184 protein-coding genes, 1 tRNA gene and 15 pseudogenes (2 of these 200 cut by a window edge) are annotated in these 230,686 nt (G+C 70.5%); 126 read left to right on the forward strand and 74 right to left on the reverse strand.

The window, feature by feature from the left end; translation table 11 throughout:
* From OG858_RS36935 to OG858_RS36960, 6 genes and pseudogenes are all read left to right on the forward strand, one after another.
* Positions 1-1,053: the 3' end of a trypsin-like serine protease gene (locus OG858_RS36935; RefSeq protein ID WP_327745310.1), read on the forward strand. 1,707 nt of this gene lie to the left of the window's left edge; the window shows 1,053 of its 2,760 coding nt (coding positions 1,708-2,760); its start codon lies beyond the left edge, outside the window; the stop codon is at positions 1,051-1,053.
* A gap of 501 nt (positions 1,054-1,554) precedes the next feature.
* Positions 1,555-1,722: pseudogene (locus OG858_RS36940) on the forward strand (transporter); the annotation flags it as partial.
* 172 nt (positions 1,723-1,894) lie between these two features.
* A complete protein-coding gene (locus OG858_RS36945) occupies positions 1,895-2,962 on the forward strand; it encodes a tyrosine-type recombinase/integrase (RefSeq protein ID WP_328544032.1) in 1,068 nt (355 codons plus the stop codon).
* Complete coding sequence (locus OG858_RS36950) at positions 2,959-3,297, forward strand: helix-turn-helix domain-containing protein (protein WP_328544031.1); 339 nt, start codon at positions 2,959-2,961, stop codon at positions 3,295-3,297. The genes OG858_RS36945 and OG858_RS36950 overlap by 4 nt, the downstream gene beginning before the upstream one ends.
* Positions 3,298-3,656: 359 nt before the next feature.
* Positions 3,657-4,943 carry a hypothetical protein gene (locus tag OG858_RS36955; protein WP_328544030.1) on the forward strand — a complete coding sequence of 429 codons (1,287 nt, stop codon included), beginning with the start codon at positions 3,657-3,659 and terminating at the stop codon, positions 4,941-4,943.
* 84 nt (positions 4,944-5,027) lie between these two features.
* Positions 5,028-5,456: a GNAT family N-acetyltransferase gene (locus OG858_RS36960; RefSeq protein WP_328544029.1), complete on the forward strand. Its 429-nt coding sequence runs from the start codon at positions 5,028-5,030 to the stop codon at positions 5,454-5,456.
* Positions 5,457-5,968: 512 nt separating this feature from the next.
* Here OG858_RS36960 and OG858_RS36965 read toward each other — a convergent pair.
* The 3 genes from OG858_RS36965 to OG858_RS36975 form a co-directional block, all read right to left on the reverse strand.
* Complete coding sequence (locus OG858_RS36965; protein WP_328544028.1) at positions 5,969-6,976, reverse strand: hypothetical protein; 1,008 nt, start codon at positions 6,974-6,976, stop codon at positions 5,969-5,971.
* Between the two features lie 2 nt (positions 6,977-6,978).
* On the reverse strand, positions 6,979-8,085 hold the full coding sequence (locus OG858_RS36970; protein ID WP_328544027.1) for a hypothetical protein: 1,107 nt from the start codon (positions 8,083-8,085) through the stop codon (positions 6,979-6,981).
* 176 nt (positions 8,086-8,261) lie between these two features.
* Positions 8,262-10,289, reverse strand: a complete 2,028-nt coding sequence (locus OG858_RS36975) for a hypothetical protein (protein WP_328544026.1) — start codon at positions 10,287-10,289, stop codon at positions 8,262-8,264.
* 203 nt (positions 10,290-10,492) lie between these two features.
* On the opposite strand from OG858_RS36975, the pseudogene OG858_RS36980 reads away from it, so the two are divergent.
* Positions 10,493-10,603, forward strand: a pseudogene (locus OG858_RS36980) (IS5/IS1182 family transposase); the annotation flags it as partial.
* 71 nt (positions 10,604-10,674) lie between these two features.
* On the opposite strand, the pseudogene OG858_RS36985 reads toward OG858_RS36980, so the two are convergent.
* From OG858_RS36985 to OG858_RS36995, 3 genes and pseudogenes are all read right to left on the reverse strand, one after another.
* Positions 10,675-10,767 (reverse strand): annotated as a pseudogene (locus OG858_RS36985) (transposase family protein); the annotation flags it as partial.
* Between the two features lie 287 nt (positions 10,768-11,054).
* Positions 11,055-11,291 (reverse strand): hypothetical protein, encoded by a 237-nt coding sequence (locus OG858_RS36990; protein ID WP_328544025.1) that lies wholly within the window; start codon positions 11,289-11,291, stop codon positions 11,055-11,057.
* Positions 11,288-11,824, reverse strand: coding sequence for a hypothetical protein (locus tag OG858_RS36995; RefSeq protein WP_328544024.1), 537 nt, complete (start codon positions 11,822-11,824; stop codon positions 11,288-11,290). Before OG858_RS36995 ends, OG858_RS36990 begins: the two co-directional genes overlap by 4 nt.
* A 394-nt stretch (positions 11,825-12,218) precedes the next feature.
* Here OG858_RS36995 and OG858_RS37000 point away from each other — a divergent pair, with 394 nt between their 5' ends.
* The 17 genes and pseudogenes from OG858_RS37000 (at position 12,219) to OG858_RS37080 (ending at position 33,109) form a co-directional block, all read left to right on the forward strand.
* Positions 12,219-12,965: a DUF5655 domain-containing protein gene (locus tag OG858_RS37000; protein WP_328544023.1), complete on the forward strand. Its 747-nt coding sequence runs from the start codon at positions 12,219-12,221 to the stop codon at positions 12,963-12,965.
* Positions 12,966-13,350: 385 nt separating this feature from the next.
* A pseudogene (locus OG858_RS37005) lies at positions 13,351-14,680 on the forward strand (IS630 family transposase).
* Positions 14,681-15,027: 347 nt separating this feature from the next.
* Positions 15,028-16,345, forward strand: a pseudogene (locus OG858_RS37010) (IS1380 family transposase).
* A gap of 1,076 nt (positions 16,346-17,421) precedes the next feature.
* Positions 17,422-17,718: a helix-turn-helix transcriptional regulator gene (locus tag OG858_RS37015; protein ID WP_327745312.1), complete on the forward strand. Its 297-nt coding sequence runs from the start codon at positions 17,422-17,424 to the stop codon at positions 17,716-17,718.
* 25 nt (positions 17,719-17,743) lie between these two features.
* Positions 17,744-19,045 (forward strand): tyrosine-type recombinase/integrase, encoded by a 1,302-nt coding sequence (locus OG858_RS37020; RefSeq protein WP_328544022.1) that lies wholly within the window; start codon positions 17,744-17,746, stop codon positions 19,043-19,045.
* Positions 19,046-19,094: 49 nt separating this feature from the next.
* A complete protein-coding gene (locus OG858_RS37025) occupies positions 19,095-20,957 on the forward strand; it encodes a gamma-glutamyltransferase family protein (protein WP_328544021.1) in 1,863 nt (620 codons plus the stop codon).
* Positions 20,958-21,075: 118 nt separating this feature from the next.
* Positions 21,076-21,921 (forward strand): inositol monophosphatase family protein, encoded by an 846-nt coding sequence (locus OG858_RS37030; RefSeq protein ID WP_319064171.1) that lies wholly within the window; start codon positions 21,076-21,078, stop codon positions 21,919-21,921.
* A 268-nt stretch (positions 21,922-22,189) separates the two neighbouring features.
* Positions 22,190-23,602: a phytoene desaturase family protein gene (locus tag OG858_RS37035; protein ID WP_319261575.1), complete on the forward strand. Its 1,413-nt coding sequence runs from the start codon at positions 22,190-22,192 to the stop codon at positions 23,600-23,602.
* Positions 23,603-23,711: 109 nt separating this feature from the next.
* Entirely contained in the window at positions 23,712-24,782 is a 1,071-nt protein-coding gene (locus OG858_RS37040) for an SCO3242 family prenyltransferase (protein ID WP_319316108.1), read from the forward strand.
* Between the two features lie 34 nt (positions 24,783-24,816).
* Positions 24,817-25,665 (forward strand): sugar phosphate isomerase/epimerase family protein, encoded by an 849-nt coding sequence (locus OG858_RS37045; RefSeq protein WP_086747964.1) that lies wholly within the window; start codon positions 24,817-24,819, stop codon positions 25,663-25,665.
* Between the two features lie 58 nt (positions 25,666-25,723).
* Positions 25,724-26,536, forward strand: a complete 813-nt coding sequence (locus OG858_RS37050; RefSeq protein WP_319064170.1) for an EboA domain-containing protein — start codon at positions 25,724-25,726, stop codon at positions 26,534-26,536.
* A 98-nt stretch (positions 26,537-26,634) separates the two neighbouring features.
* The gene (locus tag OG858_RS37055; protein ID WP_086747962.1) at positions 26,635-27,489 is read left to right on the forward strand and encodes a TatD family hydrolase; all 855 of its coding nucleotides are present in this window, start codon (positions 26,635-26,637) and stop codon (positions 27,487-27,489) included.
* Between the two features lie 11 nt (positions 27,490-27,500).
* Positions 27,501-28,667, forward strand: a complete 1,167-nt coding sequence (eboE, locus tag OG858_RS37060) for a metabolite traffic protein EboE (protein WP_319261398.1) — start codon at positions 27,501-27,503, stop codon at positions 28,665-28,667.
* Between the two features lie 99 nt (positions 28,668-28,766).
* Positions 28,767-30,197: an alkaline phosphatase family protein gene (locus OG858_RS37065; protein WP_328544020.1), complete on the forward strand. Its 1,431-nt coding sequence runs from the start codon at positions 28,767-28,769 to the stop codon at positions 30,195-30,197.
* Positions 30,198-30,216: 19 nt separating this feature from the next.
* On the forward strand, positions 30,217-31,401 hold the full coding sequence (locus OG858_RS37070) for a cytochrome P450 (protein WP_319064166.1): 1,185 nt from the start codon (positions 30,217-30,219) through the stop codon (positions 31,399-31,401).
* 107 nt (positions 31,402-31,508) lie between these two features.
* Positions 31,509-32,018, forward strand: a complete 510-nt coding sequence (locus OG858_RS37075; RefSeq protein ID WP_086754526.1) for an O-acetyl-ADP-ribose deacetylase — start codon at positions 31,509-31,511, stop codon at positions 32,016-32,018.
* A 233-nt stretch (positions 32,019-32,251) separates the two neighbouring features.
* On the forward strand, positions 32,252-33,109 hold the full coding sequence (locus OG858_RS37080; protein ID WP_328544019.1) for a hypothetical protein: 858 nt from the start codon (positions 32,252-32,254) through the stop codon (positions 33,107-33,109).
* A 6-nt stretch (positions 33,110-33,115) separates the two neighbouring features.
* On the opposite strand, the gene OG858_RS37085 is transcribed toward OG858_RS37080, so the two are convergent.
* A complete protein-coding gene (locus OG858_RS37085; protein WP_037704028.1) occupies positions 33,116-33,484 on the reverse strand; it encodes an ArsR/SmtB family transcription factor in 369 nt (122 codons plus the stop codon).
* 57 nt (positions 33,485-33,541) lie between these two features.
* On the opposite strand from OG858_RS37085, the gene OG858_RS37090 reads away from it, so the two are divergent.
* The 3 genes from OG858_RS37090 (at position 33,542) to OG858_RS37100 (ending at position 37,739) form a co-directional block, all read left to right on the forward strand.
* Positions 33,542-35,521: a heavy metal translocating P-type ATPase gene (locus OG858_RS37090; RefSeq protein ID WP_319261572.1), complete on the forward strand. Its 1,980-nt coding sequence runs from the start codon at positions 33,542-33,544 to the stop codon at positions 35,519-35,521.
* A gap of 183 nt (positions 35,522-35,704) precedes the next feature.
* Positions 35,705-37,201, forward strand: coding sequence for an AlkA N-terminal domain-containing protein (locus tag OG858_RS37095; protein ID WP_319316105.1), 1,497 nt, complete (start codon positions 35,705-35,707; stop codon positions 37,199-37,201).
* Positions 37,202-37,238: 37 nt separating this feature from the next.
* Positions 37,239-37,739 (forward strand): methylated-DNA--[protein]-cysteine S-methyltransferase, encoded by a 501-nt coding sequence (locus OG858_RS37100; protein WP_086746358.1) that lies wholly within the window; start codon positions 37,239-37,241, stop codon positions 37,737-37,739.
* Positions 37,740-37,804: 65 nt separating this feature from the next.
* Here the strand turns inward: OG858_RS37100 and OG858_RS37105 are convergent.
* Positions 37,805-38,407: pseudogene (locus tag OG858_RS37105) on the reverse strand (sensor histidine kinase); the annotation flags it as partial.
* Positions 38,408-38,641: 234 nt separating this feature from the next.
* Here OG858_RS37105 and OG858_RS37110 point away from each other — a divergent pair.
* The gene (locus tag OG858_RS37110) at positions 38,642-39,430 is read left to right on the forward strand and encodes a class I SAM-dependent methyltransferase (protein ID WP_086746357.1); all 789 of its coding nucleotides are present in this window, start codon (positions 38,642-38,644) and stop codon (positions 39,428-39,430) included.
* A gap of 79 nt (positions 39,431-39,509) precedes the next feature.
* Here the strand turns inward: OG858_RS37110 and OG858_RS37115 are convergent.
* A pseudogene (locus OG858_RS37115) lies at positions 39,510-39,799 on the reverse strand (Sir2 family NAD-dependent protein deacetylase); the annotation flags it as partial.
* Positions 39,800-40,135: 336 nt separating this feature from the next.
* Here OG858_RS37115 and OG858_RS37120 point away from each other — a divergent pair.
* The gene (locus tag OG858_RS37120) at positions 40,136-41,092 is read left to right on the forward strand and encodes a phage baseplate protein (protein WP_319064163.1); all 957 of its coding nucleotides are present in this window, start codon (positions 40,136-40,138) and stop codon (positions 41,090-41,092) included.
* Positions 41,093-41,174: 82 nt separating this feature from the next.
* Here OG858_RS37120 and OG858_RS37125 read toward each other — a convergent pair whose 3' ends face one another.
* From OG858_RS37125 to OG858_RS37140, 4 genes are all read right to left on the reverse strand, one after another.
* Positions 41,175-41,909, reverse strand: a complete 735-nt coding sequence (locus tag OG858_RS37125) for an SIR2 family NAD-dependent protein deacylase (protein WP_319064162.1) — start codon at positions 41,907-41,909, stop codon at positions 41,175-41,177.
* 83 nt (positions 41,910-41,992) lie between these two features.
* Complete coding sequence (locus OG858_RS37130; protein ID WP_319064161.1) at positions 41,993-44,425, reverse strand: protein kinase domain-containing protein; 2,433 nt, start codon at positions 44,423-44,425, stop codon at positions 41,993-41,995.
* Positions 44,426-45,153: 728 nt separating this feature from the next.
* Positions 45,154-45,666 carry an NUDIX hydrolase gene (locus tag OG858_RS37135; protein WP_319064160.1) on the reverse strand — a complete coding sequence of 171 codons (513 nt, stop codon included), beginning with the start codon at positions 45,664-45,666 and terminating at the stop codon, positions 45,154-45,156.
* Positions 45,667-45,730: 64 nt separating this feature from the next.
* On the reverse strand, positions 45,731-46,828 hold the full coding sequence (locus OG858_RS37140; protein ID WP_319261379.1) for an ADP-ribosylglycohydrolase family protein: 1,098 nt from the start codon (positions 46,826-46,828) through the stop codon (positions 45,731-45,733).
* Positions 46,829-47,221: 393 nt separating this feature from the next.
* Here OG858_RS37140 and OG858_RS37145 point away from each other — a divergent pair, with 393 nt between their 5' ends.
* Positions 47,222-48,340 carry a glycerate kinase gene (locus OG858_RS37145; RefSeq protein WP_086749066.1) on the forward strand — a complete coding sequence of 373 codons (1,119 nt, stop codon included), beginning with the start codon at positions 47,222-47,224 and terminating at the stop codon, positions 48,338-48,340.
* A gap of 3 nt (positions 48,341-48,343) precedes the next feature.
* Here OG858_RS37145 and OG858_RS37150 read toward each other — a convergent pair whose 3' ends face one another.
* The 10 genes from OG858_RS37150 to OG858_RS37195 form a co-directional block, all read right to left on the reverse strand.
* Entirely contained in the window at positions 48,344-49,567 is a 1,224-nt protein-coding gene (locus OG858_RS37150; RefSeq protein WP_328544018.1) for an alpha/beta fold hydrolase, read from the reverse strand.
* Positions 49,568-49,769: 202 nt separating this feature from the next.
* Positions 49,770-50,552, reverse strand: a complete 783-nt coding sequence (gene pssA, locus OG858_RS37155; RefSeq protein WP_373420820.1) for a CDP-diacylglycerol--serine O-phosphatidyltransferase — start codon at positions 50,550-50,552, stop codon at positions 49,770-49,772.
* Positions 50,553-50,619: 67 nt separating this feature from the next.
* A complete protein-coding gene (locus tag OG858_RS37160) occupies positions 50,620-51,276 on the reverse strand; it encodes a phosphatidylserine decarboxylase (RefSeq protein WP_086749063.1) in 657 nt (218 codons plus the stop codon).
* Positions 51,277-51,467: 191 nt separating this feature from the next.
* Complete coding sequence (locus OG858_RS37165) at positions 51,468-52,673, reverse strand: acyl-CoA dehydrogenase family protein (protein ID WP_046706920.1); 1,206 nt, start codon at positions 52,671-52,673, stop codon at positions 51,468-51,470.
* Between the two features lie 2 nt (positions 52,674-52,675).
* Positions 52,676-53,188, reverse strand: a complete 513-nt coding sequence (locus OG858_RS37170; RefSeq protein WP_319064158.1) for a MaoC family dehydratase — start codon at positions 53,186-53,188, stop codon at positions 52,676-52,678.
* Between the two features lie 5 nt (positions 53,189-53,193).
* On the reverse strand, positions 53,194-54,168 hold the full coding sequence (locus tag OG858_RS37175) for an HpcH/HpaI aldolase/citrate lyase family protein (RefSeq protein ID WP_086749060.1): 975 nt from the start codon (positions 54,166-54,168) through the stop codon (positions 53,194-53,196).
* The gene (locus tag OG858_RS37180; RefSeq protein WP_086749059.1) at positions 54,165-56,225 is read right to left on the reverse strand and encodes a protein meaA; all 2,061 of its coding nucleotides are present in this window, start codon (positions 56,223-56,225) and stop codon (positions 54,165-54,167) included. The genes OG858_RS37175 and OG858_RS37180 overlap by 4 nt, the downstream gene beginning before the upstream one ends.
* A 9-nt stretch (positions 56,226-56,234) precedes the next feature.
* Complete coding sequence (gene ccrA, locus OG858_RS37185) at positions 56,235-57,572, reverse strand: crotonyl-CoA carboxylase/reductase (protein WP_086749058.1); 1,338 nt, start codon at positions 57,570-57,572, stop codon at positions 56,235-56,237.
* A gap of 420 nt (positions 57,573-57,992) precedes the next feature.
* Complete coding sequence (locus tag OG858_RS37190) at positions 57,993-58,802, reverse strand: TetR family transcriptional regulator (protein WP_256960519.1); 810 nt, start codon at positions 58,800-58,802, stop codon at positions 57,993-57,995.
* A 388-nt stretch (positions 58,803-59,190) separates the two neighbouring features.
* Positions 59,191-61,014 (reverse strand): 3-hydroxyacyl-CoA dehydrogenase family protein, encoded by a 1,824-nt coding sequence (locus tag OG858_RS37195; protein ID WP_319064157.1) that lies wholly within the window; start codon positions 61,012-61,014, stop codon positions 59,191-59,193.
* A gap of 372 nt (positions 61,015-61,386) precedes the next feature.
* On the opposite strand from OG858_RS37195, the gene OG858_RS37200 reads away from it, so the two are divergent.
* Complete coding sequence (locus OG858_RS37200; RefSeq protein ID WP_086747497.1) at positions 61,387-61,962, forward strand: adenylosuccinate lyase; 576 nt, start codon at positions 61,387-61,389, stop codon at positions 61,960-61,962.
* 70 nt (positions 61,963-62,032) lie between these two features.
* Here OG858_RS37200 and OG858_RS37205 read toward each other — a convergent pair whose 3' ends face one another.
* The 3 genes from OG858_RS37205 to OG858_RS37215 form a co-directional block, all read right to left on the reverse strand.
* A complete protein-coding gene (locus OG858_RS37205) occupies positions 62,033-62,563 on the reverse strand; it encodes a GNAT family N-acetyltransferase (RefSeq protein ID WP_086747498.1) in 531 nt (176 codons plus the stop codon).
* A gap of 70 nt (positions 62,564-62,633) precedes the next feature.
* Entirely contained in the window at positions 62,634-64,205 is a 1,572-nt protein-coding gene (locus tag OG858_RS37210) for an alpha/beta hydrolase (RefSeq protein WP_319064156.1), read from the reverse strand.
* A gap of 148 nt (positions 64,206-64,353) precedes the next feature.
* On the reverse strand, positions 64,354-65,397 hold the full coding sequence (locus tag OG858_RS37215; protein WP_319064155.1) for an Rv2578c family radical SAM protein: 1,044 nt from the start codon (positions 65,395-65,397) through the stop codon (positions 64,354-64,356).
* 208 nt (positions 65,398-65,605) lie between these two features.
* Between OG858_RS37215 and OG858_RS37220 the strand changes: the two genes are divergently transcribed.
* The 11 genes from OG858_RS37220 to OG858_RS37270 all read left to right on the forward strand — a co-directional run bounded on the left by OG858_RS37220 (position 65,606) and on the right by OG858_RS37270 (position 79,617).
* Positions 65,606-66,049, forward strand: a complete 444-nt coding sequence (locus OG858_RS37220; RefSeq protein ID WP_037703966.1) for an SRPBCC family protein — start codon at positions 65,606-65,608, stop codon at positions 66,047-66,049.
* A 178-nt stretch (positions 66,050-66,227) separates the two neighbouring features.
* Positions 66,228-68,654 carry an MFS transporter gene (locus tag OG858_RS37225; RefSeq protein ID WP_319261364.1) on the forward strand — a complete coding sequence of 809 codons (2,427 nt, stop codon included), beginning with the start codon at positions 66,228-66,230 and terminating at the stop codon, positions 68,652-68,654.
* A gap of 243 nt (positions 68,655-68,897) precedes the next feature.
* Positions 68,898-71,360: an ATP-binding SpoIIE family protein phosphatase gene (locus OG858_RS37230; protein WP_319064153.1), complete on the forward strand. Its 2,463-nt coding sequence runs from the start codon at positions 68,898-68,900 to the stop codon at positions 71,358-71,360.
* A gap of 185 nt (positions 71,361-71,545) precedes the next feature.
* Positions 71,546-72,271, forward strand: a complete 726-nt coding sequence (locus OG858_RS37235; protein WP_319064152.1) for a class I SAM-dependent methyltransferase — start codon at positions 71,546-71,548, stop codon at positions 72,269-72,271.
* Between the two features lie 110 nt (positions 72,272-72,381).
* A complete protein-coding gene (locus OG858_RS37240; protein ID WP_319064151.1) occupies positions 72,382-73,215 on the forward strand; it encodes a M55 family metallopeptidase in 834 nt (277 codons plus the stop codon).
* On the forward strand, positions 73,208-74,602 hold the full coding sequence (locus tag OG858_RS37245; RefSeq protein ID WP_408059452.1) for a M20/M25/M40 family metallo-hydrolase: 1,395 nt from the start codon (positions 73,208-73,210) through the stop codon (positions 74,600-74,602). The genes OG858_RS37240 and OG858_RS37245 overlap by 8 nt, the downstream gene beginning before the upstream one ends.
* 27 nt (positions 74,603-74,629) lie before the next feature.
* Positions 74,630-76,612: a S9 family peptidase gene (locus OG858_RS37250; RefSeq protein ID WP_319261355.1), complete on the forward strand. Its 1,983-nt coding sequence runs from the start codon at positions 74,630-74,632 to the stop codon at positions 76,610-76,612.
* On the forward strand, positions 76,609-77,538 hold the full coding sequence (locus OG858_RS37255) for a S66 peptidase family protein (RefSeq protein ID WP_319261352.1): 930 nt from the start codon (positions 76,609-76,611) through the stop codon (positions 77,536-77,538). Before OG858_RS37250 ends, OG858_RS37255 begins: the two co-directional genes overlap by 4 nt.
* Before the next feature lie 92 nt (positions 77,539-77,630).
* Positions 77,631-77,879, forward strand: a complete 249-nt coding sequence (locus OG858_RS37260; RefSeq protein WP_319064147.1) for a LapA family protein — start codon at positions 77,631-77,633, stop codon at positions 77,877-77,879.
* Between the two features lie 166 nt (positions 77,880-78,045).
* Positions 78,046-78,615: a GNAT family N-acetyltransferase gene (locus OG858_RS37265; protein WP_328544017.1), complete on the forward strand. Its 570-nt coding sequence runs from the start codon at positions 78,046-78,048 to the stop codon at positions 78,613-78,615.
* Between the two features lie 90 nt (positions 78,616-78,705).
* Positions 78,706-79,617, forward strand: a complete 912-nt coding sequence (locus OG858_RS37270) for an arginase family protein (protein WP_319064145.1) — start codon at positions 78,706-78,708, stop codon at positions 79,615-79,617.
* Between the two features lie 43 nt (positions 79,618-79,660).
* On the opposite strand, the gene OG858_RS37275 is transcribed toward OG858_RS37270, so the two are convergent.
* Positions 79,661-80,014, reverse strand: a complete 354-nt coding sequence (locus OG858_RS37275) for a VOC family protein (RefSeq protein WP_319064144.1) — start codon at positions 80,012-80,014, stop codon at positions 79,661-79,663.
* A gap of 206 nt (positions 80,015-80,220) precedes the next feature.
* On the opposite strand from OG858_RS37275, the gene OG858_RS37280 reads away from it, so the two are divergent.
* Positions 80,221-80,730, forward strand: a complete 510-nt coding sequence (locus OG858_RS37280) for a phage holin family protein (RefSeq protein WP_319064143.1) — start codon at positions 80,221-80,223, stop codon at positions 80,728-80,730.
* Between the two features lie 144 nt (positions 80,731-80,874).
* Here the strand turns inward: OG858_RS37280 and OG858_RS37285 are convergent, their stop codons facing one another.
* Positions 80,875-81,840, reverse strand: coding sequence for an LLM class F420-dependent oxidoreductase (locus tag OG858_RS37285; protein WP_319261340.1), 966 nt, complete (start codon positions 81,838-81,840; stop codon positions 80,875-80,877).
* A gap of 233 nt (positions 81,841-82,073) precedes the next feature.
* Between OG858_RS37285 and OG858_RS37290 the strand changes: the two are divergent.
* The 13 genes and pseudogenes from OG858_RS37290 to OG858_RS37350 form a co-directional block, all read left to right on the forward strand.
* Positions 82,074-82,424 (forward strand): annotated as a pseudogene (locus OG858_RS37290) (FAD-dependent oxidoreductase); the annotation flags it as partial.
* Positions 82,425-82,846: 422 nt separating this feature from the next.
* Positions 82,847-84,694 carry a transketolase gene (locus OG858_RS37295; RefSeq protein WP_319316709.1) on the forward strand — a complete coding sequence of 616 codons (1,848 nt, stop codon included), beginning with the start codon at positions 82,847-82,849 and terminating at the stop codon, positions 84,692-84,694.
* Positions 84,695-84,909: 215 nt separating this feature from the next.
* Positions 84,910-85,119, forward strand: a pseudogene (ligD, locus tag OG858_RS37300) (non-homologous end-joining DNA ligase LigD); the annotation flags it as partial.
* A 78-nt stretch (positions 85,120-85,197) separates the two neighbouring features.
* Positions 85,198-85,554 (forward strand): gas vesicle protein GvpO, encoded by a 357-nt coding sequence (locus tag OG858_RS37305; RefSeq protein ID WP_319261334.1) that lies wholly within the window; start codon positions 85,198-85,200, stop codon positions 85,552-85,554.
* 98 nt (positions 85,555-85,652) lie between these two features.
* A complete protein-coding gene (locus OG858_RS37310; RefSeq protein ID WP_037703990.1) occupies positions 85,653-86,078 on the forward strand; it encodes a gas vesicle structural protein GvpA in 426 nt (141 codons plus the stop codon).
* On the forward strand, positions 86,075-86,824 hold the full coding sequence (locus OG858_RS37315) for a GvpL/GvpF family gas vesicle protein (protein ID WP_086750032.1): 750 nt from the start codon (positions 86,075-86,077) through the stop codon (positions 86,822-86,824). Before OG858_RS37310 ends, OG858_RS37315 begins: the two co-directional genes overlap by 4 nt.
* Before the next feature lie 67 nt (positions 86,825-86,891).
* Positions 86,892-87,155: a gas vesicle protein GvpG gene (locus OG858_RS37320; protein WP_046702780.1), complete on the forward strand. Its 264-nt coding sequence runs from the start codon at positions 86,892-86,894 to the stop codon at positions 87,153-87,155.
* Positions 87,152-87,829, forward strand: coding sequence for a DNA primase (locus OG858_RS37325; RefSeq protein ID WP_086750031.1), 678 nt, complete (start codon positions 87,152-87,154; stop codon positions 87,827-87,829). Before OG858_RS37320 ends, OG858_RS37325 begins: the two co-directional genes overlap by 4 nt.
* Complete coding sequence (locus tag OG858_RS37330; protein ID WP_328544016.1) at positions 87,822-89,033, forward strand: SRPBCC family protein; 1,212 nt, start codon at positions 87,822-87,824, stop codon at positions 89,031-89,033. Before OG858_RS37325 ends, OG858_RS37330 begins: the two co-directional genes overlap by 8 nt.
* Positions 89,030-89,398 (forward strand): gas vesicle protein, encoded by a 369-nt coding sequence (locus OG858_RS37335; RefSeq protein ID WP_037703995.1) that lies wholly within the window; start codon positions 89,030-89,032, stop codon positions 89,396-89,398. Before OG858_RS37330 ends, OG858_RS37335 begins: the two co-directional genes overlap by 4 nt.
* The gene (locus tag OG858_RS37340; RefSeq protein ID WP_086750029.1) at positions 89,395-90,189 is read left to right on the forward strand and encodes a GvpL/GvpF family gas vesicle protein; all 795 of its coding nucleotides are present in this window, start codon (positions 89,395-89,397) and stop codon (positions 90,187-90,189) included. The genes OG858_RS37335 and OG858_RS37340 overlap by 4 nt, the downstream gene beginning before the upstream one ends.
* Positions 90,186-90,374, forward strand: coding sequence for a gas vesicle protein (locus OG858_RS37345; protein WP_005482370.1), 189 nt, complete (start codon positions 90,186-90,188; stop codon positions 90,372-90,374). Before OG858_RS37340 ends, OG858_RS37345 begins: the two co-directional genes overlap by 4 nt.
* The gene (locus tag OG858_RS37350) at positions 90,371-90,652 is read left to right on the forward strand and encodes a gas vesicle protein K (protein ID WP_005482371.1); all 282 of its coding nucleotides are present in this window, start codon (positions 90,371-90,373) and stop codon (positions 90,650-90,652) included. The genes OG858_RS37345 and OG858_RS37350 overlap by 4 nt, the downstream gene beginning before the upstream one ends.
* A gap of 35 nt (positions 90,653-90,687) precedes the next feature.
* On the opposite strand, the gene OG858_RS37355 is transcribed toward OG858_RS37350, so the two are convergent.
* The 3 genes from OG858_RS37355 to OG858_RS37365 form a co-directional block, all read right to left on the reverse strand.
* Positions 90,688-90,837 carry a hydrophobic protein gene (locus OG858_RS37355; protein WP_306300399.1) on the reverse strand — a complete coding sequence of 50 codons (150 nt, stop codon included), beginning with the start codon at positions 90,835-90,837 and terminating at the stop codon, positions 90,688-90,690.
* A 62-nt stretch (positions 90,838-90,899) separates the two neighbouring features.
* Entirely contained in the window at positions 90,900-91,721 is an 822-nt protein-coding gene (locus OG858_RS37360) for a class I SAM-dependent methyltransferase (RefSeq protein ID WP_086750027.1), read from the reverse strand.
* A 111-nt stretch (positions 91,722-91,832) separates the two neighbouring features.
* Positions 91,833-93,326, reverse strand: a complete 1,494-nt coding sequence (locus tag OG858_RS37365; protein WP_319064140.1) for a bifunctional phosphatase PAP2/diacylglycerol kinase family protein — start codon at positions 93,324-93,326, stop codon at positions 91,833-91,835.
* A 137-nt stretch (positions 93,327-93,463) separates the two neighbouring features.
* Here OG858_RS37365 and OG858_RS37370 point away from each other — a divergent pair, with 137 nt between their 5' ends.
* From OG858_RS37370 to OG858_RS37380, 3 genes are all read left to right on the forward strand, one after another.
* Entirely contained in the window at positions 93,464-95,083 is a 1,620-nt protein-coding gene (locus tag OG858_RS37370) for an ABC-F family ATP-binding cassette domain-containing protein (RefSeq protein WP_328544015.1), read from the forward strand.
* Positions 95,084-95,290: 207 nt separating this feature from the next.
* Complete coding sequence (locus OG858_RS37375) at positions 95,291-95,524, forward strand: DUF6158 family protein (protein ID WP_086750231.1); 234 nt, start codon at positions 95,291-95,293, stop codon at positions 95,522-95,524.
* On the forward strand, positions 95,521-96,108 hold the full coding sequence (locus tag OG858_RS37380; protein ID WP_086750230.1) for a TIGR03086 family metal-binding protein: 588 nt from the start codon (positions 95,521-95,523) through the stop codon (positions 96,106-96,108). The genes OG858_RS37375 and OG858_RS37380 overlap by 4 nt, the downstream gene beginning before the upstream one ends.
* Positions 96,109-96,308: 200 nt before the next feature.
* On the opposite strand, the gene OG858_RS37385 is transcribed toward OG858_RS37380, so the two are convergent.
* Together OG858_RS37385 and OG858_RS37390 are read right to left on the reverse strand one after the other, a co-directional pair.
* Entirely contained in the window at positions 96,309-96,851 is a 543-nt protein-coding gene (locus tag OG858_RS37385; protein ID WP_086750229.1) for a type 1 glutamine amidotransferase domain-containing protein, read from the reverse strand.
* A 62-nt stretch (positions 96,852-96,913) separates the two neighbouring features.
* Positions 96,914-97,357, reverse strand: a complete 444-nt coding sequence (locus OG858_RS37390) for a DUF2795 domain-containing protein (RefSeq protein ID WP_086750228.1) — start codon at positions 97,355-97,357, stop codon at positions 96,914-96,916.
* 435 nt (positions 97,358-97,792) lie between these two features.
* Here OG858_RS37390 and OG858_RS37395 point away from each other — a divergent pair, with 435 nt between their 5' ends.
* From OG858_RS37395 to OG858_RS37415, 5 genes are all read left to right on the forward strand, one after another.
* Positions 97,793-98,581: an RNA polymerase sigma factor SigF gene (locus OG858_RS37395; RefSeq protein WP_327745324.1), complete on the forward strand. Its 789-nt coding sequence runs from the start codon at positions 97,793-97,795 to the stop codon at positions 98,579-98,581.
* 525 nt (positions 98,582-99,106) lie between these two features.
* Positions 99,107-99,799: an ANTAR domain-containing response regulator gene (locus tag OG858_RS37400; RefSeq protein WP_328544014.1), complete on the forward strand. Its 693-nt coding sequence runs from the start codon at positions 99,107-99,109 to the stop codon at positions 99,797-99,799.
* Between the two features lie 262 nt (positions 99,800-100,061).
* On the forward strand, positions 100,062-100,736 hold the full coding sequence (locus tag OG858_RS37405; protein ID WP_319064134.1) for a hypothetical protein: 675 nt from the start codon (positions 100,062-100,064) through the stop codon (positions 100,734-100,736).
* A gap of 366 nt (positions 100,737-101,102) precedes the next feature.
* A complete protein-coding gene (locus OG858_RS37410; protein ID WP_328544013.1) occupies positions 101,103-102,320 on the forward strand; it encodes an aminotransferase class I/II-fold pyridoxal phosphate-dependent enzyme in 1,218 nt (405 codons plus the stop codon).
* Positions 102,321-102,583: 263 nt separating this feature from the next.
* Positions 102,584-103,699 carry an MBL fold metallo-hydrolase gene (locus OG858_RS37415; protein ID WP_319321460.1) on the forward strand — a complete coding sequence of 372 codons (1,116 nt, stop codon included), beginning with the start codon at positions 102,584-102,586 and terminating at the stop codon, positions 103,697-103,699.
* 114 nt (positions 103,700-103,813) lie between these two features.
* On the opposite strand, the gene OG858_RS37420 is transcribed toward OG858_RS37415, so the two are convergent.
* Complete coding sequence (locus OG858_RS37420; RefSeq protein WP_086752253.1) at positions 103,814-104,428, reverse strand: DedA family protein; 615 nt, start codon at positions 104,426-104,428, stop codon at positions 103,814-103,816.
* 34 nt (positions 104,429-104,462) lie between these two features.
* Positions 104,463-105,236 (reverse strand): MBL fold metallo-hydrolase, encoded by a 774-nt coding sequence (locus OG858_RS37425; protein ID WP_319261313.1) that lies wholly within the window; start codon positions 105,234-105,236, stop codon positions 104,463-104,465.
* A gap of 200 nt (positions 105,237-105,436) precedes the next feature.
* On the opposite strand from OG858_RS37425, the gene OG858_RS37430 reads away from it, so the two are divergent.
* From OG858_RS37430 to dnaK, 6 genes are all read left to right on the forward strand, one after another.
* Positions 105,437-105,889 (forward strand): hypothetical protein, encoded by a 453-nt coding sequence (locus tag OG858_RS37430; RefSeq protein WP_179201366.1) that lies wholly within the window; start codon positions 105,437-105,439, stop codon positions 105,887-105,889.
* A 233-nt stretch (positions 105,890-106,122) separates the two neighbouring features.
* On the forward strand, positions 106,123-108,285 hold the full coding sequence (locus OG858_RS37435; protein ID WP_408059453.1) for a phage holin family protein: 2,163 nt from the start codon (positions 106,123-106,125) through the stop codon (positions 108,283-108,285).
* Positions 108,286-108,398: 113 nt separating this feature from the next.
* On the forward strand, positions 108,399-109,460 hold the full coding sequence (locus tag OG858_RS37440) for an ATP-binding protein (protein ID WP_319064130.1): 1,062 nt from the start codon (positions 108,399-108,401) through the stop codon (positions 109,458-109,460).
* Positions 109,457-111,268, forward strand: coding sequence for a vWA domain-containing protein (locus OG858_RS37445; RefSeq protein ID WP_319064129.1), 1,812 nt, complete (start codon positions 109,457-109,459; stop codon positions 111,266-111,268). The genes OG858_RS37440 and OG858_RS37445 overlap by 4 nt, the downstream gene beginning before the upstream one ends.
* 90 nt (positions 111,269-111,358) lie before the next feature.
* Positions 111,359-111,787: an OsmC family peroxiredoxin gene (locus OG858_RS37450; protein ID WP_086749886.1), complete on the forward strand. Its 429-nt coding sequence runs from the start codon at positions 111,359-111,361 to the stop codon at positions 111,785-111,787.
* A 94-nt stretch (positions 111,788-111,881) separates the two neighbouring features.
* Positions 111,882-113,762, forward strand: coding sequence for a molecular chaperone DnaK (gene dnaK, locus OG858_RS37455; RefSeq protein ID WP_086749878.1), 1,881 nt, complete (start codon positions 111,882-111,884; stop codon positions 113,760-113,762).
* 19 nt (positions 113,763-113,781) lie between these two features.
* On the opposite strand, the gene OG858_RS37460 is transcribed toward dnaK, so the two are convergent.
* Positions 113,782-114,645, reverse strand: coding sequence for a helix-turn-helix domain-containing protein (locus OG858_RS37460; RefSeq protein ID WP_086749879.1), 864 nt, complete (start codon positions 114,643-114,645; stop codon positions 113,782-113,784).
* A gap of 382 nt (positions 114,646-115,027) precedes the next feature.
* Between OG858_RS37460 and OG858_RS37465 the strand changes: the two genes are divergently transcribed.
* On the forward strand, positions 115,028-115,444 hold the full coding sequence (locus tag OG858_RS37465; protein WP_086749887.1) for a hypothetical protein: 417 nt from the start codon (positions 115,028-115,030) through the stop codon (positions 115,442-115,444).
* A gap of 7 nt (positions 115,445-115,451) precedes the next feature.
* On the opposite strand, the gene OG858_RS37470 is transcribed toward OG858_RS37465, so the two are convergent.
* On the reverse strand, positions 115,452-116,297 hold the full coding sequence (locus OG858_RS37470; RefSeq protein WP_319064127.1) for a helix-turn-helix domain-containing protein: 846 nt from the start codon (positions 116,295-116,297) through the stop codon (positions 115,452-115,454).
* Between the two features lie 36 nt (positions 116,298-116,333).
* Between OG858_RS37470 and OG858_RS37475 the strand changes: the two genes are divergently transcribed.
* From OG858_RS37475 to OG858_RS37495, 5 genes and pseudogenes are all read left to right on the forward strand, one after another.
* Positions 116,334-117,401 carry an ADP-ribosylglycohydrolase family protein gene (locus tag OG858_RS37475; RefSeq protein WP_086749881.1) on the forward strand — a complete coding sequence of 356 codons (1,068 nt, stop codon included), beginning with the start codon at positions 116,334-116,336 and terminating at the stop codon, positions 117,399-117,401.
* A 99-nt stretch (positions 117,402-117,500) separates the two neighbouring features.
* Positions 117,501-117,806, forward strand: coding sequence for a 4a-hydroxytetrahydrobiopterin dehydratase (locus OG858_RS37480; protein ID WP_086749882.1), 306 nt, complete (start codon positions 117,501-117,503; stop codon positions 117,804-117,806).
* Between the two features lie 5 nt (positions 117,807-117,811).
* A complete protein-coding gene (locus OG858_RS37485; protein WP_086749883.1) occupies positions 117,812-118,552 on the forward strand; it encodes a class I SAM-dependent methyltransferase in 741 nt (246 codons plus the stop codon).
* A gap of 448 nt (positions 118,553-119,000) precedes the next feature.
* Positions 119,001-119,165: pseudogene (locus OG858_RS37490) on the forward strand (WCX domain-containing protein); the annotation flags it as partial.
* Positions 119,166-119,201: 36 nt separating this feature from the next.
* Positions 119,202-121,067: a rhamnogalacturonan lyase gene (locus OG858_RS37495; RefSeq protein WP_086749885.1), complete on the forward strand. Its 1,866-nt coding sequence runs from the start codon at positions 119,202-119,204 to the stop codon at positions 121,065-121,067.
* Between the two features lie 58 nt (positions 121,068-121,125).
* On the opposite strand, the gene OG858_RS37500 is transcribed toward OG858_RS37495, so the two are convergent.
* The 3 genes from OG858_RS37500 to OG858_RS37510 form a co-directional block, all read right to left on the reverse strand.
* The gene (locus tag OG858_RS37500; protein WP_319064126.1) at positions 121,126-122,043 is read right to left on the reverse strand and encodes an endonuclease/exonuclease/phosphatase family protein; all 918 of its coding nucleotides are present in this window, start codon (positions 122,041-122,043) and stop codon (positions 121,126-121,128) included.
* A gap of 187 nt (positions 122,044-122,230) precedes the next feature.
* Positions 122,231-124,891 (reverse strand): cellulose binding domain-containing protein, encoded by a 2,661-nt coding sequence (locus OG858_RS37505; RefSeq protein WP_319261296.1) that lies wholly within the window; start codon positions 124,889-124,891, stop codon positions 122,231-122,233.
* Positions 124,892-125,025: 134 nt separating this feature from the next.
* Positions 125,026-127,941 (reverse strand): glycoside hydrolase family 48 protein, encoded by a 2,916-nt coding sequence (locus OG858_RS37510; protein ID WP_086749404.1) that lies wholly within the window; start codon positions 127,939-127,941, stop codon positions 125,026-125,028.
* A 379-nt stretch (positions 127,942-128,320) separates the two neighbouring features.
* Between OG858_RS37510 and OG858_RS37515 the strand changes: the two genes are divergently transcribed.
* The 5 genes and pseudogenes from OG858_RS37515 to OG858_RS37535 all read left to right on the forward strand — a co-directional run.
* Complete coding sequence (locus OG858_RS37515; protein ID WP_328544012.1) at positions 128,321-130,024, forward strand: glycoside hydrolase family 6 protein; 1,704 nt, start codon at positions 128,321-128,323, stop codon at positions 130,022-130,024.
* A gap of 224 nt (positions 130,025-130,248) precedes the next feature.
* Positions 130,249-130,842: a dihydrofolate reductase family protein gene (locus OG858_RS37520; protein ID WP_328544011.1), complete on the forward strand. Its 594-nt coding sequence runs from the start codon at positions 130,249-130,251 to the stop codon at positions 130,840-130,842.
* Between the two features lie 95 nt (positions 130,843-130,937).
* Entirely contained in the window at positions 130,938-131,852 is a 915-nt protein-coding gene (locus OG858_RS37525) for a class I SAM-dependent methyltransferase (protein ID WP_086749406.1), read from the forward strand.
* 114 nt (positions 131,853-131,966) lie between these two features.
* Entirely contained in the window at positions 131,967-132,668 is a 702-nt protein-coding gene (locus OG858_RS37530) for an SDR family oxidoreductase (protein ID WP_086749407.1), read from the forward strand.
* Between the two features lie 85 nt (positions 132,669-132,753).
* A pseudogene (locus tag OG858_RS37535) lies at positions 132,754-133,147 on the forward strand (gluconokinase); the annotation flags it as partial.
* A 25-nt stretch (positions 133,148-133,172) separates the two neighbouring features.
* On the opposite strand, the gene OG858_RS37540 reads toward OG858_RS37535, so the two are convergent.
* Complete coding sequence (locus OG858_RS37540) at positions 133,173-134,009, reverse strand: aldo/keto reductase (RefSeq protein WP_086749408.1); 837 nt, start codon at positions 134,007-134,009, stop codon at positions 133,173-133,175.
* A 233-nt stretch (positions 134,010-134,242) separates the two neighbouring features.
* On the opposite strand from OG858_RS37540, the gene OG858_RS37545 reads away from it, so the two are divergent.
* Positions 134,243-135,025: a Tat pathway signal sequence domain protein gene (locus tag OG858_RS37545; RefSeq protein ID WP_319315927.1), complete on the forward strand. Its 783-nt coding sequence runs from the start codon at positions 134,243-134,245 to the stop codon at positions 135,023-135,025.
* An 81-nt stretch (positions 135,026-135,106) separates the two neighbouring features.
* Here the strand turns inward: OG858_RS37545 and OG858_RS37550 are convergent, their stop codons facing one another.
* Both OG858_RS37550 and OG858_RS37555 read right to left on the reverse strand, forming a co-directional pair.
* A complete protein-coding gene (locus OG858_RS37550; RefSeq protein ID WP_086749410.1) occupies positions 135,107-136,933 on the reverse strand; it encodes an AMP-dependent synthetase/ligase in 1,827 nt (608 codons plus the stop codon).
* A 311-nt stretch (positions 136,934-137,244) separates the two neighbouring features.
* The gene (locus OG858_RS37555; protein ID WP_086749411.1) at positions 137,245-138,120 is read right to left on the reverse strand and encodes a LysR substrate-binding domain-containing protein; all 876 of its coding nucleotides are present in this window, start codon (positions 138,118-138,120) and stop codon (positions 137,245-137,247) included.
* Positions 138,121-138,262: 142 nt separating this feature from the next.
* Here OG858_RS37555 and OG858_RS37560 point away from each other — a divergent pair, with 142 nt between their 5' ends.
* Positions 138,263-139,303, forward strand: a complete 1,041-nt coding sequence (locus OG858_RS37560; RefSeq protein ID WP_328544010.1) for a bile acid:sodium symporter family protein — start codon at positions 138,263-138,265, stop codon at positions 139,301-139,303.
* On the opposite strand, the gene OG858_RS37565 is transcribed toward OG858_RS37560, so the two are convergent.
* The 6 genes from OG858_RS37565 to OG858_RS37590 all read right to left on the reverse strand — a co-directional run bounded on the left by OG858_RS37565 (position 139,242) and on the right by OG858_RS37590 (position 147,294).
* Positions 139,242-140,477 carry a hypothetical protein gene (locus OG858_RS37565; protein WP_319064125.1) on the reverse strand — a complete coding sequence of 412 codons (1,236 nt, stop codon included), beginning with the start codon at positions 140,475-140,477 and terminating at the stop codon, positions 139,242-139,244. The genes OG858_RS37560 and OG858_RS37565 overlap by 62 nt on opposite strands.
* Positions 140,478-140,821: 344 nt before the next feature.
* Positions 140,822-141,685: a formate dehydrogenase accessory sulfurtransferase FdhD gene (gene fdhD, locus OG858_RS37570; protein WP_086753469.1), complete on the reverse strand. Its 864-nt coding sequence runs from the start codon at positions 141,683-141,685 to the stop codon at positions 140,822-140,824.
* Positions 141,686-141,693: 8 nt separating this feature from the next.
* Entirely contained in the window at positions 141,694-142,554 is an 861-nt protein-coding gene (locus OG858_RS37575) for a 2Fe-2S iron-sulfur cluster-binding protein (RefSeq protein WP_319261288.1), read from the reverse strand.
* On the reverse strand, positions 142,551-144,383 hold the full coding sequence (locus tag OG858_RS37580) for an NADH-ubiquinone oxidoreductase-F iron-sulfur binding region domain-containing protein (protein WP_328544009.1): 1,833 nt from the start codon (positions 144,381-144,383) through the stop codon (positions 142,551-142,553). The genes OG858_RS37575 and OG858_RS37580 overlap by 4 nt, the downstream gene beginning before the upstream one ends.
* A gap of 5 nt (positions 144,384-144,388) precedes the next feature.
* The gene (locus OG858_RS37585) at positions 144,389-146,326 is read right to left on the reverse strand and encodes a molybdopterin oxidoreductase family protein (protein ID WP_086753463.1); all 1,938 of its coding nucleotides are present in this window, start codon (positions 146,324-146,326) and stop codon (positions 144,389-144,391) included.
* Entirely contained in the window at positions 146,323-147,294 is a 972-nt protein-coding gene (locus OG858_RS37590) for a 2-dehydropantoate 2-reductase (protein ID WP_319064124.1), read from the reverse strand. The genes OG858_RS37585 and OG858_RS37590 overlap by 4 nt, the downstream gene beginning before the upstream one ends.
* Before the next feature lie 311 nt (positions 147,295-147,605).
* Here OG858_RS37590 and OG858_RS37595 point away from each other — a divergent pair, with 311 nt between their 5' ends.
* The 19 genes and pseudogenes from OG858_RS37595 to OG858_RS37680 all read left to right on the forward strand — a co-directional run bounded on the left by OG858_RS37595 (position 147,606) and on the right by OG858_RS37680 (position 169,354).
* A complete protein-coding gene (locus OG858_RS37595) occupies positions 147,606-148,940 on the forward strand; it encodes an OFA family MFS transporter (RefSeq protein ID WP_328544008.1) in 1,335 nt (444 codons plus the stop codon).
* Positions 148,906-149,043, forward strand: coding sequence for an MFS transporter small subunit (locus tag OG858_RS48580; RefSeq protein ID WP_444875614.1), 138 nt, complete (start codon positions 148,906-148,908; stop codon positions 149,041-149,043). Before OG858_RS37595 ends, OG858_RS48580 begins: the two co-directional genes overlap by 35 nt.
* 149 nt (positions 149,044-149,192) lie before the next feature.
* A complete protein-coding gene (locus OG858_RS37600) occupies positions 149,193-150,131 on the forward strand; it encodes a beta-ketoacyl-ACP synthase III (protein ID WP_037704327.1) in 939 nt (312 codons plus the stop codon).
* Positions 150,132-150,324: 193 nt separating this feature from the next.
* A complete protein-coding gene (locus OG858_RS37605; protein WP_037704325.1) occupies positions 150,325-150,999 on the forward strand; it encodes a GntR family transcriptional regulator in 675 nt (224 codons plus the stop codon).
* Between the two features lie 38 nt (positions 151,000-151,037).
* On the forward strand, positions 151,038-151,283 hold the full coding sequence (locus tag OG858_RS37610) for a hypothetical protein (protein ID WP_319315930.1): 246 nt from the start codon (positions 151,038-151,040) through the stop codon (positions 151,281-151,283).
* Between the two features lie 201 nt (positions 151,284-151,484).
* Positions 151,485-152,666 (forward strand): ROK family transcriptional regulator, encoded by a 1,182-nt coding sequence (locus OG858_RS37615; RefSeq protein ID WP_046704201.1) that lies wholly within the window; start codon positions 151,485-151,487, stop codon positions 152,664-152,666.
* Between the two features lie 168 nt (positions 152,667-152,834).
* Positions 152,835-154,418: a sugar ABC transporter ATP-binding protein gene (locus OG858_RS37620; RefSeq protein WP_327725302.1), complete on the forward strand. Its 1,584-nt coding sequence runs from the start codon at positions 152,835-152,837 to the stop codon at positions 154,416-154,418.
* Entirely contained in the window at positions 154,415-155,431 is a 1,017-nt protein-coding gene (locus OG858_RS37625) for an ABC transporter permease (protein WP_086747766.1), read from the forward strand. Before OG858_RS37620 ends, OG858_RS37625 begins: the two co-directional genes overlap by 4 nt.
* Before the next feature lie 36 nt (positions 155,432-155,467).
* On the forward strand, positions 155,468-156,505 hold the full coding sequence (locus OG858_RS37630; protein ID WP_037704318.1) for a substrate-binding domain-containing protein: 1,038 nt from the start codon (positions 155,468-155,470) through the stop codon (positions 156,503-156,505).
* 381 nt (positions 156,506-156,886) lie between these two features.
* On the forward strand, positions 156,887-158,239 hold the full coding sequence (locus tag OG858_RS37635) for a Gfo/Idh/MocA family protein (RefSeq protein ID WP_328544007.1): 1,353 nt from the start codon (positions 156,887-156,889) through the stop codon (positions 158,237-158,239).
* A 12-nt stretch (positions 158,240-158,251) separates the two neighbouring features.
* Complete coding sequence (locus OG858_RS37640) at positions 158,252-159,256, forward strand: sugar phosphate isomerase/epimerase family protein (RefSeq protein ID WP_319261271.1); 1,005 nt, start codon at positions 158,252-158,254, stop codon at positions 159,254-159,256.
* A gap of 450 nt (positions 159,257-159,706) precedes the next feature.
* A complete protein-coding gene (locus tag OG858_RS37645) occupies positions 159,707-162,208 on the forward strand; it encodes a PQQ-dependent sugar dehydrogenase (protein WP_319064123.1) in 2,502 nt (833 codons plus the stop codon).
* Positions 162,209-162,217: 9 nt separating this feature from the next.
* Positions 162,218-163,603, forward strand: coding sequence for a ThuA domain-containing protein (locus OG858_RS37650; protein ID WP_328544006.1), 1,386 nt, complete (start codon positions 162,218-162,220; stop codon positions 163,601-163,603).
* 123 nt (positions 163,604-163,726) lie between these two features.
* Positions 163,727-164,002 (forward strand): annotated as a pseudogene (locus OG858_RS37655) (inositol-3-phosphate synthase); the annotation flags it as partial.
* A 116-nt stretch (positions 164,003-164,118) separates the two neighbouring features.
* The gene (locus OG858_RS37660; protein ID WP_086750012.1) at positions 164,119-164,811 is read left to right on the forward strand and encodes an EboA domain-containing protein; all 693 of its coding nucleotides are present in this window, start codon (positions 164,119-164,121) and stop codon (positions 164,809-164,811) included.
* Positions 164,811-165,659, forward strand: a complete 849-nt coding sequence (locus OG858_RS37665; RefSeq protein ID WP_086750011.1) for a TatD family hydrolase — start codon at positions 164,811-164,813, stop codon at positions 165,657-165,659. Before OG858_RS37660 ends, OG858_RS37665 begins: the two co-directional genes overlap by 1 nt.
* A 3-nt stretch (positions 165,660-165,662) precedes the next feature.
* A complete protein-coding gene (gene eboE / locus OG858_RS37670; RefSeq protein ID WP_086750010.1) occupies positions 165,663-166,832 on the forward strand; it encodes a metabolite traffic protein EboE in 1,170 nt (389 codons plus the stop codon).
* On the forward strand, positions 166,829-168,253 hold the full coding sequence (locus tag OG858_RS37675) for an alkaline phosphatase family protein (protein WP_327748212.1): 1,425 nt from the start codon (positions 166,829-166,831) through the stop codon (positions 168,251-168,253). The genes eboE (OG858_RS37670) and OG858_RS37675 overlap by 4 nt, the downstream gene beginning before the upstream one ends.
* Before the next feature lie 60 nt (positions 168,254-168,313).
* Positions 168,314-169,354, forward strand: coding sequence for a sugar phosphate isomerase/epimerase family protein (locus OG858_RS37680; protein ID WP_086747970.1), 1,041 nt, complete (start codon positions 168,314-168,316; stop codon positions 169,352-169,354).
* An 86-nt stretch (positions 169,355-169,440) separates the two neighbouring features.
* Here the strand turns inward: OG858_RS37680 and OG858_RS37685 are convergent, their stop codons facing one another.
* The 4 genes from OG858_RS37685 to OG858_RS37700 form a co-directional block, all read right to left on the reverse strand.
* Positions 169,441-170,829 carry an OFA family MFS transporter gene (locus tag OG858_RS37685; RefSeq protein WP_086749543.1) on the reverse strand — a complete coding sequence of 463 codons (1,389 nt, stop codon included), beginning with the start codon at positions 170,827-170,829 and terminating at the stop codon, positions 169,441-169,443.
* A gap of 343 nt (positions 170,830-171,172) precedes the next feature.
* Positions 171,173-173,305 (reverse strand): acetate--CoA ligase family protein, encoded by a 2,133-nt coding sequence (locus OG858_RS37690; protein ID WP_327745329.1) that lies wholly within the window; start codon positions 173,303-173,305, stop codon positions 171,173-171,175.
* A 3-nt stretch (positions 173,306-173,308) separates the two neighbouring features.
* Complete coding sequence (gene frc, locus OG858_RS37695) at positions 173,309-174,574, reverse strand: formyl-CoA transferase (protein WP_319064116.1); 1,266 nt, start codon at positions 174,572-174,574, stop codon at positions 173,309-173,311.
* Between the two features lie 10 nt (positions 174,575-174,584).
* Positions 174,585-176,270, reverse strand: coding sequence for a thiamine pyrophosphate-binding protein (locus tag OG858_RS37700; RefSeq protein ID WP_319064115.1), 1,686 nt, complete (start codon positions 176,268-176,270; stop codon positions 174,585-174,587).
* A 188-nt stretch (positions 176,271-176,458) separates the two neighbouring features.
* Between OG858_RS37700 and sucC the strand changes: the two genes are divergently transcribed.
* From sucC to fusA, 5 genes are all read left to right on the forward strand, one after another.
* Positions 176,459-177,589 carry an ADP-forming succinate--CoA ligase subunit beta gene (gene sucC / locus OG858_RS37705; RefSeq protein WP_328544005.1) on the forward strand — a complete coding sequence of 377 codons (1,131 nt, stop codon included), beginning with the start codon at positions 176,459-176,461 and terminating at the stop codon, positions 177,587-177,589.
* 11 nt (positions 177,590-177,600) lie between these two features.
* A complete protein-coding gene (gene sucD / locus OG858_RS37710; RefSeq protein WP_086749958.1) occupies positions 177,601-178,518 on the forward strand; it encodes a succinate--CoA ligase subunit alpha in 918 nt (305 codons plus the stop codon).
* Between the two features lie 140 nt (positions 178,519-178,658).
* A complete protein-coding gene (locus OG858_RS37715) occupies positions 178,659-180,224 on the forward strand; it encodes an aldehyde dehydrogenase family protein (RefSeq protein WP_328544004.1) in 1,566 nt (521 codons plus the stop codon).
* A 186-nt stretch (positions 180,225-180,410) separates the two neighbouring features.
* Positions 180,411-180,495, forward strand: a tRNA-Leu gene (locus OG858_RS37720).
* Between the two features lie 415 nt (positions 180,496-180,910).
* Positions 180,911-182,992: an elongation factor G gene (gene fusA, locus OG858_RS37725; protein ID WP_328544003.1), complete on the forward strand. Its 2,082-nt coding sequence runs from the start codon at positions 180,911-180,913 to the stop codon at positions 182,990-182,992.
* Positions 182,993-183,128: 136 nt separating this feature from the next.
* Here the strand turns inward: fusA and OG858_RS37730 are convergent, their stop codons facing one another.
* Positions 183,129-184,499: a glycoside hydrolase family 43 protein gene (locus OG858_RS37730; protein WP_086749766.1), complete on the reverse strand. Its 1,371-nt coding sequence runs from the start codon at positions 184,497-184,499 to the stop codon at positions 183,129-183,131.
* A gap of 385 nt (positions 184,500-184,884) precedes the next feature.
* Between OG858_RS37730 and OG858_RS37735 the strand changes: the two genes are divergently transcribed.
* The 5 genes and pseudogenes from OG858_RS37735 to OG858_RS37755 all read left to right on the forward strand — a co-directional run.
* Positions 184,885-185,814, forward strand: coding sequence for a hypothetical protein (locus OG858_RS37735; protein WP_328544002.1), 930 nt, complete (start codon positions 184,885-184,887; stop codon positions 185,812-185,814).
* A 115-nt stretch (positions 185,815-185,929) separates the two neighbouring features.
* Positions 185,930-186,376, forward strand: coding sequence for a hypothetical protein (locus OG858_RS37740; protein WP_086749768.1), 447 nt, complete (start codon positions 185,930-185,932; stop codon positions 186,374-186,376).
* Between the two features lie 216 nt (positions 186,377-186,592).
* Entirely contained in the window at positions 186,593-190,525 is a 3,933-nt protein-coding gene (locus OG858_RS37745; protein WP_086749769.1) for an nSTAND1 domain-containing NTPase, read from the forward strand.
* 266 nt (positions 190,526-190,791) lie between these two features.
* Positions 190,792-191,685, forward strand: a complete 894-nt coding sequence (locus OG858_RS37750; RefSeq protein ID WP_319261238.1) for an NlpC/P60 family protein — start codon at positions 190,792-190,794, stop codon at positions 191,683-191,685.
* Positions 191,686-191,906: 221 nt separating this feature from the next.
* A pseudogene (locus OG858_RS37755) lies at positions 191,907-192,080 on the forward strand (DUF397 domain-containing protein); the annotation flags it as partial.
* Between the two features lie 132 nt (positions 192,081-192,212).
* Here OG858_RS37755 and OG858_RS37760 read toward each other — a convergent pair.
* Positions 192,213-193,178 (reverse strand): glycoside hydrolase family 6 protein, encoded by a 966-nt coding sequence (locus OG858_RS37760; RefSeq protein ID WP_327745332.1) that lies wholly within the window; start codon positions 193,176-193,178, stop codon positions 192,213-192,215.
* A gap of 295 nt (positions 193,179-193,473) precedes the next feature.
* Between OG858_RS37760 and OG858_RS37765 the strand changes: the two genes are divergently transcribed.
* On the forward strand, positions 193,474-194,487 hold the full coding sequence (locus tag OG858_RS37765; RefSeq protein WP_179201152.1) for a LacI family DNA-binding transcriptional regulator: 1,014 nt from the start codon (positions 193,474-193,476) through the stop codon (positions 194,485-194,487).
* 81 nt (positions 194,488-194,568) lie between these two features.
* Here OG858_RS37765 and OG858_RS37770 read toward each other — a convergent pair whose 3' ends face one another.
* Together OG858_RS37770 and OG858_RS37775 are read right to left on the reverse strand one after the other, a co-directional pair.
* Positions 194,569-195,579, reverse strand: a complete 1,011-nt coding sequence (locus OG858_RS37770) for a Gfo/Idh/MocA family protein (RefSeq protein ID WP_319064110.1) — start codon at positions 195,577-195,579, stop codon at positions 194,569-194,571.
* Positions 195,580-195,660: 81 nt separating this feature from the next.
* Complete coding sequence (locus OG858_RS37775) at positions 195,661-196,422, reverse strand: SDR family oxidoreductase (RefSeq protein ID WP_086749774.1); 762 nt, start codon at positions 196,420-196,422, stop codon at positions 195,661-195,663.
* Between the two features lie 183 nt (positions 196,423-196,605).
* Here OG858_RS37775 and OG858_RS37780 point away from each other — a divergent pair, with 183 nt between their 5' ends.
* Entirely contained in the window at positions 196,606-197,646 is a 1,041-nt protein-coding gene (locus OG858_RS37780) for a LacI family DNA-binding transcriptional regulator (RefSeq protein ID WP_086749775.1), read from the forward strand.
* Positions 197,647-197,650: 4 nt separating this feature from the next.
* Here OG858_RS37780 and OG858_RS37785 read toward each other — a convergent pair.
* Positions 197,651-198,115, reverse strand: a pseudogene (locus tag OG858_RS37785) (GlxA family transcriptional regulator); the annotation flags it as partial.
* A 38-nt stretch (positions 198,116-198,153) separates the two neighbouring features.
* Here OG858_RS37785 and OG858_RS37790 point away from each other — a divergent pair.
* Positions 198,154-198,381: a zinc-binding dehydrogenase gene (locus OG858_RS37790; RefSeq protein WP_373420835.1), complete on the forward strand. Its 228-nt coding sequence runs from the start codon at positions 198,154-198,156 to the stop codon at positions 198,379-198,381.
* On the opposite strand, the gene OG858_RS37795 is transcribed toward OG858_RS37790, so the two are convergent.
* Positions 198,371-199,183 carry a CDP-alcohol phosphatidyltransferase family protein gene (locus tag OG858_RS37795; protein WP_086749776.1) on the reverse strand — a complete coding sequence of 271 codons (813 nt, stop codon included), beginning with the start codon at positions 199,181-199,183 and terminating at the stop codon, positions 198,371-198,373. The genes OG858_RS37790 and OG858_RS37795 overlap by 11 nt on opposite strands.
* Before the next feature lie 106 nt (positions 199,184-199,289).
* Here OG858_RS37795 and OG858_RS37800 point away from each other — a divergent pair, with 106 nt between their 5' ends.
* The 5 genes and pseudogenes from OG858_RS37800 to OG858_RS37820 all read left to right on the forward strand — a co-directional run.
* Complete coding sequence (locus tag OG858_RS37800; protein ID WP_328544001.1) at positions 199,290-200,270, forward strand: zinc-dependent alcohol dehydrogenase; 981 nt, start codon at positions 199,290-199,292, stop codon at positions 200,268-200,270.
* Between the two features lie 168 nt (positions 200,271-200,438).
* Positions 200,439-200,837: a 6-pyruvoyl trahydropterin synthase family protein gene (locus OG858_RS37805; protein ID WP_005484824.1), complete on the forward strand. Its 399-nt coding sequence runs from the start codon at positions 200,439-200,441 to the stop codon at positions 200,835-200,837.
* Positions 200,834-202,057 carry a glycosyltransferase family 4 protein gene (locus OG858_RS37810; protein WP_086749778.1) on the forward strand — a complete coding sequence of 408 codons (1,224 nt, stop codon included), beginning with the start codon at positions 200,834-200,836 and terminating at the stop codon, positions 202,055-202,057. The genes OG858_RS37805 and OG858_RS37810 overlap by 4 nt, the downstream gene beginning before the upstream one ends.
* The gene (locus OG858_RS37815) at positions 202,054-203,019 is read left to right on the forward strand and encodes a class I SAM-dependent methyltransferase (protein WP_319064108.1); all 966 of its coding nucleotides are present in this window, start codon (positions 202,054-202,056) and stop codon (positions 203,017-203,019) included. Before OG858_RS37810 ends, OG858_RS37815 begins: the two co-directional genes overlap by 4 nt.
* A 713-nt stretch (positions 203,020-203,732) precedes the next feature.
* Positions 203,733-204,479, forward strand: a pseudogene (locus tag OG858_RS37820) (lysylphosphatidylglycerol synthase transmembrane domain-containing protein); the annotation flags it as partial.
* Between the two features lie 113 nt (positions 204,480-204,592).
* Here the strand turns inward: OG858_RS37820 and OG858_RS37825 are convergent.
* On the reverse strand, positions 204,593-205,384 hold the full coding sequence (locus OG858_RS37825) for a creatininase family protein (protein WP_319064107.1): 792 nt from the start codon (positions 205,382-205,384) through the stop codon (positions 204,593-204,595).
* A gap of 78 nt (positions 205,385-205,462) precedes the next feature.
* Here OG858_RS37825 and ribA point away from each other — a divergent pair, with 78 nt between their 5' ends.
* The 4 genes from ribA to OG858_RS37845 all read left to right on the forward strand — a co-directional run bounded on the left by ribA (position 205,463) and on the right by OG858_RS37845 (position 209,681).
* Entirely contained in the window at positions 205,463-206,122 is a 660-nt protein-coding gene (gene ribA / locus OG858_RS37830) for a GTP cyclohydrolase II (RefSeq protein ID WP_037704253.1), read from the forward strand.
* 217 nt (positions 206,123-206,339) lie between these two features.
* Positions 206,340-207,485 carry an NAD(P)/FAD-dependent oxidoreductase gene (locus tag OG858_RS37835; RefSeq protein WP_086753352.1) on the forward strand — a complete coding sequence of 382 codons (1,146 nt, stop codon included), beginning with the start codon at positions 206,340-206,342 and terminating at the stop codon, positions 207,483-207,485.
* Positions 207,482-208,522, forward strand: coding sequence for a saccharopine dehydrogenase (locus tag OG858_RS37840; protein ID WP_319064105.1), 1,041 nt, complete (start codon positions 207,482-207,484; stop codon positions 208,520-208,522). The genes OG858_RS37835 and OG858_RS37840 overlap by 4 nt, the downstream gene beginning before the upstream one ends.
* 7 nt (positions 208,523-208,529) lie before the next feature.
* On the forward strand, positions 208,530-209,681 hold the full coding sequence (locus OG858_RS37845; RefSeq protein ID WP_319064104.1) for a saccharopine dehydrogenase family protein: 1,152 nt from the start codon (positions 208,530-208,532) through the stop codon (positions 209,679-209,681).
* Between the two features lie 106 nt (positions 209,682-209,787).
* Here OG858_RS37845 and OG858_RS37850 read toward each other — a convergent pair whose 3' ends face one another.
* From OG858_RS37850 to OG858_RS37875, 6 genes are all read right to left on the reverse strand, one after another.
* Entirely contained in the window at positions 209,788-211,014 is a 1,227-nt protein-coding gene (locus OG858_RS37850) for a serine hydrolase domain-containing protein (protein WP_319064103.1), read from the reverse strand.
* A 25-nt stretch (positions 211,015-211,039) separates the two neighbouring features.
* Positions 211,040-212,485: an MFS transporter gene (locus OG858_RS37855; protein ID WP_327725308.1), complete on the reverse strand. Its 1,446-nt coding sequence runs from the start codon at positions 212,483-212,485 to the stop codon at positions 211,040-211,042.
* Positions 212,482-213,060, reverse strand: coding sequence for a TetR/AcrR family transcriptional regulator (locus OG858_RS37860; RefSeq protein WP_086754394.1), 579 nt, complete (start codon positions 213,058-213,060; stop codon positions 212,482-212,484). The genes OG858_RS37855 and OG858_RS37860 overlap by 4 nt, the downstream gene beginning before the upstream one ends.
* 59 nt (positions 213,061-213,119) lie before the next feature.
* Entirely contained in the window at positions 213,120-213,638 is a 519-nt protein-coding gene (locus OG858_RS37865) for a hypothetical protein (RefSeq protein WP_256961216.1), read from the reverse strand.
* Positions 213,639-213,884: 246 nt separating this feature from the next.
* Positions 213,885-215,225 (reverse strand): MFS transporter, encoded by a 1,341-nt coding sequence (locus tag OG858_RS37870; RefSeq protein WP_319064102.1) that lies wholly within the window; start codon positions 215,223-215,225, stop codon positions 213,885-213,887.
* Positions 215,226-215,503: 278 nt separating this feature from the next.
* Positions 215,504-216,169, reverse strand: a complete 666-nt coding sequence (locus OG858_RS37875) for a TetR/AcrR family transcriptional regulator (protein ID WP_037704243.1) — start codon at positions 216,167-216,169, stop codon at positions 215,504-215,506.
* A gap of 223 nt (positions 216,170-216,392) precedes the next feature.
* Between OG858_RS37875 and OG858_RS37880 the strand changes: the two genes are divergently transcribed.
* Positions 216,393-217,292: a shikimate dehydrogenase gene (locus OG858_RS37880; RefSeq protein WP_086747608.1), complete on the forward strand. Its 900-nt coding sequence runs from the start codon at positions 216,393-216,395 to the stop codon at positions 217,290-217,292.
* Between the two features lie 76 nt (positions 217,293-217,368).
* Positions 217,369-219,162 (forward strand): bifunctional sugar phosphate isomerase/epimerase/4-hydroxyphenylpyruvate dioxygenase family protein, encoded by a 1,794-nt coding sequence (locus tag OG858_RS37885; protein WP_086747607.1) that lies wholly within the window; start codon positions 217,369-217,371, stop codon positions 219,160-219,162.
* Between the two features lie 6 nt (positions 219,163-219,168).
* Here the strand turns inward: OG858_RS37885 and OG858_RS37890 are convergent, their stop codons facing one another.
* From OG858_RS37890 to tkt, 8 genes are all read right to left on the reverse strand, one after another.
* Positions 219,169-220,644 carry a membrane-associated oxidoreductase gene (locus OG858_RS37890; protein ID WP_319064101.1) on the reverse strand — a complete coding sequence of 492 codons (1,476 nt, stop codon included), beginning with the start codon at positions 220,642-220,644 and terminating at the stop codon, positions 219,169-219,171.
* Positions 220,645-220,726: 82 nt separating this feature from the next.
* A complete protein-coding gene (locus tag OG858_RS37895) occupies positions 220,727-222,211 on the reverse strand; it encodes a hypothetical protein (RefSeq protein ID WP_319064100.1) in 1,485 nt (494 codons plus the stop codon).
* Positions 222,212-222,274: 63 nt separating this feature from the next.
* Entirely contained in the window at positions 222,275-225,247 is a 2,973-nt protein-coding gene (locus OG858_RS37900) for a peroxidase family protein (protein WP_327748202.1), read from the reverse strand.
* 272 nt (positions 225,248-225,519) lie between these two features.
* Positions 225,520-226,398: a phosphogluconate dehydrogenase (NAD(+)-dependent, decarboxylating) gene (gene gnd / locus OG858_RS37905; RefSeq protein ID WP_037704676.1), complete on the reverse strand. Its 879-nt coding sequence runs from the start codon at positions 226,396-226,398 to the stop codon at positions 225,520-225,522.
* Positions 226,399-226,408: 10 nt separating this feature from the next.
* Positions 226,409-227,371, reverse strand: a complete 963-nt coding sequence (gene opcA, locus OG858_RS37910; RefSeq protein WP_086747603.1) for a glucose-6-phosphate dehydrogenase assembly protein OpcA — start codon at positions 227,369-227,371, stop codon at positions 226,409-226,411.
* Positions 227,368-228,897 (reverse strand): glucose-6-phosphate dehydrogenase, encoded by a 1,530-nt coding sequence (gene zwf / locus OG858_RS37915; RefSeq protein ID WP_328544000.1) that lies wholly within the window; start codon positions 228,895-228,897, stop codon positions 227,368-227,370. Before zwf ends, opcA begins: the two co-directional genes overlap by 4 nt.
* The gene (tal, locus tag OG858_RS37920; protein WP_328543999.1) at positions 228,894-230,075 is read right to left on the reverse strand and encodes a transaldolase; all 1,182 of its coding nucleotides are present in this window, start codon (positions 230,073-230,075) and stop codon (positions 228,894-228,896) included. Before tal ends, zwf begins: the two co-directional genes overlap by 4 nt.
* A gap of 19 nt (positions 230,076-230,094) precedes the next feature.
* On the reverse strand, positions 230,095-230,686 hold the end of the coding sequence (tkt, locus tag OG858_RS37925) for a transketolase (RefSeq protein WP_327745345.1). The gene runs 1,460 nt beyond the window's last position; the window shows 592 of its 2,052 coding nt (coding positions 1,461-2,052); its start codon lies off the right edge, out of view; it ends in the stop codon at positions 230,095-230,097.

The raw sequence follows: 230,686 nt of genomic DNA on the forward strand, positions 1-230,686 counted from the left end.
GCAGATGTCGAAGAGAAACTCCTGGCATCATTCGTCCCCTCGGTGCACGGATATCACAGCGTTCACACCAGTGGGACCAGCGGGAAGAGCCCTCAGCAGACCATGAGTTGGCTCACCGTGCTCGCACATCATCTGGAGCACAGCCGGGGCACGGTCCATGGCGTCCCACTGTCCGGTCGGGAGGTCGTCCTGGCCCGCATATGGCCCGTCGCAGGGACATGGCGGGTGCGGATTGCACACCTCATCGTCCACACCGTGCCGCTCTTCTTCCTCAGCTTGGCCTGCGTCATCGCCGCAGTCAGCGGCCCCGGTCACGCGGGGGATTTCTTCACGGCCCTGTGGCACGGCCACTGGCCTGCCATGACGGACGTCACTCGCGTGCGCTTGAATTGGGCCCTGGGCCTGTCAAGCGCGCTGCTCCTGGCCGGCGCCTACTTTGCGCTGCGTTACTGGCCATGGATGCCTCCTACCCACTGGCCCCTGCTCGCCTTCGCCCAGCGCCGTACCCAGGGGCTCCGCAATCGCACTGGCCCACGCCGGATCGTGTCCGGCCTCGAAATCGGAAGTGCCATCGGCCTGGGGCTCGGCATGGCCGTCATGCTCGTGTTCGGGTGGGTGCCCGGCGTTGCTGCGGGGGTAATTGTTGGCACCTTGTTCGGTTGGTTCATGGAGGCCAAAGTCGGGCTCGATCGTACCCTCAGCGGCAACTTCAACCCGGAGTTCTTCTGGGCCCTGGACGTGCTCGGGGCCGCTGTGTTCGCCAGCATCGGAGCTCTAGTGTTTCCGCTGTTGGACTACTCGTGGGCCATTGGGCTGGCCTTCGGCGGTTGCTTCGGTTTTGTCCTCGCCTTCGGTTTCTTTCTCGTGCCCTGGCTGCGCTATATCACAGCAATGACGTTGGCCCGCAAGAAATTGCCATGGCGGCTCGCCGCCTTTCTGGATTGGGCCAGGAAGGCTGGGCTGATGACCATCAGCGGTGTTGGATTCCAGTTTCGCCATCAAGAACTTCAAGAATGGATCATGCGGAAGGAATCTCTCTCAGACTCGGCTTGATACGAGGAGGGGCGGTCCCGACCGAGGTCACGCTGCGGGGCTTTGACCGGAGGCTATTGCGGGCTGGTTATTTCCCTTGCAGGGCAACGCTATTGTATTCCTGAAGTTGAACCGATTCACCTCTAAAAGAACTACAACATGCGCTGAGAGCTCCACGACCGACTCATGGCCGGGAAGGTTCATCTGTCTGAATTGCTTGATGTCCCCCTCAACCTCCCGGGTGGGTGACGTGGTCAAGGAATAGGTCAGGTGCTTAGAAGGCGCCTGGCGCATCTCGTCGGCAGGTGCTTTGACCTGCCACTTTCTTCCTCACTGACACGCTGTCAGGGAATTTGTGGGACGTATGTGGGACGAAGGCCCCTCTGGGACGGATGGGATGCAGGGGTTCCCGGCTGTGCCAGGTGGCCACCGTCTCACATCTCCTCACCTGTTCGGTGCGCCCGCGCGGAAATAGATCTACCCCTCTCCTGCGTTCTCGACCTTTGAGCCGAGGAGGGGAAGGTGTCGGGCCTGAAGCTGTTCCACACGACGAATGGCGGCGTGACGGAGGTCGCGCCGCGACTTGCCGAGGTCGAGGCGAATGTGCAGGGCCTCGTCGAGGCGCATATGGAGACGATGCTGGGGGTACGGTTCCTGGCGAGCGAGTACGTGATCGACTGTGCTGACTCTCCTCCCGAGGGTTCCCGAAGCGCACCGGAGCGTGGTCTCGCCGCAGCGTGTGCCTGACCTGGACGTCTATCAGTCCTACGCGCGAGGTTGTTCATCTTGATGGAATCTCATGATTCCCGAGATGCTATCGTCCAGTCCGATCAGTTGGTCAAATGGTCGAGCTGGAGGTTTCGTGTCCCTGGCGATCGTGCGAGACCTGCGTCCGGAACTGCGCTTGACGACGCCGGAGGAGCTCGCGGCCTTCGAACAGGACTTGTTGTCTGAGTTCGTGCTCGCCCGGGCTTCGGCCGGCATCAGCGACGGGACGGTCGCCGGCGATGTCGGCGTGATCGTCGAAGTGCGCTCATGGTTCGCGCGCCCGCTGTGGGAGATGGAACCTTGCGATCTGGACCGGTTCTTCGGCCGACATCAACAGGGCATGGCTCATGCCACAAAGGTCCACAAGGCGCACTCTCTCAGCGTGTACTTCGAGTTCCTTGAACTACGGCACAAGCCCGCCATCCACAGGGCAACCGGCTATGTCGTCGAGTCGCCGTTGGATGAGATCAACCGGCCCCGTGGATCGACCCTGTCCCGGTTGCGGGTTCCGCCGCCGCTCGGGGAGGTCGACCATCTGTTCTCGGCTTGGCGTGACGAGGTGCCGCAGGCGCGTAAACCGTTGTCGATCGTCCGGAGTTACACCGCGATGAGGCTGGCGAGTCTGATAGGTCCCCGGGTCTCGGAGCTGAGCCTGGCGAACGTCGACGACATCCACTGGGAGCTCGGCCAGTTCGGAAAGATCCTTCTGCGGGGCAAGGGGAGGCGCGGCAAGAAGAAGGAACGGCTCGTCCCGCTGATCAACGGAAGCCGTTCGCTGCTGGAGTGGTGGGTCGACGGCCCCCGCTGGCAGTACGACGATCGGGTGGATGAGCCACAGGCGCCGTTGTTCCCCTCGGAGCGGCGGGCCGCAGACGGCTCGAGCCTGCGGGTGGATACCGACACGCTCCGCCTGCATCTGAAGAAGATGGTCGCCCAGCACCTTCCTTCCCAGGCAGGCAAGCTGACGCCGCACACGCTTCGGCACTTCGCTGCCTCGGAGCTCTACCGTCAGGGCATGGATGTAGTGGCGATCCAAGAGCTGCTTGGCCACAAGTGGATCAACACCACCATGATCTACGTACACGTCAACCAGACCCATGTCGAGGACGCGTGGGTCCGTGCCGGTGAGCGTGGACGGGCGCGATTCGGAGGAGCGTCATGAAGTGGAACCTGCGGATGACCGCGGCCAAACGGGACATCTGGAAGTCCTCCGAACTCCAGCGCATGCTGGCCGACGCCGGCTTGGTGATCAGTGCGGGCAAGATGTCCAACCTGTGGGCCGGACAGCCGGTGACTATCCGCCTGGACGATCTCGACGTGATCTGCGAGGTGCTGCAATGCGAGCCCAGCGATCTGCTTGTCCCTGAGCCCGAGAAGGCCCGCGCGAAACGACCGGAGCAGGATGAGAGCAGGACGGCCATCCGTCCTGCTGTTGGTGAGAACCGTCGTCGCAGCGGCGGCGGCCCGGCCTCCCGCAACTTGATGCCGCCATTGTGACGAAGGAAGCAAAGGCCAAGGGGCCCGGCACGCCTGAGAGTTGCGAGGTCTGCATGGCCTGGGGCCTGCACCCCAACCCGGGCGGCTCGAAGATCCTCTGCTATGCGTGCCGGGCATGGTGGTACAAGTACCCTGCCGACTCGTGCGGCACGTGCGGCGCGACCGTCCCCCTGCGTGACGGAGTCTGCCGGGCCTGCCGTCACCAGGCCGCATTCGTCGCCGGCCGTATCAAGGTCCCGTCAGCCGGCCACGGGGCCCGGTTGGACCTCACGGTCGCAGCCGCAACCGGGCACCAGACGTTTCTCGCTGACCTGATCAAATGGAATCGGCGCCACCACCTCACCGCAAGAACAGCGCAGGTGCCTGAGTCGCCGAGCGAGACGCCGCACAGACACCCCCTGCTGCTGAAGCCGCCCGAGAGCATCCAACTCACGCTCTTCGAGCCGGTCCGGGACTTCCGGCGCTATCGGAACCCGAACGGCTCGAAGGGGCGCTCCTGGACAGGATTCACCCCGGCAGATCCCGGATATGCGGACTTCCTCGTCGATCGGGCCAGGGACGTCGCGGCGGTACGGGGCTGGAACCACTGCACCATCAAGCGCGTGAAGTGCGGCTTGATGATCCTCTCGGCCCTGCACCAGCCTTCCGAAAGGATCAAAGCCACCACGGTGCACGCACTCTCCCGGGACATCGATGTTCCCGCAGTCCATCTCATCGACATACTCAACGATCTCGACATCCTGCTCGACGACGCACCCGACCCCCTCGAACAACTGGTCAGAGCTCACCTCGTAGTGCTGCCCGAGCAGATACGCGTCGAGGTGACCGCCTACTTCGACGTCCTCCGCAACGGAGCCCCCCGCCGCCGCCCCAGGTCGCCTCACACAGTCGACATCCACCTGCGGCTGATCGTCCCGTTCGCTGCCCAGTACTGTGCCCCCCGATACTCGACATTGAGGCAGGTCACCCCCGAGGACATCACTGTCTGGCTGTCCAAACGGAACAACGTCCAGCGTGAAATCGTCGCGCTCCGGGACATGTTCAAGACGCTCAAGTCACAGCGGCTGATCTTCGCCGACCCGGCCCGACGCATCAGGCCCGGCAACACCCTCGTCAACCCGCCCACGCCGGTCGCGGAGGACCAACTCAAACAAGTGGCCAGAGCCGCGGCTGAGAGCCCGGCCCTCCTGGCCGTCGTCGCCCTTGCCGGCATCCACGCCCTCTTCCCGCACGAGATCAGAATGCTCCAAGACGCCGACATCGAGCTCAGCACCGGGCGCTTCCGGCGGGGCGAGGTCAGTCGGCCCCTCGACGACTTCACCGCCGAAGCCATCCGCACGTACCGGCGCTACCGTGACGCCCGCTGGCCCGACTCGGCAAACCCTCATCTCCTCCTCACCCAGCAGACAGCCAAGAGGGAGAGTCCGGTCAGCGACTTCTGGCTCAAGCGCCTGTTCAAGGGGCTGACCGCCACGGCCGACAGCCTCCGCCAGGACCGGGTACTCGAAGAAGCGATCGCCGCCGGACCCGATCCCCTCCGCATCGCCACCATGTTCAACCTCAGCGCCCAGGCCAGCCTGCGCTACACCCGCGCAGCCAGCCCCGCAGGCACCGAAAACGACGACCGGGTAATACTCCAGCAGTAGACCGTTACGTGCCCTGGTCTGGGGGGCTCTGACGCTGGCGGAAACTCAGGTGGCCTCAACGCATCATCCGGATAGAGTCAGGCGGTGCCCGAGCTGAAGCAGTTGCATGCTGGCCATGCTCCGGCGGTTCTGGCCTTCGAGCTGGCGAACCGCGCCTACTTCGCTGCCTCGGTCTCCGACCGCGGTGACGAGTTCTTCGACCAGTTCGCCGACCAGTACAGCGCCTTGTTGGCTGAGCAAGAGGCCGGCATTGGCGCCTTCTACGTGCTCATCACCGAGGACGGCTCCGTTCTGGGCCGGTTCAACCTGTACCGCTTCGGGGACGGTACTGCTGAGCTCGGTTACCGGGTCGCACAGCACGTCGCCGGCCGCGGCGTGGCGACCGCGGCCGTCCGGGAGCTGTGCCGAGTGGCGGTGGTGCGGCACAGGCTGCGCACACTGCGGGCGGCCACCTCCCATAACAATGCCGCGTCCCAGAGGGTGCTGACTTCTCTGTCAAGTTCTGCGTGTTGAGTTCTTTGGTTGTCAATTGGACGTTGGGGGCGGGATTGGGGCGTCCTGACCCGGCGGGGCTTGTGCGTCGCGCGGTAACCGGTTCGCGTTCGCAGCCCAGCCGTTGGTCCGTGCTTACCTGGGGGAACTGGTGTCTTCTAGCAGTAGCAGGGCCTGATCATCGCGTAAGTCATGTGAGGCACGATGTCGATGTGCTGGTACGACGGAAGGCGTTATCACCGTAACGTTGGCGTTCGCGTTCAACGCCGTTGCGCCCTCGCGATGCGACTGTCGAGTGGCCCGGCCGTACGGTGTGGAACCCCATCCGGCCCCCAGCCGGGCCGTCCTGCAGGGGTCCCGACGCAGCCCGAATCGAATGTCGTCAATCTCCGCCGCCGTCCTGACTCTGGAGCGGCAACGCTGAAAAGGCTCACTGTCCGCGCCCGCATGCTGCCTCACCGACCCTTGACCGGGTCATAAGGACCCTGATGCGCGGCTCCGCCTGTTCGAACGACAATCCTAGGTGTGTCGCGCTACATGCTTACCCTCGCACCAGCAGCAATACCCAGCAGGAGATGTGCTGACTCAGGGTGCCATATGTCTGAATGAGCTCCTTCCGGACGAACCCACCTGCCACGCCGATATTTCCAGGAAGCATCAACATTCGTGACTTGACCAATATCTGCATGGACGAAATCTTGCCCCACCGCTGGGAGTTCAATACTCTTGATCAACCCTGACGGCTGGATTGCCCCATAGGCCCCTATGCCTGGGATTCCTTCGACTATTCTGTGCCAGAGTGTTAGGGCTCTATCAAATCGTGAAAAAGTCAGGATGATGGGTCCACCGATTGGAGCCTTCACCAAGAGATCGGAGAAGCGACCTGCGAAGTCATCAGCCCTAGCTGCCATCTGAAAAACCAGCAGCGTATCGACCGCATACTGGTAGCCTTTGTCACCCCAGGGCCACGATAGTGTTGGAGGCTTTGGGTCAGCAGCCACTCTTATGGCTTCTGCAAGGAACCTGCCGCCAAATGAATGACCAACGCAGTGTAGGTACTGTCCGGACTTCGTTCGCAGCGTCGGCGGCAGGTCTCGCGGGACCTGACGAGAGGTATTCAAATAACCCAGGAGCTGAGCCAAAATAAACTCTGCATGACCACCTGTAGTCATGCCGTGAGCTCGGTCACGAATTCGACGGTAGCCCGAGGGAAACGGGTTGCTCAACGACGGCCACACGACCAGGACATAGAAGCCTCGATAGCGCCCAAGAGCAGGGTAATTCTGGGGATGGGATGAATATAGCCGGTCCACCATTTCGAAGAGCTTGCAAGCTGCCGCAGTGGCCCTCTGAGGGGGATTCCTCCAACCGTGGACGAACACAAAAATATCAGTAGTTCCAGATGGGATACTAAGCATTCTATCGAGGAAATGAGGGACGCCTCTGGAAGGTACCGGAAGGGAAGTGCTGGGATCTATTAGGTTCCCATCTTCGTCAAGTTCAATGGTTACATGAGGAAGGCTAGATTCGAAGTCATTCATACCTATCCTCCACAGAAGTGCATGTCCATTCCTCGGTACATTGCGAAAGCCAGACCTAGGGGGTTTCCTCGATCATCGGCACTCTCTCGAGTTATTTCTCGAACAACGTCACCTGCCTGCGCCCCCTTACGGAGCATTTTCTCAAAGAACGCCTTAGCGTACTCGCGTGAAAAAACCGCTGGGACATCCACGTGCGGCCCGAACAAGCAGCTTGCGCCTCTAGCAAGAAGTTCGCGACCAAAAGCCTGGTAGAAAAGAGACGACATTTGCCCCCCTTGGCACGCATTGACGAACACCAAGGGGTTATGGCGCAGCGGGTTCTGATTTAGCCAGGAAGTAAAATCAGTGGTGCGTATCGGATCTTGGTCAGTCAATTTCAATTGGGACTGACCAGGAGCGAATGCATGGGTGATCCCTACCCCGTGGCATCCGAAGTAAATAATTTGATCATTGAATCCCGGCGCCTTCATATCTCTGGCAAGTCGTTGCTTAGTGGTCCGAAGGTGACGATCGCATACATCCTCAAACATGCTAATTACCGGGCCAACACATGGAGTCTCGTAGTACTCCTCATCAAGATTGAGGTCTACATTCACGCCCGCTATAGCCGGCCCATCATGAATCGACAAACAGGTTGAGGGCTTGGGAATCCGGGCAAATGTGTGCTCAATCAGGTGATTGTATCCCCAGAAGCCTTGCCAATTCCATTGCGCTCCTTCCTCGTCCAGGTCAATGTCGTCCGTTTCAGGGAGGTACAGCATCCACCAGGGGGCGAACAAATCGTCTGAGGTGATAGTGACGACCTGTTCTTCCTCACGCAGACAGGACGCCAAGGCTGCGGCGATCTCAATCAGCCCTTGATCACCAGTATGGAAGAGCAATCGGAAGAGTTTGTGCCCCTCTCGGGCTAGCTGCGGCATTACTTTATCGAGACGGGCACGATGTCCAGCGTCATCGGATAGATCCCACCTATCTGAAAATGGAAACCAGCCCCCTTGACCGGAACGCAGCTCTCGCAGCTTTATCACCTTATCCTGCCAAACTTCTACAAGACTGAAAACAGCTTCATGAACCGCAGCCCTATCGAGATGAATTTCTCCATCCAACATGCCATTTCCATGGTCTGGGATAGCTGATCCCCACGCCCATACGCTATAAGTATCGCGATTCGTGGCTTCGAAACGAAGATGCACTGACCTTCGGTGTACCTTGTGATTCGTTCTGGAATTTTGTTGAGCGGTATTGTCGTGAGTCACCGACAGAGGGATTTCAGGGGCCATGGGAATCACTTCCGCACTCGTCGCACGTCAACGCTTCCTTGCAATTCCTGCAATAGGACACCGGTGTTCTTTGAGTGCACGAGAAACCGCAGGTCCAAATTCTCTTTATCCAGCAGCAGCTCAAATGCAAGGGGCTGTCGTGAAGAGCCCTCGAAGGGAAATACGGCCTGAGCTGCTGCGGGTATAACCTCTGCACCCTCCGCCTGCAGCGCCACGACCACATCTTGAGGAGCAGCTGACAAGCGGTCATCGCTTGGCTCAATGCTAAAGAGGATGCGCAAGGCCCCCTTATCTTTATCATTCGTAAGCGAGTGGACCCAAGCCCTCGCCCTCCATAGCGGGATCGGCCCTTGCGTCTCTGACGGCTTGCTTTGATAACAACGAGGCAGGCGCTGAATCAAGACGCTTTGCGGGCGGGGGATGTCATCGAAATGAGTGACGATCCCTCCTATGAGAACATCGAGATCAGATGCCTTCAAACTACCCCGAAGGAGTCGCTCGTTGATGCTACGCAGCAAGGGCGAAATGGGCGCCCGGGATGCTGCCCAGGCCACTTGGCGAGCTATTTTCCGACTGCTCCATATGTTCCCAATATCCACTGCCCGCCTTGCAGCGCAGAGGAGTCCTCCAAGGTCTGGATACCAGGCATAATTTGCCCAACGCGCTACGAGGCGGGTTGTTGTATTCACCGCTGCGGCTTGATTTGTTAGCTCTGCAGCCCTAAGGAGAAGCTCGGAGAGGAGTACTCCTCGCTCGGCATTATTTAGAGACTCCAAAGCCTTCCAGCCCCTCGCCTGCGGCCCACTGAAGGAAGACAAGTCCACCAGCCAATCTCTCTTGCGAAGCTCGTTCCTGATCTTCTCCGCAAGAACCTCTGGAATATGCCGCACGCCGTCCGTGAGAGACCTCTGATGATCTTTCGATCCTTCACGCAGCATTTCTTTGAGGAAGCGATTCACTGCTTGAGCTGGACGCCTGTCCAGGTCTTTCTCCAGCTGGACCCTTATTGCGTCCGGCAATTTTCCCATGTTCCGCAAAGCGTAATAGCTATTGTCTGGATCCCCTACCACCCTGTAAAAGGCTACGCTATCCGCCTCCACGATTAGGTCATGCAGAGCCTCATAGTTGTTGTAGCGAGCAGATCCCACTGCGATCCAAAAGGCTGCCGGGTCTTCCTCGTTAACCTTAAATGGGAATTCCGATGGCTCCTTTTCCTGGAAAGCAAGACATTGTGCCGCAAACCGTCGATCGCTTGGCTTCCCATCCAGCATGGCTTGAAGCATCTCAATAATCGATTCGTCACTATCTCCCACTTCCCCCAATGCGTGAAGGGCAATATCTTGATGAGGATCCGTGCCGTCAAGAGCAATGCCTCGCAAGTGCTCGCGTATACGGCTAGATCCAAAATTTGCTGCTACCTGAATCTGAAATGGCCGATCGAGCTCGTCTACTAGCCTTAGGGCGTTGTCCAAGAACGCCGTAAGGCTGTCGCTTGTTGTCTCACGCAGTGGGAGCAGCGTCAGCGCCTGCAACGCCATCCGGTTCAACACTGCAGTTCCATGAATCGCGAGACTTAGAAGCCCACTCACCTCATTATCTGATGGGTTGGACTCGCCGAGTTGAACCTCGACAGGCAAGGAGAGCGGTGTCCATCCTTCGACTTCAACCGTTTCGTCCCAAGGTCGCTCTGTCAGTGATTCGAGAGCTGCCGGGTCTGCCGATACGGCAACCACCAGTGCAACGTCGCCGTGGGCCACGGTAAATCCTGAAGTAGTTCCGAGAGGAACAGGCTTCCCTGGGGGTAGTTCTTGCAAATCGACATTGGTAGCGCGAAGCTCTCCAGCCATATCTCGAACGAGGAGCACGGCAAAGACGTCCTCATCTCCTCGGTTTACACAGCGGACAGCTACATGTTCTCCCACTGGCAAGGGGTCATCATTACGATCCACCTGCCAGTCTCCATTGCGTAGACGCAGGATCTCCAGCTGAATATCTACGACTGGAGGTGGGGTAAGGGTCGAGGCGAGAGACATACAATCTCCCTGCAAGTCACAGATCGCGATCGCTATTCACGCCGATGCCCGAGAAATCGCCAGCCAGCAAGAAGGGTTTAGGCTCGCGGAGATTTGAGCGATATCACCAGCTCGAGGCAACTGCCCGCAGGATCAAGCCTAATCCGCAGAACCACACGTCGCAGCTCGAGGAGGGGACAGCGGCCCTGGTCAAGTGGGTCACCATGCTCATCGTCACCCGCGAGGGTGACCGCCGCTGCAAGCTCCCGCCGCACCAACGTGCCCTCGTCGGCCTGCTGTATCTGCGGCGGCACGACACCCTGTCGGAGCGAGCCGGCCGTCAGTGACAGCCTCTCGCTCGCCCGGGGCTCCGGCCAATGAGCGTCTACGGGGACAGGCTGGTGGAGGGCGCGCGGCCGGCGAGCAGGTCGACGACGGCCGCCACGTAGGCGTGGGCGGTGCCCACCGAGACACCGAAGCCGACAGCGATATGGGCGAGTATGGGGGAGGCCCTTCGGCGGAGGCTTCCACCCCAGAGGCTGCGATGAGTGCTGATGTTGCCACTAGCTCACATGTCGGTGCCGTCGCTTCAAGAACGTCCCTGAGGAGCTCGCGGCCGGGGCTGTGTGGGTAGCGAGCGCACCGTGGGATCTGGAGCGGCGAGCCGCTGACGCAGTTGCCGATTCTCCATCTGCGCCTGGTGCAGGGCGCCGACCAAGGCTTCGACGTCGGCTCGCAGGGCCGCAAGCTCTTTGGCGTCCGCAGCCCGCAGTTCCTTGAATTTGGTCACTTTGCGGCGCAGCCACTTCTCGCTGTCTCCGGCATGGCGCCGCGGGCGCGGACCTTGTCGTAGAACTCGTTCTTCAGGTCCAGGTGGCGCTGGGTGAGCGCATTGCGCGGAACCTGGGCCTCCTGGGAAAGGGCCACGATGGTCAAGGCGCCGCTGGAGTGCTCAGGGGCGTCGGCCAGGATCCGGCCTATGGCGGCCTGGATGCGGTCGCGTTCGTCGGGAGCAGGGCTCATTTGGGGTCCTCCTGGACTATGACGCGGTTGCGGTAGTGCGAGTCGGCAAAGGCACGAAGGCGGCCGGCGCGGCGGCGGAACCGGTCGGCCAGCGGGATGGCGACGAGTTCGGATCCGGCCTGCTTCTCCAACCGCTCAGCCAAGGTGATGAGTTGATCGGCGTGGTGGTCGGTGCGCGAGATGTTCGCGCAGGACGGCTGGCAGCGGTCCAGGCTAGGGGCCTCCTGCTGGCCCCCCCAGCCGGTGGCATAGAGCCTTGTCACGGTTGTAGACACACAGACGGACAGTTGCGGGTTGTTCAAGATGTCCTTGGCGGCCCGCGCGCTCACCACGGTGCCGATGAACTCCGGTGCGTGGGCGTCTGCGTTGATCGCGCGGCGTGCTGCTGGTCCGGAGATGCCGACTCCCTCGCTCAGGTCGGCGTTCAATGTGGCCAGGGTGTCGACGGTCGCCCGGGCGGTTTCGATGTCGAGGAGATCGTGAATGCCCTCGCGGCTGCGCGAGGCATAGGCGGCGCTGACCACCGTGCGCATGTGGCCGTGACCTGCGTGGTTACTGACCCGGAGGTCGGTTACTCGATCGTCGTGGTGTCGGGTGGCCGGGTTGCGGGGGTGGCAGCGATAGTTTCGTGGCTGGAGGAGATCGAGCGACGAGGCCGCGACTCGGGAGAAGATCGGGGAACTGCGCGCTCGGCTTGAGGAGTTGAGCGGATTCCTCGCCGAGCAGGAGGCGGTGCTGCCCCGTCTGGTGATGAGGATTCCTGAAGTTGGGTCTGGGCGGACCGACTGCCGGAAGGCTGCGGCCACCGCTGATCATCGGCGTGGTTCGCGTCGCCGACTGCAGGGGGTGACGCCACGAACCCACGGTCAGGCACCTTCGAATCCCCCAACAGTACCTACAGTTCAGATTTCGATACCTTCAGAAATCGTGAACTCGCGGGGATTTGACGGTGGCCGGATCGATTCGCTGGGGCTCGATGAGAACGGGGCGCCGGTGGTCGTGGAATTTAAGCGCGGCACCGCGGCCGGCGTGATCAATCAGGGCCTGTATTACATGGCGTGGCTGATGGCGCACAAGGACGCTTTCCGGCACCTGGTCCGCGACCGGCTCGGGGTATCGGCCGCGTCCCAGGTGCTGTGGAGCGCACCCCGGCTGATCTGTGTCGCCGGCGACTTCACCCGCTACGACGGGCACGCCGTACGCGAGCATAGGCGCAGCATCGACCTGGTCCGCTACCGGTTCTTCGGCAAGGACCTGATCGGACTTGAGACCGTGGCTTCCGTTACAGGGCGGACGCCAGCCGCGTGGCGGGTTCGCCGGAGCGCGGCCGGGCTGCCGCCCGCCCGAGAGCAGGTCGGTGAGCTGGCGGCGCTGGCGGAGGCGGTTGATGAGGTGCTGCTCGGCCTCGGGGACGGCGTCAGCCGGGTGCAGCGCAAGCAGTACCGGGCCTATCAGCGCCTGCGGAACTTCGCCTGCGTTTGCCCGCCGCAGAAGACCAAGCTCCTCGTCTATCTCAAGGCCGACCCGAAGGAGGTCGACCTCATGCCTGGCTTCACTCGGGATGTGACGGGGCTGGGTCACCACGGCACGGGCGACCTGGAGGTGCAGTTGCGCTCCGAGCGGGACTTGGAGCGGGCCGTGGACCTCTTCCGCGCCGGCTACGCGGCAGCGTAGCCGTCCGGTGTGTTTGTGACGTGAGGGCGTACGGGGTTGGGCTGCTGTGGATGTTGTGGTGGTCGTGCCTTCCGATGTACGGGCAGGTAATGGCGGTGGATCATCAATGATGCGCGGGATCGCCGGTTTGGCCAACCGGCGATCCTCGGCTATGTTCCGTCCCCTCGGTCGCCGGAATTGCTGTCCGGCGTGAGCGACATGGCTGCTGAGCTTGAACTCGTGATGTCGCAGTGAGCTCGACGGCTGTCTGGCAGAAACCGGACTCGCCCTCCGGGCCAGATAGTCACCGGCCCCGGGAGATTTGGGGCCGGGCTAGTGTGATGCGCCAGAAATCCTGAGGGTTAGTAAGTACCCTGTTGTCATGTCGCATTCGGGGCCTTCTGCTGTGGCGATCACGTTGTCCGAGGCCGAGCGTGCCGAGTTGTTGCGCCGGACAGAGGTGCCGCACCGGCGCTCGGCTGAGAAGGCCCGCATCATCCTGGCGTGTGCTGACGGCATGTCAAACGCGGGTGTCGCACGGCTCGTGGGTGTGCAGGCCAAGACGGTCGGCAAGTGGCGTCGGGCTTTCGCGGCGGAGCGGATGGCCGGGCTTGAGGACGCCAGCTGGATTGGCCGGCCGAAGGCCGACCTGATCCTCGACGATGCTGAGCGCGGGCAGCTGCAGCAGTGGGCGCGGCGGGCCAGGACCGCCCAGTTCCTCGCGTTGCGAGCCAAGATCGTGCTGCGCTGCGCGGAGGGCGGGACGAACCAGCAGGCTGCGGCCGACCTCGGCATCGACAGGTCGACCGTGGACCGCTGGCGGGCCCGGTTCATCGCGAAGCGCCTCGATGGTCTGCATGACGAGCCGCGCTCGGGCCGGCCGCCTTCGATCCTCCTCGACCAGGTCGAGGAGGTCGTCGTGGCCACCCTGGAGTCGGTTCCGGGCGAGGACACGCACTGGTCGCGGGCCTCGATGGCCCAGCGCACCGGCCTGTCGAAGTCGACGATCGGGCGAATCTGGAAACGGTTCGACCTCAAGCCCCACCTGCAGGACTCCTTCAAGCTGTCCACCGATCCGCAGTTCGTCGCCAAGGTCGTCGACGTTGTCGGCCTGTACCACCACCCGCCCGAGAAGGCGGTCGTGCTCTGCGTGGACGAGAAGAGCCAGATCCAGGCTCTGGACCGGTCCCAGCCGGTGCTGCCGATGATGCCGGGCATGCCCGAACGCCGCACCCACGACTATCTGAGGCACGGCATCACCAGCCTTTTCGCCGCCTTCAACATCGCCGACGGCACCGTCATATCGGCACTGCACCGCCGCCACCGGGCGATCGAGTTCAAGAAGTTCCTGATCCGGATCGACAAGGCGGTGCCCGCCGGACTCGACGTGCACCTCGTCTGTGACAACTGTGAGAATCTACGCCACCCACAACACCGCCGAGATCAGGACGTGGCTCGGCAAACACCCCCGCTTCCACGTCCATTTCACGCCCACCGGCTCCTCTTGGATGAACCAGGTGGAGCGGTGGTTCGGCCTGCTGACCGACAAGCTCATCCGCCGCGGCGTCCACAGGTCCGTGAAGGCCCTAGAGGACGACATCACTGCGTGGATCGACACCTGGAACGAGAACCCGCGGCCTTTCACTTGGACCAAGACAGCCGACGAGATCCTCAACTCCCTCGCCGACTACCTCACCAAGGTCGGAACCACCGGCCAGAAAACAGAGCAGAACTAACCCTCAGGATTTCTGGCGCATCACACTAGCGCCCGCCTGGCGGCCACCGAAACGGCCGTACCGGACGAGCATCCTCGAACCTGACCGACACGCAGTCCGACAGCGGACGCCGTCGACGCTCGCGCTTGCCCACCACACTCGACACCTCGACGTACGGCGCCGTCCCTTCCGACCCAGCCGATACCGACATACGACACCCCCAGCCCGCTCGCCCCTCACGACTAGCCTCGCGCTTTCACGAGGCGGGGCGTCCGAGGCTTGATCAAATAAGCGGAGAGTGCTCCTGACCTGCAACGATGGGACTTGTCTAGGGTCCTGTTGGCTGCACGGAAAGAAGCACTCTCCAGGTGAAGAAGCGTATCGGGTCGTACCCGCGTGTCCGCATCGAGGGCGGCGGCCGGGCTGTTGTCTCTCAGGCCGGGGGCGTGCTGCTGGTCGAGACCGTCCGCAAGGCCGGCTTGGACACCGCGATATCAGCGGCGCTGACGCCGTGGCGGAAGGCTCGGGCTGTGCACGACCCGGGCAAGATCCTGCTGGACGTGGCCCTGGCGGTCGCGTTGGGCGGGGACTGCCTCGCGGATGTCGGCATGCTGCGGGCCGAGCCGGCCGTGTTCGGGCCGGTGGCCTCCGACCCGACGGTCTCCCGCCTCATCGACGCCCGCAGCCTCCGGGGAGAAAGCCCTGCGGGCCATCCGTGCGGCGCGGGCTGAAGTCCGCCAACATGTCTGGCGGTTGGCCGACCGGGAAGCGCCTGATGTGGGCGGGACGGTGACCGTGGACCTCGACGGGGTGCTGGTGATCGCGCACTCGGACAAGGAAGACGCCGCACCCACGTGGAAGCGAACCTACGGCCACCACCCGCTGATGGGGTTCGTCGACCACGGACCGGGCGGCACGGGTGAACCGGTCGCGGCCCTGCTCAGAGCAGGCAACGCGGGATCGAACACGGCCACCGACCACATCACCGCCGCCCAACTGGCCCTGGCCCAGCTGCCGAAGAAGTACCGGCGCGGGCGCCGGACCCTGATCCGCACCGACTCCGCGGGCGGCACCCACGACTTCATCGCCTGGCTCGCTCAGCGGGGACGGCGGCTGTCCTACTCGGTCGGCATGGTGATCACCGAGCAGGTCCACCAGCATGTGCTGAAGGTTCCGGCATCGGCCTGGACGGCGGCCGTCGAGGCGGACGGCGAGATCCGCGACGGCGCCTGGGTCGCTGAACTCACCGGCGACGTTCTGGACGGCTGGCCCAAGGGCATGCGGCTGATCGTCAGGAAGGAACGACCGCACCCCGGGGCCCAGTTGCGGCTCACGGACGCGGACGGCATGCGGCTGACCTGTTTCGCCACCAATACCTCGGGCCGGCCGATCGCCGAGCTTGAGCTCCGTCACCGGCTGCGGGCCCGGGCCGAGGACCGCATCCGCGCCGCCCGGGCCACCGGCCTGCGCAACCTGCCCCTGCACCGCACGGCCCAGAACCGGATCTGGCTGGAGATCGTGCAGATCGCTCTCGACCTGCTGGCCTGGATGCCGATGCTCGCCCTGACCGCCAAGGCCAGGCTCTGGGAGCCCCGCCGACTACGGCTCCGCCTGTTCACCGCGGCGGGACAGCTCGTGACCACCGGCCGTCGGCGAATCCTCCGCCTGGCCCGGCACTGGCCCTAGACCAGTCACATCACCGCAGTCCTCGACCGGCTCACCCAACTGCCCGACCCCGGCTGACCAGAAGATTCCCGTCCCTTCGACAGCACCTCAACACCCGGAGCAGTGGAATCCGGCGCCATCCCGAGGCGACGCTCGGGCCCTCCGCCTGCACAGCCTCAGCCCACGGCACGAAAACGGTCCACCGACTCCGTCGGCGGACCGTCACGAAACTTCGAGGCTAGATTCACTGTCAAAGAAGCCGTAACGACTGGGTTCGCTGTCAAACGCCTCGATTGGATGACAAAGCGACTGGGTTCGCTGTCAAAGGACAGATTCGCCCACGGCAGACGGGAAAGAGCTCCAAGACACTGGCACCTGCTCCGGGATCATGTCAACGTACAAGACCCCGGAAACACCAGGTCAGCGAGAGTAGCGGGCTTCGAGTCGGCAAGGCGGCCGGCCATTACGGCAGCCAGCTGGTATCTCACGCTGCACGGCCTCCTCGTAGAGGCCCTGAATAAGGAGCACTACCTGTCGAATGCGACTCTCCGATCCGCCCGTTTCGCTGCTCCCCATTCGGTTGGTGACCTGGGCGCGTGGAGCGCACAGGGGCGATAGGACTGTGGTGCCCATTCCACGGCGGTGACTCTCTGTGTCTGTGTGGCCGGGCTGTTCGGTGAGGGTTTGTTGCAACGCAGCGGACTGCCGGTACTGGGCGGTCCTCACGCACTCGGCCCACCCCGGAGCCGCACGCAGCCATCCCGGGTTCAGCGTTCCCGGCCCCAGTGTCTGGTCGTACTAGCCGTTCTTCTGAGTCGTGCGGGGCGAAACATAGACCATGATCGCCGGTTAGCCAAACCGGCGATCGTGACGACCATTGAGGGTGTTCGCAGCGGCTGCGCTTGGCGGTGGAGCCGTGGCGGACGCAGTACTGACCTGCCGAGCCAGCCGACTTCGACCGCACGGCGTCCGTAGCGGCACTCCGAGTCGCGGATTGTCCGCGATTTTTCCCTGCCTCACGACAGGCAACGGCTGGGCCGAGCACTGGATTCCGCCCAGCCGGGCTCCCCCCTCCCGCACCCCACAGAGGACCACCGATGCCTGCACGACCTTTCCCTGCCCCCACTGCTTTCTCTGCAGCCGTACGCACGGCCTTCCTGACCGTGAAGGACGCCGCCGATTACCTCGGCCTCTCACCCCACACCCTCTACGTCTGGCGCCACCGCCGTCAGGGACCGCCGAGCTTCCGTATGGGCCCCCGCGGTCGCGTCATGTACCGGCGAGAAGCCCTCGACGCCTGGATCTATGAACAGGAGCAGGCCGACTCCCGTTCCAACCGGGCCCTGAACCCGCTGAGCGCAGATCCACAGCAACGCAGCCGGGTCAGCGCCTGACGTTCCGTTCGTCATTGAGCACCGTTTGCAGCCCCTCGAAAAGGAGACTCCCCTGGCCGGCTACATCGAAGACCGCTGGATCAAGAAGAAGAAGGACCCGGTCACCGGGAAACGAGAGCGAACCGCCCGCTACGGCAAGGGCAAGCGATACAAGGTCGCCGGCATACCCGGAGTCCGGGACCGATCCTTTGACACCCTGGAGGACGCCAAAGCGTGGCTCCGGCGATCAAGTACCGACCAGGAGCGCGGCGAGTTCGTCGATCCAAGGGACGGCTCCGTAACGCTCGCTGAATACGTCGAGCGGTACTGGATGCCGGGCGTGCGTGGTGAAGCCAAGACGCGCAAGGGCATCAACGAGCGGATTCGGCTACACGTGATACCGCACCTGGGCGATGTATCGCTGAACGAGGTGTCTGCGGCCGAGCTTCGTGCCTACATAGTCAAGCTCGAAGCCTCGTGCTCGCCGCAGTACGCCCGCAGCATTCTCTCGACGCTGTCGAGCGTCCTAGAGACAGCGGTTGATGACAAGCGTCTTGCTCGGAACCCGATGAGGTCCAAGTCGGTCCGATGGCCGAAGCTGCCCGATGAGCGTCGCGAGGCGTGGCCTGAGGCGTTGGCTCGGAGGGTGCGTGATGAGATCAGCCAGAGACACCGTATAGCGGTAATTCTTGGGCTTGGGTGCGGTCTGCGCCAGGGCGAAGTCTTCGGCCTGAGCATGGAGGACGTCGACCACGCGCGCGGAGTGCTCCACGTCCGACGTCAGGTGCAAATAGTCAATGGCCGGAAGTACTTTACGCTTCCAAAGGGTGGCAAAACCCGCGTTGCGGACATGCCGCGCTCCGTGTCCGACGAGCTGGTGAAGCATGCCAGGGCATACCCCGGCGACAAGGTCGAGCTTCCCTGGGGCGGTCCTGAGTTGGACAGGGAGCGGAAGAAGTTCGGCCTCGTACTGACAACGAAGTACGGGAACGCGATCGCCGCCAACACGTGGAACACCGAGATCTGGAAGCCTGCCTTGGCTAGGGCAGGTGTCATCCCTCCGCGTGTCAAGGGGGCGAAACCTTGGCAGTGGCAAGCGGCACCGAAGGACGGGTTCCATGTGCTGAGGCACACGTACGCGTCCCTCGTGCTGGAGGCAGGAGAGTCGGTCGTCACACTCGCCAAGTGGTTGGGGCATTCATCGCCGACCATCACGCTCGATCACTACGCGCACTTCATGCCGGAGGCGGGGAAGAAGGGGCGCAGGGCGATCGATAGCCTGTTGGGGGAGCGGGCCGAGGAGAGTTCCGGTCCAAACTCCCCAGATTCTCCCCAGGCCCGATCCTGAGTGCGGATTCGACCGTCCGACGCGCGTAAACAGCGAGGTGAGACCCCGTATGTTCACCACTCGACCGACGCTCCAGGGGACCTTCGGCATGGTGTCCTCCACGCACTGGCTGGCCTCCCAGTCGGCGATGGCGGTCCTGGAGGACGGTGGCAACGCGTTCGACGCGGCCGTGGCGGCGGGCTTCGTCCTGCACGTCGTGGAACCCCACCTCAACGGGCCCGCCGGCGAGGTGCCCATCGTCCTCGCGCCCGCGGACGGTGAGGTCCGCGTGTTGTGCGGACAGGGCGTGGCCCCCGCCGGGGCGTCGGTCGAGCACTACCGGGGGCTCGGGCTGGAGCTGGTGCCCGGCACGGGGCCGCTGGCCGCCGCCGTGCCGGGCGCGTTCGACGCGTGGATGCTCCTTCTGCGCGACCACGGCACCAAGGACCTGGCGGACGTCCTGAAGTACGCCGTCGGGTACGCGCAGGACGGTCACGCGCCCGTGGAGAACGTGGGGGCGACGGTCGAGTCCGTGCGGGACCTCTTCGAGAAGGAGTGGCTGTCGTCGGCGGAGGTGTACCTGCCGGGCGGGCGGGCGCCCCGCCCCGGTGAGCTGTTCCGCAATCCGGCCCTGGCCGCGACCTGGCGAAGGCTGCTCGCCGAGGTCGAGGGGGCGGGCGGCCGGGAGGCCCGTATCGAGGCGGCGCGCGAGGTGTGGCGCTCCGGCTTCATCGCCGAGGCCCTCGTCCGGCAGGCCGGGCGGCCCACCCTGGACACCAGCGGCGAACGGCACACCGGGACGCTCACCCCGGCCGACCTCGCCGCCTGGTCCGCGTCCTACGAGGCCCCGGCGACGTACGACTGGAACGGCTGGACCCTGTGCAAGGCCGGCCCTTGGAGCCAGGGCCCGGTCCTCCTCCAGCAACTGGCCCTGCTGCCGCCCGACCTGCCCGCGTACGGGTCCGCCGACTACGTGCACCTCCTCATCGAGGGCTGCAAGCTCGCCATGGCGGACCGGGAGGCCTGGTACGGGGACGCGGCGCCGGTGCCGCTCGACGAGCTGCTGTCCGACGAGTACAACGCCGGGCGGCGGGCGCTCGTCGGCGGGACGGCGTCGTACGAGCTGCTGCCGGGTGAGCCGGGGGGCCGTGCTCCGCGACTGAGCGTGCACGCGCGCGTGGTGGCCACCGATGAGCCGGGCTTCAGTCCCATGGGCGCCGGTGAGCCCACGGTCGCCAAGGGGCTCGGGGGCGCCGGTGAGCCCACCGTCGCCAGGGGTCCTCGGTCACCGGTGCCGGGGGAGCCCGAGGTCGCGGCGGACGGGAGCACCCGGGGCGACACCTGCCACCTCGACATCGTCGACCGCTGGGGCAACATGGTCGCCGCCACGCCCAGCGGCGGCTGGCTGCAGTCCAACCCGGTGGTGCCCGAGCTGGGCTTCCCGCTCGGCACCCGGCTGCAGATGGCCTGGCTGGACGAGGGGCTGCCCAACTCCCTCACCCCCGGGCGTCGGCCGCGCACCACGCTCACCCCGTCGCTGGCGCTGCGCGACGGTGTGCCGGTCATGGCCTTCGGCACGCCGGGCGGCGACCAGCAGGACCAGTGGCAGCTGCACTTCTTCCTGGCCGTGGCCCTGCGCCCGCCGGTCCGCGGCGGCCTCGACCTCCAGGGCGCCATCGACGCCCCGAACTGGCACAACGACAGCTTCCCCGGCTCCTTCTACCCGCGCGGCATGCGGCCCGGCAGCGTCACCGTCGAGTCCCGCATGCCCCCGGAGACCGTCGCCGAACTGCGTCGGCGCGGCCACGACGTCGTCGTCGGTCAGGCATGGTCCGAGGGCAGGCTGTGTGCGGTCGCACGGGACCCGGCGACCGGGGTGCTGTCGGCGGCGGCGAATCCGCGCGGGATGCAGGGATACGCGGTCGGGCGCTGAGCGCAGGCGGGTCCCCGGCTCTCGGCGGACGCCGGCCCGCCCCGGGTGTTCACGGCGATTCCATGCCGAATACACCGAACCGGTGGGGATTGTCAGTGCCGCGTGCTGTCATGGAGGCATGATCGAAGACAACGAAACCATCGACGAGTTTCTCGCCCGGCACGCCTCGGACGTCGAGGAAGCGATCCGCAAGGCCGCCGCCGCGGAGATCATGCCGCGCTTCCGGCAGCTCGCCGCGCACGAGATCGACCAGAAGAACGGCCCGCACGACCTGGTGACCGACGCCGACCGCAAGGCCGAGCTGTACCTGACGGAGGCGCTCTCCGCGCTGCTGCCCGGCTCGGTCGTGGTCGGCGAGGAGGCGGTGCACGCCGACCCCGCGTCGTACGAGGCCATTCAGGGCGACGCGCCGGTCTGGATCGTGGATCCGGTGGACGGCACCCGCCAGTTCGTGCGCGGCGAACCCGGCTTCTGCACCCTCGTCGCCCTCGCCCACGGCGGGGTCCTGCGCGCGTCCTGGACGTACGCGCCCGCCCTCGACCGGCTCGCCGTGGCGATACGCGGCCAGGGTGCCACCCTCGACGGTGAGCCCCTGCACGCCGGCTCGCCGGACCCCGGCCGTGACCTCGACATCGCCACCTCCCACCCGGACTACACCACGGAGGAGCAGAAGCGGGCCCTGCTCGGCCTCTGGACGGACGGTGTGGCCCCGCGTTCCTGTGGTTCGGCCGGGCTGGAGTATCTCGCCATCGCCGAGGGCCGGTTGGACGCGACCGCGTTCTCCTGGGAGGCGGCCTGGGACCACGCGGCGGGCCTTCTCCTCGTCGAGGAGGCGGGCGGCGCCCATCTCACCCTGGCCGGCGAGCCCTTCCGCATAACCGGCGGCAACGCACTCCCCTTCACCACGGCCCGGGACGCGGCCACGGCCCGCCGGGTGGCGGGGCTGCTGTCGGGCGGTGCCTGACCCGGGGACCTGGCTTCGGGGCCGGGGTTCGGGGCCCGCGGAGCGTTGCCCGGCAGGGTCCGGCGGCCGCGGTGCCTCCCGGGCGGTCGTGGCCGGAGCGGTGGAGTGGAACGAGGCGAAGCGGAACCGGCGCGTCCGTCGGCGGGGCCCACCCTTGCCCGGGCCTGTCGGTGGCCGGGCATATCCTGAGCGCAGGCCTGTCCGTGGGCGGGGATTCCGCCGACGGAGTTTGGCCATCGGCTGACGAAGGGGTCCGGACGTGCCGTCGATGCTCGACGCGGTGGTGGTGGGGGCGGGGCCGAACGGCCTGACGGCTGCCGTGGAGCTGGCCCGCCGCGGGTTCTCCGTGGCCGTGTTCGAGGCGAAGTCCACCGTGGGAGGGGGCTCCCGCACCGCGGAGCTGACCCTGCCCGGCTTCCGTCACGACCCCTGCGCGGCCGCGCACCCGCTCGGTGTCAACTCACCCGCGTTCAAGGCGATGCCCCTCCACCGCTACGGCCTGGAGTGGCTGCACGCCGAGCTGCCGATGGCGCACCCCTTCCCCGACGGCTCGGCGGCGGTGCTGTCGCGCTCGGTGGGGGAGACGGCCGCCTCGTTCGGGCCGCGTGACGCGGGCACGTACCGCAGACTGGTCGAGCCGTTCCTGCCCAGGTGGGACACGCTCGCCCGGGACTTCATGTCGCTGCCGCTGTCCGCGCTGCCCCGCGACCCGGTCACCCTCGCCCGCTTCGGCCTGGTGGGCCTGCCGCCGTCGACGTGGCTGATGCGGCGCTTCAAGGACGAGCGGGCCAAGGCACTGTTCGCCGGACTGGTCGCCCATGTCATCGCCCCGCTCGGCGGCCTCGCCACCGGTGCCGTCGGCCTGGTCTTCGCGCTGGCCGCGCACGCCGCCGGCTGGCCGGTCGCGCGGGGCGGCTCGCAGGCCATCTCCGACGCGCTCACCGCGTATCTGAAGGACCTCGGCGGCACCGTCCACACCGACTACGAGGTCAAGCGGCTCGACGATCTGCCGCCCGCGCGCGCGTACGTCTTCGACACCTCGCCCACCGCGCTGGCCCGGATCGCGGGCTTCGGCAGCTACTACGAGCAGTACCGCTACGGCGCGAGCGTCTTCAAGCTCGACTACGCGCTGGACGGCCCCGTGCCGTGGACCGCCGAGGAGGCGCGCCGCGCCGGCACCGTCCAGGTCGGGGCGAGCAAGGCCGAGATCGGCGCGGCGCTCGACGCGGCCTCCCGGCACGGCCGGGCGCCCGACGCGCCGTTCCTGATCACCGTGCAGCCCAGCCTGGTCGATCCGAGCCGGGCACCCGAGGGCAAGCACGTCTTCTGGGCGTACGGCCATGTCCCGAACGGCTGGACGGGCGACCTGACGGACGCCGTCGAGCGGCAACTGGAGCGTTTCGCCCCGGGGTTCCGCGACCGCGTCCTCGCGCGTGCCACCGCCGGCCCGCCCGAACTCGCCGCGCACAACGCGAACTACGTGGGCGGCGACATCGCCTGCGGCGCCGCCTCCGGACTGCAGCTGCTGCTCCGCCCCAGGCTCTCGCTCCACCCGTACAGCACCCCGCACCCGGCCGTCTTCATCTGTTCCTCGGCGACCCCGCCCGGCCCCGGCGTGCACGGTATGTCCGGACACAACGCGGCCAAGGCGGTCTGGCGGAGGCTGCGGCAGGAACCCTGAGCCGACATCGGCGAGATGTCATCGGCGCAGCGAAGCAACATCACGAATCGACAAAGGTCTTCACATGTTCTCCGTGTGAATGTTCAAGTCATGTGGGTAAGTTGCCGCCATGAAAGATCGGAGAGCGGTACCGGGCTCCGGCTCGCGACGTGCCGTGGGCCTCGCCGACCTCGCACAACTCGTGCGCGCACCGGCCGCCTTGAGCGTCCCGGGCGATGTGCTCGCGGGTGCCGCCGCCGCAGGGCGCCCGCTGGGTGGGCGGACGTTCGGGGTGATGGCCTCATCCGTCTGCCTCTACTGGGCCGGCATGGCCCTCAACGACTACGCCGACGCCACGATCGACGCGGTCGAGCGCCCCGAGCGCCCCGTCCCGTCGGGCCGTGTCCCGCGCGGCACCGCCCTCGCCGTCGCGGGTGCCCTGACCGCCGGGGGCCTCGCGCTCGCCGCGGCCGCCGGAGGCCGCCGTGGTCTTCTGGGAGCGCTTCCGCTGGCCGGCGCCGTCTGGGCGTACGACCTGAAACTCAAGTCCACCCCGGCGGGCCCGGCCGCCATGGCCTCCGCGCGTGCCCTGGACGTCCTCGGGGGCGCCCTGGCCGCCGGGCGCGGGACGGACCGCACGACCGGAACCGGTGCCGCCCTGCTGCGTGGTGCCGTCCCCGCCGCGCTGGTCGGCGCCCACACCTACACGCTGACCGCGCTCAGCCGCCACGAGATCTCGGGCGCCCCCGCCCGGCTGCCGGCCGCGACCCTCGCCGCTTCCACGGCCACCGCCCTCGCCGCCGCACTCCCGGCCGTCCGTACGGCCGTCGCCTGGCATGCCGGGCGCCTGCCGGCGGGCGACGCGACCACCACCCGCGCCGCGCCCGGCACGACGGCCGCGGGCGCCAGGACACGAGGTTCGGCCGTGACCGCGGGCGTTTCGCCCTCGACCGCGGCACGGGCCGTCGTGGTCGCCGCCGGGGCCCTCGCCTACCTCGGCAGCTACGGAACGGCACAGGCCCGTGCCGTACGGGAACCGTCGGGCGAGAACGTACGGCGGGCCGTCGGGGCCGGGATCCTCGGGCTGATGCCCCTGCAGGCGGCGCTGACCGCACGGAGCGGAGCCACGGCCGCGGCGGCGGCCCTGGGCGTCGTACACCCCCTCGCGCGACGGCTCGCCCGGCGCATCTCCCCCACCTGAACCAGTACCAGACCTCCGCAGGAGGAAAGCCGGAATGACCCCACCCCCCTTACCCCTCAGATTCGGCTACGGGACCAACGGCTTCACCAACCACCGGCTCGGCGACGTCCTCGCGGTCCTCGCCGACCTCGGCTACGACGGCGTCGCGCTCACCCTCGACCACGGTCACCTCGACCCGTACGCGGACGACCTGCCCCGGCGGGTGGACGCGGTCGCCCGGGACCTGGCCCGGCACGGACTCGACGTGACGGTCGAGACCGGCGCCCCCTACCTCCTCGACCCCTGGGGCAAGCACCGTCCGACGCTCATGGCGGACGGGGCCGAGCGCAGGATCGACCTGCTGCGGCGGGCCGTACGCATCGCCGCCGACCTCGGCTCGCCCACCGTCCATCTGTGCAGCGGCCCCGCCCCGGACCACGGACTGCCGGAGCGCGACGCGTGGAAGCGGCTCGCGGCGGGCGTCGAGACCGTTCTGGACACGGCGGGGGAGTACGGCGTCTCGCTGGCCTTCGAACCGGAGCCGTACATGTTCGTCGACACCGTGGAACGCTGCCTGGAACTCGCCGAGATGGTCGGCGGACACGAACTGTTCGGGATCACCCTCGACGTGGGGCACGCGCACTGCGTGGAGGACCGGACCGTTCTGGAGTGCGTCCGCCTCGCAGGCCCGCGCCTGCTGAACGTGCAGATCGAGGACATGCGGCGGGGCGTCCACCAGCACCTCGAACTCGGCGCCGGCGAGATCGACTTCCCACCCGTGCTCGCCGCCCTCCAGGACCTCGACCACCGCGGACTGGTCTCCGTGGAGATCCAGGGCGGTTCCCTCGACGCCCCCGAAGTGGCCCGTCGCTCGCTGGACTTCCTCCGCGCGGCGACGGCCTGACCCGACCCGACGACCACCGTCCCGTCACGTCCTCCACCCCACAGGAGGTTGTTCCGTCATGCCATCAACCGGAATATCGCTCTCCGAGACGGCCGAACCCGCCGACCCTCGAACCCTCCTCACCCACCACACGCTGGACGCGACGGCCCGCGCCTGGCTCGACGAGGCCGTGGCCCGCGTCACCGACCGGCCCGCCGCGATCCGGACCCTGTTCCCCGCCGCCCGAAGACGCTGCGGCCGCACCCGGCTGGCCGCGCACCTGACCGTCGACGAGGCGGCCCGCGCCGTCCTGCTCGCCGCGCTGCCGCTCGGCGGGCAGGCGCTCGCCGACGAACTGGCGGGCCTCTTCCGCCACGGCGACCCGGCCGAACAGCGGGCCGTCCTGCGGGCCCTGTACCTCTTCGCCGACCCCCAGGGCGGCGACACCGCACGGGAACCCCTCGGCGACCTCGCCCTGCCGCTCGTCCGCGAAGCCCTGCGCGGCAACGACAGCAGTCTCATCGAGGCCGCCCTCGGCCCGTACGGCGCCGCCCGTCTTCCGGACGCCGAGTACCGGCAGGCCGTGCTGAAGTGCGTCTTCCACGAGATCCCACTGGACCGGATCGCCGGTCTCGCCGTCCGAGCCGACGCCGAACTCGCCCGTATGCTCGCCGACTTCGCGCACGAGCGGGTCGCCGCCGGACGGGACGTACCGATCGACATCTGGCCCGTCGTCCGCACCTTCCCCGCCGCCGGCCGACTCACCGACGGGCTCACCGCCGAGACGCGGGCCGCCACGCCCGACCGGCGCGAGGCCGCCGAGCGCGCCTTGCAGGCGCTCCGCCGGGCCGCCGCCTCCACCGCCTCAGCACACGACACCACCTCCGCGTAGTACACCGCCTGCGCGCACTGCACCGTGTGCGCGCAGCTCACGGCCTTTCGCATCCAGCCGGCATCGCTCACAGAACAACCCGAGGAGAAGGCCTGCCCGTGCGTATCTTCGACCCCCACATCCACATGACCTCCCGCACCACCGACGACTACGAGGCGATGTACGCGTCCGGGGTGCGTGCCGTCGTCGAGCCCGCCTTCTGGCTGGGCCAGCCCCGCACCTCGCCCGAGAGCTTCTACGACTACTTCGACGCGCTGCTGGGCTGGGAGCCCTACCGGGCCGCCCAGTTCGGCATCCAGCACTTCTGCACGATCGCGCTCAATCCCAAAGAGGCCAACGACCCACGCTGCCGGCCCGTGCTGGACGAGCTGCCCCGCTACCTCGCCAAGGACCGGGTCGTCGCCGTCGGCGAGATCGGCTACGACTCCATGACGCCGGAGGAGGACGAAGCGCTCGCGCTCCAGCTCCAGTTCGCTATCGAGCACGAACTGCCCGCCCTCGTGCACACCCCGCACCGCGACAAGGCCACCGGCACCCGCCGGACCCTGGACGTCGTACGGGAGTCGGGCATCGCCCCCGAACTCGTCGTCCTCGACCACCTCAACGAACTGACCGTCGGCATGGTCCTCGACAGCGGATGCTGGGCCGGGTTCTCGATCTACCCGAGGACCAAGATGAGCGAGGGCCGCATGGTCACCATCCTCCAGGAGCACGGCACCGAGCGCGTCCTCGTCAACTCCGCGGCGGACTGGGGCAGCTCGGACCCCCTCAAGACCCGGAAGACGGCCGACGCCATGCTCGCCGCCGGGTTCGACGACGATGCGGTGGACCGGGTGCTGTGGCGCAACCCCGTCGCCTTCTACGGGCAGAGCGGCCGACTGGACCTCGACGAGCCCAAGCCGGACGAGGAGTCGAGCTTCCAGGGCAACTCCATCCGGCGCGGCGGGGAGTGAGGGGACGGGCCATGCGATTCCGGCACCCGGACGGCACCGCCGTCCACCTCGGCTACTGCAGCAACGTCCACCAGGCGGAGGACGTCGACGGCGTCCTCGCCCAGCTCACCGACTACGCCGAACCGGTGCGCGAACGCCTCGGCGTCGACCGGCTGGGCATCGGGCTCTGGCTCGCCCGCGACGTGGTGAGCGAACTGGTCGCCGTCCCCGGTGTGTTGCGGCGCCTCAAGGACGAACTCGCGGCGCGGGGACTGGAGACCGTCACCCTCAACGCCTTCCCGTACGCCGGGTTCCACCGCGAGGTGGTCAAGAAGGACGTCTACCTCCCCGACTGGGCGGACGAGGCCCGCCTGACCCACACCCTCGACTGTGCCCGCGTCCTCGCCGCGCTCCTGCCGGACGACGCCGAGCGCGGCAGCGTCTCCACCCTGCCGCTGGCCTGGCGCACGCCCTGGCCGCCGGACCGCGCCGACACCGCCCGCCGCGCCCTGGACCGGCTCACCGCCGGGCTCGCCGGGATCGAGTCGGACACCGGCCGCCGTGTCCGGGTCGGCTTCGAACCGGAGCCCGGCTGCGTCGTGGAGACCACCGCCCAGGCCGTACGGGAACTCCGCGGCCTCGACCCCGAGCGGCTCGGCGTCTGCCTCGACGCCTGCCACCTCGCCGTACAGTTCGAGGAGCCGGGCGCTGCCCTGCGGCGCCTCGCGGACGCCGGGCTGCCCGTCGTCAAGCTCCAGGCGTCCTGCGCGGTCGAGGCCGGCGACCCTGCCGACCCCGCCGCCCGCGCGGCCCTGCGGCGCCTCGCGGAGCCGCGGTTCCTGCACCAGACGCGTACGGCGGCGGAGCAGGAGGCCCCGCAGGTGCGGGGTGTCGACGATCTGCCGGACGCGCTGGACGGGGGCCTGCCCACGGACACCGGTCCCTGGCGCGTCCACTTCCACGCGCCACTGCACGCCGACCCCGAGCCGCCGCTCCGCACCACCGCCGACCAGCTGAGCCGGGTCCTTGCCGGGCTGCTCGGCGGGGCCTCGGCCGACTGCGACCACATCGAGGTCGAGACCTACACCTGGTCCGTCCTCCCCGAACCGCCCACCGACCTGCCCGGCGGTATCGCCGCCGAACTCGCCTGGGCCCGCGACCGGTTGACCGGACTGGGCCTCGAGGAGGACCGGAAGTGAGTGTCCGGACCAGCCGTACAGGGCCACCCACGGCCACCGACGCAACCCCGCCCGGAGGCCACCGATGAGCAATCGAACCAGCCGCAGGGAGAACCTCCGATGAGCACCCGACCCCACCGGCTCGTCGTCCTCGACATCGTCGGCCTCACCCCCAAGCTGCTCAAGCACATGCCCGCCGTGGCCGCCCTCGGCGAGCGTGGCTTCCGGGCCCGGCTCGACCCCGTGCTGCCCGCTGTGACCTGCGCGGTGCAGTCCACGTTCCTCACCGGCGAACCGCCCTCCGGGCACGGCGCGGTGGGCAACGGCTGGTACTTCCGGGACCTCGGAGAGGTGCTGCTGTGGCGCCAGCACAACGCGCTCGTCGGCGGCGAGAAGATCTGGGAGACCGCCCGCAGATCCGACCCCGACTACAAGGTCGCCAACATCTGCTGGTGGTACGCGATGGGCGCGGACGTCGACCTCACCGTCACCCCGCGCCCGGTCTACTACTCCGACGGCCGCAAGGAACCCGACTGCTACACCTGGCCGCCTACCCTGCACGACGAACTCACCGACCGGCTGGGCCCGTTCCCCCTGTTCACCTACTGGGGCCCCAACGCGGGCATGCCCTCCACCCAGTGGATCCTGGGCGCCGCCCGCCAGGTCTTCGACGAGCACGACCCGGACCTCACCCTCGTCTACATCCCCCAACTCGACTACGAGCCCCAGCGGTCCGGCCCCGACTCACCCGCCACGGTCCGGGCGGCCCGACAACTCGACGACTCCCTGCGCCCGTTGATCGACCACTTCCTGAACGCGGGCGCCATGGTGGTCGCGCTCAGCGAATACGGCATCACCCCCGTCTCCCGCCCCGTGGACATCAACCGGGCCCTGCGCCGGGCCGGACTGCTCCAGGTGCACACGCAGGACGGCATGGAGTACCTCGACCCGTGGACCTCCAGGGCCTTCGCCGTCGCCGACCACCAGATCGCCCACGTGTATGTGCGGGACCCGGCCGACACGGCGGAGGTCGCCAAGATCCTCGCCGAACTCGACGGTGTGGAGCAGGTGTTGGACGCCGAGGGCAAGGCGGCCCACGGCCTGGACCACGAACGCTCCGGCGAACTGGTCGCGGTCGCCGACCCCGACGCCTGGTTCACCTACTACTACTGGCTCGACGACGAACGCGCCCCCGACTTCGCCCGCCAGGTCGAGATCCACCGCAAACCCGGCTACGACCCCGCCGAGCTGCTCTACGACGAGACCGTCCCCGCGGTGAAGCTCCGCGCGATCGGCCAGGTCGCCCGCAAGAAGCTGGGCCTGCGCTACCGCATCAGCACGGTTCCGCTGAACCCCGCCGGTGTCAGCGGCAGCCACGGGCGCCTGCCCGCCGACCCCGACGACGGGCCCGTACTGCTGTGCTCCGCACCCGAGCCGGCCCGCGAAGGATATGCCGCCACCGAGATCAAGGGGCTGTTGCTGGCGTTGGCAGGACTGACCACCGCCGCCGACGACGACCGGCGCACCGGTCCCCGCTCCAGCACCGACTAGCACCGGGAAGAACACAGCGATGAGCACGTACCCCCCACTGCCCACCGAACGTCCCCTGCTCGACCCCGCCCCCGAATACGCCAAATGGCAGGCGGAGGAGCCGATCCGGCGGGTGACGGTCTGGGGCGACAACAGCCCCTGGCTGATCACCCGTCACGACCACGCCCGGGCCGTCCTGGCCGACCCGCGCTTCAGCGCCGACTCCACGCGTGAGAGCTTCCCCGGTCTGCGTCCGCAGGCGCCTCCGCGCGGCCCCGGTCAGTTCTTCGCCATGGACCCGCCGGACCACACCCGACTACGGCGCATGCTCATCCCGGACTTCACCTTCCGCCGTGTCGAGGCCCTCCGCCCCGAACTGGTCCGGATCTGCGCGGACCTGCTCGACACGATGACGGCAGACGGCGCGCGGGAGGCAGACCTCGTCACCGCGTACGCGCTGCCACAGCCCGCCCTCGTGATCTGCCGGCTGCTCGGAGTGCCGTACGAGGACCACGGCTTCTTCCACCAGCAGGCACAGGCGTTCACCAGCTTCAACACCGGCGACGTCGATGTGCTGGGCGCCCGCAGGGCCTTGTACGGCTACCTCGGCGAACTCCTCGCGGCCCGGACCCGTGAGCCGGCCGACGATCTGCTCTCCCGGCTGGCCACGGAACGGGTGGCGACGGGCGAGGCCACCGTCGAGGAGGCGATCGGCGTGGCCTTCGTGCTGCTGCTCGCGGGATTCGAGACCACCGCGAACATGTTCCCCCTGGCGGTCGTCGCCCTGCTGCGCCATCCGGAACAGCTCGCCGCCCTGCGTACCGAGCCGGAGCTGTGGCCCGGCGCGATCGAGGAACTGCTGCGCTGGCTGACCGTCTCCCACTGGAGTCTGCGGCGCGTCGCGACGGAGGACGTCGAGATCGGTGGTGTCCGTATCCGCGCCGGGGAGGGTGTCGCGGTGGCGATCCAGACCGCGAACCGGGACGCGGCCGTCTTCCCCGGCGCCGAGGCCCTGGACGTGCGCCGCGACGCGTCCGGCCATCTGGCCTTCGGCCACGGACTGCACCAGTGCGTCGGCCAGTCCCTCGCCCGCGCGGAACTCCAGGTCGGCCTGCCCGCCCTCTTCGACCGCCTGCCGAATCTGCGCCTGACCGCACCGCCGGAGGAGCTCGCGCTGCCGATGAGCGCGATCCACGGGGTGCGTTCGCTGCCGGTGGGCTGGTAGGCCGACCTGGCTTCGCCCGAGGCCGACGACGCCCCGCACACCCGAGGCCGACGACGCCCGTCATATTGGGGGGCTCGCACGTCCGGTCGGCTGGTATAGAGGCGGGCATGACCACCATCACCCTCGTCCGGGGCGACATCACCCAGCAGTCCGTCGACGCCATCGTCAACGCCGCGAACTCCTCCCTCCTCGGCGGGGGAGGAGTGGACGGCGCGATCCACCGGCGTGGCGGCCCCGCCATCCTGGCCGACTGCCGCAAGCTCCGCGCCTCCCACTACGGCAAAGGCCTCCCGACAGGCCAGGCCGTCGCCACCACGGCGGGTGAACTGGACGCGCGCTGGGTCATCCACACGGTCGGCCCGGTCCACAGCCAGAGCCTCGACCGCTCCGCCCTCCTCGTCTCCTGCTATCGCGAATCCCTGCGCGTCGCCGACGAGTTGGGAGCCCGCACGGTCGCCTTCCCCGCCGTGTCCGCCGGTGTCTACGGCTGGCCGATGGACGACGCCGCCCGTATCGCCGTGGGGACCGTCCGTGCCACTCCGACGTCGGTCGAGGAGGTCAGGTTCGTCCTCTTCGACGACGAGGCGTACGCGGCGTTCGCCGAAGTGGCCGGCTGACGTCGGCGCAGGGCGGGAGGCAGCCCGGCGTGTCGCGCTCCCGCACTCTGACGGACGAACGACCGAAGCGTGTCGAACGGAGTCGTACGGAGCTGTCCGTCGAGAGAAACACACAGGTCAGGGTCGTCGGTGTGCTCCGGTCGGCGGGGTGGGCGCCCGCCCGTGATCGGTTGCGGCGGGCCGTACCGCCTCCCACGGTGAGCGCAAGGACAGCAGCTTCGAAAGGAACGTGCATGCGCGCCCTCGTCTCCCGTGGTCTCCTCCTGTCGCCCCTGGTCTGCGGGGCGCTGGTCTTCGGGCCGGTCGGCACCGCCACCGCGGCCGTCGACGCGGGCCGCACCCCCTCGAACCGCACCTCGATGGGGACCGCCGCGGTCCCCGAGGCCGATCTGGACGACTTCTTCGACGCGTTGGACGCGGAGATCGACGCGCTCCTGGCGAAGGAGGAGGCCGAGGTGGACGCGCTCCTGGCGAAGGAGGAAGCCGACGTGGACGCGCTCATCGCGAAGGAGGAGGCCGACGTGGAGGCACTCCTCACGAGGCTCGACCTCGAACTGGACGGGCTGCTGGCGGACATCGACGCCGACACCGCCACGGACGCCGACGCCGTCGCGACCGACGCGGAGGTGCTGCTCGACCAGCTGGACCTGCTCGACCGCATGGATCAGAGCGACGTACTCGCCCCGCTGCTCGACGAGTTGACCACCATCGCCAGGCTGGACGCCGCCCGCCTCGACGCGACCGAGGCGGCCCGGCACGTCGAGGCCCTCCGGGATGCCAACACCACCGTGCAGCAGCGGTTGCAGAAGCTGGAGGCAGTGGCCCCGGTCACCATCGACCGCACCACCGCGGCGGCCGACCCGGTCGCGGATCCGTCGACCGCGCTCCAGTCCGCGGTCGACGCCCTGGTCAAGGCGCTGACCTCGCTCGACCTGGGCGCCGTACTGGGTGCGGTGACCGGTCTGCTCGCCCCGGTCCTCGGAGTCGTCACCGGTCTCCTGCAGCCGGTCACCGGCCCTGTCACCGGCCTGGTGGACGGTCTCGTCGGCAGCCTGCCGCCCACGACACTGCCGGCGCTTCCCGCGGCGTGACCGCCCTCAGTCCCCGTCCGGTGCGTCGCTGAGCCCCAGCCTCAGGTGCTCGACGTGATACACGGCCTGGTCCAGCAGCTCGGCGACATGGTGGTCGTGCAGCGCGTACACCACCGAACGGCCCTGCCGCTCACCCACCACCAGGCCGAGATTGCGCAGCAGGCGCAGCTGGTGGGAGCAGGCGGACTGTTCCATCCCGACCTCGGCGGCCAACTCGGTCGCCGGGAGCGGGCCTTCGCGCAGCCGGGCCAGGATCAGCAGGCGGGACGGGGTGGAGAGGGCCTGGAGGGTGGTGGCCACCTTGGCGACGTTGGCCGCGTCCAGGCGCACGCGAGGGGTGGCGTCCTGCGCTGAGGTGACGGCTCCATGACCCATGGCGGGTATCTTACCCATCACACATGAAGGAATGAATGAGTCTTCATGTGTTCCTGTATGGTGTGCCGCGTGTCTGCCACCCTCGCCCCGTCACCGGCCCGCCGCACGGCCGCGCCGACGGCCCCCCGCCGCCGTACCCGGATCCTCGCCCTGCCAGAGGCCCGCTGGGCACTGGCGTCGACCGTCGCCTTCCTGCTCGCCTTCCCGCTGGACCTCGCAGGGGCCTCCGCCTGGCTGTACGGCCCGCTCTACGCGATCGCGTACGTGGCCGGCGGCTGGGAACCCGCGCTCGAAGGGCTGCGGGCCCTGCGTGAGAAGAGCCTCGACGTCGACCTGCTGATGATCGTCGCGGCGCTGGGCGCGGCCGCGATCGGCCAGGTCCTCGACGGCGCCCTGCTGATCGTCATCTTCGCCACCTCCGGCGCCCTGGAGGCCCTGGCCACCGCCCGCACCGCGGACTCCGTACGGGGGCTTCTCGATCTCGCGCCCACCACGGCCACCCGGCTGTCGGCGGACGGCTCCGCCGAGGAGACGGTGCCGGCCGAGCGACTCGCCGTGGGTGACGTGGTGCTGGTCCGCCCCGGCGAGCGCATCGGCGCCGACGGGCAGGTTCTGGAGGGGGAGAGCGAGGCCGACCAGGCCACCATCACCGGCGAACCGCTGCCCGTCCCCAAGACCCCGGGCGACGACGTCTTCGCGGGCACCCTCAACGGCACCGGCGTCCTGCGCGTCCGCGTCGCACGGGACCCGGCCGACTCCGTGATCGCCCGCATCGTGACCCTCGTCGAGGAGGCCTCCCGCACCAAGGCACCGACCCAGTTGTTCATCGAGAAGGTCGAGCAGCGGTACGCCGTCGGGGTCGTCGTCGCCACCCTCGCCGTCTTCGGCATCCCCCTGGCCTTCGGCGAGGACCTCACGGCCGCGCTGCTCCGCGCCATGACCTTCATGATCGTGGCCTCGCCCTGCGCGGTCGTCCTCGCCACCATGCCGCCGCTGCTCTCCGCCATCGCCAACGCCGGCCGCCACGGTGTCCTGGTCAAGTCCGCCGTCGCCATGGAGCGGCTGGGCGAGATCGATGCCGCCGCCCTCGACAAGACCGGCACGCTCACGGAGGGCACCCCCGAGGTCACGGCCGTACGGCCGCTGCCGGGCTCCGGGCTCGACGAGGACGGGCTGCTGGCGCTGGCCGCGGCCGCCGAGCATCCCAGTGAGCATCCGCTGGCCCGTGCGGTGGTGGCCGCCGCCGGGGCCCGGGGGCTGAGGGTGGCCGCCGCCGAGGACTTCGTGGCCACGCCTGGACGGGGTGTCCGGGCGACCGTCGAGGGGCGTGTGGTGACCGTGGGGCGGCTCGCGGAGAGCGGGGAAGCCGCCGACGGTGGGATCGCCGACGTGGAAACCGCCGGCGGTGGGGACCTCGACGGGACGACTGTCGTCGTCACGCGGGACGGGGATGCTGTCGGGACGCTCGCCCTCGCCGACCGTCTGCGCCACGACGCGCCCGCCGCGGTGGCGGCGCTCGCCGCCGTGACCGGGGCCTCGCCGGTCCTGCTGACCGGGGACAACGCGCGTGCCGCCGCCCAGGTGGCCGCGGACACCGGGATCGCCGATGTGCGGGCCGGGCTGTTCCCGGAGGACAAGGTGGCGGCCGTACGAGAGCTGCAGGGCGGGGGCCGCAAGGTGCTGTTCGTCGGGGACGGGGTCAACGACGCGCCCGCGCTCGCCGCCGCGCACTCCGGTGTGGCGATGGGGCGGGCCGGGTCGGATCTCGCGCTGGAGACCGCGGACGCGGTGGTGGTGCGGGACGAGCTGGGCGCTATTCCGGCGGTGGTGCGGCTGTCGCGGGCGGCTCGGCGGCTGGTGGTGCAGAACCTGGTGATCGCGGGGGTCTGCATCGCCGTGCTGGTGGTGTGGGATCTGGTGGGACATCTGCCGTTGCCCCTCGGGGTGGCCGGGCACGAGGGTTCCACGGTGGTGGTGGGGCTGAACGGTCTGCGGTTGTTGCGGGAGGCCGCGTGGGGGAGGGCTGCGGGCGGCTGAAGGGGAAGGGGTGCCTGTGATGAGGCGGCGCGGGCCGGTTGTGGCTGGTCGCGCCCGCGCGGCGGAGTCGCGAACGGGCACCGTCCCGCGCCCCTGAGGGCTTCGGCGGGTCACCAGGTGGCCCCTGCCTCCATGTCGGATTTCCGCCAGCCCTCCGCCCTCCCCCTCCCCGATGCTTGAGTCATGCGGAACGGGATGTACAGCGACACGGAGCGGTGTGTACGGGCCGTGCGGTCGAAGGACGCGCGGTTCGACGGGTGGTTCTTCACGGCCGTGGTGACCACGGGGATCTACTGCCGGCCCAGTTGCCCGGTCGTACCGCCGAAGGCGGAGAACATGACGTTCTATCCGAGTGCGGCGGCCTGTCAGCAGGCCGGGTTCCGGGCGTGCAAGCGGTGTCGGCCGGACACGAGTCCCGGGTCGCCGGAGTGGGATCAGCGGGCGGACCTCGTGGCGCGGGCGATGCGGCTGGTGGGGGACGGCGTGGTGGACAGGGAGGGTGTGCCGGGGCTGGCGCGGCGGCTCGGCTACAGCTCCCGGCAGGTCGAGCGGCAGTTGCTGGCCGAGCTGGGCGCGGGCCCGCTGGCGCTCGCCCGTGCGCAGCGGGCGCAGACCGCGCGGCTGCTGATCGAGACGACCGCGCTGCCGATGGCCCAGATCGCGTTCGCCGCCGGGTTCGCGTCGATCCGGACCTTCAACGACACCGTGCGGGAGGTCTTCGCGCTGTCGCCGACCGACCTGCGCGAGCGGGCGGCACGGTCGGCGCGGCGTCCCTCCAACTCGCCAGCCGCATCTGGGGTGTTGAGCCTCCGGCTGCCGTTCCGGGCCCCGCTCAACCCCGACAACCTCTTCGGTCACCTCGCCGCGACCGCCGTACCCGGAGTGGAGGAGTGGCGTGACGGCGCGTACCGGCGCACGCTCCGTCTGCCGTACGGCCACGGCGTCGTGGGCCTCACACCGGAGCCCGACCACATCGCCTGCCGGCTCGGCCTCAGCGACCTGCGGGACCTGCCCGTCGCCATCAGCCGCTGCCGCCGCATGCTCGACCTGGACGCCGACCCGGTCGCCGTCGACGAGCAGCTGAGCACCGACCCGGTGCTCGCGCCGCTGGTGGCCAAGGCGCCGGGGCGCCGGGTGCCGCGTACCGTCGACGAGGCCGAGTTCGCCGTACGGGCGGTGCTCGGTCAACAGGTGTCCACGGCCGCGGCCCGGACGCATGCGGCCCGGCTGGTCGTCGCGCACGGCGAACCGGTCGACGACCCCGAGGGCGGTCTCACCCATCTCTTCCCGTCCCCCGAGGCGCTGGCGGCCGTCGACCCCGAGACCCTCGCGATGCCCCGCACCCGCCGGACCACCTTCACCACCCTGGTGCAACAACTCACGCACGGGAAACTGCACTTGGGTGTCGACAGCGACTGGGCGGAGACCCGCGACCGCCTCCTCGCCCTCCCCGGTTTCGGCCCCTGGACCGTCGAGGTCATCGCCATGCGCGCCCTCGGCGACCCCGACGCCTTCCTCCCTGGCGACCTCGGAATCAGGCGTGCGGCACAGGAGTTGGGCCTGCCGTCCACCCCGGCGGCGCTCACCGACCGTGCGGCGGCCTGGCGGCCGTGGCGGGCGTACGCGGTCCAGTACCTGTGGGCGACGGACAGCCACCCCATCAACTTCCTTCCCGTATGAGCCCGTTCCGGGCGGATGCCACTCCCGAGGACCTCTCATGAATCATCCGACGTCGCGGACGCGGCACACCGTCGTCGACAGTCCCTACGGTCCCCTCACCCTCGTCGCCGACGACGGGGTCCTGTGCGGGCTCTACATGACCGAGCAGCGCCACCGCCCGCCGGAGGAGAGTTTCGGTGTACGTGACGACACCGGCTTCGCCGAGCCGGAGGAACAGCTGGAGGCCTATTTCGCGGGCGAGCTGAAGGAGTTCACGCTCGAACTCCGGCTGCACGGAACCCCGTTCCAACGTCTGGTCTGGGAACAGCTCACGCGGATCCCCTACGGCGAGACCCGCTCGTACGGCGATCTCGCCGGCGCCCTCGGCAACCCCAGGGCGTCCCGCGCGGTCGGCCTGGCCAACGGCAGGAACCCCGTGGGCATCATCGTCCCCTGCCACCGTGTGGTCGGCTCCGACGGCAGCCTCACCGGATACGGAGGCGGCGTGGAGCGCAAGCAGCGCCTGCTGGACTTCGAGCAGGGCACCGCCCTCTTCTGAGGGGCGGGGGCCACGGGGCCGGGCAGCGGATCACGGCAGCAGGCGGCGCTCCTTCGCCACGGCCACCGCGCCCGCTCCGCCAGGACACCCGCCCGCCGTTCCGTGGCCGCGCGCTCGCGGCGGGTGCGGACCAGGTCGTCGATCAGGACGCGCTGCCGGGCCGCCTGCCGTCGCAGATGGACGAAGACGGCCGTGGCGACCGCCGCCATGGCGGGCGGGGCCGCGACCATGTTGGGGTTGATGGTGCCTTCGGACACCCGTATCTCGGCGGCGACCACCAGCGAGGTGAGCAGGATCGCCAGGGGCACGGCGATCCGTGGGGGCAGCGTGTGGAGCCCGGCGAACAGCAGCGGCATGGCACACCACGTGGCACTCGGCGCGAGTGCGAGGAGAACGACCCAGACCGCCGTCACGGAGCCCAGCCAGGCCAGATGCCGGGTGGACGGCCTGCTGCCGGGCGGCGGCGCGGGCGCCAGCAGGTGCCCGAGGGTGTAGAGAAGCCCGAACACCGCGAACAGCGCCACCACCCAGCCGGTACGCGGCCCGCCCTGATCACGCGTCAGGAACCGGGCGAACGAGGAGCACAACAGCAGGAAGAACGCGGCGTGCACGACGGCGGCCAGCCAGCGCGCGTCCGGGTCCGTGCGCTGATCCTCCGGCCAACTCATCGCCCCACCGGCTCTCTTGTCGTGCTCCTCGGGTACTTCACAGATCGCCTTCCTGTGTCTAACGTGACCGGCTCCCGACCGCATCAACCGATCGGCTGATACGAGGATCGCCCGAACCGCCCCCGGACCGGAGCCGGTCGGCCGAGCCGAACACCCCGCCGCCGCCCCGAGGCTGGCAGCACGACCCGAGCCACCTCGGGAAGCACCGCCCGACTCCCCTGGGAAGGAAACCCCGTGCCGCCGACCGAGAAGAACGTCACCGTCAACCGGGCCGCCCTCGGCCACCGCATCACCTACGCCCTGCGTCACCCCGACCGGGTGCCGCGCCACCTGGTCCGCGTGGCCCGCGACATGTGGCTGCGCCACCGCCACCCGGACCACATCGACTACTACCGCGCGGTGATGCGCTCCGACACCCGCGCCGACCCGGACGCGGCGGTCGGCAGCCGCAGCCGTGAACGGTGGCTGGCGCTGGGCGCGATGCAGTTCGACTATCTGCTCGGCCACGGTCTGCGCCCCGAGCACCGCATGCTGGAGATCGGCTGCGGCAACCTGCGGGGCGGCTGGCGGTTCATCCGCCACCTGGAACCCGGGCACTACTACGGCGTCGACATCTCGCCCGACATCCTCGCCGCCGCCCAGGACACGATCGTGGAGATGGGGCTGCAGCAACGCCTCCCCACGCTCACCCCCGTACGCGACCTGACCCTCCGGTTCCTCCCCGACGCACACTTCGACGTGGTGCACGCGCACAGCGTCTTCTCGCACTCACCGCTGCACGTCATCGAGGAGTGCCTGTCCCACATCGGCCGGGTGCTGACCCCGGACGGTTGGTTCGACTTCACCTTCGACCGCACCGAGGGCACGGAACACCACGTCCTGCGGGAGGACTTCTACTACCGTACCGAGACGCTCGTCGCCCTGGCCGCGAAGCACGGCCTCCAGGCCCGCTTCATGGACGACTGGGAGAAGCTGCCGCACGGCCAGTCCAAGATCCGCGTCACCCGCCCCGCCGCGTCCTGAAGCCCGTGGGACCGCCCCCTGTCAGCCGTTCAGGCGCTCGCGGCGCCGATCCTCCGCAGCACCTCAGAGCAGCGCGGTCGACGAAGACCCGACAGGCTTTGGTGATCGACACGGCCTCGCCGAGTACCACCGGGTCGAGGCGCTGGCCGAACATCACGGTGGCGGACTTCAGCGCGCCGCCGCACTCCAGCCGGGACGGACCGTCCTCGCCCGCCTCGACCCGGGCACGGGCGTCCTCCATCGGCCCACGGGCATGGCACTCGACGCACACCGCGGACCGTGCGGTGCCGTGGAGTTCGAGGACCTTGCGGGCCGGCATCCCGGCGAGCCGGTGCAGCAGCCGTCCACGTTCTGCGTGATCACCCGCACGGCACCCCGAGGCATCGGCGAGGGCGACACGAGTGGACCCACCCCGGATGGTCCGAGCCCATGGTTGGCCATCCATCGGCAACGGTCGGCTTCCGAAGCCGTACGGACTTCCGGCTTCGGTGAATCTGCACACCGGCATGCAACCGGGGCACGGCGCGTGAAGGAGCTGCACACGAGGGTGAAAGGAGCTGCACAGGACGGCGCCCGTTTGTCCCAAGCGAGCAACGAACCCCCGTGAGGCCGGCTCCGACGACACTTCGGCCCGATCTTCATGCCTAACGTCTGGGGACTTCACCTCCTCTTCCCAGAAGGTTTGTCATGGAGCTCAACTCTCGTATGTCCCCGACCCGTCGAGGGCTTCTGCGCACCGGTGCCGGCGTCGGGATCGCCGCGCTGGGTCTCGGATACGGCGCCCGGAGTGCGTCAGCGTCGGTGACCGCGACCAAGCGCTTCGACCTGTCCCAACCGTCCTACGACCTCTTTCGCGACAACGTCCTGCACAGCAAGCGCGTCCAGCAGAGCTTCGCCTTCGACTCCGTCAACAAGCGCCTGTTCGTCGCCGCGAAGCGGGCGGACAGCCCGGAGTCGGCCGGTGACCTGTGCATCAGCCAACTCGACCTCCACGGCAACTACGTCTCGTACATGCACCTCAACGGGTTCGGCCACGGCGTCGCCTTCGGTGTCCGCCCCAGCGGCACCGGCAGCCACCTGTGGATCGAGTGCGATGCCAACGGCAAGGGCTACGGCACGAAGCTCGCCTTCATCAAGTACAGCGCGGGCACCACCCTCGACTCGTCGTCCACCAGCTTCGGCACGTTCCAGCCGATCTCCGGCGCCTCGGAGTACACGTGCTCCATCGACCCGGTGTACAGCCGCATGATCGTCCGCTATCACAAGGACGGCGCCAAACACATCGCCGTCTACGAGCTCTCCGACACCGACAAGGGCGACTTCAGCAACCCGCTCGTCAAGTTCACCCCGCCGTCGATCTCCGGCACGCCCCAGGGTTACGCGCTCTACGGCTCGTACATGTACTTCCAGACGGGCGACCACTACTCGGACACCAATCAGGCCCCCGGAAACACCTATCTCACCAGCATCAACGTCAACACCGGCAAGATCGCCCAGGGCCCGGTCCTCACCAAGGCGGGCTCCACGCTGAAGTGGCGGGAACCCGAGGGCCTCGCCGTCTACCGCACCGACGCGGGCGAGTCCCGCCTTTTCCTCGGCTTCGCGACCGGTGACGAAGGCGACCGCGGCTCCAGCATCTTCTACAAGAACGTGCTGGTCTGAGAGGTCCCGGACAGTCCTGCCGACCGGACTGCCGGCGCCCCGTGCGCTGCGGGCCCGCCGACGGCGGTCTCGTAACGCCGATCTATCGAGTGGTCTCGCCAAGCCCGCGCAACAGCGCGGGCAGCGCCGTACCGATCGGCTCCCGTACGACCTCGTCGGCGCGTGCGTCGTACGGGGTCGGCTCGGCGTTGACGATGATCAACCGGGCTCCGTGGTCGGCGGCGACTCCGGCGAGACCGGCGGCGGGCTGGACCTGGAGGCTGGTGCCGACGGCGATGAAGACCTGGCAGGCCTTGGTGATCGCGGCGGCCTCGCCGAGCACCACCGGGTCGAGGCGCTCGCCGAACATCACCGTCGCCGACTTCAGGATCCCACCGCACTCCTGGCACGGCGGATCCTCCTCACCCGCCTCGACCCGGGCAAGGGCGTCCTCCATCGGCCCCCGGGCGTGGCACCGGGTGCACACCACGCTGCGTGCCGTGCCATGGAGCTCCAGCACCTTGCGGGCGGGCATCCCGGCGAGCTGGTGCAGCCCGTCGACGTTCTGCGTGATCACCCGCACGGGCACCCCGGCCCGCTCCAGCTCGGCCACCGCCCGGTGCGCGGCGTTCGGCTCGGCCTGGAGCGTCCGGTTCTTGCGCCGCATCTGCCACGACCGCCGTCGGATCTCCGGATCGCCCATGTAGTACTCGTACGTCACCAGCTTCTCGGCCTCCGGATCCCGCCGCCACAGCCCGTTCGGGCCCCGGTAGTCGGGAATGCCGGAGTCGGTGGAGATGCCTGCGCCACTGAGGATGGCGACGAGGGGCTTGTTCATGGAGCGAGGGTAGGTCGGCCGTCCGGCCGGGGCGAGCGGATAACGGGGCCGGGCCGGGTGCGGCGCCCCCGGCCCCGGTGCCGTCAGGGGGCAGGCAGGCCGTACGCGCGGTCGTAGTGCTGGGCGACCAGGACGCCGCTGTGGTCGCAGGCGAGCTGCCAGTCGTTGACGCCGGTCTCCAGGCCGTCGGTGAAGTTCCACAGGAGTCTGCCCTTGGCGGCGCCGATCGCGTAGATGCCGTTCTTGTTCTGGTGGGCGGGGACGTAGACGGCGTCGGGACCCGCGGTGACGGGCTGGTCGATGTTGAGGCGTGGCGTGGGGCAGAACCAACGGCGGGCGCCGGTACCGGCGTTGAAGGCGTACACGCCGGCGGGGTCCGTGCCGGTGACGTAGACGGTGTTGCCGTAGCCGCCGAGGGAGGCGAACATGCCGCGCTCGGGTTTCACCCGCCAGCGCAGTTTGCCGGTGGAGAGGTTCAGGGCCTCGAGTTCCCGGCCGATGGCGAACACCGTGCGGCTGAGCACGGCGAGGCCGGGCCGGAGGTCGTAGCCGACGGGGTGCCGCCACAGGACGCCGGAGCTGTCGGTGCTCCGGGCGGTGACATTGCGCAGGCCGTCGGCGTAGACGAAGAAGTCGGGGAGGATGACCGGCGCCAGCCGGACACCGACGTCCTCCGGGCTGATCGGGATGACCTCGGCGCGACGGCCCGCGAGGTCGACGCCGAACACCGTGTCCGTGGATGTCGCCACGCCCTGCTCCGCGGAGTCCCGCTGGAGCCGGACACCGATGACGGAGACGGCCCGGTCGTCGGTGGCACCCAGCAGTGTGTCGAACCGGAAGTCCGGCCCGAAGTCGATGGTGAAACGTTCCCCTCCGTCGACCGGGTCGACCCCGATCACCGTTGCCCCCTCGCCGAGGGCGATCGCGGCGTCGAAGGCCAGCACGGTCGGGGTGGGCGACTGGCTGATCCCCTCGTAGACCCATTTGGGCCGGGTGCCGTCCTTGAGGTCGAGGCAGACCAGGTCACCCGGGCGGGTCTTCACCAGGGCCGTGCCGTCGTTGAAGACGGCGGGTGCCTGGAGCAGCGGGCCGCCGCGGTAGGTCCACAGCGGCTTCGGGGCCGGCCCCGCGGGCTCCGTCGACCGCACGGCCGCCTTCTCCGGCCGGCCGAGCACCAGGGCGGCGCCGGCCGCGGCGGCGGTGGCGGAGCCGGCTGACACGGTGAGGACCGTACGCCGTGACGGACCGGGCCGCGGGACGGTGCGGCGATGCCCGGCGGAGGAGGGGCGGTACGGCTCCGGCTCCTCGGGGGCGGAATAGGGCTCCGGGCGGGAGTGGGGCCCGGATCCCGGCGGTTCGCCGCCGACACCGCCGGGCGACGGCACCCCGCCCTGTCGGCCCGGGTGTCCGGAGCCGTCGTACGGGCGGCCGGAGCCGGACGCCGACGGGTTCTCCGTGGGACCGGGTGCCTCGTGCTCGAAGTCGTACGCGACCCGGCTCTGCCGCGTGGCGTACGCGGCCCCGTCCCGCTGCGACCCGTAGGCGGGACGTTCCTGCTGGAAGCCGTACGCGGCAGGCCCGGTCCCGGTCCCGGTCCCGGGAAACGCGACCGGGGTGTTCGGTGCGGCGTCCAGGGTCTGGACCGCCGCCGCGCGAAGGGCGATCGAGGAGGTCACCGACGGGGGCAGCCAGCCGTCGCCCGTCAGATGCTCCACGCCCCCCGGCGCGCAGGCCGCGGCCAGCTTGTCCGGGGTGATCCGCAGCCGGGGGTCCTTGGTGAGACAGAGGTTGATGATCTTGTCCAGGGGCTCGGGCACACCCGTCAGGTCGGGTGCGCTGTGCACGACCTGGTAGAGAAGCGTGGCCGCGGCGGTGCCACTGAACGGCGCGTGTCCGGCCGCGGCGAACGTGAGCACCGAGCCCAGTGAGAAGACGTCCCCCTCGGGGCCCAGCGGCTCGCCCGTGGCCTGCTCGGGGCACATGTATTCGAAGGAGCCGAAGAGAGCGCCGGAGCGGGTGAGGTCATAGCCGTCGCTCGCCCGGACGATGCCGAAGTCGATGACGCGCGGGCCGTCGGCGGCGAGGAGCACGTTGGACGGCTTGAGGTCGCGGTGCACCAGACCGGCGGCCTGGACCGAGATCAGTGCCTCGGCGATGCCGGCGCCCAGCACGAGCACCGACTCCGCCGGGAGCGGGCCGTGCGCGGCGACCGCCTCGGCCAGGGTGGGCCCGGCGATGTAGTCCGTGGCCAGCCACGGGATGGCGCCCTCCGGGTCGGCGTCCACCACGGGCGCGGTGTATCTGCCGCCGACCGCTCCGGCGGCCTCCACCTCGCGGCGGAAGCGGATGCGGAAGTTCTTGTCCCCCATCAGCTCGGGACGGATGGCTTTGACCGCGACGGTCCGCCCTTGTGGGGAGCGCGCCAGATAGACCCGTCCCATCCCTCCTGCGCCGAGCCGTGCCACGAGACGGTAGGGACCTAGCTCCTCGGGATCGTCTGAGCCCAGTGGTTCCATGACCTCAGCTGCCTGTTCGGTGAGGACGGGCGAGGATCGGCCCGCAGGTGGGGGGAGACCGACTGCTCCGGGCGGCTCCCGGTGACCGTTCCCCCAGGTGCTCCGGATCTCCCGGAGCCACGGCCCGCGCTCGGGCCGCCGGTCACGGGTGTCCCGAGTACTGCCCCGGTTCCTGAGCGGGGCCATGGGGCGCGATCGCTCGGACGGGGGTGACGTCAGCCTAGATGCTGGAGTGACAAACGGGCAGCGTTTTCAGCCAGCGCTTTAAACTTCTATTAAGTGAAGGGTTCACGCTTCTCACGTTCTGTACAAGGGGAGTTGACTCGATGTCAGGTGACTCCTGTAAGCAGGCGGGACTGCCGAGCGACATCGCTGTGGCCGATCCACGCCGGTGCTTCGCCCGTGCTTCGTCGATCCTCGGGCCGGTCCTCAACCCGGTTCTCAGCCCGTCCTCGGGCCCGCCCTCAGGCCGGTCCTCGGGCCCGACCTCAGGCCGGTCCTCGGGCCCGACCTCAGGCCGGTCCTCGGGCCCGACCTCAGGCCGGTCCTCAGGCCGGTCCTCAGGCCGGTCCTCGGGCCCGCCCTCAGGCCGGTCCTCAGGCCCGACCTCAGGCCGGTCCTCAGGCCGGTCCTCAGGCCGGTCCTCAGGCCGGTCCTCAGGCCGGTCCTCAGGCCGGTCCTCAGGCCCGACCTCAGGCCGGTCCTCAGGCCCGACCTCAGGCCCGCCCTCAGGCCGGTCCTTCGACGGTTCGACCCACCCGGTTGCCGTTCTCCAGCTCGACCGTGCCCGTGCCGTCCGCCAGCGCGTCCAGGGCTGCGAGCACCCGGAGGCCGAGTGTCCCCGGGAGATGCCCGGTGAGTTCGGCGCGCGGGACGAGCCGCCACGACAGCAGCTCCTCCTCCTGCAAGCGGATCCGCTTCAACTCCTCGTCGCCGAGCACCCCGCCGTCGTACACGTACGCCACCAGCGGAGGCCGCCCCACGCCGTGCACCCAGTCCACGGCGAGCAGCCGCCCCGGCTCGACGTCCAGCCCGATCTCCTCCAGGGTCTCGCGCCGCGCGCCCTGCCTCGGGGTCTCCCCGTCGTCCGACTCGATCGTCCCGCCCGGAAGCGCCCATCCCTCGCGGTAGTTGGGCTCGACGAGCAGCACCCGCCCCTCGGCGTCCCGGAAGAGCGCGGCGGCGCCGGCGAGGACACGGGGCAGGCTCGCGATGTACGCGGCGAAGTCCGAGGTGGTCATCCAGAAAGGGTAGACGGCCCCGAAGGGCGTGAAATCGGCGCTCGGGGAGCGCAACGACCGGCGCTCAGGAGCCGGAGGCCTTTGCCAACCGCACCGTGCGCTCCGCGAGTTCGCTGATGCGCACCCCGTCGAAGCCGAAGACGGCGCTGCGCACGGTGTCCTCCAACGGGTCCTTCCACCGGTCCGGAATCGCCGCCGCCCCGCACAGCACACCCGCCACCGAACCGGCGGTCGCCCCGTTCGAGTCGGTGTCCAGGCCGCCGCGGACGGTCAGCGCGATCGTCCGGGTGAAGTCGCCCTCGCCGTACAGCAGCCCGGCGGTCAGCACCGCCGCGTTCGGCACGACATGGATCCAGCCCAGCCCGGCCGTCTCCTCACCCACCGTGGTGAGCGTGTCCTCCCAGTCCACCCCGGCGTCGTGCAGTGACACGACCCGGCGCACGGTCCGGGCGAGGCGGCTGCCCGCCGGGATCACCGCCAGGGCCTCGTCCACGGCAGCCCGCACCCCCGGCGCCGTGAACGCCGCCGCGATCAGCGCCGCCGCCCACATCGCGCCGTACACCCCGTTGCCGGTGTGCGAGAGGACCGCATCGCGCCGGGCCAGCGAGGCCGCGCGCCGCGGCAGGCCCGGGCAGGTCCAGCCATGGACGTCGGCGCGGATGAGGGCGCCGATCCACTCCTGGTACGGGTTGTCGTACGTCGCGGTCAGTGGAGGCTTCAGACCCTGGGCGAGGTTGCGGTAGGCCGCCCGCTCCGCGGTGAACGTCTGCAGATACGGCAGCCGCAGCAGCCACAGGTCGCCGACCTGCTCGGTGCTGAAGCCGAAACCGTGCGTCTCCAGGAGGTGCAGCCCGAGGATCGCGTAGTCGATGTCGTCGTCACGGCAGCTGCCGTGGATCCGGCCGCGTACACAACTCCGCCACTCCGGCCGCAGCGCCCGCTCGTCGCTCTCGGTGGCCGGCTCGGGGAGGTAGTCGGTGAGGGGCAGGGCCGCGGCCTGGCGCAGATACCGGTCGATGCGCTCACGCGTCCACAGGTCCCCCTGCTCGACCGGTTTCCCGAGCATGTTCCCCGCGATCCGGCCCAGCCAGCCCCCGAGAACACGGTCGGCGAGTGCTGCGCCCACAGGGGGCGCGACGGGTGTCGGGGTGGTGGGCGTCATGGTGGAGGTCTACCCGATTCCGGGCATGGTCGCTCGCGGGGCGGTGTACGGATGGGGGCGTGGAGTGGGCGGCGCCCGCGTGCGACGGAGCGGGCCGGCCACCGGCCCATGTGCGGTAGCTGCCGGGACTCCCTTCCGGGCCGGTGGCGGGGTGAGGCGTCCCCGGGGCCCGCCGGGGCCCGCCGGCCGCCGCTCTCCGGCCCGCACGCCGCCCCCGCGCGGTGTTCGGAGAGCGGGACGGGGCATGACGTACGGGGCCGGGGCGGTTAGGGTCGCAGCGGCGCGACTGCCTTGACGTGCGCAAGGCCTGACGAGCGAGGGGAACGCAAGGTGGCGAACGCCGCAGTGGACGGGATCGAGACGGACATCGAGACGGACACGGCAGTCCCGCGGGTGCTGATCGCCGCGGACAAGTTCAAGGGCACACTGACGGCCGTCCAGGTTGCCGAGCGGGTCACGGCGGGCCTGCGCCGGGTGGTGCCCGATCTGGAGGTCGAGGCGTTGCCGGTCGCCGACGGCGGCGACGGCACGGTGGCCGCGGCGGTCGCGGCCGGCTTCGAACACCGCGAGGTACGGGTCGCAGGCCCGCTCGGTGAGCCCGTCACCGCCGCGTACGCGCTGCGCGGCGACACAGCCGTCGTCGAGATGGCCGAGGCCAGCGGGTTGCAGCGGCTCCCCGTCGGGGCCTTCGCGCCGCTCACCGCCTCCACGTACGGCTCCGGGGAACTGCTGCGTGCCGCACTCGACGCGGGCGCCCGCACGATCGTGTTCGGCGTCGGCGGCAGCGCCACGACGGACGGCGGCGCGGGCATGCTCGCCGCGCTCGGGGCACGCTTCCTGGACGCGGCGGGGGAGCCCGTCGGGCCCGGGGGCGGCGGCCTGCGCGACCTGGTGACGGCGGACCTGTCGGGCCTCGACGACAGACTCGCGTCGATCGACCTCGTCCTCGCCAGCGACGTCGACAACCCGCTGACCGGGCCGAAGGGCGCGCCCGCCGTCTACGGGCCGCAGAAGGGCGCGAGCCCCGAGGACGTGGCGACGCTGGACGCGGCCCTGGCCCACTTCGCGGCCGTCCTGGAGAAGACGGTCGGGGAGCACGCCGCCGAGCACGCTCTCGCCCCGGGCGCGGGTGCCGCCGGCGGCATCGGCTACGGCGCCCTCGTCCTCGGCGCCCGTTTCCGCCCCGGCATCGAGGTCATGCTCGACGTCCTCGGCTTCTCGGCGGCGCTGGAGAAGGCCACACTGGTGATCACCGGCGAGGGCTCGCTCGACGAGCAGACCCTCCACGGCAAGGCACCCGCCGGGGTCGCGGCGGCCGCCCGGGCCGTCGGCAAGGAGGTCGTGGCGGTCTGTGGCCGCCTGGCGCTCCAGCCGGAGGCGCTGGGGCGGGCCGGTTTCCGCCGGGTCTATCCCCTGACGGACGTCGAGCCGGACGTGGAGCGCTGCATCGCCGATCCGGGGCCGATCCTGGAGCAGGCGGCGGAGCGGATCGGGCGGGACTTCCTCACCTGACCCCTACGGCAGGGGAATCAGATTGCCGTCCAGCTCCCTGAAGTACTTGCCGCTGCTGAGGCCCTCCACCTTGCCGTTCTTGAACCAGAGTTTCGAGAAGTGGTGGATGGCCTGGGCGGTGGTCTCCCACGCCAGGGAGTGGCTGGATCCCTCGAAGCAGAACATCAGCTTCTTCGCACCCCCGATGGCCGCATAGAGATCCGGAACGGAGAAATGCAGGTCGTCGGGCATCGGCGTCGGGCTGTTGGCCGTCCGGTCCAGTTCCCCGTAGAGGATGAGCACGGGAACCCTGTCGCCGAGCACGTACCTGCCCTCGCTCCGGAGCGGCACGGTCTTGCTGTTCCAGCCCCACCAGTAGGTGTTCCGGTATCGCAGGACACCCTCGTAGTCGCCGTTCGTCTGGGGTCCCCACTTGCTGCCGACGGGGTCGACCTCCATGCAGGCCGCCCACACACGCTCGTCGATGCCGGCCTCCCACAGGGAGGGGGTGCCGGTCAGCGACTTCTGGAATCCGGTCTTGCTGGCGACATGCATCGGGAAGCCGAACAGGTTGGGCGGCTTGCCCACGGGCAGCGCGGTGACACCCGGCGGGCGCCCGAAGGGGTCGTCGGGCTTTCCCGACCACCGTCCTCGCGGCGGGAACATCGGAGCGAGGAGGAACAGGCTCTCGACGTCGTCGGGGTGCTGGAGGGTGTAGGGGCCCATGACGAACGCGGCCGCGGACCAGCCGACGAAGCGGATCCGCTTCCCAGGTCCGACCTGCGACTTGATGAACTTCACCACCGTCGCCAGCTCCGCCCCGTCACTCTCCGAATTGCCCAGCTCGGACTTGTACGGGGGCGGGCCGGGCGCCGGGATGGTGTGGTCGACGAGGACCGGTTGCTGCTGCGCCGGATTGGTGTTGTACGGATCGTCCATCTGCCCCGGTCGGGGGGAGCGCCCGGAGCCCTGGAGGTCCACCAGGAAGACGTCGTAACCGACCTGCGCGAGTTCCTGTGCCCAGCTGTACCGGTTGGGGTCGCCGCCGGGCACCGGCGCGAGGTCGAAGCCCGCCAGCTCCGGCACGCTTCTGCCGTGCAGCATCAGCACAGGCTCGCGGTCGTGCGCGTGCCCGTTGCCAGGGGTGCCGTCGTACTCCCTCACGGGCAGTTCCAGCTCGATGCCGTCCGTCGCCGGGACCGTCGACCTGTGCTTGACCTTGTGCTCTCTGAGCTTGTAGGAGGTCATGCCCATCTCCTGACCATGGAGTGGAACAAATGATGTGAAATCCCCCTCTTCCACCGTGCTCCGCTTCCTCACTCCGAGCAACTTGTCCCCCACACGAGGTAGTTGACTCGTCAAGAGCAAACCGCGGACGCCCTTGAACCCGGAACGGGTGTGGCCCGAGCCGTGATGGCTCGGGCCACACCCGTCAGTGCTGGAGCGAAGGTCAGGGCAGCTGCGTCGCCCGCGCCTCACGCCGGTTGCCGCGGAAGTTGTTCACCCGCCGCGCCGTGGCGAAGAGGGGGATCACCGCGCCCATGACGAGCTGCAGGGCGCAGCCGGTCTGGAGGAGGAGCTGGCCGCCGGGGGCGTCGAAGGCCCAGGCCATCAGCAGGCCCATCGACAGGACGATCCAGGAGAGCATCGCCCCCGCGAGGGGACCCCGCGGCTTCGGGTACTCGACCCGGCTCACCATCAGCCATGCCGTGCCGAGGATCGCCAGGAGGGTCGCCACGAAGGGCAGCTCAAGGAGCACGATCGACACGACGGTCAGCGCACCGAACGGCGACGGCATGCCCTGGAAGGTGCCGTCCTTGACCGTGACACAGGAGAATCTCGCGAGTCTCAGCACCACGGCCAGCAGCACGACGATCGCGCCCACCGCCGCCACCCGCTGGTGCGCGTCGTCCGCGACCATGCCGTAGACGAGGACGAAGTACGCCGGCGCCAGGCCGAAGCTGATCAGGTCGGAGAGGTTGTCCAGCTCCGCGCCCATCGGCGAGGAGCGGAGCTTGCGCGCCACTAGCCCGTCGAACAGGTCGAAGATCGCCGCGCACAGCATCAGGATCACGGCGGTGGCCGCGCTGTGGCGGGCCATGCCGGGCTCCTGGCTACCGGTGAGGTCCGGGATCAGGATGCCGGTGGTGGTGAAGTACACCGCCATGAAGCCGCATGTGGCGTTGCCGAGAGTGAGGGTGTCCGCTATCGACAGGCGGAGAGAAAGAGGCATCTCCTCCTCTTCGTCGACCTCGTCGACCTCGTCGGCCTCGGGCACCCAGCCCGGCTGGGTCTCCGGATCAGTCACGGTCAATGCGAGTCACCCCAGCCACGGTCTTCTGACCCACCTCGACGTCGATCTCCACACCCTCGGGCAGGTAGATGTCGACGCGCGAGCCGAAGCGGATCAGCCCGATCCGGTCACCCTGCTCGACCTTGGTGCCCTCGGGGATGTACGGGACGATGCGGCGAGCCACGGCGCCGGCGATCTGGATCATCTCGATGTCACCGAGTTCGGTGTCGAAGTGCCAGACGACGCGCTCGTTGTTCTCGCTCTCCTTGTTGAACGCCGGCACGAACCCGCCCGGGATGTGCTCGACCGACGTCACCGTGCCGGACAGCGGCGCGCGGTTGACGTGGACGTTGAGCGGGCTCATGAAGATCGCGACGCGGGTACGTCCGTCCTTCCACGGCATGATGCTCTGCACCACTCCGTCGGCGGGCGAGATGACCCGGCCCTGGGCGATCTCACGCTCGGGGTCGCGGAAGAACCACAGCATGCCCGCCGCCAGCGCGGTGGCGGGTACGGCCACGGCCCGAGCGGCACCGGAGCGGCGCGAACGGGCGAGACTGAGTGCTGCGGTGGCGACGGTCGGGAGAAGCCACGGCGATGCTCCGCGCGCGAGCCGTACGCCGACGAGGCTGTCGCGTGGTGCAGAGGTTTGGCTGTGGGGCATGGATGACCTTCGTAGCGGATGATGCCGCGCGGTGACTGGGGACGGCGGCTTTCCGGGGATCGTACCGGTCGCGGACCGCAACTGGGCAAGCCAGGAAGCGGAGTCGACGACCGAAGAGTACTCACGGGGTGTGATCTTCTTCTCGTAGAAAACACCCCGAACCAGACAACCGACCCCGGGCCGGACTTGGGCTAGCCCTGGAATCGATACTCTTCGAGCAGTCGACGACCGATGATCATTTTCTGGATTTCGGCGGTACCTTCACCGATCAGCAGCATCGGTGCCTCACGGTAGAGGCGCTCGATCTCGTACTCCTTGGAGAAGCCGTAACCGCCGTGGATCCGGAAAGCGTCCTCGACGACTTCCTTGCAGTATTCGGAGGCGAGGTACTTCGCCATCCCTGCTTCGAGGTCGTTTCGTTCGCCCGAGTCCTTTTTGCGAGCTGCGTTCACCATCATCGCATGGGCGGCCTCGACCTTGGTAGCCATCTCGGCCAGCTTGAACTGGATCGCCTGGTGCTGGGCGATCGGTTTGCCGAAGGTGTGGCGCTGTTGGGCGTACGAGACACCGAGTTCGAACGCACGCTGAGCGACTCCGCAGCCACGTGCGGCCACATTGACCCGGCCGACCTCGACGCCGTCCATCATTTGGTAAAACCCTCGGCCGGTGGTGCCGCCGAGTACGCGATTGGCCGGAATGCGCAGTCCGTCCATGATGAGCTCGGTCGTGTCGACGCCCTTGTAGCCCATCTTGTCGATCTTCCCGGGAATGGTGAGGCCGGGGCGGACCTCTCCGAAACCGGGTTCCTTCTCGATCAGGAAGGTGGTCATCGACTTGTGAGGGGCCGTGCCCTCGGGGTGGCCTTCGTCACTTCGGACGAGTACGGCGACGAGTGTTGACGTCCCACCGTTGGTCAGCCACATCTTCTGACCGTTCAGGACGTAGTCGTCGCCGTCCTTGACCGCCTTGGAGGTGATCGCCGACACATCCGAACCGAGACCCGGCTCCGACATCGAGAAGGCGCCCCGGACGTCACCGGCTGCCATCCTCGGCAGGAAGTGGTCCTTCTGCTCCTGCGTGCCGTGCTGCTTCAGCATGTACGCCACGATGAAGTGCGTGTTGATGATGCCGGACACGGACATCCAGCCCCGGGCGATCTCCTCCACGCACAGCGCGTAGGTGAGGAGGGACTCGCCCAGACCGCCGTACTCCTCGGGGATCATCAGGCCGAACAGGCCCAGTTCCTTCAGCCCGTCGACGATCGCCTGCGGGTACTCGTCGCGGTGCTCCAGCTCCGTCGCGACCGGGATGATCTCCTTGTCCACGAAGTCACGGACGGTGGACAGGATCTCCTGCTGGATGTCGGTCAGACCTGCGGTCTGGGCGAGTCGCGCCATGGCTACTTCTCCTGCTCCCTGAGCTCGGGGCGGCCGGGCTGTTCGCCGCCGCGCTCCTTGATGTACGTCTCGGTCGGCACCATGACCTTGCGGCGGAACACGCACACCAGCGTGCCGTCCTGCTTGTAGCCCTTGGTCTCGACGTGGACGATGCCGCGGTCGTTCTTCGACTTCGACGGCCACTTGTCGAGCACCGTCGTCTCGCCGTAGATCGTGTCGCCGTGGAAGGTCGGCGCCACGTGCTTCAGCGACTCGATCTCCAGGTTCGCGATCGCCTTGCCGGAGACGTCCGGCACGGACATGCCCAGCAGCAGCGAGTAGATGTAGTTCCCCACCACGACGTTCTTGCCGAAGTCGGTCGTCTTCTCGGCGTAGTTGCTGTCCATGTGGAGCGGGTGGTGGTTCATGGTGAGGAGACAGAAGAGATGGTCGTCGTACTCCGTGACCGTCTTCCCGGGCCAGTGCTTGTACACCGCCCCGACCTCGAACTCCTCGTAGGTGCGTCCGAACTGCATCGCGCTCAGGCCTCCGGGATCTCGAACTTCGACGTACGGGTCATTCCCGCCGCCCGCCCCTTGCCGGAGATGACCAGGGCCATCTTGCGGCTGGCCTCGTCGATCATCTCGTCGCCGAGCATCGCCGAGCCCTTCTTGCCGCCCGCCTCGGACGTGCAGTAGTCGTACGCGTCCAGGATCAGCTCGGCGTGGTCGAAGTCCTCCTGCGAGGGCGAGAAGATCTCGTTGGACGCATCGACCTGGCCCGGGTGCAGCACCCACTTGCCGTCGAAGCCGAGCGCGGCGGCCCGCTGCGCGACCTCGCGGTAGCCGTCGACGTTGCGGATCTGCAGGTAGGGGCCGTCGATCGCCTGGAGGTTGTTGGCGCGGGCGGCCATCAGGATCTTCATCAGGATGTAGTGGTAGGCGTCCGCCGGGTAGCCGGGCGGCTGCTCGCCCACGACCAGTGACTTCATGTTGATCGACGCCATGAAGTCGGCAGGGCCGAAGATGATCGTCTCCACGCGCTGGGACGCCGTCGCGATCTCGTTGACGTTGTTCAGGCCCTGCGCGTTCTCGATCTGCGCCTCGATGCCGATCTTGCCGACCTCGAAGCCCATCGTCTTCTCGATCTGGGTCAGCAGGAGGTCGAGGGCGACGACCTGCTGGGCGGTCTGCACCTTCGGCAGCATGATGCAGTCGAGGTTCTGACCGGCACCCTCGACGACCGTGACGACATCGCGGTACGTCCACTCCGTCGTCCAGTCGTTGACCCGTACGACCCGCGTCTTGCCGGTCCAGTCGCCCTCGTTGAGGAACTTGACGATGGTGTGCCGCGCCTCGGGCTTGGCGAGCGGGGCGCAGGCGTCCTCCAGGTCGAGGAAGACCTGGTCCGCCGGGAGGCCCTGGGCCTTCTCCAGGAAGCGCGGGTTGCTTCCCGGCACCGCGAGGCAGGAGCGCCGCGGACGAAGGCGGTTCACCTGAGGAACAGGGCTGGTCATGCGGGGACCTCCGTGCTGATGAGGGGGCTGAGCTTGTTGGCCTTGCGGATCTCGTCGACGATACGGCCGATGATCCCGGTGATGTCGAAGTCCTTCGGGGTGAACACGGCGGCCACTCCGGCGGCCCTGAGCTGTGCGGCGTCCGCGTTCGGGATGATCCCGCCGGCGATCACCGGGATGTCGGCGGCACCGGCCTCCCGCAGCCGGTCCAGCACGTCCGGCACCAGCTGGGCGTGCGAGCCGGAGAGGATGGACAGGCCGACCGCGTGCACGTCCTCGGCGATCGCCGCGTCCACGATCTGTTCCGGGGTGAGCCGGATGCCCTGGTAGACCACCTCGAAGCCCGAGTCACGGGCCCGCACGGCGATCTGCTCGGCCCCGTTGGAGTGCCCGTCCAGACCCGGCTTGCCGACCAGGAAGCGGAGTTTGCCGACGTTCAGGTCCTTCGCCGTCAGCTCCACCTTGCGGCGGACCTCCGACATGGCCGAGCCCTCCTCGGCGGAGACGGCCACCGGCGCCGACGACACACCGGTCGGCGCCCGGAACTCCCCGAACACCTCGCGCAGGGCCCCGGACCACTCGCCGGTCGTGACCCCGGCGCGGGCGCACTCCAGGGTGGCCTCCATGAGGTTGCCGGAGCCCTTCGCGGCCTCCTTCAGCCGATCCAGCGCCTTGCACGGGCGCGGGTGGTTGAAGGGCGGCTGGTAGCGCGTGTCGCGCCAGCTCTGGAGGGACTTGATCACCCGCGCCTCGACCGCAGGGTCCACCGTCTGGATCGCCGCGTCCAGGTCGGCGGTCAGCGGGTTCGGCTCCGTCGACTCGAAGACGTTGACCCCGACGATCTTCTCCTGGCCCGACTCGATCCGGGCCCGGCGTTCGGCGTGCGAGGAGACCAGTTGCGACTTGAGGTAGCCGGACTCGACGGCGGCCATCGCGCCGCCCATCTCCTGGATCCGCTCGATCTCGGCGAAGGACTCCTCGACCAGCTGGGTCACCTTCGCCTCGATGACGTGCGAGCCCTCGAATATGTCCTCGTACTCCAGCAGATCGCTCTCGTGCGCCAGCACCTGCTGGATTCGCAGCGACCACTGCTGGTCCCACGGCCGGGGCAGGCCCAGGGCCTCGTTCCAGGCCGGCAGCTGGACCGCCCGGGCCCGTGCGTCCTTGGAGAGGGTCACGGCCAGCATCTCCAGGACGATCCGCTGGACGTTGTTCTCCGGCTGCGCCTCGGTCAGACCGAGGGAGTTGACCTGGACGCCGTACCGGAAACGCCGCTGCTTGGCGTTCTCGATGCCGTACCGCTCGCGGGTGATCCGGTCCCAGATCCGCCCGAAGGCCCGCATCTTGCACATCTCCTCGACGAAGCGGACTCCCGCGTTCACGAAGAAGGAGATACGGGCGACGACGTCACCGAACTTCTCGGCCGGGACCTGGCCCGAGTCCCGTACGGCGTCCAGCACCGCGATCGCCGTGGACATCGCGTACGCGATCTCCTGCACCGGCGTGGCGCCCGCCTCCTGCAGGTGGTAGCTGCAGATGTTGATCGGGTTCCACTTGGGCATGTGGGAGACCGTGTACGCGATCATGTCCGTCGTCAGCCGGAGTGAGGGTCCCGGCGGGAACACATGGGTGCCCCGCGACAGGTACTCCTTGACGATGTCGTTCTGGGTCGTGCCCTGGAGCTGGGTGATGTCCGCGCCCTGCTCCTCCGCCACGACCTGGTAGAGCGCCAGCAGCCACATGGCGGTGGCGTTGATGGTCATCGAGGTGTTCATCTGCTCCAGGGGGATGTCCTGGAACAGCCTGCGCATGTCACCGAGATGGGCCACCGGGACGCCGACCCGGCCGACCTCGCCGCGGGCGAGGATGTGGTCGGAGTCGTAGCCGGTCTGGGTCGGCAGGTCGAAGGCGACCGACAGACCCGTCTGCCCCTTGGCGAGGTTGCGCCGGTACAGCTCGTTGGACGCCTCCGCCGTGGAGTGACCGGCGTACGTGCGCATGAGCCACGGCCGGTCCTTCTCCCGCTTGCCGCCTTCGGCGGGCTGACGCTCACTCATCTTGGGACCTCAGATGTTCCGGAAGCGGTTGATGGCGTCGACGTGCCGGGCGCGCTTGTCGTGGTCGCGCACCCCGAGGCCCTCCTCGGGGGCGAGGCACAGCACGCCGACCTTGCCCTGGTGGAGGTTGCGGTGCACGTCGTACGCGGCCTGCCCGGTCTCCTCCAGGGAGTAGACCTTCGACAGCGTCGGGTGGATCTTGCCCTTGGCGACGAGGCGGTTGGCCTCCCAGGCCTCGCGGTAGTTCGCGAAGTGCGAGCCGATGATCCGCTTCAGCGACATCCACAGGTAGCGATTGTCGTACTCGTGGTTGAAGCCCGACGTCGAGGCGCAGGTGACGATCGTGCCGCCCTTGCGGGTGACGTACACCGACGCGCCGAAGGTCTCGCGGCCCGGGTGCTCGAAGACGATGTCGACGTCCTCGCCCCCGGTGAGTTCGCGGATGCGCTTGCCGAAGCGCTTCCACTCCTTCGGGTCCTGGTTGTGTTCGTCCTTCCAGAACTTGTAGTCCTCGGCGGTGCGGTCGATGATCGCCTCGGCGCCCATGGCCCGGCAGATGTCGGCCTTCTGCTCGCTGGAGACGACACAGATCGGGTTGGCGCCGCCGGCCAGCGCGAACTGGGTGGCGTAACTGCCGAGGCCGCCGCTGGCGCCCCAGATCAGCACGTTGTCGCCCTGCTTCATGCCGGCGCCGTTGCGGGAGACCAGCTGCCGGTAGGCGGTGGAGTTCACCAGGCCCGGGGCGGCGGCCTCCTCCCAGCTGAGGTGGTCGGGCTTCGGCATCAGCTGGTTGGACTTGACGAGCGCGATCTCGGCGAGGCCGCCGAAGTTGGTCTCGAAGCCCCAGATCCGCTGCTCGGGGTCGAGCATCGTGTCGTTGTGGCCGTCGGACGACTCCAGCTCCACGCTCAGGCAGTGCGCGACGACCTCGTCGCCGGGCCGCCAGGCGTTGACGCCGGGGCCGGTGCGCAGGACGACGCCCGCGAGGTCGGAGCCGATGATGTGGTAGGGCAGGTCGTGGCGCTTGGTCAGCTCGGAGAGCTTTCCGTAGCGCTCCAGGAAGCCGAAGGTGGACAGCGGCTCGAAGATCGAGGTCCACACGGAGTTGTAGTTGACCGAGGAGGCCATGACGGCCACCAGGGCCTCGCCCGGGCCGAGCTCCGGGAGCGGAACCTCGTCGAGGTGGATCGACTTGCGGGGGTCCTTGTCGCGGGTGGTGAGTCCCGCGAACATCTCCGTCTCGTCCTTGTGCACGGTGATCGCACGGTACGACTCGGGGAGCGGCAGTGCGGCGAAGTCGGCCGACGTGGAGTCGGGCGACTGGATCGCGTCCAGGATTTCCTTCACGGTGGTGCCTCCGGCGACGTGCGTCCTGAGGGAGGGACGCTGCTGAGGGTTACGTCGGGTGCTGAGCTGGGTGTGATGCCGTCGGTTCGGCGGAGGTGGTGCTGCGGCGGCGCTTTGTGGCGCGGAAGGGTGCCTGTGACGCAGGCGTCCGGGCACGCGGACCGTGGTCTGCGGGGACAGCCGACGTACGAGAGTTCTCTGCACGCCGGCCGCCCGGACTCCTTCAACGTATGGCACGCCGTGTCACCCCGCAAGGCACCGAGTGCCAGAAAGTTCGCTCAGGTGAAATCTTTACGTAACACCTGAGCGATGATCGATCAGGTGGGGGTTGAAAAGGGCCTCTGACATGCCAAAACGGCCACCCGGTGGGGTGGCCGTCATCACAGTTACCGATGGGTAAAAAGTGGTTCGGGTCGGGTCTCAGCGGTCCCGGAGCGCCTCTTCGATGGTTCGCATGACCTCGTCGAGGGGGGCGTCCGTGCGGGCGACCGTCACCAGGACCTCGCCGTGGGTGGACACCGTCGCGGCGACCGGCTCGGGCGCCATGGTGCGGCCCGCGCCGATGCCCGTGCCGAACGTCCTGCGCACGATGGCGAAGGCGTGGTCGAGCTGCGTCTCGACGTCGCCCTGCCCACCGGACCTGAGCCACCGCCGCAGCACGTGGTTGTGCGCGGTGACGACCGCCGACGCGGCCACCTCGGCGAGCAGCGGGTCGTCGTTGCCGTCGTCGTGGTGGGCGTGCTCGTCGAAGTGGCCCAGCAGATAGCGGGTGAACAGGCGCTCGTAGCGGGCCACGGAGGCGATCTCCGCCTCCCGCAGGGTGGGGACCTCACGGGTCAGCTTGTAGCGGGCGACCGAGATCTCCGGCCGGGCCGCGTACATCCTCATGACTTCCTTGATGCCGCGGCACACCGTGTCGAGCGGGTGCTCGTGCTGGGGAGCGGCGTTCAGCACCGCCTCCGCACGGATCAGGGTGTCGTCGTGGTCCGGGAAGATCGCCTCTTCCTTGGAGCGGAAGTGACGGAAGAAGGTGCGGCGGGCGACCCCGGCCGCCGCCGCGATCTCGTCGACTGTGGTCGCCTCGTACCCCTTGGTCGAGAACAGCTCCATGGCCGCGGCCGCCAGTTCCCGGCGCATCTTGAGGCGTTGGGCGGCGGCGCGGCTGCCCGCGGCGCTCTCCGGAGCGTCGGGCGCAGCCGGTGTACGTGAGGACTTGGCGGGCTGGGACATGCCCCGAACGTACTGCATCCGTGCAGGGGAGTGCGCGTGTCCTGCCATCCCCCCGTCCTGCTCGGACGGGGGAGTGGCCAGGTGGGCGGGTGGGGGAGCGGGGGATCGGCCGGGCGCGGAGACGGCGGAGCGGGCGGGCGAAGGACGGCTGCCCGGGCCCAGCAGCCCACCCCAGTCCGTGCCCGTCGCCGGCCGACCCGGACGACCGGTGCCGACCGCCGGGCGATCCGTCGGGCCCGCCTTCGCCGCCGATCGGCGCACCGGACCGTTCGCTGCCGCTGACAGGTCCACCGGGTCGGCGTCCGCCGCGGATCGGTCCGCCCGGGTCTCCGTCGGGCCCGGCGCGGACGCCGGGTCCGGGGGCGCCCCGATCCTGTCGCCCGCCTCCTCAGCGCTTGGCATATTCGCGGAAGCCACGGCCCGTCTTGCGGCCGAGGCAGCCCGCGGCCACCAGGTGCTCCAGCAGCGGCGCCGGGGCCAGCCCCGGGTCGCGGAACTCGCGGTGCAGGACCTTCTCGATGGCCAGCGACACGTCCAGCCCGACCACGTCCAGCAGTTCGAACGGGCCCATCGGGTAGCCGCCGCCCAGCTTCATGGCCGCGTCGATGTCGTCCAGCGTCGCGTAGTGCTCCTGGACCATCTTGATCGCGTTGTTCAGGTACGGGAACAGCAACGCGTTCACGATGAAACCGGCCCGGTCGCCGCAGTCCACCGGATGCTTGCGGACCTTCGTGCACACCTCGCGGACGGTGGCGTGCACGTCGTCGGCGGTCAGGACCGTACGGACCACCTCGACCAGCTTCATCGCCGGGGCCGGGTTGAAGAAGTGCATGCCGATCACGTCCTGCGGGCGCGAGGTGGCGCGGGCGCAGGCGACGACGGGCAGCGAGGAGGTGGTGGTGGCGAGGATCGCGCCCGGCTTGCAGACCTTGTCGAAGGTCGCGAACAGCTGCCGCTTGACCTCCAGGTCCTCGGCCACGGCCTCCAGAGCCAGGTCGACATCCGCGAAGGCGTCGTACGAGCTCGCCGGGGTGATCCGGTCCAGTGTCTCGGCGGCGGCCTCGACCGTCAGCCGGCCCTTGTCGACGGAGCGGGCGAGCGACTTGCCGATACGGGCCTTCGCGGCCTGCGCCTTCTCCTCGCTGCGGGCGGCCAGCACGACCTCGTACCCGGCCTTCGCGAACACCTCGGCGATCCCGGACCCCATGGTCCCGGAGCCCGCGACACCCACCGAGCGGACGGTGCGCCCGGGGGTCGCGCTGACCCCGTCCAGCGGCGTCAGCGCGTCCCGCACGACGGTGGCGGAGCCGGGGGCCTCGTAGGAGTAGAAGCCGCGCCCCGACTTGCGGCCGGTCAGGCCCGCCTCGCTGAGCTGCTTGAGGATGGGCGCCGGTGCGTGCAGCCGGTCGTGCGAGGCCGTGTACATGGCCTCCAGGACCGTGCGCGCGGTGTCGACGCCGATCAGGTCCAGCAGCGCCAGCGGGCCCATCGGCAGACCGCAGCCGAGCCGCATCGCCGCGTCGATGTCCTCGCGGGAGGCGTACTTGGCCTCGTACATCGCGGCGGCCTGGTTGAGGTAGCCGAACAGCAGCCCGTCGGCGACGAATCCGGGCCGGTCGCCGACCGCGACGGGCTCCTTGCCCAGGTCGAGGGCGAGATCCGTGACCGAGGCGACGGCCTGGGGGGCGGTCAGCACCGAGGAGACGACCTCGACCAGCTTCATCGCGGGCGCCGGGTTGAAGAAGTGCAGCCCGAGCACCCGCTCCGGACGCGCCGACTCGGCGGCCAGCCGTGTCACCGACAGGGCGTTGGTGCCGGTGGCGAGGACGGCCTCGGGACGCACGATCGCGTCCAGCTCACGGAAGACCTGCTGCTTGATCTCGTACGACTCCGGGACGACCTCGATCACCAGGTCGGCGTCGGCCGCGGCCTGGAGGTCGGTGAAGGTGCGGAAGCGGGCGAGCACGTCGCCGCGCTCCTGCTCGGTGATGCGTCCACGGGCCACGGCGCGCTCGGTCGCGGCCTCCAGCGCGGTGACGGCACGCGCGCCGGCGGCCTCGCTGATGTCGATGCCGACGACCTCGCGGCCGGCCCGGGCCAGCACTTCGGCGATACCGGTGCCCATGGTGCCGAGACCGACCACGGCGATCGTCTGGAACGGGGGTTGCGCAGACAGAGGGGACATTGACGAGTCGGAAAGGGGAGTGGCCATCGCGGGACTCCAGGATGAGGTGACGGCTGAGGGAAACGCCGCGGGTACGCGAAGAGCGCGCAACCGGCGCGTGGCGTGCGGGTGTGGGGTGGTGCCGGGCTGATGAACGCACACGCCCGGTGCCGTCGCCGCGGGCGTGCACACGCCCGGGGAACGGCTGAACCGACCGGCCCTGTCCCGAGGCCGAGCCGTACTGGTACTCCAGGTACCGAACCGACTGTGCTCCTAACGGCTGCGTCACCAAACCGTCGAGAGCGAACACGAGTGGGTATCTCGCTCGTCTGAGCTTAACCGGTGGGTAACGAGCGCGCCAGCCCCCGTGTTTGTGAGGTACGTCCCCCGTGCGCGCCGGGCGCCCGTACGCTCGATGACATGGACGAGGAGTTGCGATCACTCACGGAGCGTGTGCGGAGCGAGTCGGGGGGCGCGGCGGGATACGAGCGGCTTGTCACGACGGAGTCCACGGACGAACTGGCGGCCCTGCTCATCGAGCCGGGACAGCCCTTGTGGGCGCGGGAGTTGGCCGCGTTCCGGTTGGGTGTCGTCGGGGACCGGCGGGCCTTCGAGGCCCTTGTCCTGTTGCTCAACCACCGGGATCCGCCGCGCTGCGCCTCCGCGGCATACGCACTGGCCCGTCTCCGGGACCCGCGCACCGCGCGTGCGGCGGCCGCTCTCGCGACCAACGAACTCCGCGTCGCCTACGCCCTGCATCCCGTACGCCTGCTCGCCGAGCTCCGCGCCCCCGAGTCCGTCCCGGCGCTGATCACCACACTCCGGCGCCGCCTGAGACCGCACGATCCCTACCGCCGGGTGGCGCTCGCGTGCGTGGAGGGACTGGGGGCTCTGGAGGACGCCCGCGCCAGGACCGTACTGAACGAGGCTTTGGCGCATCCGACGCTCGCGGAGGCGGCGGTGCGGGCACTGGCGCGCATCCCCAAGCAGCGGTAGCGCTGCGCTGCCGGGGCCGTGATGCGGCCGCGGGTCCGGTGAGGGCTTGTCGCTCGGTTTCCCGCGCCTCTCACAGGGCGCGTCCGTACCGGACCTCGGGCACCTCGACCCCGCCCGCCTCGAAGGGTTCCTCGGCCCCGTCCGGGTGGAAGCCGTGGTGTTCGTAGAAGCGGCGGGCCCGGGTGTTCTCCTTGAGGACCCACAGGAGCATGCGGCCGTGGCCGGCTGCCTCGCAGCGCTCGGCGGACTCCCTCAGCAGCGCGGTGCCCACGCCGGCGCCGAAGTGGCCCGGTCGTATGTAGATCGCGTACAACTCGGCTTCCCCGGTGCGCACTTCGCCGTCGCGGTAGGGGCCGTACGCCGCCCAGCCGACGATCTCCCCGGCGCGCTCGGCGATCAGGTTCACCACGGGGTTGCCGGCCTTCGAGAGCATCACCCGGCGCATCTCGGCGTCCTTCTCCACGTCCATCGCGTCGAGGTACGACCGGGGGACGAGCCCGGCGTACGCGGTCCGCCAGCCTCCTACGCGGATCTCGGCCACGGGACGGCAGTCGGACAGGGTCATCTCGCGAATGCGGAGGTCATGGGGGGCGTCGTTCATGGCGGCACCCTAGGCGGGGGTGGCCGTGGGAATCCCGCGGATTTCCGGCGGGACCCCAACGGCCCCCGGCTCAGCCGCGGAAGCCCAGCAGGCCGTGCAGCGTCGAGCCTCGGGACGAGGTCGACACGGCCTTCTTGCTCAGCGGCTTGGGGTCGGCGAGCTTCTTGCAGACGGCGTCGGTCTCGCCCTGGCCGCGCGGCACCCTGCCGTCGGTCAGATACGCCGTCAGGTGCTTGTCCAGGCAGGCGTTGCCGCTCAGCGAGATGCCGTGATTCCCGCCGCCCTCCTCGACGACCAGGCTGGAGCCGCGCAGGAGGTGATGGGTGACGACTGCACCCTCGTAGGGGGTCGCCGCGTCGTCCGTCGCCTGGAAGATGAGGACCGGCGGCAGCTCGGTGTTGGAGACGTCCACGGGGTCGAGGGACTTCGTGGGCCAGAACGCGCAGGGCGCGTTGTACCAGGCGTTGTTCCAGGTCATGAACGGCGCCTTCTCGTACACCGCCCAGTTGTCGTCGCGCCACTCCTCCCAGTCGCGGGTCCAGCGCGCGTCACGGCACTGCACCGAGGCGTAGACGCTGTAACCGTTGTCGCCGGCCGCGTCGACGGCGCCGAAGTTCTCGTACGCCTCGACCAGTGGATCGTCGTTCTTCTTCTCCACGAAGGCGGCGAACGCCTCGGCGAGATAGGGCCAGTAGCCGTTGTAGTAGCCGCCGGGCATGAACGTGTCCTCCAGTTCGGAGGCTCCCACCTTGCCGTCCGCGGGCTTGTCGGCCAGCGTCGCCCGCATCGCGTACCACTTGGCCTCGATCCTCTCCGGATCGGTGCCGAGCCCGTACGTCTTGTCGTGCTTGGCGATCCAGGCCATCAGCGCCCGGTGGCGGTCGTTGAACGCCTGGTCCTGCTGGAGGTTGCCGTCGTACCAGACCCCCGTGGGGTCGACCACGGAGTCCAGCACCGCACGCCGGACACGGTTCGGGAAGAGCTTGGCGTACACGGCGCCCAGGTAGGTGCCGTACGAGTACCCGAAGTAGTTGATCTTCTTGGCGCCGAGGGCCGCGCGGATGGCGTCCATGTCCTTGACCGCGCTGATCGTGTCGATGTACGGCAGCACGCCCGCGTACTTCTTGGCGCAGGCCTTGGCGAAGGCCTCGGCGCGCTTCAGGTTGGCCCGCTCGATCTTCGGGGTGCTCGGCAGGGAGTCGGGGCGCACCGACGAGAAGTGGCCCGGCCTGCAGTTCAGTGCCGGCTTGCTCTTGCCCACGCCGCGCGGGTCGAAGCCGATGACGTCGTACTGCGCCGCCACCTTCTTCGGCAGCGAGGACGCGACGAATCCGGCCAGGGTGAGGCCGCTGCCGCCGGGGCCGCCCGGGTTGACCAGCAGGGGGCCCTGGTACGTCTTCGCGGTGTGGGGGACGCGGGAGAGGGCGAGTGTGATCTTCTTGCCGTTCGGATCGCGGTGGTCCAGCGGCACTTTCAGGGAGGCGCACTGGAGCGTCCGATAGGTGCCGGTGGCGCACTTCTTCCAGGCGGGCTTCGCCACCGGTGCGGTGGCGGAAGCACCGCTCGCGCCGGCCGGGACCGCCGTGACCATTCCGGCCAACACGGCGGCGGCACCGCACAGAGCAGCTGCGCGTTTCTTCATCGTCAGGCCTCCCAGGACGGAGGATTTCGGGCCGTGCACGCCACGGCCTTCGTCGCGCATCGTCCCGGACCGCACCCTCCGGAGAACGCCATACACCGAGACTTGACCCGATCGGGGCGGGAGAAGCGCCCGGATGCTCCCCGAGGTGTCAGAGAAGGGTCAGCTGGGTCGGTGCCGTGTCCCCGGCCGTCCCCGGCACGGCCGGCTCGCGCACCGGTATCCGTCTCGGCAGCTCCGCGCGCCGGGGGCCCATGCCGTATTCCTGGGCCAGCTCGTGGACCTGACGGGTGATCTGCCGCTGATACCACTTCGGGGCGTAGGCGCCTTCCGCGTACAGCAGCTCGTAACGCCGTACGAGATGGGGGTGATGGCGTTCCAGCCAGGCCATGTACCACTCGCGTGCGCCGGGCCGCAGATGCAGCACCAGCGGGGTCACGGACGTGGCGCCGGAGGCCGCGACGGCCCGCACGGTCTCGCGCAGCCGGTCGGGGTGGTCGCTGAGGAAGGGGAGCACGGGGGCCATCAGCACCCCGCAGCCGATGCCGAGGCCGGTGAAGGCGCGCACGACGTCCAGCCGGCGCTCCGGTGCGGGCGTGCCCGGCTCGACCGTGCGCCACAGCTCCTGGTCGGTGAAACCGACGGAGACCGAGATGCCGACCTCGGTGACCTCCGCCGCCTGCCGGATCAGGTCCAGGTCGCGCAGGATCAGCGTGCCCTTGGTCAGGATCGAGAAGGGGTTAGCGTGGTCGCGCAGGGCCGCGATGATGCCCGGCATCAGGCCGTAACGGCCCTCCGCGCGCTGGTAGCAGTCCACGTTGGTGCCCATCGCGATGTGTTCGCCGTGCCAGCGCGGCGAGGCCAGCCGGCGGCGCAGCAGGTCGGGCGCGTTGATCTTCACGACGATCTGCGAGTCGAAGTCGAGGCCCGTGTCGAGGTCCAGATAGCTGTGGGTCTTGCGGGCGAAGCAGTAGACGCACGCGTGCGTGCAGCCCCGGTAGGGGTTCACCGTCCACTCGAACGGCATCCGGGAGGCCCCCGGCACCCGGTTCACGATCGTTCTCGCCCGGACCTCGTGAAAGGTCATGCCGCGGAACTCCGGAGTGTCGAAGGTACGGCTCGTCACCGTGTCCGCCCCGAACAGCGCGGCGTCCCGGGCCGTGGCGGGGTTCTCGGCCAGATGGTCCCAGCGCATGGACGCCTCCTCGGTTGCTCTCCCTCAGAATAGAACACATGTTCCCTTGATCGTGCGAACTGGTTTTCGAACACCATGTGGAGGTCTCGTCGGCGGCCTTTCGGGCAGGCCGCGGCGGGCCCTTGGGGCACCCCGATTTGGGCCCTCCGGGCGGGGGGTGGTTGGCTTTCCGCACATCCCCGAGTTACCAAGTGCTGGAGGAAGTGCAATGGCGCAGGTCGAGGCCACGACTGAACGAGTCGTCGCGGCGGACGCGGAGACTGTGTTCGACACCCTGGCCGACTACAGCGGCGCGCGCGGGAAGCTGATGCCGCAGCACTTCAGCGAGTACGAGGTGCGCGAGGGCGGCGACGGCGAGGGCACCCTCGTCCACTGGAAGCTCCAGGCCACCAGCAAGCGTGTGCGCGACTGCCTCCTGGAGGTCACGGAGCCCTCCGACGGCGAGCTCGTCGAGAAGGACCGCAACTCCTCCATGGTCACCGTCTGGCGGGTCACCCCGGCCGGCGAGGGCGGCTCCCGTGTCGTGGTCACCACCACCTGGCAGGGTGCCGGCGGCATCGGCGGCTTCTTCGAGAAGACCTTCGCCCCCAAGGGCCTCGGCCGGATCTACGACGCCCTGCTCGCCAACCTCGCCACCGAGGTGGAGAAGTAACGCCGGGGGCGACAAGGATGCCCGATCCAACCGGCGGTCGTCCGGGGGGCGTTGCCCCTCTCACCGGTTCGAGTGGATCTCCGTGACGCTCCCCGGAATGCCGTAACTCGCCGCACTTACCGACAGTTGCCGCTTAATGCGGGAATTGTGCGGTAAGTGCGACGAGGGAGCGGTACGCATGGGCGCGATCACACTGGTGAAGGACGAACCGGCCACCACACCCGCGACACCACCACCGGCGGACGGGCCTCCCCGGATCGGTCCGCACCGGGTCCGGTTGGTCTTCGCCGCCCTTCTGCTCGCCCTGCTCCTCGCCGCACTGGAGCAGATGGTCGTCGCCACCGCCCTCCCCGAGATCGTCGGCGAGCTGCACGGCGTGGACCGGATGTCCTGGGCGATCACGGCCTATCTGCTCACTGCCACCGTCACCCTTCCCGTCTACGGCAGACTGGGCGAACTCCGCGGCCGCAAGGGCGTCTTCCAGTTCGCGCTCGTGATCTTCGTGGCCGGCTCCGCGCTCGCCGGGTTCTCCCGGAGCATGGACCAGCTCATCGCGTTCCGCGCGCTCCAGGGCATCGGCGCGGGCGGCCTCCTGATCGGTGTGCAGGCGATCATCGCCGACATCGTGCCCACCCGGAACCGCGGCCGCTACCTGGGCCTCGTCGGCGCCGCGTTCGGCCTCGCCTCCCTGGCGGGCCCGCTCCTCGGCGGCTGGCTCACGGATCATCTCTCCTGGCGGTGGTGCTTCTACGTCAACGTGCCCTGCGGGCTCGTCACCCTGGCCGTCGTCACCTTCGCGCTGAGACTGCCGAAGTACACGACCAGGGGGCGCCTCGACGTCCTGGGCACGCTGCTGCTGGCCGTCGCCTCGACCTGCCTGGTGCTGCTGGCCGGATGGGGTGGCACCGCGTACGCCTGGGACTCGCGGCTTGTGCTCGGTCTCGCCGCCGGCGCGGTCGCGGCGACCGTCCTCCTTCTCGTCGTCGAGCGGTTCGCGGCCCAGCCCCTCGTTCCCCCGCGGCTGTTCAGGGACCCGGCGTTCGTCGTGACCGGCCTCGTCGGTATCGCCGTCGGTATCGCCCTCTTTGGCACCGCCAGTTACCTGCCGACCCAGCTGCGCATGGTCGGCGGGATCTCCGCCACCGAGTCGGGGCTGCTCATGGTGCCGATGATGGCCGGCATCGTCGGCGCGTCCGTCGTCTGCGGCCAACTCGTCGCCCACACCGGGCACTACCGGACGTACCCCGTCCTCGGCACCGCCCTGACCGCCCTCGGCGTGTGGCTGCTGTCCCGCATGGAGACGGACACGCCCCGGCTGCAGTTCGGCATCTGGACGGCCGTGCTCGGCGCGGGCATCGGCATGGTGATGCCGGTCCTGATCCTCGCCGTGCAGAACTCCGTACGCCCCGCCGACATCGGCGCCGCCACCGCCGCCGGCAACTACCTCCGCCAGATCGGCGGCAGCGTGGGCGTGGCCGCGTTCGGCGCGCTCCTCACGGCCCGGCTCGCCGACCGCCTTCCCGCGCGCGCGGGCGCCGTCCTCCCCGACCCGGGCTCCCTCACCCCGGACCTCGTCCACACCCTGCCCGCCCCGCTGCGCGACGCCTACGTCGAGGCCTACGCGCAGGCCATGCCGAGGATCTTCCTGTATCTCACGCCGGTACTCGTCCTCGGACTCCTCATCGCCTGCTTCCTCAAGGAGCGGACGCCGGTGTCCTTCGACGAGGTCCCCGCCGAGCCCGAGCCCGAGCCGGAGCGGCAGCCCGCGCCCTCCGTCCGGGGCCCGCAGTCGCTCCCCCACCCTTCCGGCGGGAGGACCCCCGTCTCGCATCGCTCGCCGTACGCCCCCGGCGTCCCCGTCCGCGGCACGGTCCAGCACCCCGACGGCACCGTCGTGCCCCGGGCCTCGCTCACCCTCATCGACGGCATCGGCCGGCAGACCGGGCGAGGCGGCAGCGGTGAGGACGGGCGGTACGCGCTGTCCACCCCCGGGCCGGGGGCGTATGTGCTGATCGCGGCAGCCGGCGGCCATCAGCCGCAGGCCGTGAGCGTCACCGTCGGGGAGCGTCCCGTCGAGGTCGACATCGTGCTCGGCGGCGCGGGACGCCTGGTGGGGGCCGTACGGACGGCGGACGGGCGGGCGGTGAGCGACGCGACCGTGACGCTCACCGACGTGCACGGCGAGGTCGTGGTGACCACCCGCAGCGGGGAGGGGGGCGAGTACGTCATCACCGAGCTGGTCGCAGGGGAGTACGTCCTCGCCGCGAGCGCCCATTCCCACCGCCCGGCCGCACTCCCCGTCACCGTCCGGGCCGCCCGCGAGACCCGCCAGGACGTCGAACTCGCCGGGGGCGCGGTCCTGCGGGGCACGGTCCGCGCCGGGGGCGGCCGGCCGGTGGAGGACGCGCGCGTGACGCTCCTCGACGCCGCCGGGAACGTCGTCGGCACGATCACCACCGGCATCGACGGAACGTTCCGGTTCGGCGACCTCGCCTCCGGCGAGTACACGGTCATCGCCACCGGATATCCCCCCGTCGCGACGGTGCTCCAGGTCGCCGGCGGTGGGAGGGCGGAGCGGGACCTGCAGCTGGGGTACGGGGACTGAAACCGGCGGCCACGGGAACGTGGGTCTGTGGTTCAGCCGGTGGTCGGCTTGTGGTCCGCCGGTGGTCAGCCACTGGTCATGCGGGGGCGTGCGAGTGATCGTGCGCCGCCCACGTGCCCTGCGTGTGCGCCGGAGGCTCCCACGGAGCAATTCGCGTATTGCCACACATCGCGACGCTACGCAGCCGTACGGTAGTGGTGGCGGCGCAGATCTTGCGAGCTGTGGGGAGAAAGGGCCTTGGCCATGGACCGTGGCACCGACACGGGCGCGACTACCGGCCACGGAGCCGGTGACGGCACGGCGGAGCACGCCGCGGTCGGCCGCATCCCCCTGGCCGTGGTCGTCGTCGACCGCGCCGGCCTCGTGTCGCATTGGAGCACCGGCGCACGCCGGCTCTTCGGCACCGACAAGGACGACGCGGTGGGCCACCCCGCCCTCGACCTGCTGCCCGTCTCCGGTGCCCTCCCGGACGAGGACGACACCCGGGCCCACGGGGCGTACGGCGCCTACGACGCACTCGGCCACGACCTGGAGACCTCCCTCGACGGACACCTGTCCTACCCTGCGGCCGGCCGAGCCCGGCTCACCGTGCCCGGCCGCGACCGGATAGACGTCCTGTGGTGGGCGTATCCCCTGGTCGGCCCCGGCCGGGAGCGTCTCCTCGTGCTGGCCGCCGACGCCGAGACACTGCGCCGGCGGGACGACGGCGCGTCCGTCGCCGTCGAACGCATCGCGCCCGGCTTCGCCCTGCACACCGACTTCCCCGGCGCGGAGGAACTCGCCCGCAGACTTCCCGAGATCCTGCCCAGCATGAGCGTCGGCGAGAGCGCACGCATCGTCGCCCAGGTCCTCGAACTGGGCTATCCGGTGCTGGAGTTCAGCCAGAACGACCGGGTGCCCGTCACCCCGGACTGGGGCGTGCCCCGGCGCGCGGAGCGCCGGGCGCGCCGTGAACGGGCCGCGCGCGCCGTCGCCGAGGGGCTGCCGGTCCCTCAGGACGTCCGGGACGAGGGCGAGGACCTCGAGTACGCGGCCGTGCGCGAGCGGCTGGAGTTCCTCAACGAGGTCAGCGGACGCATCGGCACCTCCCTCGACCTGTCCCGGACCATCGTCGAGGTGAGCAAGGCGGTCGTGCCCCGCTTCACCGACGTCGCCGGCACCTATCTGCGCGAGCAGGTCGTCGCCGGCGAGGGCTTCCCCGACGGTGTGCCGGACACGACCACCATGTGGCACCGGGTGGCCCTGGAGCACACGGACGAGCCGGGCCGCTGGGAGGACGTCGTACCGGTCGGCGAGGCCATGCCGTTCCCGGCGCACACCCCGTTCTTCCAGTGCATGACCACCGGCGAGCCCGTCCTCGTGCCGCGCATCAGCGAGCAGATGGGGCACGCGATCGCCGCGCAGTTCGAGAAGCGCGACATCCGGCCGCTGATCAGCAACCGCTCCATGCTGGTCGTGCCGCTGAAGGCCCGCAACGTGGTCCTCGGGTTCATGATCCTGCTGCGCCACCCGGAGCGCGAGGTCTTCGACGACATGGACCGCGTCACCGGCGCCGAACTCGCCGCCCGCGCGGGCCTCGTCCTCGACAACGCGCGCATGTACACCTACCAGGAGAACGTCGCCGAGACGCTCCAGGACAGCATGCTCCCGCAGATCGAGGCCCACATGGCGGGCTGCGACATCGCCACCCGCTACCTCCCGGGCACCCTGCTCGGGCGGGTCGGCGGCGACTGGTTCGACTCGGTGAAGCTGCCCGGCGCCCGCACCGCCCTGGTCGTCGGCGACGTCATGGGGCACGGCCTCAACTCCGCCGCGATGATGGGCCAGCTGCGCACCGCCGTCCAGACCATGGCCGCCCTCGACCTGCCGCCCGCACAGCTCCTGCGCAACCTCGACGACCTCGCCCAGCGCCTCGGCGAGCACTATCTGGCGACCTGCCTCTACGCCGTCTACGACCCCATCGCGAGCGAACTGCACCTCGCCAACGCCGGGCACATCCCGCCCGTACTGGTCCGCGCGGTGGACGGCCGCAGCGAACTGCTCGACCTGCCCACGGGCGCGCCCATCGGCGTCGGCGGGGTGCCGTTCGAGGCGGTACGCGTGCGCGTGGAGCCCGGCGACCGGCTCGTGATGTGCACCGACGGCCTGGTCGAGGTGCGCGGCGAGGACATCGGCGTGGGCCTCGCGACGCTCTGCGAGTCCGCCGCCCACCCGGCCGCCTCGATGGACGACGCCTGCGACACGATCATCCGCGCCCTCAACACGCGCGGCGGTCGCAAGGACGACGTGGCCCTGCTGATGGTCCGGCTGGGCGGCATCGAACCCGAGGACGTCGCCGAGTGGCGCCTCGCCCCCGACCCGAGCGAGGTCGCCCGCGCCCGCGCCGCCGTCCGCGAACAGCTGTACGTCTGGGGTCTCGACGCCCTCGCGGACACCACCGTGCTCCTGGTCGGCGAACTCGTCACCAACGCCGTACGGCACGCGCGCGGGCGCCGTATCGAACTCCGCCTCGTCCGCGGCGACACCCTGCAGTGCGAGGTCTCCGACGACGACCCCACCCTGCCGACCCTGCTCAGCGCGGCGCCCACGGACGAGTTCGGCCGCGGGCTTCGCGTCCTCACGACCCTGGCACGCGAGTGGGGGACCACCCGGACGGGGGCGGGCAAGACGGTGTGGTTCGAACTGACTCTGCCGCGACGGCGTTGAGGCGACGGGCGACCGAGGCGCTGCCCTGAGGCGGCTGTCGGCCGTGTGGCTGCCGACTGGGGCCGGGGGCGCGATCTCGATGAGGGGGAACATACGCGCACGGTGCTTGTCTGTGCATTCCGGGCGCGGTAGACCGATGTGGGCCGCCGGAGTGGCGGGCCGCGTCCTATTTCCGGGGGTTGGGCATGAGTGTGACGAGTGGGTACCGGGAGGCCTGGGAGGGGTTCTGGCGGGAGGCCCCCGACGGACCGGGAGAGGTCTTCTGGGACGCCGGGCCCGAATGGACCGCGGCCGTCCATGTCCCCCTGTTCGAGCCGTACCTGACGGCCCCCGCCCTGCCCCTCGTCGACCTCGGCTGCGGCAACGGCACCCAGACCCGCTACCTGGCCGACCGTTTCCCCACGGTGATCGGTGCCGACCTCTCCACCGCCGCCCTCGACCGGGCCCGCCGCGCCGACCCCCGAGGCCGGGCCACCTACCGCCTGCTCGACGCGGCCGACAAGACCGACGCCGAGAACCTCCACGCCGACCTCGGCGACGCCGACGTCTATGTACGCGGTGTACTCCACCAGTGCGAACCCGACGACCGCCAACGCCTCGTCGACACCATCGCCACGCTGGTGGGGGAGCGCGGCCGGGTCTGCCTCGTCGAGCTCTCCGAGGCCGCCAAGCCCGTCCTCATGGGCCTCGCCCAGAGCCCCACCGGTCCCCCTGCCAAACTCGCCCCGATCCTCCGCCACGGAATCGCCCCGGGCGAGGTCACCGACGCCGCGGTCCCGCGATATCTGCGCGCATCCGGCCTTACCCTCGTCGCCGACGGCGACCTCCCGCTGATCACCACTGAGCACACGGCCGACGGCACGCGGATCGAACTGCCGTCGAGGTGGTACGTGGCGGGGCGCACGGCGTAGGGCGGCTCCGGCGGGTCCGTGCGCCGTCCCGGCCGACGGCGGTGGCCGCGGCGGTGAGAGTTATCCACAGGTCTGACACGGATCGGCGTGAACGCGTACGGTTTCGAGTCATGAAGATCCTCATCAGCGCCGACATGGAGGGCGCCACCGGCGTCACCTGGCCGGCCGACGTGCTGCCGGGGACACCGCAGTGGGAGCGGTGTCGTGCGATGTTCACCTCGGATGTGAACGCCGCCGTGCTCGGCTTCTTCCACGGCGGGGCCGACGAGGTGCTGATCAACGAGGCGCACTGGACGATGCGCAATCTGCTGTTGGAGGAGCTGGACGAGCGCGCGCAGATGCTGACCGGGCGGCACAAGGCGCTGTCCATGGTGGAGGGCGTGCAGCACGGGGACGTGGACGGCATCGCGTTCGTCGGGTACCACGCGGGCGCGGGGATGGAGGGCGTACTCGCCCACACCTACCTCGCCAACTCGATCACCGGGGTGTGGGTGAACGACCAGCGGGCCAGCGAGGGGCTGCTCAACTCGCATGTCGTGGCCGAGTACGGGGTACCGGTGGTGCTGGTGACTGGCGACGACGTGGCTTGCGAGGACGCCCTGGGGTATGCGCCCGAGGCGCTCAAAGTGGCGGTCAAGGACCATGTGTCGCGGTACGCGGCGGTGTGCCGCACGCCGACGAGGACGGCCGCCGACATCCGTGCGGCGGCGAAGGAGGCAGCCGCGCTCGCGGTGCGGCACGAACCGGTCAGGGGCGGGCCGTTCACCGTGACGCTGGAGTTCGACGCCGAACACCTGGCGATGGCCGCGACCGTCGTGCCGGGTGTGGCCCGTACCGGTGAACGCAAGGTCGCGTACACCAGCGCGACCATGTACGAGGGAATCCGCACCTTCAAGGCGGTCACCACGATCGTCTCGGCCGCGGTGGAGGAGACATATGGCTGAGTCGGCGAAGCCCGGAAGGCTTGCGAAGCCCGGGAGGACTGCCGAGCGCGTGGCGGGCCAGGCACAGACCGGGGTCACGGAACAGCAGGCACTGGACGAGGTCGTCCGGTTCACCTCCGACCTCATCCGTCTCGACACCACCAACCGCGGCGGCGGAGACTGCCGGGAGCGGCCCGCCGCCGAGTACGCAGCCGCGCTGCTGGCCGAGATCGGTCTGGAGCCCACGCTCCTTGAGCGCACCGAGGGCCGTACGAACGTCGTGGCGCGGATCGAGGGCACCGACCCGTCGGCGGACGCGCTGCTCGTGCACGGCCATCTGGACGTGGTGCCCGCACAGGCGGCGGACTGGAGCGTGCACCCGTTCTCCGGGGAGGTCCGCGACGGCGTGGTGTGGGGCCGGGGCGCGGTCGACATGAAGAACATGGACGCGATGATCCTCGCGGTCGCCCGGCACTGGGCGCGCACGGGCGTACGGCCCCGCAGGGACGTCGTGATCGCGTTCACCGCCGACGAGGAGGCGAGCGCCGAGGACGGTTCCGGGTTCCTCGCCGACCAGCACCCCGGGCTCTTCGAGGGCTGCACCGAGGGCATCAGCGAGTCGGGGGCGTTCACCTTCCACGACGGCGCGGGCCGGCAGATCTACCCGATCGCGGCAGGGGAGCGCGGCACCGGCTGGCTGAAGCTCACCGCGCATGGCCGGGCCGGCCACGGCTCCAAGGTGAACCGGGCCAACGCGGTGACCCGCCTTGCGGCGGCGATCGCCCGGATCGGCGCGCACGAGTGGCCGCTCCGGCTCACCCCGACCGTTCGCGCGGCCCTCACCGAACTCGCCGCGCTGTACGGCGTCGAGGCCGACCTCGACGATCAGGGCGGCGTCGACCGGCTGCTCGACAAGCTCGGTCCGGCCGCAGCTCTGGTCGAGGCGACCGTGCGCAACAGCGCCAACCCGACCATGCTGGAAGCCGGTTACAAGATCAATGTCATCCCGGGGGAGGCCGTCGCCCGCGTGGACGGACGGTATCTGCCCGGAGGCGAGGACGAGTTCCGGGAAACCCTCGACCTGCTCACCGGGCCTGATGTGGAGTGGGAGTTCGAGCACCGGGAGGTGGCCCTCCAGGCGCCGGTGGACTCGGTGACGTACGCGCGGATGCGGGCGGCTGTGGAGGAGTTCGCGCCCGAGGGACACGTGGTGCCGTACTGCATGCCGGGCGGCACGGACGCCAAGCAGTTCTCGCGCCTCGGCATCACCGGCTACGGCTTCTCGCCGCTGAAGCTCCCCGAGGGCTTCGACTACGCGGCGCTCTTCCACGGGGTCGACGAGCGCGTCCCCGTCGAGGCGCTCCACTTCGGCGTCCGCGTTCTCGACCGCTTCCTGCGGACGGCCTGAGCGATGGCACACGGGGGACCAAGGGAAATGGGGGACAAGGTGCAGACCCTGGCGTACGGTTCGTGGCCCTCACCGATCGCGGCGGCGCTCGCCGCCGCGCACGACGGGCATCCCGAGTTCGTGGGCTTCGTCGGCGACGAGGTGTGGTGGACCGAGCCCCGGCCCACCGAGGGTGGCCGGCGCACCCTGGTGCGGCGCACGGCCGACGGCACGGAGGAGTCGGTGCTGTCGGCCCCGTGGGACGTACGCAGCCGGGTCATGGAGTACGGCGGGCAGCCCTGGGCCGGCGTCATGCGGGACACAGGCCCCCTCGTGGTCTTCGTGAACCACGCCGACCAGCGTCTCTACCGGTACGAACCGGGCGGTGACCCCGTCCCGCTCACCCCGGTGTCGCCCCTGGGCGGCGGCCTGCGCTGGGTGGACCCGCAGCCCCACCCGGAGCGGGACGAGGTGTGGTGCGTTCTGGAGGAGTTCACCGGGGACGGGCCCATCGACGTACGGCGGGTCGTCGCCGCGGTGCCGCTGGACGGCTCGGCGGCCGAGGACCGGGGCGCCGTACGCGAACTCACCGACGACAGCCGACGGTTCGTCACCGGCCCCCGCCTCTCGCCCGACGGCCGCCGCGCCGCGTGGCTGGCCTGGGACCATCCGCTCATGCCGTGGGACGGCACGTCACTGCTCGTCGCCGAGGTGACCGAGGACGGCCTGCTGGGCGAGGCCCGGACCGTCGCGGGCGGCCCGGAGGAGTCGGTCGCCCAGGTCGAGTGGGACGCCGACGGGACCCTCGTCCACTCCAGCGACACCACCGGCTACTGGAACCTCTACCGCCTCGACCCCGACGGCGGTGACCGTACGGCTCTCTGCGCCCGGGAGGAGGAGTTCGGCGGGCCGCTGTGGAAGGTCGGCCAGCGCTGGTTCGCGCTGCTGGACGACGGGCTCGCCGCCGTGGTGCACGGGCGGGGCGCCACCGCGCTCGGCATCCTCGACCTGGAGACGGGCCAGGTCGTCGACGTGGACGGACCGTGGACCGAGTTCGCCCCCTCCCTCGCCGTGCACGACGGCCGGGTCATCGGCATCGGGGCAAGCCCGCGCAGCGCGTACGAGGTGGTCGAGCTGGACGCGGCCACCGGCGACACCCGCGTGATCGGCGCCGCGCACGACGACCCGGTCGACCCCGCCTACTATCCCGAACCCCAGATCCGTTCCTTCCTCGGCCCCGCCGGCCGCGAGATCCACGCGCACATCTACCCGCCGCACCACCCCGGCTGCGTCGCCTTCAGCACCGAGCTGCCGCCGTACGTCGTCTGGGCGCACGGCGGGCCCACCAGCCGGGCGCCCCTGGTCCTCGACCTGGCGATCGCCTACTTCACCTCACGTGGCATCGGGGTCGCCGAGGTCAACTACGGGGGGTCCACCGGGTACGGGCGGGAGTACCGCAACCGGCTGCGCGAGCAGTGGGGTGTCGTGGACGTCGAGGACTGCGCGGCGGTGGCGCTCGCCCTCGCCGACGAGGGCACCGCCGACCGGACCAGGCTCGCCATCAGGGGCGGCAGCGCGGGTGGCTGGACCGCTGCCGTGTCCCTCACCACGACCGACGTCTACGCCTGCGGAACCATCCTGTATCCCGTCCTCGACCTCACGAACTGGGGGGCGGGGGCAACGCACGACTTCGAGTCCCAGTACCTGGAGAGCCTGGTGGGGCCGCCGGCACAGGAGCCGATGCGGTATGTGGAGCGTTCGCCCATCGAGCACGCCGACCGGATCACCGCGCCCTTCCTGCTGCTCCAGGGCCTCGACGACGTGATCTGCCCGCCCGCGCAGTGCGACCGTTTCCTGGCGAGGATGGAGGAGCGGCGGGTGCCGCACGCGTACATCGCCTTCGAGGGGGAGGGACACGGCTTCCGTCGGGCGGAGACGACGGTGCGCGTCCTGGAGGCGGAGCTGTCGCTGTACGCGCAGGTCTTCGGGTTGAATCCTCCGGGAATCCCTACTCTGGAGCTCACCAAGTGACACCACTGACCAGACCCGCCCGTCTCACCCCCGGTGCCCGTGTGGCCGTCGTCGCGCCCAGCGGTCCGGTGGTCGAGGAGCGGCTCGGTGCCGGGCTGGACATTCTGCGCGGCTGGGACCTCGACCCCGTCGTCGCACCGCACACACTCGACCGGCACCCGCAGTTCCCCTACCTCGCGGGCTCGGACGCCGACCGCGCCGCCGACTTCCAGGCCGCCTGGTGCAACCCGTCCGTGTCCGCCGTGCTGTGTGCCCGCGGCGGCTACGGCGTCCAGCGCATGGTCGACCTGCTCGACTGGGACGCCATTCGCGCGGCAGGCCCCAAGACACTCGTCGGGTTCAGCGACATCACCGCACTTCACGAGGCGTTCGCCACCCGCGCCGGACTGGTCACCCTGCACGGACCCATGGCGGCGGGCGTCGACTTCATCAAGAACACCCGGGCCCAGGACCATCTGCGCGCCACTCTGTTCGCCCCCGAGACGGTCCGCACGATCCGGGCCGCCGAGGGAAGCACCGCCCTGATACCCGGCCGTGCCCGGGGCGTCCTCCTCGGCGGCTGCCTCTGTCTGCTCGCCGCCGAACTCGGCAACCCCCACGCCCGCCCCTCCGCCCGGGGCGCCCTCCTCTGCCTGGAGGACGTCGGCGAGGAGACCTACCGCCTGGACCGCTACCTCACCCAGCTCCTCCGCGCGGGGTGGCTCGACGGCGTGGCCGGCATCGTCCTCGGTTCCTGGGCGGAATGCGATCCGTACGAGAAGGTGCGGGCGCTGCTCGTGGACCGGATCGGCGGGGTCGGGGTACCGGTGGTGGAGGAGTTCGGATTCGGACACGGGGACGGGGCGCTGACCATCCCGTTCGGGGTGATGGCGGAGCTGGACACCGAGGCGGGGACGCTCACGCTGGACGAGCCGGCGCTGACCTGACAACCCGCCTCCGGGGCAACGCGGGGCAATCTGGGCAAAGCGTGAAAACTGTCCATCAGGCGCGTCCCGGCGGCTCGCGTCATCCTGGAGGTATGAGCCCGAAGACAACGGAACGGGTCGGTACGCACAGGCGGAAGCGATGGGGTGATCTGCTGACGCCCGGCAGGGTCGTCGTGGGTGTACTCGCGGTGCTCGCGCTCGTCTTCATCTTCCAGAACACCCAGAACACCGAGATCCGGCTGCTGGTCTCCGAGGTCACCATGCCACTGTGGATGGCGCTGCTGGGGACGGCCCTGGTCGGGGCGTTGTGCGGGGCGTTCTTCATGAGGCGGCGCAGGTGACGTCTGCGGTGTGACGTCTGCGGTGTGGCGCGTGCGGTGTGACGTCTGCGCTGTGACGTCTGCGCTGTGGCGCGTGCGGTGTGGCTTCTGCGCCGTGACGCCCGCGCCGTGACGTTTGCGCCGTGACGCCTGCGCCGTGACGCCTGCGCCGACGTACCGTGGCGGGGTGTCCGGGAACGTTCGTCACCTCATCGCAGGCCCCCGCGTCGGGATACGTCACTTCGCGCCCGACGACGGATCCGAGTTCACCGCGCGGGTGCGGGAGAGCAGGGATCTGCACCATCCGTGGCTGTTCCCGCCGGCCACGCCCGCCGCGTACGCCGCGTACGCGGGGCGGCTCATCGAGGATCCGACGAAGGCCGGATTCCTGGTGTGTGAGCACGACGGCGGGGCGATCGCCGGGTTCGTCAACATCAACAACATCGTGGAGGGCGGCTTCCAGAGCGGCGCCCTCGGCTACGGGGCCTTCGCGCATGCGGCCGGGCGGGGGCTGATGGGCGAAGGGCTCGGGCTGGTCATCGAATACGCGTTTGATTTCATGGGGCTGCACCGGCTGGAGATCAATGTGCAGCCGCAGAACGCCGCCTCCATCGCGCTCGCCCAACGGTGCGGGTTCCGGCTGGAGGGGTTCTCGCCCGACTTCCTGTTCATCGACGGGGCGTGGCGGGACCACCAGCGGTGGGCGCTCACCGCGGAGATGAAACGCCGGGAGGGCTGGCGGTCCGGAGGCTCCTAGGCGGGTGGGCGCGGCGGCGTCATGGGCGGGAGTCCGGTGGAACGGGCCGTTCGCGCCCCGGCTGCCCTCCCGTCGCGCAGGATGGGATCCATGCGGAACATCGTCGTCGTGGATGCCCCCTCGAACCTCGGCCTGCGGCCGCCCGCCCCGGGGACCGTGCCCGGTTGTCACAAGCTTGCCGGCGCGCTGCGGGAGCAGGGCATCGTGCGGCGGCTCGGTGCGCTGGAGGGTGGGGTCGTGGTGCCGCCGCGCTACGACCGAGGGGACTGGCAGGAGGGCGACGGCGTCTTCAACGCCGCCGCGATCGCCTCGTACACGCGCAGGCTCGCCGATCGGATCGAGCGGCATGTCAGGGCCGGTGAGTTGCCCGTCGTCCTCGGCGGGGACTGTTCGATCCAGCTCGGTGCGTCGCTGGCGCTGCGGCGGATCGGGCGGTACGGGCTGGTCGCGATCGACGCGTCCGCCGACTTCCGTCATCCGGGGAACTCCGACCGGGTCGGGGCGGCCGGCGGCGAGGAACTGGCGCTCGCCACCGGGCGCGGTCAGGCGGACCTGACGGATCTTGAAGAACTGGGTCCCTATCTGCGCGACGAGGACGTACGGCTCTTCGGTATCCGGGACGAGTTCGAGGACGACCGCAGCGAGCTGGCGGCGCTGAAGATCCCGGTCGTGACGGTCGGCGACCTGCGCACCTGGGGTGCGGACGATCTCGCCCGGGCCACCGCGCAGAGCTTCGAGACGCCCGAACCGGAAGGCTTCTGGGTGCATCTGGACGCCGACGTCCTCGACCCGTCCGTCATGCCCGCCGTCGACAGCCCCGACCCCGACGGGCTCCTCCCCGACGAACTGACCACACTGCTGGGCCCGTTGGTCCGCTCACCGCACTGCGTCGGTCTCAACATCACCATCTACGACCCCGATCTGGACCCCGAGGGCACGGCGGGCGCACTGCTCACGGACATCGTCGTGAACGCCTTCGCCGACGCGACCGCGACGGGGTGATCGGCCGCCGCCGGGCCGCGCCACCGGTCCCGTGTCCCGGGGATCATCCCGCCGATCTGCGGTCCGCGTACTCGTAGACCGAGCCGTCGGGATGGACCGCGATGAGGTTGCGGCCGACGGGGGTGGGGATCGGGCCGGCCAGGACGTGGGCACCGGAGGCGGTGAGGATCTGGTTGGCCTCGTCGACGTCCTCGACCGCGATGGTGGCGGTGACCTTCCGCAGGACCTCCAGCTCCGACTCCGGGCCGCTCATCAGCAGGAAGCAGCCGACGGCGGCGACTTGGACGCCACCGCGTTCGAAGCGCATCGCCGGTCCGCCCGAGAGTCTCTCGTAGAACGGGACCGCTGCTTCCAGGTCGTCGACGCAGATGCGGAGCGTGGTACCGAGAATCTCCATGTGCACGAGCCTAGTTGGGGTTGAAGGGGGACGGTGATCGGTTCGGGCGGTTCGCGCGCACTGCAGTGGAACGCAGTGGAGAGGAGAGGAGAGGAGCGATGGGGATCGGATCGCCGAGTGGGACAGTTCCCACCCCGTCCCCGTCCCCGCCCCCGTCGCCGTCTCGCGCCGTGTTACGCGGCTACGGGCCCGGGTACTCGGGTGCGATGGACCGCTTGGATCATCTGGAACATCTGGACAGGCATCTGGTCGACGAGTTGGCGCAGGTGGCCCGTGAGACCATCCGCGAGGAGCTGCGGCAGCAGACCCGCAAGCAGCGGCGCAAGGCGGCGCTGTACGCCGCGTCCGGGGCGCTCGCCCTGTACGCGGGTGCCGCCCTGGCGCTGGCTCTGGGGCTGGCGCTCTCCCTGGTACTGCCCGACTGGGCCGCCGCGCTGATCACGGCCGTGGTGCTCGGCGCGGGGGCATATGTGCTGAGGGGCGCGGCGCGGCCTTCGGCGTCCGGACCGAACGCCGAGCGCGGGGCAGAGCCCGCGACGGTCGGCGACCGGGTCGTCGGCGGTACGGCGCCGGGGACGCCCCCGGGCGGGATGGGGCCGGCCGGATATCCGCCGGCGCCGCCCGTCGCACCCGGTGTCGGGAAAGGGACCATGGCCGCGGGCGGACCGGCGACGGCGGGTGCCGAATCCGAGGAACAGCGCCACCGGGGCCGGTGAGAGGCGGGCGCACGGAGCGGGGCCGGGACGGCATGAGCGTCCCGGCCCCGCTCCATGTGGCATGCGCTCGGCCCGGACGACGGGGAACCCGGACGATGGGGAGAGGGAACACCGTCTGTGCCGAGAATTCCGGGGCGGGACACGTCAGCGGGAGCCCTGCCGGAGTTGCGGCAGCACCTTCGTGCGGTAGAAGTCGAAGAAGCCGCGCTGGTCGGGGCCGATCTGGCTGACGTAGACACGGTCGAAGCCGGCGTCGGCGAAGGCACTCAGTTCGGCGACGTGTTCGTCGACGTCGTCGCCGCAGACCGTGTTCTCGCCGACCATCTGCTCGGTGACCAGCGGCTCCAGCTGCTCGAAGTGGCTGGGCGTGGGCAGGATCTGGGCCATTTCGCCGGGCAGGAGCTGGCTCGACCAGAGCCGGCGGACGAGTCGGACGGCCGCGTCGCGTTCGGGGCCCCAGCACACCTTCGTACCGCCGCTGACGGGGTTCGCGCCCCCGCCGCCCTTGCGGTACTGGGTGACCAGCTCTTCGTCGGGGCCCATGGTGATGAAGCCGTCGCCGACGCGGGCGGCGAGCCCGGTGGCCTTGGGGCCGAAGCCGGAGATGTCGATGGGGACGGGCGCGTCGGGAACCGTGTAGAGGCGGGCGTTCTCCACCGTGAAGTGGGGGCCGCGATGGGTGACTTCCTCACCGGTGAACAGGCGCCGCATCACCTGGACCGACTCCTCCAGCATCTCCAGACGGACGTCCGCCGGCGGCCAACGATTTCCGACGACATGCTCGTTGAGTGCCTCGCCCGAGCCGATGCCGAGACGGAAGCGGCCGCCGGTCATCACCGAGCTGGTCGCCGCCGCCTGTGCGACGACCGCCGGATGGATCCGCACGGTCGGGCAGGTCACCGCCGTCTCGATGGGCAGCGACACGGCCTCGGAGAGTGCGCCGATCACCGACCACACGAACGGGCTCTGGCCCTGGGCGTCGTTCCACGGGTGGAAGTGGTCCGAGATCCACAGACAGTCGAATCCGGCCTGCTCGGCCATCCTCGCCTGCTCGATCAGCTCCGTCGGACCGAACTCCTCGGTCGCCAGGAAGTATCCGTACTCGGGCATGGGGCGTACCTCCGCGGCAGGTGCGATCGGGGCCGGATCGGGTCGCGGTCCCGGGTACCCGGAGGTCACAGGGGAAACCCACGGACGGTCGGGGCCCAGGCGGTTTGGGTGCCCGGGCCAGGGGGACGCGGAAGGCTCGAACGTCACAGGACCCGTACGCCTGAGAACGCTCAGAACCCATACGCCTGAGGACGCCGAGGACTCCGTATGCGTGACCCCGCCGGAGGCGAACCGTGAGTCGACCCCGCATCGTGATCGTCGGTGCCGGCTCTGCCGGCTACCGGACGGCCCGCACCCTTGCGCGGTTGACCCGGGGCAAGGCCGACATCACCCTGCTCAACCCGACCGACTACTTTCTGTATCTGCCCCTGCTGCCCCTGCTGCCCCTGCTGCCCCTGCTGCCCCTGCTGCCCCAGGTCGCCGTCGGCATCCTGGAGCCACGCCGGGTGACCGTCTCCCTGACCGGCACCCTGCGCCATGTACGCCTGGTGCTCGGGGAGGCCGACGACATCGACCTCGACGTACGGACCGTGCGTCACGCGGACCCCGAGGGCGGTGTCGACACGCTGACCTACGACAGGCTGCGCGAGCGAGCCGTACCCGAGCACGCGGGGAGATCGGACGGGCCGGGAGCAGCACGTGGCCAGGACGCCCCTAACAGGCAGGACCCCCCGAACGAGCAGGACGCTCTGCACAAGCGGAGTGCCCCGGACAGGCCGGGCCCGACGGCGGTGCCAGGGACTCACGGGCAACCGCACGTCTCACCGTCGCCCGCAGCATCCGACACCTCCGCGCCCGGCACCGAGAGGCACACTCCCGCCGTGCCCGGCCCCGGTACCGGGAAGCGCGCCTCCGAGAAGCCCGGCCCCGCAGCGGTGCCGGGTGCGCCCGATAGTCCGCAGCCACCGCTGCCCTCGCCGTCACCGCGGCCCAAGCCGCAGGCGCCGCCCCGGCGCCCGGCGCCCCAAGACCCGTCAAAGCCCGCCAGGGGTTCGGAAGGAGAGTCATGAACAGCCGTCAACTCACCGAGCTGGCCCAACAGTTGAGGGTGGACAGTGTGCGCGCGTCCGGGGCCGCCGGCTCCGGGCATCCGACGTCGTCCATGTCGGCCGCCGAGCTGATGGCGGTGCTGCTCGCGAAGCATCTGCGGTACGACTTCGACCGCCCCCAGCACCCCGCCAACGACCGCTTCGTGCTGTCCAAGGGGCACGCCTCGCCCCTGCTGTACTCCGCGTACAAGGCGGCGGGCGCGATCAGCGAGACGGAGCTGATGACGTTCCGGAAGCTGGGCAGCCGGCTCGAAGGGCACCCCACGCCACGGCGGCTGCCGTGGGTCGAGACGGCCACCGGTTCGCTCGGCCAGGGGCTGCCCGTCGGCGTCGGTATCGCGCTGGCCGGGAAGCGGCTGGACCGTACCGGCTACCGGGTGTGGGTGCTGTGCGGCGACAGCGAACTCGCCGAGGGCTCGGTGTGGGAGGCCGCCGAGCACGCCTCGTACGAGCATCTGGACAATTTGACGGCGATCGTGGACGTCAACCGGCTCGGGCAGCGCGGGCCCACCCGGCACGGACACGACCTGGATGCCTATGCCCGCCGCTTCGCGGCCTTCGGCTGGCACACGATCGAGGTCGACGGGCACGACGTGGACGCCGTGGACCGCGCGTACGGCGAGGCCGAGTCCACCAAGGGACAGCCCACCGTGATCCTCGCCCGCACCCTCAAGGGCAAGGGCGTCGAGTCCGTCCAGGACCGCGAGGGCCTGCACGGCAAGCCGCTCAAGGACGCCGACGAGGCGATCGCGGAACTCGGCGGCGTACGCGACCTCCGCGTCGAGGTCCGGCAGCCGCCCGCCGCCCGGATGCTGCACGCCGTACGCACCGGCCATCTGGAGCTGCCGCGCTTCGAGGTCGGCGACGAGGTCGCGACCCGCGACGCGTACGGGCAGGCGCTCGCAGCGCTGGGCACCGCACGTGGTGACGTCGTCGCGCTGGACGGCGAGGTCGGCGACTCCACGCGCTCCGAGTTCTTCGCCAAGGAGCACCCCGACCGCTACTTCGAGTGCTACATCGCCGAACAGCAGCTGGTGGCCGCCTCGGTGGGCCTCGCGGCACGCGGCTGGGTGCCGTACGCCGCCACGTTCGCGGCGTTCCTCACCCGCGCCCACGACTTCATCCGCATGGCGTCGATCAGCGGGTCCGGCGTCAACCTGGTCGGCTCCCACGCGGGCGTCGCCATCGGCCAGGACGGGCCCTCGCAGATGGGCCTGGAGGACCTGGCGATGATGCGCTCGGTGCACGGCTCGACCGTGCTGTACCCCTGCGACGCCAACCAGACCGCCAAGCTCGTCGGCACCATGGCCGGCCTCGAAGGCGTCCGCTATCTGCGCACGTCCAGGGGCGACACGCCCGTGCTGTACAGCCCCACCGAGGAGTTCCCGGTCGGCGGCAGCAAGGTGCTGCGAGCCTCGGACACCGACCGGCTGACCGTCGTCGCGGCCGGGGTCACCGTCCACGAGGCCCTCAAGGCCGCCGAGGCGCTGGACGGCGAGGGCATCCAGGTCCGGGTGATCGACCTCTACTCGGTCAAGCCCGTCGACCGCCGCACCCTGCGCGAGTCCGCCGAACGCACCGGCTGCATCCTCACCGTCGAGGACCACCACGAGGAGGGCGGTCTCGGCGACGCGGTCCTCGACGCCTTCCTCGACGGCCGCCCGGTGCCCCGCCTGGTGCGCCTCGCGGTCCGTACGATGCCGGGTTCGGCCTCCCCCGAGGAGCAGCTGCGCGAGGCGGGCATCGACGCGGAGGCGATCGCCGTGGCCGGACGGCTGCTGGTGGAGCACGCGATCACGCCTTGAACGGCTCACGAACGGACGCGCCCTGAACGGCTCACGAACGGACGCGCCCTGAACGGCTCACACACGGAAGGGAGCCGGACGTGTGGGACGGCCGGTCGCTGTGGGTCGGCCGCCGCACCGCCGAGATCCACCGCCCCGACAAGGTGCTGTTCCCCGCGGACGGAAGCGGCGTCGGCAAGGAGTACACCAACGGCGACCTCGTCGCCTACTACCGTGCCGTCGCCCCCTACTCGGTGCTCGCCCGCGCAGGTGTGCCCGTGGCCACGCCTCTCACCTGGGAACAGCTCGACGACCCGGCTGACGCCCGCAGCCGGACCCTGACGGACGCTGTCGAACAGGCTCGCGCCAACCCCTGGACGGGGTCGATGAGCAGGGGCCGGGCGCTGGGATCGGCACGGCGGCGGCTCACGGCGCCGCGCGGCTGAGACCGGCGGGGCGGATGGGCACACCACCCGGAGATGTTTGGCCAACGGACGTGTGGCCACTCGGTGTTCGAGGTGGTCATGTCGAACACATCCAACACGTCAAAGGCACAAGGTTCACGCGAGTCCCAAGAAGCGGACGAACCGGACGAAGCGCAGAAATCGGCGGAGGACCGGCCCAGCCCCATGCAGGTGCTGCGTCATGCGCGGAGCCAGCTCGCGGAGCTGACCGGCATGGCGCCCGAGTCCGTGTCGTCGTTCGAACAGACCGGGGACGGCTGGACGTTGGAGGTCGAGGTCCTGGAGATCGCCAGGGTTCCCGACACGATGAGCCTGCTCGCGAGCTATCGCGTGGAGCTCGACCCCCGGGGCGAGCTAACCGGCTACCGGCGCGTCCGCCGCTACGAGCGCGGCAGGGCCGATCCGCATCGCCGTTAGGCCGTCGTCCGGCTCCAGCATCCACAGACAAGTTGCACAGACACGTTGAACAGACACGTTGAACAGACAAGATTCACAGACAAGGAGGACCGGCCGGTATGACCGTAGTCCCGGCACAGCAGTCCGGCGGTGGAGGCGGCAGCAGCGGCCTGTACGACGTCCTGGAACTCATTCTCGACAGGGGGCTCGTCATCGACGCCTTCATACGAGTCTCCCTCGTCGGCATCGAGATCCTGAAGATCGACGTCCGGGTGGTCGTCGCCAGCGTCGACACCTATTTGCGCTTCGCCGAGGCGTGCAACCGGCTCGATCTGGAGGCCGGGCCGCGCAAGAGCCCCGGCCTGCCGGACCTCGTCGGTGAGATCACCGAGTCCGGCGCGCGCGGTAAGTCCAAGGGCGCCCTGTCCGGCGCCGCCGAGACGATCTCGGACGCGTTCAAGCAGTCCCGCGAGGAGAGCCAGTCCGAGTCGCGGCCACGGGCCCGCAAGACCACGAGCTCGCGCAAGAGGGAGGAACAGGAGTGAGCACGTACGTCTACGGCATCACGGCGAGCTCGCACCCCGCACTCCCCGAGGGCATGGGGGGAGTGGGCGACCCGGCGCGCCCGGTGCGCGTCCTCAGGGAGGGCGAGCTGGCGGCGATCGTCAGTGAGGCTCCCGAGGGGCTGCGCCCCAAGCGCAAGGACCTGCTCGCCCACCAGAACGTTCTGGGCGAGGCGGGTGCGGGCGGTTCGCTGCTGCCCATGCGGTTCGGCAGCGTCGCACCGGACGACGCGTCCGTCACCGGGGTGCTCGCCGAACGCGCGAAGCACTACCTGGAACGGCTCGGCGCCCTCGACGGCAAGGTCGAGTACAACGTGAAGGCCAGCCACGACGAAGAGGCCGTGCTGCACCGCGTGATGGGCGAGAACCCCGAGCTGCGCGCCCTCACCGAGGCCAACCGGCAGGCGGGCGGCGGCACTTACGAGGACCGGCTGCGGCTCGGCGAGATGGTCGTCGCCGCGGTGCAGGCCCGCGAGGCCGACGACGCGGCGGAGCTGCGGCGGGCACTGGAACCGGCCGCCGCGGCCGTCAGCGCGGGCCCCGACTCCACCGGCTGGCTGGCCAATCTGTCGTTCCTCGTGGACCGGCAGTCGGCCGCGGCGTTCCTCGACGCCGTGGAGGACGTCCGCAAGAGCCATCAGCACATCGACGTGCGCGTGAACGGGCCGCTGCCGCCGTACAGCTTCGTCGAACCGGGGCCCGCGCAGCCCGCTGGGACGACGCACTGACAGTGCGTTCCGCGCGTGTCCACGGCGCGTCGCACGTACGGCGTTCCAAGGCTGGGGAGGCGAATACATGGGACTGATCACCGAGGTGCTGCTGCTGCCGTTCGCGCCGGTGCGCGGCAGCCTCTGGGCGGTGCGACAAGTCGTCACCGAGGCCGAGCGTCAGTACTACGACCCGGCGGCCGTCCGTGCCGATCTCGCCCGCCTCGAGCAGCGGCTCGAGGCGGGCGAGATCGACGAGGAGGAGTTCGACCGGCTGGAGGACGAACTCCTGGACCGGCTGGAGATCAGCTCGCAGAGGAGCACAGGAACCGGGAACGGGACGACACAATGAATCGAATCGGACTGGGCCTCGCCGTAGGGGCCGGATACGTCCTCGGACGTACGAAGAAGATGAAACTCGCCTTCGCGGTCGGCACCATGGTGGCGGGCAGGCGGATGCAGCTGAGCCCGCGGGCGCTCGCGGACCTGGTGTCCCGGCAACTGCAGGACAACCCGCAGTTCAAGGAGATCGGGGACCAGCTCCGCGGGGACCTGCGCGGTGTCGGCAAGGCGGCCACCGGGGCGCTGATCGAGCGGCAGATCGAGGGGCTCGCGAGCCGACTGCACGGACGCACCTCGCAGATGCGGGACCAGCTCGCCGGAGTGGCACCGGACCTGCCGGGTCGCGGCGGGCAGGACCGCGAGGACGAGTACGTGGACGAGGCGGACGACGACGAGTACGCCGACACGCGTGACGAGTACGACGAGGAACCCGAGGAGGAGCCCTCGCGCAGGAGGCCGGCGAAGAAGGCCGCGCCCAAGTCGCAGGGGAAGGCCGCGCCCAAGTCGCAGGGGAGGCCGGCCGCGAAGAAGGCTCCCGCCGAGAAGACCGCCGCCCCGGCGGGGAAGGCACCGGCCAAGAGGGCGACCGCCAAGAAGGCCGCCCCCGGCAAGGCCCCGGCCAGGAAGAACGCCCGCAGGGCCACCGGGTCGCGGGCCACGCGGGGAGGCGGCGACGATGACTGAGACCCTCGGCGCGGCGAACGGACGCGCGACGGACCGGGCGAAGGACGCGACGCAGAGCAACCCGCTCTCCGAAGTGGTCCACGGTGAGGCCGTCGACCACCTCAAGGCCGAGGCCCGGGAGTATCTGGCCGCCCAGGCGCAGCGGCTCCTGGTCGGTGCCGGCCGCAAGCTCGGCGAGACGACCGGCAGGCTCAACGACATCGCCGACGGCAACAGCCCCGGCTTCGCCAAGCTCGCCCTCGACGGCGGGCGCAAGCTTGCCGAGGGCAAGGGGCCGCTGCGCACCGCCCTGGAGGTGGGCGCGGGCCGCGCCAAGGACAACGTGCTGGGCGCCTTCAAGAGCCTCGGCGCCGGCAAGGGCAAACGCAAGGGCGGCTCGGGCAGCAAGCCCACGGTGATCATCGAGTCCGTCGACGTCGGGGTGCCGGTGCGCACCGCGTACGACCAGTGGACCCAGTTCCAGAGCTTCAGCACCTTCGCCAAGGGGGTGAAGAGCGCCAACCAGGCCGACGACACCCACTCCGACTGGCAGCTGAAGGTCTTCTGGTCCAGCCGCAGCTGGAAGGCACACACCATCGAACAGGTGCCCGATGAACGGATCACCTGGACGTCGGAGGGCGCCAAGGGAACCACGAAGGGCGCCGTCTCCTTCCACTCCGTCGCGGACAACCTCACCCGGGTTCTGCTGGTCCTGGAGTACTACCCGAAGGGCCTCTTCGAGAAGACCGGCAACATCTGGCGTGCCCAGGGCCGCCGGGCCCGGCTCGACCTCAAGAACTTCGCCCGCTTCATCACACTCAGGGGCGAGGCCGAGGACGGCTGGCGCGGCGAGATCCGCGACGGCGAGGTCGTCGTCAGCCACGAGGACGCCCTCGCGGAGGAGGAGCGGGAGGAGCTGCCTGAGGACGAGGCGCCTGAGGACGAGGCGTCGGAGGACGGTGAGGCCGAGTACGCGGACGAGGAGCCGGACCCGGACGAGGAGCCCCGCGACTCCGACGAGGCGTACGAGCCGGACGAGACCGACGAGTACGCCGACGAGGACGACCCGGAGGACGCGGAGGACGCGGAGGACGCGGAAGAGGTCCCCGAGGACGAGTACGAGGACGTTCCCGAGGCCGAGGGTGACGCCGGGGAGGACATCGCGGAGGAACCGTACGAGGATGAGGACGAGGAACCGGCCGCCGCGGGCAGGAGTCGTCGATGACCTTCCCGAGCCGAGTCCCCGAGCCGTACGGCCAGAGCGGCGGGAGTGCCAACCTGGCCGACATCCTGGAGCGTGTACTCGACAAAGGTCTGGTGATCGCGGGTGACATCCGCATCAACCTGCTCGACATCGAACTGCTCACGATCAAGCTGCGCCTGATCGTCGCCTCCGTCGACAAGGCCAAGGAGATGGGGATCGACTGGTGGGAGACCGACCCGGCGCTGTCGTCCAACGCCCGCCGCGACGAACTCTCCCGTGAGAACGCCGAGTTGCGTGCCCGGCTCGCGGAGCTGGACGAGGGCGGGTACCGGCGGGAGCCGGAGCCGGCCATCGAGCGCGACCGCGCCAGAGAGGAGCCCTCATGACCGGACTGCGTTACGTGTACGCCGTCTGCCACCCCTTCGACGCGGCGCTCCAGTCCCAGCTCAAGGGGGTCGCGGGCGCGCCGCCCCGGCAGCTGCGCCACCACGACCTGATCGCCGTGGTCAGCGAGGTGCCGGAGCGAGACTTCGCGGAGCAGCCGCTGCGCGCCCATCTGGAGGACCTGGACTGGCTCACCGAGACCGCCCGCGCCCACCAGAGCGTGATCGACGCCCTCACCGTCGTCACCACGCCCCTGCCGCTCCGGCTCGGCACCGTGTTCCGCGACGACAGCGGCGTACGGGTCATGCTGGAGGCCCGGGAGGAGGGCTTCCGGCGGACCCTGGACCGGCTGGCGGGCCGGGTGGAGTGGGGCGTCAAGGTGTACGCGGAGTCCGAGGAGCAGGAGCGGCCCCAGGCGCCCGCGAAGGTCTCCTCCGGGCGCGACTATCTGCGCCAGCGGCGGCGGAGCCACCGGGCCCACGAGGAGATGTGGGAGAACGCCGACCGGTTCGCTCGCGGTCTGCACGGCACCCTCTCGGAGTTCGCCGAGGACACCCGGCTGCACGCTCCGCAGAATTCCGCGCTCTCCGGCGTTCCGGGACGCAATGTGCTGAACGCGGCCTACCTGGTGCCGCGGGCCCATTCCGAGGAGTTCGTGGAACTGGTGGACCGCACGAAGGGCGAGGAACCGGGATTGCGGGTGGAACTCACCGGGCCTTGGGCGGTCTATTCCTTCAGCGGAGAGAGCGAAGAGGGCCGGGAGGGCGTGGAGAGTGTGGAGGACGGCCCGTGACCGTGATCGAACGTCGTGAAGTGGCCCTGGTTGATCTCCTCGACCGGCTTCTCGCCGGCGGGGTCGTCATCACCGGTGACCTCACCCTGCGCATCGCGGACGTCGATCTCGTCCGCATCGACCTGAACGCGCTGATCAGCTCCGTGAACGAACAGGTTCCGTCACCCTGGGGAGGTATCGAGTGACCGGCCGCAACCGTGTCGAACTGGAGCCCGACACGGTGGAGAGGGACCTGGTCAAGCTGGTCCTGACCGTGGTCGAGCTGCTGCGCCAGCTCATGGAGCGGCAGGCGCTGCGCCGCTTCGACACCGGGGAACTCTCGGAGGACCAGGAAGAGCGCATCGGGCTCACGCTGATGCTGCTCGACGACCGGATGACCGAGCTGCGCGAGCGTTACGGACTGCGGCCCGAGGACCTCAACCTGGACCTCGGGCCGCTCGGACCGTTGCTACCGCGCGAATGAATCAGGGGGTGGATTCACCTGTGGCGCGGGTGAATTCACCACTTGTACCAGCGTCCCCTTCCGCCGGATGCGGACGTGCCGCGCACCAGGAATCCGAGGAGCCACAGCACCAGAACAGCAAGTGCGATGTACCAGAGAACCTCGACCGCGAATCCGGCACCGAAGAGAATCAGCACCAGCAGCAGTACCAGCAGGATGGGAACTCAGGCGAACCTCCTGATGGTCAGGGTTTCCAGAATGTTCCCTTTCAGGCCGTCTTACGGCAGAGAATTTCTCCGTGCAGTACGGCGAACCAGCCGTCCTCCTGCCGCCCCCATTCCCGCCAGGCCGCCTCGATCGCGTGGAGCCGCTCGACCGTCGCGTGACCGCTCTCCGTGGCCCGCTCGGCGTACGCGGAGGCGACCGTCCGGTCCGCCCACAGTCCGCTCCACCACGCCCGCTCGTCCGCCGTGGCGTAGGTCCAGGTGGCGGAGGTGGCCGTGATGTCGGTGAGCCCGGCGCGCAGGGCCCATGACTTCAGCCGGCGTCCCGCGTCGGGCTCACCGCCGTTGGCTCGGGCCACCCGGCGGTACAGGTCCAGCCAGTCGTCCATGCCCGGCGACTCGGGGAACCAGGTCATCGCCGCGTAGTCGGAGTCGCGGACGGCGATCAGACCGCCCGGCCTGGTCACCCGGCGCATCTCGCGCAGCGCCTGCACCGGGTCGCCGACGTGCTGGAGCACCTGGTGCGCGTGGACCACGCAGAAGGTGTCGTCCGGGTGGTCCAGCGCGTGGACGTCCGCGACGGCGAAGTCCACGTTGTGCAGGCCGCGTCCGGCGGCCGTGGCGCGGGCCTGGTCCAGGATGCCGGGGGCGTGGTCGACGCCGGTGACCTGCCCGTCCGGGACCAGGGCGGCCAGGTCCGCGGTGATGGTGCCCGGACCGCAGCCGATGTCCAGGATCCTCATGTGGGGCTTCAGCGAACCGAGGAGGTAGGCCGCCGAGTTGGCGGCCGTCCGCCAGGTGTGCGAGCGCAGCACCGACTCATGGTGTCCGTGCGTGTAGACGGCGGTCTCCCGTGCCTTCGACATGGCCGTTCCCCTTCCACGAGGTCCGTGAGGTCCACGAGTTCGTCCTCGAACCGTACGCGACCGTGCCGAATAATGAGACCGCCGTCTTGAATTGTGGACTCGCGCGGTGGGTCAGTGCACCGGCACCGGACGGTAGACCGTCAGCGCCTCCGGGATCTTCCGGAGCGTCAGATCCCCTTTGGTCTCGGTGACTTCGCCGTCGTACGCGAGCAGGGTGCCGGGCGCGATGCCGTCCACCCGGAGCCGCCGTACGCGGACCGCCGCGTGGGCCGGGGTGCGGGTCAGCGGGCCGGCGACGGCCGCGGCCAGCAGCCGCAGGGCCGGGCGGCGGCCGCCGTGCACGACACGGACGTCCAGCAGCCCGTCGGCGAGGTCGAACCGCCGGGCCGGGGCGAGGCCCAGCTGGTGGTACGTGCCGTTGCCCGCGAAGAGCAGCCAGATCGGGCGCGGCCGGCCCTCGAAGGTGGCCTGCAGCGGTTGGCGGTCGGAGCGCAGGACGCGAAGTGCCGCGATCACGCCCGCCGGCCAGCCGCCGATCACCTTCTCCCAGCGCTCCCGCTCCCGCACCAGCTCGGGATAGACGCCCAGGCTGAACGTGTTGACGAAGTGGCCCTCCGTGTCACCGGTCGTGAAGTGCCCCACGTCCACCCGGACGGCCTCGCCCCGGCGCACCGCGCGGCCCAGGTCGCGTACGTCCTCCACACCGAGGTCGTACGCGAAATGATTGAGCGTGCCGCCGGGGAGAACGGCGAGGGGGAGGCCGTGGCGCAGGGCCACCTCGGCGGCGGCGTTCACCGTGCCGTCGCCGCCGCACACGCCGAGCACGCGCGCATGGGCGGCGGCCTTCTCCAGCTCGGCCTTCACGTCCTCCGGTTCGCACTCCACGGTCTCGGCCCCGGGCAGCACGTCCCGCAGGGCGCGCACCCGGTCCGACGTCCCCGAGGCCAGGTTGGCGACCACGACCAGGCCGTCCCCGTCCGGCAGCGCGGGCGCGTCCACGTACGGGCGGCCGGGCGGCGGGAGCTGGTCGTGGGTCGGCACGATGCCCCGTACGGCGTAGGCGGCGCCCACGCCCAGGGCGGCGCCCACCAGCACGTCGCTGGGGAAGTGCACACCGGTGTACACACGGGACAGAGCCACGGCGGTCGCCAGCGGTGCGACCGCCGCGCCCCAGCCGCGCGACTCCAGGGCGACGCCGGCCGCGAAGGCGGCGGCGGAGGCGGAGTGGCCCGACGGGAAGGACGTGGTGATCGGCTGCCGTTTGAGCCGGCGCGTCAGCGGGACGTGGTCCAGGACCGGGCGTGGGCGGCGGATCGAGCGCTTGCCGAGGGTGTTGATCGTCGCCGAGGCGAGTGCGAGCGACGCGACGCCCCGGACGGCTGCCCGGCGGGCCCTCGGGCTCCGGGTCGCGGCGATCGCCGCCGCCGTGGCGAACCACAGCACACCGTGGTTCGCCGCGCGACTGAGCTTGGGCAGCATGGGGTGGGCGCCGGGCCAGTCGCGGGTCGCCACCGCGTGGAACAGGCGGCTGTCCGCGGCGAGGAAGCGGTCACGGAGGATGTGGTGGCCCGGGGGGCGGACGGTGAGGTCGACGTCTGGGGTCATGTGTCCACGGGTACCCCATGAGGGCACGAGCGTGTCGGGCGGGGTGCCGTTGGCGCCAGGGGGCTGATCCTGCCGGAACCGGGCAGGTCGGGAAATGGATTTGCTCGGTTGTTCCCCTGCCTCGGACAATGCGCCCCATGGGACATCTCGAAGCCGCTCATCTGGAGTACTACCTGCCGGACGGGAGGGCTCTGCTCGGGGACGTGTCCTTTCGGGTGGGGGAAGGGGCGGTCGTCGCGCTGGTCGGGCCCAACGGGGCCGGGAAGACGACGTTGCTGCGGTTGATCTCCGGGGAGCTGAAGCCGCACGGCGGATCGGTGACCGTCAGCGGGGGGCTCGGGGTGATGCGGCAGTTCGTGGGGTCCGTCCGGGACGAGACGACCGTGCGGGACCTGCTGGTGTCGGTGGCGCAGCCGAGGATCCGGGAGGCGGCGAAGGCGGTCGACACCGCCGAGCACGGGCTCATGACGGTGGACGACGAGGCGGCCCAGCTGAAGTACGCGCAGGCCCTCTCCGACTGGGCCGAGGTGCGTGGCTACGAGGCGGAGACGCTGTGGGACATGTGCACCTCGGCCGCGCTCGGCGTGCCGTACGAGAAGGCGCAGTGGCGGCAGGTGCGGACGCTCTCCGGCGGTGAGCAGAAGCGGCTCGTGCTGGAGGCGCTCCTGCGCGGCACCGACCAGGTGCTCCTCCTAGACGAGCCCGACAACTACCTCGACGTACCCGGCAAGCGGTGGCTGGAGGAGCGGCTGGCGGAGACCCGCAAGACCGTGCTCTTCGTGTCGCACGACCGGGAGCTGCTGTCCCGTTCCGCCGAGAAGATCGTGAGCGTGGAGCCGGGGCCGGCGGGCGCGGACGCCTGGGTGCACGGCGGCGGGTTCGCCACCTACCACGAGGCGCGGGCGAAGCGGTTCGAGCGGTTCGAGGAGCTGCGCAGGCGTTGGGACGAGAAACACGCCCAGCTGAAGAAGCTGGTGCTGACGCTTCGGCAGATCGCCGAGAACAGCCCCGACATGGCCTCCCGCTATCGCGCCGCCCAGACCCGGCTGCGCAAGTTCGAGGAGGCCGGTCCGCCCCCGGAGCCGCCGCGCGAGCAGGACATCACGATGCGGCTCAAGGGCGGACGTACGGGCATGCGGGCCGTCACCTGCAAGGGACTTGAGCTGTCCGGGCTGATGAAACCCTTCGACCTGGAGGTCTTCTACGGCGAACGGGTCGCCGTCCTCGGCTCCAACGGCTCGGGCAAGTCCCACTTCCTGCGGCTGCTCGCCGGCGACGACGTGGCCCACACGGGGGAGTGGAAGCTCGGCGCCCGGGTCGTGCCGGGACACTTCGCGCAGACGCACGCCCACCCGGAACTGGAGGGGCGCACGCTGCTCGACATCCTGTGGAAGGAACACGCCCAGGACCGGGGCGCGGCCATGTCCCGGCTGCGCCGCTACGAGCTGACCAAGCAGGCCGAGCAGTCCTTCGACCGTCTCTCCGGCGGCCAGCAGGCCCGCTTCCAGATCCTGCTCCTGGAGCTCCAGGGCGTCACGGCCCTACTGCTCGACGAGCCCACCGACAACCTCGACCTGGAGTCGGCGGAGGCCCTGCAGGAGGGGCTGGAGGCTTTCCAGGGCACCGTACTCGCCGTCACACACGACCGCTGGTTCGCTCGCTCGTTCGATCGCTATCTCGTCTTCGGCTCCGACGGGCGCGTACGGGAGACACCGGAGTCGGTGTGGGACGAGCGGCGGGTGGAGCGCGCCCGCTGACCCCACCGGCCTCACCGGCCTCACCGGCCTCACCGGCCTCACCGGCCTCACCGGCCTCACCGGCCTCACCGGCCTCACCGGCCTCACCGGGCCCCCGCGGCCCCACCGGGCGTGTCGGGTCCGGCTCCGTACGGCGTACGCAGAAGCCCGGGGCCAGGGATCTTCGTACAGTGGAGGGAGAAACGCGACGAAGATCGGGGTACCACCATGACCGGAGTGCACCCGGACCAGCTGGACGACCAGCAGTTGATGAAGGAGCTGGAGTCGATCCACCGCACGCGTCACGACACGCTGCTGCACGGTTCGACCGATGCGCTGCGCACCCACAACGAACGCATGGCGCAACTGGAGGGCGAGTACCTGCGCCGCCACGCGCGCCGGCAGGTAGTCCCGGGACGCACACGCGACGGCGCGCGGGATCGAGGACCGGCGACGACATGACGACGCAGGCGCGTACGCGTGCGCTGCTCGACCGGCACACCGAGGCCCAGGATCTCTTCGGTGCGCGGGTGCATGCCGTCCGTGACGACCAGTGGGGGGCGGGTACGCCCTGCGTCGAGTGGTCGGTCCGTGACCTCGTCAACCACCTCGTGTCCGAGCAGCTGTGGGTGCCCTCGCTAGTGCGGGACGGCTGCATGATCGAAGAGGTCGGCGACACGTTCGAGGGAGACCTGCTGGGGCCGGACCCCGCGGCCTCCTGGGACACGGCGGCGCACTCCGCGCGGGAGGCGTTCGCGGCGCCCGGTGCGCTCGACCGCACGGTTCATCTGTCGTACGGGGACACTCCGGCGACCTCCTACTGCGCGCAGATGGTCGCCGATCTCGTCGTGCACGCGTGGGATCTGTCGCGGGCGATCGGCTTCGACGAGCGGCTGCCCGAAGAGCTGGTGTCGTTCGCCGTGGACGAGATCACGCCGTACGCGGGGGAGCTGGAGAAGAGCGGGTTGTTCGGGGCGCGGGTGACTCCGCCGACGGGGGCCGACGCGCAGACGCGGTTGTTGTGTCTGCTCGGGCGGAGGCCCTAGCGAGCCGTTCAGAGCTCGGGTGCCTGGTGTGCGTCGCGGGCCGCGGGTGCGTCGTGGTCGATCGTGCCCACGCGGCGGAGCCGCACATCGACACAGCACCACGCCCCTGGAGGGCCGGGCCGCCCCCTTCGGGACGGCCCGGCCCTCCGGCCGTGGCTGTCAGCGGCGCGTCGGTGGGTGGTCCCGGTGACGGTCGCTCGTCAGGCGGCCTCCTGGGAGAACACGTCGAGGAACGCCTCGCAGAACGCCTTGAGGTCGTCCGGTTTGCGGCTGGTGACCAGCTTGCCCGGACCGTGGTCGCAGATCTTCACCTGCTCGTCGACCCAGGTGCCGCCCGCGTTGCCGATGTCCGTGCGCAGGCTCGGCCACGAGGTCAGGACCCGGCCGCGGACCACGTCCGCCTCGACCAGCGTCCACGGCGCATGACAGATCGCGGCGACCGGACGGCCCCGCTCGAAGAACTCCCGGACGAACGACACGGCCCGCTCGTCCAGGCGCAGGAAGTCCGGATTGGCCACCCCGCCGGGCAGGACCAGCGCGTCGAACGACTCGGCCGGTGCCTCGCCCACCACGGCGTCCACGGAGAACGTGTCCGCCTTGTCGAGATGGTCGAAGGCCTGGACCCGACCGGGCTTGGTCGACACCAGTACGGGCTCGTGTCCGGCGTCCTTCGCCGCCTGCCAGGGTTCGGTCAGCTCGATCTGCTCGACACCCTCGGGTGCGGTCAGGAATGCGATACGCATGGCTGCTCGGTCTCCTTTCCTCGGCTTGTTCCTCGCTCATCGGGCCACCGCCGACAAAGCCCCTATGTGTCCCGCCCGTGTGCGGATTCCGTGCCGCCGGCCGAGGGCCGCGCGGCACCGCCGGTTTCGTCCTCGGCGTCGACCACCGCCTCCGCGAGCCGGTGCGCCGACTCGTAGCGCGCTGTGCGCGGCAGCCGCTCCAGGGGCTCCACGAGTGCGTCCGGGGCGTGCCGGCCCCGCAGGACACCGATCAGCTCGGCGGGGCCCGCGGGGAAGGACGTACGGCCCAGGACCCGGGCCAGTTCCAGTTGCAGGACCTCCACCCGGGCGGGCGCACGGTTCGGCGTCACCGGCCCGTACGTGACCTCCGGGTCGTCCTCGGCGTAGGGCTCCGGATCGTGCCACTCCGCCGTCCGTGTGGGATGCCCCGAACGGAGCAACCCCTGTAGTTCCTGCTTCATCTCGTCGTCGCGGTGGGCGCTGTGCCGGTCGCTGCCTCGCTGCATGACTCCCCTCCAAATCGTTTGTGGCCCCCCGCGTACCCGAGCGCCCGGCAACGACACGGACGCGGCACACCCGGGGAAGGAACGGACTCATGGCGGCTGTCGCTGTGATCATTGCGCTGCTGTTGCCGTGCGTCCCGCCGGCGGTCGCGCGAAAGCGGTCGCGCGGCCTCCGCAAGATGTGATCGGCGACCGTGGTGCCCATACTGGACATCCCGGGGTGTGACCTCCCGAGCGAGTCGCCCTCAGGGAAAAGGGAAAACCCGAATGTGTTTGCCGTGCATGATCCGGGGCAGGCGCATAACAGTGCTTCGGACAGGAGGCACGTCCGTGGAAGAGGCGATCTTTCCATCACGGGTGTGTCGTTTCCTGTCACGTCCGCGCCCCCCACGGTGACCGTCCATCCCAGAAGCACCATCCAGGGAGTTGCGACGCACCATGCGTACTCAGGCGAAGCCCCATCCCCACGACGACGCCCCCGACACCGCGGAAGCCTTCCGCAGGCTTGCCGCTCTTCCCCCCGGTCACCAGCGGGACACCCTGCGCGACCAGATCATCGAGGCGTGGCTTCCCATGGCCGAACGGCTCGCGGGACGGTTCCGGAGCCGCGGCGAGAGCTACGAGGACCTCCGCCAGGTCGCGTCGCTCGGCCTGGTCAAGGCCGTCGACCGCTACGACCCCGAGCTCGGAAACGCCTTCGAGAGCTATGCGGTCCCCACCATCACCGGCGAGATCAAGCGGCACTTCAGGGACCACATGTGGACCCTGCATGTGCCGCGCCGGGTCCAGGACCTGCGCAATCGCGTGCGGTTCGCCAGTCAGGACCTGTCCCAGACGATCTCCGGGCGTCGGCCCACCATCGCGGAGATCGCGGAGCACGCGAACATGAGCGAGGAGGACGTCCAGGTCGGGCTCGAAGCCCTGGAGAGCTTCACGGCGCTGTCGCTGGACGCGGAGCTGCCGGGAAGCGAGGACGGGTACTCGCTCAGCGACGCGCTGGGGTCCGTCGACCCCGCGCTGGACACGGTGGTGGACAGGGAGGCCGTGAAGCCCCGGCTGGCCGCGTTGCCGGAGCGGGAACGGACCATCCTGTACATGCGGTTCTTCGGGGACATGACGCAGAGCCGGATCGCCGAGCAGTTGGGGATCTCGCAGATGCATGTGTCCCGGTTGATCAGCCGGTGCTGCGACCGGATGCGTGACCAGGTGATGCGGGACGTCGCGTAGTGCTCCGCTCCAGGGCAGGGCGTCGCAGGGCCAGTGCCATATGGCGGGACATCGTGTCCATCGCCTGCGCCTCGGCCATCGAGAAGGCCGGACGGGCTCCTGAGCGGAAACCGGACGGGCTCCTGAGCGGAAAAGAGTGAGGACACCTCGACGCGGCCGTCCGGCCGGCAGGGGCACCGCCGGCAGGGACGTCACATCCGCTCGGAGGAGGACGGGGGCGCCGGAACGGTCGTGGCCGAAGGCGTCGGGGTCGGCGGGCCGGATCCGGAGCTCGAGTGAGCCGCCCCGGGCGACTGTGACGACGAGGGGGCAGGTGGCGGGATCCTGGGCCTCCAGGAGCCTCGCCTCCTCCTCGGAGGGGACCAGGTCCGTCGTCCGCGTGAGACCGGAGGCCGTCGTGTCGGCGACCACCCAGTCGGCGCGGCGAAGTCCGGAGAGCGGGAGATTCGTTCTCGGCGCGGGCGACCGGGAAGGCGACCGGACGAGGAAGCGTGCGTCATACCGGACAGCGAACAACTCGGCCGTGTGGAAAGGGAATCGGCAAAATCCGCCCATCCGGACGGAAGGCTCGCCGAACTCGTCGAACAGGCCGCCCGTTGCACCAACGACTGCTGCGGCGCGAGCAGCAGCGTGTCGGACCGCGGCACCGAGCGTCCCGCTGCGGTCACCCACCCCGACCTCGCCGGACTGGTCGCGATGCAACTGCGCTCGGGCGAGGGGCCGATCCCGGACGCGCTGGAGCGCGGTGAGCCCGTCTGCTCCGCCGACCTGCTGCGGGAGGAACGCTGGCCGCCGACGTACCGGGCCGTGGCCCTCGAAGCGGGCGTACGTTCCAGTGTCACGCTCCCCTTCAGGCGCGCCGGCCTCACCGTGACCCTCAGCCTCTACCGCTTCCGCCCCCACACCCTGCAGGACGCCCCGCACGGCCCGGCCCGCGCCCTCGGCGACCTCGCCGCGACCTGCATCGTCCGCGACCGCTCCTACCGGGCCGCCCTCACCGAACTCGACCAACTCGGCGCCGCCCTGCGTTCCCGGCCGGTCGTCGACCAGGCCTGCGGCATGGTCATGCACGTCCTCGGCTGCGACGCCGACACCGCGTTCACCGTCCTGCGCCGCATCTCCCAGGGCACCAACCGCAAACTGTCGGACGTCGCGTCGGCGGTGGTGGAGAAGCGGGGCAGGGTTTTGGAGAGCAAATTGGTCTCCCTTTCCGGCTGAGTCGAGCCGAGGCGCCCTGAAGGGGCATCGGGGCCGTGTCCATGTGCGGGTCCGCCGCGGCGGACCGGCAGTCCGCGGCGGACCCGGCACACCAACGGCGCACAGCTGCCCGACCGGCGGAGCGCACCGTCACCCGCTCGGCGGCCCCGCGTCCCGCTAATGGTGCCCGGCGGCGCGCGCCGCGCCGGGCTCGGCGCTCTGATGGACCCGGGGCACGGCGGTCGTGCCCCGCCCGCCGGAGCCGGCCGAAGGAGCCCTACCCATGCGCCGCAGAGCCCGTGTACTGTCCGCCACCGCCCTGATCGGTGCCGTCCTGGGCGCCGCCGCCCCGCCCGCCCTGGCGGAACCGGCGGCCGAGGTGACCCCGCACTCCGTCGAACCGGGCGGCACGCTCACGTTCTCCGTCTCCTGCGACCCGACCGGCGGCCCCGCCCCCGAGACCATCGACGCCAGCTCGCAGGCCTTCGAGCAGGGCACCGTCACGTTGCAGCGCCTCCCCGGCAACGACGACTCCGCGGGCGGCCCCTCCTACCAGGGCACCGCCAGGATCGCGCCCGCCGCGGACTTCGAGACCGGCGCCGGCGCGGTGAACTCCGCCACCGAATGGGGCGTCGACGGCCTGTGCCCGGCGGCCCCGGGCGGCGAGGGCAAGCAGTGGAGCGCGGCCTTCGACGTCGCCCTCGGCGGCGATGCCCAGCACCACCCCACACATCAGCCGACGTACCAGCCCACGAAGGACCCGACCCGTCAACCGCCCCACCAGCCCACCCACCACGCCACCCACCCCACCGCTCCGGTCCAGCGGGGCGTCCACGCGGGCGGCGGCGGTGCCTTCACCGACTCCGTCCCGGCCATGGTCGCCGGCGGCCTCCTCATCGCGGGAGCACTCGGCGCGGCCGTCCACCGACTGCGCCGCCGGGACCGGTGGACGCCATGACGGGCCGGACGCGGTCGGCCGAACCCGCGGTCGGCCGGACCGAGGTGGGCCGGACCGAGGTGGGCCGGACCGAGGTGGGCCGAAGTCGCGGCGGGCCGAACCGCGGACGGCCAAAGGCGCGGCGGGCCGGAGTCGCCGCGGGCAGGAGTCGCGAACGCCCCGGACACGTGGCCGCTGTGACCGGCGCAACCCGTACGGGTGCCCTTGGGGCGCGTGAGCCTGGGTACTGACTGGCCGAGGGTGTGCACCACGCCGTCCGTCGTACGACGGCGCACACTCGCGGCACGACGGAGCGCCCTCGCCGTCCCGGAGCGATCCCGGAGCGCGAGGCACCGGACAACGCATCACGACTGCGCGGAGGCACACATGCGGCGGACGGATCCGGAAGGGCACGGTCCGGTCCGCTACGGCCCGTCCCCGCCCGCCCAGGGCCTGCCCGTGCTGCCCGAGCTGGCCGCCGCGCTCGCCGCCGCCGCGACCCGCCCCCACGCCGTACCGCCCGGTGGCGATCCCGTTCTCCTGGACGCCGCCTGCGGCTACTGGGACCGGCGCGGACTGCACACCGCACCGGACAGGGTCGTCGCCGCCCCCGGCGCCCCTGCCCTGCTTCTCGCGCTGACCGCGGCGATCGGCGGCGACGTCCTGCTCCCTCGGCCATGTGCCGCCTGGTGGGAGCCCCAGGCGCGGGCGTTGGGCAGATCCGTGTTCCATGTGGCCACGCCCGCCGAGTGCGGTGGTGTGCCGGACCCGTACGCGCTGCTGGAGACCGTGCACAGGATCCGGGCCGAGGGCGGTGACCCCCGACTGCTCGTGCTGTGCGGCGCCGACGACCCGACCGCCACCGTGGCCCCGCCCGAGCTGGTGCACGAGGCCATGGAGGCGGCCGCGGGGGAGGGGCTGCAGCTGGTCAGCGACGAGACCTGGCGCGACACCGTGCACGATCCGCACGACACCGTGCTCCTCAGCCCCGCCGAGATGCTGCCCGACCGGGTCACCGTCGTCACCGACCTCGCCGGACCCTTCCTGCCGCCGGGCTGGCCCGCCGCCGTCGCCCGGTTTCCGGCGAACGCGGACGGTACGGGGCTGCGCGACCGGGTCCTCGACGTGCTCACCGCGCTCGGCGCCCGGGTCGCCACCCCGGTCGCCGCGGCCGCCGCGTACGCTCTCGGCGAGCCCGCCCCCGTCACCGAACGGCTCGCCGCCGCCGTACGCCTGCACGCACGCCTCGCCGCCGCCGCGCACCGGGCCGTGGTGGCCGCCGGGGCGCTCTCCCTGCCGCCACGTGCCGGACGGCACCTGTACGCCGACCTGGCCCCGCTGCGCTCGTCGCTCGCCGCGCACGGCGTCGGTGACGCCCAGGAGGCGGAGGACTTCCTCGGCGCCCGGCTCGGGACGCCCGCGCCCGGCGGCCACCGGTTCGGGGACGACCTCGGGGCGCTGCGCGTCCGGCTGTCCACCGCTCCGTTCCTCGGCACCACCGACGCGGAGCGCGCACAGGCCCTCGAAGCGCCGGACCCCCTTGAACTACCGCATGTGGAACGCGCGTTGACGCTTTTCGGAGCGGCTTTCGAGGGCCTTCGATGACGCGGGCTCTCGTGGCCGACGAACTTCGACGGGCCTTCGGAGGCCCCTCCCGACCACCCCTGACGACCGTGATCCCCAGCGACTCCCGGCGACCTTCACCGACCTGGCGGCCTCCACCGGCTCATAGTGACCCTCACCGACTCATAGCGACCTTCAGCGACTCTTAGCAACCCTCAGCGACTCTTAGCGACCCTCACCGACTCTTAGCGACCTTCAGCGACGACGATTCTTCGTGACGACGCTCAGCGACGGGAGCCTCCTCGATGACGCAGCAGTCCGAGTCGACCACCTCAACCACGACCTCCACGACGACCCCCACGACGACCCCCACGACGACAACCGAGGACATCGACGATCCGGCGTCCACGTCGCCCTTCGCCCGCCCCCTCGCGCCCCATCCCTTCGCGCCCCCGCCGCTCACCGAGCCCCGCCCGCTCGGCGAGCGGCGGTGCTGGCCCAGGTCCTTCGCCGACCGGCTGACCACGCCCCTCCCCGGTCTGAAAGCCTTCGCCCGGTTCGCCCGCGAGGGCTCCGTCCGGCCGGGGGCGGACGGGCTCGCCGACATCGCGCGACTGCCGTACGAGCCCGCTCCGTTGCCCCGGGTGGACGCGCGTACCGTCGCCGTCTCCTGGGCGGGGCACGCGAGTTGGGTGGTGCGGGTCGGCGGGCTCACCGTCCTCACCGACCCCGTCTGGTCCCGCCGGATCCTCGGCACCCCGGCCCGGATCACCCCGGTCGGACTCGGCTGGGACGCACTGCCGCGCGTGGACGCGGTCGTCATCAGCCACAACCACTACGACCACCTCGACGCGCCCACCCTGGCGAGACTCCCGCGCGACACCCCGGTCCTCGTGCCCGCCGGACTGGGCCGCTGGTTCCGGCGGCGCCGGTTCGGCCGGGTCACCGAGCTGGACTGGTGGGAGGCGGCCGAACTCGACGGTGTCCGCTTCGACTTCGTACCGGCCCACCACTGGTCCAAGCGCACCCTCACCGACACCTGCCGCTCGCTGTGGGGCGGCTGGGTCCTCACGGCACCCGACGGCAAGCGTCTCTACTTCGCCGGCGACACCGGTTACGGCCACTGGTTCTCCCTCATCGGCCGCCGCTACCCCGGCATCGACCTCGCCCTGCTGCCGATCGGCGCCTACGACCCCCGCTGGTGGCTCAGCGACGTCCACTGCGACCCGGAGGAAGCGGTCCGCGCCTTCCAGGACCTGGGCGCCCACCGTATGGCCCCCATGCACTGGGCCACGTTCGTCCTGTCGGCGGAACCGGTCCTGGAACCCCTGGCGCGGGTGAGGTCGGCGTGGGCGGCGGCGGGCCTGCCCCGGGAGAACCTGTGGGACCTGCCTGTGGGCGGGTCACGGGTACTGCCCTGACTCAGCTGTGGAGCACCCGCGCAACCTGAGTCGCCCCTGAGACAGGGGCGCGGGGAACGACGCGACGGGCCACGACCCACCCGCGGCCCGCAACGCACACCAGGACCCGAGGCCTCAGCGGACCATCCGCCGCCACACACCCGGCACCACACTGATCAGCAACGTCAACACGACCGCCGCCAGCACGCCTTCCCACGGCTCCTCGAACAACGACCCACCCAGGATGCCGATCAACTGATACGTCACGGCCCATGCGAGGCACGCCGGCAGATTCCCCCGAGCGAACCGCCGCAGTGGCATCTTCGCCATCAGGCAGGCCAGCATCACCGGGATGCGCCCGGCCGGCATCAGCCGGGACAGCACCAGGACGGCCACCCCGTGGTCGTCGAGCTTCGCCTGTGCCTGCGTCAGCCGGTCCTCCGGCGCCCGGCGGCGGATCGCCTCCAGCCAGCGCGAGCCGTTCTTGGAGCCCATCCCGCGCCGCCCCAGCCAGTACAGCGCGATGTCCCCGAGGAACGCGGCGACCGACGCCACCACGAACACCAGCAGCAGCGCGAGCGGCGCCGCCTGGTGGAACGCCACCACGGCCGCCGAACTGACCAGTGCCCCGGTCGGCACCACCGGCACCAGCGCTCCGACCAGCACCAGCAGGAACAGCGTCGGATAGCCGATCGCCTGCTGGGTGGAGGCGTACGGCACGGGAGTGCTCACGGTGGCCAGGACGATCACCGGGTCTTCTCCATGGCCTGTGTCGGCCGGTGTCTCATCGCGCCACCCCCGGTCGTACGCTTTCCCCGTGTCCCAGCCGGTGCACGGTCACTTCGGGAGCGCGTGCGGCGGCAAGACGGACGAACTCCTCGCCGGGGGCGTGGAATTCATGGGGGCGCACAGCGTCCATGCCGATCGGCCAGTACGTGCCGTAGTGCACCGGCACCGCGCTCCGGGGCGCGAGCAGCGCAAGCGCCGCGGCCGCGCGCCCCGCGTCCAGATGGCCCTCGCCGAGGTACGGCCCCCAGCCGCCGACCGGCAGCAGAGCCACGTCGACCGGACCGACCTCCTTGGCCATCGACTCGAACAGCCCGGTGTCCCCGGCGAAGTACGTCCGAGCCTCACCCTCGACGACGAAGCCGAGCGCCGGCGAACGGTGCGGTCCGACCGGCAGCCGCCGCCCGTCGTGCCGGGCGGGAACGGCACGTACGACCAGGTCACCGACCCTGAGCTCGTCCCCGGACGCCACCTCGGAGAGCTGCAGGTGCGCCAGCCTGCGCAGCCCCGGCACCTGCCGCGAGGCGCCCTGCGGCACCACCAGCCGCGTACCCGGGGCGAGCCGGGCCAGGGAGGGAACGTGTAGATGGTCGGCGTGCAGATGCGACACCAGCGCGACGTCCGCGACCGCCGCCTCCGCCGGGGGCGGCGCACCCCGGCGCCTTCGCAGATGTGCGAGCCGGCGCGCGAACAGGGGGTCGGTCAGCACCCTTGTACCCGAGTCCTCCACGGTGCAGGTCGCATGACCCCACCAGGTGATCTCCACCGGCACTCCGTTCGCCTCCTTCGCGCTACTCCCCCGAGCCTACGGGCTGGAGTAGGGTCTGCGGCCTGGGCCTGTCCGGCGGATCATTCCGTGGGCGGGCGTACCGGGCCCCACGTCCGCGGCTTGATCCGCCCGGAGGGGCCCCGGGACCCGGAGGTGAGGGGGACACCATGGGAGACAAGGGAGACATGAGCGGCGCCTCCGGCATGGCGTACCAGGACGTGGCTCGCAGGCGCGGTGGGCCTGCCGGGTGCGGGGCTGTGGTGCGGGTCGCCGCCATAGCGAGCCTGACGCCGCTGGAGGAGCTGGAGGCGGACCCCTTCCTGGTCGACTCCCGCAGCCAGCACGCCATGTGCGCCCGCTGGGCCGCCGAGCGCGGCTATGTGGTGACGCGCGAGCTGCTCGTACGCGGTCTGCGCCCCGACCACTGTGCCCTGTGGGCCGATGTCGACGCCGGCCTCGTCGACCTCTTCGTCGCACCCAGCCGCCGAGTCCTCGAACGCGCCCTCGCCTCCGTCGACGACTTCACCGCCGAGTGCGCCAGGCGCGGTATCCGCGTCGAGACCGTCGGCCGCGCCGAACCCGCCTACGACGCCCAGATGAAGGCCCGGGTCCACCGCCGCCTGTCCATGCCGACAGCGGGCTACGACGGCCGCTGAGCCGGGGCGAAGGAGGGGCCCCTTCGAGCGCCGGGCGCGTACGCGCCCCTCAAGGGGCGTGGGGAACTGCGCGATCGCCCCCACGCACCCGCGGCCCGCAACGCACACGAAGCCCCGAGCTGTTCCCGGACCGTGCCCCCGGTCCTGCCCCCGGCCACCCCGAAGTGCCACCCCGGCGCCCCCACGCCGTGTGACAGGCTGAGGTCAGCGACAGGACGTGAGGTGGCCGGAACGTGGGCGGTGGTCGTTGGCGGAGGGTACTGAGCGGTGTCTGGCGGATGCTCGCCGTATGGGCGGTCTCCACACTGACGATGCTCGTGCTCGCGGGCGTGCTGCCCGACTTCCGGCTGCAGTCCGAGACCGGCGAGAGCGCCACGCAGATCGGCGTCACCGCGGCCTTCGGCGCCGGCGCGTTCGGTCTGCTCTCCGCACTCGTGTGGCCCCTGCTCGTACGGGCGCTGCTGCTGGTACCGGCGCTCGTCCTCGGCCTGCTCGTCTTCTTCCTCAACGGCTCGCTGCTCCTGCTCGCACTGCGGCTCAACCCCTCCGGCCAGGGTGCGGCCGCGCCCGAGACCGCCGTGGTGGTCGCCGCGGTGATGTCCGCCGTCGCCTCCGCCACGGGTGGCGCCCTCGCCGTACGGGACGACGACGCCTACCGGCGCCGCCTGTACCGGCTGGCCGACCGCCGCCGCAGGAACGCCGTCGGCGGCCCGGGGCCCGCGGGACCCGGCACCGTCTTCCTCCAGCTCGACGGCGTCGGCCACGACGTGCTGGAGGCGGCGGCGGAGAAGGGCCTCATGCCGACCGTCGCCACCTGGCTCGGCCGGCCGGCGGACGGGGCCGTGCACCCCCGGCCCACCCACCGGCTCACCCCCTGGCGCACCGACTGGTCCAGCCAGACCGGCGCCAGCCAGCTCGGCATCCTGCACGGCACCAACCACGACGTGCCGGCCTTCCGCTGGTACGAGAAGGACACCCGCGAGGTGATGGTCTGCAACCGGCCCTCGGGCGCCGCCGAACTCCAGCGCCGGGCCATCGACCGCACCGGCGACGGCGGCCTGCTCACCGTCGACGGCGCCAGCCGCGGCAACCTCTTCAGCGGCGGCGCCGAGCAGCTCGCGCTCGTCCTGTCGATCGCGGCCCGCCGGGGCCGGCGGAACCGTTCCCGCGCCGGGTACTTCGCCTACTTCTCCGACCCTGCCAACGCCGTCCGCACCGCCATGTCCTTCGTCGCCGACGTCGTGCGGGAGATCGGTGAGTCCACGCGCGCCCGGTTCACCCGGCAGCGGCCCCGCGTCAAGCGCGGCGGCCTCTACCCGTTCATCCGCGCCTTTGCGACCGTCATCGAGCGCGACGTCGTCGTCTCCGCCGTGATCGGGGACATGTTCGCGGGCCGCGCGGCGATCTACGCCGACCTGGTGGCCTACGACGAGGTCGCCCACCACTCCGGCCCGCACAGCCAGGACGCGGCGAAGGTCCTCGAACGCCTCGACCGTTCCCTCGCGTTGATCGCCCAGGTCGCCGAACACGCGCCGCGCGCCTACCGGATCGTCGTCCTCTCCGACCACGGCCAGAGCCCCGGCGAGACCTTCCTGGGCCGCTACGGCCTCACCCTCGGCAACCTGGTCCGCGCCGGCTGCGGCCTGCCCGTACCGCGCCGGGCCCAGCGCACCCACAGCGGCGCCGAGGCACGCACGGCGGTACGGGCCGCGCTGCGCATACCCGTCGAGGAGCGCGTCGACGAACACCGGCCGACGCGTCGCTCCGAGCCGGTCGTCCTCGCCTCCGGCAACCTCGGCCTCGTCTCCTTCCCGGACGTCCCCCACCGGATGAGCCGCGAGGAGATCGACGGCCGACACCCCGCCCTGCTCGCCACCCTCGCCAACCACCCGGGCATCGGCTTCGTCCTCGTCCGCAGCGAGGAGCACGGCGGCCTCGTGCTCGGCGCGCACGGCGCGGAGATCCCGATCGGCGAGCTGAGCGACGAACACCCCGGCCCTCTCGCCGACTTCGGACCGGGCGCCGCCGACGCCGTACGCCGCACGCACGGCTTCCCGCACACCGCCGACATCATGGTCAACTCCTGGTACGACCCCGTCGACGGTGAGGTCCTCGCCTTCGAGGAACAGATCGGCTCCCACGGCGGCCTGGGCGGCTGCCAGTCCCGCCCCTTCCTCATGTCCCCCCTGGCGCTCTCCGAGCCGGTGGAGGAGGACGAGGACCTGGTCGGCGCCGAACAGATCCACCGGGTACTGAGGCGATGGCTGCGCGAGTCGAACGGCCCCCAGGTACCGCTCCCGGGCCACGTCGGCGCGCCCCAAGGGGGCGCGGGGAAAAGCGCGACCGGCCACGACGAACCCGCACCCGCCGACGAACAGAACCCGGCAGACGCATAGGCACCCGGCCCACAGGAAAATGGGCTGCGCCTCACAGGACGGTCGACACACACTGTTCGCACCGGACGCCGCACATCCGCGCGTCCACACGAACACCTCCCGGAGCCCACACCTTGCAGGCAGCCGTCACCGTCACGCCCTCCCGCATCCCCGAACTGCTGCTCGGCCTCGCCACCGTCCGCCCCGTCTTCGTCTGGGGCGCCCCCGGCATCGGCAAGTCCTCCCTGGTCAGGGCCTTCGCCGAGTCGCTGGGCCTGGAGTGCGTGAGTCTCCTCGGCACACAGCTCGCGCCGGAGGACCTGATGGGCGTACCGCAGATCCGCGACGGGCGCTCGGTGTTCTGCCCGCCGGAGGCGATCGCCCGCGACGAGCCGTACTGCCTGTTCCTGGACGAGCTGAACGCGGCCACCCCGGATGTGCAGAAGGCCTTCTACTCGCTGATCCTGGACCGCCGAATCGGCAACTACGAGCTGCCGAAGGGATCGATCGTCATCGGCGCCGGCAACCGCGCCACCGACAACGCGCTCGCCCGCCCCATCGCCTCCGCCCTGGTCAACCGCCTCACCCATGTCCACCTCCAGGCGTCGGCGACGGACTGGCTCGCGTGGGCGGCGGACAGCGGCATCCACCCCTGGGTCCTGGACCACCTCACCGACCGCCCGGACCACCTGTGGTCCAAACCGCCGAAGACCGAGGAGCCGTTCTCCACGCCCCGCTCCTGGCACATGCTCTCCGACGCGTTGCACTCCTTCGGACGCGACCTCGACGAGGAGACCCTCAAGGTCCTCGCGCACGGCACGCTCACCCCCGCGCACGCGGTCGCCTTCTGCGGCTACGTCAAGATCGTGCGCAGCCGGTTCGGCATCGAGGCGATCCTCAAGGGCGAGGCCGGCTGGCCCAACCGCCTGGAGGACCGCGACCTGCTCTACTACCTCGCCGACTCCTTCCGCGGCCGGCTGATCAAGGAGCTGCCGGCGAGCAAGCAGCACATGTCCGCGAACGGGCGGCAGACCGCGTACCGGGCCAAGTCCCTGCTGGTGCAGCTCGCCGAGATCTCCGTCGAGGTCGCCCAGACCGTCATCGCCTCCGGCAGCGACGGCAATCCCGTCCTGCCCGCCTGGTTCCTCGTGGAGGCGGCCCGGGACATGCCCCGGCTGGTGGAGGCGCGCCGGTGAGCGCGTCCGGCGGCAAGGGCAAGGCCAGGCGGAAGACGCAACGGGACCTCGCCGGCGAGGCGTTCGCGGCGGGGCTGGCGACGGTGCGCGGCAACTCCGCGCTGAGCGCGGTCGGTTTCGACACGTGCCGCAAGGAGGAGTGCGCTCTCGCGCCCCGCGACGGCCTGGTCCGCGTCGATTCCGAGGGTGTGCTGCACGCGCACCCCGACCGGATCGCCGCACCCGACGCCTGGGCCTGGGCCATCGCCCACGCCGCCCTCCACCTGGGCTTCGGGCACGTCCCGGCGGCCCGGGGCGTGCGCGAACAGCCCGACCCGTTCGACCTCGCCGCCCGCTGCGTGGCCGTCAACCGCTTCCTGCTCACGTTCCCCGTCGGCCTGACACCGGAGAACCTGCCCGGCCGCTATCCCGACGGCGACGAGGAGCGACTCGCCGCCCGCTGGCGCCGCGACGGGCTCCCGTCGGCGTACGAGCGCTGCGGCACGGCCGGTGGCGAGCCCGACCAGCTTCTCCTGACCTGGCCCAAGTGGCGGCCGCAGCCCCCGGACCGGCAGCTCGCCTTCGCCCACGCCCTGACCAACACCATGTCCGCAGCGATGGACATGGCCGGTGGACGCCGCGAGTCCCTGCACGACGAGCCGACCCGCAGGCGGCCCTGGGAGAAGGCGCTGAGCTGGTTCATCTCCTCCTACCCGCTGCTCGGCGGCATCGCGGCCGGGATCCGGATCGTCGCCGACGTCGAACTCGCCCACGCCCACGGCATCGCCGTCGCGGCGGTCGACGCGGACGCCGGAGAGATCTACATCAACCCGCTCCGGCAGTTCGAGGACGAGGAATGGCGGTTCATCCTCGCCCACGAGATGCTGCACGCCGCCCTGCGCCACGGAGACCGCTGCGGCACCCGCGACCCGTACCTGTTCAACATCGCCGCCGACTACGTCATCAACGACTGGCTGCGCGAGATGCAGGTCGGCACCATGCCCGACGGACTCCTGTACGACCCCGAGCTGGCCGGTCTGTCGGCGGAGGAGGTCTACGACCGGATCGTCGGCGATCTGCGCCGGATGCGCCGGTTGTCCACCCTGCGCGGCAAGGGCGTCGGCGACATCCTCGGCGGCCCGCTCGGTTCGCCCGGTGCCTATGTGGACCTCGACGAGTTCTACCGCCGGGGCCTCGCCAGGGGGTTCGACCTGCACGAGCAGCAGGATCGCGGTCTCCTGCCCGCGGGTCTGGTCGAGGAGATCCGCGCCCTCAGCCATCCGCCGCTGCCGTGGGACGCCCAACTCGCCCGCTGGTTCGACGAGTTCGTGCCCAGCCCGCAGGCCGTACGGACCTACGCGCGCCCCTCGCGCCGCCAGTCGGCCACCCCCGACATCCCGCGCGCCGGACGGTACTTCCCGCCCGAGGAGACGGCCCGCTGCACCTTCGGTGTCGTCCTCGACACATCCGGCTCCATGGACCGCACGCTGCTCGGCAAGGCGCTGGGCGCGATCGCCTCGTACGCCGCCGCCCGTGACGTACCGGCCGCCCGGGTCGTGTTCTGCGACGCGGCCCCGCACGACGCGGGCTTTCTCCCGGTCACGGAGATCGCCGGGCGTGTCCGCGTCCATGGGCGCGGCGGCACGGAGTTGCAGCCGGGCATCGACCTGCTGCACCGGGCCGACGACTTCCCGCCGGGCGCTCCCGTCCTCGTCATCACGGACGGCTGGTGCGACGTGCTGCGCGTGCGGCGTGAACACGCCTATCTGATTCCACAGGGCGCTCGCCTGCCGTTCACCGCGCGAGGGCCGGTGTTCAGGGTGAGATGAGGCTCGGACCGCCCGGAGTGTGATCGGATGGGGGCAGGCAACCCGGAACCGGGAAACGGCAACCGGGAACCACATGCGAAAGGAATGACCGTGGCTACCACGCGCTCCGCACACACCGTCTGGGAAGGCAACCTGCTCGAGGGCAACGGTGTCGTCACCTTCGACTCCTCCGGTGCCATCGCCGAGCAGCCCGTGACGTGGGCGTCCCGCGCCCAGGACGCGAACGGCAAGACGAGCCCCGAGGAGCTGATCGCGGCCGCCCACTCCAGCTGCTTCTCCATGGCCTTCTCCCACGCCCTCGCCGGTGCCGGGACCCCGCCCACCAAGCTCCTCACCTCCGCCGACGTGACCTTCCAGCCGGGCGAGGGCATCACGGGCATCCACATCACCGTGGAGGGCACCGTGCCCGGCCTCGACGAGGAGGCCTTCGTGGCCGCCGCCGAGGAAGCCAAGGTGAACTGCCCCGTCAGCCAGGCCCTCAAGGCCGTACCGATCACCCTCTCGGCCAAGCTGGCCTGACCGACTGCTTCGCACGCCCCATTGACAAGAACCCACTCAAGTTTTGTGCTGGTGGTGGGGACACTTGGCGGAACCTTGCTGGAAGGGGACGGCGATGGGGCGTGCGGTCGGGGTCGATCTCGGTACGACGAATTCGGTGGTGGCCGTACTGGAGGGCGGCGAGGCGACCGTCGTCGCCAACGCGGAGGGACAGCGGACCACACCGTCGGTGGTGGCGTTCGCCAAGAACGGCGAGGTCCTGGTCGGCGAGGTCGCCAAACGGCAGGCCGTGACGAACGTGGAGCGCACCGCACGCTCCGTCAAACGCCATATGGGCGACACGAGTTGGTGGTTTCCCGAGCAGGGCTCCGTGGACGGCACCCGCTACCGGGCCCAGGAACTGTCCGCGCGCGTCCTGCAGAAGCTGAAGCGGGACGCCGAGTCGTATCTCGGGGAGGACGTCACCGACGCCGTCATCACCGTGCCCGCGTACTTCGACGACGCCCAGCGGCAGGCGACCAAGGAGGCGGGCGAGATCGCGGGCCTGAAGGTCCTGCGGATCATCAACGAGCCCACGGCCGCGGCCCTCGCCTACGGCCTGGACCGGGGCGAGGAACAGACCGTCCTCGTCTTCGACCTCGGCGGCGGCACCTTCGACGTCTCCCTCCTGGAGATCGGCGACGGGGTCATCGAGGTGAAGGCCACCAACGGTGACACACGCCTCGGCGGCGACGACTGGGACCAGCGGGTCGTGGAGTACCTCGTCCAACGCTTCCAGGGGCAGTACGGCGTCAACCTCGGCAACGACAAGATGGCGCTGCAACGGCTGCGCGAGGGCGCCGAGAAGGCCAAGATCGAGCTGTCCAGCTCCTCCGAGACGTCCGTCAACCTGCCGTACATCACCGCCTCCGCCGAGGGCCCGCTCCACCTGGAGGAGAAACTGACGCGCGCCCAGTTCCAGGAGCTGACCGCCGACCTGCTCGACCGCTGCAGGACGCCCTTCCACCAGGCCGTCAAGGACGCGGGGGTGAAGCTCGCCGCGATCGACCGTGTCGTCCTCGTCGGCGGTTCGACGCGGATGCCCGCCGTGAGCGACCTGGTGAAGGAACTCACCGGCAAGGACCCCCACAAGGGCGTGAACCCCGACGAGGTGGTGGCGGTGGGCGCCGCGCTCCAGGCGGGTGTCATCCGGGGCGACGTGAAGGACGTGCTGCTGCTCGACGTCACCCCGCTGTCCCTGGGCATCGAGACCAAGGGCGGCATCATGACGAAGCTCATCGAACGCAACACGACCATCCCGACCCGGCGTTCGGAGATCTTCACCACCGCCGTCGACAACCAGCCCTCGGTCGGCATCCAGGTCTACCAGGGCGAGCGTGAGATCGCCGCGTACAACAAGAAGCTGGGCGTCTTCGACCTCACGGGTCTGCCTCCGTCTCCGCGCGGGGTGCCGCAGATCGAGGTGGCCTTCGACATCGACGCGAACGGCATCATGCACGTGTCGGCGAAGGACCTGGCGACCGGTCGCGAACAGAAGATGACGGTGACGGGCGGCTCCGCCCTCCCCAGGGACGACGTCGACCGCATGATGCGGGAGGCCGAGCAGTACGCCGACGACGACCGTCGGCGCCGCGAGGCCGCCGAGACCCGCAACCACGCCGAGCAACTCGTGTACCAGACGGAGAAGTTCCTCCGTGACAACACCGAGCGGGTCCCCGCCGAGAGCCGCCCCGAGGTCGAGTCCGCGATCGCCGACCTGAAGCGCCTCCTGCAGACCCCCGAGGACACCGCCGCCGTCCGCGCCGCCGCCGAACACCTGGCCACCGTCAGCCAGCGCATGGGCCAGGCCATGTACGCCGCGGCCGCGGCCTCCGCCGGCCAGGCCGACGAACCGCCGCCCGGCCCCACCGACGAGGACGGCGTCGTCGACGCGGAGATCGTGGACGACGAGAAGGGGCCGAAGGGGGGAGCGGCGCAGCCCGGGGGCGAACAGTGAGCGGCGGATCGGCGGGCGCTCAGTACTGGTCGCGGTAGCGCCTCAGGAGTGTTCTCGTCTCCTCGGCGGAAGCCGCGTGCGCGGCCATGTGGTCGAGGACTTCGAGGTGGAGGGCGACCTCGGTGCGGGAGTCGAGGTAGAGGGCGCCGGTGAGGTACTCGGTGTAGACCATGTCGGGGAGTTCCGGTTCGGCGAAGCGGAACAGGGAGAAGGGGGCGTAGGTGCCCGGGTGGGGCCCGCTCGCGAACTCGCAGACCTGAAGGATGACGTTGTCCTTCTCGGTGATCTCCAGCAGCCGGTCGAGCTGGTCGCGCATCACCTGGGAGCGGATGCTCACCGGACGCTTGAGGGCGGTCTCGTCCATGATCACCCACAGATGCGGCGGCTGCTCCTGGGTGAGGAGCTTCTGTCTCGCCATCCGCAACGACACATGGCGTTCGATCGTCTCGGGACCGGTCCGGCCGACGGTCCCGGCCTCCATCACGGCCCGCGCGTACTCCTCGGTCTGCAGCATCCCCGGCACGAAGTGCGGCTCGTACTGCCGGATCAGATGCGCCGCGCCCTCAAGGCTGACGTACACGCTGAACCAGTCGGGCAGCACATCGTGGTACCGCTGCCACCACCCCGGCTTGTTCGCCTCCTCGGCCAGCGTCACGAAGGCGGCGGCGTCGTGCTCGGCGACGCCGTACGTCGTCAGCAGGACCTGGACGTACGGGATCTTGAGCGCGACATCTGCGGTCTCCATGCGCCGTACGGTCGCCGGGGCGACATGGAGGACGCGTGCCGCCTCCTCGCGCTTGAGCCCGGCGGCTTCCCGCAGTTCCTGGAGCCGTCTTCCGAGCACCACCTGACCCACGGTGGGGGCGGGTCGCCGCTCACTCACGCCACGCCTCCCCACGCGCCGGGATGTACGAACAGTCTGTCATGTTCCGGTGGACCTCTCACAGGGGCCACCGGAACGGGACGCCCCGGATTCCGGATGCCCGGAAGGTCCGACGCGTCGTCTCCGGCGGTCGCCCGCCACGACGACCCCAGAGGGTACGGGGTGCCATGACCCCGGAGGTAATCGACGGCCTCACGCCCCGCACGGCAAGGTGAGGTCACCGGCTTCCGGGCCGGTGCACTGCGGTCCGGGGTCCGGCCCCGGCGACCCGCGCCCGCTCGTCGGACGCTCCGCCCGCCGCTGCCCGTCCGGCCGCCGTCCCGGCCCCGCCGCCTCTTCCGATCTCCACCTCGACAGAGAGTGATTCGCCATGTCCGTGACCATGTCCTCGACCGGGCTCGCCGTACTCGCCAGGACCACCGACCCCCGGACCATGCTGCGCCGCTTCCTCGCGGTGGACGCCGTGGTGACCGGGGCGAACGGCCTCGCCTACCTCGCCGTGGCCGGGCCTCTCGGCCGGTTCCTCGGCGTCGGCCCCGGACTTCTCGTCGCGCTCGGCGCCCTTCTCGCGCTGTACGCGGTGGGCGTCGCCCTGTCGGCCTCGCGCGAGCGTCCGCCGGCGCTCCCCGTGCAGGCCGTGATCGGGGCCAACCTCGCCTGGTCGGTCCTCAGCCTCGTCGCCCTGGTGCTGTGGCTGACGCCGAGCACGGCGGGCGCGGTGTGGACCCTGACGCAGGCGCTGACCGTGGCCGGGTTCGCGGCGGTCCAGTACGTCGCCCTGCGCGCGGCCGACCGCTGAGGGGACGTCAGGACAACAGCGAGTGGAGGTACTTGACCGTCGCCGGGTCGGCCGGGAGGAACGTCTCGATGGCCAGCTCGGCCACGGTCACGTCCATGGGGGTGTTGAACGTGGAGACCGAGGAGATGAAGGACAGCACCCGGCCCTCGTGCTCGATCCGCATCGGCAACGCGAAGTAGGCACTCGCCCGCGCGCCGGGTTCCTCATCCGGTTCCTCGTCGGGCGTGCCCGGCGGCAGCGGGTACGCCGCCACCTCCTCGTACAGCGTGCGCAACGGCTCCGAGCGGTGCAGCGCGACCTGGCGTTCCATCTGCTCCAGAAGGTGCCCGCGCCAGGCACGCAGATTGCGGATGCGCGGCGCCATCCCCTCGGGGTGGAGAGTCAGCCGCATCGCGTTGACGGGCGGCGCGAGAAGCGCCTCGGAGACCCCGTCCAGCAGCATGACGATGCCCCGGTTGGCGGCCATGACCTCGTACGTCGCGTTCATCACCAGCGCCGGATACGGCTCGTAGCCCTGGATCAGCCGTTCCACGCCCTCGCGCAGCGCGGCCATCGACGGGTCGTCCAGAGGGGTCTCCGGGTAGCGCGGGGCGTAACCGGCCGCGAGGAGCAGCGCGTTGCGCTCCCGCACCGGTACGTCCAGGTGCTCGGCGAGCCGCAGCACCATCTCCTCGCTCGGGCGGGAGCGGCCCGTCTCGACGAAGCTGATGTGCCGCGCCGACGAACCGGCCCGCAGCGCCAACTCCAGCTGACTGACCCGCCGTTGCTCCCGCCAGGCTCGCAGCAGCGGGCCCACGCCCAGGTCGGAAGGGGCGGCGGGGGGACCCGGTGAACCGGTCGGGACAATGGTCATACGAAGAACGTAACCGAGGCGATCGAGGAGTGGCTCGTGTACAACCCGTGGAACCCGTCCTGGGAGGCGACGGCCGTCTACCGGGCGCGGGTACGAGGGTGCCTGCTGGGCGGCGCGGTCGGGGACGCGCTCGGCTATCCGGTCGAGTTCTCCTCGCTGCCGCAGATCCGGTCCACGTACGGCGAGCGGGGCGTGACCGGGCTCGTGCCGGACGGCGACGGCGTCGTGGGGCGGGTCAGCGACGACACGCAGATGACGCTCTTCACCGTCGAGGGACTCCACCAGGCCCACCAGCACGAGCGGCGCAAGGGCGTCGACGGCGTCTGGTCCGAGCTGGTCCGGGGCGCCTACGGCCGCTGGCTCGACACCCAGCGGCAGCCCGGCCCCGACCCGCGCGCCGTCTCCGGGCTCGCCGCCCAGCCCTGGCTCTACGCCCGCCGCGCCCCGGGCAACGCCTGTCTGTCCGGCCTCGCCAAGCCGTACCGGTCCGAACCGGCGGTCCCGCCGGGGCGGCCCGGACCCGTCAACCCGGACTCCAAGGGCTGCGGCACGGTCATGCGCTCGGCCCCCTTCGGGCTGGCCCGCGTGTCGGCCGAGACCGCGTTCGAGCGAGCCGTGCTGTCGGCCCGGATGACCCACGGCCACCCCACCGGCTACTACGCGGCCGGTGCCTTCGCCGCGATCGTCGCCCACCTGGTGGCCGACGAGTCCCTGGAGGGCGCCGTGCTCCGATCGCTGCGGCTGCTCGCCCGCCACCCCGGTCACGAGGAGACCACCACGGCCCTGACCCGCGCCCTGGACCTGGCCGGCGAGGGCGCCCCGACCGCCGAGAAGCTCGAATCCCTCGGCGCCGGCTGGGTCGCCGAGGAGGCGCTCGCGATGGGCCTGTACTGCGCCCTCGCCACGCACAGTGTCACCGAGGCCCTGCTCCTGGCCGTCAACCACTCCGGAGACAGCGACTCCACCGGCTCCCTCTGCGGCAACCTCCTGGGCGCCCACCACGGTGACCACGGCCTGCCCCAGGAGTGGGTGGCGGCGACGGAGGGCCGCGCCGCGATCACGGTGCTGGCGGACGACTTCGCGGCGGAGTGCGTACGGATCTGACGCTCGCGGAGGTGTCTGACCAGGGACTCGGCGGCTCGGCTGTGGCAGTCTGAAAGGGACCGCACGTCACGGAGGGGACGTCTCGGAAGGAGAGGGCCCATGCCCGTCGAACCCCTGTCGCAGAAGGAGATCGAGGACCGGCTCGTGGAACTGCCCGGCTGGTCGCTGGACGGGGGCCGGATCGCCCGCTCCTACCGGCTGGGCTCGCACTTCGCGGCGACCGCGCTGGTCGTGCACATCGCCCAGACGCAGGAGGAGCTGGGCCACCACTCCGACCTCACCCTCGGCTACAACACGGTATCGCTGACCATCAGCACGCACAGCGCGGGCGGCGCCGTCACCGAGAAGGACTTCGAGCTGGCCCGCAGGGTGGAGGCGCTCGCGCCGGGCCACGGGGCGAGCTGAGGCGGGTGCTGGACTACGACAAGGAGGCCGGTGACTACGACGCCCTGCGCGGCGGTGAGCCCCGGGCCGAGGCCGCCGCCCGCGCCGTACTGGGCCTCGTCCCCGAGGGCACCCGCCGACTGCTCGACATCGCCTGCGGCACCGGGATCGTGACCCGGCGGTTCGCGGCCGCACGGGACGGGATGCGGGTCACGGGCCTCGACCTCACCCACGCGATGGCGAGCCGGGCCGCCGTCCGGCTGCCCGGCTCCGTCGTCATCGGCGACGGCCGCCGGCTCCCCTTCCGCGAGGGGGAGTTCGACGCCGTCACCAGCGTGTGGCTACTGCATCTGCTCAGCGGTCCCGAGGACGTACGGGCCGTGGTCGGCGAGTGCGCCCGCGTGCTCCGCCCCGGCGGCGTCTATGTCACCACCGTCGACAAGGGCGCCTCCCACAACGTGGGCAGCGACATCGACGCCGTGCTGGCCCCCCGCCCCAGGGCCCCGGCCATGGACCCCGCGGCGGCCGTCGAGAGGTACGCCGACGAGCACGGTCTGCGCGCCGCCGGGCAGGCCCGCTTTCCGGGGCGCGGCCAGGGCCGCAGCCCCCGCCGCACCGTCGCCGATCTGCGCCGCGGCTGGTTCGTCACACTCCCGCCCGGCGATCCGCTGGCCGACGACTACGCGGTACGGCTCGCGGCCCTCCCCGACCAGGACCGGCCACGCCCGGATCCGGAGTTCAGCCTGCGGGCGTTCCGCAAGGCGTGAGAGCGGCCGGCGATCAGGACACCGTCGGCCGCGAGGACGTACGGGCCGCTCACGCGCGGTGTCCGGTGGCGGCGGCCCTACCGGCGGTTCCGCCGGGCAGGGAATCGGCCACGTACGCGTCGAGGTCGGGTACTTCTGGGGCGAGGACGTGCCGTACCCAGGCGTCGCGTTCGTGCTGGATCGGCTGGAGTTCCCAGACGCAGCCGATCCACGGCCGGTCGGAGTGACGAGGGGGGTGCCGCCGGTTCGAGCGAGGCCGAGAAGTGGGGGAGGGCGGGGTCGCCGTCGGGGCAGCCGAGCACCGGCTGGCCCGCCGCCGCGCCGCCGAAGTGGGGGACGTTGTCCCACACCCGGCTGTACGCGTTGAGGTGGGCCCCGCTGTCACCGCCCCGGTGCAGCACCACGAAGGTCGCGGCGGGGGCCCCGGGACGACGGCTGGACCACGGTCAGCGTGCCCATCGAGTCCGTCGAGCACGCACACGGTGAGTTCCTGCGGCTGGGCGCGGACGTCGAGGTGCTGGAACCGGCCGGGCTGCGCGGGACGATCGCCCGGACCGTGACCGAACTGGCCGAAAGGTACGGCAACGTGGCCGGGACCGGCGGCGACCGATAGTGCGGAACCCGTCCGTCCTTTCTGGAGGTTCGTCACGTGCAGCACCCGCACAGGCACCACAGACGCCGAGCCCTGCGCTCGCTGGTGACAGCGGCCCTCGTCGCCGCCGGACTCACCACGTTCACCGGCACGCCCGCCCAGGCCGCCACCGCCCGCCAGGTCGAGCGCCTCGACCGGGGCGTGGTCAGCGTGCACGTCGACAGCGGCAATCTGGTCAGCTGGCGCTGGCTGGGCACCGACCCGAACGACGTGTCGTTCAACGTCTACCGGGCCGGTACCAAGGTCAACCCGGTCCCGGTCACCGGCTCGACGAACTACTTCCACTCCGGCGCCCCCGCCCAGGCCGACTACACGGTCCGCGCGATCGTGAACGGCGTGGAGCAGGGCGACTCGGTGCACGCGGTCCAACTCCGCACCGGCTACAAGGACGTGCCGATCAGCGCACCCGCCGGCGGGACCACCCCGGACGGCGTCGCGTACACCTACGAGGCCAACGACGCCTCCGTCGGCGACCTCGACGGCGACGGCGCCCTGGAGTTCGTCCTGAAGTGGCAGCCGACGAACGCCAAGGACAACTCCCAGTCCGGCTACACCGGCAACACGATCATCGACGGCGTCAAGCTCGACGGCACCCGCCTGTGGCGTATCGACCTGGGCCGCAACATCCGCTCGGGCGCGCACTACACGCAGTTCCAGGTGTACGACTACGACGGCGACGGGAAGGCGGAGATCGCCGCCAAGACCGCGGACGGCACGGTCGACGGGGCGGGGACGGTCATCGGCAGCTCCTCAGCCGACCACCGCAACTCCAGCGGCTACATCCTGTCCGGCCCCGAGTACCTGACCATGTTCAACGGCCAGACGGGCAGGGCGATGCAGACCGTGGACTACGTCCCGGCCCGCGGCACGGTCTCGTCCTGGGGCGACTCGTACGGCAACCGCGTGGACCGCTTCCTCGCCGGGACGGCGTATCTGGACGGTGCCCGCCCCTCCCTGATCATGGCGCGCGGCTACTACACCCGTAGCGTGATCGCCGCCTGGGACTGGCGGAACGGCTCCTTCACCCGCCGCTGGACCTTCGACACCAGCTCCTCCACCAACACCGGCCGGGGCTACGACGGGCAGGGCTCGCACAGCCTCTCCGTCGGTGACGTCGACAACGACGGCAAGGACGAGATCGTGTACGGCGCGATGGCCGTGGACGACAACGGCAACGCCCTGTGGACCACGAGGACGGGCCACGGCGACGCCCAGCACCTGGGCGACCTCGACGCGTCCACCTCCGGCCTGGAGTACTTCAAGGTCTCCGAGTCCACCTCGCAGCCCGCCGAGCTGTACATCAACCCCGCGAGCGGCGCGGTCCGCTGGCAGCTCGCCGCCTGCTGCGACAACGGCCGGGGAGTCGCAGGGGACATCTACGCGGGCAACGACGGGCCCGAGATGTGGTCCGCCTCCGACAGCTCCGTCCGCGACGAGGCGGGCGCGACGAAGGGCCGCGAGCCCTCCTCCGTCAACTTCCTGTCCTGGTGGGACGGCGACGCGGTCCGCGAACTCCTCGACGGCACCAGGATCGACAAGTACGGCACCTCCTCCGACACCCGTCTGCTGACCGGCTCCGGGGTCTCCTCCAACAACGGCACCAAGGCCACCCCCGCGCTCTCCGGCGACATCCTCGGCGACTGGCGCGAGGAGGTCGTCTGGCGCACCAGCGGCAACACGGCCCTGCGGATCTACTCGACGCCGGTCGAGACCGGCACGAAGATCACGACCCTGCTGCACGACCCGATGTACCGCACGGGTCTGGCCTGGCAGAACACGGCCTACAACCAGCCCCCGCACACCAGCTTCTTCATCGGCCACAACATGCCGACGGCGCCCCGGCCGACGGTGTACACGCCGTAGGGAACCGGTCCGTGGGCCGGCCGGGAGCCCGGCCCGCCCACGGACTCCGGCGGGCTCGTCAGCCCAGTGTCAGCGATGCCTGCACGGGCAGATGGTCGCTGGGGAACTGGCCGTTCGACGCGAAGGTGTTGATGGCCGCCCGGTGGGCCGTGGTACCGGGCCTCGTCAGGATCCAGTCGATGCGGTCGCCGCCAGGAGTCAGCGGGTGGTAGCCGTGGAACGTCGCGTAGAGGTCGCCGCGCTCCGCCGTCGTGTCCCAGGTGTCGACGAGTCCGGCGCCCAGCATCGTGTCGTAGACCGCGTTCCGGTGGGCCGCGACATTGAAGTCCCCGGTGACGACGAGGGGGAGCGACGGGTCGAACCCGGCGACACGCCGGGCGATCAGGGCCGCGGCGCGCTCGCGGGCGTACTGGCCGGCGTTGTCGAGGTGGGTGTTGAGGACGTAGAACTGTCTGTCGCCGTCCCGCAGATCGCGGAATCTGACCCAGGTGACCATACGGATGGAGCCGCCGCCCCAGGTGTTCGACCCGGGCACGTCCGGGGTGTCGGAGAGCCAGAAGTGCTGGTACTCGACGGGCGCGAGTCGGCGGGTGTCGTAGAAGACCGCCATGAACTCGTCCCGGTTGCCGCCCGCGCGTCCGGTGCCGATCCAGCGGTAGTCCGGTCCGAGGTCGGTCTCGATGTCGAGCAGTTGCCGGTGGAGACCTTCCTGGGTGCCGATGACATGGGGTGCCTCCTGCCGCAGGAGTGCCCGCATCACCGGCCTGCGCACGGCCCAGCTGTTGGGCCGGGTGGTGTTCGCGTAGCGCAGATTGAACGACATGACGTCGAGACGGGGGACGGCCGGCTCCTCCGCCGCGTCCGCCGCGACGGCTGGTTCGGCGGACAACCCGGCGTGGGACAGGGGCAGCAGAACCGCAGCGGCGAGCGCGGTCTGCAGGCTGAGGCGACGCGTGACTCGGCTGTGGTTCGGCACAGGGGCTCCTTCTGCGGCGGCTTCCGGGCGAGTCGTGCGCACAACAGTGTGGAACGGCTTTCCATGTTAGGCATGAACATGTCGATGTATCGAGATGTACGGCTCGAAGATCGCAGACACATCGGAGCATGCGAAGAGGGCGCGCGCCCGACCCAGGCGCGCGCCCTCGCCTCGTCCTGCGCGGGTGTCAGGTCACCGTGCAGGACTGGTCACCGAGTTTGAACGCGGTCGGTCTGCCGTTCGCCCCCGACCGGCTTCCGGTGAAGCCGAAGCTCACCGACGAACCGGCCGCCACGGTGCCGTTCCAGCCGATGTTCCTGGCCGTGACCGCCGAACCGGACTGGGTGTGGGTGGCGTTCCAGATCTGGGAGACGCTCTGGCCGTTCGGGAAGGTCCAGCCGAGGGACCAGCCGGTCCACGCGCTCGTGCCCGTGTTGGACAGCTGCACGTCCGCCTGGAAGCCTCCTGACCACTCGTTGGTGACCTTGTACGTCACCGCGCAGGCTCCCGTCGGCTCGGGTTCCGGATCCGTACCGCCGCCCCCGCCGCCCGTGTCGGAGGAGTCGCCGTAGACGACCCCGCGCCCGTTCGTCGACACGTAGACCCGCCCGTACACCCTCGGGTCACCCGTGATCGCCGCCCCCGTCCAGCCCCACTGGTGGGCGTCGTCGTTGATCCGGGTCCAGGTCGCGCCCTTGTCGGTCGAACGGAAGATGCCGCGTACGCCGCCGATTTTGGCGCTGGTGTAGAGGGTCTGGTACGAGGCTCCCGTCGCCGCCTTGCCGAAGCCGATCGTGTCGGCCTGCTCGACGCCCGAGAGCTTGGTCCAGGTGGCGCCGCCGTCCGTCGAGTGCCACAGACCGTAGGCGCCGTCGGTCGCGCCGCCCGCCAGCCACACGTCACCCTTCGCACCGGGCAGCGCCTTGAAGCGCACGCTGTCGCCGCTCGGGAGGCCGGTCGCGTTCGACGCGGTGAAGGTGGCTCCGCCGTCCGTGCTGAAGTAGAACTTCCCGGACTTGAAGCCGTAGAAGGTCTTCGGGTCGACCCGGTCGGACTCCACGATCGCGTCTGCCGGGATGCCGCTCGACGCCGACCACGAGTTGCCGAAGCCCGTCGCGTACCGCACGCCCGTGCCCGCCGGGCTCCACACGAACCGGCTGCCGTCCGAGGCCGCCGCGACCGTACCGCCGCCGCTCACGCCCGACGGGTCGGTGCCCGCGAACCAGTTGGCGCCGTTGTCCGTGGAGAAGGCGATGTGCGGGCCCGAGTCCAGATTGCCGACCCGGACGACCGTGTTCGGGTTGGACTCGGCGTAGTCCAGGCTGGTCGTCGTCGTGAAGTTCGGCTGTGTGAACATCATCGACGGGACCTTGGTCAGATCCGTGTGCCGGAAGCCGCCGATGTCACCGAGCGCGCTGAGCAGCGGGGCGCCGGACGGGGGCGAGGCCAGGTCGTTGACGGCCGTCTCCTCCAGGCCCTGCACCATCGGTCTGATCGTGAACTGGCCGCCGCTGTCCCAGTTCCCCAGGTTCTCCGTTCCGTAGATCGTCGCGCCCGTCCCGTACATCATCCGGCCGGAGTCGAACGGGTCGATCTCCAACGCCTCGGTCATCCAGCCGAGTTTGGGGGTCTGCTCCGGCGGTGACGGGTTCGCGCCCCAGGTCAGCCAGGGGGAGGACGAGACATCCATGGTGAAGCGGTTCGAGCGGTTCGGATAGGACGAATAGTCCCACGCCTTGGTCCAGGTCGCGCCGCTGTCCGTCGAGCGGAAGATCTGTGTGTCCGGCCACCAGGAGCTGTACGCCGTCGCCATGACCGTGCCCGGATCCTGCCGGTCGACGGTCAGCCCGCTGAAGCCGTAGTACGTGTCGGCCTCCGCCACCGGGCTGATGTTCGTCCAGCTGCCCGTCGCGGTCGCGTACCGCCACAGCTGGCCCTTGCCGCCGTCGTACGGCCCGCCCTTGTCGCTGTACGACAGGTACAGATGGCCGTTCGTCGCGTCGAGGACTCCCTTGTGGGCCAGATAGCCGGTCGGCTGCCCGGCCACCCGCGACCAGGTCGCGCCCGCGTCCGTCGAGCGGTAGACGGCGTTGTCCTTGTCGGCGACCCCGACGTAGAGGGTCTTCGTGGCGTTCCCGGACGTACCGGTGGTCTCGTCGAAGGTGACCCAGACGATGCCCTGGTTGTCACTGGAGTACCCGCTAGTGTCGGACGGATCGGCCACGTAGTTGCCGACGTTCGGGAAGTTCGTCACCTGCGACCAGGTGACCCCCGAGTCCGTCGACCGCCACAGCCCCTTACCGCTCGGCGCGCCCAGATACAGCACGCTGTTCCGGTTCGGGTCCACGGCGAGGCGCTCGCCCATGCCCCGGCCCGGCATGTTCCCGCCCAGCTTGAACGGCAGGTTGGTCTTCTGCCAGCTCGCGCCCCGGTCGGACGAACGAAGGACCGCCCCGTTCCCCGGGTCCCAGCTGTTGGTGTACGTACCGGCCGCCACGTACACCTTGTTCGGGTCGACCGAGTCGGAGGCCAGGCTCACGACACCCGTGTGCCCCCAGTTGTCCCAGCCGACCGAGTCGAGCAACGGAGTCCACGTCTTCGACGCCTCCACCCAGCGATAGGCCCCGCCGATGTCCGTACGGGCGTACGCGAGGTTCCGCTCCTTGCGGTTGAAGACGATGCCGGGCACGAAGCCACCGCCGTCGATGCGGGCGTTCTTCCAGGTGTAGGTGTCGGCGGCGATGGACACCGACTTGTCGGCCTTCTCGGCGGCCAGCGCGGGTGGGGATCCGGCGAGAAGGCCGGCCGCGAGAGCCAGGACGGTGGTGAGGATGCGGGTTCTTCGCACCGTGGGGGGTCCTCTCCTGACGAGTGGGGGGAAGTTCTCAGAAAAGGGCGCAGCACCCCGCGCCCTTGAAGGGGCGCGGGGAACTGCGCGACCGGCCACAGACGGCCGTCGGCCGTCATACGAACCAGGCGGCTCTACTCCAGGAGCTCCGCGTACGAACCCATGGCCAAGGCGATGTCCGCCTGAGCCCAGAACCGGTGATACGTGAACGAGGGCGCGGCGCCACCGGCGAGATACGCCTCGATCTTCGACCAGGCCGGATCGTCCTCGTAGAACGAACGGATCGAGTCGAAGGTGGACGACGAGTTGATCGTGTCCCCGTTCGGCATCGTCCCGGTCCACCCACTGGGCACGTACACCCGGTCGTCGAACCGGTTGTAGTCGGACCGGGTCTCCGAGACGGCGATCCCGAGCCCGTCCTGGTGGTGGTCCCACATGCCGTCCAGCAGCGCCTTCGCGACCCGGGCCGCGTCGGCGTCACCGGAGCGGTCGGCGTAGTACGTCAGTGTCTTGGCGTACGCGGCCGCCACGCCCACGTCGTCGGTGTAGTCGGCGACGGTGACATGAAGTCCCGCGTTCGCGCCGGGACTTGACGCGCTCCAGGTGTCGGGTGCGCCGGACCACTGCAGCGTGGACGGAATCCGGTAGGTGCCGTCCGGGTTGATCGTCGTCTTGGAGAGCGCCCAGTCGACCCACTTGTCGAGGACGGTCTTCGCGGCGGCGTTCCCCGTCTGCTGGTAGTACTCGGCGACCCGCTCCATGGACCACGCCTGGAAGCCGAACCACTGGTTGGACGGCGGGTCGTGGTACACCGGCTTCTCGTCGTAGAACATGCCGTAGAAGGTCGGCGTCCCGGCCGGGGGAGTGGCGTACCGCCCCGCCCAGCTGTTGGTGGCGCCGCCCGCGATGCCGCCCTCGTTGGACTGCAGCCAGCGGTAGAACTCGATCTGCCGGTCGAGGGACTTGGCCCAGTCCGCCTGCCCGGTCGTCGACTTGGGCTTCAGCGGGGCGTAGTTGGCGAGGGCGTGCGCGGCCAGCGGGTTCTGGTAGCCGCCGTGCGTGTGGCTGGAGCCGATCCGCCAGGCCCAGCCGGCGTTGGTGTCGGTGGCGCCACCCCACGCGTAGTACCAGTTGAGAAGGTAGTGGGAGGCGTCCTTGCCGGTGCCCGCGGGGCAGCTGGTCGGCCCCACACAGTTCCCGATCTTCTTGAAGTACTTGTCGTACATCGCGTAGCGCAGATAGTCGCCCATCTTCGCGGCCTTGCCGATGGTCGCGGAGACATCGGCGCCCTTGCCCTGTTCCTTGGCCCAGATGTCCGCCCAGTACGCGGCCTGCACGGCACGCGCGTCGGCGTCCGGCGCGTTGGTGAACTTCCACTGCTTCGAGTACGACGCGTCACCGGTGAACAGGTCCAGGTACCCGTTCCTGCCGCCGTACTTGAACTGGTCGCAGGTGGGCTGCGGGACGGTCTCCCACACGGACTCCTGCGGCCCGCGCTGGAAGGTGTTGATGTACGACGGTCCGGTGTCGGCCGGGCCCGCCTCGCACTTGCCGGGCGAGTTGCCGTAGCCGTAGACGTTGTCGACGTCCTGCAGCCAGTGCATGCCGTAGACGTCGTCCGTGCCGTACGCGCTCTTCAGCTCCGCGGCGATGGGGTCCGAGCCGACCGAGACTCCGTTGTTGAGCTGCGCCGGATACTCGTTGGGGGTGTCGTGCTCGGGGGCGTACGTCGCCGGCTTGGAGGCGTTGTAGAAGGAGTTGGTCGGCTGGTCGGCGTGGGTCGGGATCATGAACTTCTCCATGATGTCCCAGGCCCCGTTGAACTTGGACCAGTCACCCGTCACCTTGCCGTACATGGCCTGCAGCCACAGGAGGTAGCTGTACGCCTCCGACGTGGTCTCATGACCGTGGTCCGGCGCCTCGACGATCAGCGTCTCCACCGAGTGGTACGGGATGCCCTCGGGGGAGAAGTAGCCGTTCGCCGGGTTGGTGATCTTGCCGTACATCTCCAGGAAGCGCTCGTCGTACGTGCTCGACGCGGCCAGCTGGGTCACGGTCACCGAGGCCTTGGCATGGCCGGTGGCCGTCGAGTCGAAGACCGCCGAACCGGTGCCGGACGCGTTGGCGCCGATGGTCACCTTCTGCGCGGTGTTCCAGTTCGACGAGGTGAAGGTCAGCGACGCGCCGCCCGTCACGGAGAGCCCGGTGTTGCCGGACGCCCGCGCGGTGGTCACCGTCACGTTGCCGGACGGCTGTGTCGAAAGTTTCACGTCGTACGTACCCGACTGGCCCTGGCGCACGCCCAGTTGGGTCGGCGAGACCACCACGGCGGGACCCGAGGCGACCGTGATGCCGACCGGTGTCGAGCTCGCCGACGCGCCCAGGCTGTCGTACGCCTTGGCCACCAGCGAATGACTGCCCACGGTCAATCCCGTGGCCGAGTACGTGTACGGCGAGGTCGTGTCCGTGCCCAGCAGGGTGGTGTCGTCGTAGAACTCGACCTTCGTGACCGTCGCGTTGTCCGCCGCGGCGGCGGTGGCCGCCATCGGCACCGCGGTGCCCTGCGAGTACACCGCGCCCGGCGCCGGGCTGGTCAGCACCGTGATCGGCGGCTGGTGCGCGCCCACGCACGTGGTGCCGTTGATCGCGAAGGAGGTCGGCGCGGTGTTCGTGCCGCTGTACGTGAACTGGGCGCCGGTGGTCACCGCGGCCCCGACGGCGATCGCGCCGTTCCAGGACGCGTTCTTCGCGGTCACCGCCTTGCCGGACTGCGACCAGGTGCCGCTCCAGCCGTTGGTGAGTGTCTGGTTGCCCGCGTAGGCGTACGTCAGGGTCCAGCCGTTGATGGCCTCCGTGCCCCGGTTGGTGATCGTCAGCTCGGCGGTGAAACCGGAGCCCCAGTCATTGGTCTTGTAGTCGACGTTGCAGGCGACCGCCGCGGCACTCGCGGGAGTCGATCCGGTGCCGAGCATCGTCAAGGGGAGGGCGAGGGCCGCGACCACGGCCGTCCACATGCGCCGCGAGGCACGGCGTCTCCGTCTGGGGTGCATGCTCTGGTTCCTTCCGTGCGGCTCTAGCGAAGGTGGGGGCGGAGCGGCAACAACAAGCCTTGAACCAGTGGGAGCGCTCCCATATTGAGGAGGAGGGCGCAAGGGGTCAAGGTGTTTGAAGAGTCGAAAAGATTCGATCAGGGCGAAAAGATTCAGCGGGCGCAATAACGCAACACCTCTGTCTTTTACCGTCACTTGGCGCTACCTTCACCAGCACCAGTGGGAGCGGTTCCACCAGTCGACGCGTACTTCCCAGACGTGTCCGAGCTGCGAGGGACGCTCAGAGCACACCCCCAGCGTTCAGGTCTTTTACTCGCCTCGGCGACAGCGCGACGACTCCTCCTCGTACACCCCACTACGGAAGAGGAAACCCGCACTCATGAGCCGTACCAGAACAGCACTCCTGGCTGCGTTGGCGCTGGTCGCCGGCGCCGCCGGACCCGCCATGGCCGCCGTACCGGACGACGCCGGCGTCCAGGCGATCCCCTGCACGGTCGACTACAAGGTGCAGAACCAGTGGTCCACCGGCTTCACCACCGCCGTCACGATCACCAACAACAGTGCCGCGAAGTCGTCCTGGGCCGTGAAGTGGTCCTATGCGGGCAACCAGCAGGTCACCAACGGCTGGAACTCCCGGATCACGCAGAGCGGTACGTCGGTGACCGCCGCCAACGAGACGTACAACGGCACGCTGGCGACCGGCGGTTCGGTCAGCTTCGGCTTCCAGGCCTCCTACAGCGGCACCAACGCCCTGCCGACGACCTTCACGCTCGACGGCGTGACCTGCAACGTCGACGACGGCGGCGGTGGCACGGACCCGGGCACACCGGGCACGAAGGTGGACAACCCGTACTCCGGCGCCAAGGTGTACGTGAACCCGGAGTGGTCCGCGAAGGCCGCCGCCGAGCCGGGCGGCAGCCGGATCTCCAGCCAGCCGACGGGCGTCTGGCTGGACCGGATCGCCGCCATCGAGGGCGTGGGCAGCGGCATGGGCCTGCGCGACCACCTCGACGAGGCGCTGCGGCAGAAGGGTTCGGGCGAGCTGGCCATCCAGCTGGTGATCTACAACCTGCCCGGCCGTGACTGCGCGGCCCTCGCCTCCAACGGCGAGCTGGGCCCGACGGAGATCGGCCGCTACAGGACCGAGTACATCGACCCGATCGCGGCCATCCTCGCCGACTCGAAGTACGCCGGCCTGCGCATCGTCACGACCGTCGAGATCGACTCGCTGCCCAACCTCGTCACCAACACCGGCAGCCGCCCGACGGCCACCCCCCAGTGCGATGTGATGAAGGCCAACGGCAACTACGTCAAGGGCGTCGGCTACGCGCTCAACAAGCTCGGTGACGTGGGGAACGTCTACAACTACGTCGACGCCGGCCACCACGGCTGGATCGGCTGGGACGACAACTTCGGTGCCTCCGCCACCACGTTCAAGGAGGCGGCGACCGCCGAGGGCGCCACGGTCAACGACGTCCACGGCTTCATCACCAACACGGCGAACTACAGCGCCCTCAAGGAGAACAACTTCTCCATCAACGGCTCCGTGGCCGGCAAGTCGGTCCGCGAGTCGAAGTGGGTCGACTGGAACCGCTATGTCGACGAGCTGTCCTTCGCCCAGGCCTTCCGCAACCAGCTCGTCTCGGTCGGCTTCAACTCGAACATCGGCATGCTGATCGACACCTCCAGGAACGGCTGGGGCGGCAGCGCCCGGCCCACCGGTCCCGGCGCCACGACCAGCGTGGACACCTACGTCGACGGCGGCCGCTACGACCGTCGCTTCAACACGGGCAACTGGTGCAACCAGTCCGGAGCCGGCCTCGGCGAGCGTCCGAAGGCCTCCCCCGAAGCCGGGATCGACGCCTATGTGTGGATGAAGCCGCCGGGTGAGTCCGACGGGTCCAGCTCCGCCATCCCGAACAACGAGGGCAAGGGCTTCGACCGCATGTGCGACCCGACGTACACGGGCAACCCGCGCAACAACAACAACATGTCCGGTGCCCTGGCGAACGCGCCGATCTCCGGGCACTGGTTCTCCGCCCAGTTCCAGCAGCTGATGCAGAACGCGTACCCCGCGCTCTGAGTCCGCTCGGTAGAACCGGTCCGCCAGGGGTCAGCCACACTTCCCCCACCCCCTGGCGGGCCAGCGGCACGTCTGTATGAGCCACATCACGATGGCGGAGGCGGGCGGGTGCGATGAGTTCCGGGCGACGCGGCGGTCTTCGTCGCCGTGAGCCCGTGACAGTACGAGAGACCCGTGACAGTACGAGGAAAGAGAACCCCAAGCGCCTCGTGATCTGTGAGTTCATGAGCCTGGACGGTGTCGTACAGGCGCCCGGCGGCCCCGACGAGGACACCGAGGGCGGGTTCGCCCATGGCGGCTGGACCCACCCGTCCTTCGACCCGGAGGTCGTCGGTGGCGCCTGGGACGCCGCGCTGGAGAAGGCCGACGCGCTGCTGTACGGACGCCGCACCTGGAAGGGCATGGCCGGGGCGTGGCCCGACCGTGCCGGCGATCCTCCCCCGCAAGCGGGGGGACCCCCAGCCGACCGGATGAACTCCATCCGCACGTACGTCGTGTCCGCCACCCTCACCGACTCCGGACCGGCCTGGGAGAACACCACGCGCATCCCCGGCGAGGACGCCGTCGCCCGCATCCGTGAGCTGCGCGAGACCAGCGGTGGCGACCTGCTCGTGATGGGCAGCCCCACCCTCGCCCGCACCCTCCTGCACGAGGGCCTCGCCGAGGAGCTCGTCCTGATCGTCATGCCGGTCGTCCTCGGCGGCGGAAAAGACGATCTTCCCCGGCGACGGCGCCAACACACCCTGGAGCTGGTCTCCACCACCACCAGCGGCGCGGGCGTGAACGTGTGCGTCTACCGAGTGGCGGAGAAGGACTGAATCGGCACAAAGGATTTGCCGATACGGCAAGGGGAGTGGCCGTTCTCCGGTGCGTCGGAGCAAGCTGACGGCACCCGGAAGAGAGGCTCCACGTCATGGGACAGCACCACCACGGCCAGGGTCGGCACGAGCAGGGCCACGACCACGGCCACCGTCACGGCGGTCACGACCACACCGACATCGACTGGGCCGAGCTGGCCGAGCACCTGGAGGGACAGGCGGAGCTGTTCGCGCCGCTGAACCGACGGGCCGCCGCCTGGGTGGCCGCCCGCCGGCCCGAACCGGGTCTGGTCGTCGACGTCGGCAGCGGCCCGGGGGTCGTGAGCTGTCTGCTGGCCGAGGAGTTCCCCGGCGCCAGGGTCGTCGCCCTGGACGGCTCCGGGCCCCTGCTGGAGCGGGCCCGCGCCCGTGCCGAACGCCTGGGTCTCGCCGACCGGTTCGACATCGTGGAGGCCGAACTGCCGGGCGGTCTGGACGACCTGGACTACCCCGTCGACCTGCTGTGGGCCAGCCGTAGCCTGCATCACCTCGGCGACCAGCGCGCCGCCCTCGCCGCCTTCGCCGAACGCCTCGCCCCCGGCGGCATGGTGGCCCTCGTCGAGGGCGGGCTGCCCAGCCGGTTCCTGCCCCGTGACATCGGAATCGGCCGCCCCGGACTGCAGTCCAGGCTCGACGCGGCCGAGGACCGGTGGTTCTCCGAGATGCGGGCCGCGGTGCCCGGCAGCGTCACGGAGACCGAGGACTGGCCGGGGCTGCTCACCGCCGTCGGCCTGCGTGACGCCACGTCCCACACCTTCCTGCTGGACATCCCGGCCCCCGTCCCCGAAGCCGCCCGCGCGTACGCCGTGGCCCAGTTCCAGCGCGGCCGGGGAATGCTCGCGGACTTCCTCGACGCCTCCGACCTCGCGACCGTCGACCGGCTCCTCGACCCCGACGACAAGGCGAGCCTGTACCACCGCACGGACCTCTTCGTCCTCGCGGCCCACACGGTTCACGTGGCCCGGCGGTGATTTCCGGCAGGGCCCCGGCCGCCTGCGGCTCTTGACTTCGAGAGCGCTTCAAGTGGTGGACTCCACCCGTCGGCCGGATCCGAGCCGGCCGATCCGCGTCAAGAGGGGGTAGCCATGTCCGAAGCTCCGGTCGCGCTCATCACCGGTGGCGGCACCGGTATCGGAGCCGCGGTAGCCCGGCAGTTGCTCGGCCACGGCCACCGGGTGGCCGTCACCGGGCGCGGGGCCGAGCGGTTGCGTGCGTTCGCCGCCGAACTGGGCGATCCGGAGGGGCTGTTGACCATTCCGGGCAACGCGGCCGAGTACGCGGACGTCCAGGCGGCGGTGGACACCACGCTGAAGGAGTTCGGGCGGATCGACACCGTCCTCGCCAACGCCGGGTTCGCCACCCATGACACCGTCGCCGAGGGGGACCCCGCCGGGTGGACGGAGATGGTGCTGACCAACGTGCTGGGCCCGGCCCTGCTCATCAGGGCCGCCATCGACGCCCTCAAGGAGACCCGGGGCCGGATCATGCTGGTCGGCAGCGTCGCCGGCTTCATCCACGGGCCCGGCAACATCTACGGGGCGACGAAGTGGGCCGTCACCGGGCTCGCCGAGAACACCCGGCGGCAGGTCACCGAGTGGGGTGTGGGGGTGACCCTGATCGCGCCCGGCCGCGTGGAGACCCCGTTCTGGGACAACTACGGAAGCCTTCCGCCCGGCCATCTCCTCACCGCCGACCAGATCGCCGACTCCGTGGTCTGGGCGATCCGCCAGCCGGCCGGGGTCGACGTCAACACCGTGGTCGTACGCCCGATCGGCCAGCCGGTCTGAGACCACGCCCGACCGGGACCGGGACCGGGGGCCACGGCCAGGTCGGGCCAGGACCGGGACCGCGCTGACCCCGGACGGGGGAGGGATGTCGGCCGGGACACCACTGGACGACGCGGACCGGAGGCCGTGGCCGGACGTCATCGTTGCGTGGGCGCACGGCCGGGACGGGTTCGGCGGGGTGGTCGGCTGTTTCCGCGGTCGAGCGCGCGTACCGGGACCGGCTGCACGGGCCGCGGCGCCCCGGAGTCGTGATCGTGCGCCTCGCCGGTGACCGTGCGCTCATCGAGGACCGGATGTCCCACCGGCAGGTCACGCTCGTCCCGGACCGGGACCCGCGCTCACGCCGGACGGGCCACCCCGCCCCGGAGCTGGAGAGCGGCCCCGCGCCGGAGCTGGACAGCGGCACTGTCCGCACGCACGAGACCGCCCGCCGGGAATCATCCGACGGGCGGTCTCCGCTGTCTTCGTGCTCTCGGTGAGCAGGCGTCAGCCATGGGCTCGCTCTCAGGCCTGGTTGAACGTCGCCGGGTCCGGACCGATGCGACGGTCCTCGTTCAGCGCGCTGATCGCGGCGATGTCCTCGGTGTCCAGGGAGAAGTCGAAGACCTCGATGTTCTCCTTGATGCGGGACGGGGTCACGGACTTGGGGATGACCACGTTGCCCAACTGGAGGTGCCAGCGCAGGACCACCTGGGCCGGGGTGCGGCCGTGCTTCTGCGCGATCGCGATGACCGCCGGGACCTCCAGGAGCCCCTTGCCCTGGCCGAGCGGCGACCAGGCCTCGGTGGCGATGCCCTGCTCCGCGTGGTACTCGCGGGCCGCGAGCTGCTGGAGGTGCGGGTGCAGCTCGATCTGGTTGACCGCCGGAATGACGTTCGTGGCCTCGATCAGCGTGTCCAGGTGCTCCGGAAGGAAGTTGGAGACACCGATGGCCTTCGCGCGGCCGTCCGCGTAGAGCTTCTCGAACGCCTTGAACGTGTCGACGAACGTGCCGCGGGCCGGCAGCGGCCAGTGGATCAGATACAGGTCCACGTACTCCAGGCCGAGCTTGTCCAGGGACTCGTCGAAGGCGCGGAGGGTGGAGTCGTAGCCCTGGTCGCTGTTCCAGAGCTTGGTGGTGACGAAGAGGTCCTCGCGGGCCACGCCGGCCGTGGCGATGGCCTTGCCGGTGCCCTTTTCGTTGCCGTAGATCGCGGCCGTGTCGATGCTGCGGTAGCCGGCCTCCAGCGCGGTGGTGACCGCCTGCTCGGCCTCGTCGTCCGGCACCTGCCACACGCCGAAGCCCAGCTGGGGCATCTCGACGCCGTTGTTCAGGATGATCGGGGGGACCTTGCTGCTCACGAGCTCTCGATCCTTAGGTCGGTCGGTTGGTACTTCCCATCGTCAACGATCACGGAGCACGATGCATTCCTGAGCGGACCGCTCGCGTCCCGAATCGCAGAATGGCCGGAAACGGATCCGACGGTTCAAGAGTATCGGTCTGGACCATTGACCGAGCACGGTCACGCGTGGAGTCTGTTCCCTGCCGCGACGCACGTCGGTGAATTCTGATCACATACGTGAATGGATGGCTCATGACCCCCACACGAAGGAACCTCCTCGGTGCCGCGCTCGGCGGCACCGCCGCGGCCGCTGCCGGGTTGCCGGCCCCTGCCGCGCACGCCGCCTCCTGGCAGTTGAAGTGGTCCCCCTCGGCGAGCACCGACGGGCTGCGGGCCTTCGAGACCCTGGAGGACGACCGCGCCGACTCGCACACCTCCGCCTCGCCGCACATTCACGCCACCGGCGACACCTGGCGGTTCGACATGCACACCGTCGACCGGGACACCTCCACCGACCGTCAGCGCCACGAGGTCACCGGCCTGCGCACGGGCAGCGGCTTCCTCCGCTGGACCGAGGGCCAGACCTGGCGGGTCACCTACGGGATGTACCTGCCGAGTTCGCTGAAGGCGACGACGAGTTTCACGCACATCATGCAGATGAAGCAGCCCGGCGCGGGCACCTCGCCCCTCGTCGTGCAGTCGCTGCGCCGGGTGAACGGTGCGCAGACCATCGAGCTGAGGCTGCCGATCGACAACATCCTCGTCGGCCGCACCGACCTGGTGCCCCTGCACAACTCCTGGGTCGACGTCGACTTCAGGGTCGAGGTCGGCAATGGCTCGGCCGGTTCGGTGCGCTGGATCCTCAAGAAGGGCTCGACCACCCTCGTCGACGTCTCCCGCACGGGCGTCGACACCTTCCTCGCCGACCGGCTGCGCCCCAAGTGGGGCATCTACCGCGCCCTCGGCGACACCTCGGGTTCCCTGCAGAACTGCCACATGCTGCTGCGGAACATGCGGGGCTACCAACTGGTCTGACCCCTGAGGCGAGTCCGGCCGACAGGACCGGGCGGGCTCACGCCCGGTGGGGTCTCGCGCCCGGTCCCGCCCGGTGGGGTCTCACGCCCGGTACAACGCCTCCACCTCGGTGATGTACGCCTTCTCGATCGCCTTCCGCTTCAGCTTCAGCGACGGCGTCAACAACCCGTGCTCCTCGGTGAACTGGTGCGCGAGGATCCGGAACGTACGGATCGACTCGGCCTGCGAGACCAGGGTGTTGGCGGCGACCACCGCCCGCCGCACCTCGGTCTCCAGCTCCGGGTCGCGCACCAGTTCGGCCGGTGACAGCCTGGCCTTGCCGTGCATCTGGAGCCAGTGCTCGACGGCCTCCCCGTCGAGGGTGACCAGGGCGGCGATGTACGGACGGTCGTTGCCGACGACGATGCACTGGGCGACCAGCGGATGGTCGCGCACCCGCTCCTCCAGGATCGCGGGCGAGACGCTCTTGCCGCCCGAGGTCACCAGGATCTCCTTCTTGCGCCCGGTGATGGTGAGATAGCCGTCCTCGTCGAGGGAGCCCAGGTCGCCGGTGGCGAGCCAGCCGTCGTGCAGGGTCTCGTCGGTGGCCTTCGGGTTGTTCAGATAGCCCTGGAAGACGTTGGGGCCGCGCAGCCAGATCTCGCCGTCGTCCGCGATGTGCACGGTCATGCCCGGGATGGCCTGGCCGACCGTGCCGTACCGGGTGCGCTCGGGCGGGTTGGCCGTGGCGGCCGCCGTGCACTCCGTCAGGCCGTACCCCTCGAAGATGTGGACGCCCGCGCCCGCGAAGAACAGCCCGAGCCGCCGGTCCATCGCCGAGCCGCCGGACATCGCGTACTTGATCCGGCCGCCCATCGCCTCCCGGATCTTGCCGTAGACGACCTTGTCGAAGAACTGGTGCTGCATCCGCAGCCCCGCCGACGGGCCGGGCCCGATGCCCCAGGCCCGCGCCTCCATCGCGTCCGCGTACTTCACGGCGACCTCGACGGCCTTCTCGAACGGGCCGGCCTTGCCCTCGCGCTCGGCCTTGCGCCGGCTCGCGTTGAAGACCTTCTCGAAGATGTACGGCACCGCGAGGAAGAAGGTCGGCTGGAAGGCGGCGAGGTCGGGCAGCAGGACGGCCGCGTTGAGCTGCGGCTGATGACCGAACTTGACCTTCCCGCGGATACCCGCGACCTGCACCATCCGCCCGAAGACGTGGGCGAGCGGCAGGAACAGCAGCGTCGCCGCCTCGTCGCCCTTGCGGGACTTGAACAGCGGCGCCCAGCGCTCGATGACCGTGTCCGCCTCGACCATGAAGTTGGCGTGCGAGATGACACAGCCCTTGGGCCGGCCCGTCGTGCCGGAGGTGTAGATGATCGTCGCGACCGACTCGGGCGTCACCGCCCGCCGGTGCCGGTGCACCACCTCGTCGTCGAGCTGTGCGCCCGACGCGTACAACTCCTGCACCGCGCCCACGTCCAGCTGCCAGAGCCGGCGCAGCTGGGGCAGCCGGTCGATGACCGTGGCGATGGTCATCGCGTGGTCCTCGTGTTCGACCATGGCGGCCGTGCACTGGGAGTCGTACAGCATCCAGAAGACCTGCTCGGCGGAGGAGGTCGGGTAGACGGGGACGACCTGGGCGCCGACGGTCCACAGCGCGTAGTCGAACAGGGTCCACTCGTAGCGCGTACGGCACATGATGGCGACCCGGTCGCCGAACCGGATGCCCTGCGCCAGCAGCCCTTTCGCCAGCGCGAGGACCTCGTCACGGAACTCGGCGGAGGTCATGTCGCGCCACTGGCCCTGCTCGTCCTTACGACCGAGCGCGATGTATGTCGGGTCCTCCTGGGCGTACTCGAAGACGACGTCGGCCAGGCCGCCCACCGGCGGCGCCGACGCCAACGGGGGGTTGGTGAACTCGCGCAAACCCGCTCCTCGTGGCGCTCCGCACAGCGCGTGAAAGCTACCTCACCGGGAGAACGGACGGGAGGGTTGTGGAGGGGCGCATTGGGACGGATGACACGAGTCGGTGCCGAAAAACTTACGCAGATCGGGAGGTCTCCGGCGGATGCCTGACGCCGCAGCAAGTTCGGGGAGGTCGATCTCCACCGAATCCGCACGCTCCGGTTACGGTGCGCGCTCCCTTTGAACACGGTCTGGCCTGGGGAAACGCGAACACTGCTCATGTCTGACGTGCCGGGTGGAGCCGGACACCGACGCGAGGACGACCGGCCCCGTCACACTCCGCGCGCACGGCCGTGGAGCCGGTCGCCACCGGAGAGGATGGCCGCCGCGAGGGCGTCCGCGGCGCCCGCGGCCGTTCCCGGGCGGCGGCCGTGGACGAGTACGAAGTCGACCTCGCCGAGTTCCGGCAGCCCGGCCCGCTCGGGGACGCGGACCAGGCCGGGGGGCACCAGGCGACGGGAGTGAGCCATCACGCCGAGGCCCGCACGGGCGGCGGCGATGAGGCCGTTGAGGCTTCCGCTGGTGCAGGCGATGCGCCAGGAGCGGCCCTCGCGCTCCAGCGCCTCCAGGGCCAGGGCGCGCGTGATGCCGGGCGGTGGATAGGCGATCAGCGGGACCGGGCGGTCGGGGTCGACGCGGAGTCGCTCCGCGCCGATCCATACGAGCCTGTCCGTCCAGACGGGTTCGCCGCGCGGGTCCTCCGGGCGCCGCTTCGCCAGTACCAGGTCGAGCTTGCCCGCCGTGAGCTGCTCGTGCAGCGTGCCCGACAGTTCGACGGTCAGCTCCAGATCCACCTCGGGATGGTCGTGCCGGAAGGCCTCCAGGATCTCCGGGAGCCGGGTGAGCACGAAGTCCTCGGACGCGCCGAAGCGCAACCGCCCGCGCAGCCGGGTGCCGGTGAAGAACGCCGTCGCCTGCTCGTGCACCTCCAGGAGCCGCCGGGCGAAACCGAGCATCGCCTCGCCGTCCTCCGTCAGCTCCACGGAGTGCGTGTCCCGCGAGAACAGCTGCCGCCCGGCCGCGTCCTCCAGGCGGCGCACATGCTGGCTGACCGTGGACTGACGCAGCCCCAGCCGCCGGGCGGCCTGCGTGAAGCTCAGCGTCTGGGCCACGGCGAGGAAGGTGCGCAGGTGGGAGGGCTCGTACACGATCGCCACCCTACTCGCTTATCGCTGAACGCGATGACAGTCAGAGCGGTATGACGGATTCCCGATCAAGTGTCCGGGGAGGACGATGGGGAGGGGCTTTCCGGCCCCCGAACGCACTCTCATCGAAAGCACGTGGAGCACCGTGAAACGCCTCAAGTGGCCGAGCCGGCTGCCGATCGACCCGTACATCCTGCTGTTGCTCGGGACCGTCGGCGTCGCGGCGCTCCTCCCGGCACGGGGTACGGCCGCCGAGGTCGCGTCGGGCGCCTCCACGGCCGCAATCGCCTTCCTGTTCTTCCTCTACGGCGCCCGGCTCTCCACCCGCGAGGCACTCGACGGCCTCAAGCACTGGCGGCTCCACCTCACGGTCCTGGTGTGCACGTTCGTGGTCTTCCCGCTGCTGGGCCTGGCCGCCCGCGGCCTCGAACCGGTGTTCCTCAGCCACTCCCTCTACACGGGGCTGCTCTTCCTCACCCTCGTCCCGTCGACCATCCAGTCGTCGATCGCCTTCACCTCGATGGCCCGGGGCAACGTGCCCGCCGCGATCTGCGCGGGCTCCTTCTCCTCCCTCGCGGGCATCGTCATCACCCCGCTGCTCGCGGCGACCCTGCTCGGCGGGAGCGCCGGGGGCTTCTCCGCCGACTCGCTGATGAAGATCGTGTTCCAGTTGCTGGTGCCGTTCCTCGCCGGGCAGCTCGCCCGCCGCTGGATCGGCGAGTTCATCACCCGGCACAAGCGGATCCTCGGCCTCGTCGACCGGGGCTCGATCCTCCTCGTCGTCTACGTCGCGTTCAGCGAGGGAATGGTGCGCGGGATCTGGAGCCAGGTCAGCCCGCTGCGGCTCGGCGGCCTCCTCGTCGTCGAGGCCGTCCTGCTCGCGGTGATGCTGCTGCTCACCTGGTACGGCGCCAAGGCCCTGCGTTTCGACCGGGCGGACCGGATCGCCATCCAGTTCGCCGGCTCCAAGAAGTCCCTCGCCTCCGGGCTGCCCATGGCGAGCGTCCTGTTCGGCCCCGAGGCCTCCCTCGCCGTCCTGCCGCTCATGCTGTTCCACCAGATGCAGCTGATGGTCTGCGCGGTCATCGCCAAGCGCCGCGCCCACGACCCGGTGGAGCCGGCGGTCACGGAGCAGCGAGACGAAGCGATACGAACCGCGGTCGGTACAGGGACACGTTCCGCGTGATGTTCACCTGTGCCGCCGCAGCGTCGGCGTCCAGCCAGTTGACGTCGTAGCTGAGCACCAGCCGCCCGTCGTCGACCGCCCGGTGCGCCTGCGGGTTGTACGCTGCGACGCCGCTGTTCGGCAGCGGGGGACTGAAGCCCTTGGAGGGCCCGTGCCAGGGCCCGGTGGGGGAGCAGGCCCAGTAGGCGGTCACGGTCGTCAGCCCCTCGGTACCGGCGGCCATGGTGAACAGCACATAGGTACGCCCGTCCCGTACGACGGTGAAGGCGCTGCCCACCCCCCTGTCCTTCCCGTTCCCGAGCACCGCCGCGGGCCGCCCCCGCACCGCCCACCGCGAGCCGTCCCAGTACTCCCACGCCCCCGGCTCCCCGAGCCGGCCGCGCGGCACCCGGGCGACGAAGGCGTGCGAGGTCGGCCGGGAGGCCGCCTGGGCGTCGGTGCCGCCGAAGACGTACGTCCACGCGCCCGCGTCGACGGCCGTCGTCCCGAACAGCACCCGCCGGGCCGGATCGGCGACCGACTCCTGGTCCAGCACCGTCGTGATCCCCTCCAGCCGCAGACCGGGCAGCGACAGTGTGGCGACCTCGGTGGCGGTGGGCACCCCGTAGATCCACGGAGACCTACCCGCCGTACGGGTCCACAGCAGCACCCGTACGACCTTCTCGTCCGAGCCGGGGGAGCGGGGTTCGACCCGGGCGGCCACCGGCCAGCGCCAGCGCTGCGGCGCCGGATCCGGGAAGACGGGGGCCGGGATCGTGGATTCGAGACGGCCCGAAGGGGACATCACCACGGCCGAGTTGCGCACCAGGGGGGTGGAGACGTCCCGCCACGCCACGGACTCGCCGGCCGGGTTGGGCGGGGGGTGCACCTGGCCCAGATAGGTGTCCGAGAACAGCCACAGCACCCGCCCGTCCGGAAGCCGCACCGAGTGGGTGCCGTCGCCGCCGGTCCAGTCGTCGGTGCGGGTCGCGTCGTCGCCGTACCGGGTGAACTCGCCGGTCAGGGCCGGGTCCGGGTCCCAGTCCCGGACCGTACGGGCCGTACAGGCGCCGCCGCCCTCCCGGTCGTCGTCCGGGAGGGCGGTGAGCAGCACGGCCGCGAGGGCCAGGACCAGTGCGAGGATCAGGACCGGTCCGGCCCCCGTCCGCTGTCGTGCTCCTGCGTCATCGGGCACGGAAGGGACGTTAGTTGCCCGCGCCGATCCGGTCCATGGGCAGTCGCGGGATCGCGCGTGTCTCGCGCAAGAGCTCGGGAGTTCGGTTCGTCGGCGGCCGCAGGTACGTCGTGGTTGCTCGCGCAGTTCCCCGCGCCACTCAAGGACAAGGGCACGGCCTTGCATTTCAGGGGCGCGGGGAACTGCGCGAGAAGCCCCACCGGACCGGACCCGCACCCGGCAACGCACCAGTGGACCAACGACAGTGGACCAACGACGTGTACCCGGCGGTCGAACCGGCGGAGCCCCCGGCGCAGGGGGCGCTCCCCGCCGGGGACCCCACCGTCGTGGACGCGGGGAGCCGCTCAGCCCTGGTCGGCCGCGGCCCGCAGGGCGATACGGTGCTCGCCCGCGTACACGTTCATGGAGGTGCCCCGCAGGAAGCCCACCAGGGTCAGCCCGGTCTCCGCCGCCAGGTCGACCGCGAGCGAGGACGGCGCGGACACCGCCGCCAGCACCGGTATCCCCGCCATCACCGCCTTCTGCGCCAGCTCGAACGAGGCCCGCCCCGACACCAGCAGCACCGCACGGGACAACGGCAACGAACCGCTCTGCAGGGCCCGCCCCACCAGCTTGTCCACCGCGTTGTGCCGCCCCACGTCCTCCCGTACGTCGAGCAGCTCGCCGTCCTCGCCGAACAGGGCCGCCGCGTGCAGACCCCCGGTCCGGTCGAAGACCCGCTGGGCCGCGCGGAGCCGGTCGGGGAGACTCGCGAGGAACTCGGGGTCGAGCCGGACCGGGGGAGCGTCACCGCCGTGCGTGTCGTCGATGGCCCAGCGGGCGGTCGTACGGACGCTGTCCAGCGACGCCTTGCCGCACAGCCCGCAGGACGACGTCGTGTACACGTTCCGTTCGAGAGTGATGTCCGGGAGCTCGACACCCGGCGCCGTCCGCACGTCCACCACGTTGTAGGTGTTCGACCCGTCCGCGGTCGCGCCCGCGCAGTAGACGATGTTCTGCAGGTCCGACCGCTCGGCGAGCACGCCCTCGCTGACCAGGAACCCCGCCGCCAGCGCGAAGTCGTCGCCCGGGGTGCGCATGGTGATCGCGAGCGGCTTGCCGTTCAGCCGGATCTCCATCGGTTCCTCGGCGACGAGGGTGTCGGGGCGGGTGGAGACCGCGCCGTCCCGGATGCGGATCACCTTGCGTCGTTCCGTGACTCGTCCCATGTCGTGTCTCAGTCCCGGTTCTGTACGTGCTGGTAGCCGAAGCGGCCCTTGATGCAGAGGTTGCCGTGGGTCACCGGGTTGTCGTGCGGCGAGGTGACCTTCACGATCTCATTGTCCTGCACATGGAGTGTGAGGTTGCAGCCCACACCGCAGTACGCGCAGACCGTGGTCGTCTCCGACTGCGCCGACTCGTCCCAGGTGCCCGCCGCCCGCATGTCGAACTCCGACTTGAAGGACAGCGCGCCCGTCGGGCACACCTCGATGCAGTTCCCGCAGTAGACGCAGGCCGAATCGGTCAGGGGAGCGTCGTGCTCCACGGCGATCCGCGCGTCGAAGCCGCGCCCGGCGACGGAGATCGCGAACGTGTTCTGCCACTGGTTCCCGCAGGCGTCCACGCACTTGTAACACAGGATGCATTTGTCGTAGTCCCGCACGTACAGCTCGTTGTCGACCCTGGGCTCCTCGTTCAGCCGGGCCGCGTCGGGGCCGAAGCGGTCCGGTTTCGCCTCGTACTCCTTGATCCACTCGGCGACCCGCGGGGTCGTCGAGAGGTCGACCGAGGAGGCGAGCAGTTCCAGGACGATCTTGCGGCTGTGCCGGGCGCGCTCGGTGTCGGTCCGCACCTCCATACCGGGCTCGGCCCGGCGGGAGCAGGCCGGGACGAGGGTCCTGGCCCCCTCGACCTCGACGACACAGACCCGGCAGGCGTTCTTCGGGGCGAGCGTGTCGCCCTGGCAGAGGGTGGGGACGTCCTTGCCCACGGCCCGGCAGGCGTCGAGGATCGTCGAGCCCTCGGGAGCGCGCACCGGCTCCCCGTCGATGGTGAACTCCAGGAGGCGACGCGGCACTCCGAGCGGGATCACGGTCATTCGTACGCCCCCAGACGGTCGATCGCGGATTCCACGGCGTTCCACGCGGTCTGCCCGAGACCGCAGATCGAGGCGTCCCGCATCGCGCGGCCGACCTCCCTGAGCAGGGCGATGTCACCGGCCGCCGCCGCACCGGTCCGCTCGGCGATCCGGTGCAACGCCTCCTCCTGCCGTACGGTCCCGACCCGGCACGGCACGCACTGACCGCAGGACTCGTCCCGGAAGAACTCCGCGATCCGCAGCAGCAGCCGGGGCAGCGGGACCGTGTCGTCGAAGGCCATGACGACCCCCGAGCCGAGCGTCGTGCCCGCCTCCCGCGTCCCCTCGAAGGTGAGCGGGATGTCCAGCTCGTCGGGGCGTACGAAACCGCCGGCCGCGCCGCCGAGGAGGACGGCCCGCAGCCGGTCCCGTACCCCGGCGAGCGCGAGCAGATCACCGAGCGTCGCCCCGAAGGGCAGCTCGTAGACGCCGGGCCGCTCCACGCTCCCCGACACGCAGAACAGCTTCGGCCCGGTGGAGCGCCCGGTGCCGATCGCCGCGTACGCCGGGGCGCCCATGGTCAGGATCGGCAGGACGTTCACCAGCGTCTCGACGTTGTTCTCCACGGTCGGCTTGCCGAACAGGCCCTTCTCCACGGGGAACGGCGGCTTCGCGCGGGGCTCGCCCCGGTAGCCCTCGATGGAGTTGAAGAGGGCCGTCTCCTCGCCGCAGATGTAGGCGCCCGCGCCCCGGCGGATCTCGATGTCGAAGGCGTAGCCCTGGCCGAGGACGTTCTCGCCGAGCAGGCCGCGGGCGCGTGCCTGGGCGATCGCGTGCTCCAGCCGGTGCAGGGCCCGCGGATACTCGCCCCGCAGGTACAGGTGACCTCGGTGCGCGCCGGTCGCGTACGCGGCGATCGTCATCGCCTCGACCAGGGCGAATGGGTCGCCCTCCATGATCACGCGGTCCTTGAAGGTACCCGGCTCGGATTCGTCCGCGTTGCAGACGAGGTGGTGCGGATGGTCGGGCTGCGAGGCCGTGGCCTGCCATTTCCGGCCGGTGGGGAAGGCGGCGCCGCCCCGCCCGACCAGGCCCGAGTCGGTGACCTCGCGGATGACCCCTCCGGGGCCGAGCTCGAAGGCCCGACGCAGGGCCGCGTAGCCGCCATGGGCGCGGTAGTCGTCGAGGGAGGACGGGTCGACGACACCGACGCGGCCCAGCAGCGTCAACGACGGGTCCCCGGCCTGCGGGACCGCCATGGCGGCCGGGGGCTCCTCGTCCGCGGAGTCGGGCGCGCTCGCCGCGAGCACGGCCCCCTCGACGGTCGCCGGTGCCGACACCGCCGTACGCACCGGGTCCCCGGCCTTGATCGCGAGGGCGGCCGGTGCCCGCTCGCACAGCCCCAGACACGGGCTCCGCTGCACGGCCACCCCGCTGCCGAGGCCGAGGCGGGCCTCGACGCCCGCGCACAGGTCGGCCGCCCCGGCCGCCGCGCACGCCAGGTCCGTGCACACGTGCAGGACGGTCGCGGGGCGCGGCTCGACCGAGAACATCGCGTAGAAGGTGGCCACCCCGTACGCCTCCGCCGGCGGCACCGTCAGCCGCCGGCACAGATAGTCCAGGGCGCCCCCACTGATCCAGCCGATCCGGTCGTTGACCGCGTGCAACCCCGGCAACAGCAGGTCACGGCGGGCCCGGGCCTCCCGGCCGCCCCGCGCCCACCGCAGGTCGGCGGCCCTCATCTCATCGCGGGCCGCGCCCTCCCAGGAGGACTCCGGCGGGCCGAGCAACGCGTCGACCGCCGCCTTCTCCTCGTCCGTGGGCTTGCTGTCACCGAAGTGCAGGTCCACTTACGTCACCTCACGATGGTCGCGACGGGCAGCTTCTCGATCCGGATCGCCGACGCCTTGAACTCCGCCGTGCCCGCGATCGGGCAGTTCGCCTCGATCGTCAGCTGGTTGGTGTCCACCTCGTCGGGAAAGTGCATGGTCATGAAGGCGAGGCCGGGCCGCAGGGCGAGGTCGATCCACACCGGCGCCACCACCGACCCGCGCCGCGAGGACACCCGGACCTCCTCGCCCACCACGACCCCGTAGCGCTCCGCGTCCTCCGGGCACAGTTCGACGTACTCCCCGCGCCTCAGCGGTGAGGCGTAACCGCCGCTCTGCACACCGGTGTTGTACGAGTCCAGCCGCCGCCCGGTGGTGAGCCGGATCGGGAACCGCTCGTCCGTCAGGTCCACCGGCGGATCATGCTGAACGATCCCGAAGGGGGCGAGCCGGCCCCGGCTCGCCGGGTCGGGATCCCACAACCGGCCGTGCAGATACGAGGGTTCGAGCCTGTCGGTGTCCGGGCAGGGCCACTGGATGCCCTGCTCCCGCGCGAGGCGTTCGTACGTCATGCCGTAGTGGTCCGGCGACACCGAACGCAGCTCGTTCCAGACGGCCTCGGCGTCGGCGTACTTCCACTCGTGCCCGAGCCGTGAGGCCAGGTCGCAGATGATGTCGATGTCCTCGCGGGCCTCCCCGGGAGGGGTGACGGCACGGCGTACCCGCTGCACCCGGCGTTCGCTGTTGGTGGTCGTGCCGTCCGTCTCCGCCCATCCGGCGGTCGCGGGCAGCACGACGTCCGCCAGCTGGGCCGTCCTCGTGAGGAAGATGTCCTGGACGACGAGGAAGTCCAGCTCCCCCATCCGCCGTACGGCCTGCTCGCTGTCGGCCTCGGACTGCGCGGGGTTCTCCCCGATGCAGTACACGGCCTTCAGCGAGCCCTCCTCCATGGCCTCGAACATCTCCGTCAGGTTCAGCCCGTAGTGCGGCTGGATGACGGTGTCCCACGCCGACTCGAACTTCAGCCGGGACTCCGCGTCGAGGATGTCCTGGAAGCCGGGCAGCCGGTTGGGGATGGCGCCCATGTCACCGCCGCCCTGCACGTTGTTCTGGCCGCGCAGGGGCTGCAACCCCGAGGCGTAGCGGCCCACATGGCCGGTCAGCAGCGACAGGTTGATCAGCGCGCGGACGTTGTCGGTGCCGTTGTGGTGTTCGGTGATGCCGAGCGTCCAGCACAGTTGGGCACGCTCGGCACGGGCGTATGCGTGCGCCAACTGCCGTATGGCGGCGGCCGGTACGCCCGTCACCTTCTCGGCCAGCGACAGTGTCCACGGCTCGACGAGCGCCCTGTACTCCTCGAAGCCGGTGGTCGCCCGCTCGATGAACGCCTCGTTGGCGAGGCCCGCGTGGATGATCTCCCGGCCGATGGCGTGGGCCATCGGGATGTCGGTGCCGACGTTCAGCCCCATCCAGCTCTCCGCCCACTCGGCGGTGGACGTCCGACGCGGGTCGACGGCGTACATTCGGGCGCCGTTGTGGATGCCCTTCAGCACGTGCTGGAAGAAGATGGGGTGCGCGAAGCGGGCGTTGGAGCCCCACATCACGATGACGTCGGTGTGCTCGATCTCCTCGTACGAGGAGGTCCCGCCGCCCGAGCCGAAGGCGGCCGAGAGACCGGCGACGCTCGGCGCGTGACAGGTGCGGTTGCAGGAGTCGACGTTGTTGGTGCCCATGACCACGCGGGCGAACTTCTGCGCCACGTAGTTCATCTCGTTCGTGGCGCGGGCGCAGGAGAACAGGCCGAACGCGCCGCGGTTGCGCGCGATGCCCCTGGCGGCCCGGTCCAGGGCCTCCTCCCAACTCGCCTGCCGGAACGGCTCGTCGCGGGAGTCGCGGACGAGGGGGTGGGTGAGCCGGGTGTAGGTCTTCGGTTGCCGTTTCTTCGTGCTCTTCGTGCTCTTCATGCGGCACTCCTCAGCGCGAGCAGGTCCGAGATGGCGTGAACGGTGCGGAGTGTGGGCACCTCGACACCCGTGATGTCCGCCAGCTCGACGACGGCGGCCAGGAGGACGTCGAGTTCCAGCGGTTTGCCGCGCTCCAGGTCCTGGAGCGTGGAGGTGCGGTGGTCGCCGACGCGTTCTGCGCCGGCCATCCGCCGTTCGACGGAGACACCGACCTCGCAGCCCAGGGCCTCGGCGACGGCCAGCGTCTCGGTCATCATCGTCTCGATGACCTTGCGGGTGCCGCCGTGCAGACACATCTGCCGCATGGTCGCGCGGGCCAGGGCGCTGATCGGGTTGAACGAGATGTTGCCGAGCAGCTTGATCCAGATGTCGCCCCGGAGATCGGGCTCCACCGGACACTTCAGGCCACCGGCCACCATGGCCTCGCTGAACGCGAGGCAGCGCGCCGAGACCGTACGGTCCGGCTCGCCGATGGAGAAACGGGTGCCTTCCAGGTGCCGTACGACACCGGGTCCTTCGAGCTCGGTGGCCGCGTAGACGACACAGCCGACGGCCCGTTCGGGCGCGAGCACCGCACTGACCGCGCCGGCCGGGTCGACGCTCTCCACCCGGTGGCCGTCGTGCGGGCCGCCGTGCCGGTGGAAGTACCACCAGGGGATGCCGTTCTGGGCAGCGATCACCGCCGTGGTGCTGTGCAGCAAGGGCTCGATCAGCGGCCCGCACGCCGCGTACGAGTTGGCCTTGAGGCCCAGGAAGACGAAGTCGACCGGGCCGATGTCGGCCGGGTCGTCGGTGGCGTGGGCGCGGGCGGTGAAGTCCCCGCGTGAGCTGAGCACACGCACCCCGTCCCGCCTCATGGCCGCGAGATGCGGTCCACGGGCGACGAGATGCGTGTCCGCGCCGGCGCGGTGGAGCGCGGCGCCGACGTAGGCGCCGATCGCACCGGCGCCGAGAACTGCGACTTTCATGATCAGGGAGCTCCGTTCGGTCGAGGGTACCGAGGAACTGCCGAACTCTGTCGACGAAATATTGTCTACAGTATGGAACTTGGCCCAGCAAGGGTTCGCGCAACGGACGGGCAAGGCATTACTCGGACATGAAGGTGGCCGGGACGTGCCGCGTGGGCGTGGGCCCAGGACCTGTCGAGGGCATGTGGCCTGGAGTCGAGGCCGAAAGTGGCCGGGGAACGACCGTTCGGCGCGCGGTGGATACCGCTCACCGCACACGGTCGACGCGCCGCCTTTTCAACCCCCCTTGTCACTCCCTACCGTCCGGGATCATGAGTCCCCCCGTCGCACCCCCGGGCTGGAGCCGCTGGCTCGTTCCCCCGGCCGCGCTCTCCGTTCATCTCTCCATCGGGCAGGCCTACGCCTGGAGCGTCTTCAAGCCGCCGCTCGAGTCCGCGCTCGGCCTCAGCGGCACGCAGAGCGCACTGCCCTTCCAGCTCGGCATCGTCATGCTGGGCCTGTCCGCCGCGTTCGGCGGCACCCTCGTCGAGCGCAACGGGCCGCGCTGGGCGATGACCGTGGCGCTGATCTGCTTCTCCTCCGGCTTCCTGATCGCCTCGCTCGGCGCGGCCACCGAGCAGTACTGGCTGATCGTCTTCGGCTACGGATTCGTCGGCGGCATAGGCCTCGGCATCGGCTATATCTCGCCCGTCTCCACCCTGATCAAGTGGTTCCCGGACCGGCCGGGCATGGCCACCGGCATCGCGATCATGGGCTTCGGCGGCGGCGCGCTCATCGCCTCGCCGTGGTCCGCGCAGATGCTGGAGTCCTTCGGCTCCGACTCCTCCGGCATCGCCGTCGCCTTCCTGGTGCACGGACTGTCGTACGCGGTGTTCATGCTGCTCGGTGTGGTGCTGGTCCGGGTGCCGCGCACGGAGAAGCCGGTCGACTCCGGGCCGAGTGTGCTGGAGGGCCCGCAGGTCTCGGCCCGCGACGCCATCCGCACCCCGCAGTTCTGGTGCCTGTGGGTCATCCTCTGCATGAACGTCTCCGCGGGCATCGGCATCCTGGAGAAGGCCGCCCCGATGATCACGGACTTCTTCGCCGAATCCTCCACCCCGGTCTCCGTCACCGCCGCCGCCGGGTTCGTCGCGCTGCTCTCCGCGGCCAACATGAGCGGCCGTATCGTCTGGTCGTCGACGTCCGACCTGATCGGGCGCAAGAACATCTACCGCGTCTACCTGGGCGTGGGCGCGCTGATGTACCTGTTGATCGCGCTGTTCGGCGACTCCTCCAAGCCGCTGTTCATCGTCTGCGCCCTGGTCATCCTGTCCTTCTACGGCGGTGGCTTCGCCACGATCCCCGCCTATCTCAAGGACCTCTTCGGCACCTACCAGGTCGGCGCCATCCACGGCCGGCTGCTCACCGCCTGGTCCACGGCCGGCGTCCTCGGACCGCTGATCGTCAACTGGATCGCGGACCGGCAGGAGGAGGCGGGCAAGTCCGGCCCCGACCTCTACGGCACGTCCTTCTTCATCATGATCGGGCTGCTCGTGATCGGCTTCGTCGCCAACGAACTGGTCCGGCCCGTCAACCCCCGCTTCCACATCCCCGCCCCGAGGGAGGCCGCCAATGTCGTCCAGCGACACCAGTCCGAATCCGCCTGACCGGCGCCCCTTGATCGTCTTTGCCTGGGTGTGGGTGGGGGTGCCGCTCACCTACGGACTGTACGAACTCGTACGAAAGGCTACGCAATTGTTCACCGGGTGAGTGTTCGGACGCCCTGGAGCCGACCTGAGGTCTGACAGAAGCCCACAACTCGGGCCACGCTTTACTGTCGCCTCACCCGCCCTCGTACCCGCGAGTCACTGATCAGACTGGTGGATCCCGCTGACCACAGGCAACGAGGGGAACCACCCATGAACGGCTCGCGAATCGCCGCCGTCGGCCACTACCAGCCCGCCAAGGTACTCACCAACGAGGACCTGGCGGGCCTGGTCGACACGAGTGACGAGTGGATCACGAGCCGCGTGGGCATCCGCACCCGGCACATCGCAGGACCCGACGAACCGGTCGACGAGCTGGCCGGCCACGCCGCCGCCAAGGCCCTGGCCTCGGCCGGCCTCGGCCCGGAGGCCATCGACCTGGTCGTGGTCGCCACCTCCACCGCCATCGACCGCTCCCCGAACATGGCGGCCCGGGTCGCGAACCGGCTCTCCATCCCGAACCCGGCCGCCATGGACGTCAACGTCGTCTGCGCCGGGTTCACCCACGCCCTCGCCACCGCCGACCACGCCGTGCGCGCCGGCGCGGCCACCCGGGCGCTCGTCATCGGCGCCGACAAGATGTCCGAGGTCACGGACTGGACCGACCGCACGACCTGCGTCCTCGTCGGGGACGGGGCGGGCGCGGCCGTCGTCGAGGCCGCCGAGGAGCCCGGCATCGGGCCGGTGCTGTGGGGATCGGTGCCCGAGATGGGCAACGCCGTACGCATCGAGGGCACCCCGCCGCGCTTCGCGCAGGAGGGCCAGAGCGTCTACCGATGGGCGACCACCAAGCTCCCGCCCATCGCCCGCGCGGCCTGCGAGAAGGCGGGACTCACGCCCGCCGACCTCGCCGCCGTTGTCCTCCACCAGGCCAACCTGCGCATCATCGAGCCCCTGGCCGCGAAGATCGGCGCGGTCAACGCCGTGGTCGCGCGGGACGTCGTCGAGTCCGGCAACACCTCGGCCGCGAGCATCCCGCTCGCCTTCTCCAAGCTCGTCGAACGCGGCGAGATCTCCAGCGGCGACCCCGTGCTGCTGTTCGGCTTCGGCGGCAACCTGTCGTACGCGGGACAGGTGGTCCGCTGCCCGTGAGCAGGGCGTTCGTGGTGTTGCTCACGGCGATGTGACGAGGCGTACTCGTCGGCTCCCTGGCCATCACGGGTCGTAGACTGTAGACGAAAGACAATCCATACTGGCTGTTGACTCGGACTTTCCAGTTCTTTCCAGTACGGGCCGTTGACTTTCCGTGTGCAGTACACCCAGTGGTGCTCTGGAAGGGGACCCGATGTTGTCGACAGGACTTCCGCAAGGGGCGGTGCCCAAGCTCGAACGCCCCGGCCCGCTGCGCGACCGCGTCTACGAGGCCCTGCTCGAACTCATCACCACGCGCGCGCTGCGCCCCGGCCAGCACCTCGTCGAGAGCGAACTCGCCGGGCACCTCGGAGTGTCCCGGCAGCCCGTCCGCGAGGCCCTGCAGCGCCTCAACACCGAGGGCTGGGTCGACCTCCGGCCCGCACAGGGAGCCTTCGTCCACGAGCCGACGGAGGCGGAGGCGGACCAACTCCTCACGGTCCGCACCCTGCTGGAGGCCGAGGCCGCCCGCCTCGCCGCGGCGAACGCCGGCACGGCGGGCATCACGGCCCTGGAGGAACTCTGCGCGGAGGGTGAGCGGGCCGTCGCCGCCGACGACGTCGACGCGGCCGTCGCCATGAACGCCCGCTTCCATGCCAAGGTCATGGAACTCGCCGGCAACACGGTCCTCGCCGAACTCGCCGCCCAGGTCGACCGTCGGGTCCGCTGGTACTACACGCCCGTCGCCCGCCAGCGCGGCCACCAGTCCTGGATCGAACACCGCGACCTCATCACGGCGATCTCCGCACGGGACGAGCAGCGTGCGACGGAGGTCATGCGGGCGCACACGGAGCACACGCGGAAGACATACCACGAGCGGGAGAAGTAGCCGGGTGGAGTAGCCCGTCGGCGGGCTAGGTTCGGGGTGTGACGGTAACCATCGAGTTCCATGACCGCAGCCGCGATGTGGTGAGCTACGCCGACGGGGAGGTCGACAGAACCGAGTCGCGTATGTATCGCTACGACGTGACGGCGAACGGCTCCCTCACCGTGTACGTGTGGCAGCACACCGTGAAGCGGGGAAAGATCATCTCGACGACGGACGCTCAGCTCCTGGTCGTGTACAGCCCGTCGGCCTGGTTCTCGGTGCACGGCGACCCGCTCCCCGGCTGACCATCCCTTCACCCCCTCCGGCGGCCCCGCACACCCCTCTTTGTCCTCTCAGTGGAGAAAGTTGACGGCAATTCCTACGCAACTTCTTCCCAGTCCCGGTAGTCGCTGCTACGTTCCCCTGCGAAAGGTCGGTCGCCGTGAGGCGGCCGGAACCTGACGGACGTAGAGGCCGTGCGAGGCGGGGAGGGGCCAGTGAGACGTATGACCGCTCGACCCGCGAACGCACATCAGGCGCGGCTGCTGCGGCTGTTGCGGGACGGTGGGCCCAACTCCCGGGCTCAGCTCGGGGACCGGGTCGATCTCTCACGGTCGAAGCTGGCCGTGGAGGTGGACCGGCTTCTGGAGACGGGACTGGTCGTGGCCGACGGGCTCGCCGCCTCGCGGGGTGGTCGCCGGTCGCACAACATCCGACTCGCACCCCAACTCCGCTTCCTCGGCGTCGACATCGGCGCCACCTCGATCGATGTGGCCGTCACCAACGCCGAGTTGGAGATCCTGGGCCACACCAACCAGCCCATGGACGTCAGGGACGGCCCCGTCGCCGTCTTCGAGCAAGTGCTCTCCATGGCCGCCAAACTGAAGGCCTCGGGGCTCGCGGAAGGGTTCGACGGCGCCGGGATCGGCGTCCCCGGACCGGTCCGCTTCCCCGAAGGCGTCCCCGTCGCCCCGCCGATCATGCCGGGCTGGGACGGGTTCCCGGTGCGCGAGGCGCTCAGCCAGGAACTCGGCTGCCCCGTCATGGTCGACAACGACGTCAACCTGATGGCGATGGGGGAGCAGCACGCGGGCGTCGCCCGTTCCGTGGGCGACTTCCTCTGCGTCAAGATCGGCACCGGCATCGGCTGCGGCATCGTCGTCGGCGGCGAGGTCCACCGCGGTGTGACAGGCAGCGCCGGCGACATCGGCCACATCCTCGCCGTACCGGACGGCCGCCCCTGTGCCTGCGGCAACCGGGGCTGCCTGGAGGCCCACTTCAGCGGCGCCGCGCTCGCCCGCGATGCCAAGGACGCCGCCCAGCAGGGACTTTCGGCGGAACTCGCCTCCCGGCTGGAGGCCCACGGCACCCTGACCGCCGTCGACGTGGCCGCCGCGGCCGCCGCCGGCGACGCCACCGCGCTCGACCTGATACGCGAGGGCGGAAACCGCACCGGCCAGGTCATCGCCGGACTCGTCAGCTTCTTCAACCCCGGCCTGGTGGTGATCGGCGGCGGGGTGACCGGCCTCGGCCACACCCTGCTCGCCGCCATCCGCACCCAGGTCTACCGCCAGTCACTGCCCCTCGCGACCGGCAATCTGCCCATCGTGCTGGGGGAGTTGGGGCCCACCGCCGGAGTCATCGGCGCGGCCCGCCTCATCAGCGACCACCTGTTCTCACCCGCGTAGGCCCGCGCGAGCGCGCGGCCTTCCCCACCGACAGCGACAACCACCGACAGCGACGACCACCGGCACGGCGTCCTGCTTCGCCGCGCCCTGCTCCGGCCTGCCCGAACACGTAGGCCCAGCAAGCGGATTCACCCTGAAACCGGCCCGCACGCCCGCCAAGGGGAACTCATGGCACCAGAATTACCGCTGCTCACCATGTCCGGCATCACCAAGTCGTTCCCCGGAGTCCGGGCCCTGGACGGCGTCGACCTCGACGTCCAGGCCGGAGAGGTCCACTGTCTGCTCGGCCAGAACGGCGCCGGGAAGTCCACCCTGATCAAGGTCCTGGCCGGCGCCCACCAGCCCGACGACGGCACGATCACCTGGCGGGGCGAACCCGTCACCCTGAAGTCCCCGATCGCCGCCATGCGCCTCGGCATCGCCACCATCTACCAGGAACTCGATCTGGTGGAGGGCCTGTCGGTGGCCGAGAACGTCCACCTCGGCCATGAGCCCACCTCCGCCGGCTTCGTCGTACGCGGGAAGGCGGCGCGGGCATCGACCACCGCTCTGCTCGAACGACTTGGGCACCCGGAGGTCGACGCGTCCCGGCTCGTCGGTTCGTTGTCGGCCGCCCAGCAGCAGATCGTCTCCATGGCGCGGGCGCTCTCCCACGACGTACGGCTGATCGTGATGGACGAGCCGTCGGCCGCGCTCGACCCGGACGAGGTCGACAACCTGTTCAGGATCGTGGGTGACCTGACCGCGGCAGGGGTGGCCGTCGTCTACATCTCGCACCGTCTGGAGGAGATCCGGCGGATAGGCGACCGGGTGACCGTGCTGAAGGACGGGCGGGCCGTCGCGGGCGGGCTGCCCGCGAAGTCCACGCCCACGCGCGAGGTCGTGGCGCTGATGACCGGGCGGAACGTCGAGTACGTCTTCCCCGACCGGCCGCCCGTGCCGCCGACAGGGGGCACCCCCGTGCTGGAGGTGCGGGGGCTGGCGCGTGCGGGCGAGTTCGAGCCGTTCGACCTGGAGCTGCGGCCAGGCGAGATCGTGGGCCTTGCCGGACTCGTCGGCTCGGGACGGTCGGAGATCCTGGAGACCGTCTACGGCGCCCGCAGGCCGACGGCCGGTCAAGTCCTGGTCGACGGCAAGCAGTTGCGGCTCGGCAGCGTACGCGCCGCCGTACGGGCCGGGTTCGGACTCGCCCCCGAGGAGCGCAAGGCGCAGGCGCTGCTGATGCTGGAGTCCGTCACCAGAAACGTTTCCGTGTCGTCGATGGCCCGCTTCGCGCGCGTCGGCTGGATCGACCGGGGCGCCGAACACCGCGCCGCGCGGGCCGCGACCCGCGAGCTGTCCCTGCGCCCCGACAACCCGGACGTACCGGTCCGCACCCTCTCCGGAGGCAACCAGCAGAAGGCGGTGCTCGCCCGCTGGCTGCTGCGCGGCTGCCGGATCCTGCTGCTCGACGAGCCGACGCGGGGCGTCGACGTGGGCGCCCGCGCCGAGCTGTACGCGGTGGTCCGCCGGCTCGCCGACGAAGGCCTCGCCGTACTGCTGGTCTCCAGCGAGGTACCCGAAGTGCTCGGCCTCGCCGACCGGGTGCTCGTCCTGCGCGAGGGCCGGGTCGTGCACGCCGCGCCCGCCCGTGAACTCGACGAGCACCGCGTCCTCGACCTCGTGATGGAAGGAAGCCCGGTGGCCAGTGTGGGAAGCCCGGTGGCCGGGGCGGGGAGCCCCGTGACCGGTGAAGGGAGCCAGGCGTCATGACCCAGCCCGTGTCCCCGCCCAGGGGCGCAGACAAGGTGACACCCGTCGACGAGCCGCCCGCCTGGCGTGCCCTCGTGTTCCGCGCCGACGTCCGCACCCTGTCGCTCCTCGGTGTCCTCGCCGTGCTGATCGCCATCGGCGGCGTCACCAGACCCGACGAGTTCCTCGACACCCGCAACCTCCAACTCGTCCTCACCCAGGCCTCGGTGATCGGCGTCGTGACCGTCGGCATGACCTTCGTCATCACCTCCGGCGGCATCGACCTCTCCGTGGGCGCGATCGTCGCCCTGGCGTCCGTGTGGGCGACCACCGTGGCCACCCAGGAGTACGGTTTCGCCGGCGTTCTCTTCACGGCGGTGATCGTCGGCGTCGGCTGCGGCCTGGTGAACGGGCTGCTCATCGCCTACGGCGCCGTGGTGCCCTTCATCGCCACCCTCGCCATGCTCGCCTCGGCCCGCGGACTCGCCCTGCAGATCACCGACGGCAGCACCCAGGTCGTCGGCATCGACGCCATCCTGGATCTCGGCGAGCGCGACGCCTACGTCCTCGGTATCCCGCCGCTCGTCCTGGTCTTCGCGGTCGTGACGATCATCGGCTGGCTGGTGCTGAACCGCACGACCTTCGGCCGGCGCACGGTCGCCGTCGGCGGCAACGCGGAGGCGGCCCGGCTCGCGGGCATCGACGTCCGCCGCCAGCGCCTCTACCTGTACCTGCTCTCCGGGCTGTGCTGCGGCATCGCCGCGTTCCTGCTGATCGTGCTGTCCGGCTCGGGCCAGAACACCAACGGCAACCTCTACGAACTCGACGCCATCGCCGCCGCGATCATCGGCGGCACCATGCTCAGCGGCGGCCGGGGCACCATCACCGGCTCCGTCCTCGGCGTCCTGATCTTCACCACGATCACCAACATCTTCGCGCTCAACAACCTGCAGAGCGACGTCCAGCAGATCGCCAAGGGCGCGATCATCGTCGCCGCGGTCCTGGTCCAGCGACGCACGGCAAGCACGGCCTGAGACACCGAAGAGCCGACACGGGAAAGGTCCACCGCCATGCCAGAGAACTCCAGCCGCAGAAGACTGCTCTTCGGAACCGCCGCCGTCTCGGCCGGCGCCCTCCTCGCCGGTTGCACCAGCAATGAAGCCAAGAGTGACCCGGCCGCAGGCGAGCAGCCGGCCGCGGACGACAAGCCGGGCAAGGCGGTCACCATCGGCTTCGCCGGACCGCAGGCCGACCACGGGTGGCTCAACGCGATCAACCAGAACGCCAAGAGCCGCGCCGAGCGGTACGAGGAGGTCACGCTGGAGATCACCGAGGGCTCCAACGACACCGCTCAGCAGATCGGGCAGATCGAGACCCTCATCAACAAGAAGGTCGACGTCCTGGTGGTGCTGCCCGCCGACGGCAAGGCGCTCACCCAGGTCGGTCTCAAGGCGATGCGGGCGGGCATCCCCGTCGTCAACCTCGACCGGATCTTCAACTCCCCGCAGGCGTACCGCTGCTGGATCGGCGGCGACAACTACGGCATGGGGCTCAACGCCGGGCACTACATCGGTGAGCAGCTCAAGGACAAGGGCGACGCCCGTGTCATCGAGCTGGCCGGGCTGGACAACCTGGAGCTGACCAAGCAGCGCACCCAGGGCTTCGACGACGCGCTGAAGAACTACCCGAACATCAAGAAGGTGGCCCGGCAGGCCGCCGAGTTCACGGTCGAGTCGGGCCAGGCCAAGATGGCCCAGCTGCTCCAGGCACAGTCGAACTTCGACGCGCTGTGGAACCACGACGACGACCAGGGCGTGGGCGCCCTGCGCGCCATCGAGCAGGCCGGGCGCGACGACTTCCTGATGGTCGGCGGCGCGGGTGCGCTGTCCGCGTTCCAGGCCATCAAGAAGGACGACGGGGTGTTGAAGGCCACCGTCCTCTACCCGCCGACCATGGCCGCCTCCGCGATCGACCTCGCCCGTGCCCTCGGCCAGGGCAAGGGGGTCGGTGGCCTCGCCGAGTTCGAGATCCCGTCCTCGCTGACGCTCTACTCGGCCGTCGTCGACAAGGACAACGTCGACCAGTACATGTCCACCGGCTTCAAGTGACGAGTCCTGCCGGACGGGCCTGACCGGGAACGAACACCGAGACCGGGGGTCGGGGGTCGGGGGGAGAGGGCCGGGGGACCGGGCACGGACAACCGGGCCCCGACAACCGGGCCCCGACAACCGGGCCCCGACAACCGGGCACGGACAACCGGGAACCCGGCACCAAGGCCCGGAAACCGGGGGCCCGGAATCCGAGGCCCCGGCACGGAGGACCGGAATCCGAGGGCCGGTAACCGAGGCCCCGGCACCCAGAGCCGGTAACCGAGGCCCCGGCAACACCCAGGGCCGGAACTCGAGGCCCGGGGACCGGAATGCGAAGCCGCCGGATTCGGAGTCAGGCCCCACCTCACACCGCGCAGCGACCACGAGGAGGACACACGCATGGGACAGCCGCAGCAGCCCGACCAGGCCGAGGCGGAGGAGTCAGGAGCGCCGGGGCCCGACGCGGGTGCCGGGGCCGGAGCAGGGGCCAGCACGGCCGGGGTCTCGTCGGGAGCGGCCTCGCCTGGGGCCGGCCCCCGTGCCGCCGGCCTCGCCGGGGGCCTCGGCAAGCCACCGCTGCGCGTCGGCATGGTCGGCTACGCCTTCATGGGGGCAGCTCACTCCCAGGGGTGGCGCACGGCGGGGCGGGTCTTCGACCTGCCGCTCGCCCCCGTGCTCGCCGCGGTGTGCGGGCGGGACGGTGACGCGGTGCGGGCCATGGCGGACCGGCACGGGTGGGCGACGACGGAGACCGACTGGCGGGAGCTGATCGCCCGGGACGACATCGACCTGGTCGACATCTGCACCCCCGGCGACAGCCACGCCGAGATCGCCCTCGCCGCGCTGGCCGCCGGCAAGCACGTGCTCTGCGAGAAGCCCCTCGCCAACACCGTCGCGGAGGCGGAGGCGATGACCACGGCGGCCGAAGAGGCCTACGGGCGCGGCAGGTTGGCGATGGTCGGCTTCAACTACCGGCGTGTGCCCGCCACCGCGCTCGCCCGCCGCATGGTGGCCCAGGGCCGACTGGGAGCCCTGCGGCACGTGCGGGTGACGTACCTTCAGGACTGGCTCGTGGATCCGGAGTTCCCCCTCACCTGGCGGCTGCGCAAGGAGTCGGCCGGCTCCGGAGCGCTCGGCGACCTCGGCGCCCACATCGTCGACCTGGCTCAGTACGTGGCCGGCGAGCCGGTGGTCGGCGTCTCCGCGCTGATGGAGACCTTCGTACGCGAACGGCCCCTCCCGGCCGGCGTGTCCGTCGGTCTCGCATCCTCCGGCGGCACGGCCGGGCGAGGCGCGGTCACCGTCGACGACACGGCCCTGTTCACCGGCCGCTTCGCCTCCGGCGCCGTCGCCTCCTTCGAGGCGACCCGCTTCGCCACCGGTCGCAAGAACGCCCTGCGCATCGAACTCAACGGCGAGCGGGGCTCGTTGGCCTTCGACCTGGAACGGCTCAACGAACTCGCCTATCACGACCACACCGAACCCGGCACCCACGCCGGCTTCCGCCGCATCCTCGTCACCGAGCCCGACCACCCCTATCTGGACGCCTGGTGGCCGCCGGGTCACGGCCTCGGCTACGAACACTCCTTCGTCCACCAGGCCCGCGACCTCGTGCACGCCGTCGCGGCAGGCCGACAACCCGAGCCGTCCTTCGCCGACGGGCTCCAGGTGCAGCGTGTGCTCGCGGCGGTCGAGGAGAGCGCCGAGAAGAACTCCGTCTACACCCCGACCCACACCCCCACAGCGGTCTGAGGAGGCCCGGACATGCCGCGCGAATTCACGCTCTTCACCGGCCAGTGGGCGGACCTGCCCCTCGAAGAGGTCTGCCGACTCGCCCGCGACTTCGGCTACGACGGTCTCGAACTCGCCTGCTGGGGCGACCACTTCGAGGTCGACAAAGCCCTCGCCGACCCGTCGTACCTCGACTCCCGTCACCAGCTCCTGGAGAAGTACGGCCTGAAGTGCTGGGCCGTCTCCAACCACCTCGTGGGCCAGGCGGTCTGCGACGCCATCATCGACGAGCGGCACCGGGCCATCCTGCCCGCCCGCATCTGGGGCGACGGCGAGCCCGAGGGCGTACGGCAGCGGGCCGCCGCCGAGATGGCCGACACGGCACGGGCCGCGTCCGCCTTCGGCGTCGACACCGTCATCGGCTTCACCGGCTCCGCCATCTGGCACCTGGTCGCCATGTTCCCACCCGCCCCCGCGTCGATGATCGAGCGCGGCTACGACGACTTCGCGATGCGCTGGAACCCGATCCTCGACGTCTTCGACGCCCAGGGCGTGCGGTTCGCGCACGAGGTCCACCCGAGCGAGATCGCGTACGACTACTGGACGACCCAGCGCGCCCTGGAGGCGGTCGACCGGCGCCCGGCGTTCGGCCTGAACTTCGACCCCTCGCACTTCGTGTGGCAGGACCTCGACCCGGTCGGCTTCCTGTGGGACTTCCGCGACCGGATCTACCACGTCGACTGCAAGGAGGCCCGCAAGCGCCTCGACGGCCGCAACGGCCGTCTCGGCTCCCACCTGCCCTGGGGCGACCCCCGGCGCGGCTGGGACTTCGTGTCGGCGGGCCACGGCGACGTCCCCTGGGAGGACGTCTTCAGGATGCTCCGCTCGATCGACTACGGGGGACCCATCTCCGTCGAATGGGAGGACGCCGGCATGGACCGGCTCCAGGGCGCCCCCGAGGCCCTGGCCCGCCTCAAGGCGTACGACTTCGAACCGCCGTCGGCCGCCTTCGACGCGGCGTTCGGCGGCAACGACTAGGGCGCTTCTGATGGCTCCTGGTCGGAGATCATCCGGCCGATCGGCGCCGCGCGAGGAGACTCGTGAGGCTCCGGCTGCCTCACCGGACTCGTCCGTGACCGCTCACGAACGGCATCAAGAGCCGTCAGAAACGGCCTGGTGCCGCGGCAGGCAACGTTCGCCCGTGAAGGAGCGGCGTCCGGTGCGTGCTCTCGGCGTGTCGGCCGAAGGCCCTTGTGCTCGACGTACTCGACGTACTCGGGTCCTCGGCCGGTGCGGCGAGAGGGCGTGCCGGGCGTCGCGACGGGGCGAACCCTGCCTGCCGAGGCACCAGGCCCGGGCCCAGCCCATCGGGCCACCTGTCGACCGGGCCCCCACGGCCCGGTCATGTCTCCGGGGTGACGGCGCACCCCGGCGTACCGCACACACCCGTACACCTCCGTACGACCAGCCCCTCACTGGAGGCATTTCGTGCACCCGTACGACGACGACAGACACCCCACCAGCCCCTTCGGACGCCGCAGAGTGCGCGGGCCGATCGCACTGTTGAGCGGTCTGCTGCTCGCGGGCGCTTCGCTCTCGCTCACCGCGCCCGCCGCGGGCGCGGCCGACGACGCCCCGAAGTCCGCCGCTGCCGCCGCTGCCGAGGACTTCCAGCAGGTCACCCTCGCCAAGGGCGAACCGGAGGTCGGCGAGCCCATGTCGCTCGCCGTCCTCCCGGACCGCTCGGTCCTGCACACCTCGCGCGACGGTGAACTGCGGCTGACCGACGCGGCCGGCAACACCACGCTCGCCGGCAAACTCGACGTGTACTCCCATGACGAGGAGGGACTGCAGGGCATCGGCGTCGACCCGGGCTTCGCCGACAACCGGTTCATCTACCTCTACTACGCGCCCCCGCTGAACACCCCGGCCGGTGACGCCCCCGAGACCGGAACGGCCGCCGACTTCGCGCCCTTCGACGGTGTCAACCGGCTCTCCCGCTTCGTCCTGAAGACCGACGGCACCCTTGACAAGGCCAGCGAGACGAAGGTCCTCGACGTCCCCGCCTCCCGGGGTATCTGCTGCCACGTCGGCGGCGACATCGACTTCGACGCGGCGGGCAACCTGTACCTGTCCACGGGCGACGACAGCAACCCGTTCCAGTCGGACGGCTTCACCCCCATCGACGAGCGCGCCAACCGCAACCCGGCCTTCGACGCCCAGCGCACCTCCGGCAACACCAACGACCTGCGCGGCAAGATCCTGCGCATCAAGGTGAACGCCGACGGTTCGTACGCCGTCCCCGACGGCAACCTCTTCGCGCCCGGCACGGACAAGACACGCCCCGAGATCTATGCGATGGGCTTCCGCAACCCGTTCCGCTTCAGCGTCGACAAGAAGACCGGCATCCTCTACGTCGGCGAGTACGGCCCCGACGCAGGCGCCGCCAACCCTTCGCGCGGCCCGGCCGGACAGGTCGAGTTCGCCCGTGTGACCAAGCCCGGTAACTTCGGTTGGCCGTACTGCACCGGAAACAACGACGCATACGTCGACTACGACTTCGCCAGCGGCACCTCCGGCGCGGCCTTCGACTGTGCGGCCCCGAAGAACACCTCGCCGAACAACACCGGCCTCACCGACCTGCCGCCCGCCGAGCCCGCCTGGATCCCCTACAACGGGGCCTCCGTCCCGGAGTTCGGCGACGGCTCCGAGTCCCCGATGGGCGGCCCGGTCTACGACTACGACGCCTCGCTCGACTCCCCGGTGAAATTCCCGGAGGCCTACGACGGCGACTTCTTCGCCGGTGAGTTCGGCCGCCGCTGGATCAAGCGGATCACGAGCGACGGCGACGGCACCGTGCAGTCCATCAACAACGTGCCGTGGACCGGCACTCAGGTCATGGACATGGCCTTCGGCCCGGACGGTGCGCTGTACGTCCTCGACTACGGCATCTCCTGGTTCGGCGGCGACGAGCACTCCGCCCTCTACCGCATCGAGAACGCCACCGACGGCCACTCCCCGGTCGCCGCCGCGGCGGCCGACCGCACCTCGGGCCAGGCGAAGCTGAAGGTCCGCTTCTCCTCGGAGGGCACCGGTGACCAGGACGGGGACGCCCTCACGTACAGCTGGGACTTCGGCGACGGCGGCACGTCCACGGTCGCGAACCCGAAGCACACCTACAGGACGAACGGCACCTACACGGCGACGGTGACCGCCAAGGACACCTCTGGCCGCACCGGCAGCGCGAGCGTGCAGATCGTCGTCGGCAACACCGCGCCCAAGGTCGAGCTGCAACTCCCGCAGGACGGGCAACTGTTCGCCTTCGGGGACGCCGTACCGTTCAAGGTGAAGGTCGGCGACCCGGAGGACGGCCGCCCGATCGACTGCGCCAAGGTCAAGGTCACCTTCATCCTCGGCCATGACAGCCACGGCCACCCGGTGACCTCCGCCAACGGCTGCACCGGCACCATCCAGACCAGCGCAGACGGCGGCCACGACGAGAACGCCAACATCTTCGGGGTCTTCGACGCCGAGTACACCGACGGCGGAGGCGGCGGCCAGGCCCCGCTGACCACCCACGACCGACACGTCGTCCAGCCCACCCACCGTCAGGCCGAGCACTACGGCGACTCGTCCGGCATCGTGGTGCAGTCGAAGGACACGGCACACGGCGGCAAGACCGTCGGCGACATCGCGAACGGCGACTGGATCTCGTTCAAGCCGTACGTCCTGTCCAACGCCACGAAGATCACCGCGCGTGTCTCCTCCGGGGGCGCCGGCGGCAAGCTGGAGGTCCGCGCGGGCTCTCCGACCGGTCGTCTCCTCGGCAGTGCGACCGTGCCGGTGACCGGCGGCTGGGACACCTTCCAGGACGTCACCGCCGATCTGTCCAGGGCCCCGCGCGACAGCACCACGCTCTACCTGGTGTTCAAGGGGAGCGGCTCCGGCGGCCTGTTCGACGTGGACGACTTCACCTTCACGAAGCGGTGAGGGGACGCCATGTCGACGAACGGACGTCCATGGGCCGCGCTGGGTGGCGCCGCCCTGCTGATCGGATGTGTGTCGGGACCGGCCGTGTCCGATGAGGCGGGCCGCTCCCGGGGCCACGCGGACGAGCACCGAGTGCTGGTGTTCTCCAAGACCGCCGGATTCCGGCACGACTCGATCCCCGAGGGCGTCGCCGCCGTACGGGAACTGGGCGCGGCCCACGGCTTCGCGGTCGACGCCACGGAGGACGCCGGCGCCTTCACCATCCGCAACCTCGGGCGCTACGACGCCGTGGTGTTCCTCTCGACGACGGGTGACGTCCTGAACCCGGCCCAACAGGGGGCGTTCGAGCGGTACATCAAAGGCAGAGGCGCCTACGTGGGTGTCCACGCGGCCGCCGACACCGAGTACGACTGGGCCTTCTACGGCGGGCTCGCGGGCGCGTACTTCCAGTCGCACCCCGTGATCCAGCCCGCGACGGTCGACGTCGAGGACCACGCCCACCCGGCCACCGCCGGTCTGGGTGCGACCTGGAACCGCACGGACGAGTGGTACAACTACCGCTCCAACCCCCGTGAGCGGGCCCATGTCCTCGCCTCGCTCGACGAGTCGTCGTACCACGGCGGCACCATGAACGGCGACCACCCGATCGCCTGGTGCCAGAAGTACCAGGGCGGCCGTGCCTTCTACACCGGCGGCGGCCACACCAAGGAGTCCTTCGCCGAGCCTGCCTTCCGGCAGCACCTGTTGGGCGGCATCCGGTGGGCCGTCGGCGAGGACCGGGCCGACTGTAGGCCGGAGAACGGCTACCGATCGCTGTTCGACGGGACACAGGCCTCGCTGGACGGCTGGCGACAGGCGGGGCCCGGTTCGTTCACGCTCGCCGACGACGGCACGATCACGTCGTCCGGTGGCATGGGCATGCTCTGGTATGCCGGGCAGAGTTTCGGGTCGTACTCCCTGAAACTCGACTGGAGGACGGCCGGCGACGACAACTCCGGTGTGTTCGTGGGCTTCCCGCCGTCGGAGGACCCCTGGTCGGCCGTGAACAACGGCTACGAGGTCCAGATCGACGCCACGGACGTACCCGAGAGGACCACCGGGTCCGTCTACGGCTTCCGGTCCGCCCACGTCAGGAAGCGCGACCGCGCCCTGAACCCGCCGGGAGAGTGGAACACGTACGAGATCCGCGTGGAGGGCGAGCGCCTCCGCGTCTGGCTCAACGGCGTGAAGATCAACGATTTCACCAACACCGATCCGGTACGGAGCCTGCGCGACGGGCACTTCGGCATCCAGAACCACGGGGCCGACGATCAGGTGTCCTTCCGCGACATCCGGATCAAGGAACTGCCCGCACGGGCCGCCGCATCGGCCGCGGCCCGCACTCCGGGCGACTGAACGGCGGCGGGCGGGGGACGCCGGACCCCCGCCCGCCGTCTCCCCCCTTCCCCCTTCCCTCTTCTCCCGTCCCCTCGGAGGGGTCCGGCTTTCCACACCACTCGCTCGACGAGAAGGGTGCCCATGTCCACGTCCGTGTCCGTTTCCCCACCGAGCGTCGGCGTCTGGCTGATCGGGGCGCACGGCTCCGTCGCCACCACCGTCGTCGCAGGCTGCGCGGCCGTCACGGCGGGCCTGCGCACCCCGACGGGCATGGTCACCGAGACCCCTCTCCTCGCCGACTCCGGCCTGCCCCCGCTCGCCTCCCTCGTCTTCGGCGGCCACGACACGGCCGACTGCCCCCTGCCCAAACGCGCCGAGGCCCTGGCCGCCGGTGGAGTCCTCCCGCAGGCATCCCCGCACCGATCCCTCCCGCACCGATCCCTCCCGCACCGATCCCTCCCGCACCGATCCCTCCCGCAACGACCCTTCCCGCACCGAACGACCGGCCGTACGGCCCCTCCCGGGAGCACCTCGTGATCCACCACCGCACCCCGGCCGACGCGACGGCCGGCCCCGCTCACCCTGCGCTCGTCACCCCCGCCGACCTCCGCGGCCACCTGAACGCCCACCTCACGGGCGCCGCCCGCACCTGGCTGGGGCGGGCGCTGGACGAGGCCACCGGCCATCCGGGCACCCACGGGCCCATCTCCGTCTGGGAGTTGCGCCTCGCCGAGGCGGGCCGGCGCTGCGGCAGCGAGCACGCCGACGCCGCCCGCGTCCTGATCCTGCACGCGGCCCACGCGGACCCCGACGCGCTCACCAGGGTCTACCGCCAGGGCACCGCCGACGAACGCCGGGCGGTCCTGCACGCGCTGCCCCACCTGGTGCCCGGCCCCGACGCGCTGCACCTGGTCGAGGACGCCCTGCGGACCAACGACACCCGCCTCGTCGCCGCCGCCCTCGGCCCGTACGCCGCCCGCCATCTGGCTCCGCACCAGTGGCGGCACGCCGTGCTCAAGTGCCTGTTCACCGCAGTGAGCGTCGACGAGATCACCGACCTGGCCCGCCGTGCCCACGGCGACGCCGAACTGGCCCGCATGCTCGGCGCCTTCGCCGAGGAACGCACCGCCGCGGGCCGTCCCGTACCCGAGGACCTGTACCGCGCCCTGGCCCTGACCGCGCCCCCTCCGGCCGACGAGATCGGCATCGACGGCAAGGAGTCCTGATGCGCCTCTTCGACCCCCACATCCACATGACGTCACGCACCACCGACGACTACGAGGCGATGCACGAGGCGGGCGTCCGCGCGGTCGTCGAGCCGGCCTTCTGGCTGGGCCAGCCCCGTACTTCCCCCGAGTCCTTCGTCGACTACTTCGACTCCCTGCTGGGCTGGGAGCCCTTCCGCGCCGCCCAGTACGGCATCGCCCACCACTGCGCCCTCGCCCTCAACCCCAAGGAGGCGAACGACCCGCGGTGCACACCCGTCCTGGACCGGCTGCCCCGATACCTGCTCAAGGACCGGGTCGTGGCCGTCGGAGAGATCGGCTACGACTCCATGACACCGGCCGAGGACCACGCGCTCGAACACCAGCTGCAACTGGCCGCAGACCACGGCCTGCCCGCGCTCGTCCACACCCCGCACCGGGACAAGCTCGCCGGTCTGCGCCGCACCCTCGACGCCGTACGGGACTCCGCCCTGCCCGTCGAACGGGTGCTGCTCGACCACCTCAACGAGACCACGGTCGCGGAGGCCAGGGACAGCGGCGCCTGGCTCGGCTTCTCCGTCTACCCGGACACCAAGATGGACGAGGAACGCATGGTCGCCGTCCTCAAGGAGTTCGGCCCCGAGAAGGTGCTGGTCAACTCCGCCGCCGACTGGGGCAGAAGCGACCCCCTCAAGACCCGCAGGGTCGGCGACGCCCTGCTCGACGCCGGATTCGACGAGGACGACGTCGACCTGGTGGTGTGGCGCAACCCCGTCGCCTTCTACGGACTCAGCGGTCGCCTGGCCCTCGACGTCACCGCGACGGACGCCACGCACGAGGGCAACAGCATCCTGCGCGGCGGTGAGTGACCCATGCGCTTCCGCCACCCCGACGGCTCCACCGTCCACCTCGCCTACTGCACCAACGTGCACCCGGCCGAGACCCTCGACGGGGTCCTCGCCCAACTGCGCGACCACTGCGCGCCCGTACGCCGCCGCCTCGGTCGCGACCGCCTCGGCATCGGCCTGTGGCTGGCCAAGGACGCCGCCGCGGCCCTGGTGACCGACCCTTCCGCCCTGCGCGGCCTGCGCACCGAACTCGACCGGCACGGCCTGGAGGTCGTCACCCTCAACGGCTTCCCCTATCAGGGCTTCGGCGCCGAAGAGGTCAAGTACCGCGTCTACCAGCCGGACTGGGCCGACCCCGTACGCCTCGACCACACCACCTCCCTCGCCCGCCTCCTCGCCCGACTGCTCCCCGACGACGTCACCGAGGGCACCATCTCCACCCTGCCCCTGGCCTGGCGCACCGCCTACGACGACACCCGCGCCGCCCGGTCCCGCGCGGCCCTGCGCACCCTGGCCGAACGCCTCGACGCCGTGGCCGAGCTGACCGGCCGTTCCATCCGCGTCGGCCTGGAACCCGAACCCGGCTGCACGGTCGAGACGACCGCCGACGCCATCGGCCCCCTGACCGCCATCGGCCACGACCGCATCGGCATCTGCGTCGACACCTGCCACCTCGCCACCTCCTTCGAGGACCCGCGCACCGCCCTGAACGCGCTCACCCGAGCCCACGTCCCCGTCGTCAAATCCCAGCTCTCGGCCGCCCTGCACGCCGAACACCCGCACCTTCCCGAGGTCCGCGCAGCCCTCGCCGCCTTCGACGAGCCCCGCTTCCTGCACCAGACCCGCACCTCCACCGCCGCCGGCCTGCGCGGCACCGACGACCTCGGCGAGGCCCTGGAAGGGGACGCCCTCCCCGACGCCTCACCCTGGCGCGCCCACTTCCACGTCCCGCTCCACGCAGCCCCTGCCGCACCCCTCACCTCCACACTCCCGGTGCTCAAGGCCGCCCTCACCCACCTCGTCGGCGGCGCGCACCCCCTCACCCGTCATCTGGAGGTCGAGACCTACACCTGGCAGGCCCTGCCGCCCGAGCTGCGCCCCAGCACCCGCGCCCAGCTCGCCGACGGCATTGCCGCCGAACTCGCCCTCGCCCGGGATCTGTTGACGGACCTCGGCCTCAAGGAGCTGCCGTGACGCCGCCGCAACCCGAAGCCGGTCCCACCCCCCTCCTCGTCCTGGACGTCGTCGGCCTCACCCCCCGTCTCCTCGACCACATGCCCCACCTCAAGGCCCTCGGGCAGTCCGGCTCCCGTGCCCCGCTCGGCACCGTCCTGCCCGCCGTCACCTGCGCCGCCCAGTCCACCTTCCTGACCGGCACGCTCCCCGCCGAGCACGGCATCGTCGGCAACGGCTGGTACTTCCGCGAACTCGGCGACGTCCTGCTGTGGCGCCAGCACAACGGCCTCGTCGCCGGGGACAAACTGTGGGACGCCGCCCGCCGCGTCCACCCCGGCTACACGGTCGCCAACATCTGCTGGTGGTACGCCATGGGCGCCGACACCGACATCACCGTCACCCCCCGTCCGATCTACTACTCCGACGGCCGAAAGGAACCCGACTGCTACACCCGGCCCCCGGCCCTGCACGACGAACTCACCGCGAAACTCGGCACGTTCCCCCTGTTCCACTTCTGGGGACCGGGCGCCGACCTGGTCTCCAGCCGCTGGATCATCGAGGCGACCCGCCACATCATCCGCACCCGCCACCCGGACCTGGCCCTGTGCTACCTCCCTCACCTCGACTACGACCTGCAGCGCTTCGGCCCCGACGACCCGCGCGCCCTCAGGGCCGCCGCCGACCTCGACAAGGCCGTGGCGCCCCTGCTCGACGAGGTCCGCGCGGAAGGCCGCAGCGTCGTCGCGCTCTCCGAGTACGGCATCACCCGCGCAGACCGCCCGGTCGACATCAACCGCGCCCTGCGCCGGGCCGGCCTCCTCGACGTGCACACCCAGGACGGAATGGAGTACCTCGACCCGATGGCCTCACGGGCCTTCGCGGTCTCCGACCACCAGATCGCCCATGTCTATGTACGCCGCCCCGAGGACCTGGACGCCACCAGGGAAGCCCTCGCGGATCTGCCCGGCATCGAGCAACTCCTCGACGACGAGGGCAAGAAGGCCCATCACCTCGACCATCCGCGCTCCGGCGAGTTCGTCGCCGTCGCGGAGCCGGACGCCTGGTTCACGTACTACTACTGGCTCGACGACGACCGCGCGCCCGACTTCGCGCGACTGGTCGAGATCCACCGCAAACCCGGCTACGACCCGGTCGAGCTGTTCATGGACCCGCTCGACCCGTATGTGAAGCTCAAGGCGGCCACGGCACTGGCCCGCAAGAAACTCGGTCTGCGCTACCGCATGGCGGTCGTGCCGCTGGACCCCTCGCCTATTCGAGGCAGCCACGGCCGCCTTCCCACGAGCGACGACGACGGTCCGCTCATCATCTGCTCCACCCCCCGAGCCATCGGCGACCGCGTGGCGGCCACCGATGTGAAAGCACTCCTGCTGCGCCTGGCCGGTCTCTCCCGACCGGTGACAAGTACCCACAAGTCCTGACTGGTCACAAGTGAAGCACTCACCACTGACAACGCCCGCCCACCCGGAGGAGTTCCAGAAATGAGCCGCACCGACAAGACCGATCCCGAACTCGCCCACCGCCTCAGCAGACGAGGCATGCTCGGCGTCGCCGCGGGCGCCACCGTCGCCGCCCTGCTGGGCTCGGCCGCCCCGGCCCAGGCCGCCGCGGGCACCGAAGCCGCCGCGGGCAAGGGCAGGGGCCGCCCCGTCCTCCCGCCCGGCCGCCTCGGCATCCAGCTCTACAGCCTGCGCGACAAGGTCTCCACCCTCGGCTTCGCCCCGGTCTTCGCCGAGCTGGAGAAGTACGGCTACGACGAGGTCGAGTTCGCCGGCTACACCCAGGGCTCGGCGGGCCCCATCACCCTCGCCCAGCTGAAGCGGCTGGCCCGCAACCACGGCCTGACCCCGATCGGCAGCCACGTCGGCTACTACTCCAGCGACCCGAACGCATACACCTTCGCCCAGAACCTCACCAAGGTCCTCGACGACGCCCAGGCCCTCGGCCTGAAGCACATCGGCACCGCCGCCGGCCCCTTCCGCTACGGCATGACCGTGGACGCGATGAAGCGCGCCGCCCACGAGTTCAACACCTACGGCGCCGCGGCCAGGGCGCGCGGCATGAAGTTCTACCAGCACAACCACTCCGAGGAGTTCTCCTTCGCCACCGACAACCCCAAGGTCCGCCTCTACGACGTGCTGCTCCGCGAGACCGACCCCCGCCTCGTCTACCTGGAGATGGACATCTTCTGGGCGTACGTGGCCCAGTTCCGCTTCTCGAAGCGGCCCGACGGCACCTCTGCGCCCTTCGAGCCCCTGGACTACGTGCTCAGGCGCCCCGACCGCTACCCGCTCTTCCACGTCAAGGACGGCGAGAGCGATCCGTCGAACCCGTTCGGCTACCGCATGACGGACGTCGGCGACGGCGACATCGACTACCAGAAGTTCATCTCGGCCGTCACCCGTCTGAAGGGCCACCGCCTGGCCCACCACTGGCAGGCCGAGCACGACAATCCCGCCGAGTCCTTCACGTTCGCCCGCCGCTCCAGCGAGCACCTGCACTCGCTGAGGGAGAAGTGCTGACGGAGGTCGCCGAACCGACGGCAGCAGGCGGCCGCCCCGTGGTGCGAGACCACGGGGCGGCCGCCTGCTGCCGTACGCGTAGGGCGTCAGGCCACTTCGTCACCGAGCGGACGGGGGTTGGGAGCGATGTGCCGGTTGCGGGGCCGTCCCGGCGGATGGAGGAAGACCGCCACGAACCCGGCGAACAGCGAGATGGAGCCGGCGAGCACGAACGCGCCCGCGTAGTCCCAGGCGCCCACGACCACGGCGCCCATGCCGGAGCCGAGCAGACCGGACACCAGTTTGGAGCTGTAGACGAGACCGTAGTTGGAGGCGTTGTTGTTCTCGCCGAAGTAGTCCGCGGTCATCGCCGCGAACATCGGAAAGATGGCGCCGCCACCGAACCCGGAGATGCTGGAGAACACCAGGAACAGCGGCAGGTTGCCGATGTTGCCGGACCAGAGGATGCCGTACTGGGACAGGCCCAGCACGATACAGACGAAGATCAGGCACTGCTTGCGGCCGTAGCGGTCGGAGAGCCAGCCGATGACACCGCGTCCGGTGCCGTTGACGATCGCCTTCAGGGACATGGCCGTCGCCACGATCCCGCCCGCGAAGCCGGCCTCGTTGCCGAACGGCACCTGGAAGGCGATACCGAAGATGTTCACACCCGACGTGCACAGCAGGCAGAACCACATCAGCGCGACGCGGCCCGTCCGCCAGGCCTCACTCGGGGTGTACTGCTTCACGGCCGGCGGGTTCTTCTCCAGTGCGCGCCGCGCGCGCGGGTCGTCCGGCTTGCGCAGCGGGTCGACCTCCGCCGGCCACCAGTTCTTCGGCGGGTCCTGGAAGAAGTGACCGGCCACGGCGACGACCGACGCGAGGAACACGCCGACGCAGACGAGCACCCAGCGGAAGTTCGTCAGGTCCATGAACCCGGTGAAGATGAACACGAACGGCACCGAACCGTAGGCGAAACCGCCGTTGACGAAGCCGGTCTTGCCGCCCTTGCGCTCCGGATACCACTTGCCGACCATGTTCACGCAGGTCGCGTAGACCATGCCGGCGCCCATACCGCTGAACATGCCGAATCCGACGTACGCGACGACGACGTGCGGTGCGAACGCGAGGGAGAGATAGCCGAGCAGGGTGCCGACGGCGCCCAGCATCATCGCCCAGCGGGCCGGCAGCTTGCCGCTCTCACGGAGCTTGCCCGCCGGGAAGGCCACCGCGGCCTGGAAGAACACCCACACGCCCAGCATCCAGAAGATGTGCTGGTTGCTCCAGCTGTGCGCCGTGTGCAGCGTCTCCTCGGCGGACGCGAACGCGTACTCCGCCGAGCTGATGCCCATCATGCCCACCCAGGGCAGGATGACCATCCACTTGCGTTTGCGCCCCATGATGTCCAGGTCGGACTCGCCGACCCGGTACATCCGGCCGTTGGCGTCCGTCACCTCCCTGTAGGGGACGGATGTGGAGATGTCAGTTGTTGCCATGTCGATCGAACCCTCCGCGTGGAAGAAGTCTGGCCAGCGCCCCCTGTCCGTGCTTCTTTGCGCCGGGGCCCGCGGTGAGCGGTCGCCGCAGGCCCCGTGGTTCGAGCCGTCGCTCAGCTCATCGACACCGCCCCCCGACAGCCGCGCCGCCCGCGCCCGTCACAGCAGCCCCGCGGCCCGAGTCCGGCGAGCTGTGTCACGCCCGGGGGACAACCCCCGGACCCCCGGCCGTACCACGGCGAGCGTGCCCATCAGAGCAGCCCCGCGGCCCGCGCCCGGCGAGCTGTGTCACACCCGGGGGACAACCCCCGGACCCCCGGCCTTACCACGGCGAGCGCGCCCGTCACAGCAGCCCCGCGGCCCGAGCCCAGCGATATTTCGCGCCGAGTACGGCCACCGGCTTCTCGGTCGTGTACGGGTACGCCACGACCCCGCGCTCGAAGAGGTACTGGCAGGCCTCCTCCACCTCCACGTCGCCCGCGAGCGACGCGACGACCGGTTTCTCGATGCCCCGCTCGCGGAACTCGGCGACCACGCGCGCGGTGAGCTCGGCGAACACCATGGGCGGGGTGACGATGGTGTGCCAGTAGCCGAGGACGAGGGAGTGGATACGCGGGTCCTCGAGGCCCAGCCGGATCGTCGCCTCGTACGTCGACGGCGGCTCGCCCCCGGTGATGTCCACCGGGTTGCCGGCGGCCCCGAACGGCGGGATGAACTTCCGGAAGGACGCGTCCAGGTCCGGCGGGATCTCCATCAGAGTCAGCCCGTTGTCCGTCACCGCGTCCGACAGCAGCACGCCGCTGCCGCCCGCGCCCGTGATGATCACGACGTTGTCGCCCTGAGGGGCCGGAAGCACCGGCAATGCGCGCGCGTACTCCAGCATCTCGTTCAGGCCCGGCGCCCTGATGACACCAGCCTGCTTCAGGATGTCCTCGTACACGGCGTCGTCGCCCGCCAGCGCGCCCGTGTGCGAGCCCGCCGCCTTCGCCCCGGCCGCCGTACGGCCCGCCTTGAGGACCACCACCGGCTTCTTGGGGACGGTCGCCCGCGCGGCCTCCACGAAGGCCCGCCCGTCCTTGAGGTCCTCCAGGTGCATCGCGATGCACTCGGTGTGCGGGTCCTCGCCGAACCAGGTCAGCAGGTCGTCCTCGTCCAGGTCCGACTTGTTGCCGAGCCCGACGATCGCCGACACACCCGTCTTCGTGGTCCGCGCGAAGCCCAGGATGGCCATCCCGATGCCGCCGGACTGCGAGGTCAGCGCCACGCCGCCCTTGACGTCGTACGGCGTGCAGAACGTGGCGCACAGGTCGTGCCACGTCGAGTAGTAGCCGTAGATGTTCGGCCCGAGCAGCCGGACGCCGTGCCGCTCGGCGATCTCCACGATCTCGTCCTGGAGCCCGTGCTCACCGGTCTCCGCGAAACCCGACGGGATCAGCACGGCGTTGGGGATGCCCTTGCGACCCACCTCCTCCAGCGCCGAGGCCACGAACCTGGCGGGGATCGCGAAGACCGCCACATCCACCTCACCGGGAACGTCCGTGACACTCTTGTACGCCTTACGGCCCAGAATGTCATCGGCCTTGGGATTCACCGGATGGATCTCCCCGGCGAAACCGCCGTCGACGAGATTGCGCATCACCGAGTTGCCGATCTTGCCCTGTTCGTTGGAGGCCCCGATCACGGCGACCGACGAGGGCTGCATCAGCCGGCGCATCGACGTGAGGATCTCCTCACGCGTGTACGTGCGCCGGGGCTTCGGCACCGACTCCGCGAGGATCACCCGGATGTCCGCCGCGAGGGCACCCTGCGGGGTGGCGATCACCGGGTTCAGATCGACTTCGGCGATCTCCGGGAAGTCCCCGACGAGTTCGGAGACCCGGCGGATCTGCTCGGCGATCGCCCACCGGTCCACGGCAGGCGCCCCGCGCACCCCGCGCAGGATCTCCGCCGCGCGGATCGAGTCCAGCATGGAGACCGCCTCGTCCGCGTCGAGCGGCGCGAGCCGGAACGTCACGTCCTTGAGGACCTCGACCAGCACCCCGCCGAGCCCGAACGCGACGACCTTCCCGAACGTCGGGTCCGTCACCGCGCCGACGATGACCTCCTGCCCCTTCGGCAGCAACTCCTGTATCTGGACACCCTCGATACGGGCATCGGGCGCGTACGCGCGCGCGTTGTCGACGATCGTGTGGAACGCGGCCCGTACGTCACCGGCGCCCTCCACTCCGACGATCACACCGCCCGCGTCGGTCTTGTGGAGGATGTCCGGCGAGACGATCTTCATGACCACGGGCCCGCCGAAGCGCGCCGCGTACGACACCGCCTCGTCGACGTCCCGCGCCAACTCCTCACCGGGTACGGCGATCCCGTACGCGTCGGCGATCACCTTGCCCTCGGGAGCGGTCAGCGCGCTCCGGCCCTCGGCCCGTACGGCGTCGAGGAGCGTGCGCACCCTCAGCACCCGGTCTTCGGCCATCAATCAGATCACTCCGTTCGACTTGAGCAGGCGCAGTTCCTCGTCGCCGAGGCCCAGCTCGCCGACGTAGACCTCTTCGTTGTGCTCGCCGAGCAAGGGAGAACTGGTCACGTCCACGGGGGAGTCGGACAGCTTCAGCGGGCTGCCGACGGTCACGAAGTCGCCGCGCTCGGGATGCGGCACGGTGACGACCATCTCGTTGGAGACCAGGGACTCGTCCTCGATGATCTCCTTGGTGGAGAGGATCGGCCCGCACGGGATGTTGTGGGCGTTGAGCCGCTCCAGCACCTCCCACTTGGGAAGCGTGGACGACCACTCCTCGATGAGCTGGAACATCTTGTTGAGTTTGGGCAGCCGGGCCTCCGGCGTCGCCCACTCGGGGTCGTCGGCCAGCTCGGGCCGGCCGATCAGCTCGCTCATCGGCTGCCAGCCCACGGGCTGCACGATGACGTACACGTAGTCGTTCGGGCCGCCCGGCGCGCACTTGACCGCCCAGCCGGGCTGGCCACCGCCGGACGCGTTCCCGGACCTGGGAACCTCGTCGCCGAAGTCCTCGTTGGGATATTCACGGAGCGGGCCATGTGCCAGCCGCTGCTGATCCCTCAGCTTCACCCGGCAGAGATTGAGGACGGCGTGCTGCATGGCCACGTTGACCCGCTGACCGCGCCCGGTGTTCTCCCGCTGGTACAGCGCCGCGAGAATCCCCGCCACGGCGTGGATGCCCGTGCCCGAGTCCCCGATCTGGGCCCCCGTCGCCAGCGGCGGCCCGTCCTCGAAGCCCGTGGTCGCCATCGACCCGCCCATGGCCTGCGCCACGACCTCGTACGCCTTGAAGTTGGTGTACGGCCCGTCCCCGAACCCCTTGATGGAGGCGTAGACGATACGCGGATTGATCTCCTGGATGCGGTCCCAGGTGAAGCCCATGCGGTCGACCGCGCCGGGCCCGAAGTTCTCGACCATGACGTCGGAGCGCCGGATCAGCTCGGTGAGGATCTCCTTGCCGCGCTCGGTCTTGGTGTTGAGGGTGATGCTCCGCTTGTTGCAGTTGAGCATCGTGAAGTAGAGGGAGTCGACGTCCGGGAGGTCGCGCAACTGCTTGCGCGTGATGTCCCCGGTCGGCGCCTCCAGCTTCACCACGTCCGCGCCGAGCCAGGCGAGCAGCTGGGTGGCGGACGGGCCGGACTGGACGTGCGTCATGTCGAGGACGCGGATGCCTTCGAGAGCCTTGGTCGACGTTCCTGCGCTGGACGTTCCTGCGGTAGGGGTCATCGGGGGCACCTCACTTGTACATCGTCTGGTTCATGGTTCCGGGGGCGTACGCGTCCGGGTCGACCCAGACGTTGATGAGCGACGGCTTGCCCGACTCACGGGCCCGCTGGAGCGCGGGGCCGATGTCGGCGGGGTCGCGGACCTCCTCGCCGTAACCGCCCAGCATCTGGGCGAACTTGTCGTAGTGGACGTCGCCGAGGGTGTTGCCGATGCGCTCGCGTTCCTCGCCGTACTTGGCCTTCTGGCCGTAACGGATCTGGTTCATGGAGGAGTTGTTGCCGATGATCCCGACGAAGGGCAGGTCGTAGCGGACGAGGGTCTCGAAGTCCCAGCCGGTGAGGGAGAAGGCGCCGTCGCCGAAGAGGGCCACCACCTCCTTGTCGGGCCGCGCCTTCTTGGCGGCGAGCACGAAGGGCACGCCGACGCCGAGGGTGCCGAGGGGGCCCGGGTCCATCCAGTGCCCGGGTGACTTGGGCTGCACGACCTGACCGGAGAAGGTGACGATGTCGCCGCCGTCGCCGATGTAGACGGAGTCCTCGGTGAGGAACTCGTTGATCTCGCTGACCAGCCGGTACGGGTGGATCGGCGAGGCGTCGGATTTCAGGCTGGGCAGCCGCTTCTCGATGGCGGTCTGCTCGGCGGCGCGCAGCTCGTCGAGCCACTCCTTGCGCCTCGACGCGCCCCCGTTGATGCGCCCGGAAGCCGCCTCCGTCACCGACTTGAGCACGAGGCCCGCGTCGCCGACGATCCCGAGGTCGATGTCGCGGTTCTTGCCGACGGTCCGGTAGTCGAGGTCGATCTGCACGACGGTCGCGTCCGGCGACAGCCGTTTGCCGTAGCCCATGCGGAAGTCGAAGGGCGTCCCGACGACGACGATGACATCGGCGTTGGAGAAGGCGTACCGGCGGGAGAGCTGGAAGTGGTGCGGGTCCCCGGGCGGCAGCGTGCCGCGACCGGCGCCGTTCATGTACGCCGGGATGTTCAGCGTGCGCACCAGCTCGATGGCGGACTCGGTGCCGCGGGTCGTCCACACCTGGCTGCCCAGCAGGATCGCGGGCTTCTCGGCGTGCACCAGCAGATCGGCGAGCCTCTCGATGGCCTCGGGGTCGCCGGCCGACCGGGTCGAGGCCCGGTAGGCGCCGGCCTTGGGCACGCGTGCCTTCTCCACGGGCACCTTGGCGTCGAGGACGTCGCGCGGGATCTCCAGGAAGGAGGGACCGGGCGCGCCGTGGTAGCACTCGCGGAACGCCATCGACACCATGTCGGCGGCACGGGCCGTGTCCGGCACGGTCGCCGCGAACTTGGTGATCGGCGTCATCATGTCGACGTGCGGGAGGTCCTGCAGGGACCCCATCTTGTGCTGGGTGTGCGCGCCCTGGCCGCCGATCAGCAGCATCGGGGACTCCGCGCGGAAGGCGTTGGCGACACCGGTCACGGCGTCGGTCGTACCGGGGCCGGCGGTGACGACCGCGCAGCCGGGTTTGCCGGTGATGCGGGCGTAGCCGTCGGCGGCGTGGGCGGCGACCTGCTCGTGGCGTACGTCGACGACCTCGATGCCCTCGTCGACGCAGCCGTCGTAGATGTCGATGATGTGGCCGCCGCACAGGGTGTAGATGACCTCCACACCTTCCGCTTTGAGTGCCTTGGCGACGAGGTGACCACCGGAGATGAGGTCCTGGCTGTTGCCGTCGGGCATGGCGAAGTCCTGTCCCTTCGTAGGGGTTTTCGTGGGCCTTGGTGGGCGTCTTCGTAGGTGCTGGAGCGGTGCTGGAGCGCTCTCGCGGTTGATTGCATACAGTCGACGAATACTGTATGAAGCTTGTTATCCCGCATCCGGTGGGTGGTGTCCAGGGGGCGTGCGGCACTTTTGAGTCAGGAGCCGGAATGGACCTTTTCGAGCACCAGGCAAGGGAACTCTTCGAGGAACACGGCATCCCGGTGCCAAGGGCCGAGGTCGCGGACTCGCCCAAGGAGGCCCGGGAGATCGCCCGCAGGCTGGGCGGACGCGTCGTCGTCAAGGCGCAGGTGAAGACCGGCGGACGCGGCAAGGCGGGCGGGGTGAAGCTCGCCGCCGACCCCGCCGCCACCGAACTGACGGCACGACAGATCCTCGGCATGGACATCAAGGGCCACACCGTCCGCAGGGTGATGGTGGCCGAACCCGCGGAGATCGAGAGCGAGTTCTACGTCTCGTACGTCCTCGACCGCGCCGCCGGCCGCTTTCTCGCGATCGCCTCCGCCGAGGGAGGCATGGACATCGAGGAGGTGGCGGCGACCCGGCCCGAGGCCGTGGCCCGTGTCCCCATCGATCCCGTCGAGGGCGTCACCTCGGCGAGGGCGGCCGAGATCGCGCGGGCCGCCGGCCTGCCCCCGCAGACCGTCGACGTCCTCGTACGGCTCTGGGAGGTGCTGACCCGCGAGGACGCGTTGCTCGTCGAGGTGAACCCCCTCGTCCGAACCGCACAGGGCCGGATCCTCGCCATCGACGGCAAGGTCACCCTCGACGACAACGCGAGCTTCCGGCAGACGCGTTGGGGCGACGAGGGCCTCGCACACGACGACCCGCTGGAGGCGGCCGCGGCCGCCAAGGGCCTCAACTACGTGAAGCTGGACGGAGAGGTCGGCGTCATCGGCAACGGCGCCGGACTCGTCATGTCGACCCTCGACGTGGTCGCGGGCTGCGGCGCCCGCCCCGCCAACTTCCTCGACATCGGCGGCGGCGCCTCGGCCCGGATCATGGCCGACGGCCTCTCCGTCATCCTCTCCGACCCCGAGGTGAAGTCGGTCTTCGTCAACGTCTTCGGCGGGATCACCGCCTGCGACGCGGTCGCCGACGGCATCGTGCAGGCCCTGGACAGCGTCCAGTTGACCAAGCCGCTGGTCGTCCGCCTCGACGGCAACAACGCCGTACGCGGCCGGGCCATCCTCGACGACCGTGACCATCCCCTCGTTCACCAGGCCACCACCATGGACGGCGCCGCGCGCCGCGCCGCCGACCTCGCCCACGCGATCTGAGGAGCCCGGACATGGCCATCTACCTCACCAAGGAGAGCAAGGTCCTCGTCCAGGGCATGACCGGCGGCGAGGGGATGAAGCACACCCGCCGGATGCTCGCGGCCGGCACGAACGTCGTCGGCGGCGTCAACCCCCGCAAGGCGGGCCGGACGGTCGACTTCGACGTCCCCCAGTGCCTCGAAGGCCTGGGAAGTACCGCCATGGCCGTCCCCGTCTTCGGTTCCGTCCACGAGGGCATCGAGGTCACCGGCGCCGACGTCACCGTCGTCTTCGTCCCGCCCGCCTTCGCCAAGGCGGCCGTAGTCGAGGCCGCCGACGCCGGCATCGGCCTCGCCGTCGTCATCACCGAGGGCATCCCGGTCCACGACTCGGTCGCCTTCACCGCGTACGCGCAGTCCAAGGGCACCCGCGTCATCGGCCCCAACTGCCCCGGCCTGATCAGCCCCGGCCAGTCCAACGCCGGCATCATCCCCGCCGACATCACCAAGCCGGGACGCATCGGCCTGGTCTCCAAGTCCGGCACCCTCACCTACCAACTCATGTACGAACTCCGCGACATCGGCTTCTCCACCTGCGTCGGCATCGGCGGCGACCCCGTCGTCGGCACCACCCACATCGACTGCCTGGCCGCCTTCCAGAACGACCCCGACACCGAGCTGATCGTCCTCATCGGCGAGATCGGCGGCGACGCCGAGGAACGGGCCGCCGCATACGTCCGCGACCACGTCACCAAGCCCGTAGTCGGCTACATCGCCGGGTTCACCGCCCCCGAGGGCAGGACGATGGGCCACGCGGGCGCGATCGTCTCCGGCTCGTCCGGCACGGCGCAGGCCAAGAAGGAGGCGCTGGAAGCGGTCGGGGTGCGGGTCGGCAGCACTCCCACCGAGACGGCCCGGCTGGTGCTGGCCGCCCTGGAGGACGAGGCCTGACCTCTCACCCGTACCCGAGCACCTTGGCACCCGAGCACCTTGGCACCCGAGCACCTTGGCACCCGAGCACCTTGGCACCCGACCCCAATCGTGGTCGGCGCACCCCCGCCCCCGACTGTGCACCGAGAGCGGAGAAGCCCATGGCACCATCCACCCTCACTCCCAACCTCACCCTCAAATCCGGCACGGCCTGGACCGACGCCTGGCAGCGGTGTCTCGCCGTCGCCCCCGAGGCATTCCGGGACGACCGGGTCCTCAACCACTGGAACGGCTCCTGGCAGGCCGACGGCCGGCCACTCCCCGCCACCAGCCCCGTCGACGGCAGCCCCATCGCGGGCCCGCCCCGCCTGGACGGTGCCACGGCGCACCGGGCGGTACGCGCCTCCCTCGACCAGCACCGGGCCTGGCGCCACGTCCTCCTCGACGAACGTCGCGCCCGGGTCGCCGCCACCCTCGACGCCCTCACCCAGCACCGCGAACTGCTCGCCCTGCTCCTCGTCTGGGAGATCGGCAAACCCTGGCGGCTCGCGCAGGCCGACGTGGACCGGGCCATCGACGGCGTGCGCTGGTACGTCGACGGCATCGAGCCCATGGTCGAAGGACGCGTCCCCCTCGACGGCCCCGTCTCCAACATCGCCAGCTGGAACTACCCCATGAGCGTGCTCGTCCACGCGATGCTGGTCCAGGCGCTGGCGGGGAACGCGGTCATCGCCAAGGCCCCGACCGACGGCGGCGTCGCCTGCCTCACCCTGGCCGGTGCGCTCGCCGCCCGCGAGGGCCTCCCCGTCACCCTCGTCAGCGGCAGCGGGGGCGAACTGTCGGAGGCGCTGGTCCGCGCCCCCGAGATCGGCTGCGTCTCCTTCGTCGGCGGCCGAGACACCGGTGCCGCCGTGGCCACCGCCGTGGCCGATCTCGGCAAACGGCACGTACTGGAACAGGAGGGACTGAACACCTGGGGCATCTGGAACCACACGGACTGGGACACCCTGACCGCCGTCATCCCCAAGCTCTTCGACTACGGCAAACAGCGCTGCACGGCCTACCCGCGCTTCGTCGTCCAGCGTGAGCTGTTCGACGAGTTCCTGGCCGCGTACCTCCCGGCGGTCCGCACGCTCCGGATCGGCCACCCCCTCGCCGTGGAGCACCCCGACGACCCGTACCCGAAGCTGGACTTCGGGCCCGTCATCAACGCGGCCAAGGCCAAGGAGCTGACCGACCAGGTCGCCGAGGCCGTCGACCGGGGCGCCGTCCCGCTCCACCGGGGCCGGCTCGCCGACGCGCGCTTCCTGCCCGGCCAGGACACCGGCGCATACGTCCAGCCCGTCACCCTCCTCAACCCACCCTCGTCCTCCCCGCTCCACCACGCGGAACCCTTCGGCCCGGTCGACACGATCGTCCTGGTCGACACCGAGGCCGAACTGCTCGCCGCCATGAACGCCTCGAACGGCGCGCTCGTCGCCACCCTCTCCACCGACGACCGCGCGACGTACGAGCGGCTGGCACCCCAGATCCGCGCGTTCAAGGTCGGCCACGGCACACCCCGCTCGCGCGGCGACCGCGAGGAGCTCTTCGGCGGCTTCGGCGCGTCCTGGCGGGGCGCCTTCGTCGGCGGTGAGCTGCTCGTCAGGGCCGTCACGCGCGGTCCGGCGGGGGAGCGGCTGCCGGGCAACTTCCCCGAGTACCACCTCATGCCGTCCGCGGCCTGACCTGGCCGGATCGTGACCGTCCGATCACCTCTGGTGAGGTCGTGCGGGCCTGCTCGCCGAGGCCCGCACGACCCCGTCCGAGGCGTGAACAAGCAGGTGGATATGCAGGTGAAGGGCACTCCGAAAGCTTGGTATTGTTGTCCATGTCGCCGCCGGGAACACCCCTGGCAAGGCGGCAGACACCTGGTCCGGGTGGCGGAATGGCAGACGCGCTAGCTTGAGGTGCTAGTGCCCTTTATCGGGCGTGGGGGTTCAAGTCCCCCCTCGGACACATCGACCCCATCGACCGCTTTCGGTCGGTGGGGTTTTCTTTTGTGCGAGGTCTCCGTGCGAGGTCTCCGTGTGAGCACGCGGTGCTGAAAACGTGGTGCTGAAAATGCGGTGCGCCTGCCCCTCCGCCCTCCCTAGACTCGCCCCACCAAGTGACGAGAGAGGGGAGCCCGGCCGTGTGTGACCGTACCGCCGTCGTCGTTCCCCGTTCCCTGTACGAGGTGATCCTCGTGTCCTCGTCCGTCCGGTGCCCGCTGCGCGGCCGGTACCGGATGTCCGTGACGAACGTCTGACGTCGAAACCCATGTGCCTGCGGGTGGAGTGACAGCTCCGGCCGCGCGCTCACCCTTGCCGTCCGCCGTCCCCGCACGGGAATCGCGCTGCCCCGAAACAGCTCAGCTGAAAGGCCACGGGCCATGCGCAGCAACGTCGACAACATCACCAACCCTCTGACCGTCGTCCGCAACCTGGGCATCCTCGCCCACGTCGACGCCGGCAAGACCACCGTCACCGAGCGGTTCCTGTACGCCACCGGGACCACGCACAAGCGCGGCGAGGTCCACGACGGCACGACCGTCACCGACTTCGATCCGCAGGAGCGCGATCGCGGCATCACGATCTTCGCAGCGGCCGTGAGTTGTGCCTGGGACGGTCATCGGATCAACCTGATCGACACCCCGGGCCACGTCGACTTCGCCGATGAGGTGGAGCGTTCGCTCCGGGTGCTCGACGGCGCGATCGCGGTGTTCGACGCGGTCGCCGGGGTCGAGCCGCAGAGCGAGTCCGTGTGGCGGCAGGCCGACCGGCACGGCGTACCGCGCATCGCCTTCGTCAACAAGCTGGACCGCGCGGGCGCCGACCTCGACACGGCCGTCGAGTCGATCCGTCAGCGGCTCCATCCGGCGCCGCTGGTGGTGCAGTTGCCGATCGGTACGGAGGACGGGTTCGTCGGAGTGGTGGACCTGCTGCGTATGCGCGCCCTGGTCTGGGCGGACGGTGGCGACACGGCCGAGGAGGGGCCGGTACCGGACGCCCTGCGGGACGAGGCGGAGCGACGCCGACGGCGCTTGGAGGAGGCGGTCGCGGAACTGCACCCCATGGCGCTGGAGGAGTTCTGCGCCGAGTCCACGCTCTCCGCGCGGACGCTGGCCTCCGCGCTGCGTGACCTGACCCGCACGGGTGAGGGCGTGGTCGTGCTGTGCGGCTCGGCCTACCGCAACCGTGGCATCGAACCGCTGCTCGACGCGGTCGTGGCCTATCTGCCCTCGCCGCTGGACGTGCCGCCCATACGCGGTACGCACGACGGCAGGGAGCAGGAGCGGGCCGCCGACGAACAGGCGCCGGTCGCGGCCCTGGCGTTCAAGGTGAGCGCCACGGCCACGGGACGGCTGACCTACCTGAGGCTCTACTCGGGAACGATCCGGAAGGGGGACACCGTGCTGGACGCGGGCACGGGGCGCACCGAGCGGATCGGCCGGATCCTGCGCGTCCGGGCCGACCGGCACGCCGAACTGGACCGGGCGGTGGCCGGGGACATCGTCGCGGTGGTCGGGCTGAAGTCGGCCCGCGCGGGGACCACCCTGTGCGCGCCGGTGGCGCCGCTGCTCCTCGAACCCCCGTCCGTCGCCGACCCGGTGGTGTCGGTGGCCGTCGAGGCACGGAAGAGCACCGACACCGACCGGCTCGCGACGGCCCTCGCACGCCTGGCCGAGGAGGACCCCTCACTGGTCGTACGGACCGACCCCGAGACCGGCCAGACCCTGCTGTCGGGAATGGGCGAACTGCATCTGGAGGTGGCGGTGGAGAAGATCCGGCAGAGCCAGGGGCTCGAAGTCGCCGTCGGTCGCCCTCGTGTCGCTTATCGCGAGACGGTCGTGCGCGGGGTGTCCGGTCTGGTCTTCCGGCACGTCAAACAGGACGGCGGGGCCGGGCAGTTCGCCCATGTCGTCCTCGACGTGGCACCCCTGGAGGCGGACGGCGACGGCGGTGGCGCCCCCACGGGTTTCGTCTTCCGATCGACCGTCGTCGGCGGCCGGGTGCCGCAGGAGTATGTCCGCGCGGTCGAGGCCGGCTGCCGTGACGCCCTCGCCGAAGGGCCGCTCGGCGGTCACCCGGTGACCGGGCTGAGCGTCACCCTGACCGACGGGGCGACCCACTCCAAGGACTCCTCGGAGATGGCGTTCCGCACGGCCGGGCGGTTCGCGCTCCGGGAGGCCATGCGGGTCGGTGTGATGGGTCTCCTCGAACCCGTCGTCGACGTCACGGTCACCGTGCCCGCGGATGCCGTGGGCGGGGTGCTCGGTGATCTCGCGGCGCGCCGGGGCCGGGTCTCGGACTCCGTGCCCCGGGCGGGCTCGGTGGTGATCACCGCGACCGTGCCGCTGGCGGAGTTGTTCGGGTACGCGACGCGGCTGCGCAGCCGCACGCAGGGGCGGGGCACGTTCACGACGCGGCCCGCGGGGTACGCCCCGGCGCCGGGGACGGTGCCGGTGAGTTAGAGGTTGGCGGGGGCGGGGAGTTTTCCTCGCCCCCGCCGCCCCTACCCGTCCCATGCCCGGGGCTCCGCCCCGGACCCCGCTCCTCGAACGCCGGAGGGGCTGAACTCTCAGCCCCTCCGGCGCTGTCACCGCGCGGTCAGGCCCAGGGGCTCACCGCCCTGAAGGAACTGTCGGCGCGGAAGGTGTCCGTCGCCTGGTACACGTCCAGGCGCAGCTCGTAGTTGTAGTGCCGGATGTAGCGGCCCGGGTAGTTGTACGACTCCAGGCGTACCGTGCCGGAAGCCGTGCCGGGTCGGGCGCAGTACGTGGCGTCCTTGTCGAAGACGGTCGTGCCGTCGTCCGTGGCGAAGCGGATCCGGTAGTCCCAGTGGCGCAGATAGCGGCCGGCGGAGTCGCGGAAGGAGTAGCAGTTGGCGTCCGCGAGGCCGGGCACGACCGTGAAGGTCGCGCTCTGCTTGACGGCGGTGGTGCTGGAGGAGGTCACCGGGTCGACGTAGCCGAGGCTGTCGGAGCGGACCACGGCGTAGCGGCCCGTGTAGTTGACGGACTGCAGGGACCGGGTGGTGTTGGTCGGCAGGGTGACGCCGCCGGACACGGTCTCCTTGAGGACGGTCAGGTGGCGTACGAAGCCGGTGAGGCCCGGCAGTTCGGTCGGGGTCGACCAGGTGGCGAAGTTGTCATAGCTGTCGCTGTACCAGTACTTCTGGTCGCCGTAGGCGTCGTAGTAGATCCGCCAGCCGCCGTTGTCGAGCTGGACGAGCGCCGGGCCCTCCTTCCCGGAGCCGAAGCCGGCCCAGTTTCCGGTCTTCTGGAAGGTGTACGGGCCGGTGAGGCTGGAGGCGGTCGCGTACTCGATGTACTTGGTCGTCTCGTTCTTGGTGAACGCGTGGTAGGTGGAGCCGATCTTGACGATGAAGGTGTCGATGTAGTTCGGGCTGATGCCGGAGAGCACGGTCGGTGCGGACCAGGCGGTGAGAGCGGAGTTGGTCGCCGTCAGCTTGTACGGCTTGAAGATCCACTCGCCGCCGGCCGCGACGGACGCGGACAGGATGATGTTGACGCTGCCGTTGGTGTCGACGAACCACTCGGGCGCCCAGGCGCGCTGCAGACCGCTGATCGGGACCGTGTAGTCGTACAGGAAGGTCCAGTTGACGCGGTCGGTGGAGCGGGCGAAGCCGATGGTGGTGGAGAGCGCCGACCAGGTGCGGGTGGTGTAGGTCAGGTAGTAGTAGCCGTCCGTGTGCTTGAAGATGCTGGGGTCACGGATCAGGCCGGAGGGCGGGGTGTACGCCGGGCCCTTCTGGAGGGTGAACCCGGTCGCGTCCGGCGAGTCGTAGACGTACATGTTCGACTCGCTGCTGTTGGTGAACGCGGTCATGGTGTACCGCGTCGCCTGTCCCGCCGACGGGTGGGCGGCTCCGGCCGCGCCGGCGAAGGCGGTGGTGAGCCCCAGGAGGGCGGCCACCGAGGTGAGTAGGGCGAGGACTGCCCTGAGGGTTCTGTTCAACGCTCGTCCCGTCGCTGCGTGAACTGCCTTGAAGCGTGGGATGTTGTTCGAAATGTCGGCTCTTGTGCGGAACTTCGGTCAGAAGATAAGAGGGGGGCATGTGCGCGTCAATGGATTCGGTCAGGTTTTCTGCGAGACGAGATTCCGCTTTGAGCCCGCCCTGACTCCGCTGTGATGCGGCTGTGCCCGCCTTCCCCTTCCCCCCGTACCACTCCGGCGTTGCCTCCGGTTCCGTGTTTCCGCAGGTCGCCCCCCGTTTCCCGGTTGCCGCACAGGAGGGCAACAGGAAACCCGTCGACCCCGGTGGGCGGCGGAGCAACTCTTGAGTCGTCAGCAGCGACGGAGCCCGGAAACGGGACGGATGAGGCCAAGGGGGGTGGAGGTCATGAGACGAGCGCTCATGTCTCTGTGCGTGGTCATGGCGGCCACCGCGGCCGTCACCACCGGATGCGCCGGCGGTGACAGCGGCGACGGGGGCCGGGAGCAGGCGGACCGGCAGCCGCGTCCCCCGGCGCTGACCTGGCAGCAGGAACTGCGCAACAACGACGCCCAGCAGCGCCTGACGGCCCAGTGCATGAAACGCCAGGGCTTCACCTACTGGGAGGACCGCACCCTGACCCTCCAGGAGAGCCGCCCGGTGCGCTACGTCCAGGACGACGTGGCGTGGGCCCTTACGTACGGGTACGGCGGGCGGATCGATGCGAAGAGCCAGGAAGTCCGTGAGGACAACCCCATCGGCACCTACCGTCAGAGCCTCTCCCCGTCCCGGCGCGACGCCTTCGACATCGCACTCGACGGCGGCGACGACGCCCGGCTCCTCACCGCGCCGCTGCCGGGCGGCGGTGAGATCCGCAAGCGCGTCGGCGGCTGCACCGAGGAGGCCGAGCGCAAGCTCTACGGCGACCCGGCCGCCTGGTTCCGCACGAGCAAGGTCGCTGCCGGCCTCAACGCCCTCTACGCCGACGACCTACTGAAGGACCGTCAGTTCAGTGCGGCGGTACAGGCATGGGCCCGGTGCATGACGAAGGCCGGGCAGCCCTACAAGGACCCCCAGGCGGCCCGCGACGCCGCCCGGGTCAACACCAGTCGGCTGGGCGCCGCTCGCGCCGACGAGGCGTTCGCCGCCGAGCGTAGGACGGCCCTGGCGGACGCGACCTGCGCCCGCGAGACGTCCCTCCGGGCCGTGGTGTCGGCCCGGGAGACCCACTACCAGGACCGCCTGCGCGACCGGTACGGCAAGGATCTCGACACCTACCGGAACCTCGGTCGGCAGGCCTACGACCGGGCGGTGCGCATCGTTCCGGCGCGCGACTGACCATCTCGCGCGCCGGCGCACACCGTTCACCGGTGGCGGCACCGGGCAACCGCCCTGCGCACCGTCACCGCCGCACCGCCACCCCGCACCATCAACCGAAACGAGGGGAAACACCATGCGCAAGTTCACCGTCACGGCAGCGCTTCTCGGGCTCACCGCTCTGGGCGTCGTCGTACCCACCGCCACCGCGCAGGCAGCCGAGAGCGCCGTCGCGGGCCCCGGCTGTGACAGCAAGTGGGGTCCGCGCAACGGCAACGTGTACGCCTGGGACGGCCAGGACTGCTCGGGCGAGCAGTTGATCGGTACCCCCAACAGCAGCGGCGACTGGGGCAACTCCAGCAACAGGGCCTCGTCCGTCATGAACCGCGGCTACACCGGCAATCTGGCGATCGTCAAGTTCTTCTACCTGCGGAACCACGAAGGAGGCCACACCTGCCTCCACCCGGGCGAGCTGTACGCCGACAACCTGACAGACAACAACTTCACCAACGGACAGATCGTGGACAACAACATCATGTCGCACCAGTGGGTGAACGGCGGCTGCGGGGTCAACCTCACCTGATCCGTCCGACCGGCACGGGCGGCACGGTACCGACCACCCCGGGCCGCCCGAGCCCTTGCCGACAGAGCTGACGAACGTCCGGAACCGGCCGCCCTGCCCGCGGTTCCGGACGTTCGTGTTTTCGCCACTCCGGGTGAAAGACTTGGTCACCCTCACCGAACCGACAGTAACCTGGGCATCCGCCGTCTCACGGCCAGCACTGCCTTGGGGGACACCTTGGGGGACCCGCAGCTCGGCGATGACCCAGAGCACCGCGACGACCGGGAGCGGACCGCGCTGACCACGCGATCCCTCCCTGCACAGCAGTCCTTTCCCGCCCAACTGCGACGACTGCGGCGCGAACGCGGACTGTCGCTCACCGACCTGGCCCGCCGGACCCACTACAGCAAGGGCTATCTCAGCAAGATCGAGACCGGTACGAAACGCGCCACTGTCGACGTCGCCCGCTTGTGCGACCAAGTCCTGTGCGCCGAGGGTGAATTGCTGCGGCTGGTGCAGCAGGCTCCACCCCGCGACGCCGACTGCGAACGCGAGGCCGACGCCGGGCCCCGGCCGTCGGGCGGGACTTGTCCCTACCGCGGCCTGTCGGCGTTCACCCCGCAGGACGCGGAATGGTTCTTCGGCCGGGAGCGCGCGACGGCCGCCCTGGTGGAACGGATCTTCGAACACGTCGGCCGTGGACCGCTGATGCTGGTCGCTCCTTCGGGCGCGGGCAAGTCGTCCCTGCTCAACGCCGGCCTCGTCCCCGCCCTTCGGCGCGGCGATCTCCCGATGCCGGGCGCCGACCACTGGCCGGTGGTGCTGCTCACCCCCACCGCGCGCCCGCTGGACGAACTGCTGGAACGCACCGCCAAGGTGCTCGGCGGGGACCTCGGCATCACCGCCGACGAGGTGCGGGAGAACCCCGCCGCCCTGCTCGACTCGGTACGCGCGTTGCCCGACGAACCGCCGACGGCTCTCGGGGACCGCAGACCCCCGCCCCCTCGACTCGTCCTGATCGTGGACCAGTTCGAGGAACTGTTCACCCTCTGCTCCGACGACGAGGAACGACGCGCCTTCGTCCGGGTGCTCCGCGCCCTGGCGACGGCCGGGCCGGATGAGGACACGCACGCCCCGGCCGTCGTGGTGCTCGGGGTACGTGCCGACTTCACCGGCAGCTGTCTGGGACTGCCCGAACTGACCCCGGTCCTCACCGACGGGCTGTTCGTCCTGGCGCCGATGTCCGTGACGGAGCTGCGGGAGTCGATCACCCGCCCCGCCGAACTCGCCGGTGTCACCCTCGAACCCGGCCTCGTCCCCCTTCTCCTGCGCGACGCCGGCCTGCGCGACGAACCGGAGACAGCACTCCAGGACACCGCGCGGGTCACCGGGATCGGCGCCCACGAGACGCCGTCCGGCGCCCTCCCCCTGGTCTCCCACGCGCTGCTCGCCACCTGGCAGCGCCGCACGGACTCCGCGCTGACCGTCGACGGGTACGAACGGGCCGGCGGCATCCAGGGCGCCATCGCCCGCACCGCCGAGAACGCGTTCGCCCGGCTCTACCCGGCCGAACAGAAGACGATCCGCCGCATTCTGTCCCGGCTGGTACTCGTCGCGGACGGCGCCGGGGCGACCCGCCGCCGGATGAGCCGGGACGCCCTGATGGAACAGCTCGGCGAGGCGGACGGCACGGCCGCCGCCCTCGACGCCTTCGTACGGGCCCGGCTCATCACCCTGGACAGCGACACCGTCCAGATCACCCACGAGGCCCTGCTGCACGCCTGGCCCCGGCTGCGCGACTGGATCCACGCCGACCGGGCCGGACTCCTCCTCCACCAGCAACTGGCCCACGCGGCCGCCGAATGGGGGCGCGAGGACCGCGACCCGTCCGCCCTCTACCGGGGTTCGAGGCTGGACACAGTACGGTCCTGGGCCGACGAGTCGGACGGCTGGAGCAGGCTCGGGCCCGGCGAGGAGGCCTTTCTGAGGGCAAGTCAGGCCGAGGAGGACGGCCGCCGCAGACAGGCCGGACGGCAGGTCCGGCTGCGCCAGTCCATGCTCGCCACGCTCGTCGTCCTGCTGGGGCTCGCCGTGACCGCCGGCGGACTCGCCTACCAGCAGCGGGAGGGCGCCCTCGACCAGGAGCGGGTCGCCCGCTCCCAGGCCCTCGCCGTGCGCTCCGCATCCCTCGCCGGGGGCCAGCCGGAGGCGTCGATGCTGCTCGCGGAGGAGGCCTACCGGGCCGACACCACCTCCGAGGCACGCGGCGCCCTGCTCAGTACCCAGTCCCAGCCCTTCTCCGCACGGCTCGGCGGACACCGTGGACCGGTCAACGTGGTGGCCTTCGCGCCGGACGACCGGACACTGGCGACGGCCAGCTCCGACGGCACCGTCATCCTGCGCAGCGCGGGCGGCGACCATCGGAAACTCGCCACCTTCACCGTCCTCGGCCGCGTCCGCTCGGTCGCCTTCAGCCCCGACGGCCGCGTCCTCGCGGCCACGTCGACGGACGGGCCCGTGACCCTCTGGGACGTCGCCGACCGCCGCCGCACGGCCCATCTCTCCGCGAGCACGAAGGGCGCCCGCGCGGTGGCCTTCGACCCGCGCGGCGGAGCGCTCGCCGTCGCGACCGTCGACGGAACGGTCCAGCTCTGGGAGACCGGGCGCACACCCCGGCGCACCGCCTCGCTCAGGGGCCACGAAGGCACGCTCCACGCGCTGTCGTACGCCCCCGACGGCAAGACCCTCGTCTCCGCCGGCGCCGACCGGACCGTACGCCTGTGGGACACCGACCGCGTCCGGAGGATCGACGTGCTCAGGGGCCACACCGACGAGGTGCTGGGCGCGGCGTTCTCCCCGGACGGGCGGCAGGTGGTCTCCGGCGGCATCGACCGGACCGTCCGGCTGTGGGACGTGCGGGACAAGCGGGACGGCCGGGCGACCGCGACGTTCACCGGGAGCAGCGACGACATCAACGCAGTCGCCTACACACCCGACGGCACGGCGGTGGTCGGCGCGGTCGGCGACGGCACGACCCGACTGTGGGACGTGCGCAGCGGCCGGCAGACCGCGGTGCTCGCCGGACACACCGACTACGTCATGGGGGTCGCCGTGACCTCCGACGGCGCCCTGCTGGCCACGGCCGGATTCGACCAGTCCGTAGTCCTCTGGGAGCTGGGCGGAGCGGTGCTGACGGCGCGTCCGTTCACGGAGGTCTGGCAGGCGGTGTACAGCCCCGACGGGTCACTGCTGGCCACCGCCGACACCGACCACACCGTACGGCTCTGGGACGCCCGCAGCCACCGGCTCCTCAAGCGGCTGACGGGCCACACCGAGACGGTCTTCTCGGTGGCCTTCGCGCCCGATGGCAAGACCCTCGCCTCGGCGGGTTCCGACGGCACGATCCGTCTGTGGGACGTGGCCTCGCGCAAGCACCTGGCGACGCTCACCGGCCATGCCGGGGAGGTCTTCTCGGTGGCCTTCGCCCCCGACGGCAAGACCCTCGCCTCGGCCGGCGCCGACCGCACGGTCCGCCTGTGGGACGTGGCCTCGCGGCGCGACGTCGCCACCCTCGACGGGCATGAGGACTACGCCAACGACGTGGCCTTCAGCCCCGACGGCCACACCCTGGCGAGCGTCGGCGACGACCTGACCGTACGGCTCTGGGACGTCCGGTCGCACCGCGCCCTGGCCGAACTCGCCGGCCACACGGGCGCGGTGCGGGGCGTCGCCTTCAGCCCCGACGGCCGCACCCTCGCCAGCAGCGGCAACGACGGCACCGTACGTCTGTGGGACGTCCGCGAGCACCGCTTCGAGGTCGCTCTGACCGGACACACCGGCTCCGCCCGGGGCCTCGCCTTCTCGCCGGACGGCCGGATGCTCGCCAGCAGCGGCAACGACCGTACGGTGCGGCTGTGGGACGTGGCCTCGCGGCGGCCATGGGCGACCCTGACCGGCCACAGCAACGCCGTGTGGGGTGTGGACTTCGCCCCGGACGGCCGGACGGTGGCCAGCAGCAGCACCGACGGCACGGTACGGCTGTGGGACCTCGACCCCGGGGCCAGGCTGGCGCAGATCTGCCGGCTCAGCGCCGGAATGGACCCCGACGAACGCGCCGGCCTCCTGCCGGGGGTCCCGATCTCGGCGGAACCGGCCTGCGGTCGCACCTGAGGGCGCTGTTCAGCCGATGGCCGACCGCCCTGCTCGGAGGGGGTTTCCCAAGTGTTTCCCCGTTGCCCGATCGGGTGGGCGACGCACGGGCCTCGACGAGCGGGCCGTACCGCCAGCAGGCTGCTGCACGACCACACCACCACACCACCGCACGACCACGCCACGGCGCGACCACGCCACGGCGCGACCACGCCACGGCGCGACACACCCACACTTGATCCACGCCCACACTCGATCCACGCCGAACAGGAAACGGGGGTCCCGGCATGGTGAGCCGGACCGCTTTCATTCGCACACTGATCACGCTCCTGGCCGTCCTCCTCTGGGCGCCGGTGTCCCTGACAGCCACCGCGCAGGCGGCGCAGACGGCACCGGCCGCTGCCGCCGCCGACGACTGCCGCGCCCTCGCGCCCGGCGCGTCCGCGGCCGCCGAGCGGGCCATCGCCGCCGCGTGCGCCCAGGTCGCCGCCGGCACCTGGTACACCTGGGGCGGCGGCCACGGGGCTCAGCCCGGCCCCACGTACGGGCAGGTGGACCCCACCGACCCGGCCAGTGAACACGACCCCGAGCGGCGCGGCTTCGACTGCTCCGGCCTGGTCCGGTACGCGTACGCCCAGGCCGCCGGCTCGGACATCCTCAACGGGGTCGCGAGCCAGCAGTACTACACGCACCGCGCCGCCGCCCGCTTCACCGCCGCCCAGGGCCTCGCGCCGCTCCTCCCGGGCGACCTCCTGGCCTACGGCACCAAGAAGGACCTCCAGCACATCGCCATCTACCTCGGCGCGGGCAAGATGGTCGAGGCCCGGCAGTCCGGCACCAAGCTCATGGTGAGCGACGTCCGTCTCGGCAACACCTACTTCGGGGCGGTCCGCGTCAACACCGGCCAGGTCACCGGCAACATCCACCGGACCTGGGGCACCGACGTCTGGACCAAGGCCGAGCCCAGCCTCGGGGCCGACCGCGTCTACGCCTTCCCGTACTCCACCACCATCCGCGTCCACTGCCAGAAGCACGCGGAGTTGGTCTCCGCCGAGGGCTACGAGAACGACGTCTGGTCCTACCTCCCCGACTACAAGGCCTGGGTCACCAACATCTACATCCAGGGCCCGGCCTGGCTGGAGGGCGTGCCCGACTGCAAGGACAACCCTCCCGCACCGTGACATGACACGTCCCGCACCATGACGCTTCCCACACCATGACAGTGCCCGCACCATGACGCCGCTCGCGCCGGTGACCGCCAGGGGGACGGTCGCCGGCGCGAGTTCTGTGCTTCGCTCAGTTCGACCTGCGAGGCAGCGGATCAGTGCAACAGCACGACCTGAGTCCTGAATGCCGAGGATTCGCGGGCTCTGCTGGAGCGACTCCGAGGGGAACCAGACCTATGAACTCGACGGAACTGGCGTGGTTCAAGTCCAGCTGCAGCGGCAGTCAGGGTGACAGCTGCGTCGAAGTCGCGGTCACCCGGCAGGCCGTGTGCGTACGTGACTCCAAGGACGTGGCCCTTCCGCACTTCGCGGTCGGACGTGCGGGATGGTCGCGGTTCGTGGGGTTCGTGGGGTGCGTGGGATTCCAGGGAGACGGGGGAAGCCCGCGACAGCAGGGCCTCACCTCGTGGACCCGACAGTGGGCGCCTCCCGTCCGAGGAGGCGCCCACCGGCACGTCACGGGCGCTGCCGGGAGTCCAGGATCAGTAGCCGTAGATCATCTTGTAGGCGACCTCGGGGAGGAACTGTCCGGCCGAGGAGCCGGATCCGACGCCGCAGTTGCCGTCGGACTCACCCGGGACCTTGATCCACAGGAGCATCTCGGCGCCCCCGCCCATCTGGGTGGCGGGGCCGATGCGGCGCCCCGAGGGGTTGCACCACTGGCCGTTGGAGCCGTTGCCGTTGCGGCTGGTGTCCACGACGAAGGGCTTGGTGTAGCCGTAGCGGGCACTGAGCTGACTGTTGACGGCGTTGCCGTAGGCGGTGTTCTCGGCGGTGGTGAGGTAGTTGGAGACGTTGAGTGAGAAGCCGTGCGCCTGACGGACGCCGGCCTCGTGGAGGCGCCGGGCCATGGTCCCCGCGTCCGTCCAGGCGGGGTTGCCGGCGTCCATGTAGACCCAGGTGTTGGGGGCCTGGCGGGCGAACTGGGAGACGGCGCCGCTGAGCATGTTCTGGCGTTCGGTGATCTGGGCCTGGTTCATGCACCCGTAGTCCCCGAGGGAGTCCGGTTCCAGGACGACCAGGGCCGGGCGGTTGCCGATCCCGCCGGCGAACTGGGCGATCCAGCTCGCGTAGGCGGACGGTGAGGCGGCCCCGCCCGCGGAGTGCCCGCCGCAGTAGTCGCGGTTGTAGATGTTGTACGCGACGAGCAAGGGAAGCTTGTCACGGCTGTCCGCGGCGCCCGTGTACGCGCCCGTGGCGGTGCCGATGGTTCCGCTCCAGGAGCCGAACCAACGGGCCGTCGGGGTGTTGGCGATGGAGGCGTTGATCGCGGACGCCCGGCCGTCACCGGGGTTGGCGGCGACCCATCTCTTCGCGCTGGAATCGGGGTCCACGTAGAACCCGCTGGTCATGGTGGTCGGGTCGGCCGCGTGGGCGGACGGCGCGACGGTGAGCGCCAGTGGCAGAGCGAAGAGCGCTGCCGTCAGGACCCGGAGTCTGCGGCGCATGACATCACCTCGAATTCCTGGGAGGGACACGTCACGCGCTCTCGTCCCGAGCGTGTGACGCGCTGAGGAAGTGCGGTGGTAAGGCGTTCCCCGGATGCTGGGAGCGCTCCCATTGGAAGCGCTCCCAGTTGCACTGAGAACCGTCGGGGTGTGGTGGGTATCGTGTGGCTGGCTGGGAGAACTGTCAAGGGCCGGAGTGCGAACCTTCCTCTGTACAGCGCGAGTTCGACGCTCTACCGTCCTGATGACCGGAAGCGCTCCCAGTTTTCGGGCCAGGGGGAAGAGGCTCATGGGCATGGCAGCGGATCCGGCGCGTCGGCAGCCCACGCTCGACGCCGTGGCCGAACTCGCCGGAGTCTCCCGGTCCGTGGCCTCCCGCGTCCTCAACAACGCACCGCACGTCAGCCGTTCGAAACGCGAGGCGGTCGAGCGGGCCGTCCGGCAACTCGACTACGTACCCAATCCGAGCGCCCGCGCCCTGGTCACCCGGCAGACGCGAGCGGCCGCCCTGGTCATCTCCGGAGAGGAACCGTCGATCTTCGCGGATCCGTTCTTCGCCCAGGTGATCGTGGGGGCCTCGGCCGCGCTGGAGGAGGCCGACCTGCATCTGATGCTGTGCCTGGCCGCTTCCGACCGGGGCCGTGAGCGAGTGGCGGAACTGCTCCGCTGCAAGGGCGCCGACGGCGTCATGATGATGGCGCTGCGGGAGGACGATCCACTGGCCCGGACGGCCGAGGAGGCGGACCTGCCCGTGGTGTTCGGCGGACGCCCGGTCGGATCCGTTCCCCGCTGGTACGTGGACGTCGACAACACCGGCGGAGCCCGCGAGGGGACCGAGTATCTGCTCTCACGCGGCAGGACTCGGGTCGCCGCGCTCTGCGGGCGTCTGGACACCGAGGCGGGGCGTGCCCGGTATCGCGGCTACCGGGACGCCATGCTGGCGGCCGGGCTCGATCCGTTTCCGCCGCGGGAGGGGGACTTCACCGAGTCCGGCGGCGCCGCGGTCATGGCCGCGCTGCTGGCCGAACACCCTGATCTGGACGGGGTGTTCGCCGCCAGCGACAACATGGGGGCGGGGGCGCTGCGCACCTTGCGTCGGGCGGGACGGTCGGTCCCCGCGGACGTCGCCGTGGTCGGTTTCGACGACCTGGCGGTGGCCCGGATCGCCGATCCGCCGCTCACCACCGTCCACCAGCCCATCACGGCCCTCGGACGGGAGATGGCGCGCATGCTCGTCGCACTCATCGACGGTCAGGACCCCACCCCGCTGATCCTGCCCACCCGCCTGGTCGTCCGTTCCAGCACCTGACACAGCGGGGCCCGAGGCCGCGCGGGCGGGTGCAGATTCCGCCCGGCCGCGCGGCCCCGCTCGTTCCGGGCCGCAGGTCCCTCAGCCGGCCTGCCTGCGCACCTCGTCCAGCCGCACCGGCCGGTGCTCCGCCACCGACAGCGTGGCCGCCTCGGCGATCCAGCTGGCCTCGATGGCGTCGGCGACGGTGCAGGGGGAGGTGCGGGTGCCGGCGACGACCTCGGTGAAGGCGATGAGTTCGGCGCGGTAGGCGGGGGCGAAGCGGTCCATGAAGAAGTTGTGCGGCGGTCCTGCGGGGAAGGTGACGCCCGGCTCGGCGGAGCGGAGCGGGAGCTGGGTGTCGAGGCCGGCGGCGATGCTGTCCTTCATGCCGTGAAGTTCCAGGCGGACGTCGTAACCACGGGCGTTGTGACGGGAGTTGGAGATGACGCCGATCGTGCCGTCGTCGAAGGTGAGGAGCGCGGAGGCGGTGTCGACGTCGCCGGCCTCCTTGATGTAGTCCGCGCCGCGGTTGCCGCCGGTCGCGTAGACCTCCACGACCTCCCGGCCCGTCACCCAGCGGACGACGTCGAAGTCGTGCACCGCGCAGTCCCGGAAGATGCCGCCCGAGGACGCCACGTACCCGGCCGGCGGGGGCGCCGGGTCCAGGGTCGTGGAGCGTACGGTGTGGAGTTCGCCGAGTTCGCCGTTGAGGAAGGCCTCCCGGGCGGTCACGCAGCCCGCGTCGAAGCGGCGGTTGAAGCCGATCTGGACCTGCACGTCACTGGCCTGGACGGCCCGCAGCACGTCGAGGCTCTCCTCGATCGTCTTCGCCACCGGCTTCTCGCAGAACACCGGGATGCCCGCCTCGACCGCGGCCAGGATCAGCCCCGGGTGCGCGTCCGTCGCGGCGGTGACCACGACACCGTCGATCCCGGAGGCGAACACGGCCTCGGGCGAGTCGGCCACCGTCGCGCCGAACTTCTCGGCGGCGGCCGCGGCGGCCGCGGCCAGCGGGTCGGAGACCACCAGCTGCTCCACGACGTCGAGCCCGGCGAGAGTCCCGGCATGGAAGGCGCCGATACGGCCCAGCCCCAGGATGCCAATGCGCATGACGAGTGTCCCTTTCGGAAAGTGCGGATGAACGCGTGCAGATGAGAGAGGTCGAAGCAGGTGGAGGCAGGTGGAGGCAGATCAGTCGGAGGTGCCCAGGACGTTCTGGTCCCAGTCGATCACCGAACCGGTCACCACGCCGCTGCGGGCGGACAGCAGCAGGACGACGAAGTCGGCGATCTCGTCGACCTGGCCGAGCCTGCCCATCGGGAGGCGCTCGGCGGCCCGCTCGCGCCAGTCGTCGCCCGCGCCGTGGAACTCGCGCTGGATCGCGTCCTCGCCCTCGGTCTCCGTCCAGCCGATGTTGAGGTCGTTGATCCGGATGCGGTCCCAGCGGTGGGCGTGGGCCGCGTTGCGGGTGAGGCCCGCGAGGCCGGCCTTCGCGGCGGAGTAGGGGGCCAGGTGCGGCGGGCCGCCGTGCGCGCAGTTGGAGCCGATGTTGACGATCGTGCCGGGTGCCTCGCGGGCGACCAGGTGTTCCACCACCGCCTGCATGGCGAAGAACGGGGCGCGCAGGTTGATCGCGATGTGGGCGTCGAACAGTTCGGGCGAGGTGTCGAGGAGCGAGCCCCGGGAGGTCAGGCCGGCCGCGTTGACGAGACTGTCGACCCGGCCGTGGGCCGCGACCACCCGTTCCACGGCGCCGCGTACCTGCGCAGGGTCCGCCAGGTCGGCCCGTACGAACGTGGCCCCGGTGTCGGCCGCGAGCCTCTCGCCGACCTCGGCACGGCGGCCGGTGAACGCGACGGTCGCGCCCTCGCGCAGGGCCGCCCGGACGATGCCCGCGCCGACGCCCTGGCTGCCGCCGTTGACGAGGACGACCTTGTCCTCGAGTAGTGCCATGAGGGGAGTTTCCTTCCGGGCTGGGCCCCGCGGGGTGCCGGGTCCGTTGACAGGTCTGGTCGCGGGAGCTTCCACGGCGCCCTCGCCTCTGTCAGTCTTGGGGCGCGTGGCCCCTCGTACAACCCGCAGCGGGCCATCAAAAACCCATCATCCTGACCACGCCGAGATCCAGGACGCACCGCCATGACACACCCCTACACGATCCGTGAGATCGCCCGTCAGGCCGGCCTGAGCCAGGCCACGGTCGACCGGGTCCTCAACGGCCGGGGCGGGGTGCGGGAGAGCACCGCCCGTGAGGTGCGGCAGGCCGTCAAGGACCTGGACCGGCAGCGGACGCAGGTGCGCATCGGCGGCCGTACGTTCATGGTCGACATCGTGATGCAGACCCCGGACCGGTTCTCCACGGCGGTCCGGGAGGCGCTGGAGGCCGAACTGCCGTCGCTTCATCCGGCCGTCGTACGGTCCCGCTTCCACTTCCGGGAGACGGGGTCCGCCTCGGAGATGGTCAGGGTGCTCGACCGGATCGGCCGACGCGGTTCGCAGGGTGTGATCCTCAAGGCGCCGGACGTCCCGGAGGTGACCGCGGCCGTCGAACGGCTGGTCGCGGCCGGGGTCCCCGTGGTCACCTTCGTGACGGACCTGCCGAGCAGCCCGCGCGGCGCGTACGTCGGCATAGACAACCGGGCCGCCGGGGCGACCGCCGCGTATCTGCTCCGGCAGTGGCTCGGCGACCGGCCGGGTGCCGTGCTGGTGACGATCAGCCGCAGCTTCTACCGCAACGAGGAGGAGCGCGAGATGGGCTTCCGCGGGGTGATGCGGGCCGTCGAGCCGCGGCGGACCCTCGTCGAGGTCACCGACAGCGACGGTCTCGACGCCACCCAGCGCGACCTCGTCCTCGACGCGCTGCGGCGGGAGCCGGGGATCGCCGCCGTCTACTCGATCGGCGGCGGCAACACCGCGACGCTCGACGCCTTCGCCGCGCTCGGCCGGGAGCCGCACGTCTTCGTCGCCCACGACCTCGACCACGACAACACCCGGCTGCTGCGCGAGCACCGCCTCTCCGCCGTGCTCCACCACGACCTTCGCCAGGACGTACGACGCGCCTGCCAGATGATCATGCGAGCCCATCAGGCACTCCCCGACGAGGGCCCGTTCCTCCCGTCGGCGATCCAGGTGGTGACGCCGTACAACATGCCGCCCGGGGCCGGGGCCGTCACCGGCTAGCCCCTCAGGGAGCGGCGCTCCCCGCCCGGAACGTACGCCGATACGTCAGCGGCGGCACTCCGATCGCCGCGTGCAGATGCCGGCGCAGGGACGTACCCGTGCCGAAGCCGACGTGGCCGGCGATCTCGTCGACCGGGAGGTCGGTGGATTCCAGGAGGTGGCGGGCGCGGGACACGCGTTGCTGGACGAGCCAGCGGCCGGGGCTCCTCCCGACCTCGTCGTTGAAGCGGCGGGCGAAGGTGCGCAGGCTCATCCGGGCGTGCTGGGCGAGGTCGGCCAGCGCCAGCGGAGCGTCCAGGTGTTCGAGCGCCCACTGCCGGGTGGCGGCGGTGCCGCTGGCCGGATCCTGGGGGACGGGGTGTTCGATGTACTGAGCCTGGCCGCCCTCCCGCCACGGCGGCACCACGCAGCGGCGGGCGACCCGGTTGGCGACCTCGCTGCCCTGGTCCCTGCGCACGAGGTGCAGACAGAAAGCGGGCCGCGGAGCTGGGCGTACGGCTGGAACCGATGCTCGTGGAGGCCGACCACGAGGGGATGTGGGCCATCGCCGAGCTGGTGGAGAAGGGGCAACTGCGGGCGCTCGTCGACGCGACCTTCCCGCTGGCCGAGGGCGCCGAGGCACACGCTCACGGGGAGACCTACCGCCGACCGGACGACCGGGAGGATCGTCCTCACGGTGCGCTGAGCGGCCCCGTACGGGGTCGGCTCGCGGTGAGCCCGTCGGTCAGCTGGTGACGAGTTCGGCGGTCCGGCGCTCGGCGGGGGCCACCACGGCCATGGTCACCGTCTCGTTCGCGGTCGCCGTGGCCGTCGGCACGTTCCGGCCCTCCCGGTTGCGGAACAGCCAGGCGATGTCCCGCCCGAACGACCAGAGCAGCGAGCCCAGCGCCAGCGCGACCAGGCCGAAGCCGGCCGCGTACGGGAGCAGGCCGGAGGCGGCGACCAGCAGGAAGACGCCCTGGATCGCGGCGACCGTCTTGCGGGCCATGCTGTGCGGGAGGGCGCCGTTCAGCCACGGCATGACCTTGGCGGCGGCGACGAAGACGTACCGCATGAGACCGATCAGCAGCACCCACGGGCCCATCGACATGGAGACGTAGACGCTCAGCACCAGGATCAGGAACGCGTCGACCTCCATGTCGAAGCGGGCGCCCAGCGCGGTCGAGGTGTTCGTACGCCGGGCCACCTTGCCGTCGACGCCGTCGAGGATCAGGGCCACGGCGGTCAGGCCGACGAAGAGCGAGACGGGCGGCGAGCTCTGGAACGAGTCGGCGACCAGGGCGGTGACGGCGCCGACGAGTATCGCCCGCCCGAGGGTGACGCGGTTGGCGGGGCCGAACGTGCGGGTCCGGGTGCGCAGCAGGGCACGGTTGAGGACGGCCCAGGTGGCGAGCCCGAAGGCCAGCCCGGTCAGCCAGCCCGCCGGGCCCAGTCCGATCGCCGTGCCCAGGAAGGCGAGGAGCAGCACCTGGGCGCCCGCGCCCACGGTCGTCTCCGAGAGCAACAGCCGGCCGTCGTATGTGTTGATCAGGGCCACCGCATACCTTCCGAACGTGTGACAAGTGGATCATCGCCGCGTACCGTGTCCGCGACTTCCACCGCTGCGTACGTGGCGAACCGCTCGACCGTTCACGGAGACGCACATGAAACCGACAGCCGAGGCCTTCTGGCTACGCTCCCCGGGGCAGGGTGAGATCCGCGAGGAGCCCCTCGCCGAACCCGGCGAGAACGAGGTGCTCGTCCGTGCGCTGTACTCAGGAGTCAGCCGGGGCACCGAGACGCTCGTGTTCCGCGGCCAGGTGCCCGAGAACCAGCACGCGACCATGCGCGCGCCCTTCCAGGAGGGCGAGTTCCCCGCTCCCGTGAAGTACGGCTATCTCAGCGTCGGGCGGGTGGAAGAGGGGCCGGACGCACTGGTCGGCAGGACCGTCTTCTGCCTGTATCCGCACCAGAGCCGCTACGTCGTTCCCGTGAGCGCCGTCACCGTCGTGCCGGAGTCCGTGCCCGCCGCGCGGGCCGTCCTCGCCGGGACCGTGGAGACGGCCGTCAACGCCCTGTGGGACGCGGCCCCCCTCGTCGGGGACCGGATCGCCGTCGTGGGCGGCGGCATGGTCGGCTGCTCGGTCGCCGCGCTGCTCGCCCGCTACCCGGGCGTGCGGGTCCAGCTCGTCGACGCCGACCCGGCGCGCGCCGACATCGCCCGCGCGCTCGGCGTCGACTTCGCGCTGCCCGGGGACGCGCTGGGCGAATGCGACCTCGTCGTGCACGCCAGCGCGAACGAACACGGGCTCGTACGCTCCCTGGAACTTCTCGCCGCCGAGGGCACGGTCATCGAACTGAGCTGGTACGGCGACCGCCGGATCGCCCTGCCGCTCGGCGAGGCCTTCCACTCGCGCCGGCTCACCATCCGCAGCAGCCAGGTCGGAACCGTCTCCCCGGCCGGACGCGTCGGACGTACGTACGCGGACCGGCTGGGGCTCGCCCTCGAACTCCTCGCCGACGCCCGCTTCGACGCGCTGGTCACCGGAGAGTGCGCCTTCGACGAGCTCCCGGACGTCATGCCGAAGCTGGCGAGCGGAGAGCTGCCGGGGATGTGCCATCGGGTCCGCTACGACGCCGAGTGAGCCAGAGGTCGAGTGTTCCGGGTCACCCCACCCGCCCCTGAACTGCCCGAACGGAACATTGACCTCCAAAGAAACCGCAAAACTCGGCTGAACAACGGGTAGGGAGCAGCCGTACTACACGGCATGCCCCGGCCCGGGGGCAGACGTACCGCACTGGAGGGTCGTCCGTTGTTCAGCATCACCGTCCGCGATCACATCATGATCGCCCACAGCTTCCGCGGGGAGGTCTTCGGACCCGCGCAGCGCCTCCACGGCGCCACGTTCCTCGTGGACGCCACCTTCCGACGCGCCGAACTGGACGACGACAACATCGTCGTAGACATCGGGCTGGCCACGCAGGAGCTCGGGGCCGTGGTGAGCGAGTTGAACTATCGCAACCTCGACAACGAGCCCGCCTTCGCCCACACGAACACCTCCACGGAGTTCCTGGCCAAGGTGATCGCCGACCGCCTCGCCGAGCGGATCCACAAGGGTGCCCTGGGGGAGAACGCCAAGGGCATCGCGGGAATCACGGTCACCCTGCACGAGTCGCACATCGCCTGGGCGAGTTACGAGCGTGCTCTGTGACCGACGTGACCATCGACCGGGCGGCCGTCGGCACCACCGCCCAGGCAGGCGGGGGAGAGCAGTTGAGGCTCGGCTATGTGCCCGTGCAGAACGCGGCGCTGAAGAACGCGGCCATCGTCCCCATGTCGCTGCGTTCCCTGCACTTCGTGATGCCGGGTGGCGTGGACGACCTGGCCCGGCCCAGCGGCGGCAACGCCTACGACCGCCGGATCTGCCTGGATCTGCCCGGCTTCGGCTGGCAGGTCCACAAGCACGCCATCGACGGCGGCTGGCCCAGCCCGTCCGAGACGGCGCGCGCCGAACTCGCCCGTACGCTGAGTGAATTCCCCGACGGCACGGTCGTCCTCCTCGACGGCCTGGTCGCCTGCGGAGTCCCGGAGATCATCCTCCCCGAGGCCGAGCGCCTCTGCCTGGCCGTGCTGGTGCATCTGCCGCTCGGCGACGAGACGGGCCTGGAACCCGACGTCGCCGCCGAACTCGACGCCAAGGAGCGGGCGACCCTGCGGGGCGTGTCCGCCGTGATCGCGACCAGCGAATGGGCCGTCCGCAGACTCGTGTCACACCACGGGCTCGCCCCCGAGCGCGTTCACGTCGCCGCCCCCGGCGCCGACATCGCGCCCCTCGCCTCCGGCACCGACGGTGTCTCCCGGCTGCTGTGCGTGGCCGCGGTCACCCCGCGCAAGGGGCAGCACCGGCTGGTGGAGGCCCTCGCGACCGTCACCGAACTGCGCTGGAGCTGTGTGCTGGTGGGCAGCCTCGACCAGGAGCCCGAGTACGTCGACCACATCCGCACGCTGATCGCGAAGTTCGGCCTGGAGGACCGGTTCCACCTCGCCGGACCGCAGGCCGGCGCGGAACTCGGCGCCAGCTACGCCGCCGCCGACCTGATGGTCCTCACCTCCTACGCCGAGACGTACGGCATGGCGGTCACCGAAGCCCTCGCGCGCGGAATCCCCGTCCTGGCCACGGACGTCGGCGGTCTCCCCGAGGCCGTCGGACGTGCCCCCGACGGCGGGGTCCCCGGCATCCTCGTCCCGCCGGAGAACCCCGCGGCCATCGCGGCGGAGCTGCGCGGCTGGTTCGGGGAGGCCGACGTACGGCGTCGGCTGAAGGCCGCGGCGCGCGGGCGACGGGCCGCGCTGGACGGGTGGGCGACCACGGCCCGCAGCCTCGCCCATGTACTGGGCCGGCTGCGGCACGAACCTCGGAGGGCGGCATGACCACTTCTGCCGATATGACCGCGTCCGCGGGTGGGCCCCTGTCCGTGGGTGCCACCGCCGCCGCGGGTGCGGCCGTTTCCGGTGCCGCGCTGAGCATGGCGGGACGCGGTGGTGACACACCGGCGCCCGAGGGACACCAGTACGCGCCGCAGTGGCTGGAGCTGCGCGAGAGCGCCGACGCCGACGCCCGTGCGGCGGATCTGCTGGACCCGCTGCGGATCCGTCTCGCGAACCTGCCCGGCCGGGCCACCGGGCTGACCGTCCACGACCTGGGCTGCGGCACCGGCTCGATGGGCCGCTGGCTCGCGCCCCGGCTGGACGGCGCCCAGCGGTGGGTCCTGCACGACCAGGACCCGAACCTGCTGCGGCTGGCCGTCGCGCGGGCGCCCCGTGCGGCCGCCGACGGCAGCCCCGTCACGGTCACCACGCGGCGCGGCGACATCGGGCGGCTGACGGCGGCTGACCTGGACGGCGCCTCGCTGGTCACCGCGTCCGCGCTGCTCGACGTCCTCACCCGCGAGGAGATCGAGGCGCTCGCCGCGGCCTGCGCGGGCGCGGGGGTCCCCGCCCTGCTGACCCTGTCGGTCGTGGGCCGCGTGGACGTCGTCCCCGCCCACCCCATGGACACCGAGATCGCCGAGGCGTTCAACGCCCACCAGCGTGCGAGCGATCTGCTCGGTCCGGACGCGATCACCACGGCCTGCGAGGCCTTCGCCCAGCAGGGCGCCACGGTCCGGGTCCACCCGAGTCCCTGGCAGCTCGACCGGCGGCACACCGCCCTCACCGAGGAGTGGCTGCGCGGCTGGGTCGGCGCCGCCTGCGAACAGCGCCCCGAACTCACCGAGCGCGCCGACGCCTACCTCCGCGACCGCCTCCGGGACAACGCGGCCGGCGAACTCCGCGTCGTCGTCCACCACAGCGACCTCCTGGCCCTGCCCCGGCCGACGGGCGGAGTCTCATGACAGCGCCGGTGGAGGAGGCGGTCGAGGCCCACCCGCCGGCGACGGGGGACCGTATACGCCTGCGCCCGCGCGGAGTCCGGGCCCGGGTGAGGGCCAGCACGTCCGGGGCGCCGGCGAGGATGCGCGCGCTCGGGCCCGGCACGGGGCCGCGTGAACTGCCGGCCACCGCGGCGGTACCGGGCACGGACCTGCGCGGGGCGGCCCCGGACGCGGGTTCCGAAAGAGGCTCGGCGGCGATGTCCGCTGCCACGGCGGACGGCCGCACCGCGTCGCCGACGGTCGCCTCGGACATGGGCGCCGACTCATCCACCCCCGTCCTCGGTGCGACCTCGGTGTCGGTCACTGCCTCGCAGGCCGCTGCCGACTCGGCCACGCCGGTCGGCCCCACGGCCTCGACGGAGGGCGTCCCGGGCGGAAGTTCCGTCGAGCCGGTGTCCGTGGCGGGGCCTCGGACGGTCGTGGCGCACGGAGCGACGGAGCCGGCCGGTGGCCGGAGCCGGGACGAGGCCGGTGCGGCATCCTGCCGGGCGGCCGCGCAGACGACCGCGAGCGGTGTCCTGCCCGAGGCCCCCGCGGTGTCCGTCGCCACGCCGGACGTCACCTCGCCCCAGGCCCCCGCCGAGCCCCGCCCCACCGGCAGGTTCACCCGTGTCCTGCGCACCCACTTCGGCACACTCGCCGGAACGGTCATCCTCGCCGTCGTCTTCTGGCGGATGGGGACCGGCGTGTTCGTGGACGGGCTGCGGCGGATCGACGGCGCGACGCTGGCGGCGGCGGTCGGGATCGGCGTGTTCACCACGGTGTGCAGCGCGTGGCGCTGGTGCGCGGTGACCCGGGCGCTCGGGATCAGACTGCCGCTCGGGCCGGCCGTCGCGGACTACTACCGCGCGCTGTTCCTCAACGCGGCACTGCCCGGCGGTGTGCTCGGCGATGTGCACCGCGCGGTGCGGCACGGCCGGAGTTCCGGGGACATGGGCCGGGGCGTGCGGGCGGTCGTCATCGAGCGCACCGCGGGCCAGTTGGTGCTGGCAGCCGTGGGCGTAACGGTTTTGCTGGTGCTGCCGTCCCCGGTGCTGGAGCAGACCCGTCACGCGGCGGGTGTGACCGTGCTCGTCGCGCTGGGCGCGCTGGCGATCTGGGCGGCGCTCCGGATGGGCCGCAGGCCCGGCGCGGCCGCGGGCCGGGGCCGCCGGGTCCGGGCCGCCCTCACCGAGGCGCGCGGCGCGCTGCTGAACCGCGACAGCGGCCCCGCCGTGCTGGTCTCGTCGGTGGCGGTACTGGCCGGATACGTGGCGACGTTCCTGCTCGCCGCACGCGTCGCCGGGTCCGCCGCGACCCCGCTGGAGGTGCTGCCCCTGGCGCTGCTGGCCCTGATCGCGATGAGCCTGCCGCTCAACGTCGGCGGCTGGGGCCCCCGCGAGGGCGTCACCGCCTGGTCCTTCGGCGCCGCCGGTCTGGGCGCCTCCCAGGGGCTGACCGTGGCCGTCGTCTACGGTGTGCTCAGCTTCGCGGCCGCCCTGCCCGGGGCCCTCGTGCTCGTCGGACGCTGGTACGGCTCCCTGCGGGCCCGCCGTCAGCCGACGGACGAGGCGGGTGCCGACGGCGCCTCGGGCGGAACCGTTCCCGTGTCCCAGGCGTCCGAGGTGACCAATGAGAAGTACGCCCCGAAGGATTCGACGAACCCTGCAAGCAGCTCCTTCCCCTTCGCGGCGGATGCCAGGGACGGACGGCCGATGACACCGGAATCGGTGTAGGCCGACATACCGAGGGAGAGGAGATGACGGCGGTCGTCGGCAAGGAAATCGGTGGTCTCGTGACCGGGCCGGACCAATTCGGGGTGGCAATGCAGAAGTATGGAGGTCTCTATTTCTCCCGCATGCATATCGCTGAGCAACGAGGTCTGTACGCCCGCCCGTTCGCGGGCGGATTCCCAGTCCTCCATCGCCGGGAAAAGCGCCATTCGATGTCCCGCCGCGGTGGATTCCTGGACGACATTGCCCAGAACATAATTCCCACCGTGACCGTTCACCACCACCAGAGCCTCGACGCCCGACCGGCGCAGGGACGCGGCGATGTCGCGGACCATCGCGTGCAGGGTCGTCGCGGAAATGCTGACGGTGCCCGGCCAGGCCGCGTGCTCGTGCGAGCAGGCGATGGTCACGGGCGGGAGGAGATGCACCGGGTACGCGGCGGCTATCTCCCGGGATATGGCGCAGGCGACGAGCGTGTCGGTGGCCAGCGGCAGATACGGGCCGTGCTGCTCGTAGCTGCCGACGGGAAGCACCGCGACCTGTCGGCCGGCCTTCGCCCCCCGCGCGCGGACGTCCGCGGTGGTGTCCGTCGGTACAAGACTCGAACTGCTCATCTTTTCAAGGCCTCTCGTCTCTGCTGATGCTCCGTCATTTTCGCATGACGTCAGGGCTTACCAGATTGGAATCAGATCATGACAGAAAATGTTGGTGTACTCGGCACGAATGCCCAGTCCTCCGGCGCCGTACGCGTGGTGAACGCCCCCCTGCCCACGACGTACGGCGACTTCGAGGCCGTAGGTTATCTCGACCAGGACCGCGGCGAGGAACAAGTGGCGTTGGTGTTCGGCGACATCAGCGGCGGTGAGGGAATTCTCATACGGCTGCACTCGGAGTGCCTGACCGGTGACGCGTTCGGTTCCCAGCACTGCGAATGCGGCGAGCAGCTCGACAGCGCGCTCCGGTCGATAGTCGCCGAGGGGCGCGGCGTTCTCGTCTATCTGCGCGGCCACGAGGGCCGCGGCATCGGTCTGCTGGCCAAGCTCCAGGCGATGAAGCTCCAGGCGGAGGGGCTGGACACCGTCGAGGCGAACCTCGCCCTCGGGCTGCCGGTGGACGCCCGCGACTACCGGGTGGCGGCCGAGATGCTGCACGACCTCGGCGTACGGTCGGTCCGGCTGATGTCGAACAACCCGCGCAAGCGGGAGGCGCTGCTGCGCCACGGCATCGCGGTCTCCGAGCAGGTGCCGCTGTTGATCACGCCGTGCGAGGACAACATCACCTACCTGCGCACCAAGCGGGAGCGGCTCGACCACTACCTGCCGCACCTGGACGCGGTGGTCCACTCGTCCTGAGCGCCGGGGTTCGCGCGGCGGCCGTCCCGGAGGCGACTGAAAGCTCCGACACCGGCCGCCGCGCCCGCCCGGAGCCCCGTACGCAACTCCCCTTCGGGCAAGTACCGGGGCGCTCCGCTTCGGGCAAGTAAGGGGACGCTCCGCATGAACGTTCGCCCGTGGTGGAAGACCTGACTCCGTCGGGTGGTCCGACCACGTCCGGTCGAAGGGAGCGTTCGTGATCCGCAGCGCACGGGTCGTCGTCATCGGCGGAGGCGTCATCGGGACGAGCATCGCCTACCACCTGGCCGCCGCCGGAGTGGACGACGTCGTCCTAGTCGAACGCGACGAGCTGGCCTCCGGATCGACCGCGAGGGCCGCCGGCGGGGTCCGCGCGCAGTTCTCCGACGAACTCAACATCCAGCTCGGCGCCCGCAGTCTGGAGGCGTTCGGCCGTTTCAGGCAGGAGCTGGGCCACGACATCGGACTCCACCGGGTCGGCTACCTCTTCCTCCTGACCACCCCCGACGAGGTCGCCCAGTTCGAGGCGGGCGTACAGCTCCAGAACGACCTGGGTGTGCCCAGCCGCATGGTCGATCCCGCCGAGGCCCGGCGGCTCTCCCCGCTGATCTCCACCGAGGGCCTGCTAGCCGCCGCGTTCTCGCCCGACGACGGGCACTGCACCCCCGAGTCCGTGGTCCACGGCTACGCCGCCGGGGCCCGCCGCCACGGCGCGACCGTGCTGCGCAACTGCGAGGTCCAGTCCATCGAGACCTGGCGGGACACGATCACCGCGGTGGTCACGAGCAAGGGCCGCATCGTCACCGACACGGTCGTGTGCGCGGCCGGCGCCTGGTCCCGGTCCGTCGGCGCCATGGTGGGTGTGGACCTCCCGGTGGAGCCCCTGCGCCGCCAGATCGCCGTCACGGAACCGGTCCCCGGCCTCCCGCCGAACCTCCCCATGACGATCGACTTCACCAGCAGCCTCTACTTCCACACCGAGGGCCCCGGTCTCCTCGTCGGCATGTCCGACCCCGACGAACGGCCCGGCTTCGCCACCGACACCCACGACCGCTGGATCCCCCGGCTGTACGAGGCCATGGAGCGCCGTGCGCCCGGCCTGCTCGATCTGCGCCGGACCGGCGGCTGGGCGGGCCTGTACGAGATCACACCGGACCACAACGCCCTGATCGGCGAGGCCGGTTCGTGCTCCCGCTTCCTGTACGCGACCGGGTTCTCCGGCCACGGTTTCCTCCAGGGCCCGGCGGTCGGCGAGGTGGTCCGTGACCTGTACCTCGGGCGCGTACCCTTCGTCGACATCAGCCCGCTGAGCGTCGACCGGTTCACGGCCGACTCCCTGCGCCCGGAGGCCAACCTCGTATGACCGATCTCCACTTGTGGCTCCGCCACGAGACCCGCACCACCGAACGCCGCACCCCGATCGTGCCGTCCGACGCCCGGCGGCTCGTCGAGAGCGGGGCGAGGCTCACGGTCGAGGACTCCCCACAGCGGATCTTCCCCACCGAGGAGTACGAGGCGGCCGGGTGCCAGGTCGCCGACCCCGGCTCGTGGGTGTCGGCGTCCGCGCAGGCCGTGGTCGTGGGGCTCAAGGAACTCCCGGACGCACCCACGCGATTGACGCACCGTCATATCTTCTTCGGGCACGCCTACAAGGGACAGCCCGGTGCCGGGACGCTGCTGCGCAGGTTCGCGGCCGGGGGCGGTGCGCTGCTCGACCTGGAGTACCTGGAGGACGACCGGGGCCGCAGACTCGCCGCCTTCGGCTTCTGGGCCGGCTATCTGGGCGCGGCCCTCGCCGTACTCCACCACCGGGGCATGCTGCGGGCCCCGCTCCGGCCGACCTCCAAGGAGGCGATGGAGGCCGAGCTCCGCGCGTCCACCGGTGACGTGAGCGCGCTGGTGATCGGCGCCCTGGGCCGCAGCGGCCGGGGTGCGCGCGTGGCGCTCGGCGAAGCGGGCGTCGAACCGACCTGCTGGGACCTCGCCGAGACCCGTGACCTGGACCGACCGGCGCTGCTGGCACACGAGTTGATGGTCAACACGGTCCTGACGACCAGTCCGGTCCCGCCCTTCCTGACGGACAAGGACCTCGACGGCCCGGACCGCCGGCTCAGGACGCTCTCCGACGTCACCGTCGACGTCGGCTCACCCATGAACGTCCTGCCGGTCTACGACACGACCACGGAATGGGACCACCCCGTACGGCGGCTGCGCGAGCACCCTCCGCTCGATCTCATCGCCATCGACAACCTGCCCTCCCTGCTGCCCCGGGAGGCGAGCACCGACTTCTCGGCCGCACTGCTGCCGCAGTTGCTGGACTTCGAGACCGGGGGTGCGTGGGGCCGCTGCCTGGACCGATTCCGTCAGGTCAGCGACGAACTGGGGCTCACAGAAAGGTAGTCGCCCGATGACCGAGATGGTCCCCGCGAGCGGTACCGTCCACTGGGTCGGCGCCGGCCTGTCCACGGGCAGCGGCCTGGCGGCGCTGTGCGACACAGCCGCCCGGGTGCGGCTGTGGCACCGCACCGAGGAGCGCGCCGGGCAGGCCCTGGCCGCGCTGGGCCTGGCGGGCCGCGCCGAGCCCCGCGCGTACACCCTGCCGGCACTCGTGGCCGAGCTGGCCCCCGGGGACATCGTGGTCTCGATGCTCCCGGCCCCGGACCACGGCCCGCTGCTCCACGCGTGTGTCGGGGCGCGGGCCCACTTCGCCTGCTCCAGCTATGTCTCGGACGCGATCCTGGAGCAGGTGCCGGCGGCCTCGGCCGCGGGGGTCACCGTCCTGACCGAGGCGGGCCTCGACCCGGGCATCGACCACCTCTTCGCGCACAGCCTGATCGCCCGGGCGACCGCCGCGATCGGTCCGCGGACCGCCGCCTCGTACACCCTCACCTCGTACTGCGGCGGCGTCCCCGCCGTACCCAACGACTTCAGGTACCGCTTCAGCTGGGCACCGGCCGGTGTGCTCAACGCCCTGCGCTCGCCCGCCCGTTACATCGAGGACGGCGCCGAGACGACGGCCGACCGGCCCTGGACGGCGACCCGCCCCCATGTCGTCGACGGCGAGACCTTCGAGGCCTACCCGAACCGCGACAGCGTTCCCTTCGTCGGCCAGTACGGCCTCCCACCGGCCTGGAAACCGCAGACCTTCGTGCGCGGCACCCTCCGTCTCGACGGCTGGCTCAGCGCCTGGGCGCCGGTCTTCGCGGAGCTGGAGGACGGCGACGACCTGCGCATCGCCGCGCTGGCACGGGAGTTGGCCGCCCGCTATCCGACCACCGACACCGACCGCGACCGGGTCGTCCTGACCGTCAGCCTCGACGTGCGCGCCGGTTCGGGCGAGCGCTGGTCCGGCCGCTACCTCCTCGACGTCGTCGGCACGCAGGAGGAGAGCGCGATGGCCCGCCTGGTGTCCCGCCCCCTCGCCCTCGGGGTGGGACACATCCTCGACGGCTCACTGCCGGTGGGCCTCAGCCGGGCGGCGGAGACGGGCGGGCGATCCGAGACGTGGCTGTCCGAACTGGCACGGGCCGGTGTGGAGTTCGGGTTGCGGACCGACTAGGGGTGCGGTCCGCTTCTGTCCGGGGGCGCGGGGGCTGTGTCCGCTCTGCGGCTCCGCCGCGTGGGCGCGACAAGTCCCCACCGACCCGCGGTCGTGCCTTCCGGAGTCAGCCCACCACGGCCTCATGCACCAACCGCTTCAGCTGCGGATACACGGAGAACGACGAACGCCGCCGCACCTGCGTCATGAACTGGACCGTCAGGTCCCGGCGCGGATCCACCCAGAAGATCGTCGTCGCCGCCCCGGTCCACCCGAACGTGCCCGGAGAGGAGGGGCATTCGGTCACGGAGGGGTCGATGACGACGGAGACCCCGAGGCCGAAGCCGACGCCCACATTGCCCGGCTGCCGGTGGAACGCACTGCCGTGCGAGTGAATGTCGACGCCCCCCGGCAGCTGATTCGTGGCCATCATGTCGACGGACTCGGCGGAGAGCAGCCGTACGCCGTCGAGTTCGCCGCGGCGGCGCAGGAACTCGGCGAAGCGGTGGTAGTCCCGGGCGGTGGCGGCCAGGCCGCCGCTGCCGGAGAGGAAGCGCGGCCGGCCGCGCAGCGGGAGGCCGGGAACGGGCGTGATCGAGCCGTCCTCCTGCTCGCCGTACAACTCGGCCAGCCTGCCCGCCTGTTCGGGGCTGATCTGGAAGCACGCGTCCGTCATGCCGAGCGGGCCGAGGATCCGCTCGGCGAAGAACGCGTCGAGGTCCTGTCCCGACACCACCTCGACGATCCGGCCGAGGACGTTGGTGGAGACGGAGTAGTTCCACTGCGAGCCCGGCTCGAACTGCAGCGGCAGGCGCGCGTACTCCGCGCACGTCTGCGCCAGGGTGGCGCCCGGCCGTACGGAGTTCTCCAGGCCCGCGTCGCGGTAGAGCGCGTCGACGGGGTGGTCGTAGTAGAAGCCGAACGTCAGGCCCGAGGTGTGGGTCATCAGATGGCGGACGAGGATCGGCTGCTCGGCCGGGCGGGTCCGGACGTCGGCGCCCGCACCGGACTCGTACACGCGCGGCTCGGCGAACTCCGGGAGGTAGCGGGAGACCGGGTCCGAGAGCGACAGTCTTCCCTCCTCGATCAGTATCAGTGCGGCGACCGAAGTGACGGGCTTCGTCATGGAGTAGACCCGCCACAACGTGTCGGTCTCGACGGGGAGCCGTGCCTCGCGGTCGCGCTGTCCGTACGTCGTCAGGTGGGCGACGCGACCGCCGCGGGCCAGGGACAGCAGGTAGCCGGGCAGCCGGCCCTCGTCGACCTGCCGTGCCAGGTACTCGTCCAGACGGGCCAGGGTCTTCGGGTCGAGGCCGGCCTCGCGCGGCTCGACCTCTCGGCGCAGTCGTTCCATGATGGTTCTCCTCCGGTGACCCGGGTTACGGCTCTGTTTCATCGTTCTTGTCTTCATCGTTCCGTACTGATCGCGTTCCATCCCTCGCGGGGCGGGCGGGTCGGGGCATTCGTAGGGCGAGGGGTGCACCGAGCGCGGCCACACCGGCCAGGAGCAGCAGCGCTGGGCCCGTGCCGAGCGGCATGAGCGTGGTCGCGGCCGCCACCCCCAGCGTGGGGCCGATGTTCATCGCGGTCTGTTGCAGCCCGCCCGCCACGCCCGCCGACTCCGGCGGCGCATGCCGTACGACGACGGCGGTCGCGGTGACCATCAGCGCGCCGAAACCGGCCCCCAGCAGCAGGAATCCGCCCCCGATCACCATCGTCGACGATCCCGGGCCGAGCCGGGACAACGCCAGGACCCCGCCGGTGAGCAGCACCGTGCCCGTGAGGGCCGTGGGACGGGCGCCCCAGCGGCGCAGCAGTACGGCCGACAGCGGTGCCCCGAGCACCATCGTCACGCCGCCGGGCAGCGCGACGAGGCTCGTTGTCAGCGGGTCCATGCCCAGTACGTCCTGGAGGACGAAGCTGCACACGAACAGCGCGCCGAGCATCGCCGCCGACGCGGCCACCAGCACCCCGAGCGCGGCACACACCGTGGCCGACCCCACCACGGCGGGCGGCAACAGCGGGTCGGGGGTGCGCTGTTCATGCCGGACGAGGGCGAAGGCGGACGCGGCGCCGATCAGCAGGCCGAGCACACCGGTCGCCGTCCAGCCGTGCTCCGCCACCCCGACCAGCGTGTGCACGAGAGCCGCCAGGGCCACGGCCAGCAGCGCGGCGCCCGGCAGGTCGAGGCGGGTGGTGGAGACCCGCTTCGCGTCGCGCGCCATCGGGGTGCGCACCGCCAGCGCCAGCAGGCCCATGACCAGGGCCGGTACGACGTTGAGGAAGAACACCGCCCGCCAGCCCAGCTGGGCGACGAGCGCACCGCCGACCAGTGGGCCGGCGGCGACCGCCACACCGATGGCGCTGGTCCGCAGCGCGATGGGCATCCCCAGTCGGTCGGGCGGGAAGGCGCCCCGCAGCATCCCGAGGGTGGCGGGCTGCAACAGGGCGCCGAAGACGCCCTGGACGACCCGCAACCCGATCACCCAGCCCACACCGGGAGCGAACCCGATACCGGCGGAGGCCGCGCCGAACCCCAACACCCCGCAGGCGAACACGCGTTGGTGCCCGAACCGGTCACCCAGGCGCCCGGCGAACACCAACAGCCCGGCCACCGCGATCAGATACCCGGTGCTGGTCCACTGCGCCTCGGTGAGGGAGGCGTCCAGGTCCCGCCGCAGGGTCGGCTGAGCGATCGTCAGCACGGTTCCGTCGAGGGCGACGATCACGGCACCGAGGACACTGTTGGCGAGGGTGAGACGGCGGTGCGGCGCGGACATCGGTGCGCCCCGGTCGACGCAGGCCTGCGACGTGGCGGCCGTCATCGCTCCTCGCTCCCCAGGTGCGCGTCCAGCGCGGTGTGCAGCAGGGGTGCGAAGTCATCGACGCCCGTGGTGAGTTGGAGGCTGCCCCAGATCCACAGCTGGGCGATGCCGTAGAGGTTCGCCAGCAGCGCGCCCGCCACCAGCCGGGTGTCGGCGTCGGGCCGGGCCCGTCCGACCAGGTCCACCAGCAGGGAGAAGACCGGCAGGCTGGCGTCGCGCAGCCCCAACTCGTTGCTCTCCAAGAGATCGTGACGGAACATCAACTCATGCATGCCCCGGTGGGTGAGCGCGAAGTCGAGATACACGCGCCCCAGCGTCGCGATCTGCTCGCGCGGGCTCGCCGTACCCTCCCCGAGTGCCTCTGCCCCCTTGGCCGCCAACTCCTCGAAGCCCCGCCGCGCGATGGCCGACAGCAGCTCCAGGTGGGTCGGGAAGTAGCGGCGCGGCGCCCCGTGCGACACCCCCGCCCGCCGTGCGATCTCCCGCAGGGACAGCGCCTGGACGCCCTCCGCCGTGACCAACTCGACGCCTACGTCGACCAGCCGGGACCGCAGCCCCGAGTTCGGCTCGCTCATAGACACTGTCTACCAGGCAGCGGTAGACAGTGTCTACTGAAGTGGATCTGCTCGCTGATCTACTCCTTGGTGCGGTCGGCCGCTCTCTCCAGTACGCACAGCCGGCTTTCGTCGGGATCGCCGATGTACGTCCACAGGACCGGGTCCTTCGACGTGCCTCGCGCTTCGTACTGGCCCCGCACACCGCCGGGCGTGAACGTGAGAAGGACCGTGGAGGTGGGGGTGTCCGTGCCGATGCCGTTGTCGGTGTCGTGTTCCCAGGTTCCCGCGCCGGGGGTCGGGGAGGCGACATCATCGAAATGGTCGTCGTCGTTGTCGTCGAAGTCGCCGCAGATCTTGGCCGATGTGAACGTCCCGCCCTCCTTCAGCACCAGACGTCCACCCTGCCCGTCCACCCATGCGCCCGTGACCTCGGCCGTGCTCATGGTCAAGGGCTCGCCGTCGGGTACGGGGTTGAACACGCGGCTCACTATGAACAGCAGCGCGAACGCGCCGATCCCGAGCAGGAACAGCAGACCGCACCCCGCCGCTCCGACGAGCGGGACGATCAGCCCGATCCGCCAACGCCGTCGGCTCATCTCGGCCGATGGCCACCCCTGCCACGGAGGCGGGGTGGCTCTGTAAGGGTTCTCGCCGCGCTTCACATCGTCCCCCTGATGGTGGTGCCGCCCTGTCGCGGCGGTGCGGTCATCATGCCGCTGAGCTGGGAGGGTCTTCGCATCGGGGTCGTTCGCGGGGGCCGCCCTCGTGCCGTCCGCCGCCACGCACGAGTCCCCGGACACCTCGAAGGTGTCCGGGGACCCGGAGCGGAACCCGGTCGTGGCTCAGGCCGCGACGCGCTCCCGGTCGTTCTTCTCGCGCGGGGTGCGGACACCGAGGAGCTCGGTCGGGACCTTGTGGGTCTCGCGGGCGGTGAGCGCGGCGACGACCGGAGGGATGCACAGGGCCGTGGTGAAGAGGGCCACGGCGAACCAGTCGTCGCCGTCCGGGCCGGCGATCTGCGCGGCGAAGGTGACCGCGAAACCGGCGACCGCGAAGCCGATCTGGGTGCCGATGGCCATGCCGGACAGGCGGACCCGGGTGGAGAACATCTCGCCGTAGAAAGAGGGCCAGATGCCGTTCGCGGCGCTGTAGACGACACCGAAGGTGACGATGCCCAGGATCAGGACCAGCGGGTAGGAGCCGGTGGAGATCGCCCACAGGTAGGCGAACATCATCACCGCGCTGCCGGCCGCGCCGATCGCGAACACCGGGCGGCGGCCGATGCGGTCGGAGAGCGTGGCCCACAGCGGGATCGCGCCGAGCGCGACCAGGTTGGCGAGCGCGCCCACCCACAGCATGGACGAACGGGACAGACCCACCGACTCGCTCGTGCCGTACGCCAGCGCCCACACGGTGAAGATCGTGGAGACCGAGGCGACCAGCGCGCCCGCGATCACCCGCAGCACGTCCGCCCAGTGCTCGCGCAGGAGGATGGCCAGCGGCAGCTTGGCGACGCCCTCGGACTCGGTCTGCGCGGTGAAGGCCGGGGTCTCCTCCAGCGTGCGGCGGATGACGTAGCCGACGACGGCGACCGCGATGCTCATCCAGAACGGGACGCGCCAGCCCCAGGACAGCAGCTGGTCCTCGGGGAGCGCGGCGATCGGGATGAAGACCAGGGTGGCGAGCAGCTGCCCGCCCTGGGTGCCGCTGAGGGTGAAGCTGGTGAAGAAGCCGCGCCGGTCCGACGGCGCGTGTTCCAGCGTCATGGAGTTGGCGCTGGCCTGCTCACCGGCCGCCGAGATGCCCTGCAGGACACGGCAGAGCACCAGGAGGACCGGGGCGAGGGTGCCGACCTGGTCGCGGGTGGGCAGGCAGCCGATCAGGAACGTCGACACACCCATCAGGATCAGCGTGAAGACCATGATCTTCTTGCGGCCCAGCCGGTCCCCGAAGTGCCCGAGGAACAGCGCGCCGATCGGCCGTGCCGCGTACGCGACACCGAACGTGCCCAGCGACAGCAGGGTCGCGGTGGCCGGATCGGACTCGTCGAAGAAGACCGTCGGGAAGATCAGGGCGGCGGCGCTGCCGTAGATGAAGAAGTCGTAGTACTCCAGGGCGCTGCCGATCCAGGCGGCCGTGGCGGCCTTCTTGGGCTGGCCCGGAGGTGCGGCGGGGACGGACACGGCGTGCTCCTTCGAGGGATCTCCACCGTAGGCGGAGGAAGGCAAGTGCTGCTGGGGGAGGCAGGTGCTGCAGAGGGGGGAGGGGTGCCGGATCCCTGGGGGTGGCGGGGCGGCCGTGCCGGGGGCTACCCGGCTATGTAACGCACTGGATAGTTAATAGCGGTTGGCTACGGATGTTGCGCCGACGTTTCTCGGGTGTCAAGAGGTCATGCGGAAGGATCTTCCCGGCGGGATCCGGCCGAGACCCGGCCGGGACCGTTCACCTCGCCGCCGGGGCCTCAGTCCGCCGCGCGGTCCGCCGTCAGGTAGGTGATCACCATGTCGCCCAGCATCTGGCGATAGTGCTCGCGCCTGCCGGGGTCGACCAGGTCGCGGCCGAAGAGGGCGCCGAAGGTGTGCCGGTTGGCGACGCGGAAGAAGCAGAACGCGCTGATCATCGCGTGCAGGTCGACGGCGTCGACGTCCGCCGTGAACAGGCCCGACTTCTGGCCCGACTCCAGGATCCGGCGGATCACGTCCAGTGCGGGCGAGCCGATCTTGCCGAGCATCTCGGAGGAGGCGATGTGCTCGGCCTCGTGGATGTTCTCGATGCTCACCAGGCGGATGAAGTCGGGGTGGGCCTCGTGGTGGTCGAACGTCACCTCGGCGAGCCGGCGGATGGCCGCGACCGGGTCCAGATGTTCGACGTCCAGCTCCTGCTCCGTCTGCCGGATCACGGAGTACGCCCGCTCCAGCACGGCGGTGAACAGCTGCTCCTTGCCGCCGAAGTAGTAGTAGATCATCCGCTTTGTGGTGCGGGTCCGGGCGGCGATCTCGTCGACCCGGGCACCGGCGAACCCGGAACGCGCGAACTCCTTGGTCGCGACGTCGAGAATCTCGGCCTTGGTGCGGGCGGCGTCACGGATGCGCCCGTTCGGTCGTGCCGGTTCTTCGACGCTGGTCATCGCGTTCCTTCGGGCAAGGGGCCAGTGTCCGCGATTGTAGAAGCCCGCGCCCCGGGGCTCGGTGCCGAGTTCCCTGTCGCGTGCCCCGTCCCCGTCCCCGTCCCCGTCCCTGTCGCAGCCGTCGTCGCCGTCGGGTTCGCGATGGGGGCTTCCCCTGCTCGCCCCTGGCTGCTATGACTAACGTACTAGTTCGTACATTAGTGAGCCGCTCAGGAGGCCCGCCGTGCCCAAGGTCTCGAACCCTGTCTCTTCGCAGGACTCGTATCTCGTCGGCCTCATCGGCTCCGGTATCGGGCCCTCCCTCAGCCCCGCCCTGCACGAGCGCGAGGCCGACCGGCAGGGCCTGCGCTATGTGTACCGGCTGATCGACATCGACGACCTCGGAGTCGGGCCGGAGGCGGTCGGCGATCTCGTGCGCGCCGCCCGTGACCTGGGCTTCGACGGGCTGAACATCACGCACCCGTGCAAGCAGCTCGTCATCGAGCACCTCGACGGGCTCGCCCCGCAGGCCGCCGCGCTCGGCGCGGTCAACACCGTCGTCTTCGAGGACGGCCGCGCCGTCGGCCACAACACGGACGTCACCGGCTTCGCCGCGTCCTTCGCCCGCGGTCTGCCCGACGCCCCGTTGGAGAAGGTGGTGCAGCTGGGCGCCGGGGGCGCGGGCGCGGCCGTCGCCCACGCCATGCTCACCCTCGGCGCGGAGCACGTCACCGTCGTCGACGCGATGCCCGACCGGGCGACCGACCTCGCCACCTCCCTCAACCGGTACTTCGGCCCGGGGCGGGCCGCCGCGGCGACGCCGGACGCGCTGCCGGCGCTGCTGGGGGCGGCCGACGGGGTCGTCCACGCGACGCCGACGGGGATGGCCGCGCACCCCGGGCTGCCGTTCGCCACCCAGTCGCTGCATCCCGGGCTGTGGGTGGCGGAGGTGGTGTACCGGCCCTTGGAGACGGAGCTGTTGCGGGCCGCCCGGGATCTCGGCTGCGCCACGCTGGACGGGGGAGGGATGGCGGTGTTCCAGGCGGCCGACGCGTTCCGCCTGTTCACCGGGCGGGAGCCGGACGCTTCGCGGATGCTGGCCGACATCGCCGAGTTGGCCGGGGTTGCCGGGGTTGGTCCCTGAGCGTCGTAGGGGCGCGGCCGGTCGCGCAGTTCCCCGCGCCCCTTGTAGGGCTCGGCAAGTCTTGAAGGAGCTCCATATGCGTACATCCATCGCCACCGTCTCCCTCAGCGGGTCCCTCACCGAGAAGCTCACCGCCGCCGCGCGGGCCGGCTTCGACGGGGTGGAGATCTTCGAGAACGATCTGCTCGCCAGTCCGCTCGCGCCCGAGGAGGTGCGGGCCCGCTGTGCGGATCTGGGGCTGAGCGTCGACCTCTACCAGCCGATGCGGGACATCGAGGCCGTGCCGGCGGAGGTGTTCGAGCGGAATCTGCGGCGTGCCCGGCACAAGTTCGAGGTGATGGGGCGGCTCGGCTGCGACACGGTGCTCGTCTGCTCCAGCGTGCATCCGCTCGCCGAGGACGACGACGCGCTCGCCGCGTCCCACCTGCACCGACTGGCCTGTCTGGCCGAGGAGTTCGGCATCCGGGTCGCGTACGAGGCATTGGCCTGGGGGCGGCACGTCAGTACGTACGACCATGCGTGGCGCATCGTGGAGGCGGCCGGCCATCCGGCGCTCGGGACCTGTCTGGACAGCTTCCACATCCTGGCCCGGGGCTCCGATCCCAAGGGCATCGAGGACATCCCCGGCGAGAGGATCTTCTTCCTCCAGCTCGCCGACGCGCCGCTGATGGCGATGGACGTGCTGCAGTGGAGCCGGCACTACCGGTGCTTCCCGGGGCAGGGCGGCTTCGACGTCACGGGGCTGGTCGAGCACGTCATGGCGGCCGGTTACGACGGGCCGCTGTCGCTGGAGGTGTTCAACGACGTATTCCGGCAGGCCGAGGCGGGCCCCACCGCCGTCGACGCCCACCGCTCGCTGCTGATGCTCCAGGAGGCGGCGGGCATCGCCACGCTGCCTAAGCGGGTGGTACCCACGGGTGTCGCCTTCGCCGAACTGGTCACGCCCGACGCCGAACCGGTGGGCGCGCTGCTCGGTGCGCTCGGCTTCGCCCGGACCGCCCGGCACCGGAGCAAGCCGGTGGACCTGTGGCAGCAGGGTGAGGCACGCGTGCTCGTCAACACCGGGCCGGCCGCGCGGCGCGACGGCACCCAGCTCGCCGCGATCGGACTGGAGTCACCGGACCCGGCCGGCGCCGTCCGCCGCGCCGAGGCGCTGCTCGCGCCGGTGCTGCCGCGGCGCCGGGCCGCCGAGGACGCGCCGCTGGACGCGGTGGCAGCGCCCGACGGGACGAAACTCTTCCTCTGTGCGACGGACCGCCCCGAACTCCCCAGCTGGACCGGGGACTTCCGGCCCGTGGAACACCCGGAGGCCGCCGGCCACGTCCACCGCGTCGACCATCTCGCCCTGACCCAGCCCTGGCACCAGTTCGACGAGGCGGCCCTCTTCCACCGCACGGTGCTGGGCCTCCACGCCAGCGACAGCGTCGATGTCGCCGACCCCTACGGCCTGTTCCGCAGTCGGCCGGTGACCAACGAAGGCGGCACCGTCCGGATCGCCCTCAGCGTCGGCCCCGCCCCGACCGACGACACCGCCCGCGCCCAGCACATCGCCCTCGCCACGGACGACGTCGTCGCCGCGGCCCGTGCCTTCCGCGCGGCCGGGGGCCGGCTGCTGGCCGTCCCCGCGAACTACTACGACGACCTGGCCGCACGGTTCGAGTTCGCCGACGGCGAGCTGGAGACGTACCGCGAACTCGGTGTCCTCTACGACCGCGACGAAACGCACGGCGAGTTCCGTCACTGCTACACCGAGACCGTCGGCCGCGTCTTCTTCGAACTCGTCCAGCGGGACGGCGGGTACCAGGGTTACGGCGCGCAGAACGCGTCCGTGCGCCTTGCCGCCCAGCACGTCCAACGACCGGCCAGGTAAGAGAAGTTACTGGCGGCTGACGGTACGCGTCACACCCGTGACGACCGTCGTCGCCAGAATCCAGCCGGTGATGACGAGGACGTACGACAGCCACTGCGACCCGCCCTCGGGCGCGTAGGCCCGCTCCTGTCCGAAGTCGATGATCGGGAGAAGCAGGTCGAGGGTGTAGACGACCGCGTTGAAGGGCGGGGCCTCGTCCGCCTTCAGCGGGCTCGGTGGTTGCACGGCGTACGTCACCGAGCCCACCGCCATCAGCGACAGCAGCCAGACGGCCGCGCGCAGCGGGCGGAAGCCGTAGCCGACGGCGGCGTCCTGGGCGTAGCCCCAGAGCCGCCCGTACCAGCGGAGCGTGTCGCGATGGCGTCGCTGCTTGGCGAGTTGGACGCGCCGGGCGGCGTCCTCGTCGCCGATCCTGCGGTACGCGGCGGTCAACTGCTCGTAGGAGTACGGCAGATAGGCCTCCCCGTCCCGCTCCAGCATGGGCAGCCTTCGCTGCGCGGGCTCGTGCGGGATGAGGGAGGTGTAGGTGAGACTGTTCAGGAGGACCTTGTCCGGCAGCATGTCCGGTTCCACGAACAGCACTTCTATCTGGGCGCGGCGCATATTGAGGTCACCCTCCATCGGAGGTCCCTTGCGCAGCCAGAGTTCGCTGATGACGCAGCTGCTCACCCGCAGCGCCGTACCCCCGGGGTTCGACAGCCTGGCGTACGACAGCTCCAGCCAGCCGCCCACCCGGGCACCCCGCAACTCGACCCGGCCGCGTACGTCCGCGTGCCGCAGCACCACATCGGACTCGGTGACGAGCGCCTCCGCGCTGAGAGCGGTGCCGCCGGGCCGGTGCAGCCGGGCCCGCTTCAGGTCGAGCGCGCCGGCGACATGGGCACCGCCGAGCCGGACCTCGCCGTCCGCGCGCAGCCCGGGAGCGCACAATTCCTCACCGATCTCCGCCTGGTTGAGCCGCAGCGCGGGCTCGTCGCCCGACGCGGTGAACTCGGCCCTCTCCATGAACAGGGTCCCGGAGATCTGTGCCCCGGTGAGCCTCACCGGACCCCGGAACCGGCACCCCGACAACCGCAGCCCGCCGTCCACCCGCACCCGCGCCGAACGCAGCCCGGGAAGCACGGACCCGGTCAGGTTGAGGTAGGTGAACTGCGCGCCCGAGAAGTCGGGGACCTCGTCGAAGTGGCAGCCGCTCAGCCGTACGACGCTGTCGACCGCCGCGTACTTCAGTTCCAGTCTGCCGGTGATCCGGGCGCCCTCGATCTTGAGCGCGGCGACCTCGCCCTCCTGCTGGGGAGCGGTGAGCAGCAACGCCCGGAGCACCCGGGCCCGTACGGTCCGTTCGGGGCCCCATCCGGCGCCGTCCGCCGCGTTCTCGTCCTCGGCGGTCCCGAGGGCCAGGGCCCTGAAGTCCACCGCCGCGCCCAGCGGAAAGGCCTCCCACACCCGCCGCTCGGCCGCCGTCAGATCGTTGATCATCATCACCCGGGACTCTCACCCGGAACGCTCGTACCTGTCAACAACCGCGATCCGGCCGCGCGTTCCGGCCGGACCCCGGCCGATGTCACCGCCGCTGGTGAGCCCAGGCCTCGTCGTGGGCGCGGTGCGCGTCCGTGAGACCGTTCGTGAAGAACTTTTCGTAGTACTCGTTCTCCACGTGATGGACCTGGAGCCACACGCCCGGGACATGGATCGCGTCCGTGTGGGCCGGGAAGCGGCCGTGCGTGCGGTGGATGTACTCGCAGATGTCGCGGGCGCAGTCGATCACCCGCTCCTCGTACTCACTGGCCTCGGTGAGATAGCGCTGCCCGTAGTCCTCCCGGTAGATCCGGGCGAAGACGTCCCGGTCGGTGTAGACGCCGTCGCGGCCGAACTTCTCCTGGATGATGGTGTCCACGGCCTCCGACATGCTCCCGAACATCGGCGGGCACGCGGCGGCGATCAGTGGGGCGCCGCCGTCGGGGGCGGGCAGCCGGACCGGGTGCGAGCGCACAGCGGCGTACTTCGGCAGCGGGATGTGCCAGCGCCAGATGTCGGCGGGCCGCCAGCGCGGAGTGACGAAGTCGAAGCCGAGCATTCTGCCGTACGTGCGGGAGAACTTCGGGTCGCCGAGGGCGATCTGCGGGTTGATGGTGGCGTGGATCCAGGCGCCCAGGCCCATCGCCTCGGCCGTGAGCATCAGGTTCTGCAGCAGCAGATCCGCCTCTATCTGGGTGCGCATCGGGCCGAGGGCGCCGAGGGGCAGCTTCAGATCCCCGTTGAGGAAGCCGTTCTTCACCCACTTCCTCACCCCGGCGGGACGGTAGAAGTTGCGGTCGTCCACGAGGGTGGGGCGGGCGCCGTCCGGCTGGGTGAGCAGATACATCAGCGCGTTCACGTACTGGTGGGAGAGGTCGACCACCGGGAACAGCAACGTCGTTCCGGGCAGGTTGGACAGGAAGCGGTTCGAGTCCAGGTACGCCGGGAAGTCCCGCTTGCCCGGCGCGACGTCGAGGCGGTGGTCCAGGACCTTCACCTTCGCCTCGTGTGCCCGCGTGACCAGGGTCTCGGCGTCGAAGGGCTCGTCCGGTGCCGGCTTCAGCCTGCGCAGGAAGTACGTGCCGGAGTCGTTCACGAGGAAGAAGTGGGTGCCCTGCGCGTTGTCCGGGCTCCCGGCGGTGCGGCCCGCCATCGTCAGGTTGGGCTTGGACATGATGGGCGTGCCGTTGTCCGGGTCCTCGAAGGGCCGGTCGGGCATGGTGAGCCCCGTGGTGCCGGTGATCGCGATCAGCACCGCCTCCTCCAGCTCGGTCAGGGGCTGCACCGCGTTGCGGGACGTGTAGGTCATGGTCCCGGCGGACACCTTGGCGCCACGGCTCACCCGGTGCGTACGGCGGCGCCACACGGTCCGCAGCAGTGGGCGCCCGAAGAGGTCGGCGAGCCCCGGGTGGGTGGTGGCACCGGCGACGCCGGACGGAGCCTCCCGTACTGTCGGCTGCTCCCCGGCCCCGGCTGTCGTGGACAGCTCCCCTGTTCCGGGCAGCTCGGAGTGGTTGTCGGTGAACGTCATGCGATTTCCCCCGTTGTGGTTCGGACCCGGGGCGTGCCACACCCCGGGTCGTGTGTCACGGCGTCATGGTGAACCGCCGTTGTTCGTACCGCCGTTGTTCGTACCGGCGTTGTTCGTACCGCCGTTGTTCGTACCGGTGTCGTTCGTACCGCCGTTGTTCGTACCGCTGTCGCTCGTACCGCCGTTGCCGGTCTCCCGCACCGTCCGCCAGGGCGCGAACGCGCTCGCGTCGCGCGGCAGCAGCGGAGCCAGCTCCGGGCAGTGGCGCAGGATCACGGAGTTCATGCCGCCCTTCTCGACCCAGTCGATGCCGAGCGGTGTGTAGACCTCCGGCCGGTAGTCGACGGTCAGGAACCGGTCGCTCTGCAGCCGTCGGCTGGCCATCAGGATGAAGATGCGGAACGCGGTGTCGCTGAACCCGAAGCCCTCCGGCGGGTTCTCCGCGAACAGGCCGACCACCGTGTCGACCTCGTCGACGTCGCGGTAGACGTCCTTCAGCCGTGCCAGCGTCCGAGGGTTCTCGGTCAGCTCCTCGAAGGAACGGATGCGTCCCCTGTGGAGCCCGGCCCGGAAGTCGTTGTAGCGCGGCACCCCGCGCCGACGCGTGCGGACGAGGTCGACGACGGACAGGTCGATGATCTCCCCGTCACGCTCGAAGCGCTGCAGCGAGCGCGGGAAGTTGTGCAGCGTGATCGCGCCGGGATGGGCGATGCCGAAGGAGTACAGCGAGTTCGCGAGGCCCGTCTTGCGGATCTGCGACTCGGCCGCCCCGCCCTGGATGTCCGAGAAGCCCACCGTCTCCAGCCGCCGCCCGAACTGGTGCTCCCGCAGCTCGTAGTCGTCCGGGATCAGCGGATGCATGCGGTAGACGGTCGTGAAGTCCTCTGTCAGCGAGTACGGCGCAGCGTGATGGTCCGGCAGCGTCTTCGGGATGCCGGTCAGCGAGTGCGCCTCGAACAGCCACAGGCCCAGCTGGTTGAGCCAGTTCCTGGGCGGGCCCGACCAGTTGGTGTGCAGCGCGAGATCGATCGCCTCGGTGGCGAGGATCGCCGGTGTCCACTCCACGGTGTGGATCTTCGCGATCAGCGCGGACACCACGAGCCGGGCCGTGTGGTGGATCTTCTCCTCGCTCATCGACGGGTACTCGGCGCGCAGTGCGTCGCACACCGCGTTGTGCTCCCGGGCGAACAGCGTGTGCATAGCGCTGAGCCCCATCCACCAGCTCTCGTTGAACCCGGTGAGCGGGACGCCGTTCGCCCCGCCCGGCAGATGGCCGTCCTCCAGGCGGAGTCCCGCGCCCCCGCCCGGCTCGCGCAGGAAGCGCGCGGTCCGCTCGTTCTCGCCGTACACCTCGGAGCCGTCCCACCAGTGCGAGGCGGAGTTGGCGAACAGGATCGGCGGGCGGCCGGGCGCCTCGATGCCCTCGTTCTCCGCGAACCGCATCACCCGCTCCGTCGGCCCGCCCGGCACGTTCCGCCAGTCGCCGTCGAAGCCGGGCGGCAGCGGCACCTCCACACTGCGGTCACCGGTCCTGTACCGCCGGTGGTTCACCCAGTCGTGCACCTGGAACTGGATCCACGCCGCCGCCAGCACATTGAGCGAGGTCGCCGGCACGAAGCTCTCCCGGTACAGCAGCTGCCTGCTGACCGTGACCGGGTTCGGCGTGTCGAAGAGATCCGGCCGGTAGTCCGGCTTCAGGTTCCGCCCGAAGGCGGCCCCCACGGCACCCATCGCCGGCTCCGACAGATCGTTGTACGTCCCGTCGTACGACCGCTCCGTGCGCAGCCGCTCGGGGACCGGCTCCGGCGCGGGCCGGGCCTTCGGCGGCGCCTCACGCACCTCGGTGTCGATCAGATTCCTCCTGCGCAGCACCTTCCGCAGGAACATCAGGTTCAGCAGGCTCAGCGACAACGGCAGCCGGTGCCACGGCACGGCACGGTTCAGCAGCCCGAGGACGGCACCCACGGGACGGCCGAGCACCCGGTTGCGCAAGGGTTCCGCGGTGACGAAGCGCAGCCCGAGACGGTGTGCGCCACTCGCCCGGTACCCCGCCTTCCGCGCCCGGTTGATATTGCCCAATGGCCGGAACTCATCGGTCGTGTACCAGGGGTTGAAGGTCAGATCCTCGACCCGCCGCGCGGCCGCCCGCGCCTCGGCACCGTCCAGTTCCTGGGCGGGGACGGTCAGCCGGGCGATCGGCACCGCCGGTGCCACCGCGTCCTTCCACTCCACCGCCGCGTCCTCGATCGGTGTGCGCCGCTCGTCCACGTACCGCTGCACACACAGGTCGAACGCGACGTCCGCCCGGCCCAGCCGCCGCGCCAGTTCGCGGTGCAGGAAGTCCGGGTCCCGGCGATCGGGCTCGGCGGCGGCCGGCGTACCGGGCGCGGGGCGCAACAGATACCGCACCGGCCCGGCCTCGCCCCACAGCACGGCCCCACGACTCCAATAGGTCTCGTTGGCGAGGGAGTCGACACTCCGCCGGGTGGCGTCCTGCACGTTGCGCCGCATCCGCGTGGCCGTCGCCGGCCCCACCGCGAGCGGTAGTTTCACGAACAGCCCGAGCGCCTTGCGCAGCGGACTCCGGGCCCCCGCCATGGCCTTGGCGAACGCCACGAACTCCCGCGCGTCGCTCGCGTGCGACACGGGGTGGTTGGTGGCCAGCAGGTCATGGCTCACCCCGTCCGTCACCTGTATCCGCACCGCCGCGCCCCGCAGGTCCGGTGAGCCGTCGCCCTGCCGGATGCCGCTCGCGTTGGACAGCCGGACCACCGCCGGATAGTCGGCGCCGGGCTGCGCGAACCCGACGCGCAGCGCCACCGGCAGATCGTCGTGGAACCGCAGCCGCGCGTTCTCCACGCCCAACGGGGCCTTCGCGTGGAACGCACGCGCGATGTCACCGCCTCCGGCCCGCCGGTTCCTGACCTGGACCGCCATCAGCTCCCGCGCCAACCGCTCGAACACGAGCCGCTCGGCCTCGGGGCTGCCACCGTCGTACCGCTCGTAGCGCTGATCGTGCTGCCCGGTCTCGGCCATCTGCGTTTCCTTCGTACAAAGGCATACGGGATGCATGCGACGTGCATACGGGACAGGGGCCGCACGCTACCGGCGGCGGGGTTCCGGCCGCAGCGACAGTTCACGCCATGTACACATCTGATAGTAATGCGGGTGAATATCGCATTCCGTCACGTCGCGGCGGGTTCGGACGGTGGAACGAAAGTTCCCCGCGCCCCCGAAGGGACGCGGGGAACCGCGTGACCTGTCACGTACCGAAGGGGCCGCGCCTGTCTCGTCGCCTACTTCTTCGCCTACTTCTTCGACTCGACCGCGTGGCCCCCGAACTGGTTCCGCAGCGCTGCGATCATCTTCATCTGCGGGGAGTCGTCCTGGCGTGACGCGAAGCGCGTGAACAGGGACGCGGTGATCGCCGGCAGCGGTACCGCGTGGTCGATGGCGGCCTCGACCGTCCACCGTCCCTCACCGGAGTCCTCGGCGTAACCGCGCAGCTTCTCCAGGTGCTCGTCCTGGTCGAGCGCGTTGACGGCGAGGTCCAGCAGCCAGGAGCGGATGACGGTTCCGTCCTGCCAGGAGCGGAACACCTCGCGGACGTCCGTCACCGAATCGACCTTCTCCAGCAGCTCCCAGCCCTCGGCGTACGCCTGCATCATGGCGTACTCGATGCCGTTGTGGACCATCTTGGAGAAGTGCCCGGCACCCACCTTGCCGGCGTGGACGTAGCCGTACGGCCCCTCCGGCTTGAGCGCCTCGAAGATCGGCTGGAGCCGCTCGACATGCTCCTTGTCGCCGCCGACCATCAGGGCGTAGCCGTTCTCCAGCCCCCACACGCCCCCGGAGACACCCGCGTCGACGAAGCCGATGCCCTTCGCGCCCAGCTCGGCCGCGTGCTTCTCGTCGTCCGTCCAGCGGGAGTTGCCGCCGTCGACGACCGTGTCGCCGGGCGACAGCAGCTCCGCCAGTTCGTCGACGACGGACTGGGTGGCGCCGCCTGCGGGCACCATCACCCACACCGTGCGCGGGCCGTCGAGGCGCTCGACCAGTTCGGCCAGGCTGCCCACGTCGGAGACGTCGGGGTTGCGGTCGTAGCCGACGACGGTGTGGCCCGCGCGGCGGATCCGCTCGCGCATGTTGCCGCCCATCTTGCCGAGACCGATCAGGCCCAGCTGCATGGCTGCCATGTCAGTTCACTTCTCCCTGAGTGTCACGAACGTTGCGAAGGGTCTTGCCGGTGTTCTCGCCGCCGCGCAGGGCTACGGCGTACATCTCGTCGGCGTCGAGGCGCCGCAGCTCCTCTGCGATCAGCTCGGAGGTGGGGCGCACCTTCAGGGCGAGGGTGCGGGACGGCTGGCCCGGCAGGGTGAGCGTGGCGAGCGGGCCCTCGGGGCGGTCGATGACGATCTCGCCCTTCGCGGTGCCGAGGCGCACACCCGTCACGACCGGCCCGGCGGTCAGGACCCGCTCGACGGACACGCCGAGACGGGCCTCCAGCCAGCGGGCCAGCAGTTCGGCGCTCGGGTTGTCGGCCTCGCTCTCCACGGCCGCCGTGGTGATGGTCTCCTTGGCCTGGTCGAGGGCGGCCGCCAGCATCGAACGCCACGGCGTCAGCCGGGTCCAGGCGAGGTCGGTGTCGCCGGGGGTGTAGGAGGAGCCCCGCTGCTCCAGGGCGGCGAGAGGGTTCTCCACGGCGTACATGTCGGTGATCCGGCGTTGGGCGAGCGCGCCCAGCGGGTCCTTCGCCGGGTGCTGCGGCGCGTCCACCGGCCACCACACCACCACCGGCGCGTCGGGCAGCAGCAGCGGCAGGACCACGGAGTCGGCGTGGTCGGACACCTCGCCGTACGTCCGCAGCACGACCGTCTCGCCGGTGCCGGCGTCGGCGCCGACCCGTACCTCGGCGTCCAGGTGCGACTTGGTGCGGTCCTTCGGGGTGCGGGCGTGCCGCTTGATGACGACCAGGGTGCGCGAGGGGTGCTCGTGCGAGGCCTCCTCGGCCGCCTTGATCGAGTCGTACGCGTTCTCCTCGTCCGTCACGATCACCATCGTGAGGACCATGCCCACGGCGGGCGTGCCGATGGCCCTGCGGCCCTTCACCAGGGCCTTGTTGATCTTGCTTGCCGTGGTGTCCGTCAGGTCGAATTTCATGGCCTGCGCCAGCTCCGTCCGTCTCGTGCGAGCATCTCGTCCGCTTCCTCGGGGCCCCAACTGCCCGAGGCGTACTGCGCGGGCCTGCCGTGCTTGGCCCAGTACTCCTCGATCGGGTCGAGAATCTTCCAGGACTCCTCCACCTCCTGATGGCGGGGGAAGAGGTTGGCGTCGCCGAGCAGCACATCCAGGATCAGCCGTTCGTACGCCTCCGGGCTGGACTCGGTGAACGACTCGCCGTACGCGAAGTCCATGGTGACGTCCCGGATCTCCATCGAGGTACCCGGCACCTTCGAACCGAAGCGCACGGTCATCCCCTCGTCCGGCTGCACCCGGATGACGATCGCGTTCTGCCCCAGTTCCTCGGTGGCGGTGGAGTCGAACGGGGAGTGCGGGGCGCGCTGGAAGACCACCGCGATCTCCGTCACCCGGCGGCCGAGGCGCTTGCCCGTCCGCAGATAGAAGGGGACGCCCGCCCAGCGGCGGTTGTCGATGCCCACCTTCACCGCCGCGTACGTGTCCGTCGTCGAGGACCGGGCGATGCCCTCCTCCTCCAGATAGCCGGGCACCTGCTCGCCGCCCTGCCAGCCGGCCGCGTACTGGCCGCGCACGGTGTGCCGGCCCAGGTCCTCCGGCAGCCGCACGGCCTTGAGCGCCTTCAGCTTCTCGGCCAGCAGCGACTCGGCGTCGAACGCCGCCGGTTCCTCCATGACGGTCAGGGCCAGCAGTTGGAGCAGGTGGTTCTGGATGACGTCACGGGCCGAGCCGATGCCGTCGTAGTACCCGGCGCGACCGCCGATGCCGATGTCCTCGGCCATCGTGATCTGCACGTGGTCGACGTAACTCCGGTTCCAGATGGGCTCGTACATCTGGTTGGCGAAGCGGAGCGCCAGGATGTTCTGGACGGTCTCCTTGCCGAGGTAGTGGTCGATCCGGAAGACCTGCTCGGGGTCGAACACCTCGTGCAGGACCGCGTTCAGCTCGCGGGCGCTGGCCAGGTCGTGGCCGAACGGCTTCTCGATGACCGCGCGCCGCCAGGACCCCGCGGGCGGGCCGGCCAGCCCGTGCTTCTTGAGCTGCTTGACGACCTTCGGGAACATCTTCGGCGGCACGGAGAGATAGAACGCGAAGTTGCCGCCCGTGCCCCGGGAGCCGTCCAGTTCCTCGACGGCCTCGCGGAGCCGCTTGAACGCCTCGTCGTCGCCGAAGTCGCCCGGGATGAACCTCATCCCCTCAGAGAGCTGCTGCCAGACCTCCTCACGGAACTCGGTGCGGGCGTGCTCGCGGACCGCGTCGTGCACGATCTGCGCGAAGTCCTCGTCCTCCCAGTCCCGGCGCGCGAACCCCACGAGCGAGAAGCCCGGCGGCAGCAGACCCCGGTTGGCCAGGTCGTACACGGCCGGCATCAGCTTCTTGCGGGACAGGTCACCGGTCACCCCGAAGATGACGAGCCCGGACGGGCCCGCGATCCGGGGGAGCCGGCGGTCGTCCGCGTCCCGGAGCGGGTTGAGCCACTCGTCGGTCATTCCCCATCAACTCCCTTGCTGTTCAAGGACTTCGCCACCACGTCCAACAGGTCCTGCCACGCCGCCTCGAACGTGGCGACGCCCTCGTTCTCCAGTAGACCCACGACCTCCTCGTAGGAGACGCCGAGCGCCTCCACCGCCGCGAGGTCGGCGCGGGCCTGCGCGTATCCACCGCTCACCGTGTTCCCGCGGATGACGCCACGGTCCGCGACGGCGTCGAGCGTGGCCTGAGGCATCGTGTTGACGGTGCCGGGCGCGACCAGCCCGTCCACGTACCGGGTGTCCCTGTACGCCGGGTCCTTCACGCCGGTCGAGGCCCACAGCGGGCGCTGCTTGTTGGCGCGGGCCCCGGCGAGGGCGGTCCAGCGTCCGCCGGGGTGAGCGCAACCGTCGGCCCCGCCGAACACCTCCTCGTACGCCTCGTGGGCGAGCCGAGCGTTGGCGAGCGCGGCGCGGCCCCTGAGGGCGAGCGCCTCGGCCGTGCCGAGCAGGGTCAGCCGCTTGTCGATCTCGGTGTCGACGCGGGAGACGAAGAAGGAGGCGACGGAGTGGATGGCGGACAGGTCGAGGCCCGCGGCCCGCGCCTTCTCCAGGCCCGCCAGATAGGCGTGCATCACCTCGTAGTGGCGCTCCAGCGAGAAGATCAGGGTGACGTTGACGCTGATGCCGAGCCCGATGACCTCGGTGATCGCCGGGAGGCCCGCCTTCGTCGCCGGGATCTTGATCATCACGTTGGGGCGGTCGACGAGCCAGGCGAGCTGCTTGGCCTCGGCGACCGTCGCCGCGGTGTCGTGGGCCAGCCGGGGGTCGACCTCGATGGAGACCCGGCCGTCCCGTCCCGCCGTCGCGTCGTACACCGGGCGCAGGACGTCGGCGGCGGCGCGTACGTCGGCGGTCGTCAACATCCGTACGGCCTCGTCGACCGTCACCCCGCGCACGGCGAGGTCGGCGAGCTGGTCCTCGTAGCCCTCTCCCGAGCCGATGGCGGCCCGGAAGACGGACGGGTTGGTGGTCACGCCGACGACGTGCTGCTTCTCGACGAGCTTCGCGAGGTTGCCGGAGGTGACGCGTTCGCGGGAGAGGTCGTCGAGCCAGACGGAGACGCCTTCGTCGGAGAGGCGCCGCAGGGGATCCGTGACGGTGCTCGCCACGGTCGCTTCGGTGGTCACAATGATCATCTTCCTTCAGGCGCTCGCATCAACCGCGGACGGCGACGAGTGATTCCCTCGCGGCGGTGACGACGTTCTCGGGGGTGAAGCCGTACTCGGCGAACAGGGTCTTCGCGTCGGCGGAAGCGCCGAAGTGTTCGAGGGAGACGATGCGGCCGTGGTCACCGACGTAGCGGTACCAGGTCAGACCGATCCCCGCCTCGACCGCCACGCGGGCCTTCACGGACGGCGGCAGCACGCTCTCGCGGTATTCGCGCGGCTGTTCCTCGAACCACTCCACCGACGGCATCGACACCACCCGTGTCCCGACCCCCTCCGCCTCCAGCCGCTCCCGCGCGGCGACGGCCAGTTGCACCTCCGAGCCGGTGGCGATCAGGATCGTCTCAGGAGTCGCGGTCGAGGACTCCTGGAGCACATAACCTCCCTTCGCCGCCTCGGAGTTGGGCGCGTACGTCGGCACGCCCTGGCGGGTGAGCGCCAGCCCGTGCGGCGCCGGGTCGGTGGCGTGGCGCCTGAGGATCTCGGCCCAGGCGATCGTCGTCTCGTTGGCGTCGGCCGGGCGGACGATGTTCAGGCCAGGAATGGCCCGCAGGGAGGCCAGGTGCTCGACCGGCTGGTGC

Origin of the sequence: Streptomyces europaeiscabiei (assembly GCF_036346855.1) — a bacterium.
Lineage (GTDB): Bacteria > Actinomycetota > Actinomycetes > Streptomycetales > Streptomycetaceae > Streptomyces > Streptomyces europaeiscabiei.

Excerpts from the sequence above, each read along its gene's own strand:
- OG858_RS36975 (WP_328544026.1), bottom strand. The coding sequence starts at position 10,289 with ATGTCTCTCGCCTCGACCCTTACCCCACCTCCAGTCGTAGATATTCAG.
- OG858_RS37875 (WP_037704243.1), bottom strand. The coding sequence starts at position 216,169 with ATGACCAGCGTCGAAGAACCGGCACGACCGAACGGGCGCATCCGTGAC.
- OG858_RS37885 (WP_086747607.1), top strand. The coding sequence starts at position 217,369 with ATGCGTACATCCATCGCCACCGTCTCCCTCAGCGGGTCCCTCACCGAG.
- OG858_RS37065 (WP_328544020.1), top strand. The coding sequence starts at position 28,767 with ATGAGCACCCGACCCCACCGGCTCGTCGTCCTCGACATCGTCGGCCTC.
- OG858_RS37845 (WP_319064104.1), top strand. The coding sequence starts at position 208,530 with ATGACCGAGATGGTCCCCGCGAGCGGTACCGTCCACTGGGTCGGCGCC.
- OG858_RS37080 (WP_328544019.1), top strand. The coding sequence starts at position 32,252 with ATGCGCGCCCTCGTCTCCCGTGGTCTCCTCCTGTCGCCCCTGGTCTGC.
- OG858_RS37620 (WP_327725302.1), top strand. The coding sequence starts at position 152,835 with ATGGCACCAGAATTACCGCTGCTCACCATGTCCGGCATCACCAAGTCG.
- OG858_RS37410 (WP_328544013.1), top strand. The coding sequence starts at position 101,103 with ATGCGGCGGACGGATCCGGAAGGGCACGGTCCGGTCCGCTACGGCCCG.
- OG858_RS37295 (WP_319316709.1), top strand. The coding sequence starts at position 82,847 with ATGAACAGCCGTCAACTCACCGAGCTGGCCCAACAGTTGAGGGTGGAC.
- OG858_RS37140 (WP_319261379.1), bottom strand. The coding sequence starts at position 46,828 with ATGACGCCCACCACCCCGACACCCGTCGCGCCCCCTGTGGGCGCAGCA.
- OG858_RS37340 (WP_086750029.1), top strand. The coding sequence starts at position 89,395 with ATGACCGGACTGCGTTACGTGTACGCCGTCTGCCACCCCTTCGACGCG.
- ribA (WP_037704253.1), top strand. The coding sequence starts at position 205,463 with ATGACAGAAAATGTTGGTGTACTCGGCACGAATGCCCAGTCCTCCGGC.
- OG858_RS37740 (WP_086749768.1), top strand. The coding sequence starts at position 185,930 with ATGCGCAAGTTCACCGTCACGGCAGCGCTTCTCGGGCTCACCGCTCTG.
- eboE (WP_319261398.1), top strand. The coding sequence starts at position 27,501 with ATGCGATTCCGGCACCCGGACGGCACCGCCGTCCACCTCGGCTACTGC.
- OG858_RS37135 (WP_319064160.1), bottom strand. The coding sequence starts at position 45,666 with ATGACCACCTCGGACTTCGCCGCGTACATCGCGAGCCTGCCCCGTGTC.
- OG858_RS37415 (WP_319321460.1), top strand. The coding sequence starts at position 102,584 with ATGACGCAGCAGTCCGAGTCGACCACCTCAACCACGACCTCCACGACG.
- OG858_RS37900 (WP_327748202.1), bottom strand. The coding sequence starts at position 225,247 with ATGGCCGAGACCGGGCAGCACGATCAGCGCTACGAGCGGTACGACGGT.
- OG858_RS37635 (WP_328544007.1), top strand. The coding sequence starts at position 156,887 with ATGGGACAGCCGCAGCAGCCCGACCAGGCCGAGGCGGAGGAGTCAGGA.
- OG858_RS37680 (WP_086747970.1), top strand. The coding sequence starts at position 168,314 with ATGAGCCGCACCGACAAGACCGATCCCGAACTCGCCCACCGCCTCAGC.
- OG858_RS37600 (WP_037704327.1), top strand. The coding sequence starts at position 149,193 with ATGAACGGCTCGCGAATCGCCGCCGTCGGCCACTACCAGCCCGCCAAG.
- OG858_RS37045 (WP_086747964.1), top strand. The coding sequence starts at position 24,817 with ATGACCCCACCCCCCTTACCCCTCAGATTCGGCTACGGGACCAACGGC.
- OG858_RS37855 (WP_327725308.1), bottom strand. The coding sequence starts at position 212,485 with ATGACGGCCGCCACGTCGCAGGCCTGCGTCGACCGGGGCGCACCGATG.
- OG858_RS37225 (WP_319261364.1), top strand. The coding sequence starts at position 66,228 with ATGGGCGCGATCACACTGGTGAAGGACGAACCGGCCACCACACCCGCG.
- OG858_RS37075 (WP_086754526.1), top strand. The coding sequence starts at position 31,509 with ATGACCACCATCACCCTCGTCCGGGGCGACATCACCCAGCAGTCCGTC.
- OG858_RS37240 (WP_319064151.1), top strand. The coding sequence starts at position 72,382 with ATGAAGATCCTCATCAGCGCCGACATGGAGGGCGCCACCGGCGTCACC.
- OG858_RS37530 (WP_086749407.1), top strand. The coding sequence starts at position 131,967 with ATGTCCGAAGCTCCGGTCGCGCTCATCACCGGTGGCGGCACCGGTATC.
- OG858_RS37125 (WP_319064162.1), bottom strand. The coding sequence starts at position 41,909 with ATGAACAAGCCCCTCGTCGCCATCCTCAGTGGCGCAGGCATCTCCACC.
- fusA (WP_328544003.1), top strand. The coding sequence starts at position 180,911 with ATGCGCAGCAACGTCGACAACATCACCAACCCTCTGACCGTCGTCCGC.
- OG858_RS37625 (WP_086747766.1), top strand. The coding sequence starts at position 154,415 with ATGACCCAGCCCGTGTCCCCGCCCAGGGGCGCAGACAAGGTGACACCC.
- gnd (WP_037704676.1), bottom strand. The coding sequence starts at position 226,398 with ATGCAGCTGGGCCTGATCGGTCTCGGCAAGATGGGCGGCAACATGCGC.
- OG858_RS37865 (WP_256961216.1), bottom strand. The coding sequence starts at position 213,638 with ATGAGCCGACGGCGTTGGCGGATCGGGCTGATCGTCCCGCTCGTCGGA.
- OG858_RS37850 (WP_319064103.1), bottom strand. The coding sequence starts at position 211,014 with ATGGAACGACTGCGCCGAGAGGTCGAGCCGCGCGAGGCCGGCCTCGAC.
- OG858_RS37085 (WP_037704028.1), bottom strand. The coding sequence starts at position 33,484 with ATGGGTCATGGAGCCGTCACCTCAGCGCAGGACGCCACCCCTCGCGTG.
- OG858_RS37330 (WP_328544016.1), top strand. The coding sequence starts at position 87,822 with ATGACTGAGACCCTCGGCGCGGCGAACGGACGCGCGACGGACCGGGCG.
- OG858_RS37325 (WP_086750031.1), top strand. The coding sequence starts at position 87,152 with ATGAATCGAATCGGACTGGGCCTCGCCGTAGGGGCCGGATACGTCCTC.
- sucC (WP_328544005.1), top strand. The coding sequence starts at position 176,459 with ATGGACCTTTTCGAGCACCAGGCAAGGGAACTCTTCGAGGAACACGGC.
- fdhD (WP_086753469.1), bottom strand. The coding sequence starts at position 141,685 with ATGGGACGAGTCACGGAACGACGCAAGGTGATCCGCATCCGGGACGGC.
- OG858_RS37280 (WP_319064143.1), top strand. The coding sequence starts at position 80,221 with ATGGACCGCTTGGATCATCTGGAACATCTGGACAGGCATCTGGTCGAC.
- OG858_RS48580 (WP_444875614.1), top strand. The coding sequence starts at position 148,906 with ATGTCGTCCAGCGACACCAGTCCGAATCCGCCTGACCGGCGCCCCTTG.
- OG858_RS37715 (WP_328544004.1), top strand. The coding sequence starts at position 178,659 with ATGGCACCATCCACCCTCACTCCCAACCTCACCCTCAAATCCGGCACG.
- OG858_RS37360 (WP_086750027.1), bottom strand. The coding sequence starts at position 91,721 with ATGTCGAAGGCACGGGAGACCGCCGTCTACACGCACGGACACCATGAG.
- OG858_RS37405 (WP_319064134.1), top strand. The coding sequence starts at position 100,062 with ATGCGCCGCAGAGCCCGTGTACTGTCCGCCACCGCCCTGATCGGTGCC.
- OG858_RS37385 (WP_086750229.1), bottom strand. The coding sequence starts at position 96,851 with ATGCGTATCGCATTCCTGACCGCACCCGAGGGTGTCGAGCAGATCGAG.
- OG858_RS37775 (WP_086749774.1), bottom strand. The coding sequence starts at position 196,422 with ATGGCACTACTCGAGGACAAGGTCGTCCTCGTCAACGGCGGCAGCCAG.
- OG858_RS37630 (WP_037704318.1), top strand. The coding sequence starts at position 155,468 with ATGCCAGAGAACTCCAGCCGCAGAAGACTGCTCTTCGGAACCGCCGCC.
- OG858_RS37250 (WP_319261355.1), top strand. The coding sequence starts at position 74,630 with ATGGGGGACAAGGTGCAGACCCTGGCGTACGGTTCGTGGCCCTCACCG.
- OG858_RS37650 (WP_328544006.1), top strand. The coding sequence starts at position 162,218 with ATGTCGACGAACGGACGTCCATGGGCCGCGCTGGGTGGCGCCGCCCTG.
- OG858_RS37515 (WP_328544012.1), top strand. The coding sequence starts at position 128,321 with ATGAGCCGTACCAGAACAGCACTCCTGGCTGCGTTGGCGCTGGTCGCC.
- OG858_RS37510 (WP_086749404.1), bottom strand. The coding sequence starts at position 127,941 with ATGCACCCCAGACGGAGACGCCGTGCCTCGCGGCGCATGTGGACGGCC.
- OG858_RS37470 (WP_319064127.1), bottom strand. The coding sequence starts at position 116,297 with ATGACCATTGTCCCGACCGGTTCACCGGGTCCCCCCGCCGCCCCTTCC.
- OG858_RS37595 (WP_328544008.1), top strand. The coding sequence starts at position 147,606 with ATGAGTCCCCCCGTCGCACCCCCGGGCTGGAGCCGCTGGCTCGTTCCC.
- OG858_RS37765 (WP_179201152.1), top strand. The coding sequence starts at position 193,474 with ATGGCAGCGGATCCGGCGCGTCGGCAGCCCACGCTCGACGCCGTGGCC.
- OG858_RS37235 (WP_319064152.1), top strand. The coding sequence starts at position 71,546 with ATGAGTGTGACGAGTGGGTACCGGGAGGCCTGGGAGGGGTTCTGGCGG.
- OG858_RS37480 (WP_086749882.1), top strand. The coding sequence starts at position 117,501 with ATGCCCGTCGAACCCCTGTCGCAGAAGGAGATCGAGGACCGGCTCGTG.
- OG858_RS37590 (WP_319064124.1), bottom strand. The coding sequence starts at position 147,294 with ATGAAAGTCGCAGTTCTCGGCGCCGGTGCGATCGGCGCCTACGTCGGC.
- OG858_RS37245 (WP_408059452.1), top strand. The coding sequence starts at position 73,208 with ATGGCTGAGTCGGCGAAGCCCGGAAGGCTTGCGAAGCCCGGGAGGACT.
- OG858_RS37120 (WP_319064163.1), top strand. The coding sequence starts at position 40,136 with ATGTCCCCGACCCGTCGAGGGCTTCTGCGCACCGGTGCCGGCGTCGGG.
- OG858_RS37825 (WP_319064107.1), bottom strand. The coding sequence starts at position 205,384 with ATGAGCAGTTCGAGTCTTGTACCGACGGACACCACCGCGGACGTCCGC.
- OG858_RS36970 (WP_328544027.1), bottom strand. The coding sequence starts at position 8,085 with ATGTTGGATGGAGAAATTCATCTCGATAGGGCTGCGGTTCATGAAGCT.
- OG858_RS37690 (WP_327745329.1), bottom strand. The coding sequence starts at position 173,305 with ATGGCCGAAGACCGGGTGCTGAGGGTGCGCACGCTCCTCGACGCCGTA.
- OG858_RS37585 (WP_086753463.1), bottom strand. The coding sequence starts at position 146,326 with ATGAAGAGCACGAAGAGCACGAAGAAACGGCAACCGAAGACCTACACC.
- OG858_RS37320 (WP_046702780.1), top strand. The coding sequence starts at position 86,892 with ATGGGACTGATCACCGAGGTGCTGCTGCTGCCGTTCGCGCCGGTGCGC.
- OG858_RS37230 (WP_319064153.1), top strand. The coding sequence starts at position 68,898 with ATGGACCGTGGCACCGACACGGGCGCGACTACCGGCCACGGAGCCGGT.
- OG858_RS37375 (WP_086750231.1), top strand. The coding sequence starts at position 95,291 with ATGACCGGAGTGCACCCGGACCAGCTGGACGACCAGCAGTTGATGAAG.
- OG858_RS37700 (WP_319064115.1), bottom strand. The coding sequence starts at position 176,270 with ATGCCCGACGGCAACAGCCAGGACCTCATCTCCGGTGGTCACCTCGTC.
- OG858_RS37270 (WP_319064145.1), top strand. The coding sequence starts at position 78,706 with ATGCGGAACATCGTCGTCGTGGATGCCCCCTCGAACCTCGGCCTGCGG.
- OG858_RS37520 (WP_328544011.1), top strand. The coding sequence starts at position 130,249 with ATGAGCCTGGACGGTGTCGTACAGGCGCCCGGCGGCCCCGACGAGGAC.
- opcA (WP_086747603.1), bottom strand. The coding sequence starts at position 227,371 with ATGAAATTCGACCTGACGGACACCACGGCAAGCAAGATCAACAAGGCC.
- OG858_RS37815 (WP_319064108.1), top strand. The coding sequence starts at position 202,054 with ATGACCACTTCTGCCGATATGACCGCGTCCGCGGGTGGGCCCCTGTCC.
- OG858_RS37195 (WP_319064157.1), bottom strand. The coding sequence starts at position 61,014 with ATGGCCACTCCCCTTTCCGACTCGTCAATGTCCCCTCTGTCTGCGCAA.
- OG858_RS37035 (WP_319261575.1), top strand. The coding sequence starts at position 22,190 with ATGCTCGACGCGGTGGTGGTGGGGGCGGGGCCGAACGGCCTGACGGCT.
- OG858_RS36990 (WP_328544025.1), bottom strand. The coding sequence starts at position 11,291 with ATGAGCCCTGCTCCCGACGAACGCGACCGCATCCAGGCCGCCATAGGC.
- OG858_RS37190 (WP_256960519.1), bottom strand. The coding sequence starts at position 58,802 with ATGTCCCAGCCCGCCAAGTCCTCACGTACACCGGCTGCGCCCGACGCT.
- OG858_RS37800 (WP_328544001.1), top strand. The coding sequence starts at position 199,290 with ATGAAACCGACAGCCGAGGCCTTCTGGCTACGCTCCCCGGGGCAGGGT.
- OG858_RS37205 (WP_086747498.1), bottom strand. The coding sequence starts at position 62,563 with ATGAACGACGCCCCCCATGACCTCCGCATTCGCGAGATGACCCTGTCC.
- OG858_RS37260 (WP_319064147.1), top strand. The coding sequence starts at position 77,631 with ATGAGCCCGAAGACAACGGAACGGGTCGGTACGCACAGGCGGAAGCGA.
- frc (WP_319064116.1), bottom strand. The coding sequence starts at position 174,574 with ATGACCCCTACCGCAGGAACGTCCAGCGCAGGAACGTCGACCAAGGCT.
- OG858_RS37605 (WP_037704325.1), top strand. The coding sequence starts at position 150,325 with ATGTTGTCGACAGGACTTCCGCAAGGGGCGGTGCCCAAGCTCGAACGC.
- OG858_RS37030 (WP_319064171.1), top strand. The coding sequence starts at position 21,076 with ATGATCGAAGACAACGAAACCATCGACGAGTTTCTCGCCCGGCACGCC.
- zwf (WP_328544000.1), bottom strand. The coding sequence starts at position 228,897 with ATGACCGACGAGTGGCTCAACCCGCTCCGGGACGCGGACGACCGCCGG.
- OG858_RS37165 (WP_046706920.1), bottom strand. The coding sequence starts at position 52,673 with ATGGCGCGACTCGCCCAGACCGCAGGTCTGACCGACATCCAGCAGGAG.
- OG858_RS37175 (WP_086749060.1), bottom strand. The coding sequence starts at position 54,168 with ATGACCAGCCCTGTTCCTCAGGTGAACCGCCTTCGTCCGCGGCGCTCC.
- OG858_RS37640 (WP_319261271.1), top strand. The coding sequence starts at position 158,252 with ATGCCGCGCGAATTCACGCTCTTCACCGGCCAGTGGGCGGACCTGCCC.
- OG858_RS37210 (WP_319064156.1), bottom strand. The coding sequence starts at position 64,205 with ATGAAGAAACGCGCAGCTGCTCTGTGCGGTGCCGCCGCCGTGTTGGCC.
- OG858_RS37305 (WP_319261334.1), top strand. The coding sequence starts at position 85,198 with ATGTCGAACACATCCAACACGTCAAAGGCACAAGGTTCACGCGAGTCC.
- OG858_RS37370 (WP_328544015.1), top strand. The coding sequence starts at position 93,464 with ATGGGACATCTCGAAGCCGCTCATCTGGAGTACTACCTGCCGGACGGG.
- OG858_RS37365 (WP_319064140.1), bottom strand. The coding sequence starts at position 93,326 with ATGACCCCAGACGTCGACCTCACCGTCCGCCCCCCGGGCCACCACATC.
- tal (WP_328543999.1), bottom strand. The coding sequence starts at position 230,075 with ATGATCATTGTGACCACCGAAGCGACCGTGGCGAGCACCGTCACGGAT.
- OG858_RS37890 (WP_319064101.1), bottom strand. The coding sequence starts at position 220,644 with ATGATGATCAACGATCTGACGGCGGCCGAGCGGCGGGTGTGGGAGGCC.
- OG858_RS37180 (WP_086749059.1), bottom strand. The coding sequence starts at position 56,225 with ATGAGTGAGCGTCAGCCCGCCGAAGGCGGCAAGCGGGAGAAGGACCGG.
- OG858_RS37160 (WP_086749063.1), bottom strand. The coding sequence starts at position 51,276 with ATGCCCCACAGCCAAACCTCTGCACCACGCGACAGCCTCGTCGGCGTA.
- OG858_RS36995 (WP_328544024.1), bottom strand. The coding sequence starts at position 11,824 with ATGCGCACGGTGGTCAGCGCCGCCTATGCCTCGCGCAGCCGCGAGGGC.
- OG858_RS37615 (WP_046704201.1), top strand. The coding sequence starts at position 151,485 with ATGACCGCTCGACCCGCGAACGCACATCAGGCGCGGCTGCTGCGGCTG.
- sucD (WP_086749958.1), top strand. The coding sequence starts at position 177,601 with ATGGCCATCTACCTCACCAAGGAGAGCAAGGTCCTCGTCCAGGGCATG.
- OG858_RS37095 (WP_319316105.1), top strand. The coding sequence starts at position 35,705 with ATGCGGAACGGGATGTACAGCGACACGGAGCGGTGTGTACGGGCCGTG.
- OG858_RS37200 (WP_086747497.1), top strand. The coding sequence starts at position 61,387 with ATGGACGAGGAGTTGCGATCACTCACGGAGCGTGTGCGGAGCGAGTCG.
- OG858_RS37770 (WP_319064110.1), bottom strand. The coding sequence starts at position 195,579 with ATGCGCATTGGCATCCTGGGGCTGGGCCGTATCGGCGCCTTCCATGCC.
- OG858_RS37275 (WP_319064144.1), bottom strand. The coding sequence starts at position 80,014 with ATGGAGATTCTCGGTACCACGCTCCGCATCTGCGTCGACGACCTGGAA.
- OG858_RS37150 (WP_328544018.1), bottom strand. The coding sequence starts at position 49,567 with ATGACCTCCTACAAGCTCAGAGAGCACAAGGTCAAGCACAGGTCGACG.
- OG858_RS37840 (WP_319064105.1), top strand. The coding sequence starts at position 207,482 with ATGACCGATCTCCACTTGTGGCTCCGCCACGAGACCCGCACCACCGAA.
- OG858_RS37380 (WP_086750230.1), top strand. The coding sequence starts at position 95,521 with ATGACGACGCAGGCGCGTACGCGTGCGCTGCTCGACCGGCACACCGAG.
- OG858_RS36965 (WP_328544028.1), bottom strand. The coding sequence starts at position 6,976 with ATGAATGACTTCGAATCTAGCCTTCCTCATGTAACCATTGAACTTGAC.
- OG858_RS37545 (WP_319315927.1), top strand. The coding sequence starts at position 134,243 with ATGACCCCCACACGAAGGAACCTCCTCGGTGCCGCGCTCGGCGGCACC.
- OG858_RS37310 (WP_037703990.1), top strand. The coding sequence starts at position 85,653 with ATGACCGTAGTCCCGGCACAGCAGTCCGGCGGTGGAGGCGGCAGCAGC.
- OG858_RS37860 (WP_086754394.1), bottom strand. The coding sequence starts at position 213,060 with ATGAGCGAGCCGAACTCGGGGCTGCGGTCCCGGCTGGTCGACGTAGGC.
- OG858_RS37130 (WP_319064161.1), bottom strand. The coding sequence starts at position 44,425 with ATGGAACCACTGGGCTCAGACGATCCCGAGGAGCTAGGTCCCTACCGT.
- OG858_RS37040 (WP_319316108.1), top strand. The coding sequence starts at position 23,712 with ATGAAAGATCGGAGAGCGGTACCGGGCTCCGGCTCGCGACGTGCCGTG.
- OG858_RS37025 (WP_328544021.1), top strand. The coding sequence starts at position 19,095 with ATGTTCACCACTCGACCGACGCTCCAGGGGACCTTCGGCATGGTGTCC.
- OG858_RS37395 (WP_327745324.1), top strand. The coding sequence starts at position 97,793 with ATGCGTACTCAGGCGAAGCCCCATCCCCACGACGACGCCCCCGACACC.
- pssA (WP_373420820.1), bottom strand. The coding sequence starts at position 50,552 with ATGCCTCTTTCTCTCCGCCTGTCGATAGCGGACACCCTCACTCTCGGC.
- OG858_RS37465 (WP_086749887.1), top strand. The coding sequence starts at position 115,028 with ATGTCCTCGACCGGGCTCGCCGTACTCGCCAGGACCACCGACCCCCGG.
- OG858_RS37100 (WP_086746358.1), top strand. The coding sequence starts at position 37,239 with ATGAATCATCCGACGTCGCGGACGCGGCACACCGTCGTCGACAGTCCC.
- OG858_RS37390 (WP_086750228.1), bottom strand. The coding sequence starts at position 97,357 with ATGCAGCGAGGCAGCGACCGGCACAGCGCCCACCGCGACGACGAGATG.
- OG858_RS37790 (WP_373420835.1), top strand. The coding sequence starts at position 198,154 with ATGCTCGTGGAGGCCGACCACGAGGGGATGTGGGCCATCGCCGAGCTG.
- OG858_RS37895 (WP_319064100.1), bottom strand. The coding sequence starts at position 222,211 with ATGACGTTCACCGACAACCACTCCGAGCTGCCCGGAACAGGGGAGCTG.
- OG858_RS37335 (WP_037703995.1), top strand. The coding sequence starts at position 89,030 with ATGACCTTCCCGAGCCGAGTCCCCGAGCCGTACGGCCAGAGCGGCGGG.
- OG858_RS36950 (WP_328544031.1), top strand. The coding sequence starts at position 2,959 with ATGAAGTGGAACCTGCGGATGACCGCGGCCAAACGGGACATCTGGAAG.
- OG858_RS37780 (WP_086749775.1), top strand. The coding sequence starts at position 196,606 with ATGACACACCCCTACACGATCCGTGAGATCGCCCGTCAGGCCGGCCTG.
- OG858_RS37430 (WP_179201366.1), top strand. The coding sequence starts at position 105,437 with ATGGCGTACCAGGACGTGGCTCGCAGGCGCGGTGGGCCTGCCGGGTGC.
- OG858_RS37735 (WP_328544002.1), top strand. The coding sequence starts at position 184,885 with ATGAGACGAGCGCTCATGTCTCTGTGCGTGGTCATGGCGGCCACCGCG.
- OG858_RS37685 (WP_086749543.1), bottom strand. The coding sequence starts at position 170,829 with ATGGCAACAACTGACATCTCCACATCCGTCCCCTACAGGGAGGTGACG.
- OG858_RS37015 (WP_327745312.1), top strand. The coding sequence starts at position 17,422 with ATGCCTGCACGACCTTTCCCTGCCCCCACTGCTTTCTCTGCAGCCGTA.
- eboE (WP_086750010.1), top strand. The coding sequence starts at position 165,663 with ATGCGCTTCCGCCACCCCGACGGCTCCACCGTCCACCTCGCCTACTGC.
- dnaK (WP_086749878.1), top strand. The coding sequence starts at position 111,882 with ATGGGGCGTGCGGTCGGGGTCGATCTCGGTACGACGAATTCGGTGGTG.
- OG858_RS37750 (WP_319261238.1), top strand. The coding sequence starts at position 190,792 with ATGGTGAGCCGGACCGCTTTCATTCGCACACTGATCACGCTCCTGGCC.
- OG858_RS37665 (WP_086750011.1), top strand. The coding sequence starts at position 164,811 with ATGCGCCTCTTCGACCCCCACATCCACATGACGTCACGCACCACCGAC.
- OG858_RS37090 (WP_319261572.1), top strand. The coding sequence starts at position 33,542 with ATGGTGTGCCGCGTGTCTGCCACCCTCGCCCCGTCACCGGCCCGCCGC.
- OG858_RS37170 (WP_319064158.1), bottom strand. The coding sequence starts at position 53,188 with ATGCAGTTCGGACGCACCTACGAGGAGTTCGAGGTCGGGGCGGTGTAC.
- OG858_RS37760 (WP_327745332.1), bottom strand. The coding sequence starts at position 193,178 with ATGCGCCGCAGACTCCGGGTCCTGACGGCAGCGCTCTTCGCTCTGCCA.
- OG858_RS37525 (WP_086749406.1), top strand. The coding sequence starts at position 130,938 with ATGGGACAGCACCACCACGGCCAGGGTCGGCACGAGCAGGGCCACGAC.
- OG858_RS37220 (WP_037703966.1), top strand. The coding sequence starts at position 65,606 with ATGGCGCAGGTCGAGGCCACGACTGAACGAGTCGTCGCGGCGGACGCG.
- OG858_RS37215 (WP_319064155.1), bottom strand. The coding sequence starts at position 65,397 with ATGCGCTGGGACCATCTGGCCGAGAACCCCGCCACGGCCCGGGACGCC.
- OG858_RS37575 (WP_319261288.1), bottom strand. The coding sequence starts at position 142,554 with ATGACCGTGATCCCGCTCGGAGTGCCGCGTCGCCTCCTGGAGTTCACC.
- OG858_RS37285 (WP_319261340.1), bottom strand. The coding sequence starts at position 81,840 with ATGCCCGAGTACGGATACTTCCTGGCGACCGAGGAGTTCGGTCCGACG.
- OG858_RS37050 (WP_319064170.1), top strand. The coding sequence starts at position 25,724 with ATGCCATCAACCGGAATATCGCTCTCCGAGACGGCCGAACCCGCCGAC.
- OG858_RS37070 (WP_319064166.1), top strand. The coding sequence starts at position 30,217 with ATGAGCACGTACCCCCCACTGCCCACCGAACGTCCCCTGCTCGACCCC.